General features: G+C 66.4%; 194 protein-coding genes and 4 pseudogenes (1 of these 198 cut by a window edge). 128 read left to right on the top strand and 70 right to left on the bottom strand.

All coding sequences use genetic code 11. The features are described from left to right. The 8 genes and pseudogenes from AB4Y98_RS00990 to AB4Y98_RS00955 form a co-directional block, all read left to right on the top strand. Nucleotides 1-610: the final stretch of an alpha-glucuronidase family glycosyl hydrolase gene (locus AB4Y98_RS00990; protein WP_442243541.1), read on the top strand. Its footprint begins 1,505 nt before the window's first position; 610 of the gene's 2,115 nt are visible here — the last part of the coding sequence; the start codon falls outside the window, past its left edge; it ends in the stop codon at nt 608-610. Beyond that, on the top strand, nt 607-2,586 hold the full coding sequence (locus AB4Y98_RS00985) for a sialate O-acetylesterase (protein WP_442243540.1): 1,980 nt from the start codon (nt 607-609) through the stop codon (nt 2,584-2,586). The genes AB4Y98_RS00990 and AB4Y98_RS00985 overlap by 4 nt, the downstream gene beginning before the upstream one ends. Further along, entirely contained in the window at nt 2,586-4,277 is a 1,692-nt protein-coding gene (locus AB4Y98_RS00980; protein WP_442243539.1) for a glycoside hydrolase family 43 protein, read from the top strand. Before AB4Y98_RS00985 ends, AB4Y98_RS00980 begins: the two co-directional genes overlap by 1 nt. Further along, on the top strand, nt 4,274-6,946 hold the full coding sequence (locus AB4Y98_RS00975) for a glycoside hydrolase family 3 C-terminal domain-containing protein (RefSeq protein WP_442243538.1): 2,673 nt from the start codon (nt 4,274-4,276) through the stop codon (nt 6,944-6,946). The genes AB4Y98_RS00980 and AB4Y98_RS00975 overlap by 4 nt, the downstream gene beginning before the upstream one ends. Before the next feature lie 10 nt (nt 6,947-6,956). Continuing rightward, nucleotides 6,957-8,426: pseudogene (locus AB4Y98_RS00970) on the top strand (MFS transporter); the annotation flags it as partial. After that, on the top strand, nt 8,403-9,419 hold the full coding sequence (locus tag AB4Y98_RS00965) for a glycoside hydrolase family 43 protein (RefSeq protein ID WP_442243690.1): 1,017 nt from the start codon (nt 8,403-8,405) through the stop codon (nt 9,417-9,419). The pseudogene AB4Y98_RS00970 and the gene AB4Y98_RS00965, both read left to right, overlap by 24 nt. Next, the gene (locus AB4Y98_RS00960; RefSeq protein WP_442243537.1) at nt 9,409-10,275 is read left to right on the top strand and encodes an aldose 1-epimerase; all 867 of its coding nucleotides are present in this window, start codon (nt 9,409-9,411) and stop codon (nt 10,273-10,275) included. Before AB4Y98_RS00965 ends, AB4Y98_RS00960 begins: the two co-directional genes overlap by 11 nt. A 173-nt stretch (nt 10,276-10,448) precedes the next feature. Continuing rightward, nucleotides 10,449-11,798, top strand: a complete 1,350-nt coding sequence (locus tag AB4Y98_RS00955) for a chloride channel protein (RefSeq protein WP_442243536.1) — start codon at nt 10,449-10,451, stop codon at nt 11,796-11,798. 7 nt (nt 11,799-11,805) lie between these two features. Here the strand turns inward: AB4Y98_RS00955 and AB4Y98_RS00950 are convergent, their stop codons facing one another. Further along, nucleotides 11,806-12,708, bottom strand: a complete 903-nt coding sequence (locus AB4Y98_RS00950) for a LysR family transcriptional regulator (protein WP_099818458.1) — start codon at nt 12,706-12,708, stop codon at nt 11,806-11,808. 109 nt (nt 12,709-12,817) lie between these two features. Here AB4Y98_RS00950 and AB4Y98_RS00945 point away from each other — a divergent pair, with 109 nt between their 5' ends. The 5 genes from AB4Y98_RS00945 to AB4Y98_RS00925 all read left to right on the top strand — a co-directional run bounded on the left by AB4Y98_RS00945 (nt 12,818) and on the right by AB4Y98_RS00925 (nt 18,270). Then, a complete protein-coding gene (locus AB4Y98_RS00945; RefSeq protein WP_442243535.1) occupies nt 12,818-13,939 on the top strand; it encodes a 4-oxalomesaconate tautomerase in 1,122 nt (373 codons plus the stop codon). Between the two features lie 75 nt (nt 13,940-14,014). Continuing rightward, the gene (locus tag AB4Y98_RS00940; protein ID WP_428705271.1) at nt 14,015-15,076 is read left to right on the top strand and encodes an ABC transporter substrate-binding protein; all 1,062 of its coding nucleotides are present in this window, start codon (nt 14,015-14,017) and stop codon (nt 15,074-15,076) included. Between the two features lie 14 nt (nt 15,077-15,090). Beyond that, on the top strand, nt 15,091-15,924 hold the full coding sequence (locus AB4Y98_RS00935; protein ID WP_442243534.1) for an ABC transporter ATP-binding protein: 834 nt from the start codon (nt 15,091-15,093) through the stop codon (nt 15,922-15,924). Beyond that, nucleotides 15,908-16,684 carry an ABC transporter permease gene (locus AB4Y98_RS00930; RefSeq protein WP_367785173.1) on the top strand — a complete coding sequence of 259 codons (777 nt, stop codon included), beginning with the start codon at nt 15,908-15,910 and terminating at the stop codon, nt 16,682-16,684. The genes AB4Y98_RS00935 and AB4Y98_RS00930 overlap by 17 nt, the downstream gene beginning before the upstream one ends. Nucleotides 16,685-16,818: 134 nt before the next feature. After that, on the top strand, nt 16,819-18,270 hold the full coding sequence (locus AB4Y98_RS00925; protein ID WP_442243533.1) for an OprO/OprP family phosphate-selective porin: 1,452 nt from the start codon (nt 16,819-16,821) through the stop codon (nt 18,268-18,270). A gap of 24 nt (nt 18,271-18,294) precedes the next feature. On the opposite strand, the gene AB4Y98_RS00920 is transcribed toward AB4Y98_RS00925, so the two are convergent. Next, entirely contained in the window at nt 18,295-19,542 is a 1,248-nt protein-coding gene (locus AB4Y98_RS00920) for an arsenic transporter (protein ID WP_442243532.1), read from the bottom strand. A 264-nt stretch (nt 19,543-19,806) separates the two neighbouring features. Here AB4Y98_RS00920 and AB4Y98_RS00915 point away from each other — a divergent pair, with 264 nt between their 5' ends. From AB4Y98_RS00915 to AB4Y98_RS00900, 4 genes and pseudogenes are all read left to right on the top strand, one after another. Continuing rightward, on the top strand, nt 19,807-20,568 hold the full coding sequence (locus AB4Y98_RS00915; RefSeq protein WP_442243531.1) for a hypothetical protein: 762 nt from the start codon (nt 19,807-19,809) through the stop codon (nt 20,566-20,568). A 311-nt stretch (nt 20,569-20,879) separates the two neighbouring features. Further along, entirely contained in the window at nt 20,880-25,457 is a 4,578-nt protein-coding gene (locus AB4Y98_RS00910; protein WP_442243530.1) for an RHS repeat-associated core domain-containing protein, read from the top strand. After that, nucleotides 25,454-25,774, top strand: coding sequence for a hypothetical protein (locus AB4Y98_RS00905; RefSeq protein WP_442243529.1), 321 nt, complete (start codon nt 25,454-25,456; stop codon nt 25,772-25,774). Before AB4Y98_RS00910 ends, AB4Y98_RS00905 begins: the two co-directional genes overlap by 4 nt. Before the next feature lie 286 nt (nt 25,775-26,060). After that, nucleotides 26,061-26,259: pseudogene (locus tag AB4Y98_RS00900) on the top strand (hypothetical protein); the annotation flags it as partial. Between the two features lie 27 nt (nt 26,260-26,286). Here the strand turns inward: AB4Y98_RS00900 and AB4Y98_RS00895 are convergent. From AB4Y98_RS00895 to AB4Y98_RS00885, 3 genes are all read right to left on the bottom strand, one after another. Beyond that, nucleotides 26,287-26,796, bottom strand: a complete 510-nt coding sequence (locus AB4Y98_RS00895) for a hypothetical protein (protein ID WP_442243528.1) — start codon at nt 26,794-26,796, stop codon at nt 26,287-26,289. Nucleotides 26,797-26,808: 12 nt separating this feature from the next. After that, nucleotides 26,809-27,165 carry a hypothetical protein gene (locus AB4Y98_RS00890; protein WP_442243527.1) on the bottom strand — a complete coding sequence of 119 codons (357 nt, stop codon included), beginning with the start codon at nt 27,163-27,165 and terminating at the stop codon, nt 26,809-26,811. Between the two features lie 458 nt (nt 27,166-27,623). Further along, nucleotides 27,624-27,758 carry a hypothetical protein gene (locus AB4Y98_RS00885; protein ID WP_442243693.1) on the bottom strand — a complete coding sequence of 45 codons (135 nt, stop codon included), beginning with the start codon at nt 27,756-27,758 and terminating at the stop codon, nt 27,624-27,626. A 151-nt stretch (nt 27,759-27,909) separates the two neighbouring features. Between AB4Y98_RS00885 and AB4Y98_RS00880 the strand changes: the two genes are divergently transcribed. The 3 genes from AB4Y98_RS00880 to AB4Y98_RS00870 all read left to right on the top strand — a co-directional run bounded on the left by AB4Y98_RS00880 (nt 27,910) and on the right by AB4Y98_RS00870 (nt 32,929). After that, nucleotides 27,910-28,440: a hypothetical protein gene (locus AB4Y98_RS00880; RefSeq protein WP_442243526.1), complete on the top strand. Its 531-nt coding sequence runs from the start codon at nt 27,910-27,912 to the stop codon at nt 28,438-28,440. A gap of 1,538 nt (nt 28,441-29,978) precedes the next feature. Continuing rightward, complete coding sequence (locus AB4Y98_RS00875; protein WP_033831073.1) at nt 29,979-30,605, top strand: response regulator transcription factor; 627 nt, start codon at nt 29,979-29,981, stop codon at nt 30,603-30,605. After that, nucleotides 30,602-32,929, top strand: a complete 2,328-nt coding sequence (locus tag AB4Y98_RS00870) for an ATP-binding protein (RefSeq protein WP_442243525.1) — start codon at nt 30,602-30,604, stop codon at nt 32,927-32,929. Before AB4Y98_RS00875 ends, AB4Y98_RS00870 begins: the two co-directional genes overlap by 4 nt. Before the next feature lies 1 nt (nt 32,930). On the opposite strand, the gene AB4Y98_RS00865 is transcribed toward AB4Y98_RS00870, so the two are convergent. The 9 genes from AB4Y98_RS00865 to AB4Y98_RS00825 form a co-directional block, all read right to left on the bottom strand. Next, complete coding sequence (locus tag AB4Y98_RS00865) at nt 32,931-33,686, bottom strand: SapC family protein (protein WP_442243689.1); 756 nt, start codon at nt 33,684-33,686, stop codon at nt 32,931-32,933. Between the two features lie 111 nt (nt 33,687-33,797). Next, nucleotides 33,798-34,070, bottom strand: coding sequence for a hypothetical protein (locus tag AB4Y98_RS00860; RefSeq protein WP_025877210.1), 273 nt, complete (start codon nt 34,068-34,070; stop codon nt 33,798-33,800). A 202-nt stretch (nt 34,071-34,272) separates the two neighbouring features. Next, nucleotides 34,273-36,315: an elongation factor G gene (fusA, locus tag AB4Y98_RS00855; RefSeq protein ID WP_442243524.1), complete on the bottom strand. Its 2,043-nt coding sequence runs from the start codon at nt 36,313-36,315 to the stop codon at nt 34,273-34,275. Between the two features lie 402 nt (nt 36,316-36,717). Then, nucleotides 36,718-37,467, bottom strand: coding sequence for a hypothetical protein (locus AB4Y98_RS00850; protein WP_442243523.1), 750 nt, complete (start codon nt 37,465-37,467; stop codon nt 36,718-36,720). A 69-nt stretch (nt 37,468-37,536) separates the two neighbouring features. Beyond that, the gene (locus AB4Y98_RS00845) at nt 37,537-38,298 is read right to left on the bottom strand and encodes a heme ABC transporter ATP-binding protein (RefSeq protein WP_442243522.1); all 762 of its coding nucleotides are present in this window, start codon (nt 38,296-38,298) and stop codon (nt 37,537-37,539) included. Beyond that, entirely contained in the window at nt 38,295-39,338 is a 1,044-nt protein-coding gene (locus AB4Y98_RS00840; protein ID WP_442243521.1) for a FecCD family ABC transporter permease, read from the bottom strand. Before AB4Y98_RS00840 ends, AB4Y98_RS00845 begins: the two co-directional genes overlap by 4 nt. After that, on the bottom strand, nt 39,335-40,381 hold the full coding sequence (locus AB4Y98_RS00835; RefSeq protein ID WP_442243520.1) for a heme/hemin ABC transporter substrate-binding protein: 1,047 nt from the start codon (nt 40,379-40,381) through the stop codon (nt 39,335-39,337). The genes AB4Y98_RS00840 and AB4Y98_RS00835 overlap by 4 nt, the downstream gene beginning before the upstream one ends. Before the next feature lie 50 nt (nt 40,382-40,431). Next, complete coding sequence (locus AB4Y98_RS00830; RefSeq protein ID WP_442243519.1) at nt 40,432-41,811, bottom strand: YncE family protein; 1,380 nt, start codon at nt 41,809-41,811, stop codon at nt 40,432-40,434. A 121-nt stretch (nt 41,812-41,932) separates the two neighbouring features. Next, a complete protein-coding gene (locus AB4Y98_RS00825) occupies nt 41,933-42,961 on the bottom strand; it encodes an alpha/beta hydrolase (protein WP_363733210.1) in 1,029 nt (342 codons plus the stop codon). Nucleotides 42,962-43,219: 258 nt separating this feature from the next. Between AB4Y98_RS00825 and AB4Y98_RS00820 the strand changes: the two genes are divergently transcribed. Beyond that, nucleotides 43,220-43,594: a hypothetical protein gene (locus AB4Y98_RS00820; protein ID WP_363733208.1), complete on the top strand. Its 375-nt coding sequence runs from the start codon at nt 43,220-43,222 to the stop codon at nt 43,592-43,594. Between the two features lie 84 nt (nt 43,595-43,678). Here the strand turns inward: AB4Y98_RS00820 and AB4Y98_RS00815 are convergent, their stop codons facing one another. From AB4Y98_RS00815 to AB4Y98_RS00795, 5 genes are all read right to left on the bottom strand, one after another. After that, a complete protein-coding gene (locus AB4Y98_RS00815) occupies nt 43,679-44,080 on the bottom strand; it encodes a DUF805 domain-containing protein (protein WP_180167028.1) in 402 nt (133 codons plus the stop codon). An 87-nt stretch (nt 44,081-44,167) separates the two neighbouring features. Next, entirely contained in the window at nt 44,168-45,466 is a 1,299-nt protein-coding gene (locus AB4Y98_RS00810) for a replication-associated recombination protein A (protein ID WP_442243518.1), read from the bottom strand. 99 nt (nt 45,467-45,565) lie between these two features. Further along, nucleotides 45,566-46,198 (bottom strand): outer membrane lipoprotein chaperone LolA, encoded by a 633-nt coding sequence (gene lolA / locus AB4Y98_RS00805; RefSeq protein ID WP_312786704.1) that lies wholly within the window; start codon nt 46,196-46,198, stop codon nt 45,566-45,568. 110 nt (nt 46,199-46,308) lie between these two features. Next, complete coding sequence (locus AB4Y98_RS00800; RefSeq protein WP_033831063.1) at nt 46,309-48,249, bottom strand: DUF3857 domain-containing protein; 1,941 nt, start codon at nt 48,247-48,249, stop codon at nt 46,309-46,311. A gap of 41 nt (nt 48,250-48,290) precedes the next feature. Beyond that, nucleotides 48,291-50,654: a DNA translocase FtsK gene (locus tag AB4Y98_RS00795; protein WP_032974812.1), complete on the bottom strand. Its 2,364-nt coding sequence runs from the start codon at nt 50,652-50,654 to the stop codon at nt 48,291-48,293. A 232-nt stretch (nt 50,655-50,886) separates the two neighbouring features. Here AB4Y98_RS00795 and trxB point away from each other — a divergent pair, with 232 nt between their 5' ends. Beyond that, nucleotides 50,887-51,858 (top strand): thioredoxin-disulfide reductase, encoded by a 972-nt coding sequence (gene trxB, locus AB4Y98_RS00790; RefSeq protein WP_442243517.1) that lies wholly within the window; start codon nt 50,887-50,889, stop codon nt 51,856-51,858. A gap of 172 nt (nt 51,859-52,030) precedes the next feature. After that, the gene (locus tag AB4Y98_RS00785) at nt 52,031-53,176 is read left to right on the top strand and encodes a GNAT family N-acetyltransferase (protein ID WP_442243516.1); all 1,146 of its coding nucleotides are present in this window, start codon (nt 52,031-52,033) and stop codon (nt 53,174-53,176) included. A gap of 18 nt (nt 53,177-53,194) precedes the next feature. On the opposite strand, the gene AB4Y98_RS00780 is transcribed toward AB4Y98_RS00785, so the two are convergent. From AB4Y98_RS00780 to AB4Y98_RS00770, 3 genes are all read right to left on the bottom strand, one after another. Continuing rightward, on the bottom strand, nt 53,195-53,833 hold the full coding sequence (locus AB4Y98_RS00780) for an imm11 family protein (RefSeq protein WP_363733196.1): 639 nt from the start codon (nt 53,831-53,833) through the stop codon (nt 53,195-53,197). A 230-nt stretch (nt 53,834-54,063) separates the two neighbouring features. Continuing rightward, a complete protein-coding gene (locus AB4Y98_RS00775; protein WP_442243515.1) occupies nt 54,064-55,323 on the bottom strand; it encodes a hypothetical protein in 1,260 nt (419 codons plus the stop codon). 120 nt (nt 55,324-55,443) lie between these two features. Continuing rightward, nucleotides 55,444-56,712, bottom strand: a complete 1,269-nt coding sequence (locus AB4Y98_RS00770) for a hypothetical protein (RefSeq protein ID WP_442243514.1) — start codon at nt 56,710-56,712, stop codon at nt 55,444-55,446. Between the two features lie 71 nt (nt 56,713-56,783). Here AB4Y98_RS00770 and aat point away from each other — a divergent pair, with 71 nt between their 5' ends. From aat to AB4Y98_RS00755, 3 genes are all read left to right on the top strand, one after another. Then, nucleotides 56,784-57,524: a leucyl/phenylalanyl-tRNA--protein transferase gene (gene aat / locus AB4Y98_RS00765; RefSeq protein WP_312786030.1), complete on the top strand. Its 741-nt coding sequence runs from the start codon at nt 56,784-56,786 to the stop codon at nt 57,522-57,524. Nucleotides 57,525-57,610: 86 nt separating this feature from the next. Continuing rightward, nucleotides 57,611-57,829, top strand: a complete 219-nt coding sequence (gene infA, locus AB4Y98_RS00760) for a translation initiation factor IF-1 (RefSeq protein ID WP_005409596.1) — start codon at nt 57,611-57,613, stop codon at nt 57,827-57,829. Nucleotides 57,830-58,032: 203 nt separating this feature from the next. Then, entirely contained in the window at nt 58,033-58,428 is a 396-nt protein-coding gene (locus AB4Y98_RS00755) for a hypothetical protein (RefSeq protein WP_442243513.1), read from the top strand. A gap of 73 nt (nt 58,429-58,501) precedes the next feature. Here AB4Y98_RS00755 and clpA read toward each other — a convergent pair whose 3' ends face one another. Then, nucleotides 58,502-60,784 (bottom strand): ATP-dependent Clp protease ATP-binding subunit ClpA, encoded by a 2,283-nt coding sequence (clpA, locus tag AB4Y98_RS00750; RefSeq protein ID WP_032974818.1) that lies wholly within the window; start codon nt 60,782-60,784, stop codon nt 58,502-58,504. A gap of 137 nt (nt 60,785-60,921) precedes the next feature. Between clpA and AB4Y98_RS00745 the strand changes: the two genes are divergently transcribed. Next, nucleotides 60,922-61,734 carry an APH(6) family putative aminoglycoside O-phosphotransferase gene (locus AB4Y98_RS00745; protein ID WP_442243512.1) on the top strand — a complete coding sequence of 271 codons (813 nt, stop codon included), beginning with the start codon at nt 60,922-60,924 and terminating at the stop codon, nt 61,732-61,734. A gap of 46 nt (nt 61,735-61,780) precedes the next feature. Here the strand turns inward: AB4Y98_RS00745 and clpS are convergent, their stop codons facing one another. Further along, on the bottom strand, nt 61,781-62,107 hold the full coding sequence (clpS, locus tag AB4Y98_RS00740) for an ATP-dependent Clp protease adapter ClpS (protein ID WP_025879127.1): 327 nt from the start codon (nt 62,105-62,107) through the stop codon (nt 61,781-61,783). Between the two features lie 113 nt (nt 62,108-62,220). Here clpS and AB4Y98_RS00735 point away from each other — a divergent pair, with 113 nt between their 5' ends. From AB4Y98_RS00735 to AB4Y98_RS00700, 8 genes are all read left to right on the top strand, one after another. After that, nucleotides 62,221-62,709 carry a hypothetical protein gene (locus AB4Y98_RS00735; RefSeq protein ID WP_025879126.1) on the top strand — a complete coding sequence of 163 codons (489 nt, stop codon included), beginning with the start codon at nt 62,221-62,223 and terminating at the stop codon, nt 62,707-62,709. Nucleotide 62,710: 1 nt separating this feature from the next. Then, nucleotides 62,711-63,172 carry an NUDIX hydrolase gene (locus tag AB4Y98_RS00730; RefSeq protein ID WP_312786024.1) on the top strand — a complete coding sequence of 154 codons (462 nt, stop codon included), beginning with the start codon at nt 62,711-62,713 and terminating at the stop codon, nt 63,170-63,172. After that, nucleotides 63,169-64,311 carry a tRNA 2-thiouridine(34) synthase MnmA gene (gene mnmA / locus AB4Y98_RS00725; protein ID WP_025879124.1) on the top strand — a complete coding sequence of 381 codons (1,143 nt, stop codon included), beginning with the start codon at nt 63,169-63,171 and terminating at the stop codon, nt 64,309-64,311. Before AB4Y98_RS00730 ends, mnmA begins: the two co-directional genes overlap by 4 nt. Beyond that, complete coding sequence (gene hflD, locus AB4Y98_RS00720) at nt 64,308-64,922, top strand: high frequency lysogenization protein HflD (protein ID WP_176020744.1); 615 nt, start codon at nt 64,308-64,310, stop codon at nt 64,920-64,922. The genes mnmA and hflD overlap by 4 nt, the downstream gene beginning before the upstream one ends. Before the next feature lie 164 nt (nt 64,923-65,086). After that, entirely contained in the window at nt 65,087-66,277 is a 1,191-nt protein-coding gene (locus tag AB4Y98_RS00715; protein WP_100552494.1) for a methyl-accepting chemotaxis protein, read from the top strand. Between the two features lie 98 nt (nt 66,278-66,375). Further along, on the top strand, nt 66,376-66,591 hold the full coding sequence (locus tag AB4Y98_RS00710; protein ID WP_442243511.1) for a hypothetical protein: 216 nt from the start codon (nt 66,376-66,378) through the stop codon (nt 66,589-66,591). Between the two features lie 161 nt (nt 66,592-66,752). Further along, entirely contained in the window at nt 66,753-67,217 is a 465-nt protein-coding gene (locus AB4Y98_RS00705) for a hypothetical protein (protein ID WP_442243510.1), read from the top strand. Nucleotides 67,218-67,328: 111 nt separating this feature from the next. Continuing rightward, nucleotides 67,329-67,856 carry a hypothetical protein gene (locus AB4Y98_RS00700; RefSeq protein ID WP_394198512.1) on the top strand — a complete coding sequence of 176 codons (528 nt, stop codon included), beginning with the start codon at nt 67,329-67,331 and terminating at the stop codon, nt 67,854-67,856. Nucleotides 67,857-67,880: 24 nt separating this feature from the next. On the opposite strand, the gene AB4Y98_RS00695 is transcribed toward AB4Y98_RS00700, so the two are convergent. Further along, nucleotides 67,881-68,324, bottom strand: a complete 444-nt coding sequence (locus AB4Y98_RS00695; RefSeq protein WP_394198510.1) for a hypothetical protein — start codon at nt 68,322-68,324, stop codon at nt 67,881-67,883. Between the two features lie 124 nt (nt 68,325-68,448). Next, on the bottom strand, nt 68,449-71,208 hold the full coding sequence (locus AB4Y98_RS00690; RefSeq protein ID WP_442243509.1) for a bifunctional diguanylate cyclase/phosphodiesterase: 2,760 nt from the start codon (nt 71,206-71,208) through the stop codon (nt 68,449-68,451). Nucleotides 71,209-71,341: 133 nt separating this feature from the next. Here AB4Y98_RS00690 and AB4Y98_RS00685 point away from each other — a divergent pair, with 133 nt between their 5' ends. Further along, nucleotides 71,342-73,444 (top strand): PAS domain-containing sensor histidine kinase, encoded by a 2,103-nt coding sequence (locus AB4Y98_RS00685; RefSeq protein WP_428704403.1) that lies wholly within the window; start codon nt 71,342-71,344, stop codon nt 73,442-73,444. A gap of 4 nt (nt 73,445-73,448) precedes the next feature. After that, complete coding sequence (locus AB4Y98_RS00680) at nt 73,449-75,224, top strand: EAL domain-containing protein (protein ID WP_312787606.1); 1,776 nt, start codon at nt 73,449-73,451, stop codon at nt 75,222-75,224. 88 nt (nt 75,225-75,312) lie between these two features. On the opposite strand, the gene AB4Y98_RS00675 is transcribed toward AB4Y98_RS00680, so the two are convergent. The 4 genes from AB4Y98_RS00675 to flgA all read right to left on the bottom strand — a co-directional run bounded on the left by AB4Y98_RS00675 (nt 75,313) and on the right by flgA (nt 77,995). Beyond that, nucleotides 75,313-76,530 carry an ATP-binding protein gene (locus AB4Y98_RS00675; RefSeq protein WP_025879115.1) on the bottom strand — a complete coding sequence of 406 codons (1,218 nt, stop codon included), beginning with the start codon at nt 76,528-76,530 and terminating at the stop codon, nt 75,313-75,315. Nucleotides 76,531-76,622: 92 nt separating this feature from the next. After that, nucleotides 76,623-76,961 carry a flagella protein gene (locus AB4Y98_RS00670; RefSeq protein WP_025879114.1) on the bottom strand — a complete coding sequence of 113 codons (339 nt, stop codon included), beginning with the start codon at nt 76,959-76,961 and terminating at the stop codon, nt 76,623-76,625. After that, on the bottom strand, nt 76,958-77,263 hold the full coding sequence (flgM, locus tag AB4Y98_RS00665; RefSeq protein ID WP_025879113.1) for a flagellar biosynthesis anti-sigma factor FlgM: 306 nt from the start codon (nt 77,261-77,263) through the stop codon (nt 76,958-76,960). Before flgM ends, AB4Y98_RS00670 begins: the two co-directional genes overlap by 4 nt. Nucleotides 77,264-77,338: 75 nt before the next feature. Next, nucleotides 77,339-77,995, bottom strand: coding sequence for a flagellar basal body P-ring formation chaperone FlgA (flgA, locus tag AB4Y98_RS00660; RefSeq protein WP_248150431.1), 657 nt, complete (start codon nt 77,993-77,995; stop codon nt 77,339-77,341). Nucleotides 77,996-78,127: 132 nt separating this feature from the next. On the opposite strand from flgA, the pseudogene AB4Y98_RS00655 reads away from it, so the two are divergent. The 64 genes and pseudogenes from AB4Y98_RS00655 to AB4Y98_RS00340 all read left to right on the top strand — a co-directional run. Continuing rightward, nucleotides 78,128-78,958: pseudogene (locus AB4Y98_RS00655) on the top strand (chemotaxis protein); the annotation flags it as partial. A gap of 72 nt (nt 78,959-79,030) precedes the next feature. After that, complete coding sequence (flgB, locus tag AB4Y98_RS00650; protein WP_025879110.1) at nt 79,031-79,426, top strand: flagellar basal body rod protein FlgB; 396 nt, start codon at nt 79,031-79,033, stop codon at nt 79,424-79,426. A gap of 3 nt (nt 79,427-79,429) precedes the next feature. Next, nucleotides 79,430-79,837, top strand: coding sequence for a flagellar basal body rod protein FlgC (gene flgC, locus AB4Y98_RS00645; RefSeq protein WP_025879109.1), 408 nt, complete (start codon nt 79,430-79,432; stop codon nt 79,835-79,837). Between the two features lie 23 nt (nt 79,838-79,860). Further along, nucleotides 79,861-80,544, top strand: coding sequence for a flagellar hook assembly protein FlgD (locus tag AB4Y98_RS00640; RefSeq protein ID WP_442243508.1), 684 nt, complete (start codon nt 79,861-79,863; stop codon nt 80,542-80,544). Nucleotides 80,545-80,576: 32 nt separating this feature from the next. Further along, the gene (gene flgE, locus AB4Y98_RS00635; RefSeq protein ID WP_032974827.1) at nt 80,577-81,800 is read left to right on the top strand and encodes a flagellar hook protein FlgE; all 1,224 of its coding nucleotides are present in this window, start codon (nt 80,577-80,579) and stop codon (nt 81,798-81,800) included. Nucleotides 81,801-81,832: 32 nt separating this feature from the next. Beyond that, nucleotides 81,833-82,582: a flagellar basal body rod protein FlgF gene (locus AB4Y98_RS00630; RefSeq protein ID WP_025879106.1), complete on the top strand. Its 750-nt coding sequence runs from the start codon at nt 81,833-81,835 to the stop codon at nt 82,580-82,582. Nucleotides 82,583-82,685: 103 nt separating this feature from the next. Then, complete coding sequence (gene flgG / locus AB4Y98_RS00625; RefSeq protein WP_025879105.1) at nt 82,686-83,471, top strand: flagellar basal-body rod protein FlgG; 786 nt, start codon at nt 82,686-82,688, stop codon at nt 83,469-83,471. A 22-nt stretch (nt 83,472-83,493) separates the two neighbouring features. Next, entirely contained in the window at nt 83,494-84,186 is a 693-nt protein-coding gene (flgH, locus tag AB4Y98_RS00620; RefSeq protein ID WP_442243507.1) for a flagellar basal body L-ring protein FlgH, read from the top strand. Between the two features lie 2 nt (nt 84,187-84,188). Then, complete coding sequence (locus AB4Y98_RS00615; RefSeq protein WP_025879103.1) at nt 84,189-85,331, top strand: flagellar basal body P-ring protein FlgI; 1,143 nt, start codon at nt 84,189-84,191, stop codon at nt 85,329-85,331. Nucleotide 85,332: 1 nt separating this feature from the next. Next, nucleotides 85,333-86,526, top strand: a complete 1,194-nt coding sequence (gene flgJ, locus AB4Y98_RS00610) for a flagellar assembly peptidoglycan hydrolase FlgJ (RefSeq protein ID WP_025879102.1) — start codon at nt 85,333-85,335, stop codon at nt 86,524-86,526. A gap of 8 nt (nt 86,527-86,534) precedes the next feature. Next, nucleotides 86,535-88,415: a flagellar hook-associated protein FlgK gene (gene flgK, locus AB4Y98_RS00605; RefSeq protein ID WP_442243506.1), complete on the top strand. Its 1,881-nt coding sequence runs from the start codon at nt 86,535-86,537 to the stop codon at nt 88,413-88,415. Then, nucleotides 88,412-89,614 carry a flagellar hook-associated protein FlgL gene (gene flgL / locus AB4Y98_RS00600; RefSeq protein WP_033831049.1) on the top strand — a complete coding sequence of 401 codons (1,203 nt, stop codon included), beginning with the start codon at nt 88,412-88,414 and terminating at the stop codon, nt 89,612-89,614. Before flgK ends, flgL begins: the two co-directional genes overlap by 4 nt. Before the next feature lie 367 nt (nt 89,615-89,981). Next, nucleotides 89,982-91,202 carry a flagellin gene (locus AB4Y98_RS00595; protein WP_223485473.1) on the top strand — a complete coding sequence of 407 codons (1,221 nt, stop codon included), beginning with the start codon at nt 89,982-89,984 and terminating at the stop codon, nt 91,200-91,202. Nucleotides 91,203-91,274: 72 nt separating this feature from the next. Next, entirely contained in the window at nt 91,275-92,465 is a 1,191-nt protein-coding gene (locus tag AB4Y98_RS00590) for a flagellin (RefSeq protein ID WP_312110832.1), read from the top strand. Nucleotides 92,466-92,551: 86 nt separating this feature from the next. After that, nucleotides 92,552-93,730 (top strand): flagellin, encoded by a 1,179-nt coding sequence (locus AB4Y98_RS00585; protein WP_032974833.1) that lies wholly within the window; start codon nt 92,552-92,554, stop codon nt 93,728-93,730. A 443-nt stretch (nt 93,731-94,173) separates the two neighbouring features. Then, nucleotides 94,174-95,592 (top strand): flagellar filament capping protein FliD, encoded by a 1,419-nt coding sequence (fliD, locus tag AB4Y98_RS00580; RefSeq protein ID WP_140227010.1) that lies wholly within the window; start codon nt 94,174-94,176, stop codon nt 95,590-95,592. A 129-nt stretch (nt 95,593-95,721) separates the two neighbouring features. Further along, nucleotides 95,722-96,138, top strand: a complete 417-nt coding sequence (fliS, locus tag AB4Y98_RS00575; RefSeq protein ID WP_089241027.1) for a flagellar export chaperone FliS — start codon at nt 95,722-95,724, stop codon at nt 96,136-96,138. Beyond that, entirely contained in the window at nt 96,135-96,428 is a 294-nt protein-coding gene (locus tag AB4Y98_RS00570) for a hypothetical protein (protein ID WP_025879004.1), read from the top strand. The genes fliS and AB4Y98_RS00570 overlap by 4 nt, the downstream gene beginning before the upstream one ends. Beyond that, nucleotides 96,425-97,003 (top strand): PilZ domain-containing protein, encoded by a 579-nt coding sequence (locus AB4Y98_RS00565; protein ID WP_108267540.1) that lies wholly within the window; start codon nt 96,425-96,427, stop codon nt 97,001-97,003. Before AB4Y98_RS00570 ends, AB4Y98_RS00565 begins: the two co-directional genes overlap by 4 nt. 91 nt (nt 97,004-97,094) lie before the next feature. After that, nucleotides 97,095-97,727: a response regulator gene (locus tag AB4Y98_RS00560; RefSeq protein ID WP_025879002.1), complete on the top strand. Its 633-nt coding sequence runs from the start codon at nt 97,095-97,097 to the stop codon at nt 97,725-97,727. Between the two features lie 300 nt (nt 97,728-98,027). Next, complete coding sequence (rpoN, locus tag AB4Y98_RS00555) at nt 98,028-99,437, top strand: RNA polymerase factor sigma-54 (RefSeq protein ID WP_025879001.1); 1,410 nt, start codon at nt 98,028-98,030, stop codon at nt 99,435-99,437. A gap of 14 nt (nt 99,438-99,451) precedes the next feature. Continuing rightward, complete coding sequence (locus AB4Y98_RS00550) at nt 99,452-99,829, top strand: response regulator (RefSeq protein WP_025879000.1); 378 nt, start codon at nt 99,452-99,454, stop codon at nt 99,827-99,829. Further along, nucleotides 99,826-101,331, top strand: coding sequence for a sigma-54 dependent transcriptional regulator (locus tag AB4Y98_RS00545; RefSeq protein ID WP_363733176.1), 1,506 nt, complete (start codon nt 99,826-99,828; stop codon nt 101,329-101,331). Before AB4Y98_RS00550 ends, AB4Y98_RS00545 begins: the two co-directional genes overlap by 4 nt. A 249-nt stretch (nt 101,332-101,580) precedes the next feature. Next, nucleotides 101,581-101,997: a hypothetical protein gene (locus tag AB4Y98_RS00540; RefSeq protein WP_442243505.1), complete on the top strand. Its 417-nt coding sequence runs from the start codon at nt 101,581-101,583 to the stop codon at nt 101,995-101,997. 456 nt (nt 101,998-102,453) lie between these two features. Next, on the top strand, nt 102,454-102,819 hold the full coding sequence (fliE, locus tag AB4Y98_RS00535; protein WP_025878997.1) for a flagellar hook-basal body complex protein FliE: 366 nt from the start codon (nt 102,454-102,456) through the stop codon (nt 102,817-102,819). Nucleotides 102,820-102,831: 12 nt separating this feature from the next. Then, complete coding sequence (gene fliF / locus AB4Y98_RS00530) at nt 102,832-104,478, top strand: flagellar basal-body MS-ring/collar protein FliF (protein WP_099818398.1); 1,647 nt, start codon at nt 102,832-102,834, stop codon at nt 104,476-104,478. Between the two features lie 10 nt (nt 104,479-104,488). Then, complete coding sequence (gene fliG / locus AB4Y98_RS00525; protein ID WP_025878995.1) at nt 104,489-105,475, top strand: flagellar motor switch protein FliG; 987 nt, start codon at nt 104,489-104,491, stop codon at nt 105,473-105,475. Next, the gene (locus tag AB4Y98_RS00520) at nt 105,472-106,113 is read left to right on the top strand and encodes a FliH/SctL family protein (protein ID WP_425541327.1); all 642 of its coding nucleotides are present in this window, start codon (nt 105,472-105,474) and stop codon (nt 106,111-106,113) included. The genes fliG and AB4Y98_RS00520 overlap by 4 nt, the downstream gene beginning before the upstream one ends. Further along, the gene (locus AB4Y98_RS00515; protein WP_363733172.1) at nt 106,110-107,510 is read left to right on the top strand and encodes a FliI/YscN family ATPase; all 1,401 of its coding nucleotides are present in this window, start codon (nt 106,110-106,112) and stop codon (nt 107,508-107,510) included. Before AB4Y98_RS00520 ends, AB4Y98_RS00515 begins: the two co-directional genes overlap by 4 nt. Beyond that, a complete protein-coding gene (gene fliJ, locus AB4Y98_RS00510; protein WP_025878992.1) occupies nt 107,507-107,974 on the top strand; it encodes a flagellar export protein FliJ in 468 nt (155 codons plus the stop codon). The genes AB4Y98_RS00515 and fliJ overlap by 4 nt, the downstream gene beginning before the upstream one ends. After that, the gene (locus AB4Y98_RS00505; RefSeq protein ID WP_442243504.1) at nt 107,974-109,137 is read left to right on the top strand and encodes a flagellar hook-length control protein FliK; all 1,164 of its coding nucleotides are present in this window, start codon (nt 107,974-107,976) and stop codon (nt 109,135-109,137) included. Before fliJ ends, AB4Y98_RS00505 begins: the two co-directional genes overlap by 1 nt. 221 nt (nt 109,138-109,358) lie before the next feature. Beyond that, nucleotides 109,359-109,874 carry a flagellar basal body-associated FliL family protein gene (locus AB4Y98_RS00500; protein WP_025878990.1) on the top strand — a complete coding sequence of 172 codons (516 nt, stop codon included), beginning with the start codon at nt 109,359-109,361 and terminating at the stop codon, nt 109,872-109,874. A 10-nt stretch (nt 109,875-109,884) separates the two neighbouring features. Beyond that, on the top strand, nt 109,885-110,889 hold the full coding sequence (gene fliM, locus AB4Y98_RS00495; RefSeq protein ID WP_025878989.1) for a flagellar motor switch protein FliM: 1,005 nt from the start codon (nt 109,885-109,887) through the stop codon (nt 110,887-110,889). Continuing rightward, the gene (gene fliN, locus AB4Y98_RS00490; RefSeq protein ID WP_025878988.1) at nt 110,886-111,221 is read left to right on the top strand and encodes a flagellar motor switch protein FliN; all 336 of its coding nucleotides are present in this window, start codon (nt 110,886-110,888) and stop codon (nt 111,219-111,221) included. Before fliM ends, fliN begins: the two co-directional genes overlap by 4 nt. Then, nucleotides 111,218-111,625 (top strand): flagellar biosynthetic protein FliO, encoded by a 408-nt coding sequence (fliO, locus tag AB4Y98_RS00485; protein ID WP_442243503.1) that lies wholly within the window; start codon nt 111,218-111,220, stop codon nt 111,623-111,625. Before fliN ends, fliO begins: the two co-directional genes overlap by 4 nt. Nucleotide 111,626: 1 nt before the next feature. Beyond that, nucleotides 111,627-112,406, top strand: coding sequence for a flagellar type III secretion system pore protein FliP (gene fliP, locus AB4Y98_RS00480; RefSeq protein ID WP_442243502.1), 780 nt, complete (start codon nt 111,627-111,629; stop codon nt 112,404-112,406). A 52-nt stretch (nt 112,407-112,458) separates the two neighbouring features. After that, complete coding sequence (locus AB4Y98_RS00475) at nt 112,459-112,728, top strand: flagellar biosynthetic protein FliQ (RefSeq protein WP_005413254.1); 270 nt, start codon at nt 112,459-112,461, stop codon at nt 112,726-112,728. Nucleotides 112,729-112,744: 16 nt separating this feature from the next. After that, nucleotides 112,745-113,536, top strand: coding sequence for a flagellar biosynthetic protein FliR (gene fliR, locus AB4Y98_RS00470; protein ID WP_032974840.1), 792 nt, complete (start codon nt 112,745-112,747; stop codon nt 113,534-113,536). Nucleotides 113,537-113,697: 161 nt separating this feature from the next. Further along, nucleotides 113,698-115,818: a putative bifunctional diguanylate cyclase/phosphodiesterase gene (locus AB4Y98_RS00465; RefSeq protein WP_363733169.1), complete on the top strand. Its 2,121-nt coding sequence runs from the start codon at nt 113,698-113,700 to the stop codon at nt 115,816-115,818. A 133-nt stretch (nt 115,819-115,951) separates the two neighbouring features. Next, on the top strand, nt 115,952-117,082 hold the full coding sequence (gene flhB, locus AB4Y98_RS00460) for a flagellar biosynthesis protein FlhB (RefSeq protein WP_033831035.1): 1,131 nt from the start codon (nt 115,952-115,954) through the stop codon (nt 117,080-117,082). Further along, nucleotides 117,079-119,181 carry a flagellar biosynthesis protein FlhA gene (gene flhA / locus AB4Y98_RS00455; protein ID WP_032974843.1) on the top strand — a complete coding sequence of 701 codons (2,103 nt, stop codon included), beginning with the start codon at nt 117,079-117,081 and terminating at the stop codon, nt 119,179-119,181. Before flhB ends, flhA begins: the two co-directional genes overlap by 4 nt. 145 nt (nt 119,182-119,326) lie before the next feature. Continuing rightward, entirely contained in the window at nt 119,327-120,952 is a 1,626-nt protein-coding gene (gene flhF / locus AB4Y98_RS00450) for a flagellar biosynthesis protein FlhF (RefSeq protein WP_442243501.1), read from the top strand. Further along, nucleotides 120,939-121,826, top strand: coding sequence for a MinD/ParA family ATP-binding protein (locus AB4Y98_RS00445; protein WP_025878980.1), 888 nt, complete (start codon nt 120,939-120,941; stop codon nt 121,824-121,826). Before flhF ends, AB4Y98_RS00445 begins: the two co-directional genes overlap by 14 nt. Then, nucleotides 121,823-122,566, top strand: a complete 744-nt coding sequence (locus AB4Y98_RS00440; protein ID WP_025878979.1) for an RNA polymerase sigma factor FliA — start codon at nt 121,823-121,825, stop codon at nt 122,564-122,566. The genes AB4Y98_RS00445 and AB4Y98_RS00440 overlap by 4 nt, the downstream gene beginning before the upstream one ends. A 19-nt stretch (nt 122,567-122,585) precedes the next feature. Continuing rightward, nucleotides 122,586-122,978 carry a chemotaxis response regulator CheY gene (cheY, locus tag AB4Y98_RS00435; protein WP_005413247.1) on the top strand — a complete coding sequence of 131 codons (393 nt, stop codon included), beginning with the start codon at nt 122,586-122,588 and terminating at the stop codon, nt 122,976-122,978. Next, nucleotides 122,978-123,583 carry a protein phosphatase CheZ gene (locus AB4Y98_RS00430; protein WP_025878978.1) on the top strand — a complete coding sequence of 202 codons (606 nt, stop codon included), beginning with the start codon at nt 122,978-122,980 and terminating at the stop codon, nt 123,581-123,583. Before cheY ends, AB4Y98_RS00430 begins: the two co-directional genes overlap by 1 nt. 2 nt (nt 123,584-123,585) lie before the next feature. Further along, nucleotides 123,586-125,424 (top strand): chemotaxis protein CheA, encoded by a 1,839-nt coding sequence (locus AB4Y98_RS00425; protein ID WP_442243500.1) that lies wholly within the window; start codon nt 123,586-123,588, stop codon nt 125,422-125,424. 126 nt (nt 125,425-125,550) lie between these two features. Then, nucleotides 125,551-126,291, top strand: a complete 741-nt coding sequence (locus tag AB4Y98_RS00420; protein WP_025878976.1) for a flagellar motor protein — start codon at nt 125,551-125,553, stop codon at nt 126,289-126,291. A 1-nt stretch (nt 126,292) separates the two neighbouring features. Beyond that, entirely contained in the window at nt 126,293-127,306 is a 1,014-nt protein-coding gene (gene motD, locus AB4Y98_RS00415; RefSeq protein ID WP_394197718.1) for a flagellar motor protein MotD, read from the top strand. A 4-nt stretch (nt 127,307-127,310) separates the two neighbouring features. Beyond that, nucleotides 127,311-128,093 carry a ParA family protein gene (locus tag AB4Y98_RS00410; RefSeq protein WP_032974847.1) on the top strand — a complete coding sequence of 261 codons (783 nt, stop codon included), beginning with the start codon at nt 127,311-127,313 and terminating at the stop codon, nt 128,091-128,093. Next, the gene (locus tag AB4Y98_RS00405; RefSeq protein ID WP_442243499.1) at nt 128,090-129,454 is read left to right on the top strand and encodes a chemotaxis protein CheW; all 1,365 of its coding nucleotides are present in this window, start codon (nt 128,090-128,092) and stop codon (nt 129,452-129,454) included. Before AB4Y98_RS00410 ends, AB4Y98_RS00405 begins: the two co-directional genes overlap by 4 nt. Before the next feature lie 94 nt (nt 129,455-129,548). Then, nucleotides 129,549-129,857, top strand: coding sequence for an STAS domain-containing protein (locus tag AB4Y98_RS00400; RefSeq protein WP_442243498.1), 309 nt, complete (start codon nt 129,549-129,551; stop codon nt 129,855-129,857). Further along, nucleotides 129,854-130,219, top strand: coding sequence for a response regulator (locus AB4Y98_RS00395; protein WP_025878971.1), 366 nt, complete (start codon nt 129,854-129,856; stop codon nt 130,217-130,219). Before AB4Y98_RS00400 ends, AB4Y98_RS00395 begins: the two co-directional genes overlap by 4 nt. A 45-nt stretch (nt 130,220-130,264) precedes the next feature. Next, nucleotides 130,265-132,244 carry a chemotaxis protein CheA gene (locus AB4Y98_RS00390; protein WP_442243497.1) on the top strand — a complete coding sequence of 660 codons (1,980 nt, stop codon included), beginning with the start codon at nt 130,265-130,267 and terminating at the stop codon, nt 132,242-132,244. Nucleotides 132,245-132,629: 385 nt separating this feature from the next. Next, complete coding sequence (locus AB4Y98_RS00385; RefSeq protein WP_442243496.1) at nt 132,630-134,876, top strand: methyl-accepting chemotaxis protein; 2,247 nt, start codon at nt 132,630-132,632, stop codon at nt 134,874-134,876. A 213-nt stretch (nt 134,877-135,089) separates the two neighbouring features. Then, nucleotides 135,090-135,863, top strand: a complete 774-nt coding sequence (locus tag AB4Y98_RS00380; RefSeq protein ID WP_312112602.1) for a flagellar brake protein — start codon at nt 135,090-135,092, stop codon at nt 135,861-135,863. A 233-nt stretch (nt 135,864-136,096) separates the two neighbouring features. Further along, nucleotides 136,097-136,588 (top strand): chemotaxis protein CheW, encoded by a 492-nt coding sequence (locus AB4Y98_RS00375; protein ID WP_025878967.1) that lies wholly within the window; start codon nt 136,097-136,099, stop codon nt 136,586-136,588. A gap of 137 nt (nt 136,589-136,725) precedes the next feature. Next, nucleotides 136,726-137,109: a hypothetical protein gene (locus AB4Y98_RS00370; protein WP_025878966.1), complete on the top strand. Its 384-nt coding sequence runs from the start codon at nt 136,726-136,728 to the stop codon at nt 137,107-137,109. A gap of 98 nt (nt 137,110-137,207) precedes the next feature. Further along, nucleotides 137,208-139,577, top strand: coding sequence for a methyl-accepting chemotaxis protein (locus AB4Y98_RS00365; RefSeq protein WP_442243495.1), 2,370 nt, complete (start codon nt 137,208-137,210; stop codon nt 139,575-139,577). Between the two features lie 642 nt (nt 139,578-140,219). Next, on the top strand, nt 140,220-142,484 hold the full coding sequence (locus tag AB4Y98_RS00360) for a methyl-accepting chemotaxis protein (RefSeq protein WP_394197727.1): 2,265 nt from the start codon (nt 140,220-140,222) through the stop codon (nt 142,482-142,484). Nucleotides 142,485-142,516: 32 nt separating this feature from the next. After that, complete coding sequence (locus tag AB4Y98_RS00355) at nt 142,517-143,386, top strand: CheR family methyltransferase (protein WP_032975462.1); 870 nt, start codon at nt 142,517-142,519, stop codon at nt 143,384-143,386. After that, on the top strand, nt 143,383-143,979 hold the full coding sequence (gene cheD, locus AB4Y98_RS00350) for a chemoreceptor glutamine deamidase CheD (protein ID WP_442243494.1): 597 nt from the start codon (nt 143,383-143,385) through the stop codon (nt 143,977-143,979). Before AB4Y98_RS00355 ends, cheD begins: the two co-directional genes overlap by 4 nt. Continuing rightward, nucleotides 143,976-145,049, top strand: a complete 1,074-nt coding sequence (locus tag AB4Y98_RS00345) for a protein-glutamate methylesterase/protein-glutamine glutaminase (RefSeq protein WP_442243493.1) — start codon at nt 143,976-143,978, stop codon at nt 145,047-145,049. The genes cheD and AB4Y98_RS00345 overlap by 4 nt, the downstream gene beginning before the upstream one ends. A gap of 186 nt (nt 145,050-145,235) precedes the next feature. Further along, a complete protein-coding gene (locus AB4Y98_RS00340; protein WP_312785822.1) occupies nt 145,236-145,607 on the top strand; it encodes a hypothetical protein in 372 nt (123 codons plus the stop codon). A gap of 87 nt (nt 145,608-145,694) precedes the next feature. Here the strand turns inward: AB4Y98_RS00340 and AB4Y98_RS00335 are convergent, their stop codons facing one another. From AB4Y98_RS00335 to AB4Y98_RS00320, 4 genes are all read right to left on the bottom strand, one after another. Further along, a complete protein-coding gene (locus AB4Y98_RS00335; protein ID WP_312785823.1) occupies nt 145,695-146,186 on the bottom strand; it encodes an energy transducer TonB in 492 nt (163 codons plus the stop codon). 121 nt (nt 146,187-146,307) lie between these two features. After that, nucleotides 146,308-148,899 (bottom strand): bifunctional aconitate hydratase 2/2-methylisocitrate dehydratase, encoded by a 2,592-nt coding sequence (gene acnB, locus AB4Y98_RS00330; protein ID WP_312785824.1) that lies wholly within the window; start codon nt 148,897-148,899, stop codon nt 146,308-146,310. A 39-nt stretch (nt 148,900-148,938) separates the two neighbouring features. Then, nucleotides 148,939-149,337, bottom strand: coding sequence for a type II toxin-antitoxin system VapC family toxin (locus AB4Y98_RS00325; RefSeq protein ID WP_100465270.1), 399 nt, complete (start codon nt 149,335-149,337; stop codon nt 148,939-148,941). 6 nt (nt 149,338-149,343) lie between these two features. Next, the gene (locus AB4Y98_RS00320; protein WP_230111144.1) at nt 149,344-149,568 is read right to left on the bottom strand and encodes an AbrB/MazE/SpoVT family DNA-binding domain-containing protein; all 225 of its coding nucleotides are present in this window, start codon (nt 149,566-149,568) and stop codon (nt 149,344-149,346) included. Between the two features lie 300 nt (nt 149,569-149,868). On the opposite strand from AB4Y98_RS00320, the gene acnA reads away from it, so the two are divergent. Continuing rightward, the gene (gene acnA / locus AB4Y98_RS00315; RefSeq protein ID WP_442243492.1) at nt 149,869-152,622 is read left to right on the top strand and encodes an aconitate hydratase AcnA; all 2,754 of its coding nucleotides are present in this window, start codon (nt 149,869-149,871) and stop codon (nt 152,620-152,622) included. Between the two features lie 120 nt (nt 152,623-152,742). Here acnA and AB4Y98_RS00310 read toward each other — a convergent pair whose 3' ends face one another. Continuing rightward, nucleotides 152,743-154,293, bottom strand: coding sequence for a BCCT family transporter (locus AB4Y98_RS00310; RefSeq protein WP_025878952.1), 1,551 nt, complete (start codon nt 154,291-154,293; stop codon nt 152,743-152,745). Between the two features lie 170 nt (nt 154,294-154,463). Here AB4Y98_RS00310 and betI point away from each other — a divergent pair, with 170 nt between their 5' ends. The 5 genes from betI to AB4Y98_RS00285 all read left to right on the top strand — a co-directional run bounded on the left by betI (nt 154,464) and on the right by AB4Y98_RS00285 (nt 161,285). Continuing rightward, nucleotides 154,464-155,054, top strand: coding sequence for a transcriptional regulator BetI (betI, locus tag AB4Y98_RS00305; protein ID WP_100465265.1), 591 nt, complete (start codon nt 154,464-154,466; stop codon nt 155,052-155,054). A 41-nt stretch (nt 155,055-155,095) separates the two neighbouring features. Next, entirely contained in the window at nt 155,096-156,568 is a 1,473-nt protein-coding gene (betB, locus tag AB4Y98_RS00300; protein ID WP_442243491.1) for a betaine-aldehyde dehydrogenase, read from the top strand. Between the two features lie 101 nt (nt 156,569-156,669). Beyond that, complete coding sequence (gene betA / locus AB4Y98_RS00295) at nt 156,670-158,352, top strand: choline dehydrogenase (RefSeq protein ID WP_312785827.1); 1,683 nt, start codon at nt 156,670-156,672, stop codon at nt 158,350-158,352. Between the two features lie 222 nt (nt 158,353-158,574). Continuing rightward, nucleotides 158,575-160,251 (top strand): long-chain fatty acid--CoA ligase, encoded by a 1,677-nt coding sequence (locus AB4Y98_RS00290; protein WP_336027938.1) that lies wholly within the window; start codon nt 158,575-158,577, stop codon nt 160,249-160,251. 161 nt (nt 160,252-160,412) lie between these two features. After that, nucleotides 160,413-161,285 (top strand): crotonase/enoyl-CoA hydratase family protein, encoded by an 873-nt coding sequence (locus AB4Y98_RS00285; protein WP_442243490.1) that lies wholly within the window; start codon nt 160,413-160,415, stop codon nt 161,283-161,285. Nucleotides 161,286-161,381: 96 nt separating this feature from the next. On the opposite strand, the gene AB4Y98_RS00280 is transcribed toward AB4Y98_RS00285, so the two are convergent. The 8 genes and pseudogenes from AB4Y98_RS00280 to AB4Y98_RS00245 all read right to left on the bottom strand — a co-directional run bounded on the left by AB4Y98_RS00280 (nt 161,382) and on the right by AB4Y98_RS00245 (nt 173,007). After that, complete coding sequence (locus AB4Y98_RS00280; protein ID WP_032975476.1) at nt 161,382-163,553, bottom strand: response regulator; 2,172 nt, start codon at nt 163,551-163,553, stop codon at nt 161,382-161,384. Further along, entirely contained in the window at nt 163,550-164,695 is a 1,146-nt protein-coding gene (locus AB4Y98_RS00275; protein ID WP_025878945.1) for a response regulator, read from the bottom strand. The genes AB4Y98_RS00280 and AB4Y98_RS00275 overlap by 4 nt, the downstream gene beginning before the upstream one ends. A gap of 203 nt (nt 164,696-164,898) precedes the next feature. Continuing rightward, nucleotides 164,899-166,221, bottom strand: a pseudogene (gene lysS, locus AB4Y98_RS00270) (lysine--tRNA ligase); the annotation flags it as partial. A gap of 54 nt (nt 166,222-166,275) precedes the next feature. Further along, entirely contained in the window at nt 166,276-167,916 is a 1,641-nt protein-coding gene (locus AB4Y98_RS00265) for an acetolactate synthase large subunit (protein ID WP_442243489.1), read from the bottom strand. Between the two features lie 75 nt (nt 167,917-167,991). Next, nucleotides 167,992-169,383 (bottom strand): NAD-dependent succinate-semialdehyde dehydrogenase, encoded by a 1,392-nt coding sequence (locus AB4Y98_RS00260; protein ID WP_442243488.1) that lies wholly within the window; start codon nt 169,381-169,383, stop codon nt 167,992-167,994. A gap of 683 nt (nt 169,384-170,066) precedes the next feature. Continuing rightward, complete coding sequence (locus AB4Y98_RS00255; protein WP_428704298.1) at nt 170,067-170,849, bottom strand: helix-turn-helix transcriptional regulator; 783 nt, start codon at nt 170,847-170,849, stop codon at nt 170,067-170,069. 99 nt (nt 170,850-170,948) lie between these two features. Continuing rightward, a protein-coding gene (gene prfB / locus AB4Y98_RS00250; RefSeq protein WP_099818762.1) for a peptide chain release factor 2 occupies nt 170,949-172,074 on the bottom strand; the annotation gives its coding sequence in 2 pieces (ribosomal slippage) (nt 170,949-171,998 and nt 172,000-172,074; 1,125 coding nt in all). A gap of 90 nt (nt 172,075-172,164) precedes the next feature. Continuing rightward, nucleotides 172,165-173,007, bottom strand: coding sequence for a LytTR family DNA-binding domain-containing protein (locus AB4Y98_RS00245; protein WP_363733666.1), 843 nt, complete (start codon nt 173,005-173,007; stop codon nt 172,165-172,167). Between the two features lie 197 nt (nt 173,008-173,204). On the opposite strand from AB4Y98_RS00245, the gene AB4Y98_RS00240 reads away from it, so the two are divergent. Further along, nucleotides 173,205-174,413, top strand: a complete 1,209-nt coding sequence (locus tag AB4Y98_RS00240) for an acyltransferase family protein (RefSeq protein WP_442243487.1) — start codon at nt 173,205-173,207, stop codon at nt 174,411-174,413. 76 nt (nt 174,414-174,489) lie between these two features. Here AB4Y98_RS00240 and AB4Y98_RS00235 read toward each other — a convergent pair whose 3' ends face one another. After that, nucleotides 174,490-177,369 carry a VIT domain-containing protein gene (locus tag AB4Y98_RS00235; protein ID WP_442243486.1) on the bottom strand — a complete coding sequence of 960 codons (2,880 nt, stop codon included), beginning with the start codon at nt 177,367-177,369 and terminating at the stop codon, nt 174,490-174,492. Between the two features lie 133 nt (nt 177,370-177,502). Between AB4Y98_RS00235 and AB4Y98_RS00230 the strand changes: the two genes are divergently transcribed. Next, on the top strand, nt 177,503-178,552 hold the full coding sequence (locus AB4Y98_RS00230) for a DUF1176 domain-containing protein (RefSeq protein ID WP_442243485.1): 1,050 nt from the start codon (nt 177,503-177,505) through the stop codon (nt 178,550-178,552). Nucleotides 178,553-178,592: 40 nt separating this feature from the next. Here the strand turns inward: AB4Y98_RS00230 and recJ are convergent, their stop codons facing one another. Further along, on the bottom strand, nt 178,593-180,350 hold the full coding sequence (gene recJ, locus AB4Y98_RS00225; RefSeq protein ID WP_442243484.1) for a single-stranded-DNA-specific exonuclease RecJ: 1,758 nt from the start codon (nt 180,348-180,350) through the stop codon (nt 178,593-178,595). A 121-nt stretch (nt 180,351-180,471) separates the two neighbouring features. Here recJ and AB4Y98_RS00220 point away from each other — a divergent pair, with 121 nt between their 5' ends. Both AB4Y98_RS00220 and AB4Y98_RS00215 read left to right on the top strand, forming a co-directional pair. Next, complete coding sequence (locus AB4Y98_RS00220) at nt 180,472-181,515, top strand: DUF1176 domain-containing protein (RefSeq protein WP_442243483.1); 1,044 nt, start codon at nt 180,472-180,474, stop codon at nt 181,513-181,515. After that, the gene (locus tag AB4Y98_RS00215; protein ID WP_442243482.1) at nt 181,516-182,577 is read left to right on the top strand and encodes a DUF1176 domain-containing protein; all 1,062 of its coding nucleotides are present in this window, start codon (nt 181,516-181,518) and stop codon (nt 182,575-182,577) included. Nucleotides 182,578-182,615: 38 nt separating this feature from the next. Here AB4Y98_RS00215 and AB4Y98_RS00210 read toward each other — a convergent pair whose 3' ends face one another. The 6 genes from AB4Y98_RS00210 to dapB form a co-directional block, all read right to left on the bottom strand. Continuing rightward, complete coding sequence (locus AB4Y98_RS00210) at nt 182,616-183,536, bottom strand: phosphoglycerate mutase (protein WP_025874723.1); 921 nt, start codon at nt 183,534-183,536, stop codon at nt 182,616-182,618. Between the two features lie 3 nt (nt 183,537-183,539). Continuing rightward, entirely contained in the window at nt 183,540-184,004 is a 465-nt protein-coding gene (gene greA / locus AB4Y98_RS00205; RefSeq protein WP_025874725.1) for a transcription elongation factor GreA, read from the bottom strand. Between the two features lie 8 nt (nt 184,005-184,012). Beyond that, complete coding sequence (gene carB, locus AB4Y98_RS00200) at nt 184,013-187,255, bottom strand: carbamoyl-phosphate synthase large subunit (protein WP_442243481.1); 3,243 nt, start codon at nt 187,253-187,255, stop codon at nt 184,013-184,015. A 54-nt stretch (nt 187,256-187,309) separates the two neighbouring features. Further along, a complete protein-coding gene (locus AB4Y98_RS00195) occupies nt 187,310-187,864 on the bottom strand; it encodes a hypothetical protein (RefSeq protein ID WP_442243480.1) in 555 nt (184 codons plus the stop codon). Continuing rightward, nucleotides 187,864-188,994 (bottom strand): glutamine-hydrolyzing carbamoyl-phosphate synthase small subunit, encoded by a 1,131-nt coding sequence (gene carA / locus AB4Y98_RS00190; protein ID WP_394196297.1) that lies wholly within the window; start codon nt 188,992-188,994, stop codon nt 187,864-187,866. The genes AB4Y98_RS00195 and carA overlap by 1 nt, the downstream gene beginning before the upstream one ends. 334 nt (nt 188,995-189,328) lie before the next feature. Continuing rightward, complete coding sequence (gene dapB, locus AB4Y98_RS00185; RefSeq protein ID WP_363733133.1) at nt 189,329-190,057, bottom strand: 4-hydroxy-tetrahydrodipicolinate reductase; 729 nt, start codon at nt 190,055-190,057, stop codon at nt 189,329-189,331. 159 nt (nt 190,058-190,216) lie between these two features. Between dapB and AB4Y98_RS00180 the strand changes: the two genes are divergently transcribed. Continuing rightward, the gene (locus tag AB4Y98_RS00180) at nt 190,217-190,612 is read left to right on the top strand and encodes a MerR family transcriptional regulator (RefSeq protein WP_080148926.1); all 396 of its coding nucleotides are present in this window, start codon (nt 190,217-190,219) and stop codon (nt 190,610-190,612) included. Between the two features lie 55 nt (nt 190,613-190,667). Next, nucleotides 190,668-191,249: an NAD(P)H-dependent oxidoreductase gene (locus AB4Y98_RS00175; protein ID WP_312786980.1), complete on the top strand. Its 582-nt coding sequence runs from the start codon at nt 190,668-190,670 to the stop codon at nt 191,247-191,249. Nucleotides 191,250-191,453: 204 nt separating this feature from the next. Here the strand turns inward: AB4Y98_RS00175 and AB4Y98_RS00170 are convergent, their stop codons facing one another. From AB4Y98_RS00170 to AB4Y98_RS00160, 3 genes are read right to left on the bottom strand one after another with little or no spacing between them, the layout of a single operon-like run. After that, entirely contained in the window at nt 191,454-191,708 is a 255-nt protein-coding gene (locus tag AB4Y98_RS00170; RefSeq protein WP_363733131.1) for a DUF6587 family protein, read from the bottom strand. Beyond that, nucleotides 191,708-193,570: a ferrous iron transport protein B gene (gene feoB, locus AB4Y98_RS00165; protein ID WP_032975492.1), complete on the bottom strand. Its 1,863-nt coding sequence runs from the start codon at nt 193,568-193,570 to the stop codon at nt 191,708-191,710. The genes AB4Y98_RS00170 and feoB overlap by 1 nt, the downstream gene beginning before the upstream one ends. Then, the gene (locus AB4Y98_RS00160; protein ID WP_025874743.1) at nt 193,567-193,821 is read right to left on the bottom strand and encodes a FeoA family protein; all 255 of its coding nucleotides are present in this window, start codon (nt 193,819-193,821) and stop codon (nt 193,567-193,569) included. Before AB4Y98_RS00160 ends, feoB begins: the two co-directional genes overlap by 4 nt. 120 nt (nt 193,822-193,941) lie before the next feature. Here AB4Y98_RS00160 and AB4Y98_RS00155 point away from each other — a divergent pair, with 120 nt between their 5' ends. From AB4Y98_RS00155 to AB4Y98_RS00125, 7 genes are all read left to right on the top strand, one after another. Then, complete coding sequence (locus AB4Y98_RS00155; RefSeq protein WP_025874745.1) at nt 193,942-194,730, top strand: enoyl-CoA hydratase-related protein; 789 nt, start codon at nt 193,942-193,944, stop codon at nt 194,728-194,730. A gap of 1 nt (nt 194,731) precedes the next feature. Beyond that, entirely contained in the window at nt 194,732-195,118 is a 387-nt protein-coding gene (locus AB4Y98_RS00150; RefSeq protein ID WP_312112974.1) for a VOC family protein, read from the top strand. Between the two features lie 171 nt (nt 195,119-195,289). Next, entirely contained in the window at nt 195,290-196,183 is an 894-nt protein-coding gene (locus tag AB4Y98_RS00145; RefSeq protein ID WP_099842398.1) for a hydroxymethylglutaryl-CoA lyase, read from the top strand. Continuing rightward, the gene (locus AB4Y98_RS00140; RefSeq protein WP_223495012.1) at nt 196,180-198,753 is read left to right on the top strand and encodes a sensor domain-containing protein; all 2,574 of its coding nucleotides are present in this window, start codon (nt 196,180-196,182) and stop codon (nt 198,751-198,753) included. The genes AB4Y98_RS00145 and AB4Y98_RS00140 overlap by 4 nt, the downstream gene beginning before the upstream one ends. Nucleotides 198,754-198,832: 79 nt before the next feature. Further along, on the top strand, nt 198,833-199,603 hold the full coding sequence (locus AB4Y98_RS00135; protein WP_032975499.1) for an SDR family NAD(P)-dependent oxidoreductase: 771 nt from the start codon (nt 198,833-198,835) through the stop codon (nt 199,601-199,603). Nucleotides 199,604-199,652: 49 nt separating this feature from the next. Then, a complete protein-coding gene (yeiP, locus tag AB4Y98_RS00130; protein ID WP_006363947.1) occupies nt 199,653-200,219 on the top strand; it encodes an elongation factor P-like protein YeiP in 567 nt (188 codons plus the stop codon). Beyond that, complete coding sequence (locus AB4Y98_RS00125) at nt 200,209-200,742, top strand: hypothetical protein (RefSeq protein WP_442243688.1); 534 nt, start codon at nt 200,209-200,211, stop codon at nt 200,740-200,742. The genes yeiP and AB4Y98_RS00125 overlap by 11 nt, the downstream gene beginning before the upstream one ends. Before the next feature lie 71 nt (nt 200,743-200,813). On the opposite strand, the gene AB4Y98_RS00120 is transcribed toward AB4Y98_RS00125, so the two are convergent. From AB4Y98_RS00120 to AB4Y98_RS00105, 4 genes are all read right to left on the bottom strand, one after another. Beyond that, a complete protein-coding gene (locus AB4Y98_RS00120; protein WP_442243479.1) occupies nt 200,814-201,518 on the bottom strand; it encodes a COG3650 family protein in 705 nt (234 codons plus the stop codon). An 83-nt stretch (nt 201,519-201,601) separates the two neighbouring features. Further along, nucleotides 201,602-201,994, bottom strand: a complete 393-nt coding sequence (locus AB4Y98_RS00115) for a nuclear transport factor 2 family protein (RefSeq protein ID WP_312110904.1) — start codon at nt 201,992-201,994, stop codon at nt 201,602-201,604. After that, complete coding sequence (locus AB4Y98_RS00110; RefSeq protein WP_442243478.1) at nt 201,975-205,139, bottom strand: multidrug efflux RND transporter permease subunit; 3,165 nt, start codon at nt 205,137-205,139, stop codon at nt 201,975-201,977. The genes AB4Y98_RS00115 and AB4Y98_RS00110 overlap by 20 nt, the downstream gene beginning before the upstream one ends. Nucleotides 205,140-205,160: 21 nt before the next feature. After that, the gene (locus AB4Y98_RS00105) at nt 205,161-206,309 is read right to left on the bottom strand and encodes an efflux RND transporter periplasmic adaptor subunit (RefSeq protein WP_442243477.1); all 1,149 of its coding nucleotides are present in this window, start codon (nt 206,307-206,309) and stop codon (nt 205,161-205,163) included. A gap of 130 nt (nt 206,310-206,439) precedes the next feature. Between AB4Y98_RS00105 and AB4Y98_RS00100 the strand changes: the two genes are divergently transcribed. Together AB4Y98_RS00100 and AB4Y98_RS00095 are read left to right on the top strand one after the other, a co-directional pair. Next, nucleotides 206,440-207,156: a response regulator gene (locus tag AB4Y98_RS00100; RefSeq protein ID WP_336027822.1), complete on the top strand. Its 717-nt coding sequence runs from the start codon at nt 206,440-206,442 to the stop codon at nt 207,154-207,156. Then, nucleotides 207,156-208,223: an ATP-binding protein gene (locus AB4Y98_RS00095; RefSeq protein WP_025874770.1), complete on the top strand. Its 1,068-nt coding sequence runs from the start codon at nt 207,156-207,158 to the stop codon at nt 208,221-208,223. The genes AB4Y98_RS00100 and AB4Y98_RS00095 overlap by 1 nt, the downstream gene beginning before the upstream one ends. Here AB4Y98_RS00095 and AB4Y98_RS00090 read toward each other — a convergent pair. From AB4Y98_RS00090 to AB4Y98_RS00080, 3 genes are all read right to left on the bottom strand, one after another. After that, nucleotides 208,201-210,000: a DUF7844 domain-containing protein gene (locus tag AB4Y98_RS00090; RefSeq protein WP_442243476.1), complete on the bottom strand. Its 1,800-nt coding sequence runs from the start codon at nt 209,998-210,000 to the stop codon at nt 208,201-208,203. The genes AB4Y98_RS00095 and AB4Y98_RS00090 overlap by 23 nt on opposite strands. A 40-nt stretch (nt 210,001-210,040) precedes the next feature. Further along, nucleotides 210,041-210,340, bottom strand: coding sequence for a DUF2388 domain-containing protein (locus AB4Y98_RS00085; RefSeq protein WP_312786005.1), 300 nt, complete (start codon nt 210,338-210,340; stop codon nt 210,041-210,043). A gap of 62 nt (nt 210,341-210,402) precedes the next feature. Then, nucleotides 210,403-211,791: an FAD-binding oxidoreductase gene (locus AB4Y98_RS00080; RefSeq protein WP_025874775.1), complete on the bottom strand. Its 1,389-nt coding sequence runs from the start codon at nt 211,789-211,791 to the stop codon at nt 210,403-210,405. A gap of 169 nt (nt 211,792-211,960) precedes the next feature. On the opposite strand from AB4Y98_RS00080, the gene serA reads away from it, so the two are divergent. Further along, nucleotides 211,961-213,202, top strand: a complete 1,242-nt coding sequence (gene serA, locus AB4Y98_RS00075) for a phosphoglycerate dehydrogenase (RefSeq protein ID WP_442243475.1) — start codon at nt 211,961-211,963, stop codon at nt 213,200-213,202. Nucleotides 213,203-213,277: 75 nt separating this feature from the next. On the opposite strand, the gene AB4Y98_RS00070 is transcribed toward serA, so the two are convergent. Then, entirely contained in the window at nt 213,278-213,892 is a 615-nt protein-coding gene (locus AB4Y98_RS00070) for an NUDIX hydrolase (RefSeq protein WP_312110332.1), read from the bottom strand. Between the two features lie 132 nt (nt 213,893-214,024). Here AB4Y98_RS00070 and AB4Y98_RS00065 point away from each other — a divergent pair, with 132 nt between their 5' ends. Next, a complete protein-coding gene (locus AB4Y98_RS00065; RefSeq protein ID WP_089240873.1) occupies nt 214,025-215,500 on the top strand; it encodes an amino acid permease in 1,476 nt (491 codons plus the stop codon). A gap of 96 nt (nt 215,501-215,596) precedes the next feature. Continuing rightward, a complete protein-coding gene (locus tag AB4Y98_RS00060) occupies nt 215,597-217,024 on the top strand; it encodes an amino acid permease (RefSeq protein ID WP_100552419.1) in 1,428 nt (475 codons plus the stop codon). A gap of 228 nt (nt 217,025-217,252) precedes the next feature. On the opposite strand, the gene AB4Y98_RS00055 is transcribed toward AB4Y98_RS00060, so the two are convergent. Together AB4Y98_RS00055 and AB4Y98_RS00050 are read right to left on the bottom strand one after the other, a co-directional pair. Then, nucleotides 217,253-217,630, bottom strand: a complete 378-nt coding sequence (locus tag AB4Y98_RS00055; RefSeq protein ID WP_312786002.1) for a hypothetical protein — start codon at nt 217,628-217,630, stop codon at nt 217,253-217,255. A gap of 56 nt (nt 217,631-217,686) precedes the next feature. Then, complete coding sequence (locus tag AB4Y98_RS00050) at nt 217,687-218,082, bottom strand: hypothetical protein (protein WP_312786001.1); 396 nt, start codon at nt 218,080-218,082, stop codon at nt 217,687-217,689. A 415-nt stretch (nt 218,083-218,497) separates the two neighbouring features. Here AB4Y98_RS00050 and AB4Y98_RS00045 point away from each other — a divergent pair, with 415 nt between their 5' ends. The 3 genes from AB4Y98_RS00045 to mtnC all read left to right on the top strand — a co-directional run bounded on the left by AB4Y98_RS00045 (nt 218,498) and on the right by mtnC (nt 220,487). Next, entirely contained in the window at nt 218,498-219,139 is a 642-nt protein-coding gene (locus AB4Y98_RS00045; RefSeq protein WP_312107291.1) for a methylthioribulose 1-phosphate dehydratase, read from the top strand. A gap of 91 nt (nt 219,140-219,230) precedes the next feature. Continuing rightward, nucleotides 219,231-219,788, top strand: coding sequence for a 1,2-dihydroxy-3-keto-5-methylthiopentene dioxygenase (locus AB4Y98_RS00040; protein ID WP_025874787.1), 558 nt, complete (start codon nt 219,231-219,233; stop codon nt 219,786-219,788). Nucleotides 219,789-219,791: 3 nt separating this feature from the next. Next, nucleotides 219,792-220,487, top strand: a complete 696-nt coding sequence (mtnC, locus tag AB4Y98_RS00035; protein WP_088100698.1) for an acireductone synthase — start codon at nt 219,792-219,794, stop codon at nt 220,485-220,487. Nucleotides 220,488-220,580: 93 nt separating this feature from the next. On the opposite strand, the gene AB4Y98_RS00030 is transcribed toward mtnC, so the two are convergent. From AB4Y98_RS00030 to AB4Y98_RS00005, 6 genes are all read right to left on the bottom strand, one after another. Further along, the gene (locus tag AB4Y98_RS00030) at nt 220,581-223,199 is read right to left on the bottom strand and encodes a beta-mannosidase (protein ID WP_442243474.1); all 2,619 of its coding nucleotides are present in this window, start codon (nt 223,197-223,199) and stop codon (nt 220,581-220,583) included. Nucleotides 223,200-223,300: 101 nt separating this feature from the next. Further along, on the bottom strand, nt 223,301-224,527 hold the full coding sequence (locus tag AB4Y98_RS00025) for an AGE family epimerase/isomerase (RefSeq protein WP_099842387.1): 1,227 nt from the start codon (nt 224,525-224,527) through the stop codon (nt 223,301-223,303). Then, a complete protein-coding gene (locus AB4Y98_RS00020; RefSeq protein ID WP_442243473.1) occupies nt 224,524-225,519 on the bottom strand; it encodes a carbohydrate kinase family protein in 996 nt (331 codons plus the stop codon). The genes AB4Y98_RS00025 and AB4Y98_RS00020 overlap by 4 nt, the downstream gene beginning before the upstream one ends. A 7-nt stretch (nt 225,520-225,526) precedes the next feature. Continuing rightward, a complete protein-coding gene (gene fucP / locus AB4Y98_RS00015) occupies nt 225,527-226,840 on the bottom strand; it encodes an L-fucose:H+ symporter permease (RefSeq protein WP_263930344.1) in 1,314 nt (437 codons plus the stop codon). A 75-nt stretch (nt 226,841-226,915) separates the two neighbouring features. Next, on the bottom strand, nt 226,916-227,965 hold the full coding sequence (locus tag AB4Y98_RS00010) for a LacI family DNA-binding transcriptional regulator (RefSeq protein WP_025874798.1): 1,050 nt from the start codon (nt 227,963-227,965) through the stop codon (nt 226,916-226,918). Nucleotides 227,966-228,061: 96 nt separating this feature from the next. Next, nucleotides 228,062-230,536, bottom strand: coding sequence for a GH92 family glycosyl hydrolase (locus AB4Y98_RS00005; protein WP_442243472.1), 2,475 nt, complete (start codon nt 230,534-230,536; stop codon nt 228,062-228,064). Nucleotides 230,537-230,686: the final 150 nt, after the last annotated feature.

Here is a 230,686-nt window from a genome sequence, read left to right as displayed (position 1 = left end):
CGGGATGATGATGGGCTCGCGCGAGGCTGCGGTGAACTACATGACGCCGCTGGGCCTGCACCATCTGATGGCGCTGGGGCACCACTATGGTCCCGGTCCATGGGTCGATGGCGGCCCGCGCGCGGACTGGACGTCGGTGTACTACCACCGTGCGGATCACAACGGCATCGGCTTCGACCGCACCGCACGCGGCAGCAACGCCGTGGCCCAGTATTCCCCCGGCGTGGCCGAGCAGTATGGCGACCTGGCGCGGGTTCCGGAGCCGCTGCTGCTGTGGTTCCACCACGTGCCGTGGGACCACCGCATGGCCTCGGGGCGGACACTGTGGGACGAGCTGGTCGCGCGCTACTCGCAGGGGGTACGGCAGGTGCAGGGCATGCAGGCCACCTGGGCAGGGCTGCAGGGCAGGGTGGATGCACAACGGCATGCGCAGGTCGCGGCCTTCCTGCGTATCCAGCTGCGCGAAGCACAGTGGTGGCGCGATGCCAGCGTGGCGTACTTCCAGTCGGTGAGCGGCAGGCCGTTGCCCGCAGGCGAAGCCGCGCCGCCGCATCCGCTGGCCTGGTACCAGGCGTTGCAGTTTCCGTCCGCACCGGGAGATGGGCGATGAAGCCGACGTCGTGGGTGGGCTGGATGCTGGTGGTCGCCATGGGCGGCTGTGCCACGAATGCAGCGGCGCAGGAACCAGGGATGGCGCTGCTGCATCCGCTGTTCCAGGATCACGCCGTGCTGCAGCGTGAGCAGCCGGTTCCGGTATGGGGCCGGGCCGCGCCAGGTGCCACGGTTTCGGTGACCGTTGCAGGGCGGACGGTCAGCACCCACGCGGCGGCCGACGGCCGCTGGCAGGCAACGCTGCCGTCCATGGCCGCCGGCGGCCCCCATGCAATGTCGGTGCGTGCGGGGGACGCAACCCAGATCGTGCACGACGTGCAGATCGGCGACGTCTGGTTGTGTTCCGGGCAGTCGAACATGGAACTGCCGGTGGGGCGCACGCTGGACGCAGACAGCGAGATCGCCAGCGCCACGCAACCGAAGATCCGCCTGTTCACCGTACCGAAGGCGGCGGCGGTTTCACCACAGAGTGATTTTCCGGCGTCTGTGGCGTGGCATACGGCGGCGCCGGACACGGTGCGCGACTTTTCCGCTGCGTGCTTCTACTTTGCGCGCGAACTGCAGAAGACGGTCGATGTCCCCATGGGCTTGATCCAGGCGGCGTGGGGCGGTTCGCGCATCGAGGCCTGGACCAGCACCGATGCCCTGCGCATGCAGGGCGGCATGGGGCCAGCACTGGACGTGCTCGCCTTGTCTGCCCGCGATCCCGCAGCGGCAAACACCCGCTGGGGCCAGCACTGGCAACACTGGTGGACAACACGCGAAGGTGCCGCCGCCGATACGCCCTGGCAGCCCGGTACCGACAGCAGCGGATGGCAACGCGCACCGGCCACGCTCGGCGCGTGGGAGCGCTGGGGTGTCCCGGCGCTGGCCGGCTACAACGGCATGGTCTGGTACCGCACCCAGGTGACCCTGACGGCCGCGCAGGCCGGCAAGCACGCTTGGCTTGAGCTGGGTCCCGTCGACGAGACGGACATGACCTGGGTGAACGGTGTCGCCGTGGGCAGCCAGTACGGCGCGGGTGAGCGGCGGACGTATGCGCTACCGCCCGGGTTGCTGAAGGCCGGTGCCAATACGGTGGTGATCAATGTCCTGGACACCTACGGTGAGGGTGGGCTTGCAGGGCCCGCAAGTGCGCACGCCATCCGCCTGGATGACGGTACGCGCATCGCGCTCGATGCGCGCTGGCAGTACCGGATGGCGCCCGGTGTACAGGCGCCGCCGCTGGCACCGTGGCATGCCGCTACAGGACTGTCGACGCTGTACAACGGCATGATTTCGCCACTGGGCGCCTATGGCCTGCGCGGCGTGCTGTGGTACCAGGGTGAATCCAATACCGGCGACGCAATGGCATACCTCGCACGCCTGCGCAGCCTGCGTGACGACTGGCGGAGACGGTTCGGCGCGCACACGCCGCTGCTGCTGGTGCAACTGGCCGGCTATGGCCAGCCAGCCGTGGCGCCGGTTGAAAGTGGCTGGGCGCAGGTGCGCGAAGCGCAGCGGCTCGCTGCGGTGGAAGACCCGCGCACCGGGCTGGCGGTGGCCATCGACATCGGCGATGCCTACGACATCCACCCGCCGAACAAGCAGGAACTGGGCCGGCGGCTGGCGCGGGCAGCGCGTCATGTGGTCTACAGCGAGCGCGGCGTAGCGCCGTCCGGCCCGATAGCGCGCCAGGCATCGGCCACGCGGGCCGGTGTACGCATCGCGTTCGACGACGTGGCCGGCGCTCTGGTCACGACCGGCGCGAACGGTCCCATCGGCTTCGAGCTGTGCGACGCCGATGCGCGCCACTGCCACTACGCCGACACGGTGCTGGACGGTCACGACGTCGTGCTGCGCAGCGCCGAGGCCGGTTCCGCCGCCCGCGTGCGCTACTGCTGGGCCGATGGCCCGGTGTGCACCCTGCACGACAGCAGCGGCGCGCCCGCCGGTCCCTTCGAGCTTTCCATTTCTCCTGCGGAGGTTCCCTGATGCGCCTGCTGCTGGCCTCACTGCTCGTGTTGTCTTCATTCCTGCCGCAGGCGTGGGCAGCGGCGCCTGCGCCGCCGGTCTACTTCGACTGGTTCGAGTACCGCGGTCGCGACGCGGCATTCGATGCGCCGTTGCCGGCCGGACACTATCGCAACCCCATTCTTGCAGGGTTCCATGCCGACCCCAGCGTCGTCGCCGCAAACGGGCGCTTCTATCTGGTCAATTCCAGCTTCACCTACTTCCCGGGCATCCCGGTGTTCGAAAGCGTGGACCTGGTGCACTGGAAGCAGATCGGCAACGTGATCGACCGACCGTCGCAGCTGGACTTCGACGGCCTGGGCGTGTCGCGTGGCATCTTCGCACCGGCCATCAGTTACCACGACGGCATGTTCTACGTGGTCACCACGGCCGTCGACAGCGGCGGCAATTTCATCGCGACCGCGCGCGATCCCGCCGGCCCCTGGTCCGATCCGCACTGGCTGCCCGGCATCGACGGCATCGATCCGTCGTTGTTCTTCGACAACGACGGCACCGTGTATCTGCTCAACAACGATGTACCGCCCGGCCCACCACGCTACGAGGGCCACCGTGCCATCTGGATGCAGCAGATCGATCTGGAGCGTTTCACCCCGGTGGGACCGCGCAGGGTGTTGATCGACGGCGGGGTGGAGCCGGCCAGGAACCCGATCTGGATCGAGGGGCCGCACCTCTACAGGCGCGATGGCTGGTACTACCTCTCCGATGCGGAAGGCGGCACCGGCCCGCAGCACTCGCAGGTGGTGCTGCGCAGCCGCGAGGTGTGGGGGCCTTACGTGCCGTATGCGGGCAATCCGATTCTCACCCAGCGCGACCTGCCCGATGGCAGGCCACTGCCGATCACCAATGCCGGGCATGCCGATCTGGTGGAGGCTCCGGACGGCTCCTGGTGGGCGGTGTTCCTTGCCAGCCGCAACTACGACATCCGCCACTACAACACCGGGCGCGAGACCTATCTGCTGCCGGTGCAATGGCAGGACGGCTGGCCAGTGATCCTGCCGGCCACGCAGGCCATTCCGTATGCGGCCAAAGCGCCCTCGTGGATGCAGGGCGACGCGTCGCAGGCGCCTTCCACCGGCAATTTCACCGAGCGCGACGAATTCGATGCGCCGACACTCGGCAGCGGCTGGTTGCGCGTGCGCATCCCCAGGCAGCCGTGGRCAGACCTGCGCGAGCGGCCGGGGGCGTTGGCCGTGCATCCGCTGGCGGAGAACCTGGACACACTGCGCAACCCCGCGTTCCTCGGCCGACGCCAGCAGCACCTGCGCTTCGAGGCCAGTACCGATATGACCCGCCCGGCAGCAGGCGTGGCCGCCGGCCTGGCAGCTTTCCAGAACGAGACGCACTGGTACTTCCTGGGTGTCCGCAGCGTCGGCGGTGACCACGTGGCGGTCTTCCTCGAAGCGAGCGACGGCAGCGGTGCTACCCGCACCCTGGCAACCCGTGAGGCGATGGCATCCGGCTCGCTGCGCCTGAAGATCGCCGGTGACGAAGGCCGCTATGCGTTCGCCTTCGACAGCGGCGACGGGCGTGGCTGGCAGACATTGGCCGATGACGTGGACGGAACGGTATTGAGTACGGATCGTGCAGGCGGCTTCGTCGGCGCCCTGCTGGGACCATTCGCGCGCGACGAGCGTGCCCTGAGGAGCAAATGATGACGCGCACTCCCTTCTTCCGCACGCTGGCCCTGTGCGCTGCCATCGCGCTGGCAACGACCGGTCACGCTACCGGGCCTGCGCCCTGGCTCGACACCTCGGCCAGCGTTGAAGCCCGCGCCGCCGCCCTGGTCGCACGGATGACCCTGGAGGAGAAGGCAGCGCAGATGCAGAACGCCGCGCCCGCAATCGAGCGCCTCGGCGTTCCTGCCTACGACTGGTGGAACGAGGGCCTGCATGGCGTGGCGCGGGCAGGGCAGGCCACCGTGTTTCCGCAGGCCATCGGCCTAGCGGCCACGTTCGATGTGCCGCTGATGGGGCAGGTTGCCARCACCATCAGCGACGAGGCCCGTGCCAAGCACCACCAGTTCCTCCGCGAAGGCTCGCATGGCCGCTATCAGGGGCTGACGTACTGGTCGCCGAACATCAACATCTTCCGAGACCCGCGATGGGGCCGCGGCCAGGAAACCTACGGCGAGGACCCGTACCTCACCGCCCGCATGGGCGTGGCCTTCGTGCACGGCCTGCAGGGTGACGACCCGGTGTACCGCAAGCTCGACGCCACCGCCAAGCACCTGGCCGTGCACAGCGGCCCCGAAGCTGATCGCCACCACTTCGATGCCCGCCCCAGCAAACGCGACCTGTATGACACCTACCTGCCGGCGTTCGAGGCGCTGGTGAAGGAGGGGCAGGTGGACGCGGTGATGGGGGCCTACAACCGGGTGTATGGCGAGTCCGCCAGCGCCAGCCGCTTCCTTCTGCGCGATGTGCTGCGCCGCGATTGGGGCTTCAAGGGCTACGTGGTATCCGACTGCTGGGCCATCGTCGACATCTGGAAGCATCACCGGATCGTTCCCAGCCGCGAGGCTGCTGCCGCGTTGGCGGTCAGGAACGGCACCGAACTGGAGTGCGGCCAGGAATACGCCACGCTGCCAGCCGCCGTACGGCAGGGCCTGATCAGCGAGGCGGAGATCGACGATGCGGTGACCCGCCTGTTCGCCGCGCGGATGCGGCTGGGCATGTTCGACCCGCCCGAGCGCGTGCGCTGGGCGCAGATTCCCGCGTCGGTCAACCAGGCACCGGCGCATGATGCGCTGGCCCTGAAGGCCGCCCAGGAATCGCTGGTATTGCTGAAGAACGATGGCGTGCTGCCGCTGTCGCGCACCCTCAAGCGCATCGCCGTGATCGGCCCCACCGCCGATGACACCATGGCACTGCTGGGCAACTACTTCGGCACCCCAGCCGCGCCGGTCACCCTGCTGCAGGGCATCCGCGATGCCGCCAAGGGCATCGAGGTGAGCTACGCACGCGGCGTGGACCTGGTTGAAGGGCGCGACGATCCCAGCGCCACGCCCTTGATCGAAGCGACCTACCTACGACCCTCGGCCGATTCCCCGGAGCGCGGCCTGCGTGGCGAGTACTTCCGTACCGCTGATCTTTCCGGCACGCCGGCGCTGGTGCGCACCGATGCCCAGATCGGATTCCGCTGGGACCGGGGCTCTCCCACCGACAACCTGCTGGCCCGTGGTGAAGCCGCGCCGGGGCAGGGCGTCCCCAGCGATGGTTTCAGCATCCGCTGGAGTGGCCAGCTGCTGCCGCCCGTCTCGGGGCGCTACCGGATCGAGGCGGCCGCCGACGATGGTTTCCGCCTCTACGTGGACGGCAAGCGGGTGCTCGACCACTGGGCCAACAGCGATCGCCTGCACGGCGATGGCGTGGACCTGGACCTGCAGGCCGGCCGCGCCTATGACCTGAGGCTTGAGTACTTCGACGCCGAGCGCGACGCCGGCGTCCGCCTGGGTTGGCGCATGCCCGGTGCCAAGCCGCCGTTCGAAGCGGCGCTGGAGGCCGCCCGCAATGCAGACGTCGTGGTGTTCGTGGGTGGCCTCACCGGCGATGTCGAAGGCGAAGAAATGAAGGTCAACTACCCGGGCTTCGCCGGCGGGGACCGTACCGACCTGCGCCTGCCCGCGCCCCAGCGCACGCTGCTGGAAGCGCTGCACGCCACTGGCAAGCCGGTGGTGATGGTGCTCACTGGTGGCTCGGCGATGGCGGTGGAATGGGCGCAGCAGAATCTGTCCGCCATCCTGATGAGCTGGTATCCCGGGCAGCGCGGCGGCACCGCCGTAGGCCAGGCGCTGTTCGGCGAAGTCAATCCCGGCGGGCGCCTGCCGGTGACCTTCTACAGGGCGGATGACACATTGCCCGCGTTCGACGACTACACGATGGAAGGCCGCACCTACCGCTACTTCCGCGGCACCCCGCTGTATCCGTTCGGCCACGGGCTGTCCTATACCCGGTTCGACTACGGCAGGCTGCAGCTTGATTCGCCGCGCATCGCCCACGACGGCAAGCTCAAGGTGCAGGTCGAGATAGCCAACACCGGCAAGCGTGCCGGCGACGAAGTGGTGCAGTTGTATGTACGACGGCTGCAGGCGGGCCCCGGCGATGCACGCCAGACATTGCGCGGCTTCCAGCGCGTCCACCTGGCCGCCGGCGAGCGGCGCACCGTAGCGTTCGATCTGCAGGCACAGCAGGACCTGCGCCAGTATGACGAAGCGCGCGGCGGCTATGCGGTGCCGGCGGGTGCGTATGAAGTGAGGGTGGGAAGCTCCAGCGCCGACATCCGTGCGAAGGGCGGGTTCCGCGTGGAGGCCAATCGTGACTGATGCACGCCCCATGGAAAGCACCGAGCACACGCTGTCCATCCGGGAGAAGCTCGGCTACAGCCTGGGCGACCTCGCGGCGAACCTGATCTTCCAGACGCTGATCACGTATCTCGCGTTCTTCTACACCGATGTGTTCCGGCTGCCGCCGGCCACGGCCGCAACGATCATCTTCGTGATCGGTGTGCTCGGGGCGTTCGTGTTCACTCCGTTGATCGGCATCGCTGCCGACCGGACGGCCAGCCGGTGGGGCAAGTTCCGGCCGTGGATCCTGTGGACCGCACTTCCATTCGGGGCGCTGTCGCTGCTTGCCTTCAGCACCCCCGACCTGGCGCCGCGCGGCAAGATCATCTACGCCGTGACCACCTACGGCCTGCTGATGCTCGTGTATGCGGCCAACAATCTGCCGTATTCGGCGCTCAGCGGCGTGCTCACCGGCAGCATGGCCCAGCGCAACAGCCTGTCGGCCTACCGCTTCGTGGCGGTGATGGTCGCGCAGTTCATCATCCAGGTGCTGCTGTTGCCGCTGGTGTTGATCCTCGGCGACGGCGACCGCGTGCTGGGCTTCGAGCGGGTCATGACCGTGTTCGCGGTAGTGGGAACGGTGTTCTTCCTGATCACCTTTGCCACCACGCGTGAGCGCATCGTGCCGGCGAAGGAACAGACCGCCGGCGTGCTTCAGGATCTGTCCGACCTGCTGCGCAACCGACCATGGCAGGTGATGCTGGCCCTCACCATCCTGGTCTTCATCAACCTGTCCCTGAAGGGCGGCACCTATGTCTACTACTTCCAGTACTACATGAGCGAAACCGCCCTGGCGGGTTTTCTCGACAGCTCCGGGCTCAACCGCTTCATTGCCGCCGTCAACGCGGCGCTCAACGGCATGGGCCTGTCCGGGTTCGCCTGGCCGAAGGACCCGGCAACGTCGGCGTTCAGCCTGTTCAACGCCTGCGGCATCGTCTGCATGATCCTGGGCATCGGCGTGTCGCGCCGCCTGGCCGACCGGTTCGGCAAGCGTGATGTCTTTGGTGGTGCACTGTTGGTGTCCACCGTGTTCCTGCTGGCGTTCTATTTCTTTCCGCCCACGGCGGTTGCCGTGGCTTTCGCTGCCTTCATGCTGCACGGGTTCTGCTACGGCATCACCATCCCGCTGCTGTGGGCGATGATCGCCGACGTCGCCGACTATTCCGAATGGAAGAACCACCGCCGTGCCACCGCGATCGTCTTCTCGGCAATGCTGTGTGGCCTGAAAATCGGGCTCAGCATCGGTGGTGCGCTGGTCGCCGGCATCCTCGCCCACCATGGCTACCAGGCAGGCGCGCCGCAGCAGCCGCAGGCCGTGGTGGACGGCATCCGCCTGACGGTGAGCGTGTACTGCTCACTGCCGTTCCTGGTTGCAGTAGCGCTGCTTTTCCTCTACGAGATCAACAAGCGCATGGAAACCCGCATCGAGCAGGAGCTGCAGTCGCGGCGACAGGGCAGCGGTCTGGATGAGCTGGCAGCACACGCCATCTCGCAACCACTGGTAACGCACATCTACACCGCCGACCCTTCGGCGCACGTATTCGAGGGGCAGCTGTACATCTATCCGTCGCACGACATCGACAGCGGCGCGCCCTTCGACGATGAGGGCGGGCACTTCGGCATGCAGGACTACCATGTGCTGCGGATGGACACGCCCGACAGCGAGGCCAGCGACTGCGGCGTGGCGCTGCATGTGCGCGACGTACCATGGGCCAGCCGGCAGATGTGGGCGCCGGACGCCGCCTGCCGCGATGGCCGCTACTACCTGTATTTCCCGGCCAAGGATGCCGACGGCATGTTCCGCATCGGCGTTGCGGCGGCGGATCGGCCGGAGGGCCCGTTCACCGCCGAGCCCGAGCCCATCGAGGGCGCGTACTCGATCGACCCGGCCGTGTTCGAGGACGACGACGGCACGCACTACCTCTGTTTCGGTGGCATCTGGGGTGGCCAGCTGCAGAAGTACCGGGACAACCGCTACGACCCGGCGCATGAAGAACCTGCCGGCGACGCGCCGGCACTGGGCCCGCGTATCGCGCGACTGGACGCGAGCATGACCCGGTTGGCCGAAGCCACGCGCGAGATCGTCATCCTGGACGGGCACGGACAGCCGCTGCGCGCCGATGACCACGCACGCCGTTTCTTCGAGGGGCCGTGGCTGCACAAGTACCAGGGCGGGTACTACCTGTCGTACTCCACCGGCGACACACACCTGCTGTGCTATGCCACCAGCGACAGCCCGTACGGGCCGTACACCTATCGCGGCGTGATCCTCACTCCCGTGGTGGGCTGGACCACCCATCACTCCATCTGTGCGTTCCGGGGGCAGTGGTACCTGTTCTACCACGACGCGCTGTTGTCTGGCGGGGTCACCCACCTGCGTTCGGTCAAGTGCACACCGCTGCACATGGAAGCAGACGGCAGCATCCGGACCATCGATCCCTATGGCGCCTGAGACATCTCCCCAGGATGATGCGCAGGCCGCAATGCCTGCAGGTCCGCTGCACTGGTTGCGGACGGGCAGGCTGGAGGTGGCAGTGGCGCCGGAAGCGGGTGGACGCATCGCGCGGATCCGTTTCGACGGTGTGGAATGGCTGATCGGCGAACAGCAGGAGGCGGCCGCCATCGGCTGGGGGTGCTATCCAATGGTCCCCTGGGCCGGGCGCATCCGGCAGGGACGCTTCAGCTTCGACGGCAGGCCCTATCAGCTGCCGGTCAACTTTGGAGTGCACGCCATCCATGGCGTTGGCTTCTCACGGCCCTGGCGCATCGACCGCCTTGAATCGGACGGCGCGTCGCTGTCGTTGGACCTTCCCGAGGATGGTCATTGGCCCTTCGGGGGCAGGGCATCGCAGCACATCCACGTGCAGCCCGACTGCCTGCAACTGCGCCTGGCCGTACAGGCAGGCGACACGCCGATGCCGGCCGTGCTCGGCTGGCACCCGTGGTTCCGCAAGCCGGACCGGTTGCTGTTCGCGCCAGCCGCGATGTACCCCCGCGATGGGGAGGGCATCGCCGTCCTGCCCTGCGTGGATCCGGCGCAAGGCCCTTGGGACGACTGCTTCATCAACCATCGCGAGGTCACGCTGGTTTCCGCTGGCCAGCGGCTGCGACTGCGCGCCGACACCGATCACTGGGTGGTCTATGACGGCGCCGCGCACGCCACCTGCGTGGAGCCACAGACCGGCCCACCCGATGGCTTCACGCTGGCGCCCACCCGGCTGCAGCCGGGACAGCAGCTGGAGCTGAGGTTCGAGCTGCGGTGGGAAATCGACAATGGTGATGATCCGGCTGGAGTCACTGTCACCTGATTGCCAATCCTCTGCAGGTTCTCCGGGTTGCCCGCGGCTGCTTGGCTGCACCGGCGCTACCGGCTCCGGCTCCGGCAGCAGGTAGCGATGGCGCTGCCCTTCACCGGATGCGGCAGGTTCAACCGCCACACTAGCCACTTCCCTGATGCCACGCGCGCTCGCAGAATTACCCGATGTTCGATCTTCAACGTCTCCGCGCACGTATTTCAGCGATGGTGCTGACCGAAGGATGGCGCCGGCGCGCGGCATTGTGGAGCGGCGCGGTGGCGGTGGCGCTGGTTGCCATCGTGTTCGCCAAGGCCAGTGATGCCGCCTTCCATGTCTTCCAGCGCGTCATCGCCCATTCCCCCTGGTGGGCGTTGCTGCTTACGCCGGGCATCTTCGCACTGCTGGCCTGGCTGACCGCCGGCGCGCTCAGGCCCACCCGCGGCAGCGGTATTCCGCAGGTCATCGCGTCGCTGGAACAACCGGACCCGCAATTCAGGCAAGTCAACCTCTCGCCTGCGGTTTCGGCCGGCAAACTGCTGCTGACCTCGCTGTCCCTGCTTGGAGGAGCGTCGGTGGGCCGCGAGGGCCCTACCGTGCACGTGGGTGCCAGCCTGATGTACCTGTTCGGGCGCTGGTTCGGATTCAAGGACCCCCGCGAACTGTCGCACTTCCTGCTGGCAGGTGGCGCGGCCGGCATCGCCGCGGCCTTCAATACGCCCCTGGCGGGCATCGTGTTCGCCATCGAGGAGCTGAGTGGGCGCTTCGAGCACCGCTTCTCGGGCACCCTGCTCACGGCGGTCATCGTGGGCGGCGTGGTGTCCCTGGGCCTGCTGGGCAATTACACCTACTTCGGGCACGTCTCGGCGTTGCTGCCCCTGGGCCAGGCGTGGGGTGCCATTGTGCTGTGCGGCGTGGTCGCCGGTCTGCTGGGCGGACTGTTCGCGCGGGTCGTACTGCTGACCATGTCCGGTCATCCGCGCTGGCTGGGCCGGCTCAAGCGGGACCATCCGGTGGTACTGGCTGCGGCCTGCGGGTTGATCGTGGTGGTGCTTGCGCTGCTGTTCGGCAATGGCGCGTTTGGTACCGGTTATGAGCAGGCGCGCAGTCTGGTGCAGGGCCAGGCAATCGTCGGTCACGAGTTCGGCCTGATGAAGCTGCTCGCCAACCTGGCGTCCTACGTGGCGGGCATCCCCGGCGGGCTGTTCTCACCAGCGCTTGCGGTGGGGGCAGGGCTGGGGCACAACCTCGCCGTACTGATGCCGGCAGTGGACCCGAAGGCGTTCGTGCTGCTGGGCATGTGCGCCTACCTGACCGGCGTGACCCAGGCGCCACTGACCTCGGCAGTGATCTCGCTGGAGCTGACCGACAGCGGCGATCTGCTGCTGCCGATCCTGGCCACCGTGCTGATTGCCCGGGGCGTGTCCGGCATGGTCTGCCGGGTGCCGATCTACCGCGGGCTGGCCGAACAGCTGCTGGCCAGCAGCGCACTTGATGGCGGCCAGAAAGTCACAGCTGCAACACGCCCTGCGGACTAAGCCGCACTCAGGTCTGCGCGCGCCACTGGCTCATCAGCATCTGCAGGAACCGCTCTGCGGTGGGCGAGAGCAGGGCACCGCGACGGCGCACGATCCCGATGGTGCGCGACACCACCGGATTGCCGATCGAACGCGTCACCAGCGTCGGATGATCGCCGTCGGGGGTCGCCATTTTCGGCAGCACCGATACCCCGATGCCGGCCTCGACCATGCCCAGCGAGGTGGACAGGTGAGTCACTTCGTAATGCCAGCTCAGCTTGAGGTTCTCGCGCGCCAATGCGCCGTCCAGCAGCGTGCGATTGCCACTGGTGCGATGCACGGTGATCAGCTGGTGCTCGGCCAGATCGGCCCATTCCACCGTGCGCTTGCGGGCCAGCGGATGATCGCGCCGGCACGCCAGCACGAACGGATCCTCGGCCAGCACGTCGAAATCGAGATTGGGGTCGTTGGCGCCCATGAAGTTGATACCGAATTCGACTTCGCCGCGCTCCACCGCCTGCAGGCCTTCGGTGGCCGGGATATCCAGGATGCGGAAGCGCACGTTCGGATGCGCCTCGTGGAAACGCGCCATCACGCTGGGCAGGAAGTAGAACGCCGCCGTAGGCAGGCAGGCGATCGTCACGGTAGCGCCGCGGGTGTCTTCGCGGCCGCGCAGTGAGAACAGCGATCCATCGAACTCTTCCAGCATGCGCCGCACCAGCGGCAGCAGGTTCTCGCCCACGGCCGTGGTGCTGACGCTGCGCGTGGTGCGCTCCAGCAGCGGCGATCCCACCGCTTGCTCAAGCTTCTGGATGCGTCGGCTCAACGCTGGCTGGGAGACATGCAGGATCTCGGCAGCGCGATGGAAGCTGCGGGTTTCCGATACCAGCAGGAACGCGCGCAGATCCAGAATTTCGCAATTGATGCTCATCAGGTATCAATCATCCAAAAATCAGCAATTCACAGATCAATTGGGGTCATGCCAGTATCGAATCACAGAGGGGTCATTCATCCCCTATACGCATCAATCTATCACACGTATGTCCAACGATCTGCTCAGCATTCCCTGCGTGCTCATGCGCGGCGGTACCTCCAAGGGCCCGTTCTTCCTGGCCAGCGATCTGCCGGCTGATATTGCCGAGCGTGACCGCCTGCTGCTGGAGGTGATGGGTTCGGGCCACCCGCTGCAGATCGACGGCATCGGCGGCGGCAACGCACTGACCAGCAAAGTGGCCATCATCGACCGCTCCAGCCGCCCCGATGCTGACGTGGACTATCTGTTCGCCCAAGTGCGGGTGGAGCAGCAGGTGGTCGATACCTCGCCCAACTGCGGCAACATGCTGGCGGCCGTGGGCCCGTATGCGATCGAGCGCGGGCTGGTACAGGCACAGGACCCGGAGACCGAAGTGCGCGTGCACAACGTCAACACCGGCAAGCTGATCATCGCCACGGTGGAAACCCCGGGCGGCAACGTGGTCTATCGGGGTGATACGCGCATTGCCGGCGCGCCGGGCTCGGCCTCGCCGGTGCGGCTGTCCTTCCTGGACGCGGCCGGCGCACGCACCGGCAAGCTGCTGCCAAGCGGCCATGCCCGGGAAACCATCGACGGCGTGCCGGTCAGCCTGGTCGACTGCGCGATGCCGCTGATGCTGGTGCAGGCCGAAGACCTGGGCGTACGCGGCGATGCCTCACCTGCCGAACTGAACGCCGATGCTGCGTTCATGGCGCGGCTGGAGGCGCTGCGTATCGAGGCCGGTGCCCGCATGGGCATCGCCGACGCCGGCAACAAGGTCATTCCCAAGCCGGTGCTGCTGTCTGCACCGCAACACGGCGGCCAGCTGCAGGTGCGCTATTTCATGCCGCACCAGTGTCACACCGCGCTGGCCATCACCGGTGCGGTGGGCATCGCGACCGCCGCCGTCACCCCGGGCACGCTGGCCCACACTTTGGTCGGGTGCCTGCCGCTGCCCGGCAGCATTACCCTCGAACATCCGAGTGGGGCCCTGGAGGTGGGCCTCAGTCGCAGCTCGGACGACGCGCCGGTGGTCGCCAGCGTGGTGCGCACCGCACGTCGTCTGTTTGAAGGTCGCGTGTTCGCCACGTCGCCCGCGCCCGCCAGGGCCAGTGCCAATCAAGCCCGCCAATGGACGTCAGCGGCATGATCTGAAACCGGTCGGGCCGGCACAGCCGTGCTTGCCCGCCACCACAACGTAGATGCTTCACTCCTGGGAGGGATGATGTACAAGCAGTTCTTCATGGCCGCGCTGTGCGCGGTCGGCCTGGCCGCGGCCGGATGCAGCAAGCCGGACGCCACGGCCGCCGGTGGCGGCGCGCGCGGCGGCGACAATGCCCCGGTGCGCATCAGCGTCGGTTCCTACAATCTCAACAACCTGCCGTTCTTCATCGCCGACGCCAAGGGCTACTTCAAGGACGTCGGCCTGGACGTGAAGACCGAGAACTTCGCCCAGGGTGGCTCCAAGGTGCTGCAAGCGCTGGTTGCCAACTCCACCGACGTGGCCGTCGGCTTCTACGACCACACCATCCAGATGCAGGCCAAGGGCAAGGACGTGGTCGCCTTCGTGCTGCTCTCGCGCAATTCCGGCCTGGTGATGGCCGGCCGCGAAGACGCCACGTTCGATCCGGCGCGCCCGCAGACCATCAAGGGCCAGAAGGTCGGCATCACCGCACCGGGCTCCTCGTCGGACTTCTTCGTGCGGCATTTCCTGGCCCAGCATGACATCCCGGTCGACAGCATCTCGCTGATCGGCGTGGGGTCCGGTGCCGCAGCAGTCGCCGCGCTGGAGCAGGGCAAGATCGACCTGCTGGTGAACTACGACCCCGCCGCCACCCTGATCACCGAACGCAAGGTCGGGAAGATCATCCTCGACGCACGCAGTGATGAAGGCGCACGCCAGGTCTATGGCGGCCTGTACCCGACCTCGGTGATGTACGCCAACCAGAGCTTCCTGGACAAGCGCCCGGAAGCGGCCGAAAAGATCGCCCGTGCCGAGCAGATGGCGTTGAAGTTCATCGCCGACAACAGCGCCGAGGACATCGTCGCGGCCCTGCCTGACAGCTATGTCTCCGGCGACCGCGCCACCTATGCACGGGCCGTGGAGAACGCCCGCGCGATCTTCACCACCGATGGCCAGTTCACCGCGGCCGACCTGGAAACGCCGCTGAAGGTGCTGCGCGAGTTCAACACGGACGTGGCCAAGGCCAACATCGATCTGTCCAGGACCTACACCAATGCCTTCGTCGAGCGTGCCCACGCTGCGGCACCGGCAGCCCAACGTTAAGCGGAGGTAACCCCATGGCCCTCAATGCCACCGTGCGCCAGCTCAATGGCGCGCCACAGCTGGAGCCTGCACAGACCATGGTCGCCATCAACAAGGTGACCATGTCCTTCGGCGAATTCACCGCCGTGCGTGATGTCGACATCCAGGTGGGCGACGGCGAGTTCCTCGCCATCGTCGGCCCCACCGGCTGCGGCAAGAGCACCATCCTCAATTCCGTGGCGGGCCTGCTCACGCCATCTTCCGGCGAGGTGGCCATCGACGGCCGCAAGGTCAGCGGCGTGCAGGAATCTGTCGGCTATCTGTTCCAGCAGGATGCGCTGCTGCCATGGAAGACCGCGTACCAGAACGTCGAACTGGGCCTGCGCTTTCGTGGCGTGCCTGAAACCGAGCGCAAGGCCAAGGCCAATGCCTGGCTGGCCAAGGTCGGCCTGACGGGCTTCGAGCACCGCTACCCGCACCAGCTGTCCGGCGGCCAGCGCAAGCGCGTGCAGATGGCGCAGGCGTTGATCGTCGAGCCGAAAGTGATCCTGATGGACGAGCCGTTCTCGGCGCTGGACATCCACACCCGCCACCTGATGCAGAACGAACTGCTGCGGCTGTGGCAGGAGGATCGCCGCTCGGTGATCCTCATCACCCATGACCTGGAAGAGGCCATCGCGCTGGGTGACCGCGTGGTCGTGCTGTCCTCCGGCCCCGCCAGCCGCGTCGTGCGCAGCTTCGACGTGGACCTGGAGCGGCCGCGCAACGTGGCCGAAATCAAGCTGGACGAACGATTCACCGACCTGTACCGCGACATCTGGGCCTGCCTGCGCGGCGAAGTGGAGAAGAGCTATGCACGCCAAGACTGACAAATTCATCCAGCTGGCCCTGGTGGTCGCCGTGTTCGGCGGCTGGGAGGGCGGCATCGCGCTGGGCGTGATCGATCCGTTCTTCTTCCCCTCGCCAACGGCGATCGTGCAGCAGGCCTGGACCTGGCTGTCGGATACCTCGTTCTACCAGCACGTCTACATCACCCTGACCGAAACCGCGCTGGGCTACATCATCGGCACCGGGCTGGGCGTGGCAGGCGGCGTTTGGCTCGGCCTGAGCCGCCGTTCGGCACGCATCCTGGACCCCTTCATCAAGGGCTTCAATGCGATTCCGCGCGTGGTGCTGGCGCCGATCTTCGTGTTGTGGCTGGGCCTGGGGCTGTGGTCGAAGGTGGCGCTGGCGGTCACGCTGGTGTTCTTCACCACCTTCTTCAACGCCATGCAGGGCGTGCGCGAAGTGAACCCGGTGGTGCTGGCCAACGCCCGCATCCTCGGCGCAGGCCGCAGCGACCTGCTGCGCCACGTGTACTTCCCGGCGGCGGCCAGCTGGATCCTGTCCTCGCTGCGCACCTCGGTCGGTTTCGCCGTGGTCGGCGCGATCATCGGCGAGTACCTCGGTGCCTCGGCAGGGCTGGGCTACCTGATCGCCCAGGCCGAGGGCAACTTCAATGCCGTGGGCGTGTTCGCCGGCATCATCATCCTGGCCGCTTTCGTGCTGGTCATCGACGCATTGCTGGATGTGGTCGAGAACAAGATGATCACCTGGCGCCCGAACGCGCAGACGCAGGCCACCAGCTGAGCGCGGCCGCCTGAGCCCGCTTGCCGCGCCGCCGGGCTGATCCGGCGGCGCGCGCCTCCTTCCCCGATCTTCCCCCGCACCACCGCAACAGGCCAGCGCCAGGCCAGGGGGCCGGCTGGCCGGAGAGAAAGACCATGAACCATTCCACCGTGCTGCCGCCGGCAGCGCTGTCGGTCGCGCTTGGCCTGCTGTTGACCAGTGGCCATGCCGGCGCCCAGTCCACGTCGTCACCGCCTGCGCCACTGAGCCATGCCCAGCTCTCGCAACTGGTGCAGCAGCAGGCCGTGCAGATCCAGCAGCTGGAGGCGCGCCTGCGCGCTGTCGAGGGCGGGCAGGGCACTGCAGCCCCATCTTCGGCAACGGCGACGGCAACGCCTGCGGCTGCGGCTGCGCTGGAAACCCGGGTGGCCGCGCTGGAATCGGGCCAGTCGAAACAGCCCAAGGTGTCCTGGTCGAAGGGCGCGCCGGAGTTCAGCAGCGCCGACGGCAACGTCACCTTCCGGCCGCGCGGTCGCCTGTTTGTTGATGCCTCCAGCACCGACCGCTCCGCGGTGAACGATCGCAACCTCTCCGGCACCGAAATCCGTTCGGTGCGCCTGGGCGCCGAAGGACGTTACGGCATTCTCGGCTGGGCCGTGGAAGGCGATTTCGCCGACAACGACGTGGCCTGGAAATCGGTCTATGCCACCGTCGATCACCGCCTGTTCGGCCTGCCTGCAGACCTCACCGTCGGCAACCGCCTGAACGATCGCGGCATCGACGGCTCCAGCAGCACCTCCAACACGCCCTTCCAGGACCGCAACGTGGTGGGCACCTTGATGCTGCCGCAGCGCGGGCTGTTCGGTGTCGGCCTTACCGAGCGCGTGTACGGCAAGGGCTGGCACGCCAGCCTTTCGGTGGCGGGCAATGACCTCAACAACGCCGGCACCGACAACGACAGCCAGACCTGGGCCACGCGCGTGCACTGGAACCCAATCGAGAGCTCCACCGCGACGGTGCATCTGGGCGCATGGGCCTTCCACGAGGAGATCGCCGCCGGCGCCAGCAGCGTGGTGCGCAGCTCGGCCATCGCCGGGCATTTCAACGATCTGGTCAAGATCACCCCGGGCGCGCTGCTGGGCGCCGAGCGCAGCACCGGCTATGGCGCGGAGCTGGCGGGCTTCTTCGGCCCGGCCTGGGCGACGGGCGAGTGGGGCACGCGCAACCTGCGTGGCGCCGATGCCAGCGGTCGCTACGACCTTGACCACCAGGCCTGGGCCGTCTCGGCCGGCTGGTTCCTGACCGGTGCCATGCCAGCCTATTCGGGCAAGGCCGGCACCTGGGGCCGGGCGAAGGTGGCCGACCCGGTCACGCGCGGCGGCAGGGGCGCTTGGGAGCTGAAGGCACGCTATGAAGACGTGGATTACGCCGAACTGCCCAGCGGCGGTACCGGCCACGCGTGGACGCTGGGCACGAACTGGTACCTCAACGATTTCAGTCGCGTGATGTTCGAGGCCATCCGCTGGCAGACGAACAACCGCAGCGGCACCGGGCCAGGGAAGGACGAAGGCACCACCTTCAACACCCGCCTGCAGGTGGCGTTCTAGGCCAGCACTGCGCCCGCGCCCTGATCAGAGCAGCAGCAACGCCCCGATCAGCGCGGGCGGCATCACCAGCGCGCCGACCCGCAGGAAGTCGAGCGCGCTGACATGCTCGCCTTCGCGGCGCAGCGCCACCAGCCACAGCATGGTGGCCAGCGAACCAGTCACCGACAGGTTCGGGCCCAGGTCCACGCCGATCAGCAATGCCGCACGCGTCTGCGCCGGCAACTCGGCCATCTGGCCTAGGGAGCCGGCCGCCAGACCCACCGGCAGATTGTTGGCCACGTTGCTGAGCAGTGCGGCCGAGGCACCGGCCAGCCAGCCCGCCTGGTGCGGCGAAGTCTGCGCCAGCGCCTGCAGGTTGCTGGCCGCCAACTGGATGACACCGGTCTGCGCCACTGCTTCAACCAGCACGAACAGGCCGGCCACCAGCGGCAGCACGCCCCATGACACGTGGCGCAACAGCGGCAGCGGGCTGTGGCGCTGGCGGATCGCCACCACCGCGACGCTCAGCGCGCCTGCACAGAAGGTGGCCAGGCCCAGCGGGCCGTTCATTGCGGAGGTCACCAGCAGCACGGTGCCGGTGAACAGCACGCCGAGCGCGCTCAGCCGGCCACCCTCGGTAAGCGGGCGATGCTCGGGCGACGCTGCCAACGGTTGTGTGATCTCGCGGCGATACACCCAGCGCAGCACCAGATAGGTGCCACCAATCGCAGCCAACGACGGCAGCGTGAACTGCGCCAGCCACTGCAGCAGCGAGGGCATGTGGCTGCCATAGACCACCAGGTTGGCCGGGTTGGAAATGGGCAGCACGAAGCTGGCTGCGTTGGCGATGAACGCGCAGACGAACAGATAGGGCAGGGGATTGGCGCGGGCCGCCTTGCATGCCGCATAGACGGCGGGGGTGAGCACCACGGCGGTGGCATCGTTGGACAGGAACACCGTCACCACCGTGCCGACCAGGAACACCAGATCGAACAAGCGCCGGCCCGAGCCGCCGGCGTGGCGCACCGCATACAGCGCCAGCCAGTCGAACAGGCCCTCGCGCCGCGCCAGCTCGGCCAGCACCATCATGCCGATCAGGAACAGATAGACGTCGCGCCCTTCGGCCACTGCATGCCAGGTCGTGCCGAGCGACACCGCCCCGAGCAGCGGCAGCAGCGCGGCCGCGCCCAGCGCCCACACGTATTCCGGAATGCGGAAGGGGCGGAACAACAGGCCGACGGTGGCAACGGCCACGGCCGCCCAGATGATGAGGGGGGAATGGGAAGCGAGCATGGAGTACGTGGGGGTCTCAGCGGCACCGGCGCGTAGCCAACAGCAACGCGCGCGCTGCATCGCGGCAAGTGCAAGAAAGTCGGCATCATACCCGGTCGATGGTTTACGCCATTCACCGTGATGCGTCACGGTAATTCCGACCCCGGACGCCCACAACGCAACAGGTAGTGCCGGCCGCTGGCTGGCAAAACGCCAACTGAAACCCGTCTCGGCTACGATTCGATGACCGACACAAACGCCGGTGGGGCAGGGGGCGCAATGGACATGCAGACAGAAACCGTATTCGATTCACCCGCGCAGACCACGCCGCGGGAGGAACTGACCTTCCACTGGCTCTACGAGCGTGTGCAGGGACTGGTCGATCGCAGCATCTACCCGAAGGCGGGCCGATTGGAAAAGTGGTCGTTCCGAGTGGGCATGCTCGCAGCCGTCATCGGCATTCTCAGCAGCCAGCTTCCAGATCGATGGCTTCCAGTTAGCGTGGTGTTGCCGTTAGTCATCGTGTGCTTGGCGGTAGAGATTGGCGGCTTCATCGTGGGAGGCATCCTCGCGGCGCGGAGAGGAATTCGGCAGTTCATCCAGCCACGTCTGTCGCATGCGAGGGAAATGGATAGCGATTTTGCGCACTGGCAAGCAGTGGTCGCCGACCTTCGCGCCTTTCCCAGGATCGAGCGTGAACGGCGACTCAAGTACGTCAGCACCCTGCGCACCAACATGATTGAACGCATGGGAATGATGTATGGCGGACTGCAGCGCCTTGGTCCATTTCCTGTATTGATTGCGCTCTACCTGCAGTTCCGTGGATGGAAATGGGGCGACTGGGCGGGGGCTTTCGACGTCAGTTTGCTCGGCGCACTGCTGATCTTTGGAATGGTGGTGCTCTATGCCGTGGGCTGGATGCTGATCGGACTGCGCACTCGGTTGGACACCTATGTCGCCTTGCTTGAGGGCTCCATCCAGGAGCCGGATCTGGACAAGCCCGCAATCATGCATGCGCCTCAGGCCTCGCCGCCATCCTGCGTGTAGCGCCGAGTTTGCTGTCGCCGCTTCGGTCGGGCACATCTTGACTGAAGCTGTTAGGCGCGCGCTGGACGCATGCTCCAACATGCTGTCCCGCTCGCGCCGAGTCCTGGTAGGCCTTCGCGCCAAGGAGGGTCGCGTCCGCACGGAATCAACTGTGAGCAGTCGCACATATAAGATTTGCTCGCTTGCCGTATCATCCGTCAGCTCCGCCAGAAAGGTGCGGAAGATTTTTCGTTCCGAGCATTAGGGATTGATATCGGAATTCGCCCTTTGGCCGGATTTTACCAACTACAGTTCACATGGAGTGTGCACCAATGGCATTGGTCAGGGCTATACGCGGCCGGGTCACCGCGACGGCTGTCATCTTCTGTTTCACGCTGGCGGTGGCGCAAACTGCCAATGCAGCCACGTATTATGGCCCCCCTTATAAAGTTCAGTCGTTTCGAGGGGTTGGCTCTTTCGAGAGCGTGGGTGCTGCTGTCAACTTCCTCGTCCAGAAGATCAAGGCCCCTTGCCAGCAGGACCCAAAGTGTACCAAGCCGCCTGTCGTCACGGTGAGGTATGGCACTGATGGTTGGGCTGCAACGATCTTTGTAAATGGGAAGTCTAGCGATAACGTATTTGCTTCCGAGATATCTATCGGACAGCCCCAGAAGAATCTTGGCGGCTGTCAGAAGCGATGTTCTGCGGGGCTTGGCTCGGCCACAGACGGGACGGGCGCGCGAGGTTCTGCCGACAGCAGCGCCTACGCCAATGCTCGCGATCCTGGTAGCCCCTTTGAGGGAGACCCGATTAACACCTCGACAGGAAACTTCTATAGGCAGGAAACTGACTATGAATCTCCCTCTGGGCTGATGTTCCGGCGATTCTACAACAGCTCAGTACGCGCCCCGGGCTCTTCATTGGGTCCGCAGTGGCGCCACCTATTTGATCGGCGCCTGGAAATTCTGGCATCAAATACCGGCGCAGCCGGAGAGCGGACCTTCATTCGAGCTACCAGGCCGGACGGTGCCTCGGAACTTTTTACGCGCACGGAAAGTGCCTGGACTGTCGACTCCGACGTCGCCGACGTGTTAGTTGACCGCGAGGCAGGCGCCGGTTACGCACTGCAGTTGGCCGCCAACGGGCAAACCGAGATTTACGATTCAGCTGGGCTGCTGCAGGAGGTCTATGATGCCTCGGGGCAGCGGACGCTGGTACTGGGGTATTCGGGCGCAGTGACGCCTACGGAAGCTGCACCAGGTCCGGACATGCTGTTGAGCGTTGCGGACTCGAGTGGGCGTTCACTCAGATTTTCATACAACTCGGCGTCTCAATTGACCAAGGTTTTACTGCCCGACGGCGGAGTCCAGGCGTTCACGTACAACGTATCAGGCCAACTCGCCTCGGTAACTTATCCAGATTTCACTGTCAAAGGTTACATCTACAATGAGCCCGCCAACAGCCCGGCCGCGGCTGGCACATCGTTCTTGACAGGCATCGTAGATGAGAAGGGCGCCCGTTACGAGACGATCAAATACAACTACAATAATCGTGCATATCACGCAGAGTTCGCTGGCGGAGTTGACACGACGACGCTGGACTATGCTGCCTCCACATGGAAGGGCACGCTGCCGGTGACGGTAAAAGGACCGTTGGGGGCGGCATCCAGGCTTGGATTTGTGGACACTGGCAAAGGCCGCCTAATGCCTGCTGGTGGATCGGCGGCCTGCGGCAACCAGTGCAACCAACCCTATAAGGCCATGACCTACGATGCCAATGGGTATCCAGCCTCGGTCACTGACTTCAAAGGCAGCATCACGCGTACAGTGTATGGGCCAAACGGCCTGCTTGCAGAGCAGGTTGAAGCCGCAGGGACGTCGCAGCAGCGAACCACGACGACCACTTGGGATGCCACATTGCGAGCACCCCTCAATCGAGTTGTAATGGACGCGGAGGGTGCCACTGTTTCCAGCACCTCGTGGAAGTACAACGCCGTCGGCCTTGAGGTTGCGCGATGCGAAGTTGATCCAACGATTCCGGCAGCAGCTGGATACGCATGCGGAAGCATGATCAACGCCCCGGAAGGGACTCGCCAGTGGGCGACCAGCTATTGCACTAGTGTAGATTCCAGCCGGTGCCCGCAGTTGGGACTTGTGCTTACGGAAGACGGTCCCAGAACCGATGTTCAGGATGTCACCGTATACAGCTACTACCAGTCCACTGATGAGTCTGGATGCGGAACTGTCGGTGGCGCATGTCATCGTGTCGGCGATCTATATCAGGCCACGAATGCGCTGGGCCAAAAGACGACGTGGCTGACCTATGATCGCAACGGGCGAGCTACCAGGCTTAGGGACGGTTCCGGCAAAATTCATGACTTGAGCTATACGCCTCGAGGCAAATTGACGTCGCTCACAGAGCGCGCTGCTCAGGATGGCTCGACCTCACCTCAAGACAGTGTCACCACGATCACTTTTGATTCAGCGGAAAATGTCACATCTATTGTCGATCCCGATGGGGCAGCGCTGAATTACAGTTACGACGACGCGCATCGCCTGATAAGAATTAATGACGGGGAAGGCAATAGCATTCATTATGTGCTTGACGCCGCCGGAAATAGAATCAAGGAGGACGTCGTCGATTCCGGCGGCACAATGAAGCGCTCGCTTTCCCGTGCCTATAACCCATTGGGCCAGCTTCTTAGCCAAAAGACCGCAGGTGGCGACGCCACCGACATTGGCTATGATGTGGTCGGCAATGCTCAGCTGATCACTGACGCACTCAAACGCAAGATGCAGGCTACTTACGACCCGCGGAATCGCGTCAGCCAGACAGTTCAGGACATTGGCGGTGTCGCGGCAAAGACCACGTATGATTACGACCCCTTGGACCGCATCATCAAGGTAACTGATCCCAAGGGCTTGGCGACGACATACCAATATAATGGTCTCGGCGACGTGGTGAAGCAGGTCAGCCCAGATGGAGGAACGTCCAGCAGTGCGTACAACGGTGCAGGTGATCGCATCGTTAGTATTGATGCACGCGGCATCAGGACCGATTATACCTATGATGCCTTGGGGCGCCTGACCAGATCCGCCTATTCTGATGCCGCCCTGGACTCCTTCTACACATATGACGTTATCCAGACCGTATGCGCGGAAGCAGAATCCTTCTCTACGGGGCGCCTGAGCAAGGTAGAGGACGCTAGCGGCTCAACCCGGTTCTGTTACGACCATAACGGGAGAGTGGTGCGCAAGGTTCAGACTAACAACGGCAAGGCCCTGATCGTGCGTTACACCTATAGCAAAGCCGGTCGGTTGAAGAGCGTGACGTACCCGGATGGTGCAGTGGTCGACTACGTGCGCGACGCGCTGGGGCAGGTTACTGAGGTTGGTGTCACCCCTGCTGGCAGCTTGCGCCAGACGCTGCTCAGGACATCCGGCTATTATCCGTTCGGACCGAGCGCCGGCTGGACTTACGGCAATGGCCGCACTTTGATGCGTACTCTGGACTTTGACTACCGGCCACTGGCGGTAGGGGATGGCAGGAGCGATGGGCTCAACGTAGGTTTTGCATTCGACGAGGTTGGAAACCTTGTCGCTTTGACCGCGCCCGGCGGAATGGTGCCGGCGATCAGCTTGGTCTATGACACTCTAGGCCGAATGACCGCATTCAACGATGGCGCTACTGGAGCCGTGATCGATGGATACAGCTATGATGCTACAGGTAATCGACTCAACGCCTTAGTCAATGGTCAGAGCCAGACCTACGACTATGCTGTCGACAGTCATCGCCTGTCGAGCGTGGGTGGCGTACCACGGCGCTACGATGCCTCCGGCAACACAACGGCGATCAATGGCACAGAGCGCACCTTTTCTTACGACGCCACTGGTCGCATGAGTCAGGTCTGGCGTGAGGGGGTCTTGGCGATGAAGTACAGTCACAACTGGCGGGGGGAACAGGTATATCGCTCCATCAATACATCCGGCACCTATAGTCTCTACGACGAATCAGGGCACTGGATGGGCGACTACGATGAGAACGGGCAATCGATACAGCAAGTGATCTGGCTGGAGGATCTGCCGGTTGGAGTCTTGGCGAGTTCCACGTTGAATTACATACAGCCCGACCATCTAGGCACCCCGCGTGCGGTAATCAGCGCTGACCGTGACACAGCAATTTGGACGTGGGACATCAGGGGAGAGGCATTTGGGGGTACGGCACCAAATGAAGACCCGGATCGAGACGGGAAATCTTTTACGTTCAACCTGCGCTTCCCAGGGCAACGCTACGACAAGGCGACTGGACTCAATCAGAATTACCTCCGAGATTACGATGCAAGCGTGGGGCGCTACGTCCAGAGTGATCCCGTCGGCCTGGCCGGAGGTAACGCCACCTATGGGTACGTAGACGGCGCCCCCCTTGCCTTCGTCGACCCATTCGGCCTGAAGAAGGTTGTTTTGGTCGGGGCGCAGAACAAGGATGACGCCATCATCTACAAAGGCGCCCTGGCCGACGTGGAGATGGTTGGATACTGCGTGGTCTATGCGCATGGCGCATGGACCCACATATCTGACACCCGGGCCGGCACCGCCAATAAGGTGCGCTACTTCGGCAATGATGACGCTTCGATGTCCAAGTTCAATGATCTCCTCAGTCGGTCTGGCTGCAAGCCAGAGGAGCCGGTCATCTTGAAGGCCTGCAATACCGGCGCGAACCCCGAGGTAAAGGGCATGACCAACGTAATGACCGGGCTATCGAGGGCCCGACGGACTGAGGTGGATGCACCGACAAGGTCTGTCTGGTACACCCCCCGAGGACCAATGGCAACTCCCTATGGCCACAAGGGAGACATTCACGGCCCGATGAATCTCAGTGACCCCGGTGAGTACAGGAGCGTCAGGCCGTGATTAGATGCACCGCGTTCGCGGTAGTCGTCGCGTTGCTGGTCGCATGTGGGCACAGTTCAGATGATCAGCCAGTATCAGGAGAGTCCGGCTGCCGAGCCCTTGATGTGGCGTCCAGTCGTACCAAGGCCGAGAATGGAGATCTTTCGGCCATCAGGCAGATGCGCGACTACAGCCTTGACTGCCTATTGCACGGCAACGGAGCCGAGGTGCTGCGCTGGGGGAGGCTCGCCGCCGAAAAGGGTAATGAGCAGGACAAGGCGACCTACGAGAGCATCAAGCTGACTTTCCTTCCCAAACAGCAACGTAGTGCGCATTGAGGATGGGGTGCGCTACAGATGGCCTATCGGGGGCGCAGAAGCGTCCCCGAGTGCTATGCATTTTTTTGCGATGCCACCGCCCCCGCTCGTAGCTCCGTGGCCATGCAGACGAGGAAGGTGGGGCATGGGTTCCGAGGGGGAGAGGGCGCGCTCCGCACAATTGCATTGAAGGCGCCGTGGTAGCCGTGAAGGCCGGCTGTCGGTCCGTGATGCCGGAGCTGATGCGTCGCGCGCGGTGGCTGGTGGATGTTGGGCCGGAGGTGGGTGATCACGGCGGGCGCGCTTTGAAGCGGGAAACACGGCAGTGACGATCGAGCATGACATGTGCGCGGTTGTGCAGGCAGCCTGGGTCATTGATGTCGGGCCTGGCGCAGGGGTTGCGTGCGGCCCCAATTGTGGCGAAGGGAACGCCGCAACAGGTGGCTCGCGCAAAAGGTAGCAGGATCGCGCCCGTCGTTACGCACCGGCTAGGGCGGGGCGGGTGAGACGGGGGCGTAGCCGGGGCTGTACTCCTACTTCAGCACGCCACACCGCTCATCCTCAGGCACGCCGCCAGCGGCCATCAGCAGCAATCGATCCTGCACTGTTGGCTCCTGCACGCCCGCGAGGAATTGCTCCAGATAGCTCAATGGCTGCAGTGGCCACTGCAGCGTAGCCTGCAGGTGGAAGATCGCAGGCGCCCGTCGCCCCGCGCCAAGTGGCAGCCTGATCAACAGAAGGAACTGCTGCCTCTCCACGTAGAGGACGGGCACACCCCTGCACTGGACCTGGAAAGAAGACGCTGCGTTCGGCACATCTGTGAACTCGAAACCGTCCCGTGCCCGCGCCTCTGCGAAACGGAGCGCGTGACGGCGCAGCGTCCAGAACGCCTCATCGGATACGCCCCGGTACGCGAGGATCTCTGGCTCTTCAGGCTCTGGCCAATGAATCCGTGCTGCAACGACCAGTGCCAGAAAAAGCACCCACATCATCCCCTGGTGCACCTTCACCAGCGGAGTGCGCACAACCAGCGTGCACTTCACCAGAGCAATCCTTCAGTCTGCCGGCTGCAGCCGTTCGCTTGCATGGGCTGCGAGCCCCATACCGGCCATGATCAGCCCTTCCATCACCCGGTCGCCGACGTACTGGTCCGGCTCGCCGTTCTGGCGGGTGCGTTCTGCAGCCAGCAGCACTTCCAGCACCACACGCAAGCCGGTCAGCGAGCAGTCGACATCAGCCAGCGCCATCTGTCGGCCACGCAGCTGATGGCGCTCTGGCCAGGGCTGGCCGTTGGCGGCAACGCCCGAGCCGATGCTGTGCAGCAGCGCGATGAGGGTGTTGGGATCCACGGCAGGCCCGGCCGAGGGCGCCTCGTGGATGGGCTGTGGGGCAGGGGAGTAGGGCGTGGTCATGGCAGGGCTCCTTGCGTGCAGGCAGAAGCCGCCACCGATAAAGGTGGCGGACGATGCGTGGTTCGAAACCCGGTCTACGCTGGAACCGGCAGGCGCAAGGCCTCCACGCACCGCCCGCCATAGCCGGCCGACGGATTGCCAGCCGGCACCACCTGATGGGTGATGCCGGCTGGCAAGCGTTTACTTCAGCGTAGAACCGGGGTTTCGAAGCCCGGCCACCTGTTCAAGGTGGCACAGCAAGGAATACGCCCGGTTGTGCGCGATGCCAATGCAGTAGGGCTGAAGCCGACACCACTTTCAACATTTTCAGAATCGTTGCATACGACGGAGCGACGCTGGAGCCTTGCGCTGCAATGCTATCGGCGGTGTCGGCTGTGCCTGCCTGCGGACTGTCGGCATCCGCCCGGCGGGATCGCGGGCGGGGCGGATGCGACAGGATTGCCAGAGGCCGTCAGGCGTCAGTAGCCTTTCAACGCGACCTTGGTTCGCTCCAGCCAGGCGGCATTATGGATGCGGGCGTGGCGTGACCAATGCTTGGCATCGTCGATGATGCTGGCGAACAGGCTGCGGGCCTGCTCGCGCAGCAGCGTCATGCCCACTCGCCCTTGTGAGGGCTGGCACTATAGTGGGCGACGCGTGGGCCGCCAATGGGGGTTTGTTGATCGGCCGTGACGAATCACGTTAATTGGACCGCATTTTGCGGCATGCCGCGTGGCACTATCCGGTGTTTTAAGGGGCCAACATATGAATTTGCTGGAAGTCGTAGATTCAGCGGTAAAGATCGGCTTGGGCGCCTTCATTGCAGGCGCCTCTGCGCTTTTGCTCTCGCGCTCACAGCACCGACGCGATCTGGATCGCGCGCGTATAGATCGCGAGTTTCAGATGCTAAAAGATGTCGCAGAGCAGACTGAAAGATTCACTCAGGCATCCCTAAGGCACTGGGCTTTGGCTACCGATGCGCATCGGATGCGTCGATTAGCAAAGCCATTGAGTTCGCGCAAAATTGCCAATCTTGGAGAGAGTAACGATGCGTTGTTCAATATTTTCCACGAGCTAACCAGCTCGGAGGCAAAGCTATTGCTGCTTGGCAAACGAGATGCCCGGCAAGCGCTAAGGAGCTATGGCGAAATGGTAATCGCGTTCAGGCGGTCTGCTATGATCGACTCGGAAACAATGTCGGATCCAGAGATTGAAACTTGGCGCGCAAACATCCTAAAGACCAGAGAACGCCTGTTGGATGAATTACATAGTTGCTACCGACAGCTTGGTTCCTAACATTTTAGTAAAGCCAGCGGGTCTGGAGGGGTATGGAGATTCGACTTTGGGTCACTTGTTTGCTGCTCGCATCCGATTGTGCTGCGGTGGAAGCTCTCCGGGCAATTGAGGCGCTAGGAGCCGCCTCGGCCATCACTAGCCGCCATTCGCACGCAATGTTGCAGGTCAGGGACCACCAGGCCATGTCGCAAGGGTCGAACTGACCCTCAGGAGTGAACATGTGCCCACCTTGGAATCCGAAACCGGCCCAAGGGCCGGTTAGATCTATGCGGTCGTGCGGATCAATCTTGATCATGCTGCGAGCTCGTCCTTGTCGGGTGAACGATCAGGCAGGCAAGAGCCAAGCCAGAGCCGCAGCCATTGCCAAGCGGAGGCGACGAACCCAACCACGGCAAATATGGCATTTCGCATAATGTATATTATGTTCTAACGAACCTGGCCGGGCTGGCATAGCACTTGCCTCGACCATCCCAGGAACCACAACCGCCGCAAACCTCGCCCTCCTGGAGCTTCGCTTCGACATCTTTGGGCTGACGGCCCAGCAGCTGAGACAAATCGCGAAATCTGACGTCCCGCCACGCCGCAGTGCCGCCGCAGGCGCTGAACGGCCAGTTGGGTGCCCCGGCCTTCGCTATGAGATCGAGTCTGACGTTTTCAGAAACGTCCTCCTGCCTACATGCTCGATTCCGTCCCCCTCAAGATATAGAGCTCCAGTTACCCCCAAGGGTAGCTCTTGAATCAACTTGCTCATCGAATCAATTGCCGTAACTGTTAGCGACAAACTTCGTTGATTTACGGGCTCTGCTCTAGGGCGGCCATTGCGTGCATCGTCCAGCGTGCGTGGCACTTCATATCTCAGGATGAATTTGTCTCCCACACGAACGCCACGCCCTTGATCAGGAAATCCAACATAGACAGGTCGACCTGACCCATCTTTCATGATTTCTACGACGAAAAACTCTGCTTGCGCATTCATGAATCAGCCCGCCCTTGCTATTCATCAGTCCAGATCTTCGTCGATGATCTTTGCGCCATCAACAGCATATCCATGGCCACCCACGGAAAATCGGGCAGCGCCGGCGATCTCCGCGAAGGCAACGGCGACACCGAAGCTCCCGCCCCACCTGCCGCGCCAGTCGCGCCACCGGCGGCCATACCCGCAGGCGCGTCCCGCCGCGCTGACGTTCAATTCTGAGGGAAGCCCAAGCCCTCAACCCTGCAGAATTCAGCGCCAGATCCGCGACCACCGTGACGCGTCACGTTAATGGCGCCCGCCAACCCGTCACTCGCCAGCGGAGCGCGCACTCGGCTTGCGCGGCACAGGCAGTCCGCGCGTTCCTTGCACTCGCGATTCAAAAATTGCCAGCCGCAACAGGCCACTTGGCTGCACCCACCCTGTGCCGATCCCGACACAACGCTCCAACTTTTCTCGTTTTCGCTTTAGGAAAAGTCTCAAAAATTGAACGTTTTCGATGCTCGACGCGACAGCAGCGCCAGAATGAGTGCCACGCCACTGGGCGCTGACAACACTCCTGCGCATGAACGGATTCCCTGCACCGCGCCGGCTTCGCCTGGCCCTGCTTGATGACCATGACGTCGTCCGCCGCGGCACGGCCTTCCACCTGGGCAACGACAGCCGCTTCGAGATCGTCGCCAGCCACAGTGACAGCCAGGCGTTCGTGCAGGCGCTGCAGCAGCGTCATGCCGATGTGGCCATCATCGACATCACCCTGGCGCCCGGTGATATCAGCGGCACCGAGCTCGTCGAGCACCTGCGGCAGGCATTGCCGAGGGTAACGCTGCTGGGTTTTGCCGGACAGACCTCGGTGGCGATCATCAACCACCTGCTGGATGCCGGAATCAGCGGTTTTGTCGGCAAATCCGAGCCGTTGATTGAACTGTCCGACGCGGTCGTACGCGTGTCCCAAGGGCTCTGCCGCATTCCGCCGTCGTGCAAGCTGCTGACGCCCTGCGATGCACTTAGCCGCAACGAGCGCGAGGTCATCCGGCTGGTCCTGGATGGGCTGACCGTCTCGGAGATCGCCTTGCATCGCCACCGCAGCATCAAGACCGTCAGCACGCAGAAGATTGCCGCGCTGCGCAAGCTGGGGTTGCGCAATGACGCGGAGATCTTCGCGATACGGCAGCAGTTGGAGGCGCTGTGACCGCGCTGTTCAAGCGTGGCCGCAGGTTCATGCTGCTGGCACTGTTTACCCTGCTTCCCTGTACGTCCGCAGGCGACATCCAGCACGGAAAATGGACAGCGGGGCGCGTGGTCCGGGTGGCCGCGGCCCCCACGCTGCACCCTGTGCCCGAAGATGCTGCCGACCCCGAGGTGCTGCAGACGCTGGCGCATGGCTATGCCGCGCTCGTGGCCCGCCATTCCGGCCTGACCTTCGTCGAAGTCCCTTTTCCCAGCACCCTCGCCGCGATGACCGCCGTCTGTGAGGGGCGGGCCGATCTTGTGCTGGCGATGGGTGCTGACGATGGGGCACGCCTGCCCTGCCCCAGCCTGGCGCCCTCGCGCAGTTTTCCTGGCGGTGCCAGCGTGCTTGCCGGCCGTATTGGCGAGCGCTTGCCGCGGCGGGTTGCCGATCTCGGCACGCTGCGCATCGCTGCTGTTGAAGGAGGCCCCTACCCGGTGTGGCTGGCACAGCACCACCCTGCGGTGCCTGTGCTGCCGCACCCCAGCATGCGGGCGGCATTGGCTGCCGTGGATGCCGGCATTGCCGACGTTGCGATCGGGCTGGAATCCACTGCAGGTGCGATAGCACGACGTCACTTCTCCCACAGCCTGCGGTTGCAGACAGTGGATGCCGATCTTTCGACCCAGCTGCATCTGCTTGCCCGGCGCGAAGACCAGGCGCTGCTTGATCGTATCGAGGCGGCACTGGATGACATCACCATCGAAGAGCATGCCCAGTTGCTGCAGCGCTGGGCGCGGCAGACGCTGCCGGCCGCGCTCGGCCAGAAGGTGCGCGAAGGCCTCGATGGCACCGTGCTCTGGCTGTTGCCAGCCGCAGCCCTGCTGCTGGCATTCCCGTTGCTGGCTGCACGCAGGCTGCGCCAGCAGCAGGGTCTTGATCAGAAGCAGGCGCAGATGACGGGCATGATCAGCCATGAGGTGCGCAATTCCGCACAGGCCGTCATGGCGTCGATCGACCTGCTGGGCCAGGCGCCACTGCCAGCCGGTCAACGCGAACTGGTAGCCGCTGCGGCCACCGCCAGCCAGACATTGCGCGGATTGCTCAACCGCACGCTGGACTTCTCCCGCCTGGCCAGCGGCACTTTCCGGCCAAAGCTGGTGCCCTGCAACGTCCCTGCGATCTGCACGCAGGCGCTGCAGGCCATTACGCCCCTCGCGCAGAAGAAGGCGCTCAGCCTGCAGCTCTGTGCACCGCAGGCGCCGTTCCCGATGCTGGCAACGGACCCGGACTGCCTGCGCCAGCTGCTCGACAACCTGCTCGGCAATGCCGTCAAGTTCACCGACGTAGGCGGCGTTGAACTGCGCCTGCAGCTGGATGCGCCCACGAAGAACGCATCACTGTTGATAGAGGTCATCGACAGTGGCATCGGCATCGCGCCAGCGCAGATGAGCGCCCTGTTCGAGCCCTTCCGGCAGGCCGATGCAGGCAGGCAGCGCGGTGGCAGCGGCCTGGGCCTTTCCATCTGTCGCACGTTGGCCGAGGCCATGGGCGGCACCCTGGATGTCCATAGCGTGCATGGCCGTGGCAGCCGCTTCATTCTTCGCCTGCCCGTGCAGCAGGTGCAGGAAGATGCGCCGGCCACTGCCGCTGCGTCCGCCCTGCCCCGGCTGGCCGGCACGCGCATCCTGCTGGTGGAGGATCACGCGCTGACCCGGCAGGTCATTGCCGCCCAGTTGCGGCGCTGGGGCGCGACGGTGCAGGAGGCTGCCAATGCCGAAGATGCCTTGGCGACCCAGATGCAGGCGCCCTGCCCGCTGGTGATGCTGGACATCGGTCTGCCGGGAATGGATGGCTACGCGCTGGCCCGGCAATTGCGGCTGCATGAAGCAGAGGGCGCGCCGCGCGCCCGGCTGATCGCGCTTTCCGCCTTCACTGGCGACGATCACACGATGCGCTGCCAGGTTGCCGGCATCGACGCGGTATTGCTCAAGCCGTTGCAGGCCGATGCGCTGCTGCAGGCGCTGGACCAGCCTGTGCCCGGCCGTGCCTTCGAAAACACTGCCCGCGAACTGGTGGCCGCCTACGAAGAAGATATCGATCGCGAGCTGCAATGCCTGCACGAAGCGATCGCTCGTTGCGATGCCGCGCAGCTGCGCCATCATGCGCATCGCCTGCAGGGCGTGCTGCAGATGCTCAACGCGGGCGGCATGGAGGCACGCGCCGGCGAGCTATGGGAGCTGGGCGATCGCGTGCCGCCCGGCTGGGACGATACGCGCCAGCTGCTGGCCGAGCTGCAGTCGTGGCGCGGCTCCCGGGCTGCGGGAGCCGCGCCGTCGCCCTGAATCAGGCGGCGTTGCGGCCTGCCTGGCGGCGGGTCAGGTCGTTGAAGCGACCCAGCGAGATCAGGTGCTGGTGGATCAGCGCCAACCAGCCGTTGCGGTGCCATTCGATGACGGTCGCATCCGGCAGCGCAATGAACTTCTCGACGTCGACCACGAAGAAGCCGTTGAGGTTGAACTCGCGACCATCGGGCAGGCGCACGGTTGCATTGCGCTCGACCAGCAGGCCGTTGTCGACCAGTGCCTTGGAGAAGGCCTGGGTCTGCTCGTGCTCGCGGGTGAACTGGCCGCAGAACTCAAGCGCCTGCTGCACCATCTCGGTGGCCTTGCCATCGACGAACAGCGGCTGGCCTTCTTCGCCGCCACGGACGATGCGCGGGCTGTCTTCGTCGATGCCGAGCAGGAAGTCATTGTCCGCGCCGGTGTCGATGAAGATGAAGGGATGGCGGCGCAGGTAGGCCGGGATGTAGGTCTCGTCGTCCCACAGGCCATCGGTGATGAACAGGTTGTCGGTGGTCACGCCCACGGCGGCCATCGGCACCGCGCTCGGGCCTGCGAACAGGATCGGGAAGTGGTGCAGCGCCAGCGAGAATTCGCCCAGCACCAGCGGGATGGAGTTGCTGCTGGCAGCGAACTCGAGCTTGCCCGGCAGGATGCGCAGATCGGCGTGCAGGTCTGCCTGCAGCGGCACCGGGCGGGTGTAGAACAGGGGCGCGCTGCTCGGCGCAGCTTCGGTGGTGGTGTCGCTGGTGGTGGTCATCGTGGAAACCATGTCGATCATGCGCGCCTGCCATCCCGGGCGCGCCAGCGGGAACAACCTGAATCCCGCATTATCAACAAGGCAGGTGACAACGGCCACCCCGCCGCCGACTTATTTCAGCTGCAACGGGTAGCGCTGCCACAGTACGTGGACCAGGAAGCCGGCCAGTTCGGTGTCGCGCGCACTGACCGCTGCGCGGATCTTGTCCAGCAGGACCATGTCGCTGCAATGCCGCACATCGGCGTGGTTGGCCTGGCCAGCGCGCCGTGCCCGATAGCGTGCAGCCCGCTGTGCGTCGCTCATTGCGTACCCGAACTTGGGCGGCCGACCGCGTTTGCGCGGCAGGGTCAGCTCCAGGGTTCCGGGATCATTGTCATCACGCATGGGCAGGGTGCGGGCGGCGGCAAGCAACGGGGGGTGCGCAATTTATCGTGAGGCATCACTTTAATCCAGCTTTTTCTGCAGTTTTGTTGCAATGCAGTGCAAGTGCGTCGTGCACGACGGGCACACATCCACGCATGGCGTGGATAAGTCCCCCGCCAATACGTAAAAAGGGAGCCCGCGAACGGGCTCCCCTGCTCTTTCCTTACGAAGCACGCACGGGCTCGTAGCCATGCAGGTGCGATTCGCTGCTGGCGCGTCCCTGGCTCAGCGAACGCAGCGAAGTCGTGTAACCGACCAGTTGCGCCAGCGGCGCGAACCCGCTGACTTCGGCGCGACCGTCCTGGTCGTCGATGCGGGCAACGCGTCCATGGCGGCGATTCAGATCGCCCACCACGTCCCCCACCGAGGCCGACGGTGAATGCACCGTCACCGCCATTACCGGTTCCAGCAGCTGCGTACCGCTGGCCGCCAGCGCGGCCTTGATGCCCTCGCTGCCGGCCCGATGGAACGCCATCTCCGACGAATCCTTCGCGTGGGTCTGGCCATCCACCAGGCTGACTTCGATGCCGACTACCGGATGGCCCTGCGGGCCTTCCGACAACGCAGCACGAACTCCCTTCTCCACCGCAGCGATGAAGTTGCGCGGCACCACGCCACCGACGATGCGGTCATTGAACACAACCTCGCCGTCGTCGCGCGGCACCACATCCAGCACCACGTGCGCGAACTGGCCCTGGCCACCGGTCTGCTTGACCAGACGGCCCACGACGCCTTCAACGGCACGCTGCGGCGTCTCCTGGTAAGCCACGCGTGGCGCGCCAATGCCGATGTCCAGCTTCCATTCGCTGCGCAGGCGCTCGACCATCACTTCCAGGTGCAGCTCGCCCATGCCCCAGGCCAGGGTTTCACCGGTGTCGCGATCGGTTTCCACCCGGAACGAGGGATCTTCCTGGGCCAGGCTGGCCAGACCCTGCGCCAGCCGGATCAGGTCGGCCGCACGTGCAGGCTCCAGCCGCCATGCCAGCACCGGGGCCTGCGCCTGGATGCTCTCCAGAAGCAGCGGCTGCCCTCGCCCGCTCAGCGTTTCACCGCTGACCGCATCCTTCCAGCCCAGCACCGCCACGATGTCGCCAGCCACGGCCTGCCCGATGTCCTGGGTCTGGTCGGCCTGCACGCGCACCAGCCGGCTGATGCGACGCCCTTGCGGGTGCTGCGAGCTGGCCACGTTGTCGCCTACCTTCAAGGTGCCCGAGTACAGCCGCACGAAGCTCAACGCACCGTGCTGCTGGTGGGTGATCTTGAACAGCAGGCCAGCCAGCGGACCGTCCGGGTCCGGCGGCAGCAGGACGTCGCCGCCCTCGCCTTCGGCAGTGACCGCAGGACGATCCAGCGGCGACGGCAGGTAATCGACCACCGCATCCAGCAACGGTTCGATGCCCTTGTCCTTGAAGGCGGCGCCGGCCAGCACCGGCACGCCAGCACCCGCGAGCGTCACGCGGCGGATCGCGGCGCGCAGCATCGCGGCGTCGATGTCACGGCCTTCCAGCCATGCCGTTGCCAGCACATCGTCGTGGTCGGCTATGGCTTCGACCAGCGCATTGCGCTGCGGCCGCCACTGCGCGCGCTCGGCTTCGCTCCAGTCCGTCACCGTCGCCGCACCTCCGTCCTGCCACTGCAGCACGCGGCCATCGACCAGGTCGACCCAGCCGTGGAAGTCGCCCTCACTGCCCAACGGCACGCCCAGCGCCCACGGTCGCGCGCGCAGCTTGTCCTGCAGCTGCTCCAGCACGCGCTCGAAAGAAGCGCCGATGCGATCCATCTTGTTGACGAACGCAATCAACGGCACGCCATGCCGGCGCGCCTGGCGCCACACGGTTTCCGATTGCGGCTGCACGCCGTCCACGGCCGAGAACACGGCCACGGCACCGTCGAGCACGCGCAGCGAGCGCTCGACCTCGATGGCGAAGTCGATGTGGCCGGGTGTGTCGATCAGGGTCAGCTGGTGCAGCGGCAGATCGCGTGGCGCCCACTGTGCGTGCACGGCGGCCGCACCGATGGTGATGCCACGTTCGCGTTCGATCGCCGAGAAGTCGGTGGTCGCGTTGCCGTCGTGCACTTCGCCGACGCGGTGGATCTCGCCGGTCTTCCACAGAAGGCGTTCGGTAAGCGTGGTTTTGCCGGCGTCGATGTGGGCAATGATGCCGAGGTTGCGAAGACGCGACAGCGTCTGGGTGTTGGTGTTCATGAGAAAGGTTCCTGCTGGGCCAACTTCGGGGGCCGCACACGCTGGTTGGCAACGGCGTGTGCGGCTAGCGTTCGGTCTCGGCGATCTGGTGCATGGCACGTTCTCCTTGCGGTGGAGCGGGTTGAGGGGTGGGGGCGGAAACGAAAAGAGCGCCCCGGAGGGCGCTCTGTGGATGGTCCAGCGAAGGCCGCGATCAGCGACCTCGTAGGGCTCCAGGCAGACACGCCCGTTCCGCGCTTGCGCGGGTCAGGGTGAAAAACTTCAGGAGCGGCATCCGGTTCATGCGGCGCATTCTAGACCTGTCAATCTGGCGCGCAAGTGAATATTGCGCACATGGATGGAACGATGAGCCCCAAAGTAGAGCCACCCCATGGGTGGCTGCAACCCAGGTCGTCAGGCGCATTACTTGCAGTCGTGCAGCCGGCGGGCATCGCCCACGGTCGCCGCGTGCTGCTCAACGGTCGACACCCAGCCCTTCAGCGACATGGCCGGATCGTTGCCCTGCTTGCGCGGACCGCCATGGATCAGCACTTCGGTCCAGCTGCCGGTCGGCGCCAGTTCGGCCAGGCGTGCGGCCTGGTCCTCGTCGGTACTGAAGGTGTCGTCAGGCGAGGAGGGTTTTGCGTTGTTGACCGTCGCCTGCTTGCGTACGCGCACACGCAGGGCGCCATCCGGCATGCGCTGGGTGGCCACCTCGTAGCGCTCCACGCCGTAGGCCCACTTTGATTCGCCGGGGCGACGTGTCTCAGTGCCGTCATCGGCAACCTCGACCGACTCGCCGGTGACCGCGCCCAGCGCGGCAATGCCGCCGAAGCCAGCCATCATCGCCTCGTAGGCCACCATCTGCCGCTGTTCGACCGACAGCTTGCTGGCGTCCGGCTTCATGCCAGGCAGGTTGAGATAGGCCGCTTTCTTGCACAACAGCAGCACACGCTTGTCCTCCCAGGCCATGCCGATCTCACCATTGCCGAAGTACTCGGTGGTGAACGATGAAACCACGGCACCCTCGCCGGTCGAATGCCGCGTCTCGATCAGCGACGCCTGCTCGGATGCAGTCATCAGCGAGACCTTGCTGGTCGCAGCGGCGCTTGCGGCGCCGAAAACGCCGATCAAGGCGAAAAACAGCGCGCAACGCGGGCGGGAGAGATTCATCAGGCCATTCCTTTGCAAAAAATCGAGCCGCACATGATACGCGGCACAGCCTGGCGTGCCCTCTTCGCCTCAGGTAACCACCACCAACGGCACACCGCGGCGCGGATGCTGCAGCACCACCACGTCCTGCTGGTAGACGCGCTGCAGGTTGGCCTCGGTCAGCACCTCCGATGGCGTGCCGTCAGCGGCCACCCTGCCCTGCTCCAGCAGCACGATGCGATCGGAGTACCCGGCTGCCAGATTGAGGTCATGCAGGACCACGATCACGCAGGCGCCCGCTTCGGCGCAGGCACGCACGCTGCGCAGGGTGCGCTCCTGGTGGCGCAGATCCAGCGCAGCCGTGGGCTCATCCAGCAGCAGCAAGGGCGTGTCCTGTGCCAGCACGCGGGCGAAGGTGGTCCGCGCCGATTCACCGCCCGACAGCTGCTGCACTTCGCGCAGGCGAAGTGCCTGCAGTTCGGCGGCGTCGATCGCGCGTTCCACCTGCGCATCGTCCGCCTGCGGGTCCGGTGGATGCGGCAGGCGCCCCATTGCCACGACTTCTTCCACGCTGAAGGCGAAGCGCACGCCGTGCTCCTGCGGCATCACCGCACGCTCGCGTGCCAGCGGCCCGGCTTTGTAGTCGCGCAGCGGACGTCCGTGCAGATGCACGTCGCCACCGTCTGCGCGCAGATCGCCGGCCGCCACGCCCAGCAGGGTGGACTTGCCGGCACCATTGGGCCCCACCAGCGCCGTCACCGTGCGCGGCTGGAACGCAAGGGTGATGCCATGCAGGATCTCGCGCTGCTGGCGGCGCACCACCACGTCGCGCAATTGCAGAAAAGCGCTCATGCGGCTGCCTTGCGACGCTGCTGCAGCACCAGCCACAGGAAGAACGGCGCGCCCAGCGCGGCGGAGAACAGGCCCAGTGGAATCTCGGCAGGCGGGTCCAATGTGCGCGCAGCGGTGTCGGCCACCACGATCAGCAGCGCCCCCAACAGCCCCGACAACGGCAGCAGCCAGCGATGGCCGGGACCAACCAGCAAACGTGCCACGTGCGGCACCACCAGGCCGACAAAGCTGATCGAACCGGCGAACGCGACCGCAGCACCGACCAGCAGCGCACTGAACGCCACCAGCAGGCGTCGCGTACGCGCCACATCCAGCCCCAGGTGCTGAGCCTGACGCTCACCCAGCGCCAGCATGTCCAGCGGCGTGGCCAGGCGCTGCAGCGCGAACGCACCGATGGCAAACAGCGGCAGCACCGCCACCACATCAGCCCAGTTCGCCCGCRCCAACGAACCCATCTGCCAGAACACCAGCGATTGCAGCTCGCTTTCGTTGGCGATGTAGGTCAGGAAACCGATCAGTGCAGAGCAAAATGCCGCCATCGCAATACCCACCAGCAACAGCGTGGCATTGCCGCTGCCCTTGCCCGGCCGTGCCAGCGCGTAGGTCAACCCGATCGCGGCAGCACCGCCTCCGAATGCCGCCACCGGCACCAGCCAGCCGGCTGCGCCTGCCGCACCGAGCACGATCGCCGCCACCGCGCCCAACGCAGCGCCCTGGCTGACGCCGACGATGCCCGGATCGGCCAGTGGATTGCCGAACAGTCCCTGCAGGCTGGCGCCGGCCATCGCCAGCGCCGCCCCCACCATGGCCCCCAGCAGCGCACGCGGAATGCGCAGCTGCCACACCACGGCCAGGTCACGGCTGCTGACCGATTGCGGATCCAGCAGGCCCAGCTTCACCGCCAGTGCCTGCATCACTTCCAGCGGTGGCAAGCGCAGCGGCCCCACGGCGAACGACGCCAGCACCGCGCCCAGCAGCGCGAGCAGCGCAATCAACAACATCGTCCGCCCACGACGGCGGCGTCGATCCGCAGGGCTCATGCCTTCGGCAGCGCCGCCAGCGCTTGCGCCAGGGCCAATGCGCCCGCACCGGAACCGATGCTGGCGTACTTCAACTGTGCATCCGGCATCACCCAGACCCGGTTGGCCTGTCCGGCCGGGGTCTGCTTCAGCGTCGGGTACGCCTTCCACAGGCCTTCGGCACCACCGAACAGCTGCAGGTCGTGCTCGGTCACCAGGATCACTTCCGGTGCCGCCGCGACCACGCCTTCGTTGCTCAGCTGCGAATAGTTGGCCACGCCGGCCTCGGTGCCGATGTTCAGGCCGCCGGCCAGTGCGATCAGCTTGGCCGATGCGCTGTCGGCACCGGCCACGGTCGGCGAGCCGCCCGCACCCGTCGCGGACACATGAATCACCCGCGGCGCATGCCCCAGGCCCTTGCCGATGGCAGCGGCCTCATCCAGCTGGCGCTGCACCTGCGTGGCCAGGGTCTGCCCTGCATCGCCCACGCCAAGCACGGCGGCGATCTTGCGCACCTTGTCCGGCGCCGGCTGCAGGTCGTCGATCACCACCGCGGGCTCGCCCACTTCGCGCAGCTTCTTAGCCAGTTCGGTGTGGCGACGCAGGCTGTTGCCGATGAACAGCGACCCTTGCAGGCTCAGCACGCCTTCCACGCCGGTTGTGCGGTTGAACAGGAACTGATGCGGCGCAGCCAGGCCGGCCTGGGTGGTGGTGTTGGTCGGCGCGGCGAATACCTGCTTGCCCAGCCCCAGCGCTTCGATCACCGCAATGATGTCGTCACCGCCGGCAATGATCCGGCTGGTGTCATCCACCTCAACACTGGCGCCATCGTCGGACTGCACCTTGGTCGGCAGCAGCACCTGCTGCCCCGGCAGGGTCGGCACGTCATTGCCCGCCACGCGCTGCCAGCCTGCGGGCAACGCCCCAGCCTCGGCGGTGGCAGCAGTTGGCGCAGCGGCCCCGGAACTGCTCGGCGACGGCGGCGCCTTGTCGCCACAGGCGGCCAGCACCAATGAAACGGCAATCGGGAGCGCGCACTGGCGCAGGCGGGAAGCGATGTTCATGCAGGTTCTCCTTGCTGGCAGGGCGGCGGGGTGCCGCCCTGCCCTGTGGCTTACGGCTGGCGCAGGCTGATGCGGGTGATGCGGTCACCCTTCGGATCTTCAGCGCCACGCGACTTGTTCACGGCGAAGACATTGCCCTTGCCATCGGCGCGGACGTGATTGGGGAAGGTGCCGCCATCGAGGTTGCCGACCACCTTGCCATCACGGTCGACGGCAGTGACGGTGCCGGCACCGCGATTGGTGACGTAGGCCAGGCCACTCTTCGCATCGAAGGCCACGTTCAGTGCACCGGCGCCGACCGGCACGTCGTGCACGACCTTGCCGCTTGCCACGTCGACGATCAGCAGGTTGTCGGTGCCCTGCGAGGCCACGTAGAGGCGGTTGCGCTCGGCATCGAAGGCAACGCCCGAAGCGCTGATCGAATTGCCCAGATCGATGACCTTGTCGACCTTGCCGCTGGCCACATCGATCACCGCCGCTTCCGGCGTACCGATGCTGACCGTGAACAGCTTGCCGCTGGGCTCATCCAGCACCAGGCTCATCGGCACGAACTTCTCATCGTCCACGCCCGAGGCCAGGGTGATCGGCTCCAGTGCCTTCAGCGTCTTCGCATCGAACACCGACAAATGGTCCTCACCGGCGGCCGAGGCGAACACTTTGCCGTGCGTGCTGTCGACCACCACGTCGCGGGCGTGCGGCACGGCGCCGACCGGGAACTGGTGGACCAGCGACAGATCCGCCTGGCGATAGACGGCCACGGTGTCCTGGCGGGTGTTGCTGACCCAGACGTTGCCATTGGCATCATCCACGCCCACGCCGTACACCGCGAACACGGCACCGTTGGTGCTGCCCGGCACCTGCGCCGGGGTGATGGCCTTGGTCACCTTCAGCGACTTCGGGTCCAGCTTCAGCAGCTGCGACTGGGTGACCGGCGGGCGACCGACGGCCGAGGTGACGAACACTGCGTTGCTGGCGGCGCTGTAGGCCGACTGGTACAGGCCCGGCACCAGCTTGTTGGACTGGGTGGCGAACTGCGCCTGGCCCGACAGCGGCAACTGCGGCGACACGCGCAGCTTCAGCACGGTTGCGGCGGCCGGCTGGCTGGCGCGCACCACCACCGGGTGGGTGCCCGGCACCGCGTCGGCCGGAATGGCCAGCTGGGTCTTGAAGTTGCCATCGGCATCGACCACCACCGGCTGGATGTTGAGCACGGTATCGCCGCGCAGCAGGCTGACCTGCTGGCCCGGCACGAAGCCGCGGCCAGTGACATCGGCGGTGCTGCCGGGAACCACGTTCTCACCGCGTGAGACAACCTGGCCCTTGAAGGTGGCGCTGGCCGGCTGGTCGAACACCGGCTGCGCGGTGGCGGTCACTGCCAGCAGCAGGCCGGCAGCCAGGGAAGTGAGACGGAAAGACGGACGGAACGACATGGAAGGCTCCTTGCACACGTAGGCCGCGCCTCGTGGCGCGGGATTCATCGGTTGCCTTGGCCGCTGCACATCGACAGTCCGCCTGGGTAGTGGGGTCGCACGGCATGGCCATGCGAGGGATTCATTCGGCGGCGTTGTCACCACCGGTTGGCTGGCCGTCACCGGCGCTGCGATCGGTCACGCCGTACAGCTCATGCAGGGCTGCGTGGAAGGACGCCGGCAGCATTGGGCCGTGACCAAGGCCGGGGAACTCGCGGTACTGCACGCTCAGCCCCGGCACCTGGCCCAGGCGTTCGGACAGCTGCATTGCCGCATCCGGGGTGGCACCACCAATGCGTCGCAGATGCGCGACCACGCGCGGATTGCTCATATCACGCTTGCCGCGGTCGCCGACGCGCTCGGCGCCGCCGAGCATCAGCCACACCTTCGCGTGCTGACCGTGTGCGTTCTGCACGAACTGCTGCTCGACGTCGCCCAGCGGCGCGCCCTGGCTCCACCACAACGACGGACTGGCGCTGAGGTAGTACTGGAAGGCCGCCGGACGGGTGTACAGGCTGCTGAGCACGAACAGACCGCCCAACGAGTGGCCCCACAGCGCCTGCTGCTGGTGATCGATAGTGGCGCGGCGCTCGACTTCAGGCTTGATGCGGCGCTCGATCATGTCCAGGAACGCCGCTGCCCCGCCGCCAACGGCCTGGGTCTTGCCGCTTTCATCATCGGCGCGATCGATCCACGCGGTGTAGTCGCGGGTGCGCGCGGCCGAATCGATGCGTAGATCGTTGTCATAGCCGATCAGCACCAACACCGGCGGCGCCTTGCGTGCAGCCAGCTCGGCCAGCAGCGGCTGGTCCAGCACCATTGCCACGGCGTTGCCGTCCAGCGCGTACAGCACCGGCGCCGGGGTCTTCGAGGCCTTGGCCGGGATCGCGACATTCACCCGCCAGCGGCGTTGCTGGTCGGGGCTGTCGATCACGAAACGCTCGAAGCGGTAGCTGACCGCCGGCTCATCGAGCACGGTCTGGCCCATCTTCTGCAGCGGATTGCGTTGCTGCGCGTATGCGTACGGGGTAGCCAGGAGCAGGCCCATCATCAAGGCGGCCAGGCCGGATACCAGCGGGCCACGGCGCGGTGGCAGGACGGAAGACTTCATCAGTGACGGCGAAAGCGGCACACGGCCACCGGTTCACAAGGGACCGCAGTCTACCTTAAACGCGAATGATTATCACATCGATCAAACGTCACACTGTGTATCACGCGCGCGCCAGCGCTTGCGCCGGAAGTCCGTGTTCATCTACTTTTCCCGCCATCGGGGCGCAGGAATCGCCCCGCCTCCGCGGGTGCCTGCCCGGCCCCTGCCCATCAGCTCCACAACCCCCGTGGGATCGGATCCCATGATTGTGAGAACACCTTGAAGCACAAAGTACTGATCGCACTTGCCGTTGGCCTCCTCGCTCCGCTGGCCGGCCACGCCGCGCCAAGCCTTGCCGGGCTGTATTCGGCCTATGAAGAGGCTGGCTATTCCTCTCTCGGGCTGGAAGAGCTCAACCAGACCGTGCAGTTCACGGCGGTAAGCCTGGGCGCCTCCAGCAACCTGCAGGGCGAGCCGATCCTGGAAGCCGGCGACGAAGATGGCCAGGTATTGGCCCGCCTGACCGCTTCCGATGACGAGCAGAACGCCAAGCTCGCAGCGATGGAGGAAGGCGTCTCCTTCACCGCCAGCTGCACGCTGCAGTTCAGCTCGGGATCGGATTACCTGGCGTTGGGTGACTGCGTTCTGCAGTAAGCAGCTCGGCACCACTGACAGCAGCGCAGAAACGACGAAGCCGGCTCAGAGCCGGCTTCGTTGCATGAGGCGACGTTGGCGACCTCAGGGGCCAGTAGGCACAGGGCCGTACGGGTTGTCCTGCGGCGTGCCTGGCAGCAGCGCAAAGATCAGGATCACCAGGCCACCACCCGGCACCAGGGCCAGCAGATACAGCCAGCCGGACTGGCCGCAGTCATGCAGGCGGCGCACAGTCACTGCGATAAGCGGCACGATCGTGGCCAGCCAGAGCAGACCCACCAGCGCCAGTGCCCCGATCGTGATTCCGGCCATCCAGCTGGAATCGGCGTCCAGGACGAGGCCAGCCACAAGCGCCACCGTCAGCGCGATCAAGCCCACCGCAGTTCCCGCCAGCAACAGGAACAGCTGGAACATCCAGTACTCGCGGCGGTTGGCGCGGCCCTCGAACTGGGCGTAGCGCTTCAACGGCAGAATCATTTCCTGCACGGCATCGTTCCTTGAAAAACGGGGCCGCGCAGTCTGCCAAATGCGCACAGGCAGGGCAATGAGAAGCCCTGCATGAAGCGAACCGGACTATCCGCCCTTCGCTGCCCTCGCCGCCTCGCGCTCAGCGCGCAGCCGGTCCAGCTTTTCCTTCAGCTTGATCTCCAGCCCGCGCGGCACCGGGTTGTAGTACACCCGTTCGCCCATTGCATCGGGGAAGCCGGTCTGGTCCAGCGCGATGCCGCCCTCGGCGTCGTGGTCGTACTGATACTCGGCGCCGTAGCCCAGCTCCTTCATCAGTTTGGTCGGCGCATTGCGCAGGTGCAGCGGCACTTCTTCGGTTCCGCTGTCGCGCACATCGGCCTTGGCCTGGTTGAAGGCGGCATAGCCGGCATTCGACTTGGCGGTGCTGGCCAGGTACAGCACCAGCTGGGCGAAGGCGAGCTCGCCTTCCGGGCTGCCCAGCYGTTCGTAGATGTCCCATGCCTCCAGCGCCATGCTCTGCGCGCGCGGGTCGGCCAGGCCGATGTCTTCGATGGCCATGCGGGTCAGTCGACGTGCCAGATACGACGGATCACAGCCGCCATCAAGCATGCGCGTGAGCCAGTACAGCGCAGCGTCTGGATTGGAGCTGCGCACGGATTTGTGCAGCGCAGAGATCTGGTCGTAGAACTGCTCGCCGCCCTTGTCGAAGCGACGGGTACGGTCAGCCAGCACCTGGGTGAGGGTCTGCGGGGTGATGCGACCACCCTCCCCGCCCGCCAGTTCGGCAGCGATTTCCAGCAGGGTCAGCGCACGACGCACGTCACCATCGGCCGCAGTGGCGATCTCCAGCAGCAGCTCCGGCGCAACCTCGATATGTTCCTCGCCGAGGCCACGCTCACGATCGCCCAACGCACGTTCCAGTGCTTCAACGATGTCGGTCGGCGATACGCCTTCCAGCACGTGCACGCGGCAACGCGACAGCAGCGCGGAGTTCAGCTCGAACGACGGGTTCTCGGTGGTGGCGCCGACGAACAGGATGGTGCCGCGCTCGATATGCGGCAGGAACGCATCCTGCTGTGCCTTGTTGAAACGGTGCACTTCGTCGACGAACAGCACGGTACGACGGCCTTCGGCGAAGCGCTGCGCCGCCTCGGCCAGCACCTGGCGCACCTCCGGCAGGCCGGACAGCACTGCGGAAATGGCACGGAATTCGGCGTCGGAGTATTCAGCCAGCAGCAACGCCAGCGTGGTCTTGCCGCAGCCCGGCGGCCCCCACAGGATCATCGAATGCACGCGCCCGGATTCAACCGCGCGGCGCAGCGCGCTCTCCGGCGCGAGCAGACGCTTCTGCCCGACCATTTCGTCCAGGGTGCGGGGGCGCATGCGCTCGGCCAGCGGGCGCATGTGTTCCCGATCGACACTCAGCAGATCGGGTCCGGGGAATGAAGTGGAGCGATGTCTTGGCACGTGCTCATTGTACCGCGAGAGCGTGCCAACCAAGGGTCAGGTACCGGTAGTGCCGGCCGGCGGGGTGAAGCGGAAGGTGTTGGCGGCGAAGCTGGGGTTGCGCTTCCAGCCACTGAAGCTGATCACGGTGCGCTGGCCCACGGCATCGGTGATCTCCATCTTCGCCAGGCCCTGCGCATTGAAGCCCAGCGCGGCGTACTGGAAGCTGGCTTCGGTATCGCGCTTCGGCGACAGCGACAGCCACTGCAGGCCATCGCGCTGTGCAGCCTCTTCACTTACGTCGTACTGCTGCTCCAGCAGCGCCGGGTTGATCAGCGCGGTCAGCGGGCTGTTCTGCTCTTCCTTGCCCTGCTCGCGCACGGTCGCCTGTTCCAGGTCCGGCTCGAACATCCACACCTTCTTGCCGTCGGCCACGATCAGCTGTTCATGCGGGCGCACGTATTCCCAGCGGAACAGGCGCGGCGCCGACAAGGCAACGCGGCCGCTGGTGGATTCCTTGACCTTGCCGCGGCTGTCGAACACCTGCTGGCTGAACTGCCCATCCAGACCCTTCAGGCCGGTGGTGAAGGTCTTCAGGTCATCACGGGCGCCGGCCCAGGCGCTGCCGGCGGCGGCGCAGGCCACGGCCAGGGTGGTGGTGGCGAGGAAACGACGGAGGCGAAGGTTCATGCAGGAATCCTGTGGGCGCGCGGCCAGGAAAGTTGGGTGCCAGTGTGCCCGGCGAAAGATGAATGGGCGATCAGGACGCCATTATGACGCCCTGATCGCTGATCGGCGATTCAGCCGCCAGCGGCCGGCAGCTTGCCGTACAGCACCTGGCCACGGAAGCCGCGGCGTACCTCGCGGAACAGTGCTCGGAACGCGGCATAGTCCTGCGGCTGGCACAGCGCCTCGGCGCCGCGCACCGCGTTCTGCTGCAGGCGGTGATGCACGGTCACTTCCTGGCCCTGCCGGCTCCAGTCGACCCGGTACTCGCCGGCCGCATTGGCAAACCGCTGGCTGCGCGGAATCGCGATGATCGGGGCATTGGCCGGGAACTGCAGGCGATAGGTTTCCTCGCGCAGGCTGGCATTGCAGTAGAACGGCGTCTCGTTGTCCGGTGCCGAGGCGCTGGCATACAGCCCGCGTACCGATTCACCACCGGGCGGATCGGGCACGGCCATGCCGCCGGCCACATCGAAGTCCACGTAGTCCTCGGCCTGGAAGGCCATGCGATAGCCAAACGGCCGGGTCAGGTCGACCGGCACACCCTGCAGCTGCAGCTGGCCGCGGCCATCGAAACCGGACGCGGCCATGATCGATTCTTCAGCGCGCGCCCGGTTCTGTGCATTGAGCTGGGCGAACTGCGCGCGCATGCCGATCTCGGCGTTGTCGCTCAGCTGCGGCACCGTCTCGCCACGCAGGTTGCCCTGCGCGTCGAAGGTGAAGCGCACCTCCATCACCGTGGCGTTGCGCTGCGGATCATTGGCCGGCGTGCGCGCCAGGGTGGCATCGCGGGTGTGCAGCACCGGCGCACCGAGGTCGCCATCGGGCAGCTGGCCGAAGCGCGCCCAGGCACTGGTCGAATCCAGGTACAGGTCGAACTCGGGCACGTAGGTAATGGCGTGGTTGAAGCGGCCCAGCAGCGGAATCTTCGGCAGCGTCGGGCCGCCACCGGCACCGATCAGCACCGGCGAACTGGTGATGCCCTTGGCCGCCAGCAGCGCCTCGAGGATCGTTACGTGGTCCTTGCAGTCGCCATAGTGGTTGTCGAGGATGCTCTGCGCACTGTTCGGCTCCAGGCCGCCATTGCCCAGGTACACCGCCACGTAGCGGATGTTCTGCGCCACCCAGCGGTACAGCGCATCGGCCTGCGCGCGACGGTCGCTGATGCCGCCGGTGACTTCATCGGCCAGCGCCTGGATCTCCGGGGTGACCTGTGCGGCCGGCCCTGCTTTCAGTTGGTAGGCGCGGCCCATCTGCGCCCAGTCGCGATAGGTGCTGGCCATGATGTTCGGCCCGAACTCCCACACCGCCGCCGACCAGTTCTGCGCCTGCATCGGCTCGCGGCGCTGGTAGCGCCAGCGCCATTGCGCCTGGCCGTTCTTCACCACCGGTCGGTCACTGCCCTGCACGCCACGGCTGTCCACGAACATGGGCAGATTGGCCGGCGCGCTGAGGGTCACTTCGGCATCGTCGTACTGGGTGAACACATTGAAGGTTTCCCACAGGCCGAAGTAGCCTGGGAAATAGGGCGTCAACTGGGTCCGGCGCACCTGGTAGAACAGCCGCGTGCCCGGCGCAAGGTTCGGGAACACGATCACCCGGACCTTGCGGTCGGCATACATCGCCGCCGAGGCACTGGAATAGCTTTCCTGGGTGTAGATGCGGTCGGCCGGCACTTCGCGGCGCTGGCCGTCGGCGGTCAGCGTATAAGCGTTGACCACATCCAGCGTTTCCATCTTCTCGCTGTAGCTCAACCGCACCTGGCTGAACTGCTCCACCGCTGCCTTGGTCTTGAGCAGGATTTCGTAGGTTTCAGTCTGCACGTTGCCGGCATCGGCGCGCACCTGGTAGTCGGCGCGATAACGTACAAAGCTGAAGTTGTTGCTGGCCTCGGCATCGCTGCCGGTGGACGGCGGCGCGACTGCGGGTACAGCCGTCGCGGCGGCGTCGGCCAGCGCCGGGCCGGCTGCCAGCAGGCAGGCAAGCGCCAGCGCGCAGGAAACGGGTTGAAGCATGCGTCGGTTCCTTGGACGTCGGGAGTGCGGCAGGGCTTGGCTTACTTCGGCGGCGGCGGTGCCAGCACCGTGCGGTCGCCGTTGTGCTCGGGCGGACTGACCACGCCGGCCGCTTCCATGGCCTCGATCAGTCGCGCCGCGCGGTTGTAGCCGATCTTCAGGCGACGCTGCACGCCGGAAATCGACGCGCGGCGGGTCTCGGTGACCACGCGCAGCGCTTCGTCGTACAACGGGTCGGACTCATCGCCGCCGCCGGAACTGGTCTCCGGCAGGCCGGTCGCACCGACCACCACGCCATCGCCCATCGTCTGTACTTCGTCCAGCACGCCGTCGACATAGTCGGCCGGCCCCATTGCCTTGAGGTGCTCGACCACGCGATGCACTTCCTCATCGGACACGAAGGCGCCGTGCACACGCTCGGGCATCGCCGTGCCCGGCGGCAGGTACAGCATGTCGCCGTGACCGAGCAGCGTCTCGGCGCCGGACTGGTCGAGGATGGTGCGCGAATCGATCTTCGAGCTGACCTGGAAGGCGATGCGGGTGGGGATGTTGGCCTTGATCAGGCCGGTGATGACATCCACCGACGGGCGCTGGGTGGCCAGGATCAGGTGGATGCCGGCSGCACGYGCCTTCTGSGCSAGKCGCGCGATCAGCTCTTCGACCTTCTTGCCGACGATCATCATCATGTCGGCAAATTCGTCGATGAAGATGACGATGAACGGCAGCGTCTCCAGCGGGCGCGGCGCCTCGCCCAGCTCCGGGTTCGGCTTGAACAGCGGGTCCATCATCGGCTGGCCGGCGTCCTGGGCGTCCTTCACCTTCTTGTTGAAGCCAGCCAGGTTGCGCACGCCCACCGCGCTCATCAGCTTGTAGCGGCGCTCCATCTCAGCCACGCACCAGCGCAGGCCGTTGGCAGCCTCCTTCATGTCGGTGACCACCGGCGCCAGCAGGTGCGGAATGCCCTGGTAGACGCTCAGTTCGAGCATCTTCGGGTCGATCATCAGCATCCGCAGGTCTTTCGGCGACGCCTTGAACAGCAGGCTCAACACCATCGCATTGACCGCCACCGACTTGCCCGAACCGGTGGTACCGGCCACCAGCAGGTGCGGCATGCGCGCCAGGTCGGCCACGGTCGAGCGGCCGGCGATGTCCTTGCCCAACGCGAGGGTCAGCGAACTGGCCGACTTGTCGTACTCCTTCGAGCGCAGCAGTTCGGACAGGTAGATCATCTCGCGGGTGACGTTGGGGATTTCCAGGCCGATCACCGACTTGCCCGGGATCACATCGACCACACGCACCGACTTGACCGACAGGCCGCGGGCGATGTCCTTGTCCAGCGAACTGATCTGGCTGACCTTGATGCCGGGGGCCGGCTCGATCTCGAAGCGGGTGATGACCGGGCCGGGGTTGGCGCCGACCACCTGTGCATCGATGCGGAAATCCTTGAGCTTGAACTCGATCTGCCGCGACAGCGCGTCGAGGGTGTCCTTGTCATAGCCCACGGGCTGCGGCTTGGGATCATCCAGCAGGGCCAACGGCGGCAGGTCCGAGCCGTCGCCATTGACGCCGCGGAACATCGGGATCTGGTTGTCGCGCTTGGCCCGGTCGCTCTTTTCGATCACCGGCTCCGGGCGCGGCTCGATCTTCACCGGCTCGCGCTTGGCGCGCACTTCGGCATCGGCCTTGCGCACTTCCTGGCGCTCCTCGCGCAGGACGCGGGTCTGCTGCCACTCGGTGGCCTGTTCCTTCTTGCGCTCCAGCAACGGCGCCAGCGACATCACGCCGCGACCGATCTTCTCCATCACTACGAACCAGGACAGGCCCGTGGCCAGAGTGATCGAGGCCAGCAGCAACACCAGCACGAACAGGTTCGCCCCCAGCGCACCAAAGCCCACGCTGAGCGAATTGCCAACCAGCTTGCCGAGGATGCCGCCGGCACTGGAAACATCGCCACTGAACAGGCGCACGTGCAGGAAGCCGGTGCCGGCGATCAGGAAGCCGACCAGGCCGACCAGCCGCAACGCGGGGTCCAGATCGTTCTCGCCCTTGCTCTCGCGCTTGAGGCCGAACATCGCAATCCAGGCCAGCGCACCCAGCACCACCGGCAGCAGGAAGGCGATATAGCCGAACAGCTGCAGCAGCACGTCGGCGATCCACGCGCCCGCGCGGCCGCCCATGTTGTGTACCGGTGCGACAACGCTGCCGGTGTGTGACCAGCCCGGATCCGTCGCTGAATAGGTGAAAAGGCTGGCAGCCAGATACAGCAGCGCTGGCGCGATGGCGATCAGACCCAGGTCGCGCCACAGGCGCTGACGGCGTGGATTGTCGGTCGTGGCCGCTGCCGCCGAGCGACGCGATGCCTTTTTGTCGTCGGACTTGGAGCGTTCGGGGACCTGCTTCGCCACCTTAGACCATACCTTTGGAATGCGCTGTTAGTGTTTGATAATAAACGAGACGGCGTCAGTTTTCAGTTATCCGTTGCCGCACGGGCAGGGACAATGCCTGAAACCGCCCATGGATGACGGCGTTCTGTTCATCGGCTTGAATCGCCCTGCCCCAGCCGCCACTCTATGACCAGCCAAGGATGCTGTGCAAACATCGCCGCGCCTTGTCCCATCTACCTTTTCGCGAGTCTACATGAGCACCAGCCTGCCCTCCCGCCACCAGCGTCTTGTCATCCTCGGTTCCGGCCCGGCCGGCTGGACCGCTGCCGTCTACGCTGCCCGCGCCAACCTGAAGCCGGTCGTCATCACCGGCCTGCAGCAGGGTGGCCAGCTGATGACCACCACCGAAGTGGACAACTGGCCGGGTGACGCCCATGGCCTGATGGGCCCGGACCTGATGACGCGCATGCAGGCCCACGCAGAGCGCTTCGAGACCGAGGTCATCTTCGACCACATCCATACCGCGGACCTGTCGCAGCGCCCGTTCAAGCTGATCGGCGACAGCCACGAGTACACCTGTGATGCCCTGATCATCTCCACCGGCGCGACCGCCAAGTATCTGGGCATCCCGACCGAAGAGGAGTTCAAGGGCCGCGGTGTGTCCGCCTGCGCCACCTGCGACGGCTTCTTCTACCGTGATCAGGACGTGGTCGTGGTCGGCGGCGGCAACACCGCCGTGGAAGAAGCGCTGTACCTGTCCAACATCGCCCGCAAGGTCTATCTGGTCCACCGCCGCGACACCCTGAAGGCGGAAAAGATCATGCAGGACAAGCTGTTCGCCAAGGTTGAAGCCGGCAAGATCGAAACCGTCTGGCACCACCAGGTGGAGGAAGTACTGGGCAACGAGGCCGGCGTGACCGGCGTGCGCGTGAAGTCGACCCTGGACGGCAGCACCCGCGACATCGATGCCCACGGCTTCTTCGTGGCCATCGGCCACCACCCGAACACCCAGCTGTTCGACGGCCAGCTGACCATGAACAACGGCTACCTGGAAATCCGTTCGGGCCTGGGCGGCAACGCCACCCAGACCTCGGTGGAAGGCGTGTTCGCCGCCGGCGACGTGGCCGACCAGCACTATCGCCAGGCGATCACCTCGGCCGGCTTCGGCTGCATGGCCGCACTGGATGCAGAGCGTTACCTGGATGCACAGGGCAAAGCCAGCTGAGGCTGGCTTCCATAGCGCCGAGGCATGATTGACCGGGAAGGCCGACGCGAAAGCGCCGGCCTTTTCCTTTCAGCAGTGCCAGGCGTTGCCTGGCAAGAATGGCCCTGGCCGCAACAAGCTGGACCGGTTACGCACACCCAGCCCGCATCCCACCTGCCCTATCCTTTCCCCCATGCCCAGCGCCCGCTTCCTCGACTCCCTGCAGTCCGTTCCCGCCACCGACTGGGATGCCCTGCACGACGGCGGCAACCCATTCGTCAGCCACGCTTTCCTGTCCGGCCTGGAAACCTACGGTTGCCTGCGCGAGGACTGGGGTTGGCAGCCGCAGCATCTCACCCTGTGGGACGGCGATGCCTTGCTCGGTGCCATTCCCGGCTACCTGAAGACCAACTCGCATGGCGAGTTCGTGTTCGACCACGCCTGGGCCAATGCCTATGCGCGCCATGGCCGCGACTACTACCCGAAGTGGCTCGGTGCGGTGCCGTACTCGCCGGTGAGCGGCCCGCGACTGCTGGCCCGTGATGCGTCGCAGCGCACTGCCCTGCTGACGGCACTGCGCGAACAGATGCCCGCACTCGCCGTGTCGTCAGCGCACATCAATTTCCACACGGCAGCTGACGAAACAGCCTTTGGCGACGACTGGCTGTTGCGCGAGGACATCCAGTTCCAGTGGCAGAACCCAGGTGACTGGAGCACGTTCGAGCAGTTCCTGGGCGCGATGAACCACAAGCACCGCAAGAACATCCGCCAGGAGAGGTCCAAGGTGAACCGGCAAGGCATCACTTTCCGGGTGGTGCATGGCGACGAAGCCACCCGCGCCGATCTGCAGGCCATGTACCGCTTCTACCTGCAGACGTTCCTGGAATACGGCAACGCGCCGGCGCTGACCGAGGCGTTCCTGCGCCATCTGGCAATTTCACTCGGGCGCGGGCTGGTGCTGTTCCTGGCCGAACAGGACGGTGAGCCGATCGCCGGCGCGCTGTGCCTGCGCGGCGGCGACACGTTGTACGGCCGCTATTGGGGCGGCGCCACCCTGCCCGGCCTGCACTTCGAGGCCTGCTACTACCAGGGCATCGAGTACTGCCTGCGCGAGGGCGTAGCCCGCTTCGAGCCGGGTGCGCAGGGCGAGCACAAGCTGGCACGTGGCTTCCTGCCCACCATCGTGCGCAGCCGGCACTGGGTGGCCGATGCGGACTTCGCCGATGCGCTGCGCGACTGGTGCCGGCAGGAGCGGCGGGATGTGCGGCGCTACCAGCAGGAGCTGCAGGGGCATGGGCCTTTCCGCATAGAGACCCCAGACGACAATACCCGCTCGTAACTCAGAGTTGCCGCGCGCTTAGATGATTTTAATGTGGGGCCAGATGGCGCCATCGATGTCGATGAACTCCACACCCTTGAGTCTCTGACCCGCAGCCTGCCGGAACTGCTCAGAGCAAATCAATGTATGACTGCTCCCCGACATGCCCTTGAATCGAAAAATGGGCTCGACAAACCCCTCTCTGACTACAAGCGTCTTCACCCGATGGATGTTGCCGTACGTCCTGTCACGAACTAAAAGTGACTCAGGTGCCGCAACGTCAAGAACGTCAAGCTCCTTGAAGATCACAGCGCTGTAGCTGAACTGCACCAAGTCGACACCGCGCCTCGACCGCACTGTAAGAGGTGACTGATCGACGAATCCTGCGCCTGCGTTGCGACTGATCTCCATAAACCGATCACTCGCAAAGTACGCACCTTGACCGGCGCTACAGATGTCAAACCTCCACCGAGGATCCCAGTTCACCGCGATCATTTCAGGTTGAAAGACCGGGGCATACTCCCCCTCTCTTCTCCCATGCCATAAGGGCCGTTTGCAGCGCTCATTGTCGGCATAGTAGTGATCGCAGAGGTGCGGGTGCCCCTTGTCAACGATGAAGGCTTCCACAAGCCCGGGACAGCCCGGCTCCTTGAGCCGGGACATCACAAAGAATTTCATCAAACAATCCGGGGGTTGGATGTGATCCCAGCCTGACGAACTCATCTCAGCTCTTCAATAGGATTTCTTGCATATCTTTCAGCGACAAAGATGACCAAACCAGAACAGCGCGACCTGTAGCTGAGGCCGATTTTCCAGCGTACCTGCGGCTTCCTGCCCACGCTCGTGCGCAGCCGACACTGGGCGGTCTATGTAGATTCCACTCGTAGCATCGAGCCTGCTCGACTCAATCAGCTGTACTGGCTGTAGTGCCCACTGATCCGGCAATGGTCACACCAGAACGTATAGAGCATTCCTCCATTCATCCACTGCATCAGAGAGCCATCATCCAAAGGAATGTGGGAGTCAAGCTGCATGACAAAGAACATCGTGCGGCAACAATCGGGACAGGACAGATAGAACCCGCTCTGGATCCAGGATGGCAGTCCGCCCACCCGGCTGTAATTCTGCCGGCCGCCCACATAGCTAGGCGGTTGCCAGAAGCGACCCGGAAGCTCGACCAGATCGACGCCCGCCACCAATAGCGAAGGCGACGTTTCGGAACATGCACGCGGGTCGAGAACCTGCGATTCATGGGCGAAGGGAAGACCCTGCGCATCGTGGCGGAAGTACACGGGATCTCCGTGGCACCAACCGGACTCTCCATTGTCTGGGCAGTCCAGGCATATGCCGAGTGTCACCATCGAGAGGGTGCACGGGCCGATCAACGCCAGCTCCAGTTCCAGCAAACGCTGCAACGGTGAGTCGCATATTCCACACCGCCCTTGCAGGCGACCGCCCATATGCGCCGTTGCCTTTGCACTCCCGCCCTTCCAAGTTGGATGCAAACGCTGGAGGCGGCGCTCCACGCCCGTGGATTCCGCCAGTTGCAAGCGCTGGAGCTGCGCATTGAAACGCAGGTGCAGACCATACCCTCCATGCAGCGCGCGTCCGGAGCCCGCCTCGAGACCAGACAATCCCTCTCGTCCAATTGTTGCCCAAGGGTCATTCCGTGAACCGTGTAGATCACGCACGGCGTCCTGGAACTCCACTACCCCGCTCATTTCAAGCGGCATTCCGGGCAAGCCAGCAGCAGATGAGGATGCCCCTCTTGCCTCCTGAATCCACCGCCGGCCGACCTCAATCGGCAGCTCCCGCCAGAACGGGCCTTCTATAGGCTCATGGGCCGACAGGCGTAGGACGGCATCCCAGTCATCATGGAGCAATCCGGGGGAACGATAGGCTGCCTGCGCCGCGATCTCGGCTGCCAGCCAGTGGTTATTACCGCTCTTGAACTCGATCCAAGCAAACCTGCAAACCTCTGTGGCACGGTCATCCGGCAGCAACTCAGCCGCAGCCCTTAGCATCCCGCTTCTCTTCGCCCGAACCTTCATCGCCAGAATGAGCAGTGTCGAGAGGGCGGCGGGATCACGCTCAGAGAGATCGAGCATCGCAACCAAGGCTCTATCTGAGCCCCCGGGCGTTTGAGCGATCTCAAGCAGCTCTTGCATGGCAGCAATACAGGTCATGGCAGTCCGCCCAGGGCATGTAAACCAAAAGGGTGACTGGAGGTGCCTCACAAGGGAATGCAACAAATCTCAAAAATGGAAGCCTTCAGGCGACCGACGCGCTCAGGTGCACTGCCAGAAATGCCCGCTCACCCGGCATTTCGCGCACCAGAAGCTGTACAGCATGCCGCCACTCCCCCATAGCAACATGCCTTCATTGGTGGTCGGCAACGTTGAGTCGAGTTGCATCACGAAAGGCATCTGCTCGCCGCAGTCGATGCACGCCGGGTAGTGCGCGCTCTGCACCCAGCTGGGCGCGCCCCCCACCCGTGACAGGTTCTGCCGATGATTGGACTGGCCCCAGTCCTGCTGCTGCCAGCGAGGGCTGTCCATCGCGGCAAGACCAACCTCTGCCTGCATCAGGTCACCGCTGTCGGTGGGATTGATCGGCACTTCGCAGTGCTGGCTGGGGTGGCAGCTCGGCACGCCCTCCGCATCGTGACGATAGAAGCGCACGGGTGGATCTTCCCAGCCGCAACAGTCCAGGCACAGGCCCAGGGTGATCGAGCCGGCCGCTCCCTCCTCCAGCGCCACAGCGTCGGTCTGCAGCAGGCGCTGCAGCGGTGCATGACAGCTGCCACACACGGCATCGAGCGGGCCGCCCATGTGCCCGGCATGCTGTACCTGACCGCCATTCCAGCTGGGATGCAGCCGCCAGATCCGTTTGCGCCAGCCCGGCTCTTCGGCCACCTGTGCACGATGTTGCTTGCTTCCGAAACGCAGGTGCAGCGGTTGCCGGCCATGCAGATGGCGCAGACGCGGGCCATCGGCCAGGCCCGCCCAGTGCGCCCAGACCTCGGCATCCAGATCGCTCCAGTCGGCCAGGTAGCCACGGGCCGCGGCATGAGTCTCCGGCTGGGTGGCCAGCAGCACTGCCTTGGCCCGCTCCAGTTCGCGATCGTCGTCTGCCTCGGTCAACCGATGCGCCCAGTCAGTCGCAACCAACGACGGCAATGCCTGCCAGACCTGCGAGGCCAGCTGGATGTCATCCTCGATGGCGACTTCCAGCAGCGCCTCCCAATCGTCCTGCAGCGTGTGCGGCGCCTGGTAGCTGGCAAACTCCAGCACGCTGGTCAGCAGCTCGCCGCGCTCGCCGTCACGATAGCGCCGCCAAGCGTCAATACAGACCGGGGCGACAGCCTCGTCCGGCAGCAGATCCAACGCCGTGTCGAGGAAGGTGGAGCCGGGTGAGCGCCGATCCAGCGCCTGCAGCAGCAGCGCGCCAAGCTGTGGGCGGTCTTCGCTGGCCAGGGTCAACAGCATGGCCAGGCTGTCATTGCGTGTGCGCGGCGCATCGTGCGCATCGAGGATGGCGGTGATCGGATCGCTCATGCGGGGCTCCTTGCCGGTAGTGCGTGATGGTGCCAGACATCGCGCATCGCCACGACGAATACAATGCCGGCATGACCCGTCAGTTGCCCTGGCGCCTGGCCGATGCGCCGGATGCCCCCTTCCCGCCGGCCGAGACAGCGCTGCGCCAACCCGATGGCCTGCTTGCGGTGGGCGGCGACCTGCATCCGCTGCGCCTGCTCAACGCCTATGCCGGCGGCATCTTTCCGTGGTTCAGCGAAGGTGAGCCGATCCTGTGGTGGTCGCCGGACCCGCGCATGGTGTTCCGTACCGACGGCGTGCACCTGAGCAGCAGGTTCCGCCGGCAGCTGCGTGGCAACCACTGGGAAGTGACCGCCGATACCGCCTTCAGCCAGGTGATGCGTGCCTGCGCCAGCGCCCCCCGCCCCGGCCAGGACGGCACCTGGATCAGCCCGGCGATGGTGGATGCCTACAGCCAGCTGCACGACCTGGGTTTCGCACATTCCTTCGAGGTGTGGGATCGGCAGACGCTGGTCGGCGGCATCTATGGCGTGGCCATCGGCGAGATGTTCTTCGGTGAAAGCATGTTCAGTGGCGAAAGTGGCGGCTCCAAGGTGGCACTGGCCGCACTGGCACGAACGCTGCACGGCTGGGGTTGGCCGCTGATCGATGCGCAGGTGGAAAATCCGCATCTGCTGCGCATGGGCGCCGAGCACCTGCCGCGCGCGCCGTTTCTGCAGCAGGTCCGCAGTGCGGTGCAGGCGCAGGGCCGGGAAGGCGCCTGGACCCGGCTCGTCGGGCGCGTGCCGGCAGCGGATTTTGCCGGGGAATAACACAATCTTTGCAAGCTGGGCGTTTGACGCGTAAAATGCTGCGCCTTAGGCCCAGCGTGGCCGTTTTCTGAACCGCACAGGACTACATGTCGAAAGACGATTCCATCGAGTTCGAGGGCACCGTCAGCGAGACGCTGCCGAACACCACTTTCCGCGTTCGTCTGGAAAATGGGCACGAAATCATCGCCCACATCTCCGGCCGCATGCGCAAGAACTACATCCGCATCCTCACCGGTGACCGGGTCAAGGTTGAAATGACCCCGTACGACCTGACCAAGGGTCGTATCACCTACCGAATGAAGTAAGCGGCTGGCGCGTTGCGCCACCCCGACAAGGCCAGCCCTGGACGCTGGCCTTTTGTCATGCCTGCAATCCGGCCCTGCCGGACGACACCCTGACCGAATGCACCGTGACATCGGTCAGCCATGCTTGCGGCAGATTCGCATTCGCAGCTGTGGCGGCATCGTGGCATCCGATCCAGTCCGGATCGCCACCCCCTGCCCCTGCCATGAACGTGACCTCCCTGCCCGCTGGCTTCGCCGCCCTGGTACTCAGCACTGCCGCCCTGATCGCACCCGCCGCCCAGGCCGCCGACACGCCGTCGGCAAGCGCCGGTGACAGCTGCATTGCCCTGAGCGAAGACCAGCAGATCGTCCGCGCCGGCGCCGATCGTGATGTGCTGCTGCGCAATGGTGACCAGCACTATCGCGTTGTGTTCAAAACCTCCTGCAACAACGCAGTGACCTCGCGCCGGCTGGCGTTTGAAACCCAGGGCGAGAGCAACCAGCTATGCGGCGACTCACGCAGCGAGCTGAAGACCGACCGCGCCAACTGCACGGTCGAGCGTATCGAGCCACTGGACGCCGCCGCCTTCAAGCGCATGGCCCGCCAGCGCAGCCGCTGAAGGGCTGACACGACAAGGGCGGCCTGAGCCGCCCTGTCGTTGCTTCCGTCGCCGGGCAATGCCCGACAGGCGCTTACTCAACCGTGGCCGGCAACAGCCGCTCAGGCTCGGCCTGCGCCTCGACAACCAGCTCGTCGTTGCGCACGTCGATGCTGACCTTGCCGCCGTTGACCAGCTTGCCGAACAGCAGTTCGTCGGCCAGCGGGCGCTTCACCTTGTCCTGCAGCACCCGCGCCATCGGGCGGGCACCCATCAGCGGGTCGAAACCGTGGTGGGCCAGCCAGTCGCGCGCAGTCGGCGTGGCCGACAGGCTGACGTGCTTCTCCTGCAGCAGCATCTCCAGCTCGATCAGGAACTTGTCCACCACGCGCAGGATGTGTTCGAAGCCCAGCGGCTGGAACTGCACCACCGCATCGAGGCGGTTGCGGAATTCCGGGGTGAACGCACGACGGATGGTCTCCATCGCATCGGTGGCGTGGTCCTGCTTGGTGAAACCGATCGAGCGCCGCGAGGCCTGCGCCGCGCCGGCGTTGGTCGTCATCACCAGCACCACGTTCTTGAAGTTGGCTTCGCGGCCGTTGGTGTCGGTCAGCACGCCGCGGTCCATCACCTGCAACAGGATGTTGAAGATGTCCGGGTGCGCCTTCTCGATTTCATCCAGCAGCAGCACGCAGTGCGGCGTCTTGACGATCTTCTCGGTCAGCAGGCCACCCTGGTCGAAGCCGACGTAGCCCGGAGGAGCGCCGATCAGGCGGCTGATCGAATGCGGCTCCATGTATTCGGACATGTCGAAACGGACCAGTTCGATGCCCAGCTGCAGCGCCAGCTGCTTGGTCACCTCGGTCTTGCCGACACCGGTGGGGCCGGCGAACAGGAAGTTGCCGATCGGCTTTTCCGGATTGCCCAGGCCCGAGCGTGCCAGCTTGATGGCCGACGCCAGGGTGCCGATGGCAGGATCCTGGCCGAAGATCACCATCTTCAGGTTGCGCTCCAGGTGCTGCAGCACATCCTTGTCGGTGGCGCTGACCTGCTTGGCCGGGATGCGCGCCATCTTGGCGACGATGGCCTCGACTTCCTCGACGTCGATCAACTCCTTGCGCTGGCCTTCCGGCATCAGGCGCTGGCGGGCACCGGCCTCATCGATCACGTCGATGGCCTTGTCCGGCAGCAGGCGATCGGCGATGTGCTTGACCGACAGGTCGACGGCGGCCTGCAGCGCTTCATCGGCGTAGGTGACGCCGTGGTGGGCTTCGTACTTGGACTTCAGACCCTGCAGGATCTCGTAGGTTTCGCCCACGGTCGGCTCGACGATGTCGATCTTCTGGAAGCGACGGGCCAGCGCCCGGTCCTTCTCGAAGATGCCGCGGTATTCCTGGAATGTGGTCGAGCCGATGCAGCGCAGCTCGCCCGACGCCAGGGCCGGCTTGATCAGGTTGGAGGCGTCCATGGTGCCGCCCGACGCCGAGCCGGCGCCGATGATGGTGTGGATCTCGTCGATGAACAGCACCGCATTGGGCACCTTCTTCAACGCGGTCAGCACACCCTTCAGGCGCTTTTCGAAGTCGCCGCGGTACTTGGTACCGGCCACCAGCGCGCCGAGGTCGAGCGAATAGATGACCGCATCGGCCAGCACGTCCGGCACCGAACCCTCAACGATGCGTCGGGCCAGGCCCTCGGCAATCGCGGTCTTGCCGACGCCGGCCTCGCCCACGTACAGCGGGTTGTTCTTGCGGCGGCGGCACAGGACCTGGATGGTGCGCTCGATCTCGTCGGCACGGCCGACCAGCGGGTCGATGCGACCGGCACGCGCCTGCTCGTTGAGGTTGCTGGCGAACTCGGTCAGGGCATCGCCCTTGGGCTCGCCTTCGCCCCCTTCCATGCGGCCCTCACCCTCGGAGGAGGACGGCTGCTCGCCTTCCTCGCCCAGCTTGGCGATGCCGTGGGACAGGTAATTGACCACATCCAGCCGGGTGACATCCTGCTGGTTGAGGTAATAGACCGCGTGGGAGTCCTTCTCGCCGAAGATGGCGACCAGCACGTTGGCGCCGGTGACCTCCTTCTTGCCGGAGGACTGCACGTGGTACACGGCCCGCTGCAGCACGCGCTGGAAGCCCAGCGTGGGCTGGGTATCGCGGCCGTCATCTTCGGCCAGGCGGGACACGGAGGCCTCGATGGCCTGCTCCAGCTCCTGGCGCAGGCGGTCGGCGTCGGCGCCACAAGCCTTCAATACGGCCTGGGCGGACGGGTTGTCGAGCAGTGCCAACAGCAGGTGTTCGACCGTCATGAACTCATGTCGGGCCTCACGGGCGCGCTTGTAGCACTGGCCGATGGTGTGTTCGAGGTCTTTGCTGAACATGGATTACTCCGGCGGCAGTTGGAGACAATATGCGGCCTGACTACACGATTTCCATCACCCTAGCGGATTGCGACGTTCAGATGGCGTTAGCACTACCAAACGCTTGATCATCGTTCACTCCAGGACAGCCCACCCACATGAGCGAACCCTACCTGAGCCGCTGGCGATTGCGACGTGATGGTCCTTCGATCCGCACCCCCCATGCCCGGCTCTGGCCGGTGCTGACCGCCTCTGGCGAGGCGGCCATGTTGAAGGTGAGCACGGAGACAGAGGAACAGAACGGCCATCGCCTGCTGCGCTGGTGGAACGGCAACGGTGCCGCACGCCTGCTGGCCCACGAGGGGCCGGCGATCCTGATCGAACGGGCGCGCGGCGATTCGCTGCGGCAACGCTCGATCGGGGGCGAGGACGACGCCTGCACCATGATCCTGTGCCAGGTCCTGCAGCAACTGCACCGGCCACGGAGCGCGCCACCAGAAGATCTGGTCTGCCTGCGTAGATGGTTCGCCGATCTGCTGCAACCAAGGGCACCGCTGCCGCCATTGCTGGAACAGTGCAGATCGCTGGCGATGGCACTGCTGGAGGACGAGCAGGAGATGCGGCCCCTGCATGGCGACCTGCACCACGACAACGTGCTGGATTTCGGCGCGCGGGGCTGGCTGGCGATCGACCCGAAGCGGTTGCTGGGCGACCGCGCGTTCGACTACACCACGATGTTCAGCAACCCGGACCTGTGCGGGCCGGGCATCCATGTGGCAACACGGCCCGAGCGCTTCCATGCCCGGGTGGAACAGGTCTGCCGGCTGGCCGATCTCGAGCGCACGCGGCTGCTGCGCTGGATCGCGGCCAGTGCCGGCCTGTCAGCGGTGTGGTTCAGGGATGATGGTGACCCGGCCGACATCGATGAGGCGGTGGCCGTGATGGCCCTGCAGGCGCTGGCGGAGGCGTGACTCGAACCTGGCAGGTGCCCACCCTGATGGGCACGCCGTGCCAGGATCAGGCCTTCTCCATCGTGCACAGCAGCGGGTGCTGGTTCATCCGCGCGTACTCGTTGACCTGGGCCACCTTGGTTTCGGCCACTTCGCGGGTGAACACACCGCAGACGCCACGGCCACGGGTGTGGACGTGCAGCATCACCTGGGTGGCCTTGTCCAGATCCATGTTGAAGAACTGCTGCAGGACGTCCACGACGAAATCCATCGGGGAGTAGTCGTCATTGAGCAGCATGACCTGATAGAAGGGCGGCGGCGCCACTTCCGGGCGCGCGGGCTCCACGGCAACGCCGTGCTCGTGGTGGGAATCGGGGGCGGACTCGCGAGGCATCTGCCGATTATAAGGGGTGCGACGGCCTTGCGTAGGCCCCGCGTGGAATGGACGGCACGGGCGCCCGCCGTCACAATTGCACCTTCCCACACACTTGGTTTCACAGGATCTTCATGAAAAGGACCCTTCTCTCCGCCCTGCTGATCGCCCTGGCTGCCGCGGGCACCGCTGGCGCTGCGACCACCACTGACAGCACGAAGGCCGACAAGGCCGTTGCCCGTCACCTGGAAAAGCTGGGTTACACCTACGAGGTCGATGAAGACGGCGATTACCAGATGGTGTTCGATGTCGAAGGCGATCGCACCCAGATCGTCTATGTGCGCTCGTCGGTGGAAGACTTCGGTACCCACAACATCCGCGAGATCTGGTCGCCGGGCTACACCTCGCAGACCAAGCAGTTCCCGGTGGCCGTGGCCAACCGCCTGCTGGAAGATTCGCAGGACGCCAAAATGGGCGGCTGGGTGAAGCAGGAGTCGACCGCGATGTTCGTGGTGAAGATCGATGCCGACGCCACCTCCGACCAGCTCAGCGACGCCATCGATGCGGCCATCCGCACCGCCGACGCGATGGAGCTGGAGCTGACCAAGAAGGACGATCTCTGAGTTGAACACCTCGCCGGACCCGCGCTGGGCACCGCATGCAACCGTCGCCACCGTGGTGGTCGACGGCGGCAGGATGCTGCTGGTGGAAGAAACCATCGAGGGCCGGCAGGTGCTGAACCAGCCGGCCGGGCATCTGGAGCCGGGTGAAAGCCTGGCCGAGGCCGCCCTGCGCGAGACCGTCGAGGAAACCGGCTGGACGGTGGAACTGACCGCCTTCATCGGCTGCTACCAGTGGACCGCCGGTGACGGCACCCCGTTCCTGCGCTTCTGTTATGCCGCGCGCCCGGTCTCGCACGACCCGGCGCGGCCGCTGGATGCCGGCATCGATCGGGCGCTGTGGATGACCCCGGCCGAACTGCAGGCCGCCGCCGGACGCCAGCGCAGCCCGCTGGTCTGGCAGGTGTTGGCCGACTACCTGGCCGGCCAGCGCTATCCGCTTGCACTGGTCCGGGAGGTCGCATGAGCAGCCCTCGGGTGATGGTTGGCGTGTCTGGCGGCGTGGATTCTTCCGTGGCTGCCTGGCGCCTGGTGCAGCAGGGCGAGGCCGTGGCCGGTCTGTTCATGCAGAACTGGGCCGACGACGGCAGCGGTGACTGCCGCGCCGAGGACGACCGCCGCGACGCGGTAGCGGTCTGCGGACTGCTGGGCATTCCGTTCCATTTCCGCGATTTCTCCAACGAATACTGGCAGGGCGTGTTCGAGCACTTCCTGGCCGAATACGCCGCCGGCCGCACGCCCAACCCGGACGTGCTGTGCAACCGCGAAGTGAAGTTCAAGCACTTCCTTGATGCGGCCCGCGAACTGGGCGCCGAGCGGATCGCCACCGGCCATTACGCGCGCATTGCCCAGCGCGGCCATCAGTGGCTGCTGCTGCGTGGCGCCGACCGTTCCAAGGACCAGAGCTACTTCCTGCACCAGCTGGGGCAGGAGCAGCTGGCGGCCACCCTGTTCCCGATTGGTGACCTTGAAAAGAGCGACCTGCGCCGGATTGCCCGCGACGTCAGCCTGCCGACCCATGCCAAGAAGGACTCCACCGGCATCTGCTTCATCGGCGAGCGCGATTTCCGTGAGTTCCTTGGGCGCTACCTGCCGGCCAAGGCCGGGCAGATCCTCGATCCCAGCGATGGCAGCGTGATCGCCGAACATCCTGGCGTCTTCTATTTCACCCTAGGCCAGCGCGAAGGCCTGAACATCGGCGGCGTGCGCGGCCGCCCTGCCGCGCCCTGGTATGTGGTCGGCAAGGACGTGGCCAGCAACGTGCTGTACGTGGACCAGGACCGTGACAGCCCGTGGATGCTGTCCAACAGGCTGCGCTCGGAGACCGCGCACTGGATTGCCGGCGCACCACCGGCACGGCGTTTTGAATGCACCGCGCAGACCCGCTACCGCCAGCCCGATGAGCCGTGCACGGTGGATGTGCTGGACGATGGCAGCGTACAGGTCACCTTCGCCCGGCCGCAGCGTGCAGTCACCCCCGGGCAATCCCTGGTGCTGTATGACGGTGAGGTCTGCCTGGGTGGCGCGGTGATCGCCGCCACCGACGCGCCGCTGGAACAGCGCCTGCGCACCACCCCTTCTCCTTTTGAGGTAATCGCTGCATGAGTTTCACTGTCGACGACCGCGTTCTGGCTTTGGCCGGCATTGCCCAGGCCCTGCAGCAGGTACGCCGTATCGCCGATACCGGCCATTCCGATGCCGCTGCCGTGCGCACCGCCGTGGACAGCGTGTTCCGCATCGATGCGTCCTCGCCGCAGGCGGTGTTTGGCGACCGGCACGCGCTGAAGTCGGGCCTGCGCCTGCTGCACAACCATTTCCGCAACCAGGGCCAGGACCCGATCCTGCCCAAGCTGGCCCTGTCGGTGCTGCAGCTGGAGCGCCGCTTCGTGCAGGACGGGGCCACCGTAAACAAGGTCGCCTCGGGCATCGAGCGCGCGCAGCGCCAGGCCACCGAGCTGGGTGACAGCGGCCACCCCGATGTGCTGGCCGCGCTGGGCGGCCTGTATGCAGATACCATCAGCCACCTCAAGCCGCGGGTCATGGTGCAGGGCAACCCGCATTACCTGGGCCAGGCCGGCGTGGTGGCCGAGATCCGCGCGCTGCTTCTGGCCGCCGTGCGTGCCGCTGTGCTGTGGCGGCAGCTGGGTGGCAGCTACTGGGACTTCCTGCTCAGCCGCAAGGCCATGGTCGAGGCCGTGGACCGGCAGCTGGCCTGAGGCCATGGGGTCGGATCCCTTTCCGGCACGGAAAGGGCTCTGACCCCGAACAGCCCGGCAGCGCCGGAAAACCGGCGCATTCAGAATGCATTTCGAAGCACATCGACGTTAAAGAGAAAGGGGGTACGGCCGATACATCCTCCGTGCACCTCCCGAGAACGTCCATGTACTCACGCATTTTCATCCGTCTGGCCGCCCCCCTGGCTCTGACCCTGCTGCTCCCCTTCGCCATCGGTTTCGAATGGCCGGTCGCCCTGCGTTGGGCGATCCTGACCACGATGACGCTGAGCTGGCTCGGCTTTGCGTGGTGGACCGCCCGCGCCCAGGCGCACCGTTCCCCGGAACATGCCCGTGTCCTGCGTGAGCAGGACCAGCTGCTGACCGAACTGCGCAACTTCGTCGGCAACGAGATCGACGGTTCGCGTGGTGAAGTGGAACGCGCCCGCGACCTGATCCGCCAGGCCGTCTCCAGCCTCGGCGGCAGCTTCGATGCCATGAACCGCAAGTCGCGCCAGCAGAGCCAGGCCCTGTCACGCATCGTCGACCGCGCCGGTGACGAAGGCGGCGCCGGCCTCGACGTTGCCCGCTTCGCCCAGCACGCCAGCCACCGCATGGAACAGCTGGTGGAAGCGCTGGAGCAGGTCAGCGGCCAGAGCAGCACCACCGTGCAGCACATCGACCAGATGGCGCAGCACCTGGATGGCATCTTCGCGCTGCTGGAAGACGTCAAGTCGATTGCCGACCAGACCAACCTGCTCGCCCTGAACGCCGCCATCGAAGCTGCGCGTGCCGGTGAAGCCGGTCGTGGTTTCGCCGTGGTTGCCGACGAGGTCCGCAACCTGTCCGAGCGTTCGACCACGTTCAACGAACAGATCCGAAAGTTGGCGCACAGCTCCAAGGACGCCATCGCCAAGGTCCGCGAGACGGTTTCGCACATGGCCTCGCGCGATATGGACCGTTCCCGTGAAGCGCGTCAGGAAGCCGCGGCGATGCTGGACAACGTGGCGCAGATCAATGCGTCGCTGGGTGACGGCATGCGCGAAGTGTCCGACTGCGCGCGTTCGATCGACGGCAGCGTGGCCGAAGCCGTGCGCGCCCTGCAGTTCGAGGACATCGCCACCCAGGCGCTGGGCGGCGTGCATACCCACCTGGACCGCCTGACCGCGATCAACCGCGAAGCCGTGGCCCTGCAGGAACTGCTGCATCGCAACGGCGGCGTGTTCGACGAGGAAATCGCCTCTGCCCTGCAGCGCACCGGCAGCCGCCTGCGCGAACTGCGCAGCGAATGGGAGCGTCCGCCGCACAAGCCGGTTGCCCAGCAGAGCATGGGCGCCGGTACGGTCGAGCTGTTCTGATCCTGATGTCCGCTGCCCCTTCCGGCAGCGTGCGAGGCCCCGGTTCTGCCGGGGCCTTTGCGTGTGACCCGCCTTTGGATGCATCCTGCAAGCGCACCATGACCCTGATCCGCGCCCTGCCCCCGATCAACGAGAACGAGCGCCCGCGCAATGCGGGCGTACGTGAGCAGCTGCGCCAGCTGGAAGAGGTGGCCCGCGAAGAAATACAGGAGCTGCAGCAGCTGGCCGATGCGCGCCCTGCCCCGGTTGTGGCCGGCGACGACCTGCTGGGGTTGGCGTGGGACCTGGGGCTGGATGGCAGTGCGTTGAAGTAGATCCACGCCATGCGTGGATGGCTTTCACCTGAACGACTGCAGTCTCAAATCTACTGCATCGATCGGCGCTCTCTGCCGACAGTGCTTTCAGATTTATTGCATGGCTTGAGCTGCGAAAGCGGGACAGACTCCCCGCTCCGCCCTGCTGCTCAGGATTCAAAATGGCGCTCGACCTTGGAAAGGCCCGCGAGGTCTTCGATGACTTTCTGATGATCATGGACGACCAGATTGAGTGGCTGGTCGCGCAGGCTCAAATGCATGGCATTGAACTGGATAGGAGCCCCGAAAGCTTCGACAGGCTGGAGCGCCTGCATGACTTGATGGCAGCCACGCTGTCCGAGGACGAGCGGGACTCCCTGAGGGTCATACTCGCCCGATATCTAGGGGAGACCGTCAGTCTGGCACACGGTGGAAGGTGGACCTTGCCATTGGACGACCCCAAGGACGTCCACTTCAACAGACCCGTGATCGTGGGGCACTCGACCTATCCCATGGAAGAATTCAGTCCCATCCATACGATGCGTGCCTACTCGCTTCGTGGCCGCCCGGGATTGATCAGAAGCATCGTTGCCAGCAGCGTCAATCCGCAGATCCTGGATCTAAGCGACCTGGTAGAAGAAGATTGACCCAAGTCAGTCCCGAAAGGCGTCTGACCTGCTGCACGCACTCGGGCCCACAGCGCCGCTGCCCGTCGCTCTCCCATGGCATGATGCGCCGGTCCCGTTCATGGAAGACCGATGGCCATCGCCTTGATTACCTTGCTGCTGGTCGAGGTCCTGCTGCTGGTGATGTGGGCGCCGTTTTTCTTCCGTACCGGTATCGTCCTGTTCAACCAACGCATCGCTGCTACGCCTGCAGAGCTGGCCCAGCTTTCGCTCGCTGGCCTGGAGCATGACCTGCCGACCGACACCTGGTTGCGCCTGGTATTCCATGCGCTGCCTGACGGCAGCATCGCCTTTCGCGAGAGCTTCGCCCCCAGCTTCGGCGGTCGCTACTTTCCGCTGATGCGCGGTCGGGTGGTGATTGACGCGCGGCGCCGGGAGGTGCAGGTAGTCGGGCTGTGCAGCTGGTTCGCGCTGGGCCTGACGCTGATGCTGGTGCCGATCGTTCTGATCCGGCCAGCGGCGTGGCCGATGCTGGTGGCCCTGCTGCTGTTCTACATGGGCTACTACATCCAGCTGCGACGCTATGCCAACGTGGTCGAAGCGGTGCGCGCACGGCTGCGGTCCGAGTTTCCACAGCGGCTGGTTACCGAACCGAAGTAGATCCACGCCATGCGTGGATGCGCTTCAATTGGTACTCCCTTTGGACTGTGGCGCCTCCCGGCTGTGGCGGCTGACGACACTCGATGCAATCCCGGCACCGATGGCACCGAAGCCGAATGCGATCACGTTTTTCACAGTTGATGCCAGCAGCGTCAAGTTCAACTGCCATGAGGTACCGGGCCACCACGTTGATATCTGCGCCAAGCGGTCTGTCAACTGCTCGAAACTCAGGTAGTTCACGCTTGCACTGAGCACCAGCAATATGCCAAAGGTGAATTTTACGCGGTCACTCTGGAGCCGCCGTCTGAAAAAGAGATACAGCACAAGATAGGTATTCGTCACGAACGAGACGATGCTACCAATGAAGTCAAACGAAGCAGTAACGATCATCGCATCCGGCAATTGCGCCTGAAGTTCGACGATGCCGGCCCATGTGCCGAGCCCCATGAGCACGAACAGCTCGATCATGCGCATATCGCTGGCAACATCTGGATCGTCGAGCCATTCGCCAGCGCGGCATCTGAGCGTACTCCAGCATCCGCGAGCACTACGACTGCACTTTTCTTCCGGAAGGGACTTGCTCTTCATCGCCTCAGCGCGCCAGCACCACTTCGCTGGCGGCATCGGTGCGGCCGGGTGCGGCATGCTGCTGGCGCAGCCACTGCGCCAGGTCGCGCGGGCTGAGCGGGCGCGAGTACAGGTAGCCCTGGATCTCGTCGCAGCCTTGGCGGCGCAGCATGTCCTCTTCCTGGTGCGTTTCCACGCCCTCGGCCACCACTTTCATGCCCAGCGCGTGGCCGAGGTGCACTATGGCCTGGGTGACCTCGGCGGTACCGGAATCATGCAGCATGCCCTGCACGAAGCTGCGATCGATCTTCAGGCGACCAACCGGGAAGCGGTTGAGGTAGTTGAGGTTGGAGAAGCCGGTACCGAAGTCATCGACCGCCAGCGGCACGCCATGCCGTTCAAGCACATCGAAACAGTGGCGCAGGATGTCGGTGTCACGGATCAGGGCTGATTCGGTCAGTTCCAGCTCCAGCCGTTGCGGCGGCCAGCCGTGCGCGTGGCAGATCTCGATCACCCGCTCGGCGAAACCGCGATCACGCAACTGCACCGCTGACACGTTTACCGCAATGCGCTCGAAATGCAGGCCGGCGCGATCCCACGCGGCTGCCTGGCGACAGGCTTCGGACAATACCCAGTCGCCGATGCGGACGATTTCGCCGCACTTTTCGGCGATCGGAATGAACTCCGCAGGGCTGCAGTAGCCGATCCCCGGACGGTGCCAGCGCAGCAGCGCTTCGATCGCCGGCGGCTCGCCGTGATGGGCGTGCAGCAGCGGCTGATAGGCCAGGCTGAACTCGTCGCGCTCGATGGCGCCATGCAGGCCGTGCTCGATCTCCAGCCGCCGCTGGATCCGCGCCAGCGCGTCCTGGCTGTAATACTGATAGGTATTGCGACCGGCTTCCTTGGCCGCGTACATCGCCGCGTCGGCAGCGCGCAGCAGTGAGTCGAAGTCGGTCTGGCTCTCGCCAAGCATGGCGATGCCCACGCTGGCGCCAACTTTCAAGGTGGTGTCGCCACGGCGCAGCGGCTCGGCCAGCGAATTGATCAGCTTGCGCGCTACATGGCCGGCATCTTCCGGCTCGGCCAGGTCGCGCAGCACCACGATGAACTCGTCACCACTGAAACGACCAAACAGGTCGTTGTTGCGCAGGTTCTGGTGCAGCCGGGTTGCGGCGGCCTTCAGCAGCGCATCGCCGGTGGCGTGGCCGAAGCTGTCGTTGATGTTCTTGAAGCCGTCCAGATCGATGAACAGCATCGCCAGCGAGGTGCCGCGATCACGCGCTTCCTCGATGGCTTCGGAGGTCTGCTCGCCCAGCAGCACCCGGTTGGGCAGTCCGGTCAGCAGGTCGTAGTGGGCAAGCAGTTCAATCCGCTCGTTCGCTTCGCGCTCGCGGGTGATGTCACGGAACAGAACCACGAAGCGCGGCGGCAAGCCATCACGACGGTCCAGTTCGATCAGTACCTGCACCCATACGCGCAACCCGGACTGGCGGTAGAAGCACAGATCCAGCTGCTCAGGCAGGCCGCCACCGGCGATCCGCCCCAACGCGCCTTCGAAGGCCGCACGCGAATCCTCGGCATACAACGCGAGCGCCTGGTCGAGGGTGATCGGTTCCTTGCGCAGGCCGTGGATGCGATAGCACTCCTCGGTCCATTGCATGTTGCGCGTCGCCACTTCGATCTCGCAACCACCGATGCGCCCCAGCGCGGACACGCGGTTGAGCAGTTCGGTACGCCAGCGGATGAGGGCATCGGTCTGATGCTGTTCGGTGATGTTCTGCACCTGCCCCAACAGGCGCTTGGGCTGCCCGTCCATGTCCAGCAACGGTTGCATCCACAACCGCAGATGCTGCGAGGGTTCGTTGCCGCGGGTCAGTTCCAGTTCCAGGTTGGCGGCGCGACCATCGCGCCACAGGCGGCGCCAGGCCGCACGCAGTGCACCACGTGAGCGCGGGTGCAGCTGCTTGAGCCAGCGTCGCTGCCCCGGGATGCTGTCCTGCCGTAGTGCCAGCAGCGAGCGCAGTTCCGGCGACCACCAGAATTGGCGGCTGTGCGGATCGAACGACCAGCTGCCCATGCTGGCGATGCGCTGGGCTTCGCGCAGATGCAGCTGTTGCTCCTGCAGCATGGCTTCCAGCTGCTTCTGCTGCTCGATGTCGGTATGGGTGCCGACCATGCGCAGCGGCTGGCCATCGGCGGTACGGGCCACCACCCGGCCGCGGTCCAGCACCCATCGCCACTGACCATCGGCCTGGCGGAAGCGGAACTGGGCGCTGTACTGCTCACTGTCGCCGTGCAGGTGTTCATCCAGCGCGGCGCGCACCTGGGTGATGTCGTCGGCGTGCACGCGCGCCAGGATCTGGGTGGCCGTTTCCTCACCCAGCGCGGGCGTGCGCGCCACCCGGTCGCTGGGGATGTCCCAGTCCCACAGGCTGTGGCCGGCGCTGTCCAGTGCAAGTTCCCAGCGACCGCCGCCATCAACCGGAACCGGCTCGGGCACGCTGAGGGTAAAGGCGAGCAGGTTGCCGCTGCCGTCATGCACGGCACGCAGGTGGCCATCGTAGTGACCACGTGGGCCGCCCGGCAGCGTGCAGGCGACGATGCCACCGTCGGCCGCCAGCAGGCGCAGGTCTTCCAGCATTGGCGCGTACGCGGCCACCGTGGCCGGCAGGCCATGCTCGCGCGCAGCCGGATTGGCCGCGAGCGGGCGCCCGCTGCGGTCGACGATGACCAGCGCCGAGGCGAGCGGATGCTGCAGCAGGCTGGCGATGATCCCTTGGTCCACGCGATCTTGCTCCGGATGAAACGCCCGACAGCGGGGCACGCAGTGGTTAACGGCGCCTGCGGCGGATAATTGAGTGGCCAGGGCACACCTGCGCGGTAAGATGGCCCGCACCCCTTCTTCCCTGCCGCCGTCCATGCCCGTAGAACCGACCGGCACCGCCCCTGTTCCCGACCCGCGGATGGCGCAGGCGCTGGGCCGCGACCGTCGTCGCGTGGTGCTGAGCTACCTGGCGATGGCGCTGGCCTGGATGATCGCCACCGACGGCGCGGTGACGGCACTGGTACCCGACCCACAGCAGGCGGCACTCTGGCAGAGCATGAAGGGCGCATTTTTCGCCCTTGCCAGTGCTGGCCTGCTGTACCTGCTGCTGCGGCCGCTGGCCGAGCACGTGCTGCACACCCATGCCCGCCTGCAGGCCTCCGAGCTGCGCCTGCGGCAGATGTTCGAAGGCAACCCGGGCCCGATCCTGGTCTATGACCTGGACAATCTGACCATCCTCGATGCCAACCCGGCCGCCTGCAGCACCTTCGGCTGGGACCGTGACGAACTTCTGGCGCAGACCATCGACGTGCTCTGGCCACCTGGCCAGGACCAGGCGTTGCAGACCAAGCTGGAGGAGATCCGCGGCGCGCCCGAGCAGCTGTGCATCCTGCGCGCGCAGCTGCAGCTGCGCGATGGCAGCCTGCGGCAGATGGAACTGCGTTCGAACGCGATCGACTACGACGGGCACACTGCGCGCCTGCTGATCGCCATCGACCGCACCGCCGAAGACCTGGCCCAGCTGCGGCGCGACCAGGCATTGGCCCGCGTGGAAGAAGCCCACGAGCTGGCCCGGATCGGCGCGTGGGAGCTGGACCCGTCCACCGGCCAGGGCCGTTACTCCAACCAGGTCTATCGCCTGCTGGGCCGTCGCCCGCCCGAGGCGCGACGCTGGCACCGTTTCGACGAGCTGCTGGTGGCAGCCGACCCGGCCACGGCTGCACAGACCGATCAGGTGCTGGCCGAGCTGTGCTCGGGTGAGCAGGTGCAGGTGGACGTGCTGCTGCCGGTACTGGCAATGGATGGCCGTGCGCTGATGGTGCACCTGCGTGCCGCCAGCGGCGTGGATGAAGCCGGACGTGACCGGATACTGGGCACGTTGCAGGACGTGACCGAGCGTGAGCAGTCGCGGCGCCTGTTGCGCGAACGCGAAGAGCAGTTCCGCGAGCTGGTGCGGGTGCTGCCCGATGGCGTGGTGATCCTGTCCGACGAACATGTGCTGTATGCCAATGCGTGGGCGGCCGGCCTGTTCGGCTACGGCAGCCACACGCTGCTGGGCGAGCCGCTGTCGGCCCTGGTGGCAGGCGGCGATCTGGCCCGGATGCGCGCGCAGATGCGCGCCGGGCAGCCGCAGCACAGCCCGGGCCACAGCAGCGTGGTGGCCATGCAGCGCGCCGATGGCCGCAGCTTCCAGGCTGGCATTGCGGTGGGTGACGTGCGCTACGGCGGGCGCGACTGCAAGCTGCTGATCGTGCGCGACCTGAGTGAATCCGAACAGACCCGAAGCGCGCTGGAGACCAGCAACCGCGAGCTGCAGGCGATGGCTGGCCGCCTGTTCTCGCTGCAGGAGGACGAGCGCCGGGCGATCTCGCGCGACCTGCACGATGACATCGGCCAGGCGATCACCGCGATCAAGCTGTCGGCCTATGCAGCGCAGGACGAGGACGATGCGCAGCGGCGCGGCGAGGACCTGGCGCAGATCGTCAGCCTGGCTGATACCACCGTTGCCAAGCTGCGCGACATCTCCACCCTGCTGCGGCCGCCGCAGCTGGATGCGCTGGGCCTGGAGGCGGCGTTGAGCTGGCAGGCGCGCGTGCTGTTCCGCTCGTCCACCGTCGAGCTGCAGGCCGAGATCGAATCGCTGCCCACGCGCCCGGACAACAGCATCGAGCAGGCCTGTTTCCGCATCGCCCAGGAAAGCCTGACCAATGCACTGCGCCACGCGCGCGCCAGCCAGGTGGTGCTGCAGCTGCGCGACGTCGACCAGCGCGGGCTGCACCTGATGATCCGTGACGATGGCGAAGGGTTCGACCCCGATGGCCCACGCGGCTTGGGCCTGATCGTGATGCGCGAGCGTGCGCAGAGCGTGGGCGGCCATGTGCGGATCGAGTCGGCGCACGGCGCCGGCACCCTCGTCGATGTCCACCTTCCTTACCAGGCCGCTGTTACGGCGGCCGTCGAGTCAGCGGAATACTGAGCCCATGTGGAACCCCAACCTGCCCCCGGTCAGCATCGATGATGCACCTGATCGCCTCGGCGCCGGCAACCCCGAGCTGCAGGCGATGGTCGCCGAAGCCGCCTCCGGTGGTACCCCGCTGATGCTGATGCATGTGGACATCGACCACTTCGCCTCGGTCAACGAGAACATGAGTGCGGAGGTTGGTGACCAGGCACTGGTGCTGGTGGCCCAGCGCCTGCAGTCCTACCTGCGCGGACGCGGCATGCTGTGGCGGCATGGCAGCGATGAGTTCCTGATTGCCGTGCCGCGCACCGCCGATCTGCCCCTGGCCGAGGATTTCGCCGAAGAGATCCGCCAGCAGATGGAACTGCCGCTTTCAGTTCTCCCCTATACGCTGTTCATGACCGGCAAGCTGGGCGTGAGCCTGTGCCCGGAGCACGCCAGCAGTGCCTCACGCCTGCTCGACCATGCCGAGGACGCGCTGTACCAGGCCGCCCGCGAAGGCGGCAATGCGGTGCGCATCCATGCGGTGGACACGCCGCCGAGCGCGCACAGCGAGAGCATCATCGCGCGGCAGATCGTCGATGCGATTCCCAACGGCGAACTGAAGCTGCGTTACCAGCCGCTGGTCAGTGCCCGCGATGGCCACGTGGTGGGCATGGAGGCGCTGCTGCGCTGGCAGTCGCCGACCCTGGGCATGCTGGTGCCGGAGCGTTTCATGCGCACCGCCGAGCGACTGGGCATCATCGTGCAGATTGGTACGTGGGTGTTGGAAGGTGCGTTGAAGCAGGCCCGGCTGTGGCGCGACCAGGGCTTTGATGACTTCACCATCGCGGTGAATGTGTCCACCCTGCAGCTGCTGCGCCCGAATTTCTTTGCCGAAGTGATGGGCGTGATCCAGGCCTCCGGCGTGCCGGCACAGATGCTGACGCTGGAAATCAACGAAAGCGCGCTGACCAACAACGTCAACTTCGTCCACGAAACGCTGGCCAACCTGCGCAACGAAGGCATCAGCCTGAGCCTGGACAACTTCGGCACCGGCGATTCGAGCCTGAGTGCGCTGGTGCGCTACCCGGTGGACAAGCTGAAGATCGACCGCAGCTTCATCAAGAGCGCTCCGGCCGGCAACCGTGAAGCGGCGATCGCACGCGCGATCATTGCGATGGGCCACCAGCTGGGCATGACGGTGATCGCCAACGGCGTGGAATCGCAGGCACAGCTGGGCTTCCTGCGCCGCAACGACTGCGACGTGTTCCAGGGCTACCTGTTCGGCGAACCGATGTCCGCCGATGCCGCCGGCATGACCCTGCGCCGGCGCTACCTGCGTCCCGAAGCGTTCGCCGAAACCCGCCCGGACCGCACCCTGCTGCTGCTGGATGACGAAGAGAATGTGCTGCGCTCGCTGGTGCGCCTGTTCCGCCGAGATGGGTACCGCATCCTGGCGGCAGGCAACGTGCGCGATGCGTTCGATCTGCTGGCCATCAACGACGTGCAGGTGATCCTGTCCGACCAGCGCATGAGCGACATGAGCGGCACCGAGTTCCTGGGCCGGGTGAAGATGCTGTACCCGGACACGATCCGGCTGGTGTTGTCGGGCTATACCGACCTCAACACGGTGACCGATGCGATCAACCGCGGTGCGATCTACCGGTTCCTGACCAAGCCGTGGAACGACGACGAGCTGCGCAAGCACATCCACCAGGCCTTCCGCACGTACGAGGAACAACGGCGCAGCAACGGTGGCCTGGCGGCTGTCGAGCCGGCCGACGGCGGTGAGGATCGTTCGCCGCCGCGGTAAACCCGGGTAGTGCCGGCCGCTGGCCGGCAGATGCGGGGTTTCCAGGTTCATCGGGTTGCCGGCCAGCGGCCGGCACTACCGTGCTGCTTCAGCGCGGCTGCTTGATCGGCAGCACGAGGCGGAAGCGCGAGCCGACGCCTGGGGTGCTGTCCAGATCGATGCGGCCGTGGTGCTTGTTGATGATGCTGTAGGAGATCGACAGGCCCAGGCCGGTACCGCTGCCCACCGGTTTGGTGGTGAAGAACGGATCGAAGATGCGCTGGCGCAGTTCCGGCGAAATGCCACCGCCGGTGTCTTCGAACTCGACCCACACCGTGTCGCCGTCCACGCCGGTGCGCACGGTGATCGTGCCGCGCTCGGCGATGGCATGGCCGGCGTTGAGCAGCAGGTTCATGTAGACCTGGTTCAACTCCGAGGGCAGGCATTCCACCAGCGGCAGCTGGCCGAACTCGCGCACCAGGTGCACCTTGTACTTGAGCTCGTTCCAGATGATGTTGATGGTCGATTCAAGGCCGGAATGCAGGTCGACCAGCTTCCACGACTCGTCGCGGCCGGAATAGGAGAAGTCCTTCAGGTCGCGCACGATGCGGGTGACGCGCTCGATGCCTTCGCGTGACTCGGCCATCAGCTGCGGCAGATCGCGGCTGATGAAATCGATGTCCAGGCGGTCACGGATATCGTCGATTTCCGGAATCAACGCCTTCGGGTCGGGCGCACGCAGGGCGCGTTCGTAGGCTTCGATCACCGTGAACAGGCTGCGCAGGTATTCCTGCAGGCTGCCCAGGTTGGAATGCACGTAGCCGATCGGGTTGTTGATCTCGTGCGCCACGCCGGCGGCAAGCTGGCCGATGGAGGCCATCTTCTCCGACTGCAGCAGCTTTTCCTGGGTGCCGTTCAAGCGCAGGTAGGCCTGGCGCAGTTCGGCATGGCGCTGCTGCAGTTCGCGTTCGTAGTCTTCCTGGCCTTCGATATGGCGGAACAAGGCCAGGTAGTGCCCCGAACCGGGTTCGCCATGGAAGTACAGATGGGCGATGACCACGCCCTCGCCCAGCGGCAGGCTGCCGTTCCAGTGACCGTGCTGGCGCGCATGTTCCAGCGCATCCGGCGGCAGCAGCTGGCGCAGGCGCTGTGGCGGCGGCAAGGTGCCTTCATCGCTGCCCAGCAGGCTCTGCGCGGCCGGGTTGGCCAAGGCGACCTGCCCATCTTCGGTGAACAGCAGCAAGCCCTCGCGCAGGCGCTCAAGCAGGGCCTGCAGCACCGGTTGCGGCGGAAGGGGGGCGGTAACCAGAACGTTGGCGGCAGACACGGCGGCTCGGGGCGATCAAACAGGCGCCCAATATACGCGTTCACGCGGCGGCCTACAGCCGCCATCGGGCGGTCAGCCGACCGCCGGTCCTGTCAGGCGACGGCGAGCGGCCGCCGCGCGGTGACGGTATGCGACTGGCCCTTGGCATCGTAGGCCGAGGACTCTTCGGTGCGGCCCATCTGGCGCAGTGCCCAGTTGACCTCGCGCCGGCGCCGCGACAGCAGCACACCGTTGGCGCGGTTGCGCTCGGCCAGTTCCTGCAGCTGCTCGCCCTCGCCCACCGGTGGCGCGCCTTCCAGCGCACGCAGCGCTTCCAGCTTCGCACCGGTGGCACGGATCAGGGCATGCACGTCGTGCTCGACCAGGGCCTGGCGTTCAACGTCCAGGGCCTGGGCAAGGCGCTGCAGCGGCTCGCTCATCGCCGCGGTCATCCTTGCAGCTGCTGGTCCAGTTCAAGCATGCGCGAAGCGATCGCGTCCGGATTGATCTTGTAGGTGCCGTTCTGAAGCGATTCGCGCACCGCTGCAACACGCTGGGCGTCGATCGCCGGAGCGGTGCTCAGCTCACGCTCGATGGCCTGCAGGTTGGTGGCTTCGCCGGTCAGGCGCAGGCTGTCGGCCGCCTCGACTGGACGTGCCGCCGAATCGGTGCTGACGCCGGGCTTGGCGGCCGGGGTGGTCACGCTGCGCAGTGCCTGGGGGACCTGCAGGTTGCCGTCGATTTTCTGGCTCATGGGGTGTCCTGGAGTTGCCGTACACAAGGGATAACGGCCGCAGGGCCGTGATCTTTAGGGGAATTCTGCATTATTTCAACGCGCCACGATTACGTCACCGGTCGCGTCCACCGTGCCCTGCACGATACGGCGAGAGGACAGGTTTTCCACCGAGACGCGCTCGTTCTGGCCGGCATCGCCCAGTGCGCGGCCGGCGATGCGGACCTCGACCGAACCACGCCGCGATACCAGTGCCACACTGTCTCCTCGCTTGATGAGACGCTGTGCAACCAGATCGTTGCTCGACAACAGTGTTCCTGCCGGCAACGGCCGACGGGCGATGCGGCCGATCGCTGCGGCGGGATCGGCCAGCACTGCGCCGGCAATCCGTGCCGCGTCACGCTGGGCAGTACTGATATCGGCAGCGGCGATGGATTCTCCAGTGCCGATGCCACGGGTCAGCACCAGCACGGTCTGGTTGCGGCGCACCTTCACCGGCACGAACAGGCGCCAGCCACCGGCGTCGGGACAACTCACTTCCACGGTGGTGTTTGCCGTGGGCTGCACCTGCAACGCGCCGCCGCACCGCGGAAGGCGCAGCGCATCAGCAACCACGGCCTCACCTTCAGTGCCGGCGGCCAGGGTCGACAACGCGGCAGCACGGATGCTGGCCACCGGCTGCCAGTCGGCAGCGGTTGCCCACGGCGCGGCTACGGCCATTGCAGTGGCAAGGAAAAGAACAATGCGGCGCATGGCGCCTCCTGTCGGTAAGACCTGGCCCAGACGCGTGCAAGCTGCGTGCCACAGGCACAGGGCGGACAGCTTCCCGGCCGCGGCGCTGCACTCGCCCTCAAGTTCCACCCTGCCCGCGCCGATACAGCAGCCATGTCCCATGACCTGCTCAACCGGATCGACCAGCGAACCCGACTGGCCGGCCACAATCGCCTGGCGCTGCTGCTGTTCCGCCTCGGCGGACGTCAGCTTTTTGGCGTCAATGTCTTCAAGGTGCAGGAAGTGCTGCGCCGCCCGGAACTGTTCCAGGTGCCCGGCCTGCCCGGCCAGTTCGCCGGCGTGGCCGACGTGCGCGGCCGTTCGGTGCCGGTGCTGGACCTGGGCCTGGCCATCGGCCACCCCGAGCGCGAGCCCGATGCGGACACCGCACCCGGTTACCTGGTGGTGACCGAGTTCAACCGCTCGATCCAGGGCTTCCTGGTCAGCGGCGTGGAGCGGATCGTCAACATCGCGGTGGAAGACATCCACCCGCCGCCGGAACTGGGCGCTGAATCGAGCTACCTGACCGCGGTGACCCGCTTCCAGGGCGAGCTGATCCAGGTGATCGACGTGGAAAGCGTGCTGGCCGACATCGCCCAGGTGCGCGGTGAGGCCGTGCTCGACCCGGCCATGGCGATGCCCGCCGACGCCCCGCAGCTGCAGGTGCTGGTGGTGGATGATTCGCGGGTGGCCCGCCAGCAGATCCGCAGCGTGCTGGACCAGCTGGGGGTGGGCGCGACCCTGCTCTCGGACGGCAAGCAGGCGCTGGACCACCTGCTGCAGATCCATGCCTCGGGTGAAAACCCGGCCGAACGCTACGCCATGGTGATCTCGGACATCGAGATGCCGGCGATGGACGGCTACACGCTGACGACGGAAATCCGGCGCCATGCCGGCCTGTCCGGGCTGTACGTGCTGCTGCATACCTCGCTGTCGGGCGTATGGGGCCGGCACTACCCCTCAGGGTTTGGCACACCGCTTGCAGCTTCCCGGGCAACGTTCCCGTGGGAGTGCACCGTGCGCAACCTGATTACCGACTACCTGGGCGTCCATGCCCAGGCAATGCCGTTGCGCGAACAGCGCATGAAGCTGATCGCCAGCAACCTCGGCAATGCCGACACCCCCGGCTACAAGGCCCAGGACCTGGACTTCGATTCGGCCCTTCGCCATGCGCAGGGGCTGGATGCCAACGGCCTGATGACCACCACCAACGAGCAGCACTACGAAATCGGTAGTGGCCTCAACCCGTTCCAGGTGGCCCGCGAGGGCGTACAGCCCAGCATCGACGGCAACACCGTCGACCCCGATGCCGAACGCGCCGCCTATGGCCGCGCTGCACTGGAATACCGCGCTTCGCTGAGCTTCGTCGAAAGCAAGGTGCGTTCCATGCTCACCGCGATCACGGGGCAATAAGCCATGAGCAACCTGCCGATCTTCGATATCGCCGGCTCCGCGCTGCAGGCGCAGTCGGTGCGCATGAGCACCATCGCCTCCAACCTGTCCAACGCTGACAGCATCGCCGGTTCGGCCGACGCGGTGTACAAGCCGCTGGAACCGATTTTCCAGGCGGTCACCAGCAAGACCGATCCGAACATCACCTCGGTGCAGGTGAAGGAGATCACCCAGAGCAACGCGGCGCCGATCAAGCGCTACGAGCCAGGCCATCCGCTGGCCGACGGCGATGGCTACATCTACCAGCCCGACGTCGATCCGGTGGCGCAGATGGTCAACCTGATCTCGACCTCGCGCAATTACCAGGCCGGCGTGGAGATGTTGACCACCGCCAAGGAACTGGCCCTGGCCACCCTGACCATGGGCCGCTGAGGCCCGCTGCACCGGACACCGCCATGACCACTGCCGTCAACAACCAGAGCAACCAGGACGTCTACGCCGCACTCGGCCTGAACGCCCCCAACAGCAACGCCACCAAGAAGAAGAACACGTTGGACCAGGCCGATTTCCTGCGCCTGATGACCGAGCAGCTGCAGCACCAGGATCCACTGAAGCCGATGGACAACACGCAGATGGTCTCGCAGATGGCGCAGATGTCGACCGTGCAGGGCGTCACCGATCTGAACAAGTCGGTGAAGGGCTTCCAGGAGTCGATGGCCAGCGACCAGGTACTGCGTGGCGCCGCGCTGGTCGGCCACCAGGTGCTGGTGCCGTCGGAAAAGCTGGTGCTGGAGAAGGAAGGTTCGGTGGAAGGCACGGTTGCCGCGCCGGCCGCGGGCATCGTCACCGTGGACGTCACCGACGCCAACGGCGCCAAGGTCACCTCGATCAGCGTTGAAGCCAAGGCCGCCGGCGAGACCGCGTTCACCTGGGATGGCAAGGATGCCAACGGCAAGCGCATGGAGCCGGGCAAGTACAACATCGTCGCCAACCACGTCGACACCACCGGCAAGAGCACCAAGCTGTCCACCTTCGTACAGGCACCGGTGGAAAGCGTGACCGTCGGCTCCGACGGCCTCTACCTGAACCTCAAGGGCCTGGGCACGGCCCCTCTCGACTACGTGCTCCGCGTCAGCTGAGCCGCACCTACCGCATCCAACAGGAGCATCCCATGGGCTTCAACATTTCCCTGTCCGGCATCAACGCTGCCAACTCTGACCTGAGCGTCACCGCCAACAACGTGGCCAACGTCAACACCACCGGCTTCAAGCAGTCGCGTGCGGAATTCGCCGACCTGTTCGCCGCCACCAGCTACGGCCTGTCCAAGAACGCGATCGGCTCGGGCGTGCGTGTTTCCAACGTGGCCCAGCAGTTCATCCAGGGCAACAACGAGCAGACCGGCCGCAGCCTGGACATGGCCATTTCCGGTGAGGGCTTCTTCACCATGAACATGAACGGTGCACGCGTGTACTCGCGCGCCGGCAACTTCCAGACCGACGCCGCCGGCTACGTGGTCAACCCGCAGGGCGCACGCCTGCAGGTGTTCGCTCCGAACGCCGACGGCACCAACTTCGACGCCGGCCGCCTGGTCGATCTGCAGTTGCTGACCACCGACAGCCCGCCCAAGCAGACCAGTGAGGTCAAGGTCGGCTTCACCCTGCCGGGCAATGCCAAGCAGCCGACGGTGACCACCTTCGACCCCACCAATTCCAACAGCTACAGCCATTCCAGCGGCGGCATCACCGTGTATGACTCGCTGGGCGTCAGCCACACCCAGGTGTCCTACTTCGTCAAGGAAGCGGCCACCAACGCCTGGACGGTGCACAACTACGTCGATGGCCAGCCGGCCGGTACGCCGACCCCGCTGACCTTCGACAACGCCGGCAAGCTGACTGCACCGGCCAACGGCAAGATCAGCCTGGGCACCTTCACCCCGACCACCGGCGCCGGCGTGCTGAACATGACGCTGGATGTGAGCGGCTCGACCCAGTACGGCGAGAAGTTCGCCCTGCGCAACACCCAGCAGGATGGCTACGCGGCCGGCAAGCTCAACGAAATCACCGTTTCGGAAACCGGCGTGGTGTTCGCCCGCTATTCCAACGGCGACGACAAGCCGCTGGGCCAAGTTGCACTGACCAGCTTCAACAATCCGCAGGGCCTGGAACAGAAGGGCAACAACCTGTGGGTGGAGACCTTCGATTCGGGCACGCCGCGCACCGGCGCCGCCGACACCTCCAACCTCGGCAAGATCCAGGCCGGTTCGCTGGAATCCTCCACCGTCGACCTGACCGAACAGCTGGTCAACATGATCACCGCGCAGCGCAACTTCCAGGCCAACGCGCAGATGATCACGACCCAGGACCAGATCACCCAGACCGTCATCAACATCCGTTGATGACCTGCTGACCCTGTCACGGAACTCCCCGCATGGATAAAGCCCTTTACGTGGCGATGACCGGTGCCCGCGCCTCCCTGCAGGCGCAGGGAACGCTCAGCCACAACCTCGCCAACTCGGACACCCCTGGCTTCAAGGAAGCGCTGGCCAACACCGAAGCCTTCCCGATCCGTGGCCCGGGCTTTGCCTCGCGGGTGGATGCACTGCATGTCGATGCGGGCTTCAACCGCACGGCCGGCGCGCAGCACATCACCGGCAAGCCGCTGGACCTGTCGTTGCAGACCGGCACCTGGCTTGCCGTGCAGTCCACCGATGGCAGCGAGGCGTACACCCGTGGCGCCGCGCTGTCGGTGACTCCGAACGGCCAGCTGGTGACCTCCAGCGGCCGTCCGGTGCTGGACGACAACAACAACCCGATCGCGATTCCGCCCTACCAGGCGATGGAGATCGGCAACGACGGCACGATCTCGATCATCCCGCAGGGCGAAGGCCCGCAGACGATGGCGATGATCGGCCGGATCAAGGTGGTGCAGGCGCCGGATGATCGCCTCGAACGCGGCCTGGATGGCCTGTTCCGCAATACCGATCCGCTGCAGCCGTTCGCCCAGGCGCAGGGCACGGCGGTGCACAGCGGCCAGCTGGAAGGCAGCAACGTCGATGCCGCCGGCGCGCTGGTGCAGATGATCCAGCTGCAGCGCCAGTACGAAATGCAGGTGCAGGTGATCAAGCACGGCGATGACAACGCGCGCAGCGCCAACAGCCTGTTGCGCCTGGGCAGCTGACGGAATTCCGGCACCGGCCCGCGCCGGTGCTGGCACGCCGCTTGCACTCCCTACCCCATGGGCCGCACCGCGCGGCCGGCTTCACCCAGACAGGACTCCGAAGATGAACCAGGCATTGTGGATCGCGAAAACCGGACTGGATGCGCAGCAGATGCGCATGTCGGTGGTTTCCAACAACCTCGCCAATACCAACACCACCGGCTTCAAGCAGGACCGCGCCAGCTTCGAGGACCTGCTGTACCAGCAGGTGCGCCAGCCCGGCGGTTCCTCTTCGGCACAGACCCAGCTGCCCACCGGCCTGCAGATCGGCACCGGCGTGCGCGTGGTGGCCACCGCCAAGAACTTCGAGCAGGGCAGCCAGCAGCAGACCGGCCGCGCGCTTGACGTGATGGTCAACGGCCGCGGTTTCTTCGAAGTGCAGATGCCCGACGGCAGCTCGGCCTACACCCGCGACGGCTCGTTCAAGATCAACCAGGACAGCGAGYTGGTCACCAACAGCGGCTACCCGGTGCAGCCGGGCATCCAGATTCCCGAAGGCGCGCAGTCGGTGACGATCGGTACCGACGGCACCATCAGCGTGAAGATGGCCGACGGCGCGGCATCGGTGGAAGTCGGTGCATTGACCCTTACCGACTTCGTCAATCCGGCGGGCCTGCAGGCACGTGGTGAAAACCTGTTCCTGGAAACCACCGCCTCCGGCCCGGCGCAGAACGGCAATCCCGGCCTGAACGGCCTGGGCACCGTGGTGCAGGGTGCGCTGGAAGGCAGCAACGTCAACGTGGTGGAAGAGCTGGTGTCGATGATCGAAACCCAGCGCGCTTACGAAATGAACGCCAAGGCGATCTCGACCACCGACTCGATGCTCGGCTACCTCAGCAACAAGCTCTGACCGCCCTCACCGGGAAACTGCCATGTCGCCCCTTTCTTCCTTCGCCCGTACTGCCCTCGCCTGCGCCGTGGCTGCCCTGCTCGGCGGCTGCGTGATCGCTGGCGACGTGCGCCCCTATCCGACGATGGCGCCGTTGCAGCCGATCATGCCGCCGCAGGCCGAACCGACTGCCGGCGCGATCTACGCCGCCGGCCCGACCCTGCAGCTGTATTCGGACCGCCGTGCGCGCGATGTCGGCGACCTGCTGACCATCACCCTGCTGGAAAACACCACCGCGCAGACCAGCGCCAACACCGCCACCAACAAGGAATCGAACCTGAGCCTCGGCACGCCGTCGATTCTCGGCGCACCGGTCACCCTGGGCGGTAAGGACATCCTGAGTGCAACGGCCAAGGGCGCACGCGACTTCACTGGCAAGGGCAACAGCGCGCAGAGCAACCGCCTGCAGGGCAACGTGACCGTGACGGTGGTGCAGCGCCTGCCCAATGGCAACCTGGTGGTGCAGGGGCAGAAGAACCTGCGCCTGAACCAGGGTGATGAGCTGGTGCAGGTACAGGGCATCGTGCGCCCCGGCGATATCAGCGCGGACAACACTGTGCCTTCCAGCCGCGTGGCCGAAGCGCRCATCGTCTATGGCGGCCGCGGCCCTGTTGCGCAGTCCAACGCGATGGGTTGGCTGAGCCGCTTCTTCAACTCCGGCCTGACGCCGTTCTGAGTATGGCCATGAAACTCTCCTTCTCTTCTTCCTGGCAGCGACGCGCGGCGTCGCTCTACTGTGCCGTGTTCATGGTCTTTGCGGTGGCTGCCCCCGCCAGCGCCGAGCGCATCAAGGACCTGGCCCAGGTGGGTGGCGTGCGCGGCAATGCACTGGTGGGTTACGGCCTGGTGGTCGGCCTGGATGGCAGCGGCGACCGCACCAGCCAGGCGCCCTTCACCGTGCAGAGCCTGAAGAACCTGCTGGGCGAGCTGGGCGTCAACGTACCGGCCAACGTCAACCCGCAGCTGAAGAACGTGGCGGCGGTGGCGATCCACGCCGAACTGCCGCCGTTCGCCAAGCCCGGCCAGCCGATTGACATCACCGTATCCTCGATCGGCAACGCCGTGTCGCTGCGCGGTGGCTCGCTGCTGATGGCGCCGCTGCGCGGTGCCGACGGCCAGGTCTACGCGATTGCCCAGGGCAACCTGATCGTGGGCGGCTTCGGTGCACAGGGCAAGGACGGTTCGCGCGTCTCGGTGAACGTGCCCAGCGTCGGCCGCATTCCCAACGGTGCGACCGTTGAGCGCGCCCTGCCCGATGTGTTCGGCGCCAGTGGCGAGATCACCCTGAACCTGCACAACAGCGATTTCACCACCATCTCTCGGATGGTCGGTGCGCTCAACAATGCCTTCGGCGAAGGTTCGGCGCGTGCCGTGGACGGCGGCACCGTTGCCGTGCGTGCGCCCACCGACGCCGGTGCGCGCATCGGCCTGCTGGCCCGTATCGAAAACCTGGAACTGACCCCGGGCGCTGCACCGGCCAAGGTAGTGGTCAACTCGCGTACCGGCACCGTGGTCATAGGCCAGCAGGTGCGTGTCGGCCCGGCCGCGATCTCGCATGGCTCGTTGACGGTGACCATCCAGGAAAACACCAACGTCAGCCAGCCCAACGCTTTTGCCGGTGGCCAGACCGTGGCCACGCCGCAGTCGACCATCACCGCCACCAACGATGGCAGCCGGATGTTCAAGTTCAACGGCGGCACCACCCTGGACGAGATCGTGCATGCGGTGAACGCCGTTGGCGCGGCGCCGGGTGACCTGATCGCGATCCTGGAAGCACTGAAGCAGGCCGGCGCCCTGAGCGCCGAGCTCGAGGTGATCTGACATGCGCATCACTCCCGCATTCGAACTCAGCCCGGCCCAGCAGAACGACCCGGCCAAGATCGACAAGGTCGCGCGCCAGCTTGAAGGCCAGTTCGCGCAGATGCTGGTCAAGAGCATGCGTGACGCCAGCTTCGGCGATTCGCTGTTCCCGGGTGAAAACAAGATGTTCCGGGAGATGTACGACCAGAAGATCGCCGAGGCGATGACCCGCGGCAAGGGCCTGGGCCTGTCGAGCATGATCACCCGCCAGTTGTCCGGCGCGCAGGCCGATGGCCCGGCGCTGGATACCCGGGTGGACCCGGCCAAGGCCAGCCGCGCCTACCAGCTCAATGCGCCGGCGGCGCCGTCGCTGCCGCTGCAGGATGCCGGCCAGGCCGTGCGCATGCTGCAGCAGATGGCGGCCGGTGTGCAGGATGGTGCGCAGTCCTCCGTCGCCCCGATGGAGCAGGCGCTGGACCTGATTGCGGGCCGGGAAAGCAGCGGCATGCACCGTTCGCTGGGTACCGACGATCCCTATGCCGGTGCCATCGGTGGCGCCGATTGGGCCGCTGCCAGCGACCAGTGGGCGCCGACCGCCAGCAACCGCGGCAGCAGCGGCACCCCGGCCGATGCACTGGCCACGCGCACCGCCGTCGCCCAGCTGGGCGCACATACCCCGGAAGGCTTCGTCGCCAGCATCTGGCAGCACGCGCAGAGCGCGGCCAAGGAACTGGGCGTGGACGCCCGCGCCCTGGTTGCCCAGGCAGCGCTGGAAACCGGCTGGGGCAAGCGCCAGATCAAGCATGCCGATGGCAGCACCTCGCACAACCTGTTCGGCATCAAGGCCACCGGCTGGAAGGGCCAGAGCGCTACCGCCGGCACCCATGAGTACGTCGATGGCGTGCGCCGCAACGAGACCGCCAGTTTCCGCGCCTACACCTCGCCTGCAGAGAGCTTTGCCGACTACGTGCGCCTGCTGAAGACCAGCCCGCGCTACCAGCAGGCGCTGCAGGCCGGCACCGATGTGCAGGGCTTCGCGCGCGGCCTGCAACGCGCCGGCTACGCCACCGACCCGCGCTACGCGGCCAAGATCGCCGCGATCGCCGGCGGCCCGACCATCGAGCGCGCCGTGGCCGCCGTGGCCGACGCCGGCTCACGCATCGGCCAGACCTTCGCCAGCACCGCAACCGCGGCGCTGGGTATCACCCGTCGTTGAGGAACCCCATGTCCAGCGTACTTTCCACCGGTACCAGTGCCCTGCTCGCCTTCCAGCGTGCGTTGGCCACCACCAGCCACAACGTGGCCAACCTCAACACTCCCGGCTACAGCCGGCAGAAGGTCGACTTCGCCACCGCCACCCCGCAGAACTACGGCTATGGTGACGTTGGCAACGGCACCCGCATCGTCGACATCCGCCGCGCCGCCGACCAGCTGGCGATCTCGCGCCTGCTCGACAGCGGCGGCGAACTGGCACGCCTGAAGCAGCTCTCGGGCATGGCCGACCGGGTCAATGCCCTGTTCTCCGACGCGGCCACCAACGTGGCCGGGGTCTGGTCGAACTTCTTCGATACCGTCAGCGGCCTGTCCTCCAACGCAGCGGGTACTGCCGACCGGCAGAACATGCTCGATGGCGCCAAGGCCCTGGCCAACCGCTTCAGCCAGCTCAACACCCACCTGAACAACCTCAATGGCGAGGTCAACAATGGATTGATGGCCGGTGCCACCGAAGTCAACCGGCTGGCGTCGGAGATCGCGCAGATCAACGGTGCCATCGGTACCAACATCGCCAACGCCGCGCCCGACCTGCTGGACCGCCGCGACCAGCTGATCTCGCAGCTGGTGGGCTACACCGGCGGCACCGCGGTGATCCAGGACGGCGGCATCATGAACGTCTACACCGCTGGCGGCCAGGCGCTGGTGGTGGGCACCACTGCATCGAAGGTCACCACGGTGGCCGACCCGTACCAGCCCGAGCGCCTGCAGCTGGCGCTGCAGACCCAGGGCGGCACCATCACCCTGGACCCGAAGGCCGTGGGCGGCCAGATCGGAGGCCTGCTCGAATTCCGCGACACCGTGCTGACCCCGGCCCAGGCCGAACTGGGCAAGCTGGCTGTGGGCCTGGCCGAGACGTTCAACAGCACCCATCGCCAGGGCGTGGATCTGTACGGACAGATGGGCGGCGACTTCTTCAACATCGGCACGCCGCGTGTCACCGGCAATGCCGGCAACACCGGGACCGGTTCGATCGCCGCCAGCTATGGCGACCTCGGCAAGCTGGAAGCACAGAACATCGTGCTCAAGTTCGATGGCAGCAACTGGGCCGCCAGCCGCGCCGACACCGGCGCCAGCGTGCCGCTGACCGGCACCGGTACCGCTGCCGACCCGTTGATCATCAACGGCGTGAAGCTGGTGGTGGGCGGCACCCCGGCGGCCAACGACCGCTTCCTGCTGCAGCCGACGGCTGGCGTGGCCGGCAGCCTGGAGATGGCGATCACCGATCCTTCGCGCATTGCCGCGGCCGCCGCCATCAAGGGCGCTGCCGCACTGGCCAACACCGGCACCGGCAAGCTGAGCGGCGTGACCGTGACCGATGCGGCCAACGCCAACCTGCGCAATCCGGCTGCGATCGTGTTCACCTCGGCCACCACCTACACCATCGATGGCGGCCCACCGCAGACCTATACGCCCGGGCAGACCATCAGCGCCAACGGCTGGAGCTTCGTGCTCGATGGCGTGCCGAAGAATGGCGACACGTTCAACATCACCCCGACCCCGGCCGGCTCGTCGGACAACAGCAATGCCACCAAGCTGTCCAAGGTGGAATCGGCCAAGGCGTTCAACGCCGGCACGGTGACGCTGGGCGGCGCATTGGGCGGGCTGACCACCCAGGTCGGTGCAGCAGCGCGTTCGGCGGAGTATTCGCTGGGGGCGCAGCAGGTGATCGCCGACCAGGCACAGGCAGCGCGTGACGAAGTGTCCGGCGTCAACCTCGATGAGGAGGCGGCCGACATGCTGCGCCTGCAACAGGCCTACCAGGCCGCCTCGCAGTTGATCTCCACCGCAGATTCCATGTTCCAGACCATCCTGGGAGCCGTGCGCCGATGAGCAACCGCATCTCCACCGGAATGATGTACAGCCAGTCGGTAGCGCTGATGATGGCCAAGCAGGCCAAACTCAGCCACCTGGAACAGCAGATCGCCACCGGCAGCAAGATCGTCAGCGCCAAGGACGATCCGGTCGCCGCAGGCGCTGCGGTGGGCCTGGACCGCAGCCTGGCCGCACTGGAACGCATGAAGCTCAATGGCAACAACGTGCAGAACCGCCTGGGCGTGCAGGAAAACACCCTGGCCCAGGTCAACGACCTGATGGCGCGCGTCAACGATCTGACCATCCAGGCCAGCAATCCCGCCTTGAGTGCGCCCGACAAGAAGACCCTGATCACCGAGTTGAACCAGATCCGCGAGGGCCTGCTGTCGCTGGCCAACAGCAGCGACGGCACCGGCCGCTACGTGTTCGGTGGCACCAACGACAGCGATCCGCCGTTCGCCAAGATTGACGGCAAGGTCGTCTATCGCGGCGACCAGACCCAGCGCCAGGTGGAAGTCGGTCCGGATACCTACGTGCGTGACGCCCTGCCCGGCAGCGAGATCTTCCTGCGCATCCCCACCGGCGATGGCTTCGTCGATGGCAGCGCAGCGGCAGGCAACGCCGGCAACGGCGTGCTGACCAACATCACCCGTGATGGCAGCGACAGCTGGAACGGGCAATCGTTCAGCGTGCGCTTCACCGCTGCCGACCAGTACGAAGTGCTCGACGGTGCCGGCAACGTAACCGGCACCGGCACCTACAAGGCCGGCAGCGAACTGGAGATCAACGGCGTTCGCCTGCAGATCGCTGGCGCGCCAGCAACGGGTGACAGCTTCAACGTGCAGGCCGCCAGCAGCCGCGACATCTTCGGCACCATGGACAAGCTGATCGCCGCACTGGATGCCGATACCGGTACCCCGGCAAAGATGGCCGCGCAGCAGAACGAGCTGCAGAGCGCATTGCGTGATGTCGGCCGCGCGGCGGAACGGATGATCGATTCGCGCGCTGCCGGTGGCGCGCAGCTGAAAGCGCTGGACAACGCGGCGGAGATGCGTGAGGCCAATGGCGTGACGCTGAAGACCACGCTGTCGGAGATGCGCGACCTGGACTACGCCGATGCGTTGAGCCAGTACCAGCTGGAAAGCACCGCGCTGCAGGCGGCACAGACGCTGTTCTCGCAGATGCAGTCGATGTCGCTGTTCAACAAGATCCGCTGATTCCACGCGCCAGCGCTGGAACCCAAGGCCGCGATGCCCTGCATCGCGGCCTTTTTCGTTTCTGCCGGGCATACGCCCCGCCGCCACCATTCAGCTTGCCTGGCAGGCGCCGATACCCCTTCTGGCGCCGGCCAGGTCCTGCCTGGCCGCCCGTTCCAGGCTTCACGCCGGCCCTTCCGTGTCGGCGGAAATCCCCGGAAAAACAGCTTTCAGCGACGAAATTCGGTTGCAACGAAATTCCCGGCTAAAGGTTGTTGACAAAGCGCCGTTATTCATTTGGCAACGGCGAAGCACACAGCCAAACAAAAAAATCAGGCGGCGCTTCGTTCCATTCACCAACGGGTTCCACATAAGAGGAGACGACCCCATGGCACAGGTAATCAACACCAATACGATGTCGCTCAACGCTCAGCGCAACCTGAGCACCAGCGGCAGCTCGCTCGCCACCACCATCCAGCGCCTCTCGTCCGGCCTGCGCATCAACAGCGCGAAGGACGACGCAGCCGGCCTGGCCATCAGCGAGCGCTTCACCACCCAGATCCGTGGTCTGGACGTGGCCATCCGCAACGCCAACGACGGCATCTCGCTGGCCCAGGTCGCCGAGGGCTCGCTGAACGAAGTCGGCAACAACCTGCAGCGCATCCGCGAACTGGGCGTGCAGGCCTCCAACGCCACCAACTCGGCCAGCGACCGCAAGGCGCTGCAGGCTGAAGTGACCCAGCTGGTCAGCGAAATCGACCGCGTCGCCAAGCAGGCCGACTTCAACGGCACCAAGCTGCTGGACGGTTCGTTCACCAGCCAGCTGTTCCAGGTGGGCGCCAACGCCGGCCAGGCCATCGCCATCAACAGCGTGGTCAACGCCAAGGCCGATTCGCTGGGCGCGGCCAGCTTCGCCAACGTCTACACCGGCACCAGCCTGGCTGCAGCCGACAAGGCCACCGCCGATACCACCTACTCCGGCCTGCAGATCTCGGTGACCCCGCCGGGCGGCGCCGCCACCACGGTCACCGTCAGCGACTTCACCGTGAAGGCAGGCGAATCGATCACCTCGGCCACCGCGGCCGCGATCAACAACAAGCTGGGCGAGACCGGCGTAGTCGCCTCCGTCAACGCCGGCGTGGTCAGCCTGGCCTCGGTCAAGGACGGCCAGACCTTCGCTCTGGGCGTCAGCGCGGCGACCCCGCCGACCGGCGCCACCGCCGCCACCATCGCCGGCCTGGGCCTGACCGAGACCAGCACCAACGGCGGCACGCTGACCGGTGCAACGGCCAGCTTCGTCAAGGACCTGAACGTCACCACGGCCGAAGGCGCACAGAAGGCGATGTCGATCGTCGACAAGGCCCTCGAATCGGTCAACAGCGTGCGCGCCGACCTCGGCGCGATCCAGAACCGCTTCACCTCGGTGGTCGCCAACCTGCAGACCTCCTCGGAGAACCTGTCCGCATCGCGCAGCCGCATCCGCGATACCGACTTCGCCAAGGAAACCGCCGAGCTGACCCGCACCCAGATCCTGCAGCAGGCCGGTACGGCCATGCTGGCCCAGGCCAACCAGGTACCGCAGAACGTGCTCAGCCTGTTGCAGCGCTGACATGAGCCGCCCCCGGGGCACGTCGGGGGCGTCTAACCCAACTCACGTGCAACCGCTCAAGGACCTCTCCTCATGGCACAAGTAATCAACACCAACACGATGTCGTTGAATGCTCAGCGTAACCTGAGCACCAGCGGCAGCTCGCTGGCCACCACCATCCAGCGCCTGTCCTCCGGTTCGCGCATCAACAGCGCCAAGGACGATGCGGCCGGTCTGGCGATCTCCGAGCGCTTCGGCACCCAGATCCGCGGCACCGACGTGGCCATCCGCAATGCCAACGACGGCATCTCGCTGGCACAGGTCGCCGAAGGTTCGCTGACCGAAATCGGCAACAACCTGCAGCGCGTCCGCGAGCTGTCGGTGCAGGCCTCCAACGCCACCAACTCGGCCAGCGACCGCAAGGCGCTGCAGGCCGAAGTGACCCAGCTGGTTTCGGAAATCGACCGCGTCGCCAAGCAGTCGGACTTCAACGGCACCAAGCTGCTGGACGGTTCGTTCTCCAGCCAGCTGTTCCAGGTCGGCGCCAACGCCGGTCAGGCGATTGCCATCGACAAGACCATCGATGCCAAGGCCAATGCCCTGGGTGGCGCCAAGTTCGACACCAACGCGCTGGCACTGGCCGATCCGGGCACCAACGGTGATTTCAGCACCAGCGGCCTGTCGATCAACGGTGTGGCCATCGCCGACGTCTCGGTCAAGCAGGGCGCCGACGCCGCTGCCACCGGCAAGGCCTCGCGCGAAGCACTGGTGACCGCGATCAACGCCAAGATCGGCGAAACCGGCGTCTACGCCGAAGTGAACGGCACCACCGGCGTGACCCTGACCTCGGTCAAGGACAGCACCAACGCTGACGGCTCGTTCAAGGCCATCACCGCAACGCCGGGCACCTGGACCGGCGCCACCGCGCCGACCTTCACCGCCACCACCGCTGCGGCGGCACCGGCTTCGAAGTACGCCAGCAACCTGGACGTCAGCACCGTGAAGGGCGCCCAGCAGGCCATGGAAATCGTCGACAAGGCCCTGGGTGCGATCAACAGCACCCGCGCCGACCTCGGTGCGATCCAGAACCGTTTCACCTCGGTGGTGGCCAACCTGCAGACCTCGTCGGAAAACCTGTCAGCGTCGCGCAGCCGCATCAAGGACACCGACTTCGCCAAGGAAACCGCTGAGCTGACCCGCACCCAAATCCTGCAGCAGGCCGGTACGGCCATGCTGGCCCAGGCCAACCAGGTGCCGCAGGGCGTGCTCAGCCTGCTGCGCTGATCCGCTCCTTGATCGACCACCGGGCGGCGGCTGAGCTGCCGCCCGGTTCCTGAAATACGTTCCACCTTCGCCAAAGGAAAAGCACCATGGCACAAGTCATCAACACCAACACCATGTCCCTGAATGCTCAGCGCAACCTGAGCACCAGCGGCAGCTCGCTCGCTACCACCATCCAGCGCCTGTCCTCCGGTTCGCGCATCAACAGCGCCAAGGACGATGCGGCCGGCCTGGCGATCTCCGAGCGCTTCGGTACCCAGATCCGCGGCACCGACGTGGCCATCCGCAATGCCAACGACGGCATTTCGCTGGCACAGGTTGCCGAAGGTTCGCTGACCGAAATCGGCAACAACCTGCAGCGCGTCCGCGAGCTGTCGGTGCAGGCCTCCAACGCCACCAACTCGGCCAGCGACCGCAAGGCACTGCAGGCCGAAGTGACCCAGCTGGTTTCGGAAATCGACCGCGTCGCCAAGCAGTCGGACTTCAACGGCACCAAGCTGCTGGACGGTTCGTTCTCCAGCCAGCTGTTCCAGGTCGGCGCCAACGCCGGCCAGGCCATCGCCATCGACAAGACCATCGACGCCAAGGCTGGCTCGCTGGGCACCTCGACCTTCGCCACCGGCGCGACCGCTGCCCTGGCCGCCAGCACCGACGGTGCCCGCTTCTCCGGCACGGTGATGGGCGTGGACATCGGCACGGTTGAAGTCAAGGCCGGTGCCACCACGGCCGACGCATCCAAGGCCGTGGCGACCGCCATCAACGCCAAGCTCGGTGAAGCCGGCATCTACGCCGAAGCCAATGCCGACGGCACGCTGAAGCTGAGCTCGGTGAAGGAAGGCAAGGCTGTTGCCGCTGCCGATATCGCCCTGATGCGCAGCGACTACGATGCCACCGGCAAGACCTGGGGCACCGCGGCTGCCGCTGGCGCCTACACCGCCGGTACCGATACCTCGGCCAACGTGCAGAAGCTGGATGTGAGCACCGTGCTCGGCGCCCAGCAGTCGCTGGAAGTGGTCGACAAGGCCCTGGGTGCGATCAACAGCACCCGCGCCGACCTCGGTGCGATCCAGAACCGCTTCACCTCGGTGGTTGCCAACCTGCAGACCTCGTCGGAAAACCTGTCGGCGTCGCGCAGCCGCATCAAGGACACCGACTTCGCCAAGGAAACCGCTGAGCTGACCCGCACCCAGATCCTGCAGCAGGCCGGTACGGCCATGCTGGCCCAGGCCAACCAGGTGCCGCAAGGCGTGCTCAGCCTGCTGCGCTGATCCACGGCAAGAAGGCGCCGCTACCGTCGGGTTGAACCGACGGTAGCGGCAACCCGACAGCCACGGCGTACTCAGGTGCCGGCCATGCCCGGCCCGGGAAGATTCCCGAACCGGCTTGGCATCGCCCGCCCCTGCGGACCTCTCTTTCAGCGTTGTGCATGTTGACTGTACGTACCGGGCGGCTTCGTCTCCCCCCGATTGTCAGTAGCCTGATCCCTCCCCTGCATTGGGGGAGGGTTTTTTACAGACCCCCGGCAGCCCGCGGTGAACCCACCCGCACCCTGCCCCAGACCTCCTGCAACCGGCGTGCCAGAACCGCCCCACCAGCCAGTGGCACGGCGCATGCATCAACGAAGTCCTCAAGACCCAGCGGCACAGGCCGCTATTTTCGTTGACGACGGGCCGCCGTACGACGGCCAGGCCCGTATACCAGGAGAAACGACGTGGCAGACTTTGGATACGGTGGCATTGGCTCAGGGCTGGACATCTCCAGCATCGTCAACCAGCTGGTCGCAGCGGACCGCAAGCCGGCCGACAATGCGCTGAACCTGCAGCAGTCCAAGACCAAGATGCAGCTGTCGTCGCTCGGCACGGTCACCTCGGCCTTCGACAAGCTGAAGACCGCCCTGACCGCATTGAAGGCCACCACCGCCTTCGACACCCGCACCGTCAGCGCAACCGGCAAGGCCGGACCCAACAACGCCAACGACGTACTGACAGCGTCTGTAGCGCTGTACGACGTAGGCACCACGAAGGCTGCCGCGTCCAACGGCACGCATCTGGTCGAGGTGAAGAACCTGGCATCGGCGCACAAGCTGATCGCCGACACCTCCATGCCCAAGACCGACACCTTCGGTGCCGGAACCTTGACGCTCACCGTTGGGGTGGGTGACAAGGCCAAGACCATGAACATCCAGGTGGAGGAAGGCGACACCCTCACCACCGTCCGCAACAAGATCGACGCCGCTGGCCGCAAGGAAGGCGTGCAGGCGACGCTGATCAGCTCCGGCGACAACCAGTACCTGTCCATCGCCCAGGAAAAGACCGGCGCAGCCAGCGCAATCAAGCTGGAATACGCCGGCAGTGATCCGAAGCTGGGCGCGCTGGTCGGCAGCCTGAAGGAAAACAGTCCCGCCAAGGATGCGCTGCTGACCATTGATGGTGTGGAAGTGGTGAGTGCCAGCAACACCGTGGCCGATGCCGTGCCAGGCCTGACCCTGAACCTGAAGGAACAGGGCAAGAGCACGGTCGTCATCAGCACCGACACCACCGCCGCAACCAAGGTGATGCAGGAGTTCGTCACCGCCTACAACGCGGCCGTCGCGGCGATCAACACCGAAACCAAGTACGACCCGAAGACCAAGGAAGCCGCCGCGCTGACCGGCGATGCGCAGATGCGGGGTGCGATCGCGCAGCTGCGTTCGACGATGTCCGGCGTGCTCAAGGACCTGGCAGGCGACCAGCTGGACGCCAAGGCACTGGGCCTGCAGACCCGCGGCTATCCCAACGCCGATGGCACCCTGGTGCTGGACAGCACCAAGTTCGCCGCAGCCCTCGCCGCGCAGCCGGAGAAGATCCGCCAGGCGGTCACCGGCGATACCGGTGGTGCCGGCCGGCTGTACTCACTGGTGGACGGCTACGTCAGCACCACGGTCGGCAAGGAAGGCGCCTTCGTCGCCCGCACCAAGGGGCTGAACACCACGCTGGACAACATCGACAAGCGCCGCAAGGACCTGGACGCGCGCATGGTCGGTGTCGAGGCCCGTTACAAGAAGCAGTTCGTGGCATTGGACAGCCTGATGGGCAAGCTGCAGCAGAGCAACACCGCCCTGCAGCAGCAGCTGGCCCAGTTGAACCGCTGAGGAAACACGCACGGCGCTCAAGTTTGGCGCCGTACGCACCGATAACGGACGCAACAGCAATCATCGCAGTGCCGGCGTCAACGGTCCCTTCGACCGCACCCCGGCACCCCGCGCAAGGGAGAATCACGAATGTACGGTTCCAGCCGTCAGTACGCCGAGCAATACCGCCAGGTGGGTGTGACCAGTGCGGTCGCCGATGCCGATCCGCACAAACTGGTGGCGCTGCTGCTGTCCGGCGCACTGGAGCGCGTGCGCCGTGCACAGGCCACCCTCGAGCAAGGCGACCAGGCCGGCAAGGGCAAGGCGATCGGCGAAGCATGCGCCATCGTCGCCCACCTCAACGGCTCGCTGGACCATGAAGCCGGTGGTGAGATCGCCGGCAATCTGTCGGCGCTGTACGACTACCTGCTGCAGCGCCTGACCGAGGCCAACCTGCACAACGACCGCGCCGCGCTGGACGAATCGCTGCAGCTGCTGGGCGAGATCGACGGTGCCTGGAATGCCATTCCGCACGAGCAGCGCCGTCCGGCGGCGGTGGCGCCATGAGCCTGCTTGAACTCAACGCGCAGCTGGATGCATTCGAGAAGGCCCTCGACGAAGAGGCCTTCGAACAGGCCGACAGCCTGCTTGATGGCCATGACAGCACCCTGCACGCACTGCTGAGCCAGCCGCTGGGCAGCGCCGACCACGCGCCGCTGTCGGCCCTGCTGGAGCGCCAGCAGAGCCTGCTTGGCCTGCTGCGCCAGCGTCGAGACGCAGTCTCCGTGCAGATGCAGGACGGCCGCCGCTCCCTTCGCGCCGCGCATGCCTACCTGCAGGCAGAATCGCTGGCATGACCGTCCTGCCGACCACGTCCCTGCATCATCCGGCCGAAAGCGAGCTGTTCGACGAAACGCTCAGCTGCGAACTGGCCTTGCCCGCCGAGTTCCAGGCCGGCAGCGCAGTGGGCCGGACCAGTAGTGCCGAAGGCCTGCTGCGCAGCCTGGCACTGGTCGAAGACAGCCGCGCCGACGAACACGAAGAACGCAGCGAAGCCAGCCTGCAACTGCAGCGCCTGGAGGCCAAGGTGGACCTGACCATGGTCCTGCTCGGCCGCCTGATCCGCCAGCAGGGCCAGGAACCGACGCTGCGCCCTGTGCGCTGGTCGCGCCGCGGCATCCGCCTGCAGCTGGGCCCGCGCAGCGGCAGCCTGCCCGGCCAGGCCGGCGTAGTCCGCCTGCAACCCAGCGACTGGCTGCCCGACCATATCGACCTGCCAGTGGAAGTCATCGCCGAAGCGGCCGATGGCGGTGGTGGTCACTATCTGTGGCTGCGCTTCCATCGCCTCGGCGATGGCCTGGAAATGGCGATGGAACGGCATCTGTTCCGGCTGCACCGCCGGCAGGTGGCCGAGGCCCGCCGCGCACGCTGAAATCTGCCACCATGCAGGCGGACGGACAGCCCTTGGCGTGCCCGTTCAGCTAAGTTAAGGTGGACCCCCCTCCCCAACCTCCAGCGTGCCTGTGCGAGTTCTCATCGTCGACGATCACACCCTGGTTCGCGCCGGCCTGGCGCGGCTGCTGCAGGGGTTTGCCGACGTGCAGCTCGTCGCCGAGGCCAGCAATGCCGAACAGGCACTGCAGATGGCCCTGCAGCACGCACCGGACGTGGTGTTGATGGACCTGTCGCTGCCCGGCCGCACCGGCCTGGAAGCGCTGAGCGACATCCGCCTGCGCGCACCCGGTACGCGCATCGTGATGATGACCATGCACGACGACGCCGCCCACGTGCGCGACGCCCTGGATCGGGGTGCCGTCGGCTTCGTGGTCAAGGATGCCGCACCGCAGGAGCTGGAACTGGCGCTGCGTGCCGCGCATGCCGGCCAGGTATTCCTGAGCCCGCAGATCTCGGCCAAGATGCTGGCGCCGATGCTCGGTCGCGAAAAGCCGACCGGCATTGCCGCACTGTCGCCGCGCCAGCGCGAGATCCTTCGCCGCATCGGCAAGGGCGAGAGCAACAAGGAAATCGCCGCCGATCTTGGCATCAGCGTCAAGACGGTGGAGACCCATCGCGCACGCATGATGGAATCGCTGGGTTGCCGTCGCGCCAATGATCTGCTGCTGCTCGCCGCGCGCCACCAGCACGAACTGGAATGACGTCCCCGCGTCGGCGGTGACGCCGCGGCGCCACTGGCAGGGCCGGCGCCGAAATACCGTCACCCACGCGCATCCCGACGGGATTCCGTACAGCACGCACGACCTGCCGCCATGGCCGCTGACCACGAATCAATGACTTGGCGGGCGTAATCGTCAAAATCCCGCGCTTGCGTAGGGGTTTTCCCTACACGGTGTCGGGAGCACCACCAACACCCTCAGGAACCCCCCGATTCCGCCCTTGCCGGATCAAAAGCAAGATGTGTTCCACAAGGCGTCGGGGAGCGGCGCCGGGGAACCACGATGAAGGCTTCACTCTCGACCCAGCTGGGCCAACAACTTCACCTCACCCCGCAGTTGCTGCAGTCGATCCGGCTGCTGCAGCTCGACGGCCTGCACCTGGAACAGGAAATCCAGCGCCTGCTGGACTCCAATCCGCTGCTGGAAATCGAAGACGCCGAAGCGCCCGCCGCCGAAGCTACCGATCCGGCCACCACCACGCTGGATACGGCCGCGTTCGACGAACTGCCCGAATCCTCGATGTGGGAGGTGTCCGGCGCCAACTGGCAGGACGGCGACGACGACCGCATGGCGCGCATCGCCGCGGGCGAGTCGAGCGACCCGCAGCTGCGCGTGCTGCAGCGCCTGGCGCTGGACCTGGACGAGCACGAACTGGCCGTGGCCGCATTCTGGCTGGAACACTGCGACGATGCCGGCTACCTGCAGGCACCGCTGGCGCAGCTGCAGCTGCTGGCCAGTGCGCAGTTCGACATCGATGCCGACGGCGTTGAAGCTGTCCGCCAGCACCTGCTGCAGGGCGAGCCGGCCGGCATGGCCGCGCAGGACCTGCGCGAATCGCTGCTGGCCCAGCTGTGCAGCCTGCACGGCGTGGTGCCGGCCCGGCATCTGGCTGCGCGCATCCTGCAGGGCGCGCTCGATGCCTTGGCCGCGCACGACTACCCCGCCCTCGCCCGCCAGCACGATGCCGAGATCGAGGACGTGCGCGAAGCCGTCCGCCTGATCCTGTCGCTGCAGCCGCGCCCGGGCGACAGCCTGCTGCCCGAGCGCAATGCAGTGGTGGTGCCGGACGTGGTCGCCTGGCACGCCGACGAACAATGGAAGGTGGCGCTGAACCCGGCCACCAGCCGCCGGGTGTCGATCAACAGCCAGTACGAGCAGGCCCTGGCCGACAGCGGCGAGGCAGCCCCGGCCCTGCGCGAGATGCTGCAGGAGGCACGCTGGTTCAGCCGCGGCCTGTCGATGCGTTACGACACCCTGCTGCGCACCGCGCGGGTGATCGTCGAGCGCCAGGCAGCCTTCCTGGTGCGTGGCGAGGAAGCCATGGCACCGCTGACCCTGAAGGAAGTAGCCGAAGAAATCGGCATGCACGAATCCACCGTTTCGCGCATCACCACCGGCAAGTACCTGCAGACCCCGCGCGGCACCTTCGAACTCAAGCACTTCTTCGCCGTGCGCCTGGAAGGGGCCAGCGTGTCCGGCCAGGCGGTCAAGGCCATGGTCCGCCGCCTGATCGACGCCGAACCGGCCGGACGCCCGCTGGCGGACGAGGCCATCGCTGGCCTGCTGTCCCGCCAAGGGGTGAACATTGCCCGTCGAACCGTCGCAAAATACCGCGAACAACTGGATATCGCCCCGGCCCGCGAACGGCGCCGGGTCAACGCCAGGCAACCGCAGCTGGCCCGGGTGGGCTGAAAAGGATGTTGGACATGAACAAGCTCACAGTTCTGCTGGTCGATGACCATGAGGGCTTCATCAACGCGGCCATGCGCCACTTCCGCAAGATCGACTGGCTGCAGATCGTCGGCAGCGCCGGCAACGGCCTGGAAGCGATCGAGCGCTCGGAAAGCCTGCGCCCGCAGGTGGTGCTGATGGATCTGGCGATGCCGGAAATGGGCGGCCTGCAGGCCACCCGCCTGATCAAGTCGCAGGATGATGCACCGTACATCGTGATCGCCAGCCACTTCGATGACGTCGAGCATCGCGAGCACGCACTGCGCGCCGGCGCCGACAACTTCGTCAGCAAGCTGTCCTACATCCAGGAAGTCATGCCGATCCTGGAAGGCCTCAGGGAGGAACGGTCGTGAGCGAATCGCGCATCCTGGTACTGGACAACGACGCGGTGCGTGCCGAGCGCACCGTGGCCCTGCTGGAATTCATGGACTTCAACCCGCGCTGGGTTTCCGACGCGGCCGATTTCGACCTGACGCGCCAGCGCCAGAACGACTGGATGGCGGTGATCGTCGGCAGCCTGGACGACAGTGCCGCCAGCACCGCCCTGTACGCCTGGCTGGGTGGCAGCAGCCTGCCTCCGCCGGTGCTGCTGGCCGACGGTGACGCGACCGCGTTCGCGCAGCGGCATGGCCTGCACGAAGCCAACATCTGGCCACTGGAAGCGCCGCTGCGCCATGCGCAGATGGAAGCCCTTCTGCGCCGCGCCAGCCTCAAGCGCCTGGATGCCGAACACCAGGCGGGTGCCGTGCAGGACCAAGGCCCGACCGGCAACGGTCCGGCGGTCTGTGCACTGCGCACGATGATCGAACAGGTCGCCGCGTTCGACACCACCGTGCTGGTGCTGGGCGAATCGGGCACGGGCAAGGAAGTGGTCTCGCGCAGCATCCACCAGCGCTCGCCGCGCCGCGACGGTCCGTTCGTGGCGATCAACTGCGGCGCGATTCCGGCCGAACTGCTGGAAAGCGAGCTGTTCGGCCACGAGAAAGGTGCCTTCACCGGCGCGCTGACCGCACGCAAGGGCCGTTTCGAAATGGCCGAGGGCGGCACCCTGCTGCTCGATGAGATCGGCGACATGAGCCTGCCGATGCAGGTCAAGCTGCTGCGCGTGCTGCAGGAGCGCAGCTTCGAGCGCGTCGGCGGCAACCAGACCATCCGCTGCAACGTGCGGGTGATCGCCGCAACCCATCGCGACCTGGAAAGCCGCATTGCCGATGGCAAGTTCCGCGAGGACCTGTTCTATCGCCTCAACGTGTTCCCGATCGATGTGCCGGCCCTGCGCGAACGTCGCGAAGACCTGCCGGCGCTGGTGGAAACCATCGCAACCCAGCTGGCGCGCACCGGCCGCGGCGAAGTGCGCTTCACCCCGGAAGCGCTGCAGGCGCTGGCTGGCTACGAGTGGCCGGGCAACGTGCGCGAACTGACCAACCTGGTCGAGCGCCTGGCCGTGCTGCACCCGGGTGGCTCGGTGCGCGTGCAGGACCTGCCGGCACGCTACCGCGGCGACGCCGCGCTGGCCGTACCCGCTGTGGTCACGGCCGCTCCGGTGGTCGCCAGCGAAGAACGCCTGGACCTGCGCAGCTTCTCGTTCCACACCCCGGGCAGCGGCAACCAGCCGGCGCTGGAACACGGCATCGCCGTCAATCGCCCAGCGGCACCGGCGGCGCTGCCCGACGAAGGCATGGATCTGCGCAACCACATGGCCAACATCGAACTGGGCCTGATCAACGAAGCACTGGAACGCACCCAGGGCGTGGTCGCCCACGCCGCCCAGCTGCTCGGCCTGCGCCGCACCACCCTGGTGGAAAAGCTGCGCAAGTACGGCATCGAACGCGAAGCGGCCGAACTGGCCAGCTGACACGCGTTGCCAGCATGAAGGGGGCACGAACGCCTGGGCTTGCCCGGGCGTTGGTGTTTGTGGGGGTCCGCCTGATGCGCGGGCGGGTCCGACGGTTCCATGGCAGCGGCCGGATTGCTCAGTAGATCCACGCCATGCGTGGATGACGGGCGACGGTACCGAGAATATTTCGCTGCATTTGCACGTTTTCCTACAGACAACGCAACCGCACCGCGGAGCATGACAAGGACAGCCCAACGAGGTTCCGCCATGCATCGCCTGACTCTGCTTGCCGCCCTGCTCTGCCCGGCCCTGGCCACAGCCGCCGACTGCGCCCTGCCCACGACACTGGACCAACAGCAGTTCACCAATCTCAGCGATCCGCTGTATCAGCCGGACAACCCCAATGCCGGACGCATGGTGCAGGTCAGCTTCGGCAGCAATCAGTACGTGCTGCACATCCTCGGCACCGACCTCCGCATCGGCGGCAGCTACCGTTACCAGCAACTGGCTCCGCACATTGCGGAAATCCAGATGACAGAAGCCCACCCCGCCGGCCCCGCCCGCTACACCCTGCTGCTGACCTGCCTGACAAACCACCAGGGCCGCTTCATCTACACCCAGCACGACGGCCCCATCGCCCCACGCCAGCGCCAGAATTCCGGCCGCTGGACCCTGCAGCCATAGGCCAAAAAACCGACGCCGGTGAAATGACGCGTCACACGCCTCGAGAGCAGCATTCATGCATGGCGTGGATCAAGCGTGTCGACCAAGGTCGACACCTACCAAGAGCAGCGTGCCGACCAACGGTCAGCCCCACCAACAGCAGCGGGAAGCTGTCGAAGGCGGGGTGGGTCCGGTTGCGGGGGTGTCCGCGGCATGGATGCCGCGGCCAAGCCCCCATGGAAGGGTTTACGGCGTCCCCCGCCACCGGACCCACCCCGCCATCCCACAGGAACCCCGACTCTGCTTCGGCTGTTGCTGTTGAGGTTGCCGGCCAGCGGCCGGCACTACCGCGGGGCGCGGGGTGCAACCCCGCAAAGCAACACCCCCCTCACTTCACTGAACCGATCAGCCATTTCGGCACGGCACTTGCACTAGCTCCAGCAGACACCCCCATCCCTGTTTCTGGAACCGTTGCAGATGTCCCACTCCGTCACTTCGATCCTTTCCCAGATCCGCTCCTACCAGACCCAGGTAGGACAGCCCGCGCTCAACCCGCTGGCCGAAGCGCCGCGTAGCAATGCCCTGCCGGGCACGGTGCTGGATGCGCCGCAGGTCCAGCCTGCCAGCTTCACCGAAACCCTGCGCGGCGCCATCGCCGGCGTCAACGATGCGCAACAGAAATCCGGCGCGCTGGCCAAGGCCTTCGAACTGGGTGAACCCGGCGCCGACCTGGCCAAGGTGATGGTCGCCTCGCAGCAGTCCCAGATCGCCTTCCGCGCCACCGTGGAAGTCCGTAACCGTCTCGTCCAGGCTTACCAGGACGTGATGAACATGCCGCTGTAAGGATAGAAACGCATGGCCCTGTCGCTCTCCAAGGAATCCCTGAACGCCGAAAAGGCGGGCCAGTGGTTCGACCGGCTGCAAAGCCTGCAGATCACCCGTCGGCTCGGACTGATGGCGATGATCGCCGTGGCCGTGGCGGCAGGCCTGTTCGTGTTCTTCTGGTCGCAGAAGCCGGGCATGGTGCCGCTGTACACCGGCCTGGACCAGAAGGCCACTGCTGAAGCGACCGACCTGCTGCGTGCCGCACAGATTCCGTTTCAGCTGGACCCGGCCACCGGTGGCATCACCGTGCCGGAAAAGAACCTGCACGATGCCCGCCTGAAACTGGCGGGCTCGGGCCTGACCGACAGCGGCAAGCTCGGTTTCGAGCTGATGGAGCGCGACCCCGGTTTCGGCGTCAGCCAGTTCGTGGAAAGCGCGCGCTACCAGCACGCGCTGGAAACCGAGCTGTCGCGCACCATCAATACGCTGCGCCCGGTACGCGATTCGCGTGTGCACCTGGCCATCCCCAAGCCCAGTGCGTTCACCCGCCAGCGTGATGTGGCCAGTGCCTCGGTCACCCTTGAACTGCGTGGCGGCCAGCAGCTGGAACGCAGCCAGGTCGATGCAATCGTGCACATGGTTGCTGCAGCCATTCCCGATCTGGCGCCGGAACGGGTGACCGTGGTCGACCAGAGCGGTCGCATGCTCAGCGTCAGCGACCCGAACAGCGAAGCGGCCGTCAACGCCGCCCAGTTCGAACAGGTGCGCCGCCAGGAAACCTCGTTCAACCAGCGCATCCGCGAACTGCTGGAACCGATGACCGGCCCGGGCCGGGTCAATCCGGAAGTCAGCGTCGACATGGACTTCTCGGTGACTGAAGAAGCGCGCGAGCTGTACAACGGCGAGCCGCAGAAGCTGCGCAGCGAGCAGATGAGCGAGAACAGCAGCAGTACGCCGGGCCCGCAGGGCGTGCCGGGTGCGACCAGCAACAGCCCGCCGGGTCAGGCCGCTGCACCGGCTACCGCGCAGGCGCCGACCGAAAGCAGCAAGAACGCGACCCGCAACTACGAGCTGGACCGTACCCTGCAGCACACCCGTCAGCCGGCCGGCCGCATCAAGCGCGTGTCGGTGGCGGTGCTGGTGGACAACGTGCCGCGGGCCGGCGCCAACGGCAAGGTTGCACCGCAGCCGCTGTCGGCAGCAGAACTGACCCGGGTCGAGGCACTGGTCAAGCAAGCCGTCGGTTTCAGCGCCGAGCGCGGCGACACCGTGTCGGTGATGAATGCCCCGTTCGTGCGTGATACCACGCCGGTGGAAGGCCCGGCCTGGTGGGAACTGCCGTGGGTGCACGATGCCGGCCGCATGCTGCTGGGTGCGCTGGTGGTGATGGCGCTGCTGTTCGGCGTGCTGCGCCCGGCACTGCGCGGCATCACCGGGCAGAACCGCAAGAACGAAGAACTGGCGCTGGAACCGCACACCGCGGACGTGCAGCTGGTCGATGACGATGGCACCCCGCTGCCGGCGCTCGGCGCCGACCGGGCAAGCCTGGGCGGGCCGGAAGCGCTGGCCCTGCCGGTGGATTCTTATGAGGAACGATTGCGGATGGCCCGTGAAGCCGTGAAGACCGACTCCAAGCGCGTGGCCCAGGTGGTCAAGGGCTGGGTGGCCAATGACTGAGGTCGCGCCCCTGACCGGCGTGCAGCGCGCCGCCGTCCTGTTGCTGTCGCTGGGTGAACTGGACGCGGCCGAAGTGCTGCGCCACATGGAGCCGAAGGAGGTGCAGAAGATCGGCATCGCCATGGCCACCATGTCCGACATCACCCGCGAACAGGTGGAACGGGTGATGGACCAGTTCAGCCAGGAACTGGGCTCGAAGACCTCGCTGGGCGTGGGCTCGGACGACTACATCCGCAACATGCTGGTGCAGGCGCTGGGCAGCGAGAAGGCCGGCAACCTGATCGACCGCATCCTGCTGGGCCGCAACACCACCGGCCTGGACGCACTGAAGTGGATGGACCCTCGTGCGGTGGCCGACCTGGTGCGCAACGAGCACCCGCAGATCATCGCCATCGTGATGGCGCACCTGGAAACCGACCAGGCTGCCGACGCGCTGAAGCTGCTGCCCGAGCGCACCCGCGTGGACGTGCTGCTGCGCATCGCCACCCTCGACGGCATTCCGCCCAATGCGCTGAACGAACTCAACGAGATCATGGAACGCCAGTTCGCCGGCAACCAGAACCTGAAGTCGTCCAACATCGGCGGCGTGCAGTGCGCGGCCAACATCCTCAACTTCATGGACAGCGGCCAGGACCAGGCGATCCTGGGCGAGATCGCGCGCATCGACGCACCGCTGAGTGGCCGCATCCAGGACCTGATGTTCGTGTTCGACGACCTGGTGGACCTGGACGACCGCGAGATGCAGCTGGTGCTGCGCGAAGTGAGCGGCGAGCGACTGGGCCTGGCCCTGCGCGGCGCCGACATCAAGGTGCGCGACAAGATCACCCGCAACATGTCCCAGCGTGCAGCCGAGATCCTGCTGGAAGACATGGAAGCGCGCGGCCCGGTCCGCCTGTCCGACGTGGAAGTGGCGCAGCGCGAGATCCTGGCCATCGTCAAGCGCATGGCCGATGAGGGCACTGTCACCATCGGCGGCAGCGCGGAGGCGATGCTGTGAGCAACGTCGTGCGCTGGCTTGCCCCGGACCTGCTGGCCCAGCCCGAACCGGTGCTGGACCACGACGAGGCCTTCGAACTCACCGAGCCGGACCCGGAGCATGAGCCGGAGCCGCCGCTGCAGCTGCCGACCCTGGAGGAGATCCAGGCGATCCAGGACAGCGCCGAGAAGGAAGGTTTCGATCATGGCCACGCCGATGGCTTCAGCCAGGGCCAGGCCGAGGTGCGCCGCTTGGTCGCGCAGATCGAAGGCATCCTCGACAACTTCGGCCGGCCGCTGGCGCGTCTGGAAAATGAGGTGGTCGGCGCCCTCGGCGAACTGGCGGTACGCATCGCCGGTGCGCTGGTAGGCCGTGCCTACGAGGCCGATCCGGCGCTGCTGGGAGAACTGGTAGGCGAGGCGATTGACGCCGTCGGCGGCAGCAACCGCGAGGTGGAAGTGCGTCTGCACCCCGATGACATCACTGCCCTCGCCCCATTGCTGAACCTGTCGCCGCAGCAGCGCCTGGTGCCTGACACCAGCCTGAGCCGTGGCGACCTGCGCGTGCATGCCGAGGCCGTACGCATCGACGGCACCCTGGAAGCCCGCCTGCGCGGCGCGCTGGACGCCGTGATCCGCCAGACCGGAGCCATCGCATGAACACCGAGACCGCTTCGCCGCCGTCGCCGCCGGCCGACTGGGCCGTTGCCCGCAATCTGCGCCTGGCCAACCGCCTGGACGGCCTGAAGGTCGACACCGCGCACGGTCGCGGGCTGATCCGCGAAGGCGTGCTGCGCCGAGCAGTCGGCCTGACCCTGGAGGCGGTCGGCTGCGAAGCGCCGCTCGGCGCCAGCTGCAAGGTGGAAGTGGTTGACGGCGGCTGGGTCGATGCCGAAGTGGTCGGCTTCGCCGGCGAACGCACCTACCTGATGCCCAGCGCCGAACTGCACGGGCTGCTGCCGAATGCGCGGGTGGTGCCATCCGCCCGTCGTGGCGGCGTGGAAGTGGGCGAAGGCCTGCTCGGCCGTGTCATCGACAGCGATGGCGTACCGCTGGATGGCAAGGGCCCGATCCGCGCTGAAGGCCACGTCGGCATGGCCGGCGTTTCGATCAATCCGCTGGCACGCGAACCGATCACCCAGCCACTGGACGTAGGCGTGCGCGCGATCAATGCGCTGCTGCCGATCGGCCGCGGCCAGCGTGTGGGCCTGTTCGCCGGCTCCGGCGTCGGCAAGTCGACGTTGCTGGGCATGATGACCCGCTACACCGCCGCCGACGTGATCGTGGTCGGCCTGATCGGCGAGCGTGGCCGCGAAGTACGCGATTTCGTTGAAAGCACCCTGGGCGAGGAAGGCCTGCGCCGCGCGGTGGTGGTGGCCAGCCCGGCCGACCGGCCGCCGCTGGCCCGCCTGCATGGCGCCTACCGCGCCACCGCCATCGCCGAATGGTTCCGCGACCAGGGCCTGAACGTCTTGCTGCTGATGGATTCGCTGACCCGCTTCGCGCAGGCCCAGCGCGAGATCGGCCTGTCGGTGGGCGAGCCGCCCACCACCCGCGGCTATCCGCCATCGGTGTTCGCCAAGCTGCCGGCACTGGTGGAACGTGCAGGCAACGGCGCCAAGGGGCGCGGTTCGATCACCGCCTTCTACACCGTGCTGACCGAGGGCGACGATCCGCAGGATCCGATCGCCGATGCCGCGCGCGCGATTCTTGACGGCCACATCCTGCTCTCGCGCCGGGTGGCCGACAGCGGCCTGTACCCCGCCATCGACGTGGAATCGTCGGTCAGCCGCGTGGTCACGGAAATCGCCGACGAACCGTGGCGCCTGCGCATCCGCAAGTTGAAACGGCTGGTCTCGGCCTACTCGGCCAACCGCGACCTGATCGCCATCGGCGCCTATCAGCGCGGCAACGACGCGGCGACCGATGAAGCCCTTGAGCGCTGGCCGGAAATCATGGAATTCCTCGGCCAGGATGTGGCCAAGGCCGCAGATCTACCGCACAGCCAGGCGGCGTTGCAGCGCCTGGTGGAACAAGAGAACGAGAGGCTGACATGATCCAGTCCAAGCGCATCGACCCCCTGCTGAAGCGGGCCCAGGAACACGAGGACGCGGTCGCCCGCGACCTGGCCGAACGCCAGAACGTGCTCGACACCCATCTGTCGCGCCTGGACGAACTGCGCCGCTACGCCGAGGAGTACGCCAACGCGCAGATGGCCGCGACCAGCCCGGCGCAGCTGTTGAACCGGCGCGCATTCCTGGACCGGCTGGACAGCGCGGTGGAACAGCAGCAGCAGACCGTCAACGGCAACCTCGAAAAAGTGGAGGCCGAACGCGCGCGCCTGATCCTGGCCAGCCGTGACAAGGCCGTGCTGGAGCAGCTGGCCGCCAGCTACCGCGCGCAGGAAAAAGTGGTGACCGACCGCCGCGACCAGCGCGAGATGGATGACATCGGCGCACGCCGCGCGCGCCTGGCGCAGACCGAAGACCAGGACGATGGCGAGCAGGGAGGCCGGTCGTGATGCCCTCCCCGTTGAGCAGCAACGCCAGCGCACCGACGCCCGGCGGCAGTGGCAATGCCGGCAGCGCACGCGCCTCGCGCAGCGATTCCGGCAAGGATTTCGGCCAGATGCTGCAGGGCGGCGGCGCGTCGACCGCCACTCCCGGTACCGCGACAAACGCCAGCAATCCGGCAACACCGGCGAACGCTGCAACAACCCCCGACGGCAACCCGGGCAAGGCGACGCCGCGGCCGACCGACGGCGACGCAGCCGCCACGGATGCCAGCACAGCGACACCTGCTGTACCGGCAACATCGGCAGCCAGCGACGACAAGGACACACCGGCCAACGCGGACGACGCGCCCTGGCCGCCACTCGGATTGGCCGGCCTGATGCTGGCCGTGCCCACCGGCGTCGATCCGGCGCCTGTGCTGCCGCCGCCAGCGGCCAGCGATGCCGAAGGTGGCGCGCTGCCCTCCGCTGCACTGGCACCCGCGGCCGCCGCAGTGGCGACCAACGCGAGCCAGGGCGCGGCAGCGCCGGCCGCCAGCGCTCCGGCATCCGCTGCCGGCGATGATGAGGCCAGTGGCCTGCCGTTGCCGGAGCTGGTGATGGGGGGCAAGGCATTGGATCGTGCCGACGACGGTGACAGCCTGCAGATCGGCGACCGCGCACCTCCGGCACCGCTGCAGCCCCCCCTGCCCGCCGCCCTGCAGGACCTGAAGGCCGCACTGGCCAGCAATGCCATCTTCAATGGCGAACCCACGCCGAAGCCGGTGCTGGGGGATGATGGTTTCGACCAGGCCATCGGCGCGCGCATCGGCTGGCTGGCCGACCAGAAGATCGGCCATGCCCATATCCGCCTCAACCCTGAAGACCTGGGGCCGGTGGACGTGCGCCTGCAGATGAACGGTGACAAGGTCCATGCCAGCTTCAGCAGCCCGCATGTGGATGTACGCCAGGCGCTGGAAAGCAGCCTGCCGCGCCTGCGTGAACTGCTCGGCGAGCAGGGCTTCCAGCTGGCCCATGCCGATGTCGGCCAGCAGCACAGTGGCGACGGCACTCCGGGCAGCCCGACGGGCGGCGGCGGTCGCGGTGGTGACGGAGAACCGTCACTGGGCGACACCACGGTGTCGGCGTCGCAGCTGATCCGCCAGCGCGGGTTGTTGGACGCGTACGCCTGACAGGCGTGCCAACCAAGGTTGGCACCCACCAGAGCGGGACGGTCGGCACCTACCAGAACACGGGTAGCGCCGGCCATGCCCGGCGGATTCCCGACATTCCGCCGGGCATGGCCCGGCGCTGCCGATATGAACACCCGACGGAATTCCGTCACCGCCCTCTCCGGCCACTCCGGCACGCCCCTTGCATATCCCGGTGAAGCAACCCTCAGGAGCTTCACCCCGTGGCCGCAGCCGCTGACAAAACCAAGAAGACCGCCGACAAGGACAAGACCGCCAAGCCGCGCAGTCCGATCCTGATCACCGCCCTGGTCGCCGTACTGGCCGCCGGTGCCGCCGGTGGCGGCGTCTGGTTCTTCACCCAGTCCAAGCACGAAGACAAGACCGCGCAGGCGCCGAAGAAGACCACCACTCCGGCCCCGGCCCAGTACTTCGCGCTGGAACCGGCATTCGTGGTCAACCTCAACGGCTCGATCGACGGCCCGCGCTACCTGCAGGTGGAAGTGCAGCTGATGACCCGCGATCCGGCCGCGCTGGAAGCGATCAAGACCCATGCCCCGGCCATCCGCGCGCGCCTGCTGATGCTGTTCTCGCAGGTCAGCCCGCAGCAGATCGCCGACATCGCCGGCAAGCAGAAGCTGCAGGCCGATTCGCTGGCCGAAGTGCAGAAGGTGCTGAAGGCCGAGACCGGCAGCAACGGTGCCGACGACCTGCTCTTCACCAGCTTCGTGACCCAGTAAGGGCTCCCCGATGAATGACCTGCTGTCCCAGGATGAGATCGATGCCCTGTTGCATGGCGTGGACAGTGGCGCGGTCGAAACCGAGCCGGACGCCCCCAGTGGCGAAGCACGCTCCTACGATTTCGCCAGCCAGGACCGCATCATCCGCGGTCGCATGCCGACCCTGGAAATGGTCCACGAGCGTTTTGCGCGCCTGTGGCGGATCGGCCTGTTCAACCTGATCCGGCGTTCGGCCGAACTGTCCGTGCGCGGCATCGAGCTGATCAAGTTCAACGACTACATGCACTCGCTGTATGTGCCGACCAACCTGAACCTGATCCGCTTCAAGCCACTGCGCGGCACCGGCCTGATCGTGTTCGAACCGACCTTGGTGTTCGCCATCGTCGACAACTTCTTCGGTGGCGACGGGCGCTATCCGACGCGCATCGAAGGTCGYGAATTCACCGCAACCGAAATGCGAGTGATCCACCTGCTGCTGAAGCAGACCTTCGCCGACCTGCGTGAAGCGTGGGCACCGGTGATGGACGTGGAATTCGAGTACATCAACTCGGAGATCAACCCGCACTTCGCCAACATCGTGACGCCGCGCGAGTACGTGGTGGTGTGCCGCCTGCATGTCGAACTCGACGGCGGTGGCGGTGACATCCACGTGACCCTGCCCTACTCGATGCTGGAGCCGATCCGCGAACTGCTCGACGCCGGCATCCAGAGCGACCGCAACGACCGCGACGAGAGCTGGGGCCGCACCCTGCGCGAGCAGCTCAACGTGGCCGAAGTCACCCTGTCCAGCGTACTGGCCAGCAAGCGCATGACCCTGCGCGACCTGACCCGGCTGAAGGTCGGCGACATCCTGCCGATCGACCTGAGCCCGCAGGTGCCGCTGTGCGTGGAGAACATCCCGGTGTTCACCGGTGAGTTCGGCGTCGCCAACGGCATGAACGCCGTAAAGATCACCGCTACCCATCCGCCGGGCACCCGTCCGCGCGTACCCGTCATCCAAGAAGACCCGCAATGAACGATATCGACGCCCTCGAACCGACCCCGGCCCAGTTCAGCAACCTGCAGGCCGATGAAGCGACCGGCCCGGATTTGAACCTGGACGTGATCCTCGATGTGCCGGTGACGCTGTCGCTGGAAGTCGGCCGCGCCCGCCTGCCGATCCGCAACCTGCTGCAGCTCAACCAGGGTTCGGTGGTTGAGCTGGAACGGGGCGCCGGCGAATCGCTGGACGTGTTCGTCAACGGCACGCTGATCGCCCATGGCGAAGTGGTGGTGATCAACGACCGCTTCGGCGTGCGCCTGACCGATGTGGTCAGTCCCAGCGAGCGGATCCGGAGACTGCGTTGAGCCTGCTCGCCGCCACCACCCTGGCCGTCGCCAAGACGGCCCCGCAGATCGGCCAGCATGCGCCGGCCGCACCGAGCCTGTTCGGTGCGGTGCTGGCCCTGCTGGCAGTGCTGGCCCTGGTCATCGGCCTGGGCTGGCTGCTCAAGCGCTTGCCCGGCAGCGGCTTCCGCCCGGTCGAGGGCATGAAGCTGGTGGCGAGCCTGAATGTCGGCGCCAAGGAACGCGTGGTGGTGGTCGAGGTCAATGGCCAGCAACTGCTGCTGGGCGTCACCGCCGGTGGCATCAACGCCCTGCACACCCTGCCCGAGCCGCTGCCACCGCCTGCGCCGGTGCGCGTACCCGACCTGAAGAACCTGCCGAATTTCGCCCAGCTGCTGCAACAGCGGCTGCGCAAGGACCCCTGACATGCGTGTGACCCGTTCCCGTCTTGCCACCCTGCTGCCGTGGCTGAGCCTGATCGCCCTGTGCCTGCTGCCTGCGTTGGCGTTCGCCGCCCCGGGCGCGCCGACCACGCCGCTGCCGGACATCAACGTCGGCAAGATCGGCGGTGCGCCGGTCAGCCTGCCGCTGCAGACGCTGCTGTTGATGACGGCGATCACCCTGATCCCGTCGATGCTGCTGGTGCTGACCTCCTTCACCCGCATCATCATCGTGCTGGGCCTGCTGCGGCAGGCACTGGGCACCGGCCAGACCCCGTCCAACCAGGTCCTGCTGGGCCTGGCCCTGTTCCTCACCGCGATGATCATGCTGCCGACCTGGGACAAGGCCTGGAGCACCGGCATGGCGCCGTACCTCAATGGCGAGATCGACTTCCAGACCGCCTGGACGCTGAGCACCACGCCGCTGCGTGCCTTCATGCTGGCGCAGATCCGCGAGACCGACCTGATGACCTTCGCCGGCATCGCCGGCCACGGCACCTACGCCAACCCCGATGCGATTCCGTTCCCGGTGCTGGTCGCCTCGTTCGTCACCAGCGAACTGAAGACCGCCTTTGAGATCGGCTTCCTGATCTTCATTCCGTTCGTGATCATCGACCTGGTCGTGGCCAGTGTGCTGATGTCGATGGGCATGATGATGCTGTCGCCGATGCTGGTCTCCGCACCGTTCAAGATCCTGCTGTTCGTGCTGGTGGACGGCTGGGTGCTGACCGTCGGCACGCTGGCGGCGAGCTTCAATCCGGCTTGATTGCAGGGCAGCCGGGCATGGCTCGGCTCTACATACACACAACGGAACGACGATGTCCCCCGAACTTGCCCTGACCGAACTGCGTGGCGGCCTGATCACCGTACTCTGGGTGGCCGGCCCGCTGCTGCTGACCGTACTGGTGGTCGGCGTTGTAGTGGGCGTGGTGCAGGCCGCGACCCAGCTCAACGAGCCCACCATCGCCTTCGTTGCCAAGGCCGCAGCGCTCACTGCCGTGTTGTTCGCACTGGGCAGCCTGTTGATCGGCCATCTGGTCGAATTCACCACGCTGCTGTTCCAGCGCATCCCGCACCTGATCGGCTAGACGGACGCGCACGCAGATGGATGCCGCCACCCAGATGGCTGCCGACGGCCTGAACGCCTTCGGCATGATCGGCACCGTGCTGTGGACCATGCTGCGCATCGGCGCGGTGGCCATGGCAATGCCGATGATCGGTACCCGTGCCGTGCCCGGCCGGGTGCGCGTGATGCTGGCCGGCACCCTGGCCATTGCATTGGCGCCCCTGCTGCCGCCGGTACCGGACTGGACCGGCTTCGACGCCGCCACCGTGCTGACCATCGCCCGCGAGCTGGCGATCGGCGTGGCCATCGGTTTCATGCTGCGGCTGGTGTTCGAGGCCGGCGCGATGGCCGGCGAGCTGGTCGCGCAGGGCACCGGCCTGGCGTTTGCGCAGATGAGTGACCCGCTGCGCGGCGGCACCTCCGGTGTCATCGGCCAATGGTTCTATCTGCTGTTCGGCCTGCTGTTCTTCACCGCCAACGGCCATCTGGCGTTGATCTCGCTGGTGGTGGACAGCTATCGCGCCCTGCCCATCGGCGCGCCCCTGCCCGACCCGCACGCCTTCTTCAGCATCGCCCCGACCTTCCTGCTGACCGTGCTGCGCGGCGCGCTGACCCTGGCCATCCCGCTGACCGTGGCGATGCTGGCGGTCAACCTGGCCTTCGGCGTGCTGGCCCGCGCCGCGCCGGCGCTGAATCCGATCCAGCTGGGCCTGCCGGTCTCGCTGCTGCTGGGCCTGTTCCTGCTGACCCTGCTGGTCGGCGAAATGGGGCCACCGGTGCAGCGCCTGTTCGATGCCGCCTTCCAGGCGGCCGGTGCGGTGACCCGCTGACGCGGTCGTCACGTTTTGCTGCTTGCCGTCCCCCCCGGTGCCCGCGTTAGAGTGAATGGGCAGCGACCGGGGGGACGCTGCAACCGGCGGCCCTGGTCGCCCGCCTTACGCATGCCCCACCGTAGTTTTTCCGTTGACAGGCAGGTCCGGGAGACTGACGAATGCTGGTAGGCACGTACAACCCGTGGCTGGTGGCGACCTCATTGCTGGTTGCAGTGATGGCGTCCTACACCGCACTGGCGATGGCTGGGCGCACCGTCACCGCGCCCGGCAAGGGCGCGACCTGGTGGTGGCGCCTGGGCGGCGGTTTTGCGATGGGGCTGGGCATCTGGTCGATGCACTTCATCGGCATGCTCGCCTTCGACCTGCCCATTCCACTGGGCTACGACCTGCCCATCACCCTGCTGTCGCTGGCACTGGCAATCGGCTCGTCGGTGTTCGCGCTCTGGCTGGTATCGCTGCGCACCCTGCCCCATCCTCGCCTGGCCGGCGGTGCGCTGCTGATGGGCAGCGGCATCGCCAGCATGCACTACGTGGGCATGGCCGCGATGCGCATGCAACCGGGCATCGACTACCAGCCGGTGTGGCTGCTGCTGTCGCTGCTGGTCGCTGTGGCCGCGTCGTGGACTGCCTTGTACGTGGCCTTCCGCCTGCGCGCGCAGCACACCCGCATCGGCGACCGCCTGGCCGCCGCCGGCCTGCTTGGCCTGGCCATCGTCGGCATGCACTACACCGGCATGGCTGCCGCCCGTTTCCCCGAGGGCAGCGTCTGCGGCGCAGCGGTGGGCGATGGCCTGCAGAACAACTGGCTGGCGATGCTTGTGGTGGTGCTGACCGTGGCGATCCTGGCGGTGGTGCTGGTGGTGTCCTGGCTGGACCAGCGGGTGGAGGCGCAGCTGTTGCGCCTGCGCAATTCGCTGCTCAGCACCTCGTTGACCGACGCCCAGCAGGAACTGACCCAGGCCGCGCTCCACGACCCCCTCACCCGTCTGCCGAACCGGCTGCTGCTGCAGCGGCGCATCGTGCAGGCCCTGGCCGAGGCCGAACAGGGCGGCAGCCGCTTCGCGGTGATGTTCATGGACCTGGATGGCTTCAAGCAGGTCAATGATGCCTATGGCCACCAGGCCGGCGACGCGCTGCTGGTGGCCGTGGCAGAACGCACCCGCCAGCTGCTGCGGCCGCACGACCTGCTGGCACGGCTGGGTGGCGACGAATTCGTGCTGGTGGTGCGTATCGAGCATGACGAGGACCTGCCTACCCTGGCCCGTCGCATCCTGCAGGCAGTGGGCAGCGGCCCGCTGCTGCCGGACAACGAACTGCAGGTGACCGCCAGCATCGGCATCGCGATATGCCCCGACCATGCCGCCAGCGAACGCCAGCTGATGGCCTTTGCCGATGCGGCGATGTACCAGGCCAAGGAGTCGGGCCGCAACGCGTTCGTGCTGTTCGCCGACTGGATGAACGACAGCGCCGAGCAGCAGTTCCGCCTGCTGGCCGACCTGCGGCGGGCAATCGGCAGCGAACAGCTGTTCCTGCATTACCAGCCGAAGATCCGCGTGGCTACGCAGAAGGTGGCCGGTGCCGAAGCACTCATCCGCTGGCGTCATCCGGAACAGGGCCTGATTCCGCCGGACCGCTTCATCCGCCTGGCCGAGCGCAGTGGCGCGATCAACGAGATCGGCCGCTGGGCGCTGGACCAGGCCTGCCAGCAGCTGCGGCAGTGGCACGATGCCGGCCACGAAGGCTGGACGATGTCGGTGAACCTGTCACCGGTGCAGTTCAGTTCGCCGCACCTGCTGCAGGACGTGCGCGAGGTGATCGAGCGCTACGCGATCGCCCCGCGCAACCTGGTGCTGGAGATCACCGAAAGCACTGTGATGCGCGATACCGATACCAGCCTGCGCCTGCTGCAGAGCTTCTCCGCCTTGGGCGTGGGCATCTCGATCGATGATTTCGGCACCGGCTACTCCAGCCTGCTGTACCTCAAGCGCCTGCCGGCCACCGAAATCAAGATCGACCACGCATTCGTGCGCGACCTGGAACACAGCGCCGAAGACGTGGTGATCGTGTCGGCCATCGTTGCGCTGGGCCATGCGCTGGACATGGACATCGTGGCCGAGGGCGTGGAAACCGCCGCGCAGCGCGCCTACCTGGAGCGCCTCGGCTGCGACTACCTGCAGGGCTTCCTGCTGGGCCGCCCGGTGGACGCGGCCCGCTTCATGCAGCTGCACGACCTGCCGCGGCCACGGGTGGAGCTGGCCAGCCCCCGTAATCCCCAGTAGATCCACGCCATGCGTGGATGGCCCTTCCCGTGGACCCAAACCCGGTAGATCCACGCCATGCGTGGATGCCCCGCGCCGCCGTGACGGAACGATTCTTGCACGCACTCCGGCATCCCCTGCTGCAGTGCCTGTGATGTCCGAGAACGAATCCGCCGGCGAAAAAACCGAACAACCGACAGAAAAACGCCTGCGCGACGCCCGCGAACAGGGCAACCTGCCGCGCTCGCGTGAACTGGGCACGGCCGCCGTGTTCGGCGCCGGGGTGATCGCGGTGATGGCCATGAGCGGCTCGATGGCCAGCGGCGCCAGCGCCTGGATGCGCCATGCGCTCAGCCCCGAGCAGAGCCTGCGCCAGCACCCGAAGGCGCTGTTCGGCCACTTCGGCGACCTGCTGCTGCAGCTGATGTGGGTGATCGCTCCGCTGGTGCTGGTCTGCCTGCTGGCCAGTTTCCTTGCACCGGTGGTGATGGGCGGCCTGCGCTGGTCGGCCAAGGCGATGATGCCCGACATCAACCGCATGAACCCGATGAGCGGGCTCAAGCGCCTGTATGGCCCCGAAGCCATCGCCGAGTTCATCAAGTCGCTGCTGCGGGTGGCCTTCGTCGGCGTCGCCGCCGGCATGGTGGTCTGGACCAGCTTCAACACCCTGCGCGGGCTGATCCACCAGCCGCTGGAAACGGCCATCGGTGACGGCCTGGGCTTCACCCTGCGGCTGCTGTTGGCCACCGCCGGGGCGATGCTGGTGCTGGCCGCCATCGACGCGCCGTACCAGCGCTGGAACTGGATGCGCAAGCTGAAGATGACCCGCGAGGAGCTGCGCCGGGAGATGAAGGAAAGCGAAGGCAGCCCGGAAGTGAAGGGCCGCATCCGCCAGCTGCAGCAGCAGATGGCCAACCGCCGGATGATGGAGGCGGTCCCCACTGCCGACGTGGTGGTGGTCAACCCCACCCACTATGCGGTGGCCCTGAAGTACGAAGGCGGGGCCATGAATGCCCCCACCGTGGTCGCCCTGGGCGTGGATGAAACCGCCCTGCGCATCCGTGAAGTGGCCGACGGCAACAAGGTCGCCATCGTCTCTGCCCCGCCTTTGGCACGCGCCTTGTATCGGGAAGGCCAACTCGGCAAGGAAATCCCCGTGAGACTGTATTCAGCCGTCGCCCAGGTCCTCTCTTACGTCTACCAGCTGCGCAGCTGGCGGACCGGCCCGATGCCGTCCACGCCGCACATCCAGGTTGATGAGTTCGGCAACGGGGGCCGTCCATGAGCGCCCAGGCATCCAGCTTCAATACCCGCCGCGCGCTTGAAATGATCCGCCAGGGCCTTGGCGCACCTCTGATCGTGCTCGCCCTGCTGGCCATGGTCGTGGTGCCGCTGGCCGCGCCGGTGCTCGATGCGCTGTTCACCTTCAACATCGCCATCTCGCTGATGGTGCTGCTGGCGGTGGTCTACGTGAAGCGCCCGCTGGACTTCACCATCTTCCCGATCGTGCTGCTGATCACCACCATGCTGCGGCTGGCGCTGAACGTGGCCTCCACCCGCGTGATCCTGCTCAATGGCCAGAACGGCCACGAAGCGGCCGGCAAGGTGATTGCCGCATTCGGCGAGTTCGTGATCGGCGGCAACTACGCCGTCGGCATCGTGGTGTTCGCGATCCTGACCATCATCAATTTCGTGGTCATCACCAAGGGCGCCGGCCGCGTCTCGGAAGTGACCGCGCGCTTCATCCTCGACGCCATGCCCGGCAAGCAGATGGCGATCGACGCCGACCTCAACGCCGGTTTGCTGACGCGCGAGGAAGCCAAGCTGCGCCGCGAGGAAGTACGCGAGGAAGCCGACTTCTACGGTGCGATGGACGGTGCCAGCAAGTTCATCCGCGGCGACGCGATCGCCGGCATCCTGATCCTGTTCATCAACATGCTGGGCGGCCTGGCCGTGGGCGTGCTGCAGCATGGCATGCCGTTCGGCGATGCCGCCGCCACCTACACCCTGCTGTCGATCGGTGACGGTCTGGTGGCGCAGCTGCCAGCGCTGCTGGTCTCCAGCGCGGTGGCGATGCTGGTTACCCGTGCCTCGCGCTCGCAGGACATGGCGCAGGCGATGACCGGCCAGGTGTTCGGCCAGTACCGTGCACTGGCCATCACCGCCGGCATCCTCGGCGTGGTCGGCCTGGTGCCGGGCATGCCCAACGTCGCTTTCCTGACGCTGGCGGCCATCCTCGGCTTCATCGCCTGGAAGGTGTACCGCAAGGGCCTGGTGCCGGCGCAGGCCGACACCGCTGCAGGCGACGCCAACGCACTGAACGCGCTTGGCCGCCCCGCGGCCCCCGCACCCACCGCGGAACTGAGCTGGGACGAGCTGCGCCCGGTCGATCCGCTGGGCCTGGAAGTGGGCTATCGATTGATTTCGCTGGTGGACAGCAACCAGGGCGGCGAGCTGATGCCGCGCATCAAGGGCGTGCGCCGCAAGCTGACCCAGGACGTCGGCTTCCTGATTCCCTCGGTCCACATCCGCGACAACCTGGAACTGCCGGCCAACGGCTACCGGGTACTGGTGCATGGCGTGCCGGTGGCCACTGCCGAGATCCATCCCGACCGCGAACTGGCGCTGGACCCGGGCAGTGCCCTCGGTCCGCTGGAGGGCATCGCGGGCAAGGACCCGGCCTTCGGACTGGACGCGACCTGGATCCAGCCACACCAGCGCGCCCAGGCCGAAACCCTGGGCTATACCGTGGTCGACCCGGCCACGGTGGTGGCCACCCACCTTTCGCACCTGATCCGCGAGCACGCACCGGAACTGCTCGGCCACGAGGAAGTGCAGCACCTGCTGGCCAACCTGGCCAAGAGCGCGCCCAAGCTCGTCGAAGATCTGACGCCGAAAGCGCTGCCGCTGTCGGCGGTGGTGCGCGTGCTGCAGAACCTGCTGGTCGAGCGCATTCCGATCCGCCAGCTGCGCAAGATCGCCGAAGCACTGGTCGAACACGCCCCGCACAGCCAGGACCCGGCCACGCTGACCGCCGCCGTGCGCACCGCACTGGGCCGCTTCATCGTGCAGGAGATCGCCGGAATGTCGGCGGAGCTGCCGGTGTTTACCCTCAACCCGCAATTGGAACGTGTCTTGCAGGAGTCCACGCAGGGCAACGGCGCCGCGCTGGAACCCGGACTCGCTGAGCGACTGCACCAGAGCCTGGCCGAATGTGTCAGCAAGCAGGAAGCCCGCAACGAGCCCGCGGTGGTGCTGGTACCTGGCCCGGTGCGAGCCGCGCTGGCCCGCCTGGTCCGCCACAGCGTTCCGTCGCTGTCGGTCCTGGCCTACAGCGAGGTGCCGGAGGACAAGCGCCTGAAGCTGGTCGGAACGATCAGCTGACGCCGCCCTGCAACGCGCCAGAAAACAGACACCACTTTCAAACACCCGCAACAGACAGATTCCAAGGGGAACCCGAACCGTGCAGACCACCGACCATCCGCGTTCTCCGACCGCCACTCCGCCGACTTCGTCCCGTGACCACAGCATGAAAATCAAACGATTCGTCGCCGCCGACATGCGCTCGGCCATGAACCTGGTGCGCAAGGAACATGGTCCTGATGCCGTGATCCTGTCCAACCGCCGGATCGAGGAAGGCATCGAGATCGTGGCCGCCGCCAACTACGATGAGAGCGCCGTGCAGCGCGCCCTGGAAGCGTCGCGCCGCGACGTGGCACCGCCGCCCGCGCCGAAGCCGCGCAGCGCCGCCGACGCAGTGATCGCCGCGGTCACCCGCCGTCGCAGCAGCACCCCGGCACCGGAGCCGGTGGCCGCCACCACCTCGGCCGTTGCCGCCCTCGCCCGCGCCGCCGTCGGCGCTACCGGCCGCACCCTGGACAGCGCCGACGAGATCGTGCCGACGCGTGGCAGCACCGGCTTCGCCGCCACCCTGGCGCGCGCCGCCGTCAATGATTCGACGCTGCCGGAACAGATCTTCGCCCCGTTTGCCGACGCCATCGTGGCGCCCTCGCCCTCGCCTGCGGCAGCCACGCCGGTGAACCGCGCCCGCTTCCAGATCGATCCGCCGCTGGAAGACAGCGCGCAGATGCCGGCGGTGTCGCCGCCGCCGTTGCCGATTGCCCTCCAGGCCACCACGGCACCCGAAGTCGAAGCCTCACACGCGCCGGTCGCCGTGCAGCCGACCGAGGCTGCACCGGCACCGATGCCGGCGCTGGCGCCAGCACCCGCGCTGACCCTGGTCGCCGATGACGCCGAGATCCGCCACCTGCGCCAGGAAGTGGCCGGCATGCGCCAGGTGATCGAGCGCGAGATGAACCGCTTCACCGACGAGCGCCTGCGCGGCAGCCCGGTGCGCGCCACCGCGCTGGACCTGATGGACGAGTACGGCTTCGACGCCGGCATCGCCCGCGACGTGGCCATGCAGATCCCGCTGGAAACCGAGGCGCATCGCGGCCGCGGCCTGATGCTGGGGCTGATCTCGCGCAAGCTGCCGATCGCCCCGGTCGATCCGATGGAGGAAGGCGGTGTGATCGCCCTGGTCGGTCCGACCGGCGCCGGCAAGACCACCACCATCGCCAAGCTGGCCTCGCGCTTCGCCGAAGCCCATGCCGCCCGCGACGTCGCCCTGGTCACCACCGATACGATGCGCATCGGCGCCCGCGAACAGCTGTACGGCTACGGCCGCCAGCTCGGCATCGCCGTGCACGAGGCCAACAGCGGCACCGACCTGGACCAGCTGCTGGAACGCCTGAAGGACTACAAGCTGGTGCTGATCGACACCGCCGGCCTGGGCCCGCGCGACCGTGCGCTGGCCGCCCAGCTGCAGTGGCTGCGCGCCGCCCGCCAGGTCCGCACCCTGCTGGTACTGCCGGCCAACACCAGCTTCGGCGACATGGACGAGGTGGTCCGCCGCTTCGGCGCGGCCAACCTGCAGGGCCTGGTGCTGAGCAAGCTGGACGAGACCGGCCGCTTCGGCAACGCCCTGTCGGTGGCAGTGGACCACAAGCTGCCGATCACCTGGGTGACCGATGGCCAGGACGTCCCGGACGACCTGCACCGGGCCAGTGCAGCCAATCTTGTACTTCGCCTTGAAGATTTGCGCCGCGCGGCCGATATGCCCTGCAACCCGGAGTTGAACCATGCCGTCGCGTGAGTACGCCAAGCTGACCACCACCTTCCCGCTGACGGCGACCCGCAGCGAGCCGCTCGGCCCTGTGCGCACGATTGCCGTGACCGGCGGCAAGGGCGGCGTCGGCAAGACCAACGTATCGGCCAACCTGGCCGTGGCGCTTGCGGGAATGGGCAAACGCACCCTGTTGCTGGACGCCGACCTGGGCCTGGCCAACATCGACGTGATCCTGGGCCTGAGCCCCACCAACACCCTGGCCGACCTGGTCGCTGGCCGCTGCAGCCTGGATGACGTGATCATCGAAGGCCCGAACGGCGTGCTGGTGGTACCGGCTGCGTCCGGCCGCCGGCACATGGCCGAGCTGGCCCCGGCCGAGCATGTCGGCCTGGTCAACGTGTTCTCCGAACTGGAGCGCGAGCTGGACATCATGGTGGTGGACACCGCCGCCGGTATCACCGATGGCGTGCTGACCTTCTGCCAGGCCGCGCAGGACACCGTGGTGGTGGTCTGCGATGAACCGGCCTCGATCACCGACGCCTATGCGCTGATCAAGGTGCTGTCGCGCGAACGTGGCGTGGACCGCATCCAGGTGGTGGCCAACATGGTGCGCGACCCCAACGAAGGCCGCGTGCTGTACGAGAAGCTGACCCGCGTCTGCGAGAAATTCCTCGCCGATGTCTCGTTGAACTACCTCGGCTGCGTGCCGCAGGACGACTGGCTGCGCCTGTCGGTGCAGCGCCAGCAGCCGGTGGTCAAGGCCTATCCGTCCAGCCCGTCGGCACTGGCGATCACCGAGATCGCCCGCCGCACCGCCCGCTGGCAGGCACCGACCGAGCCGCGCGGCGGCGTCGAGTTCTTCCTCGAACGCATCATCAAGCAGCGCGGGGTGGCCGCATGAAAGGCGCCGCCCAGTACAGAGAGGTCCAGCGCACGGCGGCCAATGAGGTCATCGCCCAGCACTCGGACCTGGTGCGGCGCATCGCCCACCATCTGGCCGCACGCCTGCCGGCCAGCGTTGAGGTGGACGACCTGATCCAGGCCGGCATGATGGGCCTGATCGAAGCCTCGCGCAGCTACGACGCCGACCAGGGTGCCTCGTTCGAGACCTACGCTTCGATCCGCATCCGCGGTTCGATGATCGATGAGATCCGTCGTGGCGACTGGGTACCGCGTTCGGTGCACCGCCGTGCACGTGACGCTGCGGCCACCATCCGGCGCCTGGAGCAGAGCACCGGCCGCGCCGCCAGCGCCACCGAAGTGGCCGCCGCGATGGAGATGCCGCTGCCCGAGTACCTGCGCCTGATGGAGGACGCCTCGCGCGGCCAGGTACTGAGCCTGGAGTCGCGCATTGAAGACCAGGGCGAGCTGGACACCGTCGCCCAGGGCGGCCCGACCCCGCAGCAGGTGCTGGAGCGCGGTGAATTCGGCCGCGAGCTGGGCAATGCCATCGGCCACCTGCCCGAGCGCGAACAGCTGGTGCTGTCGCTCTACTACGAGCAGGAACTGAACCTGAAAGAGATCGGCGCAGTGCTCGGCGTGAGCGAGTCGCGGGTCTGCCAGATCCACGGCCAGGCGGTCCTGCGCCTGCGTGGCCGACTGAAGATTTTCGAGGCGGCCGACGCCGGCCTCGAGAGCTGATCAACAAAGGAACTCTGCTTTGAACAAGAACATGCGCATCCTGATCGTCGACGACTTCTCGACCATGCGTCGTATCGTCAAGAACCTGCTGGGCGATCTGGGCTTCACCAATACCGCCGAAGCCGAGGACGGGCATGCCGCGCTGTCGCTGCTGCAGAGCCAGCCGTTCGACTTCGTGGTCACCGACTGGAACATGCCGGTGATGACCGGCATCGAACTGCTCAAGGCCATCCGTGCCGATGCCAAGCTGAAGACCCTGCCGGTGCTGATGGTGACCGCCGAAGCCAAGCGCGAGCAGATCATCGAAGCGGCGCAGAACGGCGTGAACGGTTACATCATCAAGCCGTTCACCGCACAGACGCTGGAAGAGAAGCTCGGCAAGATCTTCGAACGCCTGGCGGCCAGCGCTTGATGGATACCACGGTCGACAAGAGCGCCCTCGCCCTGCGCCTGCAGGAAGCCCTGGATGCACTGGAATCCGGCGACGAGGCCGCGTGGCGCCAGCGCATCGACGGCCTGGTCGCGCTGCGCACCCAGCCGATGATGAGCGGCCTTTCGCGGCTGGCCCGCGAGCTGGGCCAGGCGCTGGGCGAACTGCCGACCGTGCCCGATGAAGCCGGCGAGCTGGACGATGCCTGCGCGCGCCTGGACCACGTGGTGGCGATGACCGAACAGGCTACCCACCGCACCCTGGACCTGGCCGAAGAGTGCCGCAGCCTGACCGAACAGCTGCGCGCCGACGGCCTGCAGCCGGGCCAGGACGTGCAGCTCGACCGCATCCGCCACAACCTCACCGAGATCGCCCTGACCCAGAGCTACCAGGACCTGACCGGGCAGATCATCCGTCGCGTGGTGGGCATCGTCCGCCGCGTGCACGAAGGCTTCGGCGCGCTCGGCCTGCCGCCGGAACAGCATCGCACCGATCCGGAACTGGCTGGGCCGGCACTGAAGGGACTGGACCGCCATGCGGTCTCGCAGAACGACGCCGACGACCTGTTGTCGGATCTGGGGCTGTAACCATGGGCGCAGTAGCCGACGACATCACTGCCGATTTCATCATCGAGGCCCAGGAGATCCTGGATCGCCTCGGCGAACAGCTGGTGTCGCTGGAACAGGCACCGCAGGACAATGAACAGCTCAATGCGGTATTCCGCGGCTACCACACGCTGAAGGGCGGCGCAGGTTTCCTCGGCATCACCGCAATGGTCGAGCTGTGCCACGCCGCCGAGGAAGCACTGGGCGCCGCACGCGCCGGCCAGGCCGTCCTGCAGGCGCATCACTTCGATGCCGCCCAGCAGTCACTGGACTACCTGCAATCGATGCTTGACGCGGTGTCTTCGGGCACCGAGCCGGGCTTTGCCCCGCCCGAACTGGTCGCCCAGTTCGACGTGCATGGCGGTGGCGCTGCCGCACCTGCGGCCGCGACGCCGGGTGCGGGCGGTGGCGACCTGATCACCGACGACGAGTTCGAGGCCCTGCTCGACCAGCTGCACGGCGGCAAGGCGCCGACAACGGTGGCGGCGGCGAAGAAGGCCGACGACATGATCAGCGAGGACGAGTTCGAGGCATTGCTCGACCAGCTGCATGGCGGCGCCGCCCCGGGCAGCAACACCACCGCAGCGGTTGCCGCCGTACCGGCACCGCGCCCGGCGCCCGCGCCGGCCGCGCCCGCTGCCAAGCCCGCACCCAACAAGCCTGTCGCCGAAGCCGAACACACCGTGCGTGTGGACACCAAGCGCCTGGATGCCATCGTCAACCTGATCGGCGAACTGGTGCTGTCACGAAACCGGTTGAAGACGCTTCGCACGCGCCTGCGCGATGAAGAACTGGACCGCGCCGTGTCCACGCTGGATATCGCCACCGCGCGCCTGCAGTCGGCGGTGATGCGCACCCGCATGCAACCGGTCGGCAAGGTGTTCTCGCGCTTCCCGAAGGTGGCGCGCGACGTTGCGCGTTCGCTGAAGAAGGAAGTGGACCTTGAACTGATCGGCGCCGAAACCGAGCTCGACCGCAACCTGGTCGAAGCGCTGGCCGACCCGCTGGTGCACCTGGTCCGCAACGCCATCGACCATGGCGTGGAAATGCCTGACCTGCGCGAAGCGCAGGGCAAGCCGCGGATGGGCCACGTGCGCCTGTCGGCACAGCAGGAAGGCGACTACGTCAGCATCGAAGTGCAGGACGATGGTGCCGGCATCGATCCGGAAAAGCTGCGCGCCAAGGCGCGCGAGAAGGGCCTGATCGATCCGGAAGCCGCCGCCCGCCTGAGCAGCGAGGAATGCCTGCACCTGGTGTTCCTGCCAGGGTTCTCGACCAAGCAGCAGGTCACCGACATTTCCGGCCGCGGCGTCGGCATGGACGTGGTGCAGTCGCGCATCCGTGAGCTGAGCGGGCAGATCCAGATCCAGTCGGAACTGGGCCGCGGCAGCCGCTTCATGATCCGCGTACCGCTGACCCTGGCGATCCTGCCGACCCTGCTGGTGCAGGCCGGCGAAGACGTCTACGCACTGCCGCTGGCCCGTGTGATGGAAGTGCTGCATGCGCCGCGCACCTCGCTGGGCTGGTTCGACGGTCGCGCCGTGCTTGACCGCCGCTCGCACACGCTGGCGCTGGTGGACCTGCGGCAATGGCTGGATGTGACGCCGGCCGCCTCGCCCCTGCTGACCATCGTCGTGCTGCAGGCCGGTGAGGCACGCTTCGGGTTGGTGGTGGACCAGGTGCGCGGGCGTGAGGAAGTGGTCATCAAGCCACTGCCCAAGGCCCTGCGCGGCCTGCGTGGTTATGCGGGTGCAACCTTGATCGGCGATGGTCGCATGGCACTGATCCTGGACGTGGACGGGCTGCGCAGCCCACACGACTGACCTCGTTGCTGAACCCGGCGCACCGTAGCGCCGGGCCAGGCCTGGCGACACAAGAAACTGTGAACTCCGTTACACCAGACTCTCCCGGTGTCTCAAGTCCCATTCATACAAGCCGATACCGGACCCATGGATAGACTCAGCCTCATTGGACTTTTCCTCGCCCTGGCCTCGCTGGTCGGTGGCAGCATCCTCAAGGGCGCCGGCCTGGCGTCGCTGTGGTCGCCTGCGGCGTTCGTGATCGTCATCGTCGGCACCATCGCCGCCATCCTGCTGCACACCTCGCCAGCGGTGTTCAAGCACGCCTTCAAGATCGTGCGCTGGGTCGTGCGGCCGCCGCACAGCGACCGTCGTGAACTGATCCAGCAGATCGTGGAGTGGAGCAACATCGCCCGCCGCCAGGGCCTGCTCGGCCTGGAATCGCAGGTGGAAGCACAGCAGGACCCGTTCCTGCGCAAGGGCCTGCAGCTGCTGGTGGACGGCGTTGAACCGGAATCGATCCGGCACATGCTGGAGATCGAACTGGGCAGCCAGGAGCACCAGGACCAGGCCGCCGCCAAGGTGTTTGAAAGCATGGGCATCTATGCGCCCACGCTGGGCATCATCGGCGCCGTGCTCGGCCTGATCGCGGTGATGAAGAACCTCGCCGACCCGAGCAAGCTCGGCCACGGCATCGCCGCCGCGTTCACCGCCACCATCTACGGCATCGCCTCGGCCAACCTGCTGTTCCTGCCCATCGCCGCCAAGCTGAAGGGCGTCATCGCCCATTCCAGCCGCGACCGCGAAATGGTCATCGAAGGCCTGATCTCGATTGCCCAGGGCGAGAACCCGCGCAACATCGAAACCAACCTCTCCGGCTTCCTGCACTGACATGGCCCGCCGCAAGCACCACGAAGAGCACGCCAATCACGAGGCATGGGCCATCCCCTATGCCGACCTGATGACGCTGCTGCTCGCCTTCTTCGTGGTCATGTACGCGATCTCCTCGGTCAACGAGGGCAAGTACCGGATCATGGCCGACGCCCTCACCGATGCCTTCGGTGGTGCGCCGCGCACCATCAATCCGGTGCAGGTGGGCAACAAGCAGGTGCAGGGTGGCGGCTGGGACAGCCCGTCGGTGATCAAGTCCGGCACCAAGATCGGGCCGTCCGCTCCCGCGCCCTCGCACGACCCCACCCTGCTGCCGGCGATGGCCTCGCAGATGCGCATGCCGGTGTCGGTGCACAACCAGGAACAGATCGCGCGTGCCGAGCGCCAGCTCAACAGCATCGCTGACCGCCTGACCGCCGCGCTGGCGCCACTGATCGACCGCGGCATGATCAGCGTGCGCCGTACCGAGCTGTGGATCGAAGTGGAGATCAACAGCGACATCCTGTTCCCGACCGGCTCGGCGGCGCTGGACGTGCATGCGCGCGACACCCTGGCCAGCCTGGCCGGTGTGCTGCGCGACGTGCCCAACAGCGTGCGCGTGGAAGGCCACACCGACAACGTGCCGATTGCCACTGCCACCTTCCCGTCCAACTGGGAACTGTCGGCCGGGCGCGCGGCCAGCGTGGTGCATCTGTTTGCTGACCAGGGGCTGCAGCCATCGCGGCTGGCGATGGTCGGCTACGGCCAGTTCCGCCCCCGCGAAGACAACGACAGCGCACAGGGCCGCAATCGCAACCGGCGGGTGATGGTCATCATCCTGGCCGACACCAGTCATTCGGTGGACCCGCTCGGCGAACGCCTGAATGCCGCCACCGGCGCTGCCCGCGGCGCCAGCGAACAGGCCGCCACCGCACCGGCCACCACCCCCACTTCCCCCATCGCACCGGTGCAGTTGCCACCGGTGCCGGCTGGCAGCCGCGTCGGCGCCGCCGTTCCCCCGGCAATGAAGGAGTAATCCGATGCGCATCTGGGCAGTCGCCAACCAGAAGGGCGGAGTCGGCAAGACCACCACCACCCTCGCCCTCGGTCGCGGCCTGGCCGCGCTCGGCCACCGCGTGCTGCTGATCGATCTCGATCCGCATGCCTCGCTGACCCGCGCCTTCGGCGTGCCGATCGAGCCGGCACCGGCCGGCGTGCTGGAACTGTTCGGCGCACCGCCGGCCGACCTCTCCGCGCTCAGCCATGCCAGCAACATCGGCGGACTCGATTACGTGTGCGCGCAGGCCTCGCTGGCCACGCTGGAACGACGCAGCGCCAACCAGCCTGGCCTCGGCCTGGCCCTGCAGAACGCGCTCGCCCGCCACCAGGGCCAGCACGACTACATCCTGCTGGACTGCGCACCGACCCTGGGCCTGCTGATGATCAACGCACTGGCCGCGGCCGATCGCCTGATCATCCCTACCCAGGCCGAGCCGTTGGCCCTGCACGGCCTGGATGGCATGGTCCGCACCGGCGAGATGGTCGAGCGTTCGCGCCGCCGGCCGCTGCCGATCTCGATCCTGCCGACGCTGTTCGACCGCCGCACCCGCACCGGCAATGAATCGCTGCGCGCCATGCAGGACCGCCACGCGAGCCGCGTCTGGGAAGACGCGATTCCGATCGACACCCGCATCAGCAACGCGGCCGGCCTGACCCTGCCGAGCATCGGCGAGGACTACCCGGGACGCGGCCTGGCGGCCTATCGACGCGCGTTGAACTGGATCCTCGGTGAGGACGCACGTGCCCTGGAGCAGGCGGCATGAACACCACCGGCATGCTGGACGACTATCTGGACGAGCTGCTCGGCGACATTGCCGCCGCACCGGTCGCCGCTGACGCCGCGCCACGCCCGACGAGCACAGCAGCCGACGGCGAGCGCGAGCCGACCTGGGACGATCTGCCGGCCGAAGTGGTCTACGAAACCGACGCCGTCGCAGTGGCCCCGGCCAACGACGATGTTTCGCTCGAAGCCGCATTCGACGCGGCTGCCACGCCTGCGGCCGACACCGAGCGCGAGCCGACCTGGGACGATCTGCCGGCCGAAGTGATCTACGAAACCGACGCCGTCGCAACCGCTCCGGCCAATGATGATGCGGCGCTGGAAGCCGCCTTCGACGCCGTTGCCACGCCTGCGGCCGATACCGGGCGCGAGCCGACCTGGGACGATCTGCCGGCCGAAGTGATCTACGAAACCGACGCCGTCGCAACCGCTCCGGCCAATGATGATGCGGCCTTGGAGGCTGCTTTCGACACCGCCAACGTGCCTGCGGTCGACACAGAGCGCGAGCCCACCTGGGACGACTTGCCGGCCGAGGTCGTCCATGAAACCGCGCCCGTGGCCACTGCCGCTGTCGCACCGCCCGCGCCGGAACCCACCTGGGATGACCTGCCGGACGAAGTGATCTACGAAACCGACGCCGCCGACAGCCTGGCGCACACCGACAGCCCCGGATTGCAGGCCGCCTTCGAAGCCGCCGCCGACGGCGAAGTGGTTGCTGACATCGCTGCGCCGGCCGTTGCCAAGGCCGCCGCGCGCCCCGCACCAGCACCGATGCCATCGATGACCCGCGCCGCTGTCGCACCGCCGCCGCAGTTCGCGGTGGACACCCCCTCCAGCAACCGCCCCGGTTCCTGGCAGGAGCTGCAGGCCCAGGCGCATCAGCCCGCCAGCAGCCCGCATCCGCAGAACCGCCGCGCCGGCGAACGCACGTCGCGTTGGCTGCGCCTGCGCTGTGGCACCCAGGCCTACGCGCTGGAACTGCTGAAGGTGCAGGAAGTGGTGCTGCCGGTGCCGTTGCTGCCACTGCGCGGCACTGCCCCGGAAATGCTCGGCATCATGAACCTGCGTGGCCAGGTGGTGCCGGTGATGGATCTCGGCCTGCACCTGGGTGCGGCCTCCGCCGAGGATGACGCGCAGACCCGCATCGTCGTGCTTGAGGAGAACGGCGAGACCCTGGGCCTGCGTGTGTCGGCCGTGGAGGACGTCGCCAACCTGACCGACTCGCAGATCGAGCCACCCGATACCGCCCGCATCTGCCAGATCTCCAATGAACTGTTCCGCGGCGTGGCCCGCATCAGCCAGCGGCCGATGATCCTGCTCGACGCCACGCAGCTGCTGGGGTGAATCCGTGCTCTGAATCGGCGCGCAGCGCCGATACCCCTAAAGAACCGCCCCACGGTGCCGTTATGAATGCTGGAACCGTTTGTCCGGAGCAACGATGAGCACTGTCGAACTGGGTGAGGATCTCGGCATCGAGAGCAGCACCGAGCTCAAGAACCGCCTTTCGCCCTTGGTGGCGGAAGCAGGCGAGCTGACCCTGGATGCAAGCCAGGTCGGCCGCATCCACACCGCCAGCATGCAGGTGCTGTGCGCCTTCGTGCAGGTCCGCCGCGAGGCAGGCCTGGGCACCGGCTTCCACGGTTGCACTGCAACCTTCCGTGACGCTGCACGCCTGTTGGGCGTCACCCAGGCCCTGGGCCTGGACGTACCCCATGACAACCTGAAATCTGTGGAGAACGCTGCATGAGCGCACGTATCTTGGTGGTGGACGATTCGGCGTCGATGCGCCAGATGGTTTCCTTCGCCCTCACCTCGGCCGGTTTTGCCGTCGAAGAAGCTGAAGACGGCGCGGTCGCGCTCGGACGTGCCAAGGGCCAGCGCTTCAATGCGGTGGTCACCGACGTCAACATGCCGAACATGGACGGCATCGCGCTGATCCGCGAACTGCGCCAGCTGCCGGACTACAAGTTCACGCCGATGCTGATGCTGACCACCGAGTCGGCAGCGGACAAGAAGTCCGAAGGCAAGGCCGCCGGTGCCACCGGCTGGCTGGTGAAGCCGTTCAATCCCGAACAGCTGGTCGCCACCGTGCAGAAAGTGCTGGGCTGATCGCCCCGCACTGCTCCCCCTCTTCGCTTCCGGATCGCCACTGCCATGAGCATGGACCTGCAACGCTTCCACGCCACCTTCTTCGAGGAGAGCCGCGAAGGCCTCGACGCCATGGAGGCTGGCCTGCTGGCCCTGGAATCGGGACAACAGGACCCGGAGATCATCAACTCGGTGTTCCGTGCCGCCCACTCCATCAAGGGTGGCGCAGGCACGTTCGGCTTCGATGCCATCGCCGGGCTGACCCATGTGCTGGAAACGCTGCTCGATGAGCTGCGGGCCGGCAAGCGCGCACTGGAAGGCAACGCCGTCGATGCGATGCTGTCGTCGGTGGACGTACTGCGCGCCCTGTTGCGCGAGGCCGAGCACGGCCAGCCCGCCGATCCTGCAGCGGTTGCTGCGGTGAAGGCGCGCCTGGAAGCGGTGCTGTCCGGCCAGGCACCCGCCGCCGCTGCACCCGCTGCCGCCAGCAAGGTGGACGACACGCCGGAAGCCTGGCAGATCGGCTTCACCCCGGCGCCGTCACTGTTCATGAGTGGCAACGACCCGTTGCGCATCATCCGCGAACTGGAACACCTGGGTTCGCTGCAGGTGGCCGCGCGCATGGATCGCCTGCCCGGCTTCGCCCAGCTCGACCCGCTCGAAGCCCACCTTGCGTGGGACCTGGGCCTGGTCGGCAAGGTGCCGCGCAGCAAGATCGAAGATACCTTCGCCTGGGTGCTGGACGACTGCGAACTGGACATCCGTCCGGCCGCACCGCCAAGCCTGGCCACCCAAGCACCGGCCACCGCGCCGGTCGCTGCTCCTGCGCCCGCCGCTGCCGCACCGGCTGCAAATGCCGGCGGCAACCAGGAAGCGGAAACCTCCATCCGTGTCAGCGTCGACAAGGTCGATGCACTGATCAACCTGGTCGGCGAACTGGTCATCACCCAGGCCATGCTCAAGCAGGTCTCGCACGCGCTGGACCCGGTCCATGCCGAGAGCCTGTTCGCCGGCCTGGACCTGCTTGAACGCAATACCCGTGACCTGCAGGAGGCTGTGATCGGCGTGCGCATGCTGCCGGTCGACGCAGTGTTCCGCCGTTTCCCGCGCCTGGTCCGCGACCTGTCCGGCCGCCTGGGCAAGCACGTGCGCCTGCGCACCATCGGCGAAGGCACCGAGCTGGACAAGGGCCTGATCGAGAAGATCGCCGATCCGCTGGTGCATCTGGTCCGCAATTCCATCGACCACGGCCTGGAAATGCCGGACGTGCGTCGCGATGCCGGCAAGGACGAGACCGGCACGATCACCCTGGCGGCATCGCACCAGGGCGGTCACATCGTCATCGAAGTCAGCGACGACGGCCGCGGCCTGAACCGCGAGAAGATCCTGGCCAAGGCGCAGGAACGCGGCCTGGCCGTACCGGACAACCCCACCGACTCGCAGGTCTGGGACCTGATCTTCCAGCCCGGCTTCTCCACCGCCGATGCGGTCACCGATCTGTCCGGCCGCGGCGTGGGCATGGACGTGGTCCGCCGCAACATACAGGCGCTGGGTGGCGAGGTGCAGATTGAAAGCGGCCTCGGCACCGGCACCCGTACGCTGATCCGGTTGCCGTTGACCCTGGCCATCCTCGACGGCATGACCGTGGCGGTGGCCGGCGAAACTCTGATCCTGCCGCTGGCCTACGTGCTTGAAGCACTGCAACCGCAGCCGGACGACATCCGCAGCATGGCCGGCGAAGGCCGTGTGCTGCGCGTGCGTGGTGAATACCTGCCGATCCTGTCGCTGAGCGAGTACTACGGCTATGGCCAGCGTGCACCCGGCAGTGAATCGCTGGTGGTGGTGGTTGAAGGCGATGGCCAGAAGATCGCGCTGGAAGTGGACGAACTGGTCGGCCAGCAGCAGGTCGTGGTGAAGAACATCGAGAACAACTACCGCCGCATCGGCGGGGTCTCCGGTGCCACCATCCTCGGCGATGGCCGCGTCGCCCTGATCGTCGACATCGGCGGCCTGGTGCGTTCGCTGCGGGTGCCGCAGGCCGCCTGAACTGCTCTACACGTTGTACCTGACCGCCGCCCTCCGGGGCGGCGGTTTTCGTTTGCGCGCGGGCGCAGGCAGCAATCGTACCCACGCGCAACGCAGCGGCGTCCACAACTGTGAACTCCGTCGTCCTGCGTCGTGAACCCGATCGGGCGCATGGTTTCGCCTGAAACTACGCCGTCACTGCGAAAGCCCCGCCACTGCTTGCTTTCCGTTGGTTTCCCCTACGCCAGCAAATGTGACATCGGTCCATAAAGTACGGCGCAGCTGCGCCGCTATCTCGGGTTGACGGCAGTCACCGATCCTTCACCCGGCACCACCGTTCCCTCCTGCAACGACCTTTTGCCCGCGGCGCCGCCGCCGGTATTCTGCCCACCTTGGAGCACCCTGCATGAAGTGGTTCCACGATCTGCCCATCGCCCGCAAGCTGGCTGTGGGATTCACCCTGACCACCCTGATGACCGTCGTGCTGGGTGCGTTCGCCCTGGTCCGCCTGTCCGAAGCCAACGCCAAGCTGACCTCGATGGCGACCAACGACATTCCATCGGTGCAGTACCTCGGTGAAGTGCGCTCGCAGCTGGGTGAGTTCCGCACCTATGAACTGGCCCAGATCAGCATGCTGGACCAGCCGGAGAAGGTCGCCGACTACAACAAGCGCATGAACGACACCGCTGCGGTGGTGCGCGAGCAGCTGGCGGCCTATGCCAAGCTGCCGTCCGGCGACAAGGAGCGCACGCTGTACCAGGCCGTGCAGGCCGACGTCGATGGCTACTTCGCCGCCAATACCAAGCTGCGCGAAGCGGCCACCGCCGGTGATGGCGAAGCGGCCCGGCAGATTTCCGATGAGCAGTCGCGCCCCCTGCGCCGCAAAGCCTTCGAAGACCTGAAGGCGCTGGGTGCGCTGCTGGGAACACAGATGCAGGGCAAGATCGACGACGCCAACGCGACCCACCGCAACAGCATGCTGGCCATCATCGCCGCCATCGTGCTGCTGGTCGTGGTCGCCGCCACCCTGGCCGTGATCATCTCGCGCGCCGTGGTCGGCCCGCTGGGCAAGGCAGTGCATGCCATCCAGGCCGTCGCCCGCGGCGATCTCAGCGTCACTACCCAGGCCACCGGCAAGGATGAGGCGGGTCGCATGTTGGCGGCCACCGCGGAGATGACCGCGATGCTGCGTCGCTTCTCCGAGCAGACCCAACTGATGGCACAGATGCATGCCGGCCCCGATATCAGCCACCGCATTCCGGAAGACTTCCCGGGCGTCTATGGCCAGCTCGCCGGCGGCATCAACACGGTGATCTTCGAACACCTCGATGCGATCCGTGATGCCATCGATGTACTCAACCAGTACGCCACCGGCAACCTCGCCCCCGATGCGCGCCGGTTGCCGGGCAGCCGCGCGATCCTGCACGAATCGATGGATGCGGCCAAGGCCAGCCTGCTGGCCATCAACACGCAGATCCAGCAGTTGGCATCGTCCGCTGCCGCCGGCGACTTCAGCCAGCGCGGCGATGCGCAGCGCTTCGATCACGATTTCCGCGTGATGATCGAGCAGCTCAACAGCATGATGGAGGTTGCCGACGGCAATCTTGGCCAGCTGTCGCAGCTGCTGCAGTCCATCGCCGCGGGCGACCTGACCGCACGCATGGACGGCCAGTTCCACGGCGTGTTCGCCCGCATGCGTGACGATGCCAACACCACCGTCGCCCAGTTGACCCAGATCGTCAGCCAGATCCAGGCCAGCACCTCGAGCATCACCCTGGCCTCGGGCGAAATCGCCTCGGGCAACAGCGACCTGTCGCGCCGTACCGAACAGCAGGCCGCCAATCTGGAAGAAACCGCCGCCTCGATGGAGGAACTGACCTCCACCGTGCGCCAGAACGCCGAACATGCGCGCCAGGCCAACCAGCTCGCCATCGGTGCGCACGGCGTGGCCTCGCAGGGCGGTGAAGTGGTCGGCCAGGTGGTCACCACCATGTCGGCCATCGAAGCCTCCTCGAAGAAGATCGCCGAGATCATCTCGGTCATCGATGGCATCGCCTTCCAGACCAACATCCTGGCGCTGAATGCCGCAGTGGAAGCGGCCCGTGCCGGCGAACAGGGCCGTGGCTTTGCCGTGGTCGCCAGCGAAGTGCGTACCCTCGCCCAGCGCTCGGCCGCCGCCGCCAAGGAGATCAAGGGGCTGATCGACGAATCGGTCGGCAAGGTCGCCGAGGGTTCCAGCCTGGTCCACCAGGCCGGCAGCACCATGGGCGAGATCGTCGCGTCGGTGCAGCGCGTGACCGACATCATGGCCGAGATCTCCGCCGCCTCGCAGGAACAGTCGGCCGGCATCGAGCAGGTCAACCAGACCGTGGTGCAGATGGACGAAACCACCCAGCAGAACGCCGCGCTGGTGGAAGAAGCCACCGCCGCAGCGCGGGCGATGGAAGACCAGGCCGCGCAGCTGGGCGAGGCCGTCGCACGCTTCCGCCTGGCCGCACCGAGCGCGGGCAATGCGATACCGCGCGCAGCCATGGCCGTGGCCAGCAGTGCTCCGCGCAAGGCGGCGCCCGCATCCATCGCCGCACCTGCGCGCGTGCGCAAGCCCGTTGCGCAGCCGGCCCTGGCCGGCGACGGCGACTGGCAGGAGTTCTGATCGCAGCATCGGGGTGGCCGCGCGCCACCCCGTCAGCGGAAAGGCAGCGCCGGGCCACGCCCGGCCCGGGCACCACGCTTGCCCGACCGCCGCGGGCATGGCACAACGGAGCAACCGAGTGCGTTCGGTGCTACATAAATCCGCAACGCAGCCGATACCTCTTTCGAGCCACGCGCCCACACGCGTCGGCGCCCGCCCCTGACCACAGATTCCATGTCCGACGGCCACGACACTGCACTGCCCGAAGTCCATGCGGCCGATGCCGCGGACGATCGCTTTCTGGTCCGCAACCCCCGCCAGGTGCGGCAGCTGCTGCGCTCACTGATCGAGCAGCGATCACTGATCAACGCCCATATCGACGGCCGCGATCGCTCCTTCCCCACCGCCCTGTTGGACCTGGACGAGGACGATGACGTGCTGCTGCTCGATGGCAGCCCGCAGGAAGCCTCCAACCGCGCCGCAGAACAGGCCGACCACCTGCTCTGCTTCGCCCAGCTGGAACGAGTGATGGTGCGTTTCCGCCTGCACGAACTGCAACGCGTGGACAACGAAGGCCACGTCGCCTTCCGGGCACCGTTCCCCGAGGAGCTGGTGCATCTGCAGCGACGCGAACTGTACCGGCTGGAGACCCCCATCACCGATTCACCGCACCTGCTGCTGCCGCCGGGCGAGGCCCAGGCCGAAGCGCTGTCGATGCGGGTGGTGGACATCAGTGGCGGCGGCCTGGCGGTGACCGTGCCCGTAGATTGCGCGATCTTCGGCCTGCAACAGCGCTACCGCGCGCAGCTGTCGATGCCCGATGGCCCAGACCTGCAGATCGAACTGGTGGTCTGCAACCTGCTGCCGCAACGCCTGCCCAACGGCACCGAGGTCAAGCGCGTCGGCATGCGCTTCGACGACCTGCCGCGCGGTGGCGACAGCGCCATCCAGCGCTACATCTTCCGCATCGACCGCCAGCGCAAGGCACGCCGCAACGGCGAGCTCTGACATCCCCACGGCGGGTAGTGCCGGCCGCTGGCCGGCAACCTCGAAACCGCGTGGATACCGGTGCCAGTAGATCCACGCCATGCGTGGATGCATGCCTCCCCGGTAGATCCACGCCATGCGTGGATGCAGGAGCTGCCGGCCAGCGGCCGGCACTACCAGATGCCTAAAGTCCCCCACCCAGGGGCCGATATCGAGCCTGACACCGGCACTTCCGGCAGAACCAGGACCCCTCGATGAACGACAAGAACAGCTCCGCCGCCGGCGCCGATGGCGAATTCCTCAGCTTCACCCTCGGCGCCGAGCACTACGGCGTGGACATCCTCAAGGTGCAGGAAATCCGCGGCTACGACGCCGTCACCCGCGTCCCCGACGCGCCGGATTACATCAAGGGTGTCATCAACCTGCGCGGCACCATCGTGCCAGTGATCGACCTGCGCCTGAAGCTGCGCCTGGAAGACGCCCGCTACGACGCCTTCACCGTGATGATCGTGCTCAACGTGGAAGACCGCGTGGTCGGCATCGTGGTCGACAGCGTCTCCGACGTCATCCCGCTGTCGGCCGAGCAGATCCGCCCGACCCCGGAATTCGGCGCCGCCGTCGACACCCGCTTCATCTCCGGCATCGGCACCCACGACGATCGCATGCTGATCCTGCTGGACATCGAAACCCTGCTGGACAGCGCCGACATGGGCCAGACCAACGTCGTCGAAGACGCTGCCGCCTGAACAAACGGACCTTCTTCACGTTTCTGTTACGCAGCCCTTCAGTTCCCCTCATCCACGCCGATAGGGGGAAAGAAGCCGGTCGCGCAGGAACGCGCCAAGGCCGGATCCACCATCACCATCCCCGGAGAATCACCCCGATGAAGTCCCTGCTTGCGTTCGTTTCGGCTGCCGTCCTGGCCACCACCGCTTCCTCCGCCTTCGCGCAGTCGGCCGAGATGATTCCGCCGGAGATGGCACCGCGCGCCGTCGGCAAGGACGGCATGGTCTGCGGCAAGGTCGAAAAGGCCCGCTTCGCAGAAGGTTCCGAAGGCCAGCCGACCTTCCTGTACATGGGCGGCGCCTTCCCGCGCCACACCTTCTCGGCACGCATCGCCGGCGAGAACCGCGGCAAGTTCTCCTTCCCGCTGGAAACCCTGGAAGGCAAGACCGTATGCGTGATCGGCAAGATCCAGCGCGACGCCTCGCGCGCGGAAATCGAAGTCAGCTCGCCGTCCAGCCTGAAGCTGGCCAACATCAAGTAATCCGCTGTCCGTCAGACCGCGCCGGCCAGCGTGCCGGCGTGGCTGTTGCAACCGGGCCCCGCGCCCGGCCGCGTCTGCCTTAGGAGATCGCAACGCCCATGCCGTGGATCAACAACCTGAAACTGATGCCGAAGCTCATGCTGACCTTCGGTGTCCTCTTGCTGGTGATGCTGCTGCAGGGCATCGTCGCCTACCGTGGCCTGCATTCGCTGAACAACGTGACCACCGAGCTGGCCGGTTCACGCATGGAGAGCATCCGCATGGCCGGCGAGATGCGCGGCATGCTCGGCGAGTACCGCAACAGCGCCTACCAGCAGCTGATCCGCGCCAGCGACGACGTCAAGGCCGACGCCCGCAAGCAGGCCGTCGAACTGCGCACCAGCATGGACAAGTCGATCAAGGACTATCCGAAGCTGGTCGACAACGCACAGCAGAAGAAGCTGTTCGACACCTTCGCCAAGGACTGGAAGGACGCGCTGGCCTCCTATGACAGCGTCACCGAAATGCTGGAGCTGGACCTGCCCGACGATGCGATCGACACCTTCGTCGGCGAGACCCGCACCAAACACCGCAAGGCCGGCGCAGCGCTTGAAGCGCTGATCGCCGAAGACAACCGCCTCGCCCGCGCCTCGCGCGACGAAGCCGCCTCCACCTACTCCGCCTCGGCCGTGCTGACCGTCATCGCCCTGCTCGGCGGCGCCGCGCTCGGCCTGGTGCTGGTGTGGCTGTTCGCCCGTGCCCTGGTCGGCAGCGTGCGTGGCGCCGTCTCGGTGGCCAACGACGTCGCCGGTGGCAAGCTCGATGGTCACATCGATGTCAGCCGCCAGGACGAAGTGGGCGAACTGATGCAGGCCATGCAGCGCATGCAGCGCGACCTGCGCGAGCGCACCGAAACCGACCAGGCCATCGCCCGCGAGAACCTGCGCATCCGCACCGCGCTGGATTACAGCTCGACCGGCGTCTACCTGACCGACCCCAACAACACCATCGTCTACAGCAACCGCGCCCTGCAGCAGACCCTGGCCCAGTACCAGGACGAGTTGCGCCGCGACCTACCCGACTTCGACGTCCACGCCTCGCTGGTCGGCAAGCCGGTCACCGTGCTTGAACACCGCGGCGAGATGGACAACACCCTGCTGGCCAACCTCAAGCAGCATGGCGTTGCCCGCCGCCCGATGCAGTACGGCGATGCCCAGTTCGCCCAGGTTGTGTCGACCATCCGCAACGAAGACGGCGACACCGTCGGCTACGTGGTGGAATGGCGCGACCGCACCCAGGAAGCGCAGGTCGAGGCGGAAGTGGCACGGGTGATCGCCCAGGCCGCTGCCGGCGACCTGTCCGGCCGCATCGATGCCAACGACAAGGAAGGCTTCTTCCTGCAGCTGGCCCAGCAGATCAACGGCCTGCTGGACGCCAACTCGGGCAGCATCGAACAGATCTCCGGCCTGCTCGCCGCACTGTCGCAGGGTGACCTGACCGTGCGCATGCATGGCGACTACCAGGGCGTGTTCGCCCGCATGCGTGACGATGCCAACGCCACGGCCGCACAGCTGAGCGAGATCGTCACCCGCATCAAGCAGTCCAGCCGTGCGATCAGCTCGGCCGCCGGCGAAATCGCCTCCGGCAACAGCGACCTGTCGCGCCGCACCGAACAGCAGGCCGCCAATCTGGAAGAAACCGCCGCCTCGATGGAGGAACTGACCTCCACCGTGCGCCAGAACGCCGAGCACGCCCGCCAGGCCAACCAGCTCGCCATCGGCGCGCACGGTGTGGCGTCGCAGGGCGGCGAAGTGGTCGGCCAGGTGGTCACCACCATGTCGGCCATCCAGGCCTCATCGAAGAAGATCGCCGAGATCATCTCGGTCATCGACGGCATTGCCTTCCAGACCAACATCCTGGCGCTGAACGCCGCGGTGGAAGCGGCCCGTGCCGGCGAACAGGGCCGTGGTTTCGCCGTGGTCGCCAGCGAAGTGCGTACCCTCGCCCAGCGCTCGGCTGCCGCCGCCAAGGAAATCAAGGGCCTGATCGACGACTCGGTCGGCAAGGTCAATGATGGTTCGGCGCTGGTGCACAAGGCCGGCGCCACCATGGGCGAGATCGTCGCCTCGGTGCAGCGCGTGACCGACATCATGTCCGAGATCTCTGCTGCCTCGCAGGAGCAGAGCGCCGGCATCGAACAGGTCAATCAGACCGTGGTGCAGATGGACGAAACCACCCAGCAGAACGCCGCGCTGGTGGAAGAAGCCACCGCCGCCGCACGTGCGATGGAAGAACAGGCTGGCCACCTGAGCGAGGCGGTCTCGATCTTCGTGGTCGACGAAGCCGAAGTCGTGTTCGCCGCCCGCGCGCCGGCACCGCGTGCGGCTGCACCGGCAGCACCAGCGCCGATGGCACCGCCGGCCCGGCGCGTCAGCGGCGGTCGCCCGGTAGTGACCGAACTGGCCGACGGAGACTGGCAGGAATTCTGATTCCTGCCCGACCTGACGTACGAAGACGCCCTGGCCCTGCGCCGGGGCGTTTTGGTTTCCGGGGTATCTGGATGTCCAGCCAACGGCGAAGCCCCTCGGGGAGGTCGTGGAGAGCGGCGGATTTCCTTCGTTTGGGCCGGGAGGGTGGGCCGCGCAGGGGACGCCGTAAACCCGTCCCTGGGGGCTTGGCCGCGGCATCCATGCCGCGGACACCCCTGCGCAACCCACCCTCCCGGCCACGGACACTTTCCGTGCGCGTCCACCCCGGATTGAAGAAAGAAGAGCAAGAGCAACAGCCGCACCACTTCCGGGGTCAGATCCGTTTTCCGCAGGAAAACGGATCTGACCCCTCTTTCCACCCGATGACACCAACGCTCTTGCCGTGGTTTACGGCGTGTCCCGCCTGGCCGCCCCGACCCATACCAGCACGTATCAACACAGAATCATGAGCGCTGTTGCTGTTGCTGTTGCTGTTGCTTCAAAGCCTGCCGCAGGCAGCGCCGCAGCCGCCGCTGCAAGGAAACCTGAATACGTTCGAACAGCCCACCTCAATCCCCCGCCCCCGCGGCCGATAACGGTCATGTCACCGCTGCTCCCGATCAGCACCGGCGCCTCCACCCACCACCACCCGGGTACTGCTCGATGAATCTCCTGCATCGCTGGCAACACTACTTCAGCAATCTCTCCGTCCGACGCAAGCTCAATCTGCTCACGCTGCTGATCGCACTCGGCGTGATCGCGCTCTCGGTGATCGCTGCCCGCATGCAGTACCTGGACCTGACCGATACCCGCAAGTCTTCGCTGAAGACCCAGGTCGAACTGAGCTACGGCATCCTCGACCACTACCATCGCCTGGCCGGAACCGGCGAGCTCAGCGAAGAAGCTGCCAAGGCCGCCGCGCTGCAGGCGCTGGAAGTCATGCGCGCGCATAACGATACCTATTACTACAACATCTACGACACCGGCTATCACGTGCTCATGCACCCGTTCCGCAAGGATCTGGTGGGCAAGGACATGAAGGATTTCCGTACCGGCGATGGCATCCGCATCTACTACGACCAGATCGAAGCGGCCAAGGCCGGCGGCGGTTTCGTCGCCTATCGATGGGCCAAGCCCGGCGAGAAGGGGGAAGTCGAAAAGGTCGCCTACGCCGGCCTGTTCAAGCCCTGGAACTGGGTGGTCAGCAGCGGCGTGTACATGGATGACGTGCAGCAGCAGGCACTGGTCTTCACTGCCATCATGACCCTGGCCGGTGGCGTGCTGGTGCTGATCGTGCTCGCATTGAGCTGGGTCATCGGCAACCGCATCGCACGCCCGCTGAAGCAGGCCACCGCCGTGGCCGAAGGCATTGCCGGCGGCAAGCTGGACAGCCACATCGGCCCGCAGCCGCATGATGAAACCGGTCGCCTGCTCGAAGCCATGTCGCGCATGCAGCAGCAGCTGCACGCGGTCATCAGTGGCCAGCGCGAGATGGCGCGCCGCCACGATGGCGGTGAACTCAGCTACCGCATCGACGCCAGCAGCTTCCCCGGCGAATACGGACTGATGGTGCAGGAAACCAACGTCCTGGTCGGCAGCCACGTGCAGACCCTGCACGATGTACTGAACGTCGTGCAGCAGTACGCCGTGGGCGACCTCAGCAGCGACATCGCGCGCTATCCGGGCGAAAAGGCGGCGATGACCACCACCGTCGACACGGTCAAGGCCAACCTCGGCCGCATCAACGCCGAGATCAAGCAGCTGGCCAGTGCCGCCGCCGCGGGCGACTTCAGCCAGCGCGGCGATGCACAGCGCTTCGATCACGATTTCCGCACCATGCTGGAAAACCTCAATGCCATGATGGCAGTCAGCGATGACAACCTCGGCAAGCTCTCGCAGCTGCTGTCGTCCATTGCCGACGGCGACCTGACGGCACGCATGCACGGTGACTACCAGGGCGTGTTCGCCCGCATGCGCGACGATGCAAACGCCACGGTCAGCCAGCTGACCCAGATCGTCGGCCAGATCCAGGCCAGTGCCTCCAGCATCACCCTGTCGGCCGGCGAAATCGCGTCAGGCAACAGCGACCTGTCGCGCCGTACCGAACAGCAGGCCGCCAATCTGGAAGAAACCGCCGCCTCGATGGAGGAACTGACCTCTACCGTGCGCCAGAACGCCGAACACGCGCGCCAGGCCAACCAGCTCGCCATCGGCGCGCATAGCGTGGCCTCGCAGGGCGGCAGCGTGGTCGGCCAGGTGGTCACCACCATGTCGGCCATCGAAGCCTCCTCGAAGAAGATCGCCGAGATCATCTCGGTCATCGATGGCATCGCCTTCCAGACCAACATCCTGGCGCTCAATGCCGCAGTGGAAGCGGCTCGTGCCGGCGAACAGGGCCGTGGCTTTGCCGTGGTCGCCAGCGAAGTGCGCACCCTCGCCCAGCGCTCGGCCGCCGCCGCCAAGGAGATCAAGGGGCTGATCGACGACTCGGTCGGCAAGGTCGCCGAGGGTTCCAGCCTGGTCCACCAGGCCGGCAGCACCATGGGCGAGATCGTCGCGTCGGTGCAGCGTGTGACCGACATCATGGCCGAGATCTCCGCCGCCTCGCAGGAACAGTCGGCCGGCATCGAGCAGGTCAACCAGACCGTGGTGCAGATGGACGAAACCACCCAGCAGAACGCCGCGCTGGTGGAAGAAGCCACCGCAGCGGCACGGGCGATGGAAGACCAGGCCGCACAGCTGGCCGACGCCGTGGCGATCTTCCGCCTCGACAACCAGGTCGCTGTCGCAGTGAAGGCGGTGACCGCCAAGGTCGCGCCGAAGGCTGCCAGCCCTGCGCCTTCGCGACCGTTGTCGACGCCCGCACCGATCCGCCGTACCCACTCCAGCACCGTCGTCTCCAACGACGGCGACTGGCAGGAATTCTGATCCTCGCGGCGGCTCCGGCCGCCGCCCCGCCGATGGACACGTCACCCGTGCAGAGCCCTACCCCCATCGTCAGCGGTACGCGCGAATTCGAATTCGCCGACCGTGATTTCCGCCGCGTCTGCGACCTGATCTACCAGCGCGTGGGCATCGCCCTCGCCCCGGCCAAGCGCGACATGGTGTACGGACGCCTGTCACGCCGGCTGCGCACGCTGGGCATGCGCAGCTTCCAGCAGTACCTGGACCACCTGGAACAGGGTGATGGTGACGAGTGGCAGGCATTCACCAATGCGCTGACCACCAACCTCACTGCGTTCTTCCGCGAGCCGCACCATTTCGACAAGCTGCGCGAAGAGCTGCAGCAGCGCAACGGGCGCGGTCCGCTGCTGTTGTGGTCGTGCGCCGCCTCCACCGGCGAAGAACCCTACTCGATGGCGATCACCGCCTGCGAAGCGTTCGGCACCCTGAAGCCGCCGGTGCGCATCGTCGCCACCGACGTCGACACCCAGGTGCTGGCCACCGCCGGCCGCGGCGTCTACAACATCGACCGTGTCGCCGGCCTCGACCCGGACCTGCGTCGCCGCTATTTCCAGCGTGGCAGTGGTCCCAACGAAGGCCAGTGTCGCGTGCTGCCGGCGCTGCGCGAGCTGATCGAATTCCGCCCGTTGAACCTGCTGGCACCGCGATACGACGTCGGCGGCCCATTCGATGCGCTGTTCTGCCGCAACGTGATGATCTACTTCGACAAGCCGACCCAGCGCGCGATTCTTGGCCGCCTGGTCAATCACCTGGCCGACGACGGCCTGCTCTACACTGGCCACTCGGAGAACTACCTGCACGCTGCCGATCTGATCCAGCCCTGCGGGCGCACCCTGTACCGTCGTGCAGCAAAGGCCGGCGCATGAACGCATCACTGCGTACCGACGATGTGATGCGCTACCAGGACGCACGCTTCAAGACCATCGCCGCCAAGCTGCTGCCGACCCAGTACCTGGTGGTGGATGACACCACTGCGCTGACCACTACGCTGGGCTCCTGCGTGGCCGCGTGCCTGCGCGACCCGGTGCTGAAGATCGGTGGCATGAACCACTTCCTGCTGCCCGAAGGCAACGCCGGCGACGGCGCGCCCGCGCGCTATGGCAGCTATGCGATGGAACTGCTGATCAACGACATGCTCAAGCGCGGCGCCCACCGCAAGCGCATCGAGGCGAAGGTGTTCGGCGGCGCCAACGTGCTGAAGGGCTTCACCAGCAATCCGGTAGGCACGCGCAACGCCGAGTTCGTGCGCCAGTACCTGCAGGCCGAACACATCCCGATCCTCGCCGAGGACCTGTGCGGCATCCATCCGCGCAAGATCTGGTTCTTCGCCGATACCGGCCGCGTCGTCGTGCAGCGCCTGCCGCACGCCCACGAAGCCGAAGTCGCCGCGACCGAATCGGCCGTGCGCGCAAGCCTGTCCAAGGCCCCGGTCACCGGTGGCGTGGAGCTGTTCGAATGAACCTGACCGGCAACGCCCCCTGCCGGGTCCTGATCGTCGACGACTCCGCCGTCGTGCGGCAGATGCTTACCGAGATCCTGTCCAGCGATCCGGCCATCGACGTGGTCGGCACCGCCGCCGACCCGCTGCTGGCCCGCGAGAAGATCAAGCGCCTGGCCCCGGACGTGATCACCCTGGACGTGGAAATGCCACGGATGGATGGCCTGGCGTTCCTGGAAAACCTGATGCGCCTGCACCCGCTGCCGGTGGTGATGATCTCTTCGCTGACCGAACGCGGCGCCGATACCACCCTGCAGGCACTGGGCCTGGGCGCGGTGGACTTCGTGTCCAAGCCCAAGCTCGACGTGGCCCGCGGCCTGCAAGGCTATGCCGACGAAATCATCGCCAAGGTGAAGATGGCTGCGCGTTCCCGGGTGCGCCCGCTGGTACGCGTGGCCACGCCGAAACTCACGCTGGATGCCGCCCCTGCCGCGCGCCCGGCAGCAACGCAGTTCCGCACCACCGACCGCCTGATCGCCATCGGCTCGTCGGCTGGCGGTACCGAAGCATTGCGCGTGGTGCTGGAAGGCATGCCCGCCGACGGTCCGGCCGTGGTGATGACCCAGCACCTGCCCGCCAGCTTCAGCACCGCCTTCGCCGAGCGTCTGGACCGCCATTCGGCCATGGCCGTACGCGAAGCCAGCGATGGCGAAGCAGTGCTGCCCGGCCACGCGTACCTGCCGCCCGGCGGCAAGCACCTGCGGATCATCCGCGACGGTGCGCGCTGGCGCTGCCGTGTGGATGACGGCCCCGCGGTGAACCGCCACAAGCCGGCGGTGGACGTGCTGTTCCGTTCGGTGGCGCAGGCCGCCGGCGGCAATGCCATCGGCGCCATCCTCACCGGCATGGGCGATGACGGCGCACGCGGCCTGCTGGAAATGCGCCAGGCCGGCGCACCGACGCTGGTGCAGGACGAAGCCTCCAGCGTGGTCTGGGGCATGCCCGGTGCAGCCTTCAAGCTGGGCGCGGCCGAAGAACAGGTGCCGCTGGAGCGCATTGCCGAGCGATTGCTGGCGCTGTCCCGCAGCTGATGGGACGGCTGTAGAGCCGAGCCCATGCTCGGCTGCTTTTCGGGCCCCGCTCCGGCAAGCCGAGCATGGGCTCGGCTCTACAGGCCATCACGCAACAAAAAACTTCGGCTTTCACCAGGGTTCTTCGGTTCAACGGGCTGCCCGCATCTGTGCTTTGATAGCCGTATTGCACAAGGAATGCTGCGCATGATCACAGGGATATGGAAGGCCGTGCTGGCGGCCACACTGCTGTCACTGCCACTGGCACCCGCCGCCGCCAGTGGTGATCTGTTCTACTTCCAAGCCAAGCAGGGTGATGTGTTCTTCATGCTGATGCTGGTGGGCCGTGAGGATCCCGGCGAGGTGAACGTCAGCTGGTCGGGACCGTCTGCTCCCGATGCAGCGAACGTCCGTCGCCGGTACTACATCGAATTCGACCGCGCACGGAAGCGGGCCTATGTGCGTCCGCTGCACCGTGATGGGCTGCCCTGGTTCGAGATGGACGTCTCCGGTGGCCGGGGCAATGTGCTCTTTGCCGGGAAGCGCCTTCAAGGCACTGCCGACTGGACCATCCAGTAGCAGATGACCCTCGGAATGCGCCCGTGGGTTCTCCGCTTCAACTGCCTGCCGGGCAATGCCCGGCACCGCTACTTCACGCAGTCGCAGTTACGGTACCGACACCGTGATCCGCACCTTTCCGCGCACCGGCACGCCATCCCTGCTGGCGGCGTTGTAGCTCCATCGATACGCCGCCTCCACGGCCGCCGTATCCAGCGCCGCCGATCCACTGCCGCGCGCGATCTCCACAGCATACGGGCGGCCCTGCTCGTCTACGTCCACCAGCAGCGTGGCCGCACCAACTCCGCGCTCGGGTGGCTGATGGTTCTCAAGCTGCACGGGATGCTGCCGCTGCGAGTCGGTATCGACCGAGGCGTAGGTTTCCACCTTTTCGGCAGTCTCAGACCTTGACGCGTTGGCCCGGGCGATCTCCAGGAACTGTTCCTGCAGCAGGAACACCCTGCGTTCGTCAGCGCTCATCCGCGTATCGGCAGACTCTTCATCGGCCCGCACATCCTGCTGCGCGATTGCAGCCGGTGCCATGGCCCAGCCCGCCATCATTGCTCCCAGCGCTACCCAGCGTCGTCGATCCGCCAACATCCATGTCTTCCTGAAAAAGCCGCGTCGAAGTCTAACCCGCAGCCGGCGCCGCAGGTGCCCACAAAAAACCCCCGGCTTTCACCGGGGGTTCTTCGTTTACATCATCAACCGATCAGCAGGATCAGGCAGCGACCGTGTTGGCCACGTCCTGATATTCCTCGATCTGGTCGAAGTTCATGTAGCGGTAGATCTCGCTGCCGCTGGCGGCGATCACACCGATATCGGCCATGTACTCTTCCTTGGTCGGGATGCGGCCCAGGCGCGAGCAGATCGCGGCCAGTTCCGCCGAACCCAGGTACACGTTGGTGTTGCGGCCCAGGCGGTTCGGGAAGTTGCGGGTCGAGGTCGACATCGCGGTGGAGCCTTCGCGGATCTGCGCCTGGTTGCCCATGCACAGCGAGCAGCCCGGCATTTCCATGCGTGCGCCGGTCGCGCCGAAGGTGCCGTACACGCCTTCCTTGGTCAGCTCGGACGCATCCATCTTGGTCGGCGGGGCCACCCACAGGCGGGTCGGCAGGTCACGCTTGCCTTCCAGCAGCTTCGCAGCGGCACGGAAGTGACCGATGTTGGTCATGCACGAACCGATGAACACTTCGTCGATCTTGGCGCCAGCGACTTCGGACAGGGTCTTCACGTCGTCCGGGTCGTTCGGGCAGGCCACGATCGGCTCGTGGATGTCGGCCAGGTCGATCTCGATGACGGCGGCGTACTCGGCGTCGGCATCCGGCTCCAGCAGCTCCGGGTTGGACAGCCACGCTTCCATCTTCTCGATACGGCGCTGCAGCGAGCGCGGATCCTGGTAACCCTCGGCAATCATCCACTTCAGCAGCGTGATGTTGCTGGTCAGGTACTCGATGATCGGCTCCTTGTTCAGGCGCACCGAGCAGCCGGCCGCCGAACGCTCGGCCGAGGCATCGGACAGTTCGAAAGCCTGTTCGACCTTCAGTTCCGGCAGGCCTTCGATTTCCAGGATGCGGCCGGAGAAGATGTTCTTCTTGCCAGCCTTGGCCACGGTCAGCAGGCCCGACTTGATCGCGTACAGCGGGATCGCGTTGACCAGGTCACGCAGGGTCACGCCCGGCTGCATCTTGCCCTTGAAGCGCACCAGCACCGACTCCGGCATGTCCAGCGGCATGACGCCGGTGGCAGCGGCGAAGGCGACCAGGCCCGAACCGGCCGGGAACGAAATGCCCACCGGGAAACGGGTGTGCGAGTCGCCGCCGGTACCGACGGTGTCCGGCAGCAGCATGCGGTTGAGCCAGCTGTGGATCACGCCGTCGCCCGGACGCAGCGAAATGCCGCCGCGGGTGGAGATGAACTCCGGCAGGGTGTGATGGGTCTTGACGTCCACCGGCTTCGGGTAGGCCGCGGTGTGGCAGAACGACTGCATCACCAGGTCGGCCGAGAAGCCCAGGCAGGCCAGGTCCTTCAGCTCGTCGCGGGTCATCGGACCGGTGGTGTCCTGCGAGCCCACCGAGGTCATCTTCGGTTCGCAGTAGGTGCCCGGGCGCATGCCCTGCCCTTCAGCCAGGCCACAGGCGCGGCCGACCATCTTCTGTGCCAGCGAGAAGCCCTTGCCGGTGTCGGCCGGCTGCACCGGCAGGCGGAACAGGTCGGTCGGGGCCAGGCCCAGCGCTTCACGCGCCTTGCCGGTCAGGCCACGGCCAATGATCAGCGGAATGCGGCCACCGGCGCGCACTTCGTCGAACAGCACTTCGGACTTGACCTGGAACTCGGCGATCACTTCGCCGTTCTTCAGCGCCTTGCCGTCGTACGGACGCAGCTCGACCACATCGCCGTGCTCCATCTTCGACACGTCCAACTCGATCGGCAGCGCGCCGGCATCTTCCATGGTGTTGTAGAAGATCGGGGCGATCTTCGAACCCAGGCAGACGCCACCGGCGCGCTTGTTCGGGATGTACGGAATGTCATCGCCGGTCCACCACAGCACGCTGTTGGTGGCCGACTTGCGCGAGGAACCGGTGCCGACCACGTCGCCGACATAGGCGACCAGATGGCCCTTGTCCTTCAGCGACAGGATCTGCTGGATCGGGCCGCGCTTGCCGTCTTCTTCCGGGGTGAACGCGGCGTCGTCACGCTTGTTCTTCAGCATCGCCAGGGCGTGCATCGGAATGTCCGGGCGGGTGGTCGCGTCCGGTGCCGGCGACAGGTCGTCGGTGTTGGTCTCGCCCGGCACCTTGAACACGGTGACGGTCAGGCTCTGCGGCACTTCCGGGTTGCTGGTGAACCACTCGGCATCGGCCCAGCTCTGCAGTACGGCCTGGGCGTTGGCGTTGCCGGCCTTGGCCTTTTCCTGCACGTCGTGGAAGGCATCGAACACCAGCAGGGTCTTCTTCAGCGCGTCGGCAGCGATGGCGCCGACGCTGGCGTCGTCCAGCAGCTGCACCAGCGGCGCGACGTTGTAACCGCCCAGCATGGTGCCCAGCAGTTCGGTGGCGCGCTCGCGGCTGATCAGCGGGTTCTGCTCGCTGCCCAGTGCGATCGCGGCCAGGTAAGAGGCCTTGACCTTGGCAGCGTCATCGACACCGGCCGGCACGCGGTGGGTCAGCAGGTCGAGCAGGAACTCGGCCTCGCCCTGCGGCGGGTTCTTCAGCAGTTCGATGACATCGGCCGTCTGCTGCGCGGTCAGCGGCAGGGGCGGGATGCCAAGCGCAGCGCGCTCGGCGACGTGGTGGCGGTAGGCTTCCAACATGACAACTCCCGGGTAATACGATTTGAGGATTGGACGGGCTCAGGCTTGCGGCACGATCAGCTTCAGGCCCTTGAAGTAGTCGCGGTAAAACGTGTCGTTCCAGGTGATCAGGCCATCGCACTGCAGCAGTGCGTGGGCGCCGACCATGAATTCATCCAGGCTGCGGCGGCTGCCGCTGCGCTGGCGGTGACGGCGGTGCATCTCGCCGGCGCGCAGCGCCGACTTGGCTTCCATCGGGTTGAAGTGCACGCCCATTTCTTCCAGCGCTTCGAGCACCTCGGCACCGCCGCGCAGCGATGCGCAGACCTCGGCCAGGGTCGCGCCGCAGACCACTACGCGGCCACCCACCAGGCTCTGCCTGAGCATGGCCTCCACGGCATCGGCCTGCGGACCATTGCTGAGCAGCTCGACCAGCACCGGTGAATCAACGGCGATCATCACGGCTTATTCCTCGTCGCGCACCGAACGCACGGCGGCATCGGCCGATTCGAAGCCATCCAGCGCGAACTTGCCGCGCGCCCGTGAAATGGCATCGTCAACACTCTTGCGCAGGATGATGCGGCTGCCATCCAGTTCGACCTTCAGCAAGGTGCCCTTGGTCAGGCCGAGGGCATCACGCACCGCCTTGGGCAGGGTGATCTGTCCGCGTTCTGCAACAGTGGCTTCCATCGGTAGGCCCTCCAGAGTATGCACAAATTATACATACTTTCCCGGGCATACTTCCACCCTGAACTGGACCGGCACTCCGCCAGCCCTTGCCTCGCAAAGGATCGGCCACACACGTGACATACGCCATACACCTTCCCCTGTAGTCTGGAACCGATGCCGCAGGCCTGACCCGGCCCGGGTGAATCCATTCAGTTTGGGGTTCATACTGGGAGCACCGGGGCCAGCAGGCCCGCGGCGACCGCAAGCAGGCCCGTCCACGCACGAGCCACTGCAAGCCATCCGCAAGAGGAGTCATCCCGCATGAGCGATTCGTTCTCCACCCGCAGCCAGCTGGACGTCGGCGGCAAGACCTACGACTACTTCAGCCTGCCCAAGCTGGGCCAGCGCTTCGACATCTCCCACCTGCCCTACTCGATGAAGATCCTGCTGGAGAACCTGCTCCGGCACGAGGATGGCGGCGTCACCGTCGGCAAGGATCACATCGAGGCCGTCGCCCGCTGGCAGCCCAGCGCCGAACCGGATACCGAAATCGCCTTCATGCCCGCGCGCGTGGTCCTGCAGGACTTCACCGGCGTGCCCTGCGTGGTCGACCTGGCCGCGATGCGCGATGCGGTGGTCAAGCTCGGCGGCCGCCCCGAACAGATCAATCCGCTGATTCCCTCCGAACTGGTCATCGACCACTCGGTGCAGGTGGATGTGTTCGGCAAGCCCGACGCGCTGGACCTCAACGGCAAGATTGAATTCCAGCGCAACCAGGAACGCTACGGCTTCCTGCGCTGGGGCCAGAAGGCCTTCGACAACTTCAAGGTGGTGCCGCCCAACACCGGCATCGTCCACCAGGTGAACCTGGAAAACCTGGCCCGCGTGGTGATGACCGCGGACAAGGACGGCAAGGCGGTCGCCTACCCCGATACCGTGTTCGGCACCGATAGCCACACCACCATGATCAATGGCATCGGCGTGCTCGGCTGGGGCGTGGGCGGCATCGAAGCAGAGGCCGCCATGCTTGGCCAGCCGTCCTCGATGCTGATCCCGCAGGTGGTCGGCTTCAAGCTGACCGGCCGCATGCCCGAAGGCGCCACCGCCACCGACCTGGTGCTGACCGTCACCCAGATGCTGCGCAAGCTCGGCGTGGTCGGCAAGTTCGTGGAGTTCTACGGCGACGGCCTGCAGCATCTGCCACTGGCCGACCGCGCGACCATTGGCAACATGGCCCCCGAATACGGCGCCACCTGCGGCATCTTCCCGATCGACAACGAATCGCTGACCTACCTGCGCCTGTCCGGCCGCAGCGAAGAGCAGATCGCCCTGGTCGAAGCCTATGCCAAGGCGCAGGGCCTGTGGCACGACGCCAACAGCCCGCATGCGCAGTACAGCACCACGCTGGAACTGGACATGGGCACGGTGAAGCCCTCGCTGGCCGGCCCCAAGCGCCCGCAGGACCGCGTGCTGCTGGAAGACGTGCAGAAGAACTACCGCGACGCGCTGGTCGGCATGACTGCCAACCGCGACAAGCGCAGCGAGGATGTCTCCACCTTCGTCAATGAAGGCGGCGGCGCCGCAGTGGGCAACGAGCAGCTGGCCAAGGGCTACGCCGACATCGAGATGGACGGCAGGAAGGTGCGGCTGAAGGATGGTGCGGTGGTCATCGCCGCCATCACCTCGTGCACCAACACCTCCAACCCGGCGGTGATGATCGGCGCCGGCCTGCTGGCCCGCAACGCGGCCGCCAAGGGACTGGACCGCAAGCCGTGGGTCAAGACCTCGCTCGGCCCAGGCTCGCGCGTGGTCACCGACTATCTTGAAAAGGCCGGCGTTCTCACCGAGCTGGAGAAGATCGGCTTCTACGTAGTGGGCTATGGCTGCACCACCTGCATCGGCAACTCCGGCCCGCTGCCGACCGAAGTCAGCGCCGGCATCGCCAGTGGCGACCTGGTGGTGACCTCGGTGCTGTCGGGCAACCGCAACTTCGAGGGCCGCGTGCACCCCGAAGTGAAGATGAACTACCTGGCCAGCCCGCCGCTGGTGGTGGCCTACGCCATCGCCGGCACCACCGACATCGACCTGACCACCGAGCCGCTGGGCACCGGCAGCGATGGCGAGCCGGTGTACCTGCGCGACATCTGGCCAAGCAACAAGGAAATCGGCGACGTCATCGCCGCCACGGTCGGCCCGGAGATGTTCAAGCAGAACTACGCCGACGTGTTCAAGGGCGATACCCGTTGGAACACCATCGCCTCGCCGGACGGTGACCTGTACGCGTGGAGCGATGCGTCCACCTACATCAAGAACCCGCCGTACTTCGATGGCATGACCATGCAGGTCGGCAGCATCGATGATGTGCACGGCGCACGGGTGATGGGCCTGTTCGGCGATTCGATCACCACCGACCATATCTCCCCGGCCGGCAACATCAAGAAGGATTCGCCGGCGGGCCGCTTCCTGCAGGAGCGCGGCGTGCAGCCGGCCGACTTCAACAGCTACGGCAGCCGCCGCGGCAACGATGACGTGATGGTCCGCGGCACCTTCGCCAACATCCGCATCAAGAACCTGATGTTCGGTGGCGAAGAAGGCGGCAACACCCTGTACTACCCGGCCAACGGCGGCCAGCCGGAAAAGCTGGCGATCTACGATGCGGCAATGAAGTACAAGGCCGACAAGGTGCCGCTGGTGGTGCTGGCAGGCAAGGAATACGGCACCGGCTCGTCGCGTGACTGGGCCGCCAAGGGCACCCTGCTGCTGGGGGTGAAGGCGGTCATCGCCGAAAGCTTCGAACGCATCCACCGCTCCAACCTGGTCGGCATGGGCGTGCTGCCGCTGCAGTTCCGCAACGGCGAAAACGCACAGTCGCTGGGCCTGGATGGCTCGGAAGTGATCGATGTCACCGGCCTGCAGGATGGCGCCAGCAAGCGCGCCACGGTCACCGCGACCAAGGCCGACGGCACCAAGAAGACCTTCGAAGTCTCGGTGATGCTGCTGACCCCGAAGGAAGTGGAGTACTTCCGCCACGGCGGCCTGCTGCAGTACGTGCTGCGCCAGCTGGCTGCACGTTGATCGAGCGTACTGCGTAGGTAGAGCCAGGCCATGCCTGGCTGCGACAAGACAAAAGGGCCGGATCCTCACAGATCCGGCCCTTTTCTTTGCTGCTCGCCGGGCGTGGCGGCCCGGCGCCACCTACCGCCGCGGCGCGTCCGGGTCGGTACGCAGCGCCTTCAGCAGGCCCCACATGTAGAACGCCAGGATGAACGAGAAAGGCAGGCCACACAGCACCACCGCCGTCTGCATCGCGCTGAAGTTGCCGGCCAACAACAGGCCGACACTGGCCACGGTAATGCCCGCCGCCCAGAACACGCGCAGCCAGATCGGCGCGTCATGCCCATCCTCCACGCCATCATCGACACGCCGGGTGCACAGGTTGGCGATCATCAGCGTGCCCGAATCGACCGGGGTCAGGAACAACACGAAACCAATGACCACTGCCGCACCAGCGATGTACGGCGCCGCGGGCAAGTATTCCAGCAGCTTGAACAGGGTCATCGCCGCATCGTGCTGAGCCACTTGGCCCAGCACCGCCTGGCCGTGGTTCAGCACCAGGTCGATGGCGGTGTTGCCGAAGATCGACAGCCAGGCCAGCGTGAAACCCAACGGGATCAGCAGCACGCCCATGATCACTTCGCGGATGGTCCGGCCGCGCGAGATGCGCGCAACGAAAAGGCCCACGAACGGCGCCCAGGCAATCCACCACGCCCAGTAGAACAACGTCCACGAGCCCATCCACTCACGCCCCTTCGGGTCGTTAAGGTACATGTCGAAGCTCTTGCGCACGAACGCGCCCAGATAGTCGCCGGTGTTCTGCACCAAGCCATCGAACAGGTGCAGGGTTGGCCCGGTCACCAGCACGAACAGCAGCAGCAGGCACAGCAGGCGCACGTTGAGGTTGGACAGCCAGGCGATGCCCTTCTCCACGCCGGCAACCACGCCGATGGTGGCCACGACCATCATCACCAGCACGATGGCCACGAGCACCTGCGGCGTATCCGGGATGTGGAACAGGTAGACCAGGCCGGACTGCACCACCAGCGCACCGATGCCGAGGTTGGTGACCATCGAGATCAGCGTCGCGAGGATGCCGAAGCCATCCACCATGTCACCGATGCGGCCATGGATACGCTCGCCGAAGATCGGGTACAGCGCCGAACGCAGGGCCAGCGGCAGGTTGCGGCGGTAGGCGAAGTAGCCCAGCGCCACGCCGACCAGCGCGTACAGCGCCCAGCCATGCAGGCCCCAGTGCAGGAAGGTCAGCACCATCGCTTCGCGGCCGGCAGCGACCGTACCGCCGGGCTGCCCGGGCGGGTTGAGGAAATGATCGAGCGGCTCGTAGGCGCCGTAGTACAGCAGCGCGATGCCGATGCCGGCCGAGAACAGCATCGACACCCAGGCCACGTAGCCGAAGGCCGGCGATTCCTCGTTATGGCCCAGGCGGATGCGCCCATATGGCGAGAACGCCAGCCACAGCACGAAACCCAGGCAGGCCACGATCAGCAGCATGTACCACCAGCCGAACGCCGCCGAGACCTCGGCCTGCGCCCATTGCAGCCAGTGCTCGCTGGCCTCCGGGAAAAAGACGGTCAACGCACCGAGGATGCCGATGGAGACCGACGAACTGAAGAACACGAAACGGTTCAAGCGCAGGGGCGAGCGCTTGGGATGAGCCAGGGAAGACATGGGGTCGTCTCATCAGTCCAAGGGGGCACATGGGCGGGGCCGGACCGGAAACCGGGCCCATGGCGTGGGGGCGCGACCGGCATCGTAGGGTTTATTGATTGAACGTTCAATCAATAAAAAGTATGATCTTCACCAGCCCGGCAGTCCGGGTCGCAATCCGTGGAGAGACAATGCCGAAGAAAGGCGTGGAACCGGTCCGCCGCGAGCAGTTGATCCGGGCCACTTTCCAGACCATCGACGAGATCGGCATGGCCGATGCCACTGTCGCCACCATCGCAAAGAAGGCCGGCCTGTCCAGCGGCATCGTCGCCCACTACTTCGGCGACAAGGACGGCCTGCTCAATGCGGCGATGCGGCAGATCCTGCGCGAGCTGAAGGCCGCCGTCGCCCGCTATCGCGACGCCGCGCCGGATGACGCACGTTCACAGCTTCGCGCCATCGTCGATGGCAACTTCGACGACAGCCAGACCAACGGGACCGCCATGCGTGTATGGCTGACGTTCTGGGCCGCGAGCATGCACCAGCCGGAACTGACCCGGCTGCAGCGCGCCAACGACCAGCGACTGTTCTCCAACCTCTGCCACCAGTTCAACCGCCAGTTGCCGCATGCGCAGGCACGCCTGTCCGCACGCGGACTGGCCGCGATGATCGACGGCCTGTGGCTGCGCGGCAGCCTGGTCGGTGGTGACTTCAACGCCGACAAGGCCCGCCGCATCGCCTACGGCTACATCGATTTCCAATTGCAGGCCAACGCGCCCTGAGCGCGCCAGGCCCCCGCCCCACCCCTTCCAGGAGTACGCCGATGACCACCCTGCCCGTGCAACAGCTCTACATCCACGGCCGCCGCGTCGACGCCACCAGTGGCAAGACCTTCCAGACCATCAACCCGGCCACTGGCCAGGTGCTTGCCGACGTACAGATCGCCAGCCAGGCCGATGTCGAGCGCGCGGTTGAAAGCGCGAGCGAAGGCCAGAAGGTGTGGGCAGCGATGACCGCGATGGAGCGCTCGCGCATCCTGCGCCGCGCCGTCGAGATCCTGCGCGAGCGCAATGACGAGCTGGCCCACCTGGAAACCCTGGATACCGGCAAGGCGCTGGCCGAAACCACCACGGTGGACATCGTCACCGGCGCCGACGTGCTGGAGTACTACGCCGGCCTGGCCACCGCCATCGAAGGCATCCAGCTGCCGCTGCGCGAATCGAGCTTCTTCTACACCCGCCGCGAGCCGCTGGGCGTGGTCGCCGGCATCGGCGCCTGGAACTACCCGATCCAGATCGCCATGTGGAAGTCGGCCCCGGCGCTGGCCGCCGGCAACGCGATGGTCTTCAAGCCGTCTGAAGTGACCCCGCTGACCGCGATCAAGCTGGCCGAGATCTACACCGAGGCTGGCGTGCCGGACGGCGTGTTCAACGTCGTGCAGGGCCCGGGCCGCGAGATCGGCAACTGGCTGACCGAGCACCCGGTGATCGAGAAGATCTCCTTCACCGGCGGCGTGGCCACCGGCAAGAAGGTCATGGCCAGCGCCGCGTCCTCGTCGCTGAAGGAAGTGACGATGGAACTGGGCGGCAAGTCGCCGCTGGTGATCTGTGACGACGCCGATCTGGACCGTGCCGCCGACATCGCGGTGATGGCCAACTTCTTCAGCTCCGGCCAGGTCTGCACCAACGGCACCCGCGTGTTCGTGCCGCGCAGCATGCTGGCCGCGTTCGAAGCCGCGGTGATCGAGCGCGTCAAGCGCATCCGCATCGGCGACCCGATGGCCGCCGAGACCAACTTCGGCCCGCTGACGAGCTTCCCGCACATGGAAAACGTGCTGCGCTTCATCGAAAGCGGCAAGAGCGAAGGCGCGCGCCTGCTGACCGGCGGCGGTCGTGCCACCGACGGTGCCCTGGCCGACGGCGCCTACGTGCTGCCGACGGTGTTCTCCGACTGCCGCGACGACATGACGATTGTCCGGGAAGAAATCTTCGGACCGGTGATGAGCATCCTTGCCTACGACGACGAGGACGAAGTGATCCGTCGCGCCAACGACACCACCTTCGGCCTGGCCGCAGGCGTGGTCAGCAAGGACATCAGCCGCGCCCACCGCATCATCCATCGCCTGGAAGCTGGCATCTGCTGGATCAACACCTGGGGCGAGTCGCCGGCCGAAATGCCGGTGGGTGGCTACAAGCAGTCCGGCGTTGGCCGCGAGAACGGTATCTCCACCCTCGGCCACTACACCCGCATCAAGTCGGTGCAGGTCGAGCTGGGCGACTACGCCAGCGTGTTCTGACCGGCGCACCCTGAGCACCGCCCATCGTCCGGCCACCGCGCCGATCCGACATTCCGCCGGGACGCCTGCATGCAGCGCGCCCGGCCTGCAGGAGAGCAACCATGAGCACCCATAACGAGTACGACTACATCATCATCGGCGCCGGTTCGGCCGGCAACGTGCTGGCCACCCGCCTCACCGAAGATGCCGATGTCAGCGTGCTTCTGCTGGAAGCCGGTGGCCCGGACTACCGGCTCGATTTCCGTACCCAGATGCCCGCCGCACTGGCCTTCCCGCTGCAGGGCAAGCGCTACAACTGGGCGTACAAGACCGATCCCGAGCCCTTCATGAACAACCGCCGGATGGATTGCGGTCGTGGCAAGGGCCTGGGCGGTTCGTCGCTGATCAACGGCATGTGCTACATCCGCGGCAACGCGATGGACTACGACAACTGGGCCGGCATGCCGGGCCTGGAAGACTGGACCTACCTGGACTGCCTGCCGTACTTCCGCAAGGCCGAAACCCGTGACATCGGCCCGAACGACTACCACGGCGGTGACGGCCCGCTGCGCGTGACCACGCCCAAGGCCGGCAACAACGAACTGTTCGCGGCGATGGTCGAGGCCGGCGTGCAGGCCGGTTACCCGCGCACCGACGACCTCAACGGCTACCAGCAGGAAGGCTTCGGCCCGATGGACCGCACGGTCACGCCGAAGGGCCGTCGTTCCAGCACCGCCCGTGGCTACCTGGACCTGGCCAAGCCGCGCCCGAACCTGACCATCGTCACCCACGCGCTGACCGACCGCATCCTGTTCTCGGGCAAGCGCGCAGTGGGCGTGCAGTGGCTGCACAACGACCAGCCGCAGCGCGCCACCGCACGCCGCGAAGTGCTGCTGTGTGGTGGTGCCATCGCCTCGCCGCAGATCCTGCAGCGCTCCGGCGTCGGCCCGGCTGACCTGCTGCGCAGCCTGGACATCGACCTGGTGCACCACCTGCCCGGCGTCGGCGCCAACCTGCAGGACCATCTTGAGATGTACCTGCAGTACGAGTGCAAGAAGCCGGTCTCGCTGGCCCCGGCACTGAAGCTGTACAACCAGCCGGCGATCGGTGCCGAATGGCTGTTCCTGGGCACCGGCATCGGCGCCAGCAACCAGTTCGAGGCTGGCGGTTTCATCCGCAGCGATGCCGAATTCGACTGGCCCAACCTGCAGTATCACTTCCTGCCGGTGGCGATCAACTACAACGGCTCCAACCCGATCAAGGCACACAGCTTCCAGATGCATGTCGGCTCGATGCGCTCGCCCAGCCGTGGCCGCATCCACGTGCGCTCGAAGGATCCGCGCGAAGATCCCAGCATCCTGTTCAACTACATGTCGCACGACCAGGACTGGCGCGAATTCCGCTCGGCAATCCGGATCACCCGCGAGATCTTCGCGCAGCCGGCGCTGGCACCGTACAGCGGCCGTGAGATCTCGCCGGGCAGTGCCCTGCAGACCGATGCGCAGATCGATGCGTTCGTGCGCGAGCATGCCGAGACTGCCTACCACCCGTCATGCTCGAACAAGATGGGCCACGCCGATGATCCGATGGCAGTGGTCGACGGCCAGGGCCGCGTGCACGGCCTGGAAGGCCTGCGCATCGTCGATGCCTCGATCATGCCGCAGGTGGTCACCGGCAACCTCAACGCACCGACCATCATGATCGCCGAGAAGCTGGCCGATGTAATCCGTGGCCGCGCCCCGCTGCCGCGCAGCACTGCGCCCTACTACAAGGCCAACGGCGCACCGGTGCGCTCGCAGGGCTGACGCAAGCGGCCTGCCATGACGGTCGTTGGTGCCGGCTGCGGGCATGCGCTCTCCACGCCACCGATCACCGTGATTGCCGGCCAGCGGCCGGCACCACAGGAAATGCAGAGGCCCCTTGCGGGGCCTCTTCGCGTTTTCCCTACGGGGCGGTATGCTGCGGAGAGCGGTTCTGGCGGATACTGTCCGCGCCGCACCCATCATTACGATTCCTGGAGGGGGAATATGAGTCTGGATCGTCCCTGGCTGCAGAGCTATCCGAAAGGCGTTCCCGCCGAAATCGACGTCAACGAGTTCCATTCGGTAGTTTCGGTCTTCGACGCGTCCGTCGCGAAGTACCGCGACCGACCGGCCTACTCCAGTTTCGGCAAGACCCTCACCTACGGTGAGACCGATGCCCTGGTCGAGCAGTTCGCCGCTTACCTGCTGGGTGAGCTGAAGCTCAAGAAAGGCGACCGCGTCGCCCTGATGATGCCCAACTGCCTGCAGTACCCGGTGGCGACCTTCGGCGTGCTGCGTGCCGGCTTGACCGTGGTCAACGTCAACCCGCTGTACACCGCGCGCGAGCTGAAGCATCAGCTGGTCGATGCCGGCGTGACCGCGCTGGTGGTGGTGGACAACTTCGGCGATACCGTCGAACAGGTCATCGCCGATACCCAGGTCAAGCAGGTCATCACCACCGGCCTGGGCGACCTGCTCGGCGCCAAGGGCACGATCGTCAACTTCGTGCTCAAGTACATCAAGAAGATGGTGCCCAACTACCACCTGAAGGGCGCGATCCGCTTCAAGCAGGCGCTCAAGCTGGGCAGCCGCCACACCCTGCCGAAGGTCGAGATCGACCATGACGACGTGGCGTTCCTGCAGTACACCGGCGGCACTACCGGTGTGGCCAAGGGTGCGATGCTGACCAACCGCAACCTGATCGCCAACATGCAGCAGGCCTCGGCCTGGATCAGCGCATCGGGCATCGAGATGGGCAAGGAATGGATCATCACCGCCCTGCCGCTGTACCACATCTTCGCGCTGACGGCGAACGGCCTGGTCTTCATGAAGTTCGGTGGCTGCAACCACCTGATCACGAATCCACGTGACATGAAGGGCTTCGTCAAGGAGCTCAAGTCGGTGCGCTTCACCGCGATCACCGGTGTCAACACGCTGTTCAACGGCCTGCTCAACACCCCTGGCTTCGACACCGTCGATTTCTCCTCGCTGAAGGTGACCCTGGGCGGCGGCATGGCCGTGCAGCGTGCGGTGGCCGAGCGCTGGAAGAAGACCACTGGCGTCACCCTGGTCGAGGCCTACGGCTTGACCGAGACCTCGCCGGCTGCCTGCATCAACCCGCTTACCTTGGCCGAGTACAACGGTTCGATCGGCCTGCCGATTCCGTCCACCGATGCCTGCATCAAGGACGACAACGGCAACATCCTGGCGCTGGGCGAAGTGGGCGAGCTGTGCATCCGCGGCCCGCAGGTGATGAAGGGCTACTGGCAGCGCCCGGAGGAAACCGCCAAGGCCATCGACGCCGACGACTGGCTGCACACCGGCGACATGGCGAAGATGGACGAACACGGCTTCTTCTACATCGTCGACCGCAAGAAGGACATGATCCTGGTGTCCGGCTTCAACGTGTATCCCAACGAAGTGGAAGACGTGATCGCGATGATGCCGGGCGTGCTGGAAGTGGCCGCAGTGGGCGTGCCGGACGAGAAGTCCGGCGAGGTGGTCAAGGTGGTCATCGTCAAGAAGGACCCGAACCTGACCGCCGAGATGGTCAAGGAGCACGCCCGGGCCAACCTGACCGGCTACAAGCACCCCAGAATCGTTGAATTCCGAAAGGAGCTGCCGAAGACCAACGTCGGCAAGATCCTGCGTCGCGAACTCCGCGATACGCCCGCCCCGTAAGGGTTTCGGGAAAGTTGAACGCGCTCAGGCCCGGGTCGGCAACGACCCGGGCCTTTTCGCATGCGCGGGCCCGGGGCCGGTGTAGCATCGCCGCGTGAGTGGACCGTTCGGCCCGCCGGCCACCACCTTGATCTGCGGGCCGCACCGCCGAGGACCCTTCCATGAGTACCATCGAAAAGCTGCCCAGCAGCGGCTCGCCCTATGCCACCATCCGCACCCAGGACAGCGCCGACGGCGCCGCACACTGGCTGTTCATGCACGCCGATGCCTCCACCGGCGTGCGTCCCTGCTGCCGCAAGGACATGCTGGACGAGATGTGGAGCTACATGAGCGCCATCACCCACGGCCCGGCGCAGCGCCACAGCGGCCAGCTGCGCCATTTCGTGCTGGCCTCCGACGCCGCCGCCTACAACCTGGGCGGCGACCTGGACCTGTTCACCCGCCTGATCCGCGAAGGCAACCGCGACCGGCTGCTGACCTACGCCCAACGCTGCGTGGAGGGCGTTCACCACCTGCACACCGGCTTCGGCGGCGACGTCCGCTCGATCGCCCTGATCCAGGGCGATGCGCTGGGCGGTGGCCTGGAAATGGCCCTGGCTTGCCACACCATCGTGGCCGAGGAAGGGTGCGGCATGGGCCTGCCCGAAGTGCTGTTCGGCCTGTTCCCGGGCATGGGCGCCTACTCGTTCCTGTGCCGCCGGGTGGCGCCGCAGCTGGCCGAGAAGATCATCCTCGACGGCCGTATCTACAGCGCCGAGGAGATGCACGCGATGGGCGTGGTCGACGTGCTGGTCAGGAAAGGTGAAGGCCGCGGCGCGGTCGAAGAGATGATCCGCCAGCAGCAGCGCCTGCCGCAGTCGTACCTGGCAATGAACGCCGCGCGCAACCTGGCGCAGGCGGTCAGCTATGACGAACTGCTGGAAATCACCAAGGTCTGGGTCGATTCGGCGCTGGCCCTGGGTGATCGTTCGCTGCGCACCATGGACCGTTTGATCAAAGCGCAGACCCGACGCGCCAATCTGGATGTGGCCTGATACGTTCCCCTCCCCCGCAGGGTTCAAGCCCGGCTGGCCACCGGGCTTTTTTTATGCGGCGCGCAGTCATCGACAACCCGCCGCGCAGGCCCGGCTCTACCGCTCGCCGTCGTCGGCCACGCCGCGTGCCTTGCGTTCGGCGCGTGCATCCAGCGCCTGCCGGCCTTCCTTGATGGCCCCCTGCAGCACCGCAAGGCGCTGCCGCCATTCGGCCTTGAGTTGCCAGTCGGCCATCCGCATCAACTCACCGGCGCGGTTGGACGCGCGCACCAGGCCCAGATTGCTTGCCACGCCCTTGATCGCATGCGACTGCTCGCGGAAAGCGCCCCAGCGTGCCGCTTCGCCATCACCTTCGGCCTTGCGCAGGCAGGACTCAGCATCGTCCAGGCACTGGCGAATGAACTCGCGCTCGAAACCCTCGCCCATTCCCAGCGACGCCAGCTCATCAAGCACGCCGGTATCGAGCACGCCATCGAGGTTGGTGACGGTGCGCACGATCGGCGGCGCACTGGCCTTGAGCTGTGCGTTGTTGGCAATCTCGGCCAGGGTGTCCAACAGTCGCACGGCCACCACGGGCTTGGCCAGGAACGCATGTGCACCGGCCTGGGTACAGCGCTGGATGGCTTCGGGAGTGACGTCGGCGCTGAGCACCAGCACCGGCGTGCGCGGGCCGCCGCCGGCCTGCATCACCCGCAGCTCCTTCAGCATGTCCAGGCCACTCATGCCCGGCATGTGCAGATCGACGATGGCCGCATCGAACTCGCTTTCAGCCAGTGCGTCGAGCACCGCCTCGCCACCATCGACGCACAGCACCTTGTGCCCGGCCTTCTGCAGCAACCGCTGCAGCACCATGCGGTTGGCCTCGTGGTCGTCGGCGACCAGGATCTGCATGCTGCGCACGCGCGCGCGATGGCGCAGGAACGGATCGGCGAAGGCGATGACGTTGCCGCCGGCACCGGTTTCGTCGCCAGCAGCGAGGGTCGGCACCGCACCCGGGACCACCGGCTGCGGCGGCGCGAACGGCAGCTCCACCCAGAAGTGGCTGCCCTGCGGCGGGTTGTCCAGGTAACCGATCTCGCCGTCCATCGCTTCGACCAGCCCCTTGGCGATGGTCGTGCCCAAGCCGGTACCCTCATGGCGGCGGGCCATGCTGACGTCGGCCTGCTCGAAGGCCTCGAACAGACGCGGGCGCATCGCCGGTGCAACGCCGATACCGGTATCGAGAATGTCGAAGCGCAGCCGCACCCCACCCTGGGTGTCGGCGTGGACAACACTGACGCGGATCTCGACCCGGCCGTGATCGGTGAACTTGACGGCGTTGCCGGCCAGGTTGAGCAGGATCTGCCGCAGATGACCGACGTCGCCGCGCAGGGTTGGTGGGACGGTTTCGGCCACCTTCACCCTGTAATCCAGGCGCTTTGCCTTGGCCTGCGGCAACAGGATCAGGCCGATCGCCTGCATCACTTCGGAAAGAACGAAATCCTCGGCGACCACGCGCAGCTTGCCGGCCTCGATCGCCGAGATGTCCAGCACTTCCTCGACCAGCGCCAGCAGGCTGCGCGATGACGCCTGGATGGTACTCACGCACTCACGCTGCTCGTCATCCAGGCGCGTGGTCGCCAACACTTCTGTCATGCCATTCAATCCATTGAGTGGGGTGCGAAACTCGTGGCTCATGTTGGCCAGGAATCGACTCTTGGCTTCGCTGGCGCGCCGCGCCTCGGCCATCGCTTCGGTCAACTGCCGCAGCAGCGTGGAAAAATACAGGGGAACTGCCGCCAGGCCAAGCCACAGGCCGATGGCCAGGCGTGCGTTCTGTTGCCAATAGGGGGTGGACAGTGCGGTGCTGCCGAAGCTGACCATGGCCATCGCCACGGCCACATACAGATAGTGGTTGCCGAAGCGCATGCCGTTGCCCACCGTCACCCACATCACCACGATGTAGACCCATGACAGCGGCTCGCCCATCTGGATCATGCCGGCAGCGATCAGGCCGTAGTCGGCCAGCATGCCCAGTACGCGGCGCGGATCGGAACGCTGCGGTCGCCACAGCAGCCAGCCGAACAACAGCAGCGACAGACTCAGCCCCGTCAACACGATCGCCAGCACACCGACATATTGGGTGTGCGGCAGATCGTGCCGCGCCGAAGGCAGCAGCACGTAAGCCAGGATCAGGCTGATCAGGACGATGCGGACGATCTGCTGCCCGTGCTCGCTGTCCTGCCGCTGGGACAGGCGCAGCCGCAAGCGTGACAGCAGGCGTTTCACGCGCCCAGTCCCGGCCGTGCAGAGGCGGTGGAGTGCTCGGCGCAGATCTGTTCCAGCTGCTCACGGCCGCGCAGCAACGCGTCCACGCAACGCGGATCGAACAGGCGCCCGCGCTGCGCATAGAGGTAGGCCATGGTGGCTTCCATCGTCCACGCTTCCTTGTAGGGGCGCGGCGAGATCAGCGCATCGAACACGTCGGCCACGGCGACGATGCGTGCCTCCAGCGGAATCGCATCGCCGACCAGGCCATCGGGATAACCACTGCCGTCGTAGCGCTCATGGTGACGCAGCGCGATCAATGCACCGACCTGGATGAAGCGGTTCTGGCTGCCGCTGAGCAGTTCATGGCCAATGCGCGGATGCCGGCGCATGATCGCCAGCTCCTCATCATTGAGCTTGCCCTGCTTGAGCAGCACCGCATCGGGAATGGCGATCTTGCCCATGTCGTGCAGCGGCGCGGCCATCTCGATCAGCTTGACGTCGTCTTCCGGCAGGCCCAGCTGCTCGGCGATCAGGCCAGCCACGCGCGCCATGCGCTCAAGGTAGGCACTGGTGCCGGCATCACGGAACTCGATCGCACGCGCCAGCCGCGAAAGCGTCTCGCGCTCGCGCTCCTCCACCTCGTGCATGCTGGCCAGCAGCCGCTGCTCCAGCGACAGCGCGCGCTGCTTCACGTTCTCGGTCTGCTGCCGCAACTGCAACAGGTTGTAGCAGCGTGCGCGCAGTTCGCGCGGGCGGATCGGCTTGACCAGGAAATCGATCACGCCGGCTTCCAGTGCTGCCTGGCGGATCGGCTCGTCACCCACCACGGTGATCAGGATCACCGGAATATCGCGATGTTTGGGCAGCCGGCGGAAGCGGCGGGCGAACTCCAACCCGTCCATCTCCGGCATGCGGTAATCGAGAAGCAGCAGGTCGACCGGGTACGATTCGCACCATGCCAACGCCGTCAACGGATCGCCGAAGTCATGCACGCTCAGTTCCGGCGCGATGTCCTCGATGACGTGACGGAGCATCGTCCGTGCGGAAGTCTGGTCATCGACGATGACGATGTTCAAGGCGTTCTCTGCCTGCTTTCTCGACCATGCTGAAAGGTCAGCGGGCGAGGATACCCCGCCGCTGTGCACGCTGGCACCCTGCATCGGCTCGACTCCCGTCACAAGCTCCCCGATTCATGATCGTCGTCACAATGTGAAGCGGATTCTCCACATTGCGGCCTCCCCTGACGCCATCAAGCCATAGCCAGTGTCAAGGTTGTGCAATAACGATACGCCGAGTGCGGGTTGCGTCAATGGCGCCGTCTCAAACCGAGACGGCGCGCACAAACGGACGCCGAAAACGCCAGTTACTGCTCAGGACGCATGTACGGGAACAGCAGCACGTCGCGGATCGAGCTGCTGCCGGTCAGCAGCATCACCAGGCGATCGACGCCGATGCCAAGGCCGCCGGTCGGCGCCATTCCGTACTCCAGCGCACGGATGTAGTCGGCGTCGTAGTGCATGGCCTCGTCATCGCCGCCTTCCTTCGCCGCCACCTGCGCCTGGAAACGCTGGGCCTGGTCTTCCGGGTCGTTCAGCTCGGAGAAGCCGTTGGCCAGTTCCTTGCCGTTGACGAACAGCTCGAAGCGATCGGTATAGCCCGGATCGTTGTCGTTGGCGCGGGCCAGCGGCGAGACCTCCACCGGGTGATCGGTGATGAAGGTCGGCTGGATCAGGGTGTGCTCGACGGTGGCTTCGAAGATCTCAAGCAGCAGCTTGCCCCAGCCGTAGGACGGCTTGACGCGGATCTTCAGGCGCTCGCAATGGCGCAGCAGCGCGTCACGGTCGGTGCAGTCGGCCGCGGAGATTTCCGGGTTGTGGTGGCGTACCGCTTCGTCCATGCGCCAGCGGCGGAACGCCGGGCCCAGGTCGATGTTGGCGCCGTCCCACTCAACCACGGTGGAGCCGTTCACCGACTGCGCCACGTCACGGATCACGCCTTCGGTCAGGTCCATGATCTCGTTGTACGTGGCATAGGCCTCGTACAGTTCCATCATGGTGAATTCCGGGTTGTGGCGGGTGCTGACGCCTTCGTTGCGGAAGTTGCGGTTGATTTCGTAGACGCGTTCCAGGCCACCGACGGTCAGGCGCTTGAGGTACAGCTCCGGCGCCACGCGCAGGTACAGGTCAAGGTCCAGCGCGTTGTGGTGGGTGGTGAACGGCTTGGCCGCCGCGCCGCCGGGGATGTAATGCATCATCGGCGTTTCGACTTCGAGGAAGTCGCGGTTGTCCAGCCATGCACGCATCGCACGGATGATCTTCGAGCGCTTGATGAAGACCGCGCGCGACTCCGGGGTCACGATCAGGTCGACGTAACGCTGGCGGTAGCGCTGCTCGACGTCGGCCAGGCCATGCCACTTGTCCGGCAGCGGGCGCAGCGACTTGGTCAGCAGGCGGATCGACTCGGCCTTGACCGACAGCTCGCCGGTCTTGGTGCGGGTCAGGCCACCTTCGACAGCAATGATGTCGCCCACGTCCCAGCCCTTGAAGGCGGTGTAGGCATCACCCAGCACGCTGCCCTGCAGGAACAGCTGGATGCGGCCCGATTCGTCCTGGATCTGGGCGAAGCTGGCCTTGCCCATGACCCGCTTGGCCATCAGGCGACCGGCCATCTTCACCTGGCGGCCGTTGGGTCAGATCCCTTTGCGCAGCAAAGGGATCTGACCCCAACGCCGGATCGATACCTAGCCGTTCCCGGGGAATGCCTGCCGCAGCTCTTCCACCAGCACCCGCTGGTTCTCCGAATAGTCCACCGGCACCGACACCAGATGCACGCCGCCCGCGGTGAAGGCCGCTTCCAGGGTCGGAATGAACTGCTCGATCGCCGTCACCTCGTGCCCCTGGCAGCCATAGGCCTCGGCGTATTTGACGAAATCCGGATTGCCGAAGGTCATCCCGTAGTCGGCGAAACCATCCACCGCCTGCTTCCAGCGGATCATCCCGTAGGCGCCGTCGTTGAGGATCAGCACCACCAGGTTCAGGCCCAGCCGCCGCGCGGTCTCCAGCTCTTGGCTGTTCATCATGAAACCGCCATCGCCACACACCGCCAGCACGCGGCGCTGCGGGTACAGGATCGAGGCCATGATCGCCGACGGCAGCCCCGCGCCCATCGTTGCCAATGCGTTGTCCAGCAGCAGTGTATTGGCAACCTGGGTGCGGTAGTTGCGCGCGAACCAGATCTTGTACATGCCATTGTCCAGCGCCACGATGCCATCCGGCGGCATCACCTGGCGCACGTCATGCACCAGCCGCTGCGGCGTGAAACCGGCCTCTTCGGCGCGATCAGCGATGTGCTCCAGGATCGTCGCGCGCAACGGCAGCAGTGCAGCGGCGTTCTCCACCTTGCCCTCGATACGGTCGGCCAGCAGGGTCAGCGAGCGGCCGATATCGCCGATCACCTCCACCTGCGGGAAGTACACCTGCTCCACCGCGGCCTGCGAATAGCCAATGTGGATGACCGTGCGGCCACCCGGGCGCATCACGAAGGGCGGCTTCTCCGTCACCTCGTGGCCGATGGTCACGATCACGTCGGCCTGGTCGATGGCCATGTGCACGTAATCGCGCTCGCTCAGTGCCGCCGTGCCCATGTACAGGCCCGAGCCACCGGCCACCGCGCCCTTGCCCATCTGCGTGGTGACGAACGGGATGCCGGCGCGCAGCACGAAGGCCGACAGCGCTTCGCTGGACTGCGGCCGCGATGCTGCCGAGGCGATCACCAGCAGCGGCCGCTTTGCATCGCGGATGATCTGCGCCGCACGGTCCAGCGCCTCGGGACTGGCGATCGGCCGATCCACCGGGTGTGGCGGGATCAGTGCAACGTCCTCGACCTCCATCGCCGCGATGTCCTCGGGCAGTTCCAGCAGCACCGGCCCGGGGCGCTCTTCCAGCGCCGTGCGGAAGGCCTCGCGGACGATGGTGGGGATGGTGCGCGCCGAAACGATCTGCCGCGCCGACTTGGTCAGCGGCTTCATCGTGCTGACGATATCCACGATCTGGAAGCGCGCCTGCTTGCTGGCCACGATGCCCTTCTGCCCGGTGATCATGATCACCGGCCACGCGCCGAGCAGTGCGTAGGCGGCACCGGTGGTGAAGTTCAGTGCACCCGGCCCGAGCGTGGCCAGGCACACGCCGGGCTTGCCGGTCAGACGGCCGTAGGTGGCGGCCATGAACACAGCAGCCTGTTCGTGGCGGGTGATGACCAGCTCGATGCTGGAGTGGCGGAGCGACTCGACGACATCGAGGTTCTCTTCACCGGGAATGCCAAAAATGCGCTCGACGCCCTCGTTTTCGAGTGCGGCGACGAGCAGATCGGAACCCTTGGACATGGAATGACGTCCTTCTCGCAGTGCGTGATGATGGAACGTTGCAGGGATGCTGACAGGAACGGTGGATGGCCCGCGTCAACGGCGGTCGAACCACACCGTCTGCGCGTTGACGAATTCGCGGATGCCGAAGTGCGACAGCTCGCGGCCGAAGCCGCTCTTCTTCACGCCGCCGATCGGCACGCGTGGATCGGAGGCAGAGAAACCGTTGACGAACACGCCACCGGTCTGCAGCCGGCGCGCCAGCTGCATCGCGCGGGCGTGGTCGCCGGTCCACAGATTGCCGCTCAGGCCGAACTCGCTCTGGTTGGCCAGCTCAACCGCATGGTCGGCGTCGCGCGCGCGGCTGATCGACGCCACCGGCCCGAAGGTCTCGGTGTCGAAGGCCTGCATGCCCGGCTCGACGCCAGCCAGCACGGTGGGTGCATAGAAACTGCCGGGGCGATCGAGCTGCTTGCCGCCCACCAGCAACTGCGCACCGGCCTCGACCGACGCGCGCACCTGTGCATCAAGCTGTTCCAGCAGGTCCTGCCGGGCCATCGGTCCGATCCGGTTGCCGGCCTCGCGGCCATCGCCCACGGTCAGCGCCTGCACGCGCTCGCAGAACAGCGCCACGAAACGCACATACACGGCGTCTTCGACGATGATGCGCTTGCCGGCAATGCACACCTGCCCGGTGTTCTGGAAACGCGAGGCCACCGCAGCATCGACCGCGGCCTCCAGGTCGGCATCGGCCAGCACGATGAACGGATCCGAGCCACCCAGCTCCAGCACCACCTTCTTAAGCGCCTGCCCGGCCTGCGCGGCGATGCTGCGCCCCGCGGCGACGCTGCCGGTCAGGGTCACGGCCGCAATGCGGTCATCGGCGATGGCGGCACTGGTTCCCTCGCGGCTGATGTTGGCGGCGATGAAGGTGCCATCCGGCAGGCCCGCATCGCGCCACGCAGCGGCGAGCAGCCCGGCGGTGCCGACGATGTTCTCGGCCGGCTTCAGCAGGAAGCCATTGCCGCCCATGAGGATCGGCACGGCTGCGCGCATCACCTGCCAGTACGGGAAATTCCACGGCATGATGCCCAGCACAACGCCCAGCGGCAGGTAGGAGACATAGGCCTTGTTGTCGGCCACCGGGGTGGGTTCATCGCGCAGGAACGCCGCACCGTTGTCGGCGTACCAGTCACACAGCACCGCGCACTTCTCGATCTCGGCCAGCGACTCGGCGTGGACCTTGCCCATCTCGGCGGTGGCCAGCGCAGCGAGGGGTTCGCGGTCGCGACGTAGCACGGCAGCCATCGCGCGCAGTACGCTCGCGCGTTGTTCCAGTGACTGCGCGCTCCAGGCTGCAAAACCGGCCTGGCCGCGGTCAAGGATGGCTTCCAGTTCGGCGTCGGTGGCGAAGGGGTGGCTGGCGATCTGCTGGCCGGTCGCCGGATCGCGGGAAATGGCAGCGGGGGCTGCGGGGGAAGCGGACATGCAGGTCTCCTGTTGTCTCGACAACGGGCGGCTGCCCGTTTCCTGACAAGGAATCTGGACCCGATCGAGGGCAGCAACAAGGCGTCTGCGTATCCTGTGACCTGTACTTACCTGCCTGAATGGGGTGATTTCCCGGCAGGGCTGCGCCCTGCACCCGCAGAGGCAACAGCAACGGCAGAAGCAACAGCAACAGCGGCATTCCGTGAGATGGCGGGGTGGGTCCGGTGGCGGGGGACRCTGCGAGTACGTCCATGTAAGCTCGGTCGCCGCATCCATGCGGCTCACGCCCCCGCAACCGGACCCACCCCGCCTTCGACAGATTCCCGCGGTCTGTTGGAACGGCTCTTGGGGTCAGATCCGCTTTCCGAAGGAAACGGATCTGACCCCAGATGTATTTCGATATCTGACAGATTTCATCCACGCATAGCGTGGATCTACCGTGTCGACCAAGGTCGACACCTACCAACAGCCATCGGAATCTGACAGAGGTGGGGCGGTGTCGGAGTACGGGGTGTCAGCCGCATGGATGCGGCTGCCAAGCCTACACGGACGTACTTGCGGCGTCCCCGCACTCCGACACCGCCCCGCCACCCCACGGAAAGCCCGCTGTTGCTGTTGCTGTTGAGGTTGCCGGCCAGCGGCCGGCACTACAGCAGGTGCAGGGCGCAGCCCTGCCGACCAACCTACCTTCGCGGCAGGTAGGTCACCAGTGACAGGTCGTGCCGGCTCTCTGGCACCAGCGCCACGTACTGCAGGTCCAGCAGACCGCGCGTGGGATGGTTCAGCTTCTTCGCACCTTCGTCGAAACGACGCACATCGTGCTCCGGCCACCACTGGCGGAACTGCTCGCTGTGCGCGCCGATGTCCTCGGCCAGTGCCAGGAACGGCGCCTTGTCCGGCGCCTGCGCCATCGCCGCGCGGAAGCTGGCCAGCAGCCCGCGGGTCATTTCTTCCCAGTTGAGGATCAACGCGCGGTAAGGCGGATACAGGAACATCAGCCGCAGCGTGTTGCGTTCGTGCGGCGCCAGCTGACCGTAATCAACAAACAGATCGGCGATGGCCGGGTTCCAGGCCAGGATGTCGAATCGGGTATTGCGCACGTAGGCCGGGATCGGCTGCATCGCCTCCACCAGCTGGCGCAGGCCGTCGGTCACCGTCTCGTCGGGCGATTCCAGCGGCACGCCATAGCCGGACAGCGCGAACGCGTAGGCGCGCTCGTCGTCGCTCAATCGCAGTACCTGCGCCAGGCGCTCCAGCACCTCGGGCGAGGCGCGCACTTCGCGGCCCTGCTCGATCCAGGTGTACCAGCTGACACTGACCCCGATCGCCAGTGCGACTTCCTCGCGCTTCAGGCCCGGCGTGCGTCGGCGGCCGGCTGGCAGCCCCAGCGTTGCTGGGTCGACCCGCGCACGGCAGGCCTTGAGAAAGCCTCCCAGTTCCTTGCGTTCGGCTTCACTGCGCATCATCGCCCTGCCCTGCAGGTTTCAACGGCGGTGCGGGACGCCGAAGACGTCCMGCAACGCAGGGCCCGGGCAGCGGACGGTACCGCTGTCGCCGGGCACGCATCAGGCATCGATGCGCTTGGAGCCGACCGCCAGGCCGGCCTTCAGGCTGGCCTCGACGAACTCGTCCAGGTCACCGTCGAGCACCTTCTGCGTATCCGAACGCTCGATGCCGGTGCGCAGGTCCTTGATACGGCTCTGGTCGAGCACGTAGTTGCGGATCTGGCTGCCCCAGCCGATATCGGACTTGGTGGCTTCCACCGCATCACGCTCGGCGTTGCGCTTCTGGATCTCCAGCTCGTAGAGCTTGGCGGCCAGCATCTTCATCGCGTTGTCGCGGTTCTGGTGCTGGCTGCGGCCGGTCTGGCAGGCCACGACCGTGTTGGTCGGGATGTGGGTGATACGCACCGCCGACTCGGTCTTGTTGACGTGCTGACCACCGGCACCGGACGAGCGGTACACGTCGGTGCGCAGATCGGCCGGGTTGATGTCGATTTCGATGTTGTTGTCCACTTCCGGCGACACGAACACCGAGGTGAAGCTGGTATGGCGGCGGTTGTCCGAGTCGAACGGCGACTTGCGCACCAGGCGGTGCACGCCGGTCTCGGTCTTCAGCCAGCCGTAGGCGTAGTCGCCTTCCACGCGGAGCGTGGCCGACTTGATGCCCGCGACGTCGCCACCGGACACTTCCATCAGCTCGGTCTTCCAGCCACGCGATTCACACCAGCGCAGGTACATGCGCAGCAGGATCTCGGCCCAGTCCTGGGCTTCGGTACCACCGGCACCGGCCTGGATGTCGACGAACGCCGGGGCGGTGTCCATCTGCCCGGAGAACATGCGCTGGAACTCCAGCTTCTCCACGTGCGCCTGGTGCTTGTCCAGGTCGGCCACCACGGCCAGCGCGGTGTCCTCGTCCTGCTCGGACTCGGCCAGCTCCAGCAGTTCGGTGGCGTCGCTCAGGCCCTCCAGCACCGCGGCGATGCCGCCCACGGTCTTTTCCAGGGTCGAGCGCTCGCGCCCCAGGTTCTGGGCGTACTCGGCGTTGTTCCAGACGTCGGGGCTTTCCAGCTCCCGCGTCACTTCCTCAAGACGCTCTTTCTTGGCGTCGTAGTCAAAGATACCCCCGGAGCGACAACACGCGATCGGTCAGATCGGCGATGCGCTGGCGGACAGGATTCAGTTCGATCATGTCGGCGGTTATGCATTCAAAAGATGACTGCAAATGATACCGCAGGCCGGGGTGAACCGGCGCAGAAGCCGGTCCCGCCCTGCCACGCCCCTACCCGCCCAAGGCCTGGCGCAGCAACGGCAGCTGGCGCCGGCTGCAGGGTACCTTGGCCCCATCGGCCATGTGCAGCAGGGCCTCGCCGCCGTCCAGCGGCTCGATCGAGCGCAGCTGGCCGCGGTTGACCAGCCAGCTGCGGTGGCTGCGCAGGAACAGGACCGGGTCCAGCCGCGCCTCCAGCACCGCCATGGTGATCCGCAGCGGGTAGTCATGGCCGCGCACCCGCAGGTTCACGTAGTTGCCGGCGGCCTGGGCGTACTCGACGTCGGCCGTGGCCACCAGGAACTCCTTGCCCAGCTTGCGCACCAGGAAATGGTCGGGGCGATCGACCGGTTCGACCGGCGGGCCCTCATCGGGGGCGGCAAGCAGGGTCGCTTCACCCTGGCGGCGGCGGCCGAACCAGGCCAGGGCATGGACTGCCGAGACCAGCAGCGCATAGGTCTGGATGTCCTTGAAGAACTCGTAGAACCATTGCGCCGGCCAGTCCCCAAAGGTGTAGTGGCTGCCAAGCACGGCGTGGACGGCCTTGCGCAGCAGGACCATCGCACTCACATGCAGCAGCCACCACGCAACCGCGCCCAGCAGATACGGCGCCAAGCGCTGTCGCCAGGTATCGGCGTGCAGCGGCCAGCGCGAAGCGGCGCGGATCAGCACCGCCAACAGCAGCAGCGACACCAGCGCACTGCTGAACTCGTCAATCGTGGCCGCCATCCATTGGGAGGGCAGTCCATCGCGCGCCGCCATCATGGCCTTGGCCAGCACATTGGCCGCCGCCGTCCCCAGAAACAGTACGACCCAGAACACGGCTGCCTGCCGCCCTTGCCTGCCGTTGCCCATCGATTCGCCACGCACGTTCGGGTCCTGCTGGTTGTACTCATCCATCACTGGATTATCGCCAACCACAGCCCCACTGACGCACGCCATTCGTCCCCCCGCCCCGCCACTGGGCCCTGCAGGGCATCCAACCGCCCCTTTCTGCTGGCGACAGCCCACGAGGACTTCCACTCTGCGAGGACGCCAACACGGATACCGCCATGACCCGCCGCCACGACCTCGACACCCTGCGTATCGGCGCCTTCGGGCTGTTGATCCTCTACCACGTGGCCATGGCCTACGTGGCCGGATGGGACTTCCACCTCAAGAGCGTCCACACCGCGGAGTGGCTGCAATGGCCGATGATCGCGCTGAATCGTTGGCGCATGCCGCTGCTGTTTGCCATCTCCGGCATCGCGCTGGGCCTGTGCCTGCCCGCGCAGGGCCGGTGGCGATTCGCGCTGCGGCGCGGCGGGCGGCTGTTGTTGCCGCTGTTGTTCGGCATCGTCGCGGTCGTTTCGCTGCAGGCCTACTGTGAAGCGGTGGACAAGGGCGACGTCACGCCAGGGCTCGGTGCATTCCTGTGGCGCTACTGGCAGTTCCGGCCGTGGCCGGGAGCCAGCTTCAGCGGTGCCGCCTATGGCTTCACCTGGAACCACCTGTGGTACCTGGCCTATCTGATCCCTTACACGCTGCTGGCGATCCTGTTGGCCAGCGTAGTGAGGCCGCTGCGTCACCAGCTGCCGGGCCTGCCTGCGGGCGATCGTTGGGTGGCCATGCTGGGCCTGCTGCTGCCGGTGCTGTGGCTGGCGTGGGCGCTGCTGGTGATCCTGCCCGCCCACCCGCCAACCCACGCGCTGGTCGATGACCTGTACGTCCACGCCGAGTCGCTGCCCCTGTTCCTCGGCGGCTTCCTCGCCGCGCGCTGGCAGCGCGGCTGGGATCTGCTGGTGCGCGGCCGTCGGTTGACCCTGGCGCTGGCCGTTATCGGGCTGACTGTCGAACTGGGCATCCGCGCGTTGGGGCGGATGCCCGACCTCGGCGATCTGCCGCAATGGGTGCTGGCGCTGCCGTGGGCACAGACCGAGCGCGTTGGCCGAGCGTTGTACACCTGGTGTTCCCTGCTGGCCCTCTTCGGATGGGCGCAGGTCCTGCTGGCGCGGCCATGGCGCGGCCTGTGCTACTGCCGCGAGGCGGTGTTCAGCTGGTACATCCTGCACCAGACCGTGCTGATCGTGCTGCTGTACTGGTTGCGGCCCTTGCAGCTGGGCGCGTGGCTGGAGCCGGCGCTGGTGATCATCGGCACGATCGCCGGCTGCCTGCTGATCCACGAACTGCTGGTGCGCCGCGTGCGCTGGCTGCGGCCGCTGTTCGGGTTGCGTGCCGCACCGCTATCGTCGCCTGCAGTGCGCGTCGTGCCGGCACAATAAGGCCTGCGCCCCGTGGAACCGAGCGTACGCTCGGCTCCACAAGGCGAGGGCTGCGACAGTCACGCATGGCGTGGCTCTACTTCACCTCGAATTCGCCGACCAGCACCGTCTCGGCACGATCCTTCAGCCGCATCGTCACCCTCTGGTCCTTCTGCTTCGGCGTACCCCAATGGGTGGTCAGGCGCAGCATCAGCGTCGTCGCGCCAGTCACCAGCTGCTGGCGGCTGCCGAAGTAGTTCGCCTCCACCTTGTACCTGCCGGGCTTGGCGTTGCGCAGCGAGAACTGCTCGGGACCATAGCCGCCGGTGAAGTCCTGTGACATCTGCCCGCCCTGGTAGGTCAGGCGGTTGCCGTAGTACGCGCGCTCACCGTTCGGGTCGGTCACCCACAGGTCCATGTCGCTGTTGTCGGCATCCCACGCCAGCACCACGCGCAGGTCCAACGGCATCGCCTGCAGCAGGCGCGGGTCGATTTCCTTGGTATCCAGACGCGGCTTGCTGCCGGCCACCAGGTTGGTCAGCTCATCCAGGGCGATCAACGCGATACCGTCGAAACGAGCATCCCAGGGCCGTACGACTACTTGATACAGCGGCACCAGCGCTTGCTGAGGTTTGCCGGCTGCAGCCAGCGCCAGCCCAAGGTCGCGGAAGCTCTGCGGTTCCTCCTGACCCATCGCCAGCACCTGCTCGAACACCGGCACCGCCAGCACCGGAGCGTCGGCCTGCAGCAACCGGTAGCCGAGCACGCGCAGCAGATGGCGGTTGTCCAGATCCATCTCGGCCAGGTTGGACAGCACGCGCAGGGCAAGATCGCGCTGCCCCTGTTCGATCAGCAGGTCGGCCACGTCGAGGAAGAACGCGCTGCTGTCGGCGTTCGCAGCGCGCTCGGCCAGATAGCGGTCATACAGTTGCGACGGCGGCCCCTGGCGCAGGCGACGGGCAACCGGTGAGTCCGACTGCCACGCGGCCAGCTTGATTCCCAGCTGGCCATCATTGGCAGCGGCCGGCCCGGCCGCCATCGCATCGGCGGCGACCTCCTGCATCGGCGCCGGCGCCGGTGCCGGGCGTGCGACCGAACGCTGGCGCGAAGTGGCTGCATTCAACTGCATCTCCGCTGCGGCCGGTGCCGGAGCAACCAGCATCGCTACCGGTGCCGGCGGGGCGCCGGCCGCCACCTCCAGCGCCTTCGAATCCGCCTGCGGCGGTGTGCCCTTCGGCCAACTGCGATTCCACCACTGTTGGCGCTGCTGCCACTGCGTCACCACCTTGTCCAGACGCTGGCGGTCGGCCGCTTCGCGGTCTGCAACCTGGCGTGCGAAGCGCTGGTCGTACTCGGCGCGCAGCTTGCCCGACGGACGGATCGCATAGCGCAGGTAGTCGTCCAGGGTTTCCAGCACGATCAGCGAGGTATCCGGGCCCACCAAGCTGAACTGCTGCGACAGCCGCTGCATCGCCTCACGGTTGCTGCGTCGATCGCTCGACAACTGCTGCAGGCGCGCCTGTGCCCACAGGCCGGCCAGCAGATCACCGTCTTCGTTCTTCTGCGTCGCGGGCAGTGCCTGCCACTCGCCGCCAGCCACGCGTACCCGCATCGGCACACCTTCGGCCGCCAACCGCGCATGCAACCACAGCCAGCCCTGGGCCTGGCTGCGGCGGTCGATCACCACATCCTGCACGCCACGGCCGGCATCGATCTGGACATCCAGCGGTACCGACAGCAGTTCCCGCGCGGCGGCATCGATATCGCTGCCGAGTGCCACGAAAGTGCCCGCATGCGCCTCGCTCCAACCGCGCAGGCGGGTGGCATCGGTGCGTGCACCAGCACTGCTGATCGCAAACAGGCGCTGGTCGGCGGCCAGCGCCGGCATTGCTTCCGGCCCGTAGGTCAGCAGGCCATCGCTGACCATCAGGTACTCCTTCACCCCGGGTTGCGGCTGCCACTGCGCCAGCGCACTGGCACCATCCGGCTGCACCGCCATCAACTCCCGCCGCAGTTCACTCCAGTCGCCGCTGCGGATATGGAACCGACGCACAGGCTCCGCACGATCACGCAGCACGGTCAGCGCGACATTGCCCTCGCCCATTGCCGCGAAGTAGCGATCGAGCAGTGCGAACTCGCGGGTGCGGTCGCGCTGGCCTGCGGAACCGGAACCGTCCCACAGCAGCCCCACTTCCGACGGCACACGGCGCGGCGCGGCTGACGTCGGCACCGGCAGCTGTGCCAACAGGTAGTGACCGTCCTGCCAGCGTGCAACCTGCACCAGTGCCTTGCGCTCGGCTGGCAGCGTCCATTGCAGCTGGGTCGGCAACTGTGCGCCGCGCCCCTGCCATTGCAGACGGCCATCGGCAATGCGGAAAGGCGCACTGCCAGTATCAGCACCCTTCGGTGCCTGCACGGTCAGTTCGACGGCAGCGGCGCCAGCGACGAACTGCAACGGCAGCGTCCAACGCCAGCCCTGCGCGGCGTATGCCAGCGGCTCGCGCACGACCAGCTGCACCCGGCGGCTGCCGCCGGCCGGCAGCGGATACACGCGAAGCCGGAACTGGTTGCCGGCGGTCTGCTCCAGCAGGCCCGGATCGACACCACGACGGGCGATCTCCTCGAACACCTGACGACCGCGGTCCTTGGGCACCGGTACTGCCTCGCGCAACTCGCCGTTGATGTCCAGGGCGAACCCGGTGATCTGCTGGCCCTCGGCCAGCGGGAACTGCAGCTCGCCTTCCAGCACGCGCTGGTTGGGGTTGTGGAACTCCAGGGTGATACGGGTCTGGGCGATACCGGCCTGGACCTCGCCTTCGATGCGGGCATGTCGCAGCTGCACGGGCTGTTCGGCGGCGGGCGCGATCAGCAGCGGTGTGGACGTCATCGGCGGTGCCGGACGCCGCGACGCCTGGGGCAGTGCCGGCCAGCTTGCCAGGGCCAACAGCAGTACGGTGCAGCAACGGGCGAAGACCATGACAGGACTCCAGTGGGATCGTGACTGCTTGAACGCACCAACCGGGTGGACGGGGTTAACGTGATTCGATGCTGGTTCTTCGCTGCCCCTGGGCGCACCATGTGCGACTTCCCGATCCCGTGCAAGGATGCCCATGCGTTCTCCCCTGCTTCCCACCCTGCTGGCCCTGTGCTGGCCGTTGGCCGCCAGCGCCGTCGATGCGCCTGCAGGCCTCTATTTCCAGCATCACGACTGGGTCGTGGCCTGCGACAACACGCGCACGTGCCGCGCGGCCGGCTACGCCAGTGGCGATGACAGCACCCTCAGCGTGCTACTGACCCGGGCGGGCGGCCCCAATCAGGCCATCAGCGGTCGGATGTCGTTGCAGCCGATCGATGACCAGCCGCAGCCCAAGGGCGCGCTGCACCTGCGCATCCAGCAGCGTGACCTCGGTGTGCTGGCGCCGGCCAGGGAGCCGGGTATCCATGTGCTCAGCGCGGCACAGACCAGCGCAGTGCTGTCCGCGCTGGTGCGCGATGGTGGCATCGCGGTTGTCGATGGCGCCGGCCGCGCGTGGCCGCTGTCGGACAAGGGCGCAGCGGCTGTGCTGTTGAAGACCGATGAGTTCCAGGGCCGCGTGGGCACGCCGGGCGCGGTGATGCGCAAGGGAGCCGCCGCCGAAAGCAGCGTGCCTGCCGCCGTTGCCAAACCCGTGGTGCGCAAGGCACCGACGCTGTCGACGCCATCGGACGACCCGACGTTTTCCAAGCTGGCCGCCTCGCCGGCGCTGCGTGCGGCGCTGCGCGCCACTCTGGTAGAACCCAGCTGCGAAGGCCTGCTCGACACCGACCCGGATCTTCCGATCAGCAATTCACCACTGCAGATCCAGCGCCTGGACACCAAGCATCTGCTGGTCAACGTCCCCTGCTGGCGCGCGGCCTACAACACCGGTGATGGTTACTGGGTCATCGGTGAGAAAGCGCCCTACCAGCCGCAATGGGTGACCAGCGACGCGATCGACTACGGCGACGGGCAGATCGTCGCCTCGCACAAGGGCCGCGGCCTGGCCGACTGCGTGTCGGATGAAACGTGGACCTGGGATGGCACCCGCTTCGTCGCGACCTCGGCCATCAGTGGCGGCCTGTGCCGCGGCGTTCCCGGGGGTACCTGGGAACTGCCGACGCGGGTGACCGACGTACGCTGACCCTTCCGAAGCGGTAGCGCCGGGCCATGCCCGGCATGGACTACGCCGGCAGGCAGTGCTCGACGATCAGCTGGATCGCTGCGCCACCCCGGTAGTCGTCGCAAGCCAGGCGATAGGCCAAATGAACATGCTTGCCTGGCGCATTACCGTGCCAGCCGCCGAAATGGATCGCATTGATCGTGCCCGATACGCCGGGCAGGCGCAGTTCCAGCTTCAGATGCCGTTCCTTCAGCACGCGCCAGTTGGCCACCTCGAAATGGCCGTCGAACAGCGGCTCGGGGAACCCCTGCCCCCATGGCCCGGCCAGGCGCAGTGCATCGGCATGGCGATGATCGAGTTCGTCCGCGGCCAGTTCGCCGTCGCTGAGCACCTGCTGCTGCAGTGCAGCCGGGTCGAGCATCTCCAGCACGGTGGCGACGAACGCGGCTTCGAAGGCAGCCAGATGATCCAGATGCATGCTCAACCCGGCGGCCATCGCGTGACCGCCGAAGCGCTCGATCAAGCCGGGATGGCGTGCATCGACCAGCGCCAGCGCATCACGGATATGCAGGCCGGCGATCGAACGCGCCGAGCCGCGCAGGGTGTCGGCGCCCGGCTCGGCCGGCGCGAACGCGATCACCGGCCGATGCAGGCGATCCTTCATCTTTGAAGCAACCAGGCCAACCACGCCGGGGTGCCAATCGGCATCGAACAGGCAGGCTGCCACCGGGCGCTGCCCTGCGGTATCGAGCACCACCCGCGACAGCGCGTGTTCGGCGTCATCGGTCATCGACTGCTGGACCGCACGCCGCTCGGCGTTGATCTGTTCGAGCGTCTGCGCGATGTCGCGGGCCTGCCGCGGATCTTCGGTGAGCAGCAGGGCGATACCCAATGCCATGTCTTCCAACCGACCGGCCGCGTTCAAGCGCGGGCCAAGCCCGAAGCCGATGTCGGTGGCGGTCAGGCGTGCAGCATCGCGACCACTGGCTTCGATCAGTGCCTTCAGGCCGACGCAGCCCTGGCCATTGCGCAGCCGGCGCAATCCCGCGCTGACCAGGGCGCGATTGTTGGCATCGAGCACCACCAGGTCGGCCACTGTGCCCACCGCCACCAGGTCCAGCAGCGTGGTCAGGTCCGGCCCTTTGCCATTGGCAAATACCCCCGCTTCGCGCATCTGCCGGCGCAGCGCCATCAGCACGTAGAAGATCACGCCGACACCGGCCAGCGCCTTGCTGGGGAAGGCGTCGCCGTCGAGGTTGGGGTCGACGATGACATCGGCCGGTGGCAGCAGTGGACCGGGCAGATGGTGATCGGTCACCAGCACCTGCCAGCCACGCGCCTTGGCCGCGGTCACGCCGGCATGGCAGGCAATGCCGTGGTCGACGGTGACCAGCAGATCCGGCTGCAGCGCAGCCAGCTCGTCCACCAGTGACGGCGACAGACCATAGCCGTGCACCATGCGGTTGGGCACTGCGTGGAAGACGTGCTGCGCGCCGAGCATGCGCAGACCGCGCACACCGACCGCGCAGGCGGTTGCGCCGTCGCAGTCGAAATCACCGACTACCAGGATGCGCTTGTCGGCGGCGATGGCTTGCACCAGCAGGTCCACTGCCGCGTCGATGCCGGTCAGCAGTTCCGGCGCATGCAGGTTGCCGAGCTTGGGCAGGGCCAGCTCCGGCGTGTGCGCACCACGTGCGGCATACAGGCGGGCCAGCAGCGGCAGCGTGCCCTCCGGCCAGCTACCGGGCACGACCGCATCGCGACGGCGGATCATCGGCGTATCGGAAGACGGCAGCACAGCATCGGCGGCAAGGGACATCGGCATCGCCGGGTTGCGGAAGACCCACGCATGATACCCCGCGCAGCTCGCCAGGCTCTTCCGGGCTTGGCGCAGGCGTGGTGATCGCCCATGCTTGTTCGCTTCTGAAACGGAATTCGCCATGTACCGCCTGCTGTCCGTACTGCTTGCCAGCCTCCTGCTGCCACTTGCTTCCCAGGCGGCAAACACGCCGCCAACCCCCGGTATCGAGTTCGTACACCACGACTGGTTCCTGGCCTGCGACAACACCGGCACCTGCCGTGCAGCCGGCTACAGCCCTGAACAGGCGGACAGCCTGCTGGGCCTGATGCTGGAACGTGCCGGCGGCCCCGGCACGGCAGTGAAGGCGAGGCTGCGGGTCGGTGAGGATGGCGAAAGCGCAGTGCCTGAAGGTTCAATGCGCCTGCACGTGAACGGCCGTGATCTGGGCCCAGTGCAGGACACCGGGGCCGACGAGGCAGTGATGCTGCGGCCGGCGCAGGTAGAAGGCGTGCTGGCCGCCCTGCCCGGCCAGGCCCGTATCGAGGTGATCGACAGCAGGGGCACGCGCTGGCCGATTTCGGATCGTGGTGCCGCCGCGGTGCTGCTGAAAATGGACGAGGTCCAAGGGCGCGTGGGCACGCCCGGTGCGCTGGTACGCCGCGGCACGCGTGCCGAAGCGAGCGTGCCCGCCGCAGTGGCCAAGCCGGTGATCGTGCGCGGTGTGCTGGCGGCCGGCCGCCCCGGCGATAGCGGGCTGGGCAGCAGCGAAGCGCTGCGCGACGCGCTGATTGCCACGCTCGGCGACAACGACGACTGTCCGCGCCTGATCGAGTACAAGGGAACACCGGAAATGGTGATCGAGCGGTTGGACGACCACCATGTGCTGGTGCAGGCGTTGTGCCAGATGGGCGCGTACAACTACAGCAATGGCTTCTGGATCGCGCGCGATCAGCCGCCGTTCGCACCTGAGACGGTCACGCTGGAGGCAGAAGGCTTCTCGCGCTCCGATCGCACGTTGTACGCGCGCTACAAGGGCCGCGGCATCGGCGACTGCGTTTCCGGCTGGGACTGGGCCTGGGATGGCCGCAGATTCCAGCCAAGCAGTGCGTTCAGTACCGGTCTGTGTCGTGGCGTGGCGGGCGGGCACTGGACGCTGCCGACGCTTGTCAGCGAGGTTCGTTGAATGCGCACGCCTTCACTGTTGTACACCCCGCTGCCGCTGCTGGCGTCTTTGGCGCTGGCGTCGGTTGCCACGGCCGCTGAACCGCTGGGCACATCGTTCGTGGAGGGCGACGGGGTGATGGCCTGCGACAACACCCGCACCTGCCGGCTGGCAGCCTACGGTCCGCTGGCACCGCTGATGCTGAGCATGCTGGTCGAACGCGCCGGCGGGCCGCAGACGGCGGTCACCGCACGGCTGTCAATGGCCGAAGGCGCCGAGGACGCGCCTCGCACCCCGGCGGCGGTAGCGCCTGAAGGAACGCTGCGACTGCGCGTGGATGGAAGGGATCTCGGTGCCATCGGCCACAGCGAGGCGCTCGACCTTGGCCTGGAGCTGCCCGCCCACTACGTGGCATCGATGATCGATGCACTGCTCGATGGCAGGCGCATCGAGATGAGCGACGCATCCGGCCACGCGTGGCCGCTGTCGGATCATGGCATCCGCACGTTGCTGCTGAAGATGGACGAGGTACAGGGTCGGCTGGATACCCCAGGCGCACTGGTGCGCAAGGGCGCACAACCAGAATCGAAGGTGCCGGCCGCGGTAGCCGCGCCACCCCTGAAGGCGCCACCCCTGCTGGTCGAAGCACATGAAGACGATGGGCAGCTGGCTGGGCGGGCAGAGCTGCTTCAGCAACTGCAACCGGTGGCCGCCGCGCGGAACGCCTGCGAACGGATGTCGTCGCGCCAACTACGCATCGAACGGGTAGATGCCACCCATGTCCTTGCCATGTTGAGCTGTGCAACTGACCGCCACATCGTGCCAGCGGGTACCTGGCTGATCCGCGACCGTTCGCCATTCGCACCCAGGCTGCTCTCGCCGACCCCGCTGTTTCCGCTCTACCCGCACGCCGTGTTTCTTGAAGAAGGCCTTGCCACAGACAAGGATGCCTGCGGGACGAACCGGCACTGGGTTTGGGATGGAACGCGTCTGATCCTGAGCGGGGCGTTTGTCGGCTACTACTGCAGCAGCCCGAGCCGCAGGCATTGGCAGCTGCCGATCCATGTCACCGATATTCGATAGCGCATGCGCCGGGCATGACCCGGCGCTACCGCCTTGCCTCAAGCGTCGTGCAGCTGCCGTGGCTTCTTCCAGAACTGCCAGCGCTGGCCGCGATCCAACTGGAACTGCAGGCCGTCCTCGAAATCCAGCACCAGCCGTTGCAGTTCGCCACGCTTGAGCGCGGCCAGCAGCGGCCGGATCGCGTCGTTGCCCAGCTGCTGCAACGAGCGCAGCTGGCGCAGGTCGACCAGTGCATCGACCGACTGCTCACCATCCACCGCGACACCTGCGGCCTGGGCCAGGCCCTGCAGCAGCGCATCGCGGCTGCGTACCTGAGCATGCGGTGTGGCCACCGATACCGGCATCACGCCACCACCCCAGAACCACAGCGAATTGATCGGCTGCTGGCCCTGCGCGGCGCGCTGCTGGTTCCACGAGTGGGTGTGCAGCAGCACCTGTGCTTCGGTCATCAGTGCGCGCCAGCGACGGCCCGCCTCGCCCGGCGGCAGGTGCGAGAACAGGTCATCACCCAACACCTCGTCGGGGCTGTCAAACTCCGGCAGTTCAGTACCGATGGGCAGGCGCAGGTACCAGCGTGACGGATCGGGTGCATCCAGCACGAAGCCTGCATCCGCAAACAGCGGCTGCAGCACGGGCAGCAACGCCAGCGTATCGGCCAGGCTGGGCCGCAGCGTTTCGCCGTGGCCCATCATCCGCGCGCCATGCATGTCCGGCACCATGCAGGCCGGATCGGCACGCAGCCAGCAGGCGCCGGCGGCATCGCCGACGTCACGCTGCCGGGTCAACGCGGCTACCGGCCAGTGCGGCGCGGCCACCGTGAAGTGGCGCAGCAGCTGCGCGCGTTCGCCGGCATCGCCCTGCGAAGTGGTGGCGCGGCCCAGGGCGCGCGCCACGTCATCCGGCAATGCAGCCACCGCAAAGCGGCTGCGTGCCGGCAACAGCAGGGTTGCCGTCGCCACGGATCAGTCCTGGTAGCTGACGCTGACGATCTCGTACTCGCGCTGGCCGGCCGGCGCATCGATCACGATCGAGTCACCTTCCAGCTTGCCGATCATCGCGCGGGCGACCGGCGAGGAAATCGCGATCAGGCCGAGTTTGATGTCCGCTTCCAGATCACCAACGATCTGGTACTTCTTCTCTTCGTCCGATTCCACGTCGGCCAGGATCACGCTGGCGCCGAACACCACCTTGGAGCCTGCATTGAGCTTGCTCACGTCGATGATCTCGGCGTGCGACAGCTCGCCTTCCAGCTGCTTGATGCGGCCTTCGATGAAGCCCTGTTCCTCGCGCGCGGCGTGGTACTCGGCGTTCTCCTTCAGGTCGCCGTGCTCGCGCGCTTCGGCGATCGCGGCGATCACCTTCGGACGCTTGACCGACTTCAGGTGATCCAGTTCGTCGCGCAGACGCTGCGCGCCCTTCATCGTGATGGGTGCTCTCATGCGTTCAACTCCTTGTGCAGTTCCTGCAGCGACCAGACCGGGCCGGTACCGCGGAATTCCAGTGAATCCACCAGCGCCTTGGCACCGGCAATGGTGGTCGAATAGGTGACACGGTGCTGCAGTGCCTCGCGACGGATCGAGAACGAGTCGTTGATCGCGGCACGGCCTTCGGTCGTGTTGACGATATAGACGATCTCGCCGTTCTTGATCGAATCGACGATGTGCGGGCGACCCTCGACCACCTTGTTGATGATCTCGCAGTCCATGCCGTGCTGCTGCAGCCACGCTGCGGTGCCACGGGTGGCAACCAGGCTGTAGCCACGTGCCAGCAGGGCCTTGGCCACCGGCAGCACGCGCTTCTTGTCCGGGTCGCGCACCGACACGAACGCCTTGCCCACCGGCGGCGCCTTGATGCCACCGGCTTCCTGCGCGCGCGCGAAGGCGGCGTTGAAGCTGCGGCCCACGCCCATCACCTCACCGGTGGAGCGCATCTCCGGCCCGAGGATCGGGTCGACGCCCTGGAACTTGGCGAACGGGAAGATCGCTTCCTTCACCGAGTAGTAGTCCGGCACGATTTCCTTGGTGGCGCCCTGCTCTTCCAGGGTCTTGCCCGCCATGCAGCGGGCCGCGATCTTGGCCAGCGGCATGCCGGTGGCCTTGGACACGAAGGGCACGGTGCGCGAGGCACGCGGGTTCACTTCCAGCAGGAAGATGGTGTCGTTGCCTTCCTCATCGGTCTGGATCGCGAACTGGGTGTTCATCAGGCCCACCACGTTCAGGGCCTTGGCCAGCTCGACCACCTGGCGACGCAGCTCGGCCTGGGTTTCAGCCGACAGCGAGTAAGGCGGCAGCGAGCAGGAGGAATCGCCCGAGTGCACGCCGGCCTCTTCGATGTGCTCCATCACGCCACCGATCAGGACGTTGCCCTGGGCGTCGGCGATGATGTCCACGTCGCACTCGACGGCATTGTCGAGGAAGCGGTCCAGCAGCACCGGCGAATCGTTGGATACCTTCACCGCATCACGCACGTAGCGGGCCAGGTCGGATTCGCCATAGACGATTTCCATCGCGCGGCCACCCAGCACGTAGCTCGGGCGCACCACCAGCGGGTAGCCGATCTCACGCGCCAGCAGCAGGGCTTCCTGGTCGTTGCGGGCAATGCGGTTCGGCGGCTGCTTCAGGCCCAGCTTGTCCACCAGCTGCTGGAAGCGCTCGCGGTCTTCGGCCAGGTCGATCGAGTCCGGCGAGGTGCCGATCACCGGCACGCCGTTGGCTTCCAGCGCGCGCGCCAGCTTCAGCGGGGTCTGGCCGCCGTACTGAACGATCACGCCCTTGGGCTGTTCCAGCTCGACGATTTCCAGCACGTCTTCCAGAGTCAGCGGCTCGAAGTACAGGCGGTCGGAGGTGTCGTAGTCGGTCGACACGGTTTCCGGGTTGCAGTTGACCATGATGGTTTCATAGCCATCCTCGCGCAGCGCCAGTGCCGCGTGCACGCAGCAGTAGTCGAACTCGATGCCCTGGCCGATGCGGTTCGGGCCACCGCCGAGGATCATGATCTTGTCGCGGTTGCTCGGCGCGGCTTCACACTCGTCCTCATAGGTCGAGTACAGGTAGGCGGTGCCAGTGGAGAACTCGGCGGCACAGGAGTCCACGCGCTTGTACACCGGGCGCACCTTGTGTGCGCGACGCAGCGCGCGCACGGCCGCTTCGTTGGTGCCGGTCAGCTGGGCCAGGCGCGCGTCGGAGRAGCCGGCACGCTTGAGCTTGCGCAGGCGCGCCGCATCCAGTGCATCGATCCCATCGGCCGCGACCTGGGTCTCGGCGGCGATGATTTCTTCGATCTGGTCCAGGAACCACGGATCGATGTAGGACAGCTTGAAGATGTCCTCCACGCTCATGCCGGCACGGAACGCGTCGGCGACGAAGAACAGGCGCTCCGGACCCGGCGCCTTCAGCTCGCGGCGCAGGGTCTGCAGATCGTCTTCACTGGTCAGGTCCAGGCCGGTCGGGTCGAAGCCGACCTTGCCGGTTTCCAGGCCACGCAGGGCCTTCTGCATCGATTCCTGGAAGGTGCGGCCCATCGCCATCACCTCGCCCACCGACTTCATCTGGGTGGTCAGGCGTGCATCGGCAGCCGGGAACTTCTCGAAAGCGAAGCGCGGAATCTTGGTGACGACGTAGTCGATGGACGGCTCGAACGAGGCCGGGGTCAGGCCGCCGGTGATCTCGTTCTTCAGTTCGTCCAGGGTGTAGCCCACGGCCAGCTTGGCCGCGACCTTGGCGATCGGGAAGCCGGTGGCCTTGGACGCCAGCGCCGAGGAACGCGACACGCGCGGGTTCATCTCGATCACCACCACGCGGCCGGTATCCGGGTTGATGCCGAACTGCACGTTCGAACCACCGGTGTCCACGCCGATCTTGCGCAGCACGGCGATGGAGGCATCGCGCAGGCGCTGGTATTCCTTGTCGGTCAGGGTCTGCGCCGGGGCCACGGTGATCGAGTCACCGGTGTGCACGCCCATCGGGTCCAGGTTCTCGATCGAGCAGACGATGATGCAGTTGTCCGCGGTATCGCGGACCACTTCCATCTCGAATTCCTTCCAGCCCAGCACCGACTCTTCGACCAGCACTTCGGTGGTCGGCGACAGTTCCAGGCCGCGGTTGACGATCTCGATCAGCTCTTCGCGGTTGTAGGCAATGCCGCCGCCACTGCCGCCCAAAGTGAAGCTGGGGCGGATGATGGTCGGATAGCCGACGCGGGTCTGGATCTCCAGCGCTTCGTCCAGGGTATGGGCAACGGCAGCGGTCGGGCACTCCAGGCCGATCTCGCTCATCGCCACGCGGAACAGCTCGCGGTCTTCGGCCATCATGATCGCTTCGCGCTTGGCGCCGATCAGCTCGACGTTGTACTTCTCAAGCACACCGTTGTCGGCCAGGTCCAGCGCGCAGTTCAGCGCGGTCTGGCCACCCATGGTCGGCAGCAGCGCGTCGGGCTTCTCCTTGGCGATGATCTTCTCGACGGTCTGCCAGTTGATCGGCTCGATGTAGACGGCGTCGGCCATCTCCGGGTCGGTCATGATCGTGGCCGGATTGCTGTTGACCAGCACCACGCGGTAGCCCTCGTCACGCAGGGCCTTGCAGGCCTGGGCGCCGGAGTAATCGAACTCACAGGCCTGGCCGATGACGATCGGGCCGGCACCGATGATGAGGATGGTCTTGAGGTCAGTGCGCTTGGGCATTTTCTTCTCTAAGTCAGTACAGCGTGACAAGGGGGAGTGATCGCACGCTGTCGATCAGGAAATCTCTTCGGGTTTCAGCGCAATCCGGCACTGGTCCTGCAACGGCTTGGCCAACTGCGCGTCCAGATCCTCTGGAATCGCCGGCCCACTTTCGAACGACGCCACCATGCGTCGGTACGTCGGGCTGGCCATGAAGGCGGCAAGCTGTGCGCGGTCCGCGCCAGCCAGACCGGCGCCGGCCTTGGCCTCGGTATTTTCCGGGGTGGAATTGGCGAACGTGGTCGACAGGGCCTGGCCCGCGGGCGTGGCCAGGAAGCGCGACCATTCGGCGATCACCACATCGCCATCGCTGCCCAGACCCTGGATGATCGAACGGCGGAACTGTGCATCCAGCAGATCGCGCACGGGTGCCTGCGCGCATGCCTGGTCGGCATCCGGCAACGCCTTCAACGCCGGCGTGCTGTCGATCACCAGGCTGGCCATGGTGGTGCCCAGCGAGCCCATGCCCAGCGTCTTCACTACCGCAGCCACGTCGGCGTCGGACGCCGGAGCGGCCTGTGCCGCACCCGCGGCGCAGCACAGCGACAGCAGCAGAGCGACGCTGCGCATCAAGCCTTGGCCTCGGCCATCAAGGTCACGAAACGATCGAACAGCGGACCGACGTCGGTCGGGCCCGGCGAGGCTTCCGGGTGGCCCTGGAACGAGAACGCCGGCACATCGGTGCGGGCGATGCCCTGGTTGGTGCCGTCGAACAGCGAACGGTGGGTCACCCGCAGGGTGGCCGGCAGGGTCGCTTCATCCACCGCGAAGCCGTGGTTCTGCGAGGTGATCATCACCCGGCCGCTGTCCAGGTCCTGCACCGGATGGTTCGCGCCGTGGTGGCCATGGCCCATCTTGATCGTCTTCGCGCCCGAGGCCAGGCCCAGTAGCTGATGGCCCAGGCAGATGCCGAAGGTCGGGATCTTCACGTCGATGAAGGTCTTGATCGCGGCGATCGCGTAGTCGCACGGTTCCGGGTCACCCGGGCCGTTGGACAGGAACACGCCGTCCGGCTTCAGCGCCAGCACTTCAGCGGCCGGGGTCTGCGCCGGCACCACGGTGACCTCACAGCCGCGCTCGGCCAGCATGCGCAGGATGTTGGTCTTCACGCCGAAGTCGTACGCCACGACCTTGTACTGGGCCGGCACGCTGACGAAGGCGTTGGCATCCAGGTCCAGCTGGCCCTCGGTCCAGACGTAGGTCTTGTCGGTAGTCACGACCTTGGCCAGATCCATGCCCTTCAGCCCCGGGAACTTGCGGGCCGCTTCCAGTGCCTTTTCCACATCGATGTCGTCGCCAGCCATCAGCGCGCCGTTCTGGGCGCCCTTCTCGCGCAGGATGCGGGTCAGCTTGCGGGTGTCGATGCCGGCGATGGCGACCACGCCACGCTGGATCAGCCAGTCCTGCAGCGACACCTGGCTGCGCCAGCTGCTCGGGCGGCGCGGTACGTCGCGCACGATCAGGCCGGCCGACCACACCTTGGACGCTTCATTGTCCTGGTCGGTCATGCCGGTGTTGCCAATGTGCGGATAGGTCAGCGTGACCATCTGCCGGGCGTAGGACGGGTCGGTCAACACTTCCTGGTAGCCGGTCATGGCGGTGTTGAACACCACCTCACCGACGGACAGGCCGGGCGCGCCTACGGATTCGCCCTCGAATACGGTGCCGTCTTCGAGGACGAGGATTGCGGCTTGGGTCACGGAATTCTCACTTTGGCTACCGAGGGGGTGCCGAAGTCACGCCTGCGCTTCACGGAAATCCGGTTGCAAAAAAGCGCGGACGTACGGTCTGGGACCGGTCCGGCTTTCGTGATTCGGCGAGTGCGAATTGTAGCGGTGCCGGGGCGCTCGCGCCAGCGGTTATCGCCATTCATGAACAGGCGATTGCGCATTCATTTCAATCCGGGTGCGTATGCAGGCCGATGACCGGGCCGCTGCCATCCGACCTGCCCGGCTCCGGTAGGCGCCAACCTTGGTTGGCGCGTTCAGCAACGGCTGCCAACCAAGGTTGGCATCTACCATCGACCCGGGACCGTTACCCGGGCCCGTCCAGCAGGTCCCTTACCCGGTAGCTGCCAGCCGCCCGACCCTGCAGCTGGCGAGCAGCAAACAGCGCCCCGCGGGCGAAGATGTCGCGGTTGGTGGCCCGGTGCACCAGTTCGATGCGCTCGCCCAGGCCGGTGAACTGCACCAGATGCTCGCCGACGATGTCTCCGGCGCGCAGGCTGGCGTACTGCGGCTCGGCCCCGCCCCGCTGCGCCGCGGCGCCCAAGGTCAACGCCGTGCCCGAGGGAGCGTCCTTCTTCTGCGTATGGTGCGATTCGACGATGTCGCAGTTCCAGCCGGCCAGCGCCTGCGACGCACGCTCCACCAGCTCATCGAGCACCGCCACGCCCAGGCTGAAGTTCGACGCCCACACCAGCGGGATCTTCGCCGCCGCTGCTTCCAGTGCCTGGCGCTGCACACTGGAAATACCGGTGGTGCCCGATACCAGTCCCGCACCGCGCTCCACGCACAGTGCCAGCAGCGCATCGAAGCCCTCGGGCAGGCTGAAGTCGATCGCCACATCGAACACCGGCGCCCCCGGCAACTCGCTGGCCGCGAAGAACGGCACGCCGTCGATCACCCGCTGCGCCGGCGCACGGCCGGTCACCGCAGCGACGATCTGCAGGGAATCAGGATGTTCGGCGGCCAGCCGCAACAGGGCCTGGCCCATGCGCCCGGAGGCGCCGTGAATAAGCAATCGCAGGGGAGTCTGGTTCATGCACGCAGGCTAGCGGCAGCACGCATGGTCCGGCAAGCACTGTCGCTGCTACGCTGCGTGCCCCTTCAAGCGCTGGCCCGCACCCCATGCACCTTTGCAAACCGCCCGCGCCAAGCGCTGACGCCGTCATGCCGCCTGCGCGGATGCAGGGCTGAAACGGTGCGCATTTCCGAAGTCGCCCGCCGCACCGGCGCCAGCGCCAAGGCCATCCGCCTGTACGAGGCACGCGGCCTGCTGCCGCCAGTGCCGCGCCTGAACCGCTATCGCGACTACAGCGAGCAGGACGTGGCCTGGGTGCAGCTGATCCGGCAGGCACTGGGGCTGGGCATCGGCTTGGCCGCCATCACCCGCCTGCAGCGTGGCGACGGCCAGCTGGACTGGCCAGCCGTGCTCGCCCTGCTGGAGCGCCAGCGCACTGCGATTGCCGCCGAGCGCGAGCGGCTTGCCCGCGTCGAGGTCGAACTACAGCAGGTGGGTGACGAGCTGCGGCAATGGCTGCAGCAGGGCGATGGCACCTGCGTGCTGGCTCCCGCTGGCTGCCCTGGCGGGGTTTGACTCTGCCCTTGGGGCATAGCGCAACGTCGGTCGCCTTCCAGCCTCCGAGACTGCCGTGTCCCGTTCCATCCTGATCCTGCTTGGCCATCCCGACCGCGACAGCCTGTGCGGCGCCCTCGCCCACCGCTACGCGACCGCCGCCCGCAACGCCGGCCACCGCGTGCACATGATCGCCCTGGGTGAACTGCAGTTCGACCCGGTGCTGCGCCACGGTTATCGCCAGATCCAGCCACTGGAAACCGACCTGCAGGATGCAGCAGACGCGATCCAGGCTTGCGACCACCTGGTGCTGGTCTACCCGACCTGGTGGGGCGCGATGCCGGCACTGCTGAAGGGCTTCTTCGACCGCGTGCTGCTGCCGGGCTTCGCCTTCCGCTACCGTCGCGATTCGGTGTGGTGGGACCGGCTGCTGGCGGGGCGCAGCGCGCGGGTCATCACCACGCTGGATACGCCGCCCTGGTACTACCGCTGGATCTACCGCGATCCGGGCATCACCCAGATCCGTGCCACCATCCTTGAGTTCTGCGGCATCCGCCCGGTGCGGGTCAGCCGGCTGGGCCCGGTGCGCAGCAGCACGCCGCAACAGCGCGAACGCTGGTTGGCACTGGCAGCGGAGCTTGGCACGCGGGCAGGTTGAGGCATAGCCGCGAACCGGTCGCCTCACCCTGCCTGCAACGTAGATCCACTCCATGCGTGGATGATCAATTCCGACACCGCTGGAGGGCAGCGCTGGGGATGCGTAGATCCACGCCATGCGTGGATGATCAATCGGCAGTGCGGACCAAGGTCCGCACCCACCAGGGAAGGTCCGCACCCACCAGGGCAGCGCCCAGACGCCTCTCTAGTGCTGCTTCGGCGGCGTCGGTCCGCAGCTGTCGCAGCCGCCGCACGCACCGCCACCGCCAGTGGCCGGCGGCGCGATCTTCCGGCCCAGCGCCTGCAGCCAGGCCGCACGGCCCGGCTTCAGCAGCGCCAGTGCCAGCGCGCCGCGCAGCTTGCGCACGGTGCCGGGCGCCTGCTTCTTCAACACCACCCACGCACTGGCCAGCACGGCCACCGCGATGATCAGGTACTGCACCAGCAGGCCGGCGTCCATCAGCCGCCTCCCAGCGCCACGGTCACCTGGTAGGTGATCAGCGCCGCGACATAGGCCGCAGCAAACAGGTAGAACGCCGAGAAGCCCATCGTCTTCCACGAGTTGGTCTCGCGCTTGATGGTGGCCAGCGTCGAAATGCACATCGGCGCGTAGATGAACCACACCAGCAGGGCCAGGCCGGTAGCCAGCGACCAGCCGTCGGCCACCACCGGCGACAGTGCGGAGATCGCCGCATCATCATCGGCGGCCGACAGCGCATACACCGTCGCCAGCGAGGACACCGCTACTTCGCGCGCAGCGAGGCCCGGAATCAGGGCGATGCAGATCTGCCAGTTGAAGCCCAGCGGCGCGAAGATCGCGGTCATCGCATGACCGATCTGGCCGGCGTAGCTGTAGTCGATGGCCGGCATCGTCGCGTCGGCGGGCGCGCCCGGGAACGACAGCAGGAACCACAGCAGGATGGTCAGCGCCAGGATGATGCCGCCGACACGCTTGAGGAAGATCATGCCGCGCTCGTACAGGCCGACGGCGAGGTCGCGCGGATGCGGAATGCGGTACGACGGCAGCTCCAGCATCAGCGGGTGCTCGCTCTTGTCGCGGCGCCACTTCTTCATCACCCACGACATCACCAGCGCGCTGAGGATGCCCGCCACGTACAGGCCGAACAGCACCAGGCCCTGCTGGTTGAAGATGCCGATCCTGCCGGCCGGTATGAACGCACCGATCAGCAGCGCATATACCGGCAGCCTTGCCGAGCAGGTCATCAGCGGCGCCACCAGGATCGTGGCCAGGCGGTCACGCGGGTCCTGGATGCTGCGGGTGGCCATGATGCCCGGCACCGCGCAGGCAAAGCTGGACAGCAGCGGGATGAACGACCGCCCCGACAGGCCGGCCGCCGCCATCATGCGGTCCAGCAGGAACGCGGCGCGTGGCAGGTAACCGGACTCTTCCAGCGCCAGGATGAAGGCGAACAGGATCAGGATCTGCGGCAGGAACACCACCACGCCCCCCAGGCCGGCGATGATGCCATCGGTCAGCAGGCTGGTCAGCGGACCTGCCGGCAGCACGCTGGCGGCCAGCTCACCCAGCCAGGCAAAGCCAGCCTCGATGCCATCCATCAGCGGCGTGGCCCAGGCGAACACCGCCTGGAAGATCAGGAACATCACCACCACCAGCGTGATCAGGCCGAACACCGGATGCAGCAGCCAGCGGTCCAGCGTGTCGTCGATCTTCGCCGTCCGTGCCGGCATCCGCACGGCTGCGGCCAGGATCGCGCGCACCTGCGCGTGGTAGTCCACACCGCTCTCAACGCCGGCCAGCGGCGCATCCAGGTGCGGCACCATCGTATCCAGGCGTTCCACCAGTGCACGCGCGCCCTGCTTGCGCACCGCCACGGTTTCCACCACCGGCACACCGATCTCGCGCTCCAGCGCGGCTACATCGATCTGGATGCCGCGGCGCTGCGCGGCGTCGACCATGTTCAGGGCGATGATCATCGGCTTGCCCAGCTCGCGCAGTTCCAGTGCGAAGCGCAGGTGCAGGCGCAGGTTGGTGGCGTCGATCACGCACAGAAGGACGTCCGGCGCGGCCTCGCCCGGGTAGAACCCCCGGCACAGGTCGCGGGTGATCGCCTCGTCCAGGCTGGCCGGCTGCAGGCTGTAGGCGCCCGGCAGGTCGAGCACGGCGAACTCGCGGCCGGACGGCGCACGCAGGCGGCCTTCCTTGCGCTCAACGGTGACGCCGGTGTAATTGGCGACCTTCTGCCGGCTGCCGGTCAGCTGGTTGAACAGCGCGGTCTTGCCGCTGTTGGGGTTGCCGACCAGCGCGATGCGCAGCGGGGCGGCGGTTGCGGTGGCGCTCATGCACGTCCCTCCTGGCTGGCCGGGTCGATGACCACGCGCCGGGCCTCACTGATACGCAGCGCGAAACGGGTGAAACCGACCTGCACCAGCAGCGGCTCGCCGCCGACCGGGCCTCGCGCCACCAGGCGCACTTCCTCGCCCTTGACGAAGCCCAGCTCGCGCAGGCGCCGGGCGATGGCATCGTTGGCATGCAGGTCCTGCACGGAATCGACCACGGCCGAGGCGTGCAGGGGCAGTTCGGACAGCGTCATCTAGCGTGTTCTCTGCTGGATGTAAATGGTTCTCGATTCTAACATTCCCGCGTCGCGTCATGGCCCATGACCAATGGCCCGCTATGATCCATACAGGTATGGAGCAACCCCCGGAATCCCATGAACGATGCTTTGCAGATCGAGCGCAACGGCGCTGTCCTGACCCTCTGGCTGAACCGGCCGGAGCTGCACAACGCCTTTGACGCCGGCCTGATCGCCCGGCTGACCGCAGCCTTGGAAGCGGCCGGCCGCGATGACACCGTGCGCACGGTGGTGGTGGCCGGCCACGGCGCCTCCTTCTCTGCCGGTGCCGACATGCAGTGGATGCGCGGCATGGCCTCCGCCAGCGAGGCCGACAACCGTGACGACGCCCTGGCCCTGGCCCGGCTTATGCGCACCCTGGACGAACTGCCCAAGCCCACCCTCGCCCGTGTCCACGGCGCCGCCTTTGGTGGCGGCGTCGGCCTGGTGGCCTGCTGCGATATCGCCATCGCCACCACCGCCGCCCGTTTCGGCCTGACCGAAAGCCGCTTGGGCCTGCTGCCAGCAGTGATCTCGCCCTATGTGATCGAGGCCATCGGCAGCCGCCAGTCCCGCCGCTGGTTCGCCACCGGCGAGCACTTCGACGCCGACACCGCCCTGCGTATCGGCCTGATCCACCAGCTGGTGGAGCCCGAACGCCTGGACGAGGCGGTGCAGCGACAGTTGGCCCTGCTCGACAAGGCCGGGCCGATCGCCTCGGCTTCGGCCAAGCTGCTGGTCCGGCAGGTTCGCGACGCCCATGACCGCGACAGCCTGGACCGTGACAATGCCGCCCTGATCGCCCGCCTGCGGGTATCGGCCGAGGGCCAGGAAGGCCTGGGTGCCTTCCTCGACAAACGCGCGCCGCACTGGGTCACGGAGGCCTGACATGCTGGACCATATCGGCTTGAACAGCGGCGACCTGCCGCGCAGCAGGGCCTTCTTCCTGCAGGCGCTGGCACCGCTGCAGATCGGCGTGGTGATGGAGGTAAGCGCCGCACAGACCGGCGCCCACGACCACGTGGGTTTCGGCAACCACGGCAAGCCGTTCTTCTGGCTGGGCAATGCGGCGCCGCTCAGCCAGGGCGTGCACGTGGCCTTCGTCTGCGCCGAACGCGCCCAGGTTGATGCCTTCCACGCCGCCGCGCTGGCCGCAGGGGGACGCGACAATGGCGCGCCCGGCCTGCGTCCGTGGTATCACCCGGACTACTACGCCGCCTTCGTTATCGACCCCGATGGCAACAACATCGAGGCAGTCTGCCACCTGCCCGGGTAGACCCCTGCGTCGCCACCAGGCGCAGGCGTGGCCGCTTGTGCGACCCGCCTGCGTATCTCATCTGGCAGCCTGGCGAAGACCGGGCCGCCCCCGTTTTCCAGGAACCGCCGTGACCCCAGTCGATCCCATCCGCCCTGCCCGTCCCATCCCGCCCGCCGCAGGGGTGCCGCGATGAGCGATTTCGTCCGCATCGTCGAGGTCGGCCCGCGCGACGGGCTGCAGAACGAAAAGCAGGCCGTGGCCACCACCGACAAGATCGCCCTGATCGATCGCCTGTCGGCCACCGGCCTGCGCACCATCGAGGCGACCAGCTTCGTCAGCCCGCGCTGGGTCCCGCAACTGGCCGATGCTGCCGAGGTCTATGCGGGCATCCAGCGGCGCCCCGGCATCGCCTATCCAGTACTCGTACCGAACGAACAGGGCTACGACCGTGCGCGCGCCGTCGGCGTGCAGGAAATCGCGGTATTCACCGCTGCATCGGAAGCCTTCAACCGCACCAACACCAACGCCGGCATCGATGAATCGCTGGCCCGCTTCGAGCCGATCCTGCGCCGCGCGGCCGCCGACGGCGTGCGCGTGCGCGGCTACGTCTCCACCGTGCTCGGCTGCCCGTACCAGGGCGAGGTACCGCTGGCCGACGTAGTGCGCGTCGCCCGGGCGCTGCACCAGATGGGGTGCTATGAAATCTCTCTGGGCGACACCATCGGCGTCGGCACGCCACGCAAGGCCCGCGCGATGCTGCAGTCGGTGGCTGCCGAGATCCCGATGAGCGCACTGGCCGTGCACTTCCACGATACCTACGGCCAGGCCATCGCCAACATCGCCGCCTGCCTGGAAGAAGGCGTGCGCGTGGTCGACAGTGCGGTGTCCGGTGCCGGCGGCTGCCCGTACGCGAAGGGCGCCAGCGGCAACGTGGCCAGCGAGGACGTGGTGTACCTGCTGCAGGGCCTGGGCCTGGAGTGCGGGGTCGACCTGCCGTCGCTGGCCGAGACCGGCCGCTGGCTGGCCGGACTGCTCGGCCGCGCGACCGCCAGCCGCGTCGGGCAGGCGCTGGCAGCGACATGAACGACAGCGGCCCGCGCGACCGTCCGGCCATCGGCGATACACCCGCCGCAACCGACGTCGCGCTGGCCGCTCTGGACGCGGCGCTGGCTGCTTCGCCGCCGCCGGCCCAGGCCAGGCTGCTGCGCCAGGCACGGCAGGCGCTGGCCGATGCGCAGCAGCGCGAACTGGATACCCAGGCCCGCTATGCCGCGTTGTTCGACGCCGTGCCCGACCCGGTCAGCATCCTCAGCGCCGAAGGCGTGGTGCTGGACGTCAACCGCGCAGGCATCGTCGCCTACGACCGCCCGCGCGAGGACATCGTCGGCCAGCCGATCGAACTGCTCAATCCCGACCTGCCCAGCGACCATCTGCAACCGGTGTGGGAAGCGCTGAACCGTGGCGACACCTACGTCATCGAAGTGACCAACATGCGCGGCGATGGCAGCCGCTTTCCGGTGGAGGTGCACTCGGCCGGCTTCCAGGACCGCGGCCAACCCTGCATCGTCGCCGTCGCCCGCGACCTGAGCGGGCGCTGGCGCGCCGAGTCGCGCTATCGCCTGTTGATGGAATCGATCGACAAGGGCGTGATCCTGTTCGACCGCGACCTGCGCGTGCTGTCGGCCAACCCGGCCGCACATCGCATCCTCGGCCTCACCGGTGGCGGCGTGGGCTTGAACGCGATGCTCGATCCCGAAGCGTGGATCATCGTCGACGAGCATGGCCACCCGTTGACCCAGTCACAGTGGCCGACCAGCCGCTGTTTCCAGGCCGGGCGGGTGATCCGCAGCACCATCATCGGCCTGTACCACCGCCCGCGCGGACGCATGCTGTGGTTGTCCACCACCAACGTGCCGGTGTTCGGCAACGGCTGCGACCAGGCCGACCATGTCTATGCGATGTTCAGTGACATCACCGAACTGAAGCGCAACAACACCCTGTTCGCGCGCGCGCAGTCACTGGCCCATATCGGCGGTTGGGAGTGGGATCGCGGCCTGCAGCGCCTGTACCTCACCGATGAAGCGCGGCGCATCGTCGGCCAGCCGGCCGACCTGGAGGACATGCCCGACCTGCTGGACTGCCTGCGCAGCGACGACCGCGCCGCCCTGCAGCAGGCGCTGGCCGACACCATCGAACACCGCAGCAGCTTCGGCCTGGAGCTGCAGGGCCAGCGCCGCGATGGCCACTCGTTCTGGATCAGGATGATCGGCGAGGTCTCGGCCGGCGATGTCGATGCCGCACGCATCACCGGCACCGTGCAGGACATCACCGAGCGCAAGCAGGCCGAGGAAACCCTGCGCGTGCAGGCCCGCACCGACCCGCTGACCGGAATCATGAACCGCGATGCGGTGCTGAGCGACCTGGGCGTGCGCATGGACAGCCCCAGCCACGACCGCGTTGCGGTGCTGTACATCGACCTGGACCGCTTCAAGGTGGTCAACGACCTGCTTGGCCACAACGCCGGTGATGAACTGTTAATCGAAGCGACCCGGCGCATCGCCACCGCGATCGGTACCGAAGGCCTGCTTGCACGCTTTGGCGGCGACGAGTTCCTGGTGATCTGCGACCTGCGCGACCAGCCGGACCAGGCCGAACAGCTGGCCGAGCGCATCACTGCGGCGTTCTCGGCACCGTTCCAGCTGGGCAGCGACGAGTTCCCGGTGACCGCCAGCATCGGCATCGCCCGCGCACCGCGCGATGGCAACCGGCCGCAGCAGCTGATCCAGAACGCCGACACGGCGATGTACGAGTGCAAGCGCCGCACCCGCAACGGTTGGCAGGTGTTCTCCCCGGAACTGGCACAGCGCCAGCATGACCGCCTGCAGATCGAGAGCCGGCTGCACAAAGCCCTTGATGGGGACGAGTTCCATCTGGTGTACCAGCCACAGGTCAACCTGCGCAGCGGCGCCACCATCGCCTGCGAGGCATTGATGCGCTGGCACAACACGCAGTTGGGGCAGATGCGCCCGGACCTGTTCATCCGCCACGCCGAGCACACCGGCGACATCGTGCGCATCGGCCAGTGGGCCTTGCGCGAAGCCTGCCGGCAGGTACGTCAATGGCAGGACGACGGGCTCGGCCTGGTGCGGGTGGCCGTCAACGTTTCCTGGCGGCAGTTCGTCGGTGAGGATCTCGCCCGCTGGGTGCGGCAGGTGCTGGATGAGTTCGAGCTGCCCGGCAGCGTGCTGGAGCTGGAGTTCACCGAGCGGGTGTTGATCGAGGATGCGCCAGACACCCTGCGCACCTTCGCCCGCCTGCGCGAAATGGGGGTGATGCTGACCATCGATGACTTCGGCGAAGGCTACAGCGCCCTGAACTACCTGCGCCGTCTTCCCATCCATGGGCTGAAACTGAGCCAGTTGTTCGTCGAAGGCATTCCCCGCAACCGCTCGGATGTGGCGGTCTGCGAGGCAGTCTGCGCGATCGCCCGCAGCCTGGGGCTGGGCGTGGTCGCCGAAGGCGTGGAAACCGAGCCACAACGGCAGTGCCTGCTCGACCTGGGGGTGACCGTCGGCCAGGGCTTCCTGTTCGCCCATGGCCTGCCCGCCGCCGACTTCGAGCGTCGCCTGCGCCGAGCCCGCGAACTGGGCTGAGGCCGGCGGCGCAGTGCACAACGGCGGCTGCCGTCGCTTCCGTTAGAATCGGCGGTTCTTGAACCTGCAGGACCGTGCAATGCAGCTGTCTTCCGTACGTGCCGTGATCACTGGCGGCGTCTCCGGCCTCGGCCTGGCCGTGGCCCAGCACCTGGTTGCCGAGGGCGGCAAGGTCGCCCTGTTCGACCTCAACGACGCCAAGGGCGCGGCCGCTGTTGCCGGCCTGGGGCAGGACAACGCCCGCTACTTCAACGTCAACGTCAGTGATGAAGCGTCCGTGTCGGCGGCCATCGACCAGGCCTGCGATTTCCTCGGCGGCCTGAATGTCGCCATGAACTGCGCCGGCATCCTCGGCGCTGGCCGCGTGCTGGGCAAGGAAGGCCCGATGCCGCTGGCCGGGTTCCAGGGCACGGTGATGGTCAACCTGGTCGGCAGCTTCAATGTCGCCAAGGCCGCAGCCAACCGCATGCAGCACAACGAGGCCGGCGTGGACGGCGAGCGCGGCGTCATCATCAACACCGCCAGCGTTGCCGCCTACGAAGGCCAGATCGGCCAGGCCGCCTACTCCGCCTCCAAGGGCGGCGTGGTGGCGATGACCCTGCCGATGGCCCGCGAGCTGTCGCGCTTCGGCATCCGCGTCAACACCATCGCGCCGGGCGTGTTCTGGACGCCGATGGTCGATGGCATGCCCGAAGCCGTGCAGGAATCGCTGGCCGCCTCGATCCCGTTCCCGTCGCGCCTGGGCAAGCCGGAAGACTTCGCCAGCCTGGTCGGCCACATCCTCGGCAACACCTACATCAACGGCGAGACCATCCGCCTGGACGGCGCCACCCGGCTCGCTCCGAAGTGATTCCCCCCGGGCGCCGGGACGGCGCCCTCCCCCAACGACCAACATCATCATGAAAGCCAACGACATCAAGAAGGGCAACGTCGTCGAGTTCAACAACGGCGTCTACCAGATCCGCGACATCGAGCGCAGCTCGCCGCAGGGTCGCGGCGGCAACGTCCGCTTCCGCTTCATCATGTACAGCGTGCCGGGCGGCAACAAGCTCGACGCCAGCTTCGATGCCGACGACAACCTGGTCGAAGTCGAACTGCTGCGCCGCCAGTCCACCTACTCGTACAAGGACGGCGATGCGTTCGTGTTCCTCGATGACGAGGACTACACCCCCTACACCCTGGACGCGGACGTGATCGGCGATGACGCCGGCTACATCACCGACGGCCTGACCGGCATCTACGTGCAGGTGATCGACGAGCAGCCGGTGGCCATCCAGCTGCCGGCCTCGGTGGTGCTGGAAGTGATCGAGACGCCGCCGGAACTGAAGGGCGGCACCGCCACCAAGCGCCCGAAGCCGGCCAAGCTCAACACCGGCATCGAGATCATGGTGCCGGAGTACATCGTCAACGGCGAGCGTGTGCTGGTGAACACCGCCACCGGCGAATTTGCCGGCCGTGCCGATTAACCGCGCTGCGCTGATCGCCTGCCTGTCCCTGCTCGTGGCATGCTCGCCGCGGGCAGCGGACAGCACCGGTGACGTCGCGGCGGACGCGGTGACGCAGCCCCCCGCAGCGGACACCGCTGCCGCTGCGGTTGCACCTGCTGCAGATGAAGCAGATGCTGCCGCGACGCTGGCGGACACCCCCGACGAGGAGCAACAGGCGCGGGCTGCCGCCGGTTGCAGCGTCCCCGACGACGTCGCTTTCGTGCAGGACATCCGCATCTACTGCGGCATGCCCGCCGATGTGCAGGCCTTCATCGAACGGGAGAACAGCTGCCAGCATTTTGCCGGCGAAGAACCCTACGACGACGCCCGTCGTCGCGAGCTGGAGGCCGCCATCGCCAGGTTCTGCGACGATCGAGAGAAGATCTTTGCCGACCTGGTGGCCCGCCATCGCGATGACTGCGCGATCCGGCAGGCGTTGATCGGTGTGAACCTGCGCTACGACCTGTCTCCGGATCTGGATCTGAAGCCCTGCAAGGGCTGACGCCAAAAGGGGGCGGAGGGGATGACGTCGTTCATGGCACAAACGACGTCATCCCCTCCGTCCCCTTTTCGTCATTTGCCGCCGAAGTTGCCACAACCGTGGTACTGGCGCGTGCCCACGGCCAGCATCGCCTTGGCCTCGAATGTCTCGCCACTCATGCCGTCCTGGCAGGTGGTGCGCTGGAAGCTCAGCTTGATGTCGGTGCCATCCGCCGCCTTGCCCACCCAGCCATCCGCACCCTCGGTCGGTTTGGCGACGGTGAAACGGCGCTCGCCGTAATCCACATCCACCTGCAGGCCCGGCGTATCGCCGTCGACGATGGCCAGCCAGCCCGGCTCGTTGCCGGTGGCACGGAACGCCGCGTTACCGGCACTGCCATCGCCCTCGGTTGCCTCCACCGCGTTGCATTCGCGGTCCGCCTCGCCCTTCAGGCTGAGCAGCGCGTCGTCATTGCCGCGGGTCCAGAAGCTGTTGCCCTTGCCGTCGGCATACTTCGCACCGGAGGCCGCACGTTCGGAGGACATCGCGAAACTGCGCCCGCCAATCACAACCGTCGCCGCGTCCTCACCGTTGAAGGTGGCGCGCACATCGAGGTCGCCGCAGCGATAGAGGGTTTCGTTGCCGCCGCCATCAACAGCGGCAGCCACAGATGCCGGTGCCGGTGCCGGCGTTGCGACCCCGCCACCTGCGCCACTGGAGGCGGGCGTCTGGGCCGGCTGGCAGGCGCTCAGCGCAAGGCCGAGGGAGGCAGCCAACAGACTGGGAATTACACGCATGGCTCGACTCCTTGTCGAAACTACAGAGACCTTGGACCCTACCATCTGCACGCAAACGGGGCCTGAAAGCTGCATGACCGTGTTCAGCCTGCCAGCACCGTCATCGACAGCAGCTGCGCGCCGCTGGCACCGGAACAGCTTGTCCAGACACGCAGCACGCGCATGCGCTGCACATGTTCGCGTCCCCGCCAATGCACATGCAGCTGAACATCGCCGGACAACAGCGCCAGGCGACCACACAGCAGCGTTTCCACCGCATGCACCTGCAGCGCGTGAACCTGCAGATGCCCTTGTCGCCAGTCCTGCAACCAGGGCAGGTCGAGCATCCGGCCGCCCCGCCCGTCCATCATGAACAATACCGGTGAAAGCAATGCCGTTGCCGCACCATGGTCACCGTCCAGTAGCGCATCCCGCAGCTGCTGCTCCAACACGCGCAACTGCGCCTCGTACAGGCCCTCAGGGCTCCTGCTCTCCATCCACCTGCTTTCCATCCACGTTTCCTCCCGGCGTCGACCGGCGTCGGCGCAGGCGCTGCGCAAGCCACTGCTGCGCCCCCTGCACCACCACATAGAACACCGGCACGAAGAACACGGCCAACACGGTCGCACTGACCATGCCGCCGAACACGCCGGTACCAATGGCCTGTTGCGTTTCCTTTGAAGCCCCCTGCGCCAGCATCAGCGGTACCACACCCAGCGCGAACGCCAGCGAGGTCATCACGATCGGCCGCAGCCGCAGCCGCGCCGCTTCGATGGTCGCTTCGACCAGGCCGCGCCCCTGCAACTGCAGCTGTCGGGCGAATTCGACGATCAGGATCGCGTTCTTCGCCGAAAGACCTATCACCGTGATCATGCCGACCTTGAAGAACACATCATTGGGCATCTCGCGCAGCAGCACTGCAGCGACGGCGCCGAGCAGGCCCAACGGCACCACCAGCATCACCGCCAGCGGGATCGACCAGCTCTCGTACAGAGCCGCCAGCACCAGGAACACCACCAGCATCGACAGCATCAGCAACCACGGCGCCTGTGCGCCGGACTCACGCTCCTGCAGCGACTGGCTGGTCCACTGCAGGGCAAAACCCGCTGGCAGCTGCTGGGCAAGGCGCTCCATCTCGACCATCGCCTGGCCGGTGGACACACCGCCGGCAGGTGCGCCGGACAGATTCAATGCCGGGAACCCCAGGTAACGTTGCAGCTGCAGCGGCGCCTCGGTCCAGTGCGGGGTGACCAGTTCGGATAGCGCCACCATGCCGCCTTCGCTGTTGCGGACATACAGCTTCAGCACGTCCTCCAGCTGCATCCGGTGCGGCGCATCGGCCTGCATGATCACCTGCTGCATGCGCCCGCGATTGGGAAAGTCGTTGACATACTGCGAGCCCATCGCCGCCGACAACGTGGCACTGATGTCGGTGAACGCCACGCCCATCGCTTCGGCTTTGGCGCGATCGATGTCCAAGCGCACATTGCTGCCCGCAGGCAGGCCATCGGCGTGCACTTCGGCCAGCAGCGGACTGGCTTCTGCCAGCTTCAGCAGCTGCTGCAGGGCGGCGCGCAGCTGAGCCTGGCCCTGCCCGGTACGCGCCTGCAGCGCCAACGAGAATCCGGAGGAACGGCCAAGGCTGTCGATGGCCGGCGGCATCACGCTCATCACCTCGCCTTCCGGCACCGTCGCCATGGCCTGCTGCGCCGCCTTCACCTCGTCCGATGCGGTGCTGCCGCCGCGCTCACCCCAGTCCTTCAACATGGTGTAGGTCAGCGCCGCGCTCGGGCCGGAACCGGAGAAGCTGTAGCCAAGGATGGCCTGGTTGGAGGCGATCGCCGGCCGTGAGGCGACATGCTGTTCGTAGGCTTCGACCACCGCCAGCGTACGCTCGGCGGTTGCTTCGGCCGGCAGCTGGATGGAAGTCATGAAATAGCCCTGGTCCTCTTCCGGCAGGAACGCGCCCGGCAACCAATGCAGGCCGATCAGCAGTGCCACCAGCAAGGCAGCGAACAGGCCCATCACCCGGCCACTGCGCCGCAGTACGGCAGCCACGCCCTGCTGGTAACGCCCGGTCATCCGCTCGAAGCCGCGGTTGAACGCACCGAACACGCCGCCGCGGCCATGGTGACCACGTGTGCCCTGCCGCAGCAGGGTCGCGCAGAGCGCCGGGGTCAGGCTCAGCGCCAGCAGTGCCGAAAACAGGATGGACACCGACATCGCCACGCTGAACTGGCGGTAGATCGCGCCAACCGAACCACTGGCCAGCGCCATCGGGATGAACACCGCCGTCAGCACCAGGGTGATGCCGATCACCGCACCGGTCAGCTCACGCATCGCCTTGATCGTGGCCTCGCGCGGCGGCAGCCCCTCTTCGGCCATGATTCGCTCCACGCCCTCGACCACCACGATCGCGTCGTCAACAATGATGCCGATCGCCAGCACCATGCCGAACATGGTCAATACGTTGATCGAGAAACCCAGCGCCAGCATCACCGCAAAGGTGCCCAGCAGCGCGATCGGCGCGACCAGTGCGGGGATCAGCGTATAGCGCCAGTTCTGCAGGAACAGGTACATCACCGCAAACACCAGCAGCATCGCCTCGATCAGGGTCTGCAGCACCTTTTGGATCGAGACCTTGACGAAGGGCGCGGTATCGAACGGAATGCTGGATTCAACACCATGCGGCAGCAGCGGCTGCAGGTCGGCCATGCGTTCGCGCACCGCCGTGGCGGTACGCACCGCATTCGCACCTGGGCGCAGCTGCACGCCGGCGGCCGTCGCCGGATAGCCATCTTCGCGCGTGCCCCAGGCATAGCTCTGCGCGCCCAGTTCGACCCGGGCGACATCGCCAAGCAGCACGCGCGAACCATCGGCACCGGCGCGCAGCACGATCGCCGCGAACTGTTCGGGCGTGGACAGCTGGCCTTCGGCACTCAAGGGCACGGTGATGCGCTGGCCGGGAACGCCGGGCGAATCGCCGATGCGGCCCGGCGAGATTTCAAGGTTCTGCTGCTCGATCGCGCTGGCGACATCGCCCATGGTCAGGCCGTAGCCGGTCAGGCGGGTCGGGTCCAGCCAGATCCGCATCGCCTGTTCGGCACCGAACAGCTGCACGCGGCCGACGCCGTCGATGCGTCGCAGCTCCTCGATGATGTTGCGCGCCATGAAATCGCCCAGCGCCGCTTCGTTGACACTGCCATCGGGTGAGCGCAGGCCCACCAGCATCAGGAATCCGGAGTCGGCCGCCTCCACGAACAGGCCGTTCTGGCGCACGCTGCGCGGCAGGCGCGGCTCGATCGCCTTGATCCGGTTCTGTACGTCCACCTGCGCCAGCTCAGGATCGGTGCCGGGTTTGAAGGTGGCGGTAATCGACGCTTCACCGGACGTGTCCACCGACGATTCGAAGTACAGCAGGTGTTTGACGCTGGACAGCTCGCGCTCGATCAGGCCGACCACCGCATCATTCAATGTCTGCGGGCTGGCGCCGGGATAGCTGGCATAGATGCTGACGCTGGGCGGTGCGACCGCCGGGTAGCGCTCGACCGCCAGCCGCGGAATGGCCAGCACGCCGGCCAGGATGACGAAGATCGCCAGCACCCAGGCAAATACCGGGCGATCGATGAAGAAACGAGCCATGTCGTAGGTTCCTGGAAGGGCTCAGCCCTGGCTTGCGGATGTCTGCGGTGCGCTGGCACTGGCGACCGGTACCTGCCAGTCGCGCGGATCGACCAGTACGCCTTCCTGCAGGCGCTCCTGGCCTTCCACCACCACCTTCTCGCCGGCCTTCAGGCCGTGCCGCACCAGCCATTGCCGGTTGACGCTGCCGTCCACCTCCAGCGTGCGGATCACCGCCTTGCCATCGGCGGCGATGACCCAGGCATAGGCCTGGCCACCGGCGCTGCGCAGCACTGCCTGCTGCGGCAGCAGCAACGCGCTGGCCGGCGCACCACGCGGCACCCGTGCACGCACGTACATGCCCGGCAACAACTGCCGCTCCGGGTTGTCGACCAGGATGCGCAGGATCACATCGCCGGTGCGAGCATCGACATTGACACCGGAGAACAGCAGCCGGCCGCGCTCGGGCAGCGGCGTACCCGCCGCGCCGATGATCGTCACCGGCAACTCGCCGTCCACCGCGCTGCGCTGCAGGGACTGCAGCTGCGAAGCAGGCTGGCGCACGTCCACGTAGACCTGGTCGATCTGCTGCACCACCGCCATCGGCTCGGCATCGGCGACGCCGACCAGCGCGCCTTCGGTCACCAGCGCCTGATCGATGCGGCCATCGATCGGTGCACTGACCGTGGCGTAGCGCAGGTCGAGCTGGCGTCGCGCAAGGATCGCGCGCGCCTCGTTGACCGCTGCCCGGGCCTGCTCATGCTCGGCACTGGCATCGTCGCGGTGCTGCTGGCTGACCGCCTGTGCGGCCGCCAATGCCTGCAGCCGCTGTGACTGCACCCGGCTGCGACCCAGTGCCGCCTCGCTGCGCTGCAGGGCAGCCAGCGCCGAATCGACGTCGGCGCGGAACGCCGCCGGGTCGATCTGGAACAGAGGCTCTCCGGCATGCACCTCCGCGCCCTGCTCGAACATCCGGCGCTGCACGATGCCGCCGACCTGCGCACGGATCTGCGCGGTGCGCACCGCCGCCACCCGACCGGGTAGTTCATCATCGCGCTGCACCACCTGCGGGCCAACGGTGACCACGCTGACACGCGGCACGGCTTCGACGGTGGGTTCGGGGCGGGAGCAGGCCRTCATGGCCAAGGCGAAGGCCGCGACCAGCGCGACCGGAGTCCTGAAGGTTCTCATTGCTGTGCACAGTGCCGCAGACGCGGCTGAGGAATCATGAAGCGCGCAGTGTGCGTGGCGATGATGGGGTTTCGATGGAGGAACTGTGGAGATACGATGGAGGACAAGCACCTTCCGGCCTCGCCTTGCCATGCATGCCTCCCCTGCCCTCGCGGCGCTGGTCCTGATCGTCGAGGACGAAGTCGAGATCGCCGACATCCTTGCCGCCTACCTTGAACGCGAGGGCCTGCGCACCCTGCGTGCGGCCGATGGCCAGATCGCCCTGGACATGCATCGCAGCATGCGCCCGGACCTTGTGCTGCTGGACGTGCAGCTGCCGCGACTGGATGGCTGGAGCGTGCTGACCCAGCTGCGCCAGCGCGGCGAAACGCCGGTGATCATGCTGACCGCGCTGGACCAGGATCTGGACAAGCTGACCGCATTGCGGATGGGTGCCGATGACTATGTGGTCAAGCCGTTCAACCCGGCAGAAGTGGCGGCGCGCGTGCGTGCAGTACTGCGGCGTACGCTGCGCAGCCCGCGGGCGGATGCCCCCAGCGCCCTGCGCGTGGGCCCGCTGCTGATCGACACCGCCACCCACGCGGTGCATGTGGAGGGCGACGGCTACAGCCACGAGCTGCTGCTCACCCTCACCGAGTTCAAGCTGCTGCATTGCATGGCATTGGCCCCGTCACGGATCTTCAGCCGCAGCGAGCTGATGCACGAATGCCTGCCGGAAAGCGAAGCGCTGGAGCGCACCGTGGACAGCCATGTCAGCAAGCTGCGGCGCAAGCTGGACGAAGTGGGCCTCACCCAGATTCCGGCCAGCGTGCGCGGTGTCGGCTACCGCCTGATGGCCGACCGCTGATGCGTCGCTCCGGGCTCAGCCGGCACATCATCGTGTCGATGTCGCTGATGGTCGTTGGCGTCATCGTGATGGTGATCCTCTCTTCGTGGCTGCTGTACGCCGTACTGATCGAGTTCTTCCCGGCCAGCGCCGAAGAACCTGAAGGATGGCTGCCAAGCGGACCGGAGCTGGCCTGGATGGTCGGGGTGATCCTGACCGGGCTGGCGCTGGCGATCGCCGCCTCGTTCCGACTGGCCCACCGCATCCTGTCGCCGCTCAATTCACTGGTGGACAGCGTGCGCGCACTTGCTGGCGGCGATCTCGGCGCGCGCGCCACGGCCGAGGCCAATTCCCCGGGAGAGGTCGCAGCGCTGGTGGACGATTTCAACGCGATGGCCCGCCGCCTGCAGCATATGGAAAGCGAACGGGTGATGTGGCACGCGGCCATCGCCCATGAACTGCGCACGCCGGTGACGATCCTGCGCGGCCGCCTGCAGGGCCTGGCCGAAGGCGTGTTCCAGCCCGATGAGTCGCAGTTCCGCAGCCTGCTGGCGCAGGTCGAGGGCCTGTCACGGCTGATCGAGGACCTGCGGGTGCTGAGCCTGGCCGACAACGCCCGTCTCGATGTGCGCCGCGCCCGCACCGACGTGGTCGCCGAGGTGCATTCGGTGATGACCCTGGTCGACCCCGCCTTCCGCAGTGCCGGCTTCGTGCTGGAGCTGGAAACCAGCCGCGAGGAGCACCCCGCCCATTGCGACCCGACGCGGTTGCGGCAGGCGCTGCTGGCCTTGCTGGAAAACGCGCGCCGCTATGCCAACCCTGGCAAGGTACGCATCGCCGTGCATGACACCGTGGCCCATGTGCAGGTGGCGATTGAAGACGAAGGCCCGGGCATCGACCCGGCCCTGCATGCGGACATCTTCAATCCATTCATGCGCGGCGACGGCTCACGATCGCGCCTGGGCGGTGGCAGTGGCCTCGGCCTGGCGGTGGTCAAGGCCATCGCCGATGCGCACGGCGGCCAGGTCTACTGCACCCCGGGCACCAGCGGCGGCAGTCGTTTCATCATCGAGCTGCCGCGCCAGTAGGCGGCACTGCGGCCGCCTGCTCACGCACGCGCGCACCCAGCGCAGCGAGATTGCGGTCGATGTCATCCAGCTCGCGCTGCTGTGATGACGGCAACTGCGCGCGCAGCTGCACGCGCAGTGCCTGCCAAGCGGGTACCGCCTGTACGCTGGCAGCGGCCGCTGCCCGTGCCACCTCCGCCTGCTCGTCCGCCTGCGGCAGGCCGTAGCCAGCGTCGGCCAGCAACTGGCCCGGCCGCAACCACTGCCCGCTCTGCTCCAGCAATGCACGCAGCGAATGGGTGGCACTGCTGTCCGGGTCGGCCAGCAACTGTCGCTTGAGCGCATCGCGTGCACGCAGCTCCGCGCGCCGCTGCGCCGCCTGTTCCAACAACAGCAGACCGGCGCTGGCACGCACATCACCGCGCAGCAACCATGGCGCGCGCTGTTGCGCCGGCAGCGCCAGCCAGGCGCGCACGTCACGCGCCGGCAGCGCCATCTGCGCGGCGGCGACTGCGAACAACTGCTGGTAGTGATCACGCGCAGAAGCAAAGTAATAGCCCTGCGCCTGGGCCTGCGCAGGATCGGCCAGCACCTGCTCATCCAGCGCATGCAGGCGCGCCAACCGTCGCCGCAGCCCGCGCGGGCTCAGCTGTGCCAGCCCGGCTTCGCCCAGGCGCGGAACACCGGCCTGCAGCAGCTTCGCCGTCTCCACCGCGCAGTTGTTGCTGACGAAGTAATAGCGACCGTCATAGCTCCAGTGCACCTGGGCGGTGCGCTCCAGCAGGCTGGCGATCTCGCTGCGGTCCAGCTGCAGCGGCAGCGAGGCCAGTCCGCGCAGTTCGACCTTGGTGTATTCGTCCACCACCTGCTGCAGCGGCAACACGAACAGGCGCGAAGGATAACCACCGGTCAGCCCGCGCCAGTTGGAGATCTGAACATCGCCGACGAAGGCGCGGAAGGACAGCACCCGATGATGCTCCAGGTCCAGCCTGCAGTCCGGCCCCGGCGCGCGGCCGGGACGGCAGATCACCAGCCGCAGCATGCTGTGGCCCCAGCGGCTCATCGGCTGCGCACTGCCTTCGGCGAACAGGTAGTCCACGGCATACACCCGCGCCGGGTCCAGTGCGAGCAGCGATGCAGCGCCCTCTTCCGCATCGGCCTGCAGCAGCGGAACGGTGCCCGCACAGTGCGGCGCGGGCAGCGAGGGCGGCGTACCGAAATGCGCCTGGTACCACTGCGCCAGGGCCGGACGACGGCAGGCGAACTCTGCATCGAGCACGAAGTGTTCGGCGTTCACCGCCAGGTACTCGGCCGGGTCGGTCAGTTCGTAGGCATCGGGACTGCGGTCGCGGAAGGCGTTGTCACCGCGACCCAGATGCCAGGGCTTGCGCTGCCAACCTGCAAGGTCACGCCAACGGGCGCTGCGTGACCAGTGCGCCCCCGTGCGGTCGGCAACATGGGTCAGTTCGTGCACCAGCGCACTGCGCCGTGCGCGTCGGGCACCGGCCACATCATCATCAAGCAGATCGCGGCGCAGCGCGATGCCCCCGGCGAAGGCACGGCCATGCACGTTGGCGGGCAGGTCGTCACGCCAGCCGACCTGCACCTGCGCGGGCAAGGCACGCAGCAGGCCGTCGGGCAGCAACGACTGCACATCAGCCAGTGTCTGCATTGCTACCTGCTGCTGCGCCGGGCTCAGCCCGGCCGGGTCCAGCTGCAGGCGCTCAGCCGCATGCGTAGCGTGAGCTATCAGCAGTAGAGCCACGCCATGCGTGGCTGCGTTCCGAACAGATGTCATGAGGTTGCCGGCCAGCGGCCGGCACTACCCGGGCGCTGGATCAACGCGCCAGCAGGGCGCGAGCCAGCTGCAGATCGCTCTGCTGTCGTGCAGCTGCATCCTGCTCACGCAGGTGCACCAGCGCCGCCTGCAGGCGTGCGCCACGGATCTGGCCATCGCTGGCGACAAACGCCGCCGCATCATCGCGGGCAGCCAGCACCACCTTGTCATCGCCCGAGCTGCTGCCCGAGGAACCCGAAGAGGCGCCCGTCGCCGAACCGGCCGAGGTGCCGGCAAAACTCGAAGCGACGCCGGCCAGCGGCAGGGACAACAGGGCAAGCAGCAGGAACGGACGGATCATGGTCAGGGAGTTCATCGATTGGGTGGGTGGAGCGTAACGGCTGGGTGAAGACTTTGCCCGTGTCAAAGGTCGAACAATTTGCCGGGATTCAGCCGCCCTTCGGGATCGAACGCGCGCTTGACCGCCTTCATCAGCGCTATCTCGGCCGGTCCACGGGTGCTGTCCAGGTAGCCCTTCTTGACCAAGCCGATGCCGTGCTCGGCCGAAATGCTGCCATTGAAGCGCGCCAGAACCTGCGCCAGCAGCTTGGTGACATGCTCGCACTGGCTTACGAAGTCCGCATCGCTGGTGCCGTCCGGCTTGAGCACGTTGATGTGCAGGTTGCCGTCGCCGATGTGGCCGAACCAGACCACGTCGAAGTGCGGGTAAGCCTCGCCGATCAGCGCCTGGGTCTCGGCCAGGAACGCCGGCATCGACGAGATCCGCACCGAGACATCGTTCTTGTAGGGCTTGTAACGTGCCAGCGCCTCGGTGATGCCCTCGCGCAGGCGCCACAGCTGCGCCGCCTGGGCATCGCTGGCACTGATCACGCCGTCGCTGACCCAGCCGTTGCCCATGCAGTCCTCGAAGGCCGCCATCGCCGCCGCCTCCTGCGCCTCGTCACCGGCAGCAAACTCGGTCACCACGTAATAGGGATGCACTTCATCGAACGGTGCCTGCGCACCATGGGCCAGAACATGTTCCAGCGCCCGGTCGGTGAAGAATTCAAAGGCTTGCAGCTGCAGCCGCGCACGGAAGGCGGCGAACACCTGCATCAGCACGTCGAAGCTGGGCAGCGCCAGCAGCATCACGTTGCTGGCCGGCGGCGGGTCGGTGAGCTTCACCGTGGCCTCGACGATCACACCCAGCGTGCCCTCCGATCCGATCAGCAGCTGGCGGAAATCGTAGCCGCTGGAGTTCTTGATCAGGCCCTTGTTGAGTTCGAGCAGTTCGCCCGTGGCGGTGACCACTTTCAGTCCGGCAATCCATTCACGGGTATTGCCGTAGCGGATCACCCGGATGCCGCCGGCATTGGTGGCGATGTTGCCGCCGATCGAGCACGACCCGCGCGCAGCGAAGTCCACCGGATAGATGAGGCCATGTTCAAGCGCCGCGTTGTGCAGCGCCTCCAGCGGCATGCCGGCCTGGACCACCAGGGTGCGGTCGACCGCATCGTAGTCCAGCGCCTTGTTCATCCGCTCCAGGCTCAGCACCAGCTCGCCATTGGCCGCTACCGCACCGCCGGAAAGGCCGGTGCGACCGCCGGAGGGAACCACCGCCACGCCCTCGGCCGCGGTCCAGCGCATCACCGCCTGCACTTCTTCAACCGTGGCCGGCAACGCGATCGCCAGCGGCGCCGGTGTCCAGCGCCGGGTCCAGTCGCGGCCGTAATGCTCCAGGTCGGCAGGGTCGGTCTTCAGCTTCAGGCCGGGACAGGCCTGCTGCAACGAGGCGATGCGGGAATCGGTCATGACGGTCCAGCGCGGGGCGTGAAGAACGGGCAAGCGTGCCAGTGGCCGGGCCCAGCGTCCAGCCCTGCAGAGCCTTCAATAGCTGCAGTTGCAACCAATTGCGCACTGCACCATGGGCGTTGCGATCTGGCATAGTGGTCAGCCCCTGTCCCACTGGCCGTGCCGCCCCATGTCGCCGAAGAAGACCTCGTTCCCGAAGCAGGATATCCGCGTGCTGTTGCTGGAGGGGGTCAGCCAGACCGCCGTGGAGGTGTTCAGCGCCGCCGGCTACAGCCAGATCGAGGCGCACACCAAGGCGCTTCCCGAGGACGAACTGAAGGCGCGCATCGCCGAAGCCCACATCGTCGGCATCCGCTCGCGCACCCAGCTCAGTGCCGAGGTGCTGGCCGAGGCCAAGCGCCTGATCGCGGTCGGCTGTTTCTGCATCGGCACCAACCAGGTCGACCTGGATGCGGCCGAGCTGGCCGGCATTCCGGTATTCAACGCACCCTACTCCAATACCCGCAGCGTGGCCGAACTGGTGATCGCCGAAGCGATCATGCTGACCCGCGGCATCCCGCAGAAGAACGCCGAATGCCATCGCGGCGGCTGGTCGAAATCGGCCAGCGGCAGCCATGAGGTGCGCGGCAAGGTCCTGGGCATCATCGGCTACGGGCACATCGGCACCCAGGTCGGCGTACTGGCCGAATCGCTGGGCATGYAGGTGATCTTCCACGATGTGGAAACCAAGCTGTCGCTGGGCAATACCCGTGCGGCGGCCAGCCTGGACGACCTGCTGGCGCGTGCCGACATCGTGACCCTGCACGTGCCGGAGACGCCGTCCACGCAGTGGATGATCGGCAGCACCGAGCTGGCGAAGATGCGCCGCGGCGCGCACCTGATCAACGCCGCGCGCGGCACCGTGGTCGACATCGATGCGCTGGATGCAGCACTGGCCAGCGGCCACATCGGTGGCGCTGCACTGGATGTGTTCCCGGTCGAGCCGAAGGGCAACGGCGATATCTTCGAATCGCCTCTGACCCGCCACGACAACGTGATCCTGACCCCGCACGTGGGCGGCAGCACGCTGGAAGCGCAGGACAACATCGGCATCGAAGTGGCGGCCAAGCTGGTGCGCTACAGCGACAACGGAAGCACCCTGTCGGCGGTCAACTTCCCGGAAGTGACCTTGCCCGAGCACGCCGACAGCCTGCGCCTGCTGCACATCCACCAGAACGTGCCGGGCGTGTTGTCCAAGGTCAACGAGATCTTCTCGCGGCACAACGTCAACATCGACGGCCAGTTCCTGCGCACCGACCCGAAGGTGGGTTACGTGGTGATCGACATCACCGCCAGCGAGGAGCAGGCCAGCGCGGTGCGTGACGAGCTGGCGGCGATTCCGGGCACCTTGCGCACCCGCATCCTGTATTGAGATGTACGTCGCCGGGCGTGGCCGGGCGCTACCCGCGCGATCACGGCAGCGCCGGGCCATGCCCGGCGGTATGAATCAGCGCGCCAGCCACCGGCGCGCCATGCGCTGCATCGATTCGTCCGACTGCGGATCGCTGGCGACCTCGGCCACCGGGCGCCAGGCCAGCTCCAGCGACTCTTCGCTGAGCACGAAATCCTCTCCGCCCAGCGCACGGATCACGAAACGCACGTCGTAGTGCCAATGGCCAGGCACATCCTTGCGCTCGGGAATCCAGTGCTTGTCGATATCGAAGATGGCCGGATCATCCAGCACCAGGCCGGTCAGGCCCGATTCCTCCTCGGCTTCCTTCAACGCTACCCGGGCCAGATCGCGGTCACCGTCGGCGTGGCCACCCAGCTGCAGCCAGCGCTGCAGCTTGCGGTGGTGGGTCAGCAGCAGCCGCTGGCCATCGGCGCTGACCAGCCAGCAGCTGGCGGTGAAGTGGCCGGCCAGGCGTTCGCGGCGGAATGCATCTTCCGCATCGTCGATCAATGTGCCGAATTCGGCAGCAAGGGCGTCGTGGGCGGGTTCTTTGCGCGCATAGTCATGCAGCAGGCCGCGCAAGCGATCGTCAAGTGCGGCAAGGGATTCGGTGGTTTCGCTCATGAATGCGGGGTGCCTGGAAAAATACCTGCCATTATCGCCGTTCATTGTTGCGTTTGCGCTTGTGCGGTGCCTTCAGCATTGGCTAAGGTACAGCGGGCCGTTCGCACGGCTTTCACGATTCCAGGCCGCCGGCAATGTACTGGCGGCCCTCCCAATCCGATCATCAGGAAGTACTGCATGCTGAAAGCTCTGTTGAGGGTCAAGCCGGTCGAACCGGCCGGGCACGTCGATGCCGGCGAACCCATCGAAGGCAGCCTGGATGGCGAAGCCACGTTGAAACGGACCCTCACGGCGAAACACCTCATCATGCTTGGCATTGGTGCGGTGATCGGCGCAGGTATTTTCGTCCTCACCGGCCAGGCCGCGGCCAACCACGCCGGCCCGGCGGTCATGCTGTCGTTCGTGTTCGCCGGCATCGCCTGCGCGCTGGCCGGCCTGTGCTACGCCGAGTTCGCAGCGATGATGCCGGTCTCCGGCAGCGCCTACTCCTACTCCTACGCCACGCTTGGCGAGGGCATGGCCTGGTTCATCGGCTGGTGCCTGGTGCTGGAGTACCTGTTCGCCTCGGCCTCGGTCGCGGTGGGCTGGTCGGCGTACCTGATCAGCTTCATCACCACCACGCTGCACATGCCGTTCCCGGACGCGCTGAGCGCGGCGCCGATCGCCTGGAACGGGCACGAGTTCGCCGCCTCCGGCAAGCTGTTCAACCTGCCGGCGGTGCTGATCGTGGCGGCGGTGACCGGCCTGCTGTACGTGGGCGTGACCCAGTCCGCGTTCGTCAACGCGATCATCGTGGCCATCAAGGTCTTCGTGATCTGCCTGTTCGTGGGCATCGGCGCGGCCCACGTGGACCCGGCCAACTGGCACCCGTTCATCCCGGAAAACACCGGCGTGTCCGGCGAGTTCGGCTGGAGCGGCGTGTTCCGCGCGGCCACCATCGTGTTCTTCGCCTACATCGGCTTCGATGCGGTCTCCACCGCCGCCGGTGAAACCAAGGACCCGCAGCGCAACATGCCGATCGGCCTGCTCGGCTCGCTGGCGGTGTGCACCATCGTCTACATCATCGTCTGCGCGGTGCTGACCGGCATGCTGCCCTACCACCTGCTGGGCACCGACAAGCCGGTGGCCACCGCGCTGGAAGCCTACCCGAGCCTGTCCTGGCTGAAGACCGCGGTGGAAATCGGCGCGATCGCCGGCCTGTCCTCGGTGGTGCTGGTGATGATGATGGGCCAGACCCGCATCGCCTACACCATCTCGCGCGATGGCCTGCTGCCGAAAGTGTTCGGCAAGGTCCACAAGCGTTTCCGCACGCCGTACTGGGCCACGATCGTAGTCGGCGTGATCGCCGCATCGCTGGCCGGCCTGGTGCCGCTGAACGTGCTCGGCGAGTTGGTGTCCATGGGCACCCTGCTGGCCTTCGCCACGGTCTGCGTGGGCGTGCTGATCCTGCGCTACACCCGCCCGGAGCTGCACCGCCCATTCCGCGTGCCGCTGGTGTGGGTGATCTGCCCGCTGGGCGCGCTGTCGTGCCTGTTCCTGTTCTGGCAGGCGTTCGTGGTCCACTGGCACCTGTTCGTGGGCTGGACGCTGCTGGGCCTGCTGATCTACTTCGGCTACGGCATCCGCCACAGCAAGCTGGCCAAGTCGCCCTGATCCTCCCGACGGGCCGGCCCCTGCGCCGGCCCGTCGATATCCGCAAGCATTTCCGCCCGCGCCCGGTCACGGGCGCATCGCACAAGACCACCACACATGTTCAAGCAACTGTGGGCCACCAAGCATCCGCATGCCGCCCATGAAGACGCCAACGGCCTGAGCCTGCGTCGCCACCTTGGCCCCTGGGGCCTGACCGCGCTCGGCATCGGCGCCGTGATCGGCGGCGGCATCTTCGTCATCACCGGCCAGGCTGCCGCCAACCACGCCGGCCCGGCCATCATGCTCTCGTTCGTGCTGGCCGCGATCTGCTGCGCCTTCTGCGCGCTGGCCTATGCCGAGTTCGCGGCGATGGTGCCGGTTTCCGGCAGCGCCTACACCTATACCTACGCCACCTTCGGCGAGCTCTCGGCCTGGTTCATCGGCTGGATGCTGGTGCTCGAGTACGGCGTCTCCGCCTCGGCCGTGGCGGTCAGCTGGACCGGGTATTTCCTCAGCCTGCTCAGCCATTTCGACATCCATCTACCGGCGGCGCTGGTCAGCGCACCCCTGGATGCGCAACTGCGGCCCACCGGCGCCATCGCCAACATTCCCGCCGCGATCCTGGTCCTGCTGTTGACCTGGCTGTGCTACGTCGGCATCAGCAAATCGTCGGCGATGAACATGGCCATGGTCATCCTCAAGACCGGGCTGATCGTGCTGGTGATCGTGGTCGGCTGGAAGTACGTGGACACCAGCAACTGGACCCCGTTCATCCCGGCCAACGAAGGCCCCGGCAAGTACGGCATGGAAGGCGTGCTGCGCGGCGCGGCGATGGTGTTCTTCGCCTACATTGGCTTCGAAGCGGTATCGGTGGCCGCGCAGGAATCACACAAGCCGCAGCGCGACATGCCGATCGGCATGATGCTGTCGCTGGTGATCTGCACGGTGCTGTACATCGCGATGGCTGCAGTCATGACCGGCCTGGTGCCTTACCAACTGCTGGGCACCGATGAGCCGGTGGTGACCGCCGTGGCCGCGCATCCGCAGCTGGGCTGGTTGCGGGTGGTGGTGGAAATCGGTGCGTTGATCGGCCTGTCGTCGGTGGTGCTGGTGATGATCATCGGCCAGCCGCGCATCTTCATGATCATGGGCCGCGACGGCCTGTTGCCGCCGGTGTTCACCAAGATCCACCCGAAGTACCGCACGCCGCATATCAACACCGTCATCACCGGCATCGGCATCGCCCTGCTGGCGGCGCTGTTCCCGCTGGACATCCTTGGTGAACTGACCTCGATGGGTACCTTGATCGCCTTCGCGGCCGTGTGTGCCGGCGTGCTGATCCTGCGCCGCACGCAGCCGGACCTGCCGCGTCCGTTCCGCATCCGCGGCGCGTGGCTGATCTGCAGCCTGGGCGTGCTGAGCTGCCTGGCGCTGTTGTCGGCGATGACGCTGCACAACTGGATGCTGATGGGCGTGTGGACGTTTGTCGGCTTCGTGATCTACTTCTTCTACGGGTTCAAACACAGCCGCCTGCGCGGGAAGTAAGGTTTTCTGCATTGCAGGGCCTGCGGCCCTGCACCCGCTGGGGCAACAGCAACAGCAACAGCGGGTCTGAAGGTTCGGCGGGGAGGGGTGAGATTGCGGGGGACGCTGCAAGTACGTCCCTGTAAGCTCGATCGCCGCATCCATGCGGCTCACGCCCCCGCAATCTCACCCCTCCCCACCCCCGACAGCGTCCTGGCGCGCCCAGTAGATCCACGCCATGCGTGGATATCAGCGGAGCTGAGATGTGTCGGCTATGGGATAGGGGTCACCTGCGGCTGAACCAGACGGTCTTCTGTATCCAACCAGTGCCGCTCGTGCAGCCCATGAAGTGCTCATGGTTCTGTTGGCGTTGATGTCTACGGTGTAGCGCTCGGTCTTCCACAGTTTCTTGCATTTGCCATCCACGTCGCACGTCTCGCCTTCCTTGCAGACGGTCTGCACCTCGATCTCGTCGGTGCGGTCGGCAATCTCCATATTCTCCGGCCACTTCTCATTCGCTTCGGCCCTGTTGCGCCAACACGACTCATCCAGCGAATCGGCATGGTCGCTGAAGCGTGCCCATTCGGTTGCGCATCTACCGGTCAACAAAGCCAGCAACACAGCCATTTACATTCGCATCACCATCGGCATCCGCGTGCGCCCTTCCCTGCGATGAAGCGGCGTCAATGCGACGTGTCTGGTTTCCGCTGCCACAGCCAGCGCTCCTGTTCCGACCAGCCCCAGTACCACATGCAACTGGTGTAGGCGCTGCGGCGGCTGCTCTCGTTGACATCCATCACATAGCTCTCGATTTCCGGCTGCTGCACGCGATTGTATTTTCCATCCACGTCGCACTTGCTCTTGTCATCTTCCCTGCACTTCTCCAGCTTCTCCACGTACACGGTTCGCGTTGCCACTTCGTTCTTCACCGGCCACTGCCCTCTCGACTCTGTAGAGCAGTAGTCGGTCGAGTAGCTGTAATCCGCTGCATTCGTACGTGGCACCCACTCGGTCACACAGCCACTGGTGGACACCACCACCAGGACCAGCGCCGCACCTGCAACTCGCCTGCACCACATCGCCTTCCTTTCCATGGCAGCCCCCTTTCATCAGTGCCGGTTCGATCGTGGCGGCGATGCATCAGGCTTGTCCACGACCGGAACCGCTTTCACCAATGAAGGCCAATCGCCTGTTCATTTGCCGGCAGATCTGCCTCGATCCAAACGTCCACGCCGCTTCATGAGCGAGCGCAGCGAAGCGACCCCCTTCTGCCTTTCTTTCTTCAATCCGTGGCTGGCCGCACGGAATCTGTCCGTGGCCGGTCGGGTGGACTTTGCAGGGGTGTCCGCGGCATGGATGCCGCGGCCAAGCCCCCAGGGATGGGTTCACGGCGTCCCCTGCACAGCCCACCCGACCGGCCAATCCATGGAATCTGCTTCTGGCACCCAGCCACGAGGGACTCAGCCGTTGGCCGAATCCAGTAAAATCGCCCCCATGAACGCCCCCACCTTCCCCTACGACACCGCGCGCCTGAGCGAACTGGCCCAGCTGCTGATCGACAACGTCCGCGAACTGGCCCAGGCCGGCTGGACCCCGGCCACCAGCAGCAACTTCTCCCACCGCCTGGATGACCGCCACGCCGCGATCACCGTCTCCGGCAAGGACAAGGGCCGCCTGATCGAAGACGACATCATGGTCGTGGACTTCGATGGCAAGGCCGTCGGCCGCCCGCTGCGCCCGTCTGCCGAAACCCTGCTGCATACCCAGCTGTATCGCCGCTTCCCGGAGATCGGCTGCGTGCTGCATACCCATTCGCCGGTGCAGACCATCGCCTCGCGCCTGTATGCACCGCAGGGCCATATCCGGGTGGAAGGCTACGAACTGCTGAAGGCCTTCGCGGGCAACAGCACCCACGAGATGGCCATCGACATCCCGGTGTTTGCCAACACCCAGGACATGGAGGTGCTGTCGGCCCAGGTCGACGCCCTGCTCGACACGCAGACCCTCTGGGGCTACCTGATCGACGGCCATGGCCTGTACGCCTGGGGCCGCGACATGGCCGAGGCACGGCGGCACATGGAAGCGTTCGAATTCCTGCTGCACTGCGAGCTGGAGCTGCGCAAGCTGCGCCGCTGAAGTTTCCGGCACGGCCAGATGCCGTTCTGGAATCAGGCCATCAATGCCACCCTGCTACCCTGTCCTTCCCCGAGACGTTCAAGCTGCCGCCATGAGCCGACTGCGCATCTACGACGATACCCATCCCGAATCGCCGCTGCTGGACACCCAGGACGGCGCGATCATCGCTGCCGAACTGCAGAAGATCGGCGTCACCTTTGAACGCTGGCAGGCCACCGCGCCGGTCGCCCCCGGCGCAAGCCAGGACGAAGTGTTCGCCGCCTACCGCGCCGACATCGACCGCCTGGTTGCCGAACGCGGCTTCAAGAGCGTGGACGTGGCCTCGATCGCCCCCGACAACCCGAACCGCGCCGAGCTGAGGAAGAAATTCCTCGACGAACACTTCCACAAGGAAGACGAAGTACGCTTCTTCGTCGCCGGCTCGGGCCTGTTCACCCTGCACGTGGGCGACAAGGTCTACGAGATCGAGTGCGTGAAGGACGACCTGATTGCCGTGCCCGACGGCACCACCCACTGGTTCGACATGGGCGATGAGCCCAGCTTCGTGGCGATCCGCTTCTTCACCGAGCCGGATGGCTGGGTCGGTCACTTCACCGGCACCGACATCGCGCAGAAATTCCCCCGTTACATTCCGACCCAGGCGTCCTGATCAATGCAGCCCCGCGTCATCCTGACCGACATCGAAGGCACCACCAGCAGCATCTCGTTCGTCAAGAACGTGCTGTTCCCGTACGCACGCCAGGCGCTGCCCGGCTTCGTCGCCGACCATGGCCAGCAACCGGAGGTGCGTCGCTGGCTGGATGCAGTCGCCACCGAGATCGGCGGCGCCTGCCAGGACAGCCTGGTGGCCGAGACGCTGCAGGGCTGGATCGACCAGGACCGCAAGCACACCGCACTGAAGGCCCTGCAGGGGCTGATCTGGGACGCGGGCTACCGTCGTGGTGACTACACCGCGCACTTCTACCCGGAGGTAGCGCCGGTGTTGAAGGGTTGGCACGCCTCGGGCCTGCCGCTGTATGTGTACTCCTCCGGCTCGGTGTCGGCGCAGAAGCTGTTCTTCGGCTTCAGCGACGCCGGTGACCTGAGTCCGCTGGTGTCGGGCTGGTTCGATACCGAAGTGGGCGGCAAGCGCGAGGCTGACAGCTACCGCCACATCGTGCAGGCCATCGGCGTCCCCGCTGGCGAGATCCTGTTCCTGTCCGACGTGGTCGAGGAACTGGACGCCGCCCGCGAAGCCGGGCTGCAGACACGCCTGATCGATCGCCTGGACGACTACCCGATGCCGCGCATCGGCGACGCCGCCAACGGCCATGATCGCGTCGAGAACTTCCAGCAGATCCAGCTGTAAGGCCATCCGCCTTGGTGGATGCCAACCTTGGTTGGCATGCTTCTGCTGTGCCAACCAAGGTTGGCACCTACCAAGGCGGGGAGACGGCGCTGCTCATCGATCGTTGAGGGTCTTCACCTTCAACGCCTCGCGCAGCGCAGCCAGATCCACCGGGCCACGCACGGCGATGTCGCGGGTTTCGCCCGGCAGCAGGTCCAGCAGGTTGTCTTCCACCTGCACGTCGAGCGCGCCGAAATCGATCCAGGCTGCGCGCACCAGCGCAGCGCTGTGCAACCGCAGGCGATAGTGGTCACCATCGATCGCCAGGGTTGATGTCAGCTGCTGGCGTGGCAGCACCTGGTCCTTGGCTTCGACGAAGCCGACCACCTGCCGCGCCGTCACCTTGCCATCCTGCAGCAGTTCGAACACCGCCACCGTCCGCGCCGGATCAGCGCCGGCCAGCAGCTCGGCATCCGCGTAGGTGCCGATATCCGTCACCCCGGCGGCGGCCAGGGTCACCGCCTGCTCGCGACGGCGCAGCACCTTGCCCTCCACGTCCATCACCCGCAGGCGCCAACGTGCATCCAGCGCGGCACCATCGTTGACCAGGCGCACGCGCGTACTGCCTTCATCGCGCAGTGCGGCCACCGTAACCGGCGCGAAGAAGCGCCGCGCGGCATAGTGCAGCGCCTTCCAGCGACCGAAGTAGTCCACGCTCGACCAAGATGCTCCCGGCCAGACATCGTTGAGCTGCCAGTACAGCGAGCCCATCGTGTAAGGCCGCGAAGCGCGATGGTGCAGCGCCGCCAGGGCGATGCCATCGGCCTGCATCACCTGGCTCAGGTAGACGAAGTCCTCGAAGTCCTTCGGCGTGCCGTAGCCCAGTTCGATGTAATGCAGCAGGCGTGTATTGCCCTCGCCGGCCATGAACTTCTGGTGCGCGCGGATCACCGGGCTGTCGATGCGCTGTTCGGCACGGGTGGCGATCTGGTCCACCGTCGCCACTGCAGGCCAGGCCTGCAGGCCGTACTCGGACATGAAGCGCGGGGTTTCGCGCAGATACGCCTGCACCGGCAATGCCGGATTGCCCCACACCTGCCAGTAATGCTTGTCGCCACGGGTGGAGTCGTTGGCCTTCTCGTCCAGGTCGTTGCTGGGCGAACTGGACCAGTACGGCACGCCCAACCCATCCTCGCTCACCACCTGGCGCAGGTCGTTGCCGAACAGGTCGACGTAGCCCTGCCAGACCTTCGCTGCGAACGCCGGATCAGCTGCCTTCAGGTCGCGGCCGTGGCCCCAGTCCTTCCACGCCGTTTCTTCCTCGTTGTTGCCACACCACAGCACGATGCTGGGATGGTGGCGCAACCGGCGCACGTTGTCGCGCGCCTCGGCCACCACGCTGGCGCGGAATGCCGGGTCGTAACCCGGTTGCATGCCACCGCCGAACATGAAGTCCTGCCAGACCAGCAGGCCCAGTTCGTCGGCGATGTCGAAGAACGCGTCGTCTTCGTAGTAGCCGCCACCCCAGTTGCGCAGCATGTTCATGTTGGCATCGCGCGCGGCGACCAGTACCTGGCGCAGGCGCGCAGCATCAACGCGCGCGGGGAAGGCGTCGAAGGGGATCACGTTCGCGCCCTTGGCGAAGATCGGCACCCCGTTGATGACGAAGGCGAAGCCCTGTCCTCCCTTCTCGTCCTGCTCGCGGCGCAGTTCGACGGTGCGCAGGCCGATGCGCTGTTCGCGTGCCAGCACCGGATCGGCACTGCCGTCCAGGCGCGCCTGCACGGTGTAGCGGTCCTGCGCACCATGGCCGACCGGCCACCAGCGCCGCGGCTTGGCCAGTTCAACCGGCACCTCCACGCTGTTCCGGCCGGGCTTCAGTTCGACCGTGCGCTGCACCCGTGCGACGCTGCGGCCGTCGGGATCCCGCACCTCGACGTCCACCGCAATCGGACCGGCGACCGCGTCCTGCTCCACCTGCAGCACTACGGCCAGCTTTGCCTTTTCTGCATCAAGCGCATCAGTGCGTACGGCCAGTTCGGTCAACCGATGCGCATCCCATGCCTGCAGGTCCACGCCCCGCCAGACGCCGGCAGTGACGTAGCGCGGGCCCCAGTCCCACCCGAAGTGGTATGCCGGCTTGCGCGCGAAGTTGCCGACCATTGCGTCCTTGGGTTCATCGCCGTAGGGCGAAGGATAGTTGCCGGCAATCCTGTGCGGCATCGCCTGCACGCCGGGCAGCAGCGTGCGGATCGGCGAACGGAACACGATCTGCAGTTCATTGCCCTTCGCACGCAGGCGACCTTCGACGCGGGCGCGCCAGGTGCGGTGGGCATTGTCGGCGCGCAGCAGCGGTTTGCCGTTGAGCGTCACCTCGGCATAGGTGTCCAGGCCGTCGAAGCGCAGCTCGGCATGGGCCTTTGCCAAGCTGGCAGCGTCCACATCGAAACGGGCGCGGTACTCCCAGTCGGCCAGACCGATCCACTGCAGCTCGGCTTCGGGCGCACCGACGTAGGGATCGCGGATCAGCTCATGCGCCAGCAGATCGGTGTGCACGCTGCCTGGCACCGTGGCCGCGCGCCACTGCTGCAGGCCAGGATGGGCCGCGCCCTGCGCGTCGCCGGGCAGCAGCCGGAACTCCCATTGCGCCTGCAGCGGTGCGGCGCCTGCGGGGAAGGCGCCAAGGGCGATCAACAACAGCAGCAGACGGACAGCGTTGGAAATGCGATGCACGTGATACTCCTGTTTTTCCGCCGGGCATGACCCGGCGCTACCAATGCCACACGCCACGGTAGCGCCGGACCACGTCCGGCGAGCGCGCAGCGCGGCAGAACTCAACGCACGACGTTCAGCACTTCGTAGCACGCACCCATGGTGTGGTAATCCACCTTGCCGGCCGGGCTCTTCTCATCGCTGTACTTGCGGTTGTCGGCGTCGAGGATGCGGAACCATGCGCCGTATCGATGGTCGACGAAGTGCTCCCACGAGTACGCCCAGATACGGTCGTACCACTGCCAATAGCGGTCATCGCCGGTGCGTGCGGCCATCAGCGCGGCGGTGGCCAGGGTCTCGGCCTGCACCCAGAAATACTTGTCGTCGTCGCAGACGAAACTGTCGCCGCCGATCGGCGCGCCGTCCATGCCCGGCTGCCGGCGGGACTCCGGGGCGAAGCCGTAGTACAGGCCGCCGCGCACCTCGTCCCAGCTGCGCTCCACGGCCACATCGAACAGATGCTGCGCGGTCGGCACCAGCCAGTCGGCCTGCACGTGTCGGTCCAGGATCAGCAGCAGCTTGGCCCACTCGGTCTGGTGCCCCGGCTGGAAGCCCCACGGCCGGAACAGGTGCTTGGGATCGTCCAGGTTGTAGTCCCAGTCGATGTTCCAGTTGACGTCGTAGTGTTCCCAGACCAGACCGCCGGCCTTTGCCGCCTGGCGGCGGGTCATGTTGTCGGCCAGCTGCAGCGCGCGCTCGACATAGCGCTGCTCGCCACTGGCCTCGAACGCGGCCAGCATCGCCTCGCACATGTGCATGTTGGCGTTCTGGCCGCGGTAGCCGGTGAAGTTCCACTGGCCGTCGGCCTCGTCCCTGTACAGGCCATGCTCGGCTTCCCAGAAGCGCGCCTGCAGCAGCTGCCAGGTTTCGTCCATCCACGTGCGGGCTTCTTCGATGCCTGCCTTCAACGCACAGCTGTAGGCGAGCAGCACGAAGGCCACGCCGTAGCAGTGGTTCATGTCGTCCTCGACCACGCCATCGCGCAGGGTCCAAGCGTAGCCGCCGGTGGCCGGGTTGCGGTGAACCTCCCGCAGGTAGCGCACGCCGTGCTCGACTGCATCGCGATACTCGGCATTGCCGAACTCGCGGTAAGCCATGGCGTAGTTGAAGACGAAGCGGGTGCTGCTCACCAGATGACGATGGCTGGCATCGTAGATGCTGCCGTCGTCACGGAAGTAGTGGAAGAAGCCACCCTTCGGATCGATGCAGCGCGGATGGTAGAACGCCATCGTATCGGCGATGTGGGCGCGCAGGAACGCGGGGGAACGGAAATCGGGCGAGGTGCTCATGCGGGGAGATCCTGTACCTGCAGCAGCTGCTGCACTTCATCGAACGAGGGCATCGCAGCGAACGCGCCCTTGCGGGTCACGGCCATTGCGCCAACAGCGGCGCCGAAGCGCAGCGTGGCGGTGATCGCCTGCGGGTCCTGGCAGAACGCGGCAAAGCCCGCACCTGCCCCACCCCGCTCCAGCAGGCCAACCAGCACGCCGCCGACGAAGGCATCACCGGCAGCGGTGGTGTCCACGGTGGCGACGCGGAAACTGCTGACCTTGCCCTGCGTTTCACGGGTATACCAATGCAGCGTGGCGGCGCCGTCGGTGATGATCACCCAGCGTGCCTGCGCGGCCAGCAGGCGACGCAGCACCAGCGCCTCGCCGTCATCCCCCAGCGGGGCGGCCAGATAATCCAGTTCCTCGCGCGACAGCTTGACCAGGTCGGCGCGTTCCAGCGCCTGCCACAGGCGCGGTGTCGGGTCGACATCGGCCGGCCACAGCGCCGGACGCAGGTTGAGATCCAGGCTGACCACCGCACCGGCCGCGCGCGCGCGGTCCATGCCGGCGAACGTCGCTTCGGCGATGTCCGCTTCGGTCAGGCTGTTGGAACAGACATGGAAGCACTGCGCGCCATCGAAGCAGCCCGCCTGGAAATCGCTGTCACGGAACAGCAGGTCGGCGGCAGGCGGACGGTAGAAGCTGAAGCTGCGTTCGCCGCCCGCGTCCAGTGCAACGAAGGCCAGTGCTGTTTTGGCCGCGTCGGTACGCACGATGTAGTCGGTGCCGACGCCGTGTTCGCTCAGGCTCTCCGCCAGGAAGTCGCCGAACATGTCGCGGCCGAGCATGCCGACGAACTGGGTCTTCGCGCCCAGCCGCGCGGCGGCCACCGCGACGTTGGCCGGTGCACCTCCGGCGTACTGCAGGAACGCGCGCGGGGTATCGGCCGAGGACGGCGGCTGCGCTAGTAGATCGATCAAAATTTCGCCGAAGCAGACGATGGAACCCATTTTCGACTCAGCCTCCCTGCGTGCCGGCAGCCGGCGCGCGGGCGCCGACCAGTCCGTAGAAAATGATGTAGCCGTAGCACAGCAGCGGCAGGATGAAGCTGGCCTGCACGCCGATGTGGTCAGCCAGGACGCCCTGCAGGTAGGGCACCACGGCGCCACCGACGATGGCCATGATCAGCAGGCTCGAACCCTTGCTGGTCAGCGGGCCCAGGCGCTCGATGCTGAGCGCGAAGATGGTCGGGAACATGATCGAATTGAACAGGCCGATCGCCACCACCGAGTACAGCGCGACATTGCCGGAAGTCATCATGGTCAGCGTCAGCAGGCCCACGTTGACCAGCGCGAAGATCGCCAGCAGGCGGCTCGGCGAGAAGCGCGCCAGCAGCGCCGAACCGGCGAAGCGACCGATCATCGCCATCGTCCAGTAGGCCGACACATAGTGGGTGGCTTCCTGCTCGCTGAAGCCGCCGATGGTGGGCATCGACAGATAGTTGACCAGGAAGCTGCCGATCGATACTTCGGCGCCGACGTAGAAGAAGATGCCGAGCACGCCCAGCAGCAGGTGGCGCTTGCGCAGCGCATCCAGATAGCTGTGCTGATGCCCGTGGTCAGCCTGCTCGGTGGTGTCGTTCAACGCCGGCAGGCGGAACAGGAACACGAACAGGGCCAGCAGCACCAGCGCCACGGCCAGGCCGACATAGGGGCCCTGCACCGCGTGTGCCTCGGCGGTACGGTAGGCGAGCTGCTCGGCGGCCGGCAGCGCGGCGATCTGCTCACCGCTCATGGCCGTGTTGGACAGGATCAGCATGCCGCCGAAGATCGGCGCGATGGCCGTACCCAGCGAGTTCAGCGCCTGCGCCAGGGTCAGGCGGCTGGAACTGGTCTGTTCCGGCCCAAGCAGCGCGACATACGGGTTGGCCGCCACCTGCAGCACGGTGATGCCGGTGGCCAGCACGAACAGTGCACCGAGGAAGGCGCCATAGACGCGCAGCTCAGCGGCCGGCCAGAAGCCCAACGCACCGATACCGGCGATCACCAGGCCGGCCACGATGCCCTTCTTGTAGCCCAGCGCTGCCACAAGCCGCCCGGCCGGCAACGACATCAGGAAGTAGGTGCCGAAGAAGGTGAACTGCACCAGCATTGCCTTGGCGTAGTTCAGCTCGAACACCGCCTTCAGATGCGGAATCAGGATGTCGTTGAGGCAGGTCAGGAAGCCCCACATGAAGAAGATGGTGGTGACCACGGCCAGCGCTTTGCCATTGGTGACGGCAGGCTGGTTGCCCGGGGAACCCGATGGGCGGGGCGTTGCGGAGATCGGCATGCGGTACGCGCCTCGATGCGCGAAAGGTCGTTGGTGCGTGGAAGGGTGCAATCAGTTCAGTAGCGAAGCATCAATTCAATTCGGACGTGCGGCGCTGCTTTCGCGGATGCGCAACTGTACCGGGGCGACCGTGCGCCGTGGTGGCGCATCCGGCTCCTCCAGCCGCTGCAGCAGCAGCGAGGCCGCCTGCCGCCCGCGTTCGCGCGGGTCGGCCGTCAGGGTGGTCAACGGCGGCACGGCAACCGACGCTTCGGAAATATCGTCGAAGCCGGTCACCGCGAAGTCACCGCCGGGACGGATGCCGCGCGAGTTCAGGCCCAGCATCAGGCCCAGCGCGACGGTGTCGTTGTAGCAGACCGCTGCGCTTGGCCGATGGCCGTCGACGAACAGTTCATCGGTACGCGCGGCCGCTTCCAGGCGGTTGGGTGCAGATTCGATCATCCAGCCGGGCGGCAATGCCAGCCCGGCTTCGGCCAGTGCCTGCTGGAAACCGGCACGACGCTGGTGGCAGGAACTCGATGCCGCGTGGCCACCGAAGAACGCGATCTGGCGATGGCCGCGCTCGATCAGGTGGCGGGTGGCCAGGTAGGCGCCATGCTGGTTGTCCAGGGTCAGGAAGTCCCAGTCGGCGCCTTCCAGTTCGCGGTTGAACAGCAGTACGTTGGCGTTGGCGCCCAGTACCTGCCGCAGCAGCGTGGCATCGCTGCCCTCGGCCGGCGACAGGATCAGGCCCGCAGGCGTGTGTTCCATCAGCGTGGACAGCACCGCCTGCTGCCGCTCGGGCGACTCGCCGGTACTGCCGAGCAGGGTAACGTAGCCGCGCCCGCCCAGTGCCTCGTCCACACCCGAAGCGAATTCGGCGAAGAACGGGTTGGACAGATCGTTGATGACCAGGGCGATGCTGGAAGACGTGCGCCGCCGCAGGTTCGCTGCAGCGCGGTTGTAGACGTAACGCTGGCGGCGCAGCTCAGCCTCGACCCGGGCGCGGGTATCGACGTTGACCAGCGGACTGCCACGCAGCACCAGCGACACGGTCGCGCGCGAAACGCCGATGGCACGGGCGATGTCGGTCACCGTCACCGCCTTGCCGGAACGCTTGCTGGAACTGTCGCTGTTGTCGTTCATCGTCTTCCCGCACTCCGATGGATGCTCAAGCCTAATGGATCGCGGCCCTGTCGTGCCGTGCCGTTCGCTGGGTTGCCTCGAACGGCACAGCCCGGCTCAGTGCAGCTGGCTGCCCGGTGCCGCGCACCAGGACACCGGCAGGTCCTTGACCGCCGTGCCCCAGCCCTCGGTCGGCGCCCGCCCGTCAAGCGCGAAGCGCAGCTTCGGGCCCTGCTGCAGCTGGCTCCAGCCCAGCCATACCGGGGCATGTGCCTGGCCGTCGACCTGGACACCCTGTACGTACTGCAGGCGGCGGCCATCGGCGCCAGGTGCCTCGATGCGCAGGGTGCGGCCATTGCCCAACTCGACCTCGACCTTGGCAAAGCGCGGCGTATGCAGCAGGAACTCGCCGCTGCCCGGCACCGCCGGGTACACGCCAATCGCACTGAACAGGTACCAGGCCGACATCGTGCCGAGGTCATCGTTGCCGGTCACGCCGTTGGGCGCATTGGTGAACAGCTGCTGCGCGGCGCGCACCACGGCGGCGGTCTTCCACGGCTGGCCGATCAGCGTGTACAGCCACGGCGAGTGCAGGTCCGGTTCGTTGTTCGGGTTGTAGCGGAACTGGTTGTAATAGCTGTACGGCCCGACCACCCACTCCTTGCGGGCGGCATTGAGGGGGTCGGCCTGCAGAGCGTCCATGGCGAAGAAGGCATCCAGGCGGCGGCCGGCCTGTTCGCGGCCGTCCATCGCTTCGACCAGGCCCGGCACGTCCTGCTGCGCCAGCCACTGGTACTGCCACGCGGTGCCTTCATGGAAACCGTGGTGCGAGCGTGGGCTGTAATGGCCATCGGCCGGTGTGTACCACTGGCCATCTTCGGTGCGCGGGCGCGGGAAGCCGGTGAAGCCGGTCTCGGCGTCGCGCACCTGCGGGTCCCACACCTTGCGCCAGTTGCGGCCGCGCTCACGCAGCGTCGCCGCGTCCTGCGCATGGCCGAGGCCATCGGCCATCTGCGAAAGCGCACAGTCGGCCAGCGCGTATTCCAAGGTGGCCGAACCGCCGTGATGCGGATCGACGTCCATGCCCTTGGACGGGAATGCGCGGTCGTAGACCACGTAGCCCTTGTCCAGATAGGTCGGGTTGCCGGAGCGACCGGCAGCACGCGAGTTCAGCGGCGGCGTACCGAACGCATTGCGGCGCAACGCATCCCATGCCTGCCCTTCGCGGCCCTTGAGTGCACCGAAGCGCCACAGGTCGACCATGAAGGGGGTGACCGGATCGCCGGTCATGATGTTGGTCTCGAAGTTGGCATAGCCCCAGCGCGGCAGCCAGCCGCCCTGCTCATCGATCGCCAGCAGGCTGCGGCCGATGTCGCGCGCCACATCCGGGCGCGTCAGTGCCAGCCACTGGTTCTGTGCACGGTAGGTGTCCCACAGCGAGAAGTACTCGTAGTAGGTCCAGCCATCGGCGCGATGAATGCCATCGTCGTAGCCGCGGTAACGGCCGTCGGCATCGCTGCCGGTGAGCGGCTGCAGCAGCGCGTGGTACAGCGCGCTGTAGAACACGGTGCGGTCATCGCCATTGCCGCCCTGCACGCGCACGCGTGCCAACTGCTCCCGCCACGATTGCTGCGACAGCGCGCGCATGCGTTCGAAGCCCAGCAGCGCCCCGCCCTGCATGCCCTCGGCGCGCAGGTTGGTGCGCGCACCTTCGGCATCCACATGCGAAATCGCGCTGACGGCCGTGACCGACTGGCCCTTGGCCAGGTCGAAGCTGAGCCACGCGCCATTCGGCTTCTGCTCGCCTTCCATGCTGTGGCGCGCGCCCGGCAGGCCGCCGCCCTCGCCCCAGGTACCATGCGCCTTGAACGGGCGGTTGAACTCAATGCGGAACCAGGTGGTGTACTGATGTCCACCGCAGAAGCTCTTGGTGACCAGCTTGCCTTCCACCACGCGGTCACCCACCACATCGACCACGCTGCCGATCACCGAGTGGCGCTCGTTGGCCTGACCGACATTCACCAGCACGTGGCCGTCGCCCTGGCGCTGGCTGAAGGTGTAACGCTCGGCAGCTGCGCGGGTGCGCGCGGTCGCTTCTGCGTCGATGCCGCCGTAGCTGGTCAGGCGCACCTTGTAGTAGCCGGCCTGGCCGATCTCACCGTCGTGGCTGTAGGCCGACGCATAGGTCTTGTGATTGAAGGCTTTCGCATCGGCGGTATCGAAGTCGCCGCCCGGGCCGATCGAACCGGTCACCGGCAGCACCGAGACCTGCCCACCCTGCTCCCAGCAACCGGCACCGGACAGGAAGGAGTGGCCGAAGCCGCGGATCTTGTCGTCGTCGTAGCGCCAGCCCGAATAGTGGCTGCCGATCGGGCTGACCTGGATCAGGCCGAACGGTGCCGAGGCACCGGGGAAGGTATTGCCGTCATCCTTGCTGCCGATGAAGGTATTGACCTCGCGCTCCAGCGCGGCCGGTGCGGCCTGCAGCCAGGGCGTCACCGCCAGTGCCAGCAGGCAGGCGATGCGGGCCAGGGGCCGATGGGACAATGCCGACAGGCGGCGGGCGGGACGACGGCGGGACAACCTGGTCACGGGCAGGACTCCTTGGCGGCAGGGCGGCAGCGAAGAACCGGCCGCACAGGCCGAGCCCTCGTTTCCATCGGTACAAATCCGCACCCCGGCGGATTTAGATCGATTCAAGTAGAGCATGGGAATTTCGCCCAATGCATTCTGCGGCGCAGC

Source organism: Stenotrophomonas sp. 2YAF26 (genome assembly GCF_052114625.1).
Taxonomy (GTDB): Bacteria; Pseudomonadota; Gammaproteobacteria; order Xanthomonadales; family Xanthomonadaceae; genus Stenotrophomonas; species Stenotrophomonas indicatrix.
The sequence above is the reverse complement of the archived record's forward strand: the minus strand, read 5'-3'. Positions and strand labels throughout refer to the sequence as shown.

Excerpts from the sequence above, each read along its gene's own strand:
- AB4Y98_RS00955 (WP_442243536.1), top strand. The coding sequence starts at position 10,449 with ATGTTCGATCTTCAACGTCTCCGCGCACGTATTTCAGCGATGGTGCTG.
- AB4Y98_RS00155 (WP_025874745.1), top strand. The coding sequence starts at position 193,942 with ATGAACGATGCTTTGCAGATCGAGCGCAACGGCGCTGTCCTGACCCTC.
- AB4Y98_RS00265 (WP_442243489.1), bottom strand. The coding sequence starts at position 167,916 with ATGTCCAAGGGTTCCGATCTGCTCGTCGCCGCACTCGAAAACGAGGGC.
- AB4Y98_RS00215 (WP_442243482.1), top strand. The coding sequence starts at position 181,516 with ATGCGCACGCCTTCACTGTTGTACACCCCGCTGCCGCTGCTGGCGTCT.
- AB4Y98_RS00935 (WP_442243534.1), top strand. The coding sequence starts at position 15,091 with ATGGCCCTCAATGCCACCGTGCGCCAGCTCAATGGCGCGCCACAGCTG.
- flgK (WP_442243506.1), top strand. The coding sequence starts at position 86,535 with ATGTCCAGCGTACTTTCCACCGGTACCAGTGCCCTGCTCGCCTTCCAG.
- clpS (WP_025879127.1), bottom strand. The coding sequence starts at position 62,107 with ATGCCTCGCGAGTCCGCCCCCGATTCCCACCACGAGCACGGCGTTGCC.
- fliR (WP_032974840.1), top strand. The coding sequence starts at position 112,745 with ATGGATGCCGCCACCCAGATGGCTGCCGACGGCCTGAACGCCTTCGGC.
- AB4Y98_RS00735 (WP_025879126.1), top strand. The coding sequence starts at position 62,221 with ATGAAAAGGACCCTTCTCTCCGCCCTGCTGATCGCCCTGGCTGCCGCG.
- AB4Y98_RS00010 (WP_025874798.1), bottom strand. The coding sequence starts at position 227,965 with ATGAACGACAACAGCGACAGTTCCAGCAAGCGTTCCGGCAAGGCGGTG.
- AB4Y98_RS00040 (WP_025874787.1), top strand. The coding sequence starts at position 219,231 with ATGAGCCGACTGCGCATCTACGACGATACCCATCCCGAATCGCCGCTG.
- AB4Y98_RS00960 (WP_442243537.1), top strand. The coding sequence starts at position 9,409 with ATGGCGCCTGAGACATCTCCCCAGGATGATGCGCAGGCCGCAATGCCT.
- AB4Y98_RS00410 (WP_032974847.1), top strand. The coding sequence starts at position 127,311 with ATGCGCATCTGGGCAGTCGCCAACCAGAAGGGCGGAGTCGGCAAGACC.
- AB4Y98_RS00375 (WP_025878967.1), top strand. The coding sequence starts at position 136,097 with ATGAACGACAAGAACAGCTCCGCCGCCGGCGCCGATGGCGAATTCCTC.
- AB4Y98_RS00340 (WP_312785822.1), top strand. The coding sequence starts at position 145,236 with ATGATCACAGGGATATGGAAGGCCGTGCTGGCGGCCACACTGCTGTCA.
- flgC (WP_025879109.1), top strand. The coding sequence starts at position 79,430 with ATGAGCAACCTGCCGATCTTCGATATCGCCGGCTCCGCGCTGCAGGCG.
- flgM (WP_025879113.1), bottom strand. The coding sequence starts at position 77,263 with ATGAGCCAGAAAATCGACGGCAACCTGCAGGTCCCCCAGGCACTGCGC.
- AB4Y98_RS00465 (WP_363733169.1), top strand. The coding sequence starts at position 113,698 with ATGCTGGTAGGCACGTACAACCCGTGGCTGGTGGCGACCTCATTGCTG.
- mtnC (WP_088100698.1), top strand. The coding sequence starts at position 219,792 with ATGCAGCCCCGCGTCATCCTGACCGACATCGAAGGCACCACCAGCAGC.
- AB4Y98_RS00345 (WP_442243493.1), top strand. The coding sequence starts at position 143,976 with ATGAACCTGACCGGCAACGCCCCCTGCCGGGTCCTGATCGTCGACGAC.
- aat (WP_312786030.1), top strand. The coding sequence starts at position 56,784 with ATGACCCGTCAGTTGCCCTGGCGCCTGGCCGATGCGCCGGATGCCCCC.
- AB4Y98_RS00445 (WP_025878980.1), top strand. The coding sequence starts at position 120,939 with ATGCCGTCGCGTGAGTACGCCAAGCTGACCACCACCTTCCCGCTGACG.
- betI (WP_100465265.1), top strand. The coding sequence starts at position 154,464 with ATGCCGAAGAAAGGCGTGGAACCGGTCCGCCGCGAGCAGTTGATCCGG.
- AB4Y98_RS00290 (WP_336027938.1), top strand. The coding sequence starts at position 158,575 with ATGAGTCTGGATCGTCCCTGGCTGCAGAGCTATCCGAAAGGCGTTCCC.
- AB4Y98_RS00830 (WP_442243519.1), bottom strand. The coding sequence starts at position 41,811 with ATGTCGTTCCGTCCGTCTTTCCGTCTCACTTCCCTGGCTGCCGGCCTG.
- AB4Y98_RS00515 (WP_363733172.1), top strand. The coding sequence starts at position 106,110 with ATGAACACCGAGACCGCTTCGCCGCCGTCGCCGCCGGCCGACTGGGCC.
- AB4Y98_RS00800 (WP_033831063.1), bottom strand. The coding sequence starts at position 48,249 with ATGCTTCAACCCGTTTCCTGCGCGCTGGCGCTTGCCTGCCTGCTGGCA.
- AB4Y98_RS00235 (WP_442243486.1), bottom strand. The coding sequence starts at position 177,369 with ATGGTCTTCGCCCGTTGCTGCACCGTACTGCTGTTGGCCCTGGCAAGC.
- flgL (WP_033831049.1), top strand. The coding sequence starts at position 88,412 with ATGAGCAACCGCATCTCCACCGGAATGATGTACAGCCAGTCGGTAGCG.
- AB4Y98_RS00640 (WP_442243508.1), top strand. The coding sequence starts at position 79,861 with ATGACCACTGCCGTCAACAACCAGAGCAACCAGGACGTCTACGCCGCA.
- AB4Y98_RS00825 (WP_363733210.1), bottom strand. The coding sequence starts at position 42,961 with ATGAAGTCTTCCGTCCTGCCACCGCGCCGTGGCCCGCTGGTATCCGGC.
- AB4Y98_RS00920 (WP_442243532.1), bottom strand. The coding sequence starts at position 19,542 with ATGCTCGCTTCCCATTCCCCCCTCATCATCTGGGCGGCCGTGGCCGTT.
- fucP (WP_263930344.1), bottom strand. The coding sequence starts at position 226,840 with ATGCCGATCTCCGCAACGCCCCGCCCATCGGGTTCCCCGGGCAACCAG.
- AB4Y98_RS00880 (WP_442243526.1), top strand. The coding sequence starts at position 27,910 with ATGAATTTGCTGGAAGTCGTAGATTCAGCGGTAAAGATCGGCTTGGGC.
- AB4Y98_RS00985 (WP_442243540.1), top strand. The coding sequence starts at position 607 with ATGAAGCCGACGTCGTGGGTGGGCTGGATGCTGGTGGTCGCCATGGGC.
- AB4Y98_RS00700 (WP_394198512.1), top strand. The coding sequence starts at position 67,329 with ATGGCCATCGCCTTGATTACCTTGCTGCTGGTCGAGGTCCTGCTGCTG.
- betB (WP_442243491.1), top strand. The coding sequence starts at position 155,096 with ATGACCACCCTGCCCGTGCAACAGCTCTACATCCACGGCCGCCGCGTC.
- AB4Y98_RS00685 (WP_428704403.1), top strand. The coding sequence starts at position 71,342 with ATGCCCGTAGAACCGACCGGCACCGCCCCTGTTCCCGACCCGCGGATG.
- fliJ (WP_025878992.1), top strand. The coding sequence starts at position 107,507 with ATGATCCAGTCCAAGCGCATCGACCCCCTGCTGAAGCGGGCCCAGGAA.
- AB4Y98_RS00945 (WP_442243535.1), top strand. The coding sequence starts at position 12,818 with ATGTCCAACGATCTGCTCAGCATTCCCTGCGTGCTCATGCGCGGCGGT.
- AB4Y98_RS00400 (WP_442243498.1), top strand. The coding sequence starts at position 129,549 with ATGAGCACTGTCGAACTGGGTGAGGATCTCGGCATCGAGAGCAGCACC.
- mnmA (WP_025879124.1), top strand. The coding sequence starts at position 63,169 with ATGAGCAGCCCTCGGGTGATGGTTGGCGTGTCTGGCGGCGTGGATTCT.
- flgA (WP_248150431.1), bottom strand. The coding sequence starts at position 77,995 with ATGCGCCGCATTGTTCTTTTCCTTGCCACTGCAATGGCCGTAGCCGCG.
- AB4Y98_RS00595 (WP_223485473.1), top strand. The coding sequence starts at position 89,982 with ATGGCACAGGTAATCAACACCAATACGATGTCGCTCAACGCTCAGCGC.
- AB4Y98_RS00715 (WP_100552494.1), top strand. The coding sequence starts at position 65,087 with ATGTACTCACGCATTTTCATCCGTCTGGCCGCCCCCCTGGCTCTGACC.
- motD (WP_394197718.1), top strand. The coding sequence starts at position 126,293 with ATGGCCCGCCGCAAGCACCACGAAGAGCACGCCAATCACGAGGCATGG.
- AB4Y98_RS00630 (WP_025879106.1), top strand. The coding sequence starts at position 81,833 with ATGGATAAAGCCCTTTACGTGGCGATGACCGGTGCCCGCGCCTCCCTG.
- AB4Y98_RS00045 (WP_312107291.1), top strand. The coding sequence starts at position 218,498 with ATGAACGCCCCCACCTTCCCCTACGACACCGCGCGCCTGAGCGAACTG.
- AB4Y98_RS00070 (WP_312110332.1), bottom strand. The coding sequence starts at position 213,892 with ATGAACGGCGATAATGGCAGGTATTTTTCCAGGCACCCCGCATTCATG.
- acnA (WP_442243492.1), top strand. The coding sequence starts at position 149,869 with ATGAGCGATTCGTTCTCCACCCGCAGCCAGCTGGACGTCGGCGGCAAG.
- AB4Y98_RS00355 (WP_032975462.1), top strand. The coding sequence starts at position 142,517 with ATGGACACGTCACCCGTGCAGAGCCCTACCCCCATCGTCAGCGGTACG.
- AB4Y98_RS00060 (WP_100552419.1), top strand. The coding sequence starts at position 215,597 with ATGTTCAAGCAACTGTGGGCCACCAAGCATCCGCATGCCGCCCATGAA.
- feoB (WP_032975492.1), bottom strand. The coding sequence starts at position 193,570 with ATGAGCGCCACCGCAACCGCCGCCCCGCTGCGCATCGCGCTGGTCGGC.
- AB4Y98_RS00260 (WP_442243488.1), bottom strand. The coding sequence starts at position 169,383 with ATGTCCGCTTCCCCCGCAGCCCCCGCTGCCATTTCCCGCGATCCGGCG.
- AB4Y98_RS00860 (WP_025877210.1), bottom strand. The coding sequence starts at position 34,070 with ATGCGTGATGACAATGATCCCGGAACCCTGGAGCTGACCCTGCCGCGC.
- AB4Y98_RS00275 (WP_025878945.1), bottom strand. The coding sequence starts at position 164,695 with ATGCAGGGTGCCAGCGTGCACAGCGGCGGGGTATCCTCGCCCGCTGAC.
- AB4Y98_RS00950 (WP_099818458.1), bottom strand. The coding sequence starts at position 12,708 with ATGAGCATCAATTGCGAAATTCTGGATCTGCGCGCGTTCCTGCTGGTA.
- AB4Y98_RS00325 (WP_100465270.1), bottom strand. The coding sequence starts at position 149,337 with ATGATCGCCGTTGATTCACCGGTGCTGGTCGAGCTGCTCAGCAATGGT.
- AB4Y98_RS00360 (WP_394197727.1), top strand. The coding sequence starts at position 140,220 with ATGAATCTCCTGCATCGCTGGCAACACTACTTCAGCAATCTCTCCGTC.
- AB4Y98_RS00420 (WP_025878976.1), top strand. The coding sequence starts at position 125,551 with ATGGATAGACTCAGCCTCATTGGACTTTTCCTCGCCCTGGCCTCGCTG.
- AB4Y98_RS00050 (WP_312786001.1), bottom strand. The coding sequence starts at position 218,082 with ATGTGGTGCAGGCGAGTTGCAGGTGCGGCGCTGGTCCTGGTGGTGGTG.
- AB4Y98_RS00780 (WP_363733196.1), bottom strand. The coding sequence starts at position 53,833 with ATGAAATTCTTTGTGATGTCCCGGCTCAAGGAGCCGGGCTGTCCCGGG.
- fliE (WP_025878997.1), top strand. The coding sequence starts at position 102,454 with ATGTCCCACTCCGTCACTTCGATCCTTTCCCAGATCCGCTCCTACCAG.
- AB4Y98_RS00230 (WP_442243485.1), top strand. The coding sequence starts at position 177,503 with ATGCGTTCTCCCCTGCTTCCCACCCTGCTGGCCCTGTGCTGGCCGTTG.
- AB4Y98_RS00310 (WP_025878952.1), bottom strand. The coding sequence starts at position 154,293 with ATGTCTTCCCTGGCTCATCCCAAGCGCTCGCCCCTGCGCTTGAACCGT.
- AB4Y98_RS00380 (WP_312112602.1), top strand. The coding sequence starts at position 135,090 with ATGTCCGACGGCCACGACACTGCACTGCCCGAAGTCCATGCGGCCGAT.
- AB4Y98_RS00850 (WP_442243523.1), bottom strand. The coding sequence starts at position 37,467 with ATGAATCTCTCCCGCCCGCGTTGCGCGCTGTTTTTCGCCTTGATCGGC.
- AB4Y98_RS00930 (WP_367785173.1), top strand. The coding sequence starts at position 15,908 with ATGCACGCCAAGACTGACAAATTCATCCAGCTGGCCCTGGTGGTCGCC.
- betA (WP_312785827.1), top strand. The coding sequence starts at position 156,670 with ATGAGCACCCATAACGAGTACGACTACATCATCATCGGCGCCGGTTCG.
- AB4Y98_RS00145 (WP_099842398.1), top strand. The coding sequence starts at position 195,290 with ATGAGCGATTTCGTCCGCATCGTCGAGGTCGGCCCGCGCGACGGGCTG.
- dapB (WP_363733133.1), bottom strand. The coding sequence starts at position 190,057 with ATGAACCAGACTCCCCTGCGATTGCTTATTCACGGCGCCTCCGGGCGC.
- AB4Y98_RS00835 (WP_442243520.1), bottom strand. The coding sequence starts at position 40,381 with ATGAACATCGCTTCCCGCCTGCGCCAGTGCGCGCTCCCGATTGCCGTT.
- AB4Y98_RS00705 (WP_442243510.1), top strand. The coding sequence starts at position 66,753 with ATGGCGCTCGACCTTGGAAAGGCCCGCGAGGTCTTCGATGACTTTCTG.
- AB4Y98_RS00285 (WP_442243490.1), top strand. The coding sequence starts at position 160,413 with ATGAGTACCATCGAAAAGCTGCCCAGCAGCGGCTCGCCCTATGCCACC.
- AB4Y98_RS00395 (WP_025878971.1), top strand. The coding sequence starts at position 129,854 with ATGAGCGCACGTATCTTGGTGGTGGACGATTCGGCGTCGATGCGCCAG.
- recJ (WP_442243484.1), bottom strand. The coding sequence starts at position 180,350 with ATGTCCCTTGCCGCCGATGCTGTGCTGCCGTCTTCCGATACGCCGATG.
- AB4Y98_RS00590 (WP_312110832.1), top strand. The coding sequence starts at position 91,275 with ATGGCACAAGTAATCAACACCAACACGATGTCGTTGAATGCTCAGCGT.
- acnB (WP_312785824.1), bottom strand. The coding sequence starts at position 148,899 with ATGTTGGAAGCCTACCGCCACCACGTCGCCGAGCGCGCTGCGCTTGGC.
- AB4Y98_RS00565 (WP_108267540.1), top strand. The coding sequence starts at position 96,425 with ATGACCGTCCTGCCGACCACGTCCCTGCATCATCCGGCCGAAAGCGAG.
- AB4Y98_RS00220 (WP_442243483.1), top strand. The coding sequence starts at position 180,472 with ATGTACCGCCTGCTGTCCGTACTGCTTGCCAGCCTCCTGCTGCCACTT.
- AB4Y98_RS00755 (WP_442243513.1), top strand. The coding sequence starts at position 58,033 with ATGAACGTGACCTCCCTGCCCGCTGGCTTCGCCGCCCTGGTACTCAGC.
- AB4Y98_RS00160 (WP_025874743.1), bottom strand. The coding sequence starts at position 193,821 with ATGACGCTGTCCGAACTGCCCCTGCACGCCTCGGCCGTGGTCGATTCC.
- AB4Y98_RS00090 (WP_442243476.1), bottom strand. The coding sequence starts at position 210,000 with ATGACATCTGTTCGGAACGCAGCCACGCATGGCGTGGCTCTACTGCTG.
- AB4Y98_RS00475 (WP_005413254.1), top strand. The coding sequence starts at position 112,459 with ATGTCCCCCGAACTTGCCCTGACCGAACTGCGTGGCGGCCTGATCACC.
- AB4Y98_RS00080 (WP_025874775.1), bottom strand. The coding sequence starts at position 211,791 with ATGACCGATTCCCGCATCGCCTCGTTGCAGCAGGCCTGTCCCGGCCTG.
- infA (WP_005409596.1), top strand. The coding sequence starts at position 57,611 with ATGTCGAAAGACGATTCCATCGAGTTCGAGGGCACCGTCAGCGAGACG.
- AB4Y98_RS00745 (WP_442243512.1), top strand. The coding sequence starts at position 60,922 with ATGAGCGAACCCTACCTGAGCCGCTGGCGATTGCGACGTGATGGTCCT.
- AB4Y98_RS00915 (WP_442243531.1), top strand. The coding sequence starts at position 19,807 with ATGCAGACAGAAACCGTATTCGATTCACCCGCGCAGACCACGCCGCGG.
- AB4Y98_RS00710 (WP_442243511.1), top strand. The coding sequence starts at position 66,376 with ATGACCCTGATCCGCGCCCTGCCCCCGATCAACGAGAACGAGCGCCCG.
- fliF (WP_099818398.1), top strand. The coding sequence starts at position 102,832 with ATGGCCCTGTCGCTCTCCAAGGAATCCCTGAACGCCGAAAAGGCGGGC.
- AB4Y98_RS00055 (WP_312786002.1), bottom strand. The coding sequence starts at position 217,630 with ATGGCTGTGTTGCTGGCTTTGTTGACCGGTAGATGCGCAACCGAATGG.
- AB4Y98_RS00335 (WP_312785823.1), bottom strand. The coding sequence starts at position 146,186 with ATGTTGGCGGATCGACGACGCTGGGTAGCGCTGGGAGCAATGATGGCG.
- AB4Y98_RS00240 (WP_442243487.1), top strand. The coding sequence starts at position 173,205 with ATGACCCGCCGCCACGACCTCGACACCCTGCGTATCGGCGCCTTCGGG.
- AB4Y98_RS00170 (WP_363733131.1), bottom strand. The coding sequence starts at position 191,708 with ATGGACGCCGGCCTGCTGGTGCAGTACCTGATCATCGCGGTGGCCGTG.
- AB4Y98_RS00370 (WP_025878966.1), top strand. The coding sequence starts at position 136,726 with ATGAAGTCCCTGCTTGCGTTCGTTTCGGCTGCCGTCCTGGCCACCACC.
- AB4Y98_RS00085 (WP_312786005.1), bottom strand. The coding sequence starts at position 210,340 with ATGATCCGTCCGTTCCTGCTGCTTGCCCTGTTGTCCCTGCCGCTGGCC.
- flhB (WP_033831035.1), top strand. The coding sequence starts at position 115,952 with ATGTCCGAGAACGAATCCGCCGGCGAAAAAACCGAACAACCGACAGAA.
- AB4Y98_RS00910 (WP_442243530.1), top strand. The coding sequence starts at position 20,880 with ATGGCATTGGTCAGGGCTATACGCGGCCGGGTCACCGCGACGGCTGTC.
- rpoN (WP_025879001.1), top strand. The coding sequence starts at position 98,028 with ATGAAGGCTTCACTCTCGACCCAGCTGGGCCAACAACTTCACCTCACC.
- AB4Y98_RS00570 (WP_025879004.1), top strand. The coding sequence starts at position 96,135 with ATGAGCCTGCTTGAACTCAACGCGCAGCTGGATGCATTCGAGAAGGCC.
- AB4Y98_RS00885 (WP_442243693.1), bottom strand. The coding sequence starts at position 27,758 with ATGACGCTGCTGCGCGAGCAGGCCCGCAGCCTGTTCGCCAGCATCATC.
- AB4Y98_RS00365 (WP_442243495.1), top strand. The coding sequence starts at position 137,208 with ATGCCGTGGATCAACAACCTGAAACTGATGCCGAAGCTCATGCTGACC.
- flhA (WP_032974843.1), top strand. The coding sequence starts at position 117,079 with ATGAGCGCCCAGGCATCCAGCTTCAATACCCGCCGCGCGCTTGAAATG.
- AB4Y98_RS00100 (WP_336027822.1), top strand. The coding sequence starts at position 206,440 with ATGCATGCCTCCCCTGCCCTCGCGGCGCTGGTCCTGATCGTCGAGGAC.
- AB4Y98_RS00550 (WP_025879000.1), top strand. The coding sequence starts at position 99,452 with ATGAACAAGCTCACAGTTCTGCTGGTCGATGACCATGAGGGCTTCATC.
- lolA (WP_312786704.1), bottom strand. The coding sequence starts at position 46,198 with ATGAACCTTCGCCTCCGTCGTTTCCTCGCCACCACCACCCTGGCCGTG.
- fliP (WP_442243502.1), top strand. The coding sequence starts at position 111,627 with ATGCGTGTGACCCGTTCCCGTCTTGCCACCCTGCTGCCGTGGCTGAGC.
- AB4Y98_RS00245 (WP_363733666.1), bottom strand. The coding sequence starts at position 173,007 with ATGGGCAACGGCAGGCAAGGGCGGCAGGCAGCCGTGTTCTGGGTCGTA.
- AB4Y98_RS00785 (WP_442243516.1), top strand. The coding sequence starts at position 52,031 with ATGCCCAGCGCCCGCTTCCTCGACTCCCTGCAGTCCGTTCCCGCCACC.
- AB4Y98_RS00540 (WP_442243505.1), top strand. The coding sequence starts at position 101,581 with ATGCATCGCCTGACTCTGCTTGCCGCCCTGCTCTGCCCGGCCCTGGCC.
- AB4Y98_RS00020 (WP_442243473.1), bottom strand. The coding sequence starts at position 225,519 with ATGGGTTCCATCGTCTGCTTCGGCGAAATTTTGATCGATCTACTAGCG.
- AB4Y98_RS00150 (WP_312112974.1), top strand. The coding sequence starts at position 194,732 with ATGCTGGACCATATCGGCTTGAACAGCGGCGACCTGCCGCGCAGCAGG.
- AB4Y98_RS00875 (WP_033831073.1), top strand. The coding sequence starts at position 29,979 with ATGAACGGATTCCCTGCACCGCGCCGGCTTCGCCTGGCCCTGCTTGAT.
- AB4Y98_RS00135 (WP_032975499.1), top strand. The coding sequence starts at position 198,833 with ATGCAGCTGTCTTCCGTACGTGCCGTGATCACTGGCGGCGTCTCCGGC.
- AB4Y98_RS00695 (WP_394198510.1), bottom strand. The coding sequence starts at position 68,324 with ATGATCGAGCTGTTCGTGCTCATGGGGCTCGGCACATGGGCCGGCATC.
- flhF (WP_442243501.1), top strand. The coding sequence starts at position 119,327 with ATGAAAATCAAACGATTCGTCGCCGCCGACATGCGCTCGGCCATGAAC.
- AB4Y98_RS00680 (WP_312787606.1), top strand. The coding sequence starts at position 73,449 with ATGTGGAACCCCAACCTGCCCCCGGTCAGCATCGATGATGCACCTGAT.
- AB4Y98_RS00320 (WP_230111144.1), bottom strand. The coding sequence starts at position 149,568 with ATGGAAGCCACTGTTGCAGAACGCGGACAGATCACCCTGCCCAAGGCG.
- fliN (WP_025878988.1), top strand. The coding sequence starts at position 110,886 with ATGAACGATATCGACGCCCTCGAACCGACCCCGGCCCAGTTCAGCAAC.
- AB4Y98_RS00385 (WP_442243496.1), top strand. The coding sequence starts at position 132,630 with ATGAAGTGGTTCCACGATCTGCCCATCGCCCGCAAGCTGGCTGTGGGA.
- clpA (WP_032974818.1), bottom strand. The coding sequence starts at position 60,784 with ATGTTCAGCAAAGACCTCGAACACACCATCGGCCAGTGCTACAAGCGC.
- AB4Y98_RS00940 (WP_428705271.1), top strand. The coding sequence starts at position 14,015 with ATGTACAAGCAGTTCTTCATGGCCGCGCTGTGCGCGGTCGGCCTGGCC.
- AB4Y98_RS00065 (WP_089240873.1), top strand. The coding sequence starts at position 214,025 with ATGCTGAAAGCTCTGTTGAGGGTCAAGCCGGTCGAACCGGCCGGGCAC.
- AB4Y98_RS00925 (WP_442243533.1), top strand. The coding sequence starts at position 16,819 with ATGAACCATTCCACCGTGCTGCCGCCGGCAGCGCTGTCGGTCGCGCTT.
- fusA (WP_442243524.1), bottom strand. The coding sequence starts at position 36,315 with ATGAACACCAACACCCAGACGCTGTCGCGTCTTCGCAACCTCGGCATC.
- AB4Y98_RS00425 (WP_442243500.1), top strand. The coding sequence starts at position 123,586 with ATGGGCGCAGTAGCCGACGACATCACTGCCGATTTCATCATCGAGGCC.
- AB4Y98_RS00585 (WP_032974833.1), top strand. The coding sequence starts at position 92,552 with ATGGCACAAGTCATCAACACCAACACCATGTCCCTGAATGCTCAGCGC.
- flgE (WP_032974827.1), top strand. The coding sequence starts at position 80,577 with ATGGGCTTCAACATTTCCCTGTCCGGCATCAACGCTGCCAACTCTGAC.
- AB4Y98_RS00505 (WP_442243504.1), top strand. The coding sequence starts at position 107,974 with ATGCCCTCCCCGTTGAGCAGCAACGCCAGCGCACCGACGCCCGGCGGC.
- AB4Y98_RS00615 (WP_025879103.1), top strand. The coding sequence starts at position 84,189 with ATGGCCATGAAACTCTCCTTCTCTTCTTCCTGGCAGCGACGCGCGGCG.
- fliS (WP_089241027.1), top strand. The coding sequence starts at position 95,722 with ATGTACGGTTCCAGCCGTCAGTACGCCGAGCAATACCGCCAGGTGGGT.
- AB4Y98_RS00255 (WP_428704298.1), bottom strand. The coding sequence starts at position 170,849 with ATGATGCGCAGTGAAGCCGAACGCAAGGAACTGGGAGGCTTTCTCAAG.
- AB4Y98_RS00095 (WP_025874770.1), top strand. The coding sequence starts at position 207,156 with ATGCGTCGCTCCGGGCTCAGCCGGCACATCATCGTGTCGATGTCGCTG.
- AB4Y98_RS00025 (WP_099842387.1), bottom strand. The coding sequence starts at position 224,527 with ATGAGCACCTCGCCCGATTTCCGTTCCCCCGCGTTCCTGCGCGCCCAC.
- AB4Y98_RS00405 (WP_442243499.1), top strand. The coding sequence starts at position 128,090 with ATGAACACCACCGGCATGCTGGACGACTATCTGGACGAGCTGCTCGGC.
- flgJ (WP_025879102.1), top strand. The coding sequence starts at position 85,333 with ATGCGCATCACTCCCGCATTCGAACTCAGCCCGGCCCAGCAGAACGAC.
- hflD (WP_176020744.1), top strand. The coding sequence starts at position 64,308 with ATGAGTTTCACTGTCGACGACCGCGTTCTGGCTTTGGCCGGCATTGCC.
- AB4Y98_RS00115 (WP_312110904.1), bottom strand. The coding sequence starts at position 201,994 with ATGGAGAGCAGGAGCCCTGAGGGCCTGTACGAGGCGCAGTTGCGCGTG.
- AB4Y98_RS00110 (WP_442243478.1), bottom strand. The coding sequence starts at position 205,139 with ATGGCTCGTTTCTTCATCGATCGCCCGGTATTTGCCTGGGTGCTGGCG.
- AB4Y98_RS00845 (WP_442243522.1), bottom strand. The coding sequence starts at position 38,298 with ATGAGCGCTTTTCTGCAATTGCGCGACGTGGTGGTGCGCCGCCAGCAG.
- AB4Y98_RS00440 (WP_025878979.1), top strand. The coding sequence starts at position 121,823 with ATGAAAGGCGCCGCCCAGTACAGAGAGGTCCAGCGCACGGCGGCCAAT.
- AB4Y98_RS00390 (WP_442243497.1), top strand. The coding sequence starts at position 130,265 with ATGAGCATGGACCTGCAACGCTTCCACGCCACCTTCTTCGAGGAGAGC.
- AB4Y98_RS00865 (WP_442243689.1), bottom strand. The coding sequence starts at position 33,686 with ATGACCACCACCAGCGACACCACCACCGAAGCTGCGCCGAGCAGCGCG.
- AB4Y98_RS00890 (WP_442243527.1), bottom strand. The coding sequence starts at position 27,165 with ATGACCACGCCCTACTCCCCTGCCCCACAGCCCATCCACGAGGCGCCC.
- trxB (WP_442243517.1), top strand. The coding sequence starts at position 50,887 with ATGAGCACCAGCCTGCCCTCCCGCCACCAGCGTCTTGTCATCCTCGGT.
- cheD (WP_442243494.1), top strand. The coding sequence starts at position 143,383 with ATGAACGCATCACTGCGTACCGACGATGTGATGCGCTACCAGGACGCA.
- AB4Y98_RS00140 (WP_223495012.1), top strand. The coding sequence starts at position 196,180 with ATGAACGACAGCGGCCCGCGCGACCGTCCGGCCATCGGCGATACACCC.
- AB4Y98_RS00670 (WP_025879114.1), bottom strand. The coding sequence starts at position 76,961 with ATGACCGCGGCGATGAGCGAGCCGCTGCAGCGCCTTGCCCAGGCCCTG.
- AB4Y98_RS00775 (WP_442243515.1), bottom strand. The coding sequence starts at position 55,323 with ATGCAAGAGCTGCTTGAGATCGCTCAAACGCCCGGGGGCTCAGATAGA.
- AB4Y98_RS00430 (WP_025878978.1), top strand. The coding sequence starts at position 122,978 with ATGGATACCACGGTCGACAAGAGCGCCCTCGCCCTGCGCCTGCAGGAA.
- AB4Y98_RS00770 (WP_442243514.1), bottom strand. The coding sequence starts at position 56,712 with ATGAGCGATCCGATCACCGCCATCCTCGATGCGCACGATGCGCCGCGC.
- yeiP (WP_006363947.1), top strand. The coding sequence starts at position 199,653 with ATGAAAGCCAACGACATCAAGAAGGGCAACGTCGTCGAGTTCAACAAC.
- AB4Y98_RS00195 (WP_442243480.1), bottom strand. The coding sequence starts at position 187,864 with ATGCGCAGCGTCGCTCTGCTGCTGTCGCTGTGCTGCGCCGCGGGTGCG.
- AB4Y98_RS00120 (WP_442243479.1), bottom strand. The coding sequence starts at position 201,518 with ATGCGTGTAATTCCCAGTCTGTTGGCTGCCTCCCTCGGCCTTGCGCTG.